This window comes from Corynebacterium phocae, from assembly GCF_008693075.1.
GTDB lineage: Bacteria > Actinomycetota > Actinomycetes > Mycobacteriales > Mycobacteriaceae > Corynebacterium > Corynebacterium phocae.
The window spans coordinates 1-210399 of sequence record NZ_VXKJ01000053.1; the positions used below are offsets into that span (position 1 = coordinate 1).

A 210399-nucleotide genomic window follows, 5' to 3' on the forward strand; every position below is an offset into this window, starting at 1 on the left:
CCCAACCCCACAAACACACCCAAATAAAAAAACATGCACGCGCCAAAACGGATCACTTTTCCGCGCCAAAACGGATCACTTCAGCTTGACAAAATACACGCGCGCTTGCTAACCCGTCTACCCCGCCAACTGATGTTGCTTTTCGCATTCTCGATGTCTCTAAAAATCGGGGTTTGGGAAGCCGTGAAATCGCGACCCTGACGATCAGGATTGAAACTCTTCTGGGTCGCCCGCTCGGCCAGCCAGTAAAAATCGACGTTGTCACCGGGTGTCACATGACGGGGATCCCGTCCGGCCCGCATGACAACATCCTCGACCAGGTGCTCCAAGGCTCGTTGCCGAAGGTCCACCTCTACCCCATTGCGGACCACCTGGCGGATAAGGTGTCTGCCACTATGGAGGTCTACGGAACACCTGACAACCGGAGATCAAGTACTCGTGTGCGCGACCTGGTGGACATCGCGCACATCGCCGCCACTCAAGAGATTGGCGGCCGGGAACTTAGCTTTGCCATCGAGTCAGAAAGGACCGTGCGCGGCCTGGCCCCCTTCGCCGATGGACTCCAGTGCCCCGTGAGCTGGAAGGTAACTTATACAACGCAGAAGCACCTAGGGCGGGCTCCCCGGGACTTCGCGTCCGCACTAAAGGTGGCCAAGGCACTGATTGACCCGGCCATCCGCGATGAAGTGGACGGCCAGGTCTGGCGCGATGGCGGCTGGCGGAAGCTTTAGGCCTTCGCGGCGAGTTCGGCGGCAACTTCTAGGCAATCCGGGCGGTCACAACACTGTGTCTTGACATCTTGGATGCAGTCATCGCAGATGAGGACTTGTTGGCGGCAGGTGTCCTCATTGATGCAGTTGTGGAAGGTGTTGGTTCCTTTATTGCAGTGGACGCAGTGGCCTAGCTGGATAAAACCGGGATCTTCCAGACCAGCGCCGAACTCGTGATGCATGCGCTTATCGAATACGTACATGGAGCCCTCCCACAGGCCATCATTGCCGTATTCCTCACCGTAGCGGACAATACCGCCTTCGATTTGGTAAATCTCCTTGAAACCACGGTTTTTCATCAGCGCGGAGAGAATTTCGCAGCGGATACCGCCGGTGCAGTAGGACACTACGGGGCGGTCTTTCATCCAGTCGTACTTGCCGGACTCAATTTCCTCGATAAAGTCATGGGTAGTCTTCACATCCGGGACCACGGCGCCCTTGAATTTGCCAATCTCAGCTTCCATGGCGTTGCGGCCGTCGAAGAAGACTACTTCCTCACCGCGCTCTTCCACGAGCTTGTTGACCTCCTCGGGCTTAAGGTGAACGCCACCGCCCACCACGCCGTTTTCATCAACCTTAAGTTCACCGGGAGCGCCAAAGGCCACGATCTCATCGCGGACTTTGACCGAGAGCTTGGGGAAGTCATCCGCGCTGCCGTCGGACCACTTGAAGGCCATCTTTTTAAAGCCGGGGTACTCACGGGTGGCGCGCACATAGCGCTTGCACGCGGCCATGTCCCCGCCCACGGTGCCGTTGATACCGTGCTCGGAAATGAGGATACGGCCTCTAAGTCCCAATTTTTCACACAAAGTCCGCTGCCACAGCATAACTGCGGTGGGATCACTGATGGGAGTAAAGGCGTAGTAGAGAAGAATTTTTCCGAGGCTCACAGCCACCCATTCTAAAACCCCACGGCAGGTGAACGTTAATCATCCAGCCATGGGGTTTGTCACTTAGCTATGAAGGCAGCCGCAGCCACTGGTTGCGGCTAGCGCTTTTGGTAGAGAGCCTTCTTGCGCGCGAACACTGGATCGGAGGTAACCAGCACGCCCAGATTGCGGAAAATCCCCTCATCCACCGAACCCAGGATGGTGGTGGTGTGAACGTCACAGCCGCGTAGATTCTTGAGCTGGTCCAACGCCTTGCGGGCATTTTCATCCTTAGCCGCAGACACTGACAGCGCGATGAGGACTTCATCGGTATGCAGGCGGGGGTTGCGTGAGCCCAGGTGCTTAGTCTTCACCGTCTGGATTGGCTCAATGGATTCCGGCGAGAGCAGATGGATGTCATCATCAATACCGGCTAGGTGTTTGAGTGCGTTGAGCAGCATGGCAGAAGAGTTGCCAAGCAGTTCTGAAGTGGAACCGATAACCAGGGTGCCATCGGCAAGCTCTATTGCAGACGCCGGCTCACCGGTTTCCTCAGCGCGGGCACGAGCCGGTGCCACCACCGGGCGGTCCGTTGCCTTAATACCAGCCTTGGCCATCACCACAGCAGCACGATCTGATTGAGTGGTGTCCAACCCGGAAGCCTTCTCTTCAACCAAAGCCTTGAAATAACGGCGGATAATTTCCTGCTTAGAAGCCTCACGGCACACTGCGTCATCCGTAATACAGAAACCGGCCATGTTCACGCCCATGTCCGTGGGGGACTCATAAGGAGTCTTGCCCGTCAATTTCTCCAGGAGCACCTTGAGAAGCGGGAAAGCCTCCACGTCACGGTTGTAGTTAACAGTAGATTCCCCATGCGCAGACAGGTGGAAGTGGTCAATGACATTAGCGTCATTAAGATCCACCGTGGCGGCCTCATAAGCCAAGTTCACGGGGTGCTCAAGAGGAAGATTCCAAATAGGGAAGGTCTCAAACTTGGCATAGCCGGCCTCCACACCACGCTGGTGCTCATGATAAACCTGCGACAGGGCAGTAGCCAGCTTGCCGGACCCAGGACCAGGTGCGGTAACAACCACCAAATCCCGGGTGGTCTCCGCATACTCGTTTTTGCCCAAGCCCTCCTCAGACACAATGAGATCAGTGTTTGCCGGGTAACCGGGAATAACGCGGTGGCGCGCAACTTTTAGCCCCAAACGGCCCATGCGATCAATGAAAGCCTCCGCCTGCTGGTTGCCTTCCTCCAACTGAGTCATCACCACATGCTCTACCAGGAAGCCGCGGTCGCGGAAGACGTCTACCAGACGCAGAACGTCATCCTCATAAGAGATGCCAAGGTCCGCGCGGATTTTACCGCGCTGGATATCCTTGGCATTAATACAAACGAGGATTTCAACATCATCTTTAATCCGCTCCAACATAGCGATTTTGTTATCTGGAGTGAACCCGGGAAGAACCCTGGAAGCGTGCATGTCATCAAAGAGTTTGCCGCCCATTTCCAGGTACAGCTTGCCGCCGATTTCTTCGCGGCGGTTATTGATGTGCCGCGACTGCATTTCAATATATTGTTCACGGTCGAAGCCGATTTTCCTGGCCATAGCGGTGCCTTTCAAACGAAAGTGAAAAAGTTTCCGCTAGGTCAGCTTACACCTACTAGCTGGATATTTGAGAAATTTAGGCGGTACGCTGGGCACATGCCAGAAGGTCACCTCATCCATTACTTAGCCAACCGGATCAACGCCGAACTAAGGCCCGGACCAGTCACAGTCACCAGTCCCCAGGGTCGGTTTTTAGCCAGCGCCACCCAATTGGATCAGCACGAAATTAGCCACGCCGAGGCCTTTGGCAAACATCTTTTTATTGACTTCGCCGCGCCCGGCCCGGAGCACATTGTCTACATCCACCTAGGGCTAATTGGGAAGCTAACCTTTGAAACCGCAGACGCAGACTGGGGACAAATCAGGCTCCACATTGCCCGCGGAGAGGTAGCCGCCAACCTACGCGGGCCGCAATGGTGCCGGCTCATCAGCGAAACGGAGTTTGCCCAGGCTTTAGCAAAGATTGGTGAAGACCCCATCAGGGAAGACGCAGATCCGAACAAAGTCTGGGCCAAGGTATCCAAGTCCAAGCGCTCAATCGGGTCCCTACTCATGGACCAAAAACGCTTTGCCGGAGTGGGCAATATCTACCGGGCAGAAGTACTTTTCCGCCAAGGGATTTCACCCACCCGCCCAGGACATAATTTAACCCGCATGGAGTTTGACGCCATCTGGGAAGATTTGGTGCAGCTCATGCGCGCGGGCGTGATTACCGCCCGGATTGACACCGTGCGCCCCAGCCACACTCCCGCCGCGATGGGACGGGAACCGCGCAAAGATGACCACGGGGGAGAGGTCTACGTTTACCGGCGCGCAGGGGCCGCCTGCCACGTATGCAACACCCCAGTGGCGGTAACGCAAGCGGAAGGGCGCAATCTTTTCTGGTGCCCCAACTGCCAGGCAAATTAGACTGGCAAAACATGAAACCCGCCTACTCCGTAGAAGCCGTCCGCGCCACAGAGGAACAACTCCTTGCCCTACAAAGCGAGCCTGACCAGCTCATGCAATTAGCTGCAGACGCAGTGGCTAGAGCAGCAACGGACCTCCTAGGAGATCCCACCAGGGGACCGGTAGTAATACTTGCCGGCCCCGGTGGCAACGGCGGGGACGGGCTCTACGCTGGTGCGGCGTTGCTGAAAGAAGGATACGAAGTCTCCGCTCATGTCCTAGGCCCCGCGCAGCCACGCGCGCTAGACGCCTTCCTAGCAGCAGGTGGAACCATGTGCGCGCAACCTTCTCCTGATACCGCGCTGGTCATCGACGCAGTGGCAGGATTAGGCTCAGCGCGCGGCCTAGACGGCGCAGCACTAGAAATCGCCTCCCGCGCACCGCTGGTGCTGGCCGTGGACATGCCCACCGGTATTGACGCTAACACCGGACAAGCAGCGGATAACGCCGTGCGGGCACATGCAACTGTCACCTTTGGTGCCCCGCGTGCCGGCCACGTCCATGCTCCGGAGTGCGGGGAAGTGGTTATAGCCGATCTAGCGCTGCCCGGCGCGCCCACATTTGCCGCGGCGCTGGCCCGCTACGAACCCGCCGGCTACCTCAACCACATTGGGGGCCGCGCGTGGTTCGGTGCAGAAAAAGCCGGCGGGCCACCCTTCTATGACCCCACGCCCGGCATTGACGCGAACAAGTACTCCGGCGGTGTAGTGGGAATAGCTGCTGGCAGTCAGCAATACCCCGGCGCCGGGATCCTGGCGGCCACGGCCGCTGTGCGCGCAACTCCTGCGATGGTCCGGTTTATCGGCGACAGTGCAATCACCAACCTGGTGCCGGAGTTGGTAGTCCACGCCTCCGTTAAAGAAGCCGGGCGCGTCCAAGCGTGGGTGGTGGGACCCGGGCGCGGTACCAACGCGCAGGCTATGGCCGAGCTGGAGCACATAGTAAATCAAGGGCTTCCCACGGTTATTGACGCGGACGCCATCACATTGTTGGCACAACGGGATATCGCCCTGCATGAACAGGTCATTGTAACCCCGCACTGGGGTGAGTTCCAGCGCTTATATTCCGCCCTGGTGGGCCCTCCGGAGGGAAGCCGTGCGGAAATGTCCCGCGAGTTGGCGGCAAGGCTCGGTTGCCATGTCCTGCTCAAAGGACGCGTGAGCACAGTAGATGGCTTCTACGGGATAAATGCCGGCAATTCCTTTGCCGCCACACCAGGATCCGGGGATGTGCTCAGCGGGATCTTGGGGGCCACCCTTGCCATGCGCGGTGACCCAGTTGCTTCCGCGTTGCAAGCGGTTGCCATTCAAGCGCACGCAGCCGAGATAGCTGCAACCACCGCAGAGGGCTACGCGCCGTGTTCGGCCTCCCAGATAGCGGAGGCGGTGCAGCAAGCCACAGCCCGGATGATCCGCACCAATTAGAGCAGTTGGAACTAACGTGGGCGTTGGTTGCGGTTGGGGCTGGCTGCGGTTGGAGCTGGTTGCGCTTGGAGCTGGTTGCGGTTGTGATTTAGCGGATGGCCTTACGCAGAAACCCACGCCCTAGCAGGAGGGTGCCACGGCGGCCGCGCTTGGTTTCCCAGGGGGCAGTCATGGCAGCCCAGCACACGCCGGCAACAGCGCACTCCACAGCAACGTAATACGGCCAGGGCCCAAACTTATCCATCAGTGAGCCGGACTTAGGCGGGTAGCGCAGGAAGCCGTAATTGCCACCGGTAAGGATATTGACGGATCCGGCCAACGCCAGCCACAACGGGGAGAGCGCGGCCGCTGCGCGGTAGCCGCGCCAGGTGGGGCGGTACCCCAGCCCAAAGGTCAAGGCCAGGGGAGTGGCAAGGGCAGTGATATGGAAGAACCAGTAGGTAGCAAAGCGCACGGCGCGGGGCTCATAGTAGTAAATGACATCCGGGGTGATGATGGCCTGCGGATTGAGAAGAATGCCCCAGTAATAGGTGATATTGAGCGCGTGCGGGTTTCCAGTAACAAGCCCCAGAGCCATGATGGGGCGCAGAACATCGCACAGGTGCAGTGGGAGAGATTCCTTGAGGTCCAGTTGCCGTGGATCCAAGGAAGCAATGGTCCACGCGGTGCCCGCCGCCAGGTGAGCATACCCCCAGCCCCGGCGCAGCTTTTCCTCCTGCGGGGTGCCACGTACCGCACGAGCTACCGCAATAAAACCTGCACACGTCCCGGCCGTGGTGGCCAGCATGGCCCAGTGCGGGGCAGTAAACGGCCGGAGGCGGGCATAATCCGCGAATTGGGCGGTATATTCGGGTTTGTGCAGGATGTTCATTTCCCGACATTTTAGCCCAAATCTTGTTTTGCCTTGCTAAATAGCTTGCCATCAGCCACGTGGTAGGAGGAATCCGCAGCGGCCGCCACCGCCATATCGTGAGTAACAACCACCGTTGCAGTACCCAGCTCCTTGGTCACGCGTACCAGCAGCTCGGTTATCTCCTGGCTTAACTGCGAGTCAAGCGCGGACGTAGGCTCGTCGGCCACCAAGACCGCCGGATCCGCCATGAGCGCCCGCGCCACGTTAACCCGCTGGCGTTGGCCACCGGAAAGCTTGGACATCTTGCGGGCCCCCATGCCCTCAAGGCCCACCAGGGCCAGGAGTTCATCAGCTCGCTCCGGGCGGGGCTTCAACCCACGCATGTGGTCAGTAATAAGAAGCTGATCACGCACGCCTAAGCTGGAAATCAAATTGGGTTGCTGGAAGATTACTCCCACATGGTCCAACCGCGCCCGGGCACGGCCGTTGTCATCGAGCTGGTCTATACGTTGCCCCGCCACCCACACCTCACCGGAGGTGGGGCTAAGTAGGCCGGCAGCAATGCTCAGCAAGGTGGATTTGCCGGACCCAGACTCCCCGGTAATGGCGGCCACCTCACCAGAGGGAACTTCTAAACTCACGCCGTCTAGTGCAGTCAGGGTGGAATCACCGTCAGGGTAGACCATGGTTATATCGCGCAAAATCATGCGTTGCCTCCAAGAGCTAGTAGGGGATTGGTTTTTGTTACACGCCGAGTGGCCAGGAAAGCGCCCAGCATTCCCAGCACCCACACGCCTAGGGCGGGGCCGGCCACGGTGACAAGATCCTGCTGGAAGGGCACCGCACGGGAGGCCAGCCACCCCAGCCCCACACCGGCAACCGTGCCTGCAAGTACACCTATCCCCACCAAGAACGCAGACTGGCTCATGGCGTCTTTCAGCAAATACCTAGAGCTGGCACCCAGGGCCCGCAGGATAGACAGGTCCCGGGTGCGCTGGATGGTCCACACGCTCAAGAAAGCCACCGTTACCAGAGCAGAAATTGCGTAGAGCAGTGCCTGCATAGTGAGCAGAGAGCCGCGCTCAGATTTGTAGGCCGGCAACGCCGCGAAGGCCTCTGTGGTGGTGAGCGCGTCCGGGGTATCAGCAAGCAAAACGGTGCCGTCCTCATCCGAGTGCATAGCCTGGCGCCACAAGGAAGTTGGACCCCACACCACGGGAATATGCGAGTAATACGAGTCTGGAGACACCGCGACAATCTCCACCGGTTGACCGGCAAACTCCACGACATCACCCGGCGCGAAACCCAAGGACTCAGACGCAATCAAGCCTTCTGCAGGGATTTTGCCCACCGGTGAGGCGTACCCGGGGGCCAGGGCAAACAGCGCGGCGGCGTCACCGCCCACCCGGGTCTGCGCAATGCCCAAGGCCCCCGGACCTGTAACCTGCGAGGTAGAAAAGGACGGGTCCTGGTTATCCGCGAAGACGAAGCCCGGCGCGTCGAGGGACTCGAGGGCTTGAGTATTCTGCTTGCCCAAGCCTCCGGTGAGCCCGGAAAGCATAATGAGCAGCAACGTAATCATGGCAACCACGCCGCTCATAAGCGCCACACGGGCCTTGGCGGCGGCTATTTCTTTCATACTTAGGAACATGGTGTCCATTGTGGTCCGGCGGCCGCGCAGCTAAATCAGGTGCGCGGTCGAAAAACGAATCAACCGGTCGGTTGATGCACCGCCCACCGGGTGGCGCTAGCGTGGGAGCTTATGACCGGTCTTGACAACATCCTCCGCGCGCTCACGTGGGGTCTACACGCCATGTTCGCCTCACTGCTAGTGTTCGGAGTGGCCAGTGCCGTTGCTGACTCAACCTTGACACCTCTAGTAACTTTCCTCGCGGTAGCCCTGGCCGCGCTGTATTTTGTGCGCAACCGTCTGTGGGGGTTGGGGGCCCTGACGTTCGTGTGGGCGGGGTTGATGTTTCACGGCCAGGACTTCATGTGGTTGGAATTCCCGTTGGTCTTTTTGTACCTGCGCTACCTGCCACGATGGGTGCGCCTGCCGGCTGTAGGTGGGTTATGGGCCGTAGCGGCGTTCTTCCCGGCGTGGCGCTACCCGGAAAACTGGACCGTGGCGCACGCAGTGGGTCCGGCTATTGGCACGCTATTTGGCGTGGCGGTGTTTTTCTCCTACGTTGCCCTGCGCCAAGAAGCAGAGCGCTACCGGGACTTGGCCGCTGAACTGCGTAGTACCCAAGATGAGCTGGCGCAGACTGAAAACCTAGCCGGGCGCTTGGCGGAACGCGAACGGCTCTCCCGGGAAATCCACGACACCGTGGCGCAAGGCCTATCCTCTATTGTGCTCATGTCCCGCGCGGCGGCCGGAGCCACCAACCCCTCCGGACATATAGCTACCATCCACGAAGTGGCAGAAGATTCCCTGGGGCAGGCGCGCCGGTTTGTCGCGGAACTATCCTCACCTCCGGCGCTGCCGGAGGCATTAGGGGCGCTGGTGCAATCCCACCGGGACCGCGCCCGGGCGCTGGGGGAGTCCACGGCATTTGACCTGCAAATCGAGGGGGATACCTCCGCCGTGCCGGAGAAAGTGGCAACCGTACTAGAACGTGCCGCACGGGAGGGGCTATCCAACGCGGCCAAACACGCCCACGCCAGCCGCGTGGTGGTCACCTTGAGTGTGTTTCCCGACCGCGCCACCTTGGATGTTGCCGATGATGGTGTGGGCTGTAGCGGTGTGGGGCCCAGTGGTGTGGGGCCCAGTGGTGCGGGGCCCAGCGGTCTGGGTCCCAGTGGTGCGGGTCCCGCTAATGGTAGTGGCGGGTACGGGCTGCCCGGGCTGCGCCGGCGCGTGGATGAGGCCGGCGGTAGGCTCGACGTCATAGACCGCAACCCCGGGACCGTATTGTCCGTGAACTTCCTGCTGGAGGCGTAAATGATTTCCGTCATGCTCATAGATGACCACCCGGTAGTGCGCGCGGGGCTGAAGGCCATCCTGGACTCCTTCGAGGGGATCGGGGTAGTAGCGGAGGGCAACTCCGGCGCAGCTGTAGAGGACATGCCGGAGGTGGACGTGGTGGTTTGCGATATCTCCATGCCCGGCGTGGACGGGATTGAGGCCACCCGGCGGCTCAAGGCCGCCGGCGGACCACCGGTACTCATCTTGACCACCTACGACTCCGAAACGGACATCATGGCCGCGCTGGAGGCCGGCGCGCTGGGCTACCTGCTCAAAGACGCGCCCGAGGAACAACTGCGCCAGGCGGTGAAAGATACCGCTGCGGGTAAGCGAACCCTCGCGCCGGAAGTGGCTGTCACCCTGGCAGAGCGAGTTACCAAGCCGCGTGAATCCCTCTCCGCCCGGGAACGGGAGATTCTGAGCGGGTTGGCCACCGGCGCTTCCAACCGGGAGCTAGCCACACAATTTTTTGTTTCCGAGGCCACCATCAAGACTCACCTGGTCCATATTTATCAAAAGTTGGGAGTGGATAACCGCACTGCAGCGGTAACCGTAGCCAGAGAGCGAAAACTCCTCTAGGCTCTAACTATGAATCCAGCTCGCCGAATTGAAATATGGGCCCTGTTTCTGACGCCACAGCCGCTTCGCACGGTAGCAATCGACCCGGAGACCACGGTAGGCGACCTCTGCCTCATCATCAACGCGGCGTTGGGCCTAGCCCCCAGCCCACCAGGACGTTTTGAAAACGAAGACCGCATCATAGAGGCCATGGAGGTCCTGGACCAACTAGCGTTGCCACTGATATTCGCGGATGAAAACGCCAGCTACGAGCCATCGGTGGGGGAGTGGAAGATTTTGCTCACTAAGGGACCTTACGTTGAACCCGAGCAGAAGCTGCCGGCCCTTCTACGCTGCAGCGGCCCTGACTTAGTTTCTGAGATCGGCAGTCCACGGGGCACTGTGCAGATAATGAACAACGTCCTCAACATCCTCAGCGGGCGCCCGGTCTCCGCTGATGCCGCAGCCAGGATTGCGGAGATATTCCCCAACTACTCCATTGACCAAGTGGAATCCCGGCTCACCGACTGCTTTGCCCCACAGATTATCCAGCGCCTAGCAGAGCTTTCCTCCACGGATCTCACCCACGCTCTTGACGCTGACCTCCCGGCCCCCTTTGCAAACCCTTCTCCCTTTGAGCTGGAACCAGAACCACTTTCATTGACAGACGCCATCCCGGAGCTTGCTCCTGACTTCGAGCTTCCCCGTCTTAACCCCGGGCAGCGGCTAGAAATAGGCAAGCGGTTAGCGGAAATCCTCAGCCTGGTCCGGGAATACGACAAGCTCACCGCCTCCGGGTACTTCAAGCCAGACCTGGTCAACCAGCTACTGGACATCATGCCTTTCGAAAAACTGTACCGCGTACCCAGACCCCGGGAAATAGACAACTTTCCCATCGAAGTTATTCACGGCCTGCTCAACGTCACCGGACTGATCCGCGAAACCTCCACGAAAATAGAGCTCACCGAAAAGGGGGAGGAGGTTATAGCCATCCCCTCGCTCGGGGCCGGCATTGTCGCTGAAACGCTTCCGCTCATGGAGTCCGGGGATGAATTCCTCCCCATCCTCTTCATGCTCGTGAAGATAATTCGCGGGGACAAAGACATCCGCCGCTACCTCGAAGACATGCTCTACCAAGGGTGGGTGGCAAACCGGGCAGTGCTTGTCATCTTCGGTGGCATGGATGATGACACGTCCGAAGCAAATGACCTTGGGAAGGCCCTACTGGGTGAGACTATCGCCCACTATCGCGCTTTCTTCAGCGAGGAACCAGGGAATCCGTATAATTTTGGGCATGAAAAATAATTCCGTCATCATCGTAGGCGCTGGCCTAGCCGGGCTGGTTGCCGCACACGAGGCCGTCAAAGGCGGCAAACACGTGCTCATCCTGGACCAGGAAAACCGTAACAACCTGGGCGGGCAGGCCTTTTGGTCTTTGGGCGGGCTGTTTTACGTGGACTCCCCGGAGCAGAAGATGATGCGGGTGAAAGACTCGGAGGAGCTGGCCTGGCGCGACTGGGAGAACTCCGCTGACTTCGACGACGCGGAGCATGACTACTGGCCGCGGGAGTGGGCGCGCGAGTACGTGCGCTTCGCCGCGAATGAAAAGCGCGATTACTTAAAGAACCTGGGTCTTAACGTCTTGCCCACCATCGGCTGGGCGGAGCGCGGCAGCGGGGACGCGGCCGGTCACGGCAACTCCGCCCCGCGATTTCACCTCACCTGGGGCACCGGCCCGGAGGTCGTCCGCGTGTTCCGCGAGCCCCTCGAGCAAGCCGAGCACGAAGGCAAAGTGGAGTTCCACTTCCGCCACCGCGTGGATGAACTCATCACCGAAGGCGGCCGGGTAGTGGGCGTCAAGGGCACTAAACTTGCCGATGATCCCTCCGCGCGCGGCGTGGCCTCCAACCGCGATGAAATAGACACTTTCGAGGTCCGCGGGCAGGCGGTAGTGATTGCTACGGGGGGTATCGGCGGCAATCTGGCCAAGGTGCGGCAGATGTGGCCGGAAGAGACCTGGGGGCCGTGCCCCGAAGACATGGTCGTGGGCGTGCCCGCGCACGTGGATGGCCGCGGAATTGACATAGCCAACGACGCTGGCGCGCGCCTGGTCAACACCGACCGCATGTGGCACTACCCAGAGGGCATGACCAACTGGGATCCCATCTGGCCCGGCCACGGGATCCGCATTATCCCCGGCCCGTCTAGCATGTGGCTAGACGCCACCGGCAAGCGGCTGCCCACCAACCTCTTCCCCGGCTCAGACAACCTAGCCGCCCTAGGCCACATTGGCCGCACCGGGCACGGCTACTCCTGGTTTGTGCTCAACCAGACAATTGCGGACAAAGAGTTCATCTTCTCCGGATCCGAGCAAAACCCGGATTTCACCGAGAAATCCTTCAAGCTGCTGGCCGGCAAGCTGGGCCCCGGCACGCACGTGTCCGTCAAGGCGTTCATGGACAACGGCGTGGACTGGGTAGTAGCCGACAACCTGGACGCGCTACTAGACGGCATGGAAGAAGTGGCCGGCAATGATCTCCTGGACCGCGAGCTGGTGCGCAAGGAGCTTGAAGACCGCGACTCGCAGCTGGACAACCCGTTTAGTAAAGACGCGCAAATCAACTACATCCGCACCGCGCGTGGCTTCCTGGGCGACAAGATCGTGCGCACCGCCGCGCCCCACCGCCTGCTGGATGAGGCCAAAGGCCCACTCATTGCGGTGCGCCTAAAGATTGTGACGCGCAAGACCCTGGGCGGAATTGAGACTGACCTTGCGGGCCGCTGTTTTGATAAGGAAGGCGGCGTGCTGGCAGGACTATATGCCTGCGGTGAGGCTTCCGGCTTTGGCGGCGGGGGAATGCACGGCAAGAACGCCCTGGAGGGAACCTTCCTAGGCGGGTGCATCCACTCCGGTAAGCGGGTTGGTGAAGCGCTGGCAGCGTTGTAGGCAAAGCACCAGAAATTAGCGGGCCGCCCGCTCTGCTGGGTGGGGTTGAAGGCCCGAAATCCGCGAATGGTCTAGAACGCGGCTTCGGGACTTCCCCTAGGAGGAACTTTCGTTGACGTGACAGCAACTTTATTTCCGCGTATTATAGGGGCTGTATTCGTTAATCCAGTTTCGCCCCAAAACAAAAGGAGATGACCATGTTCGGTCTATGTGAAAAGAAAGCCCCCAAGAAGTCCCTCGGAGAAAAAGCACTTGGTGCTGTTGGCCGCGCCGCCATCCTCCCCATCTTCATCGTAGGAGCCAAGACCGCCCTAAACAACGCTGACTACGTAGGCGGCATGGCTGAAGAATCAGCCAAGAAACTTGGAATCAAAGACCTTCCGGTTGACGGACCCACCATGGCCAAAGTCAACGCCTACGCGCAGATGGGCCTAGGCTCTGCCCTAGCACTGGGGATTTTCCCCAAGTACGCCGCCTGGGGACTCATTGGCTCCCTTATCCCCACCACCCTGGTAGGCCACGCCTTCTGGGAGAAGGAAGATAAAGACGAAAAGGGCCAGGAAAAGCTCCAGTTCGCTAAGAACACCGCCATCATTGGTGGTCTACTAAATATCGCTACCCGCAAGTAGCACAACCCAGCCTTCAACAAATTCACCTTCTGTTTTAGCAGGAGGTGAATTTTGCGTAGGCTAACCCAGTTTTCCCAACGCAGTTAGGGTAGAGTCAGTTCAGGATTTCGGTACTAATTCACCTCCGCATTGCAAAGAAGGAATTGATAGGAATGCGAAAGCTTCGTCCTGCGGCAAGTGGCCTTCTAGCCCTTGCACTCATCTGTCCCAACGTCGCTCACGCCACGACAGACTCCATCAGCCAAGGCGACCGCATCCTTTTCCTCGACGACAACGGAAAGTACTCCGCTTGCACAGCAGGATATGTTGACCACGATCATGCGCGGATCTGGACCGCCGGGCATTGCGCCCCCGAAGGTTCCCAAGCACTAGACGCCTACGGCAACAAGATTGGAAAGCTCAAACAACGCTACGCTGTAGTTGATTCCCCCAAAGAGCTTGAAACCGATGGCACCACCGCCGGCTTCGAGCGTTCCTTCTTCCACGACGCCTCCTACGTGGTACTTAACGCCACCTCCTTTGGCGGAACCAACGCCTATTCCGGGGACCGCACTTACGCCCCCAAGATGGGCGACAAAGTATGTGTCTACGGTGCCACCACTAAGACGGTTAACTGCAGCAACTTGATTGCCTTCAACGACCTTATAGTCTACGCAGGGGATCTCAATGTTAATCCGGGTGACTCCGGCGGGCCGGCATGGGTCCCCGGAAAGGGCTACATCGGGCAAATCCTAGGCGCTTTCATCTACGAGGCTCCCGACGGCGGGGAACTGGCCATGTCCATCATCCACCGTGAAGACCTGGCGGAAGTTGTTCCCCAACGCACAGACCATGCCGGATTCATGCACCACAACCCGGACATCAACACACTGGGCAGCCCTCCGGACATCCACACCTCGCCCCGGTCCGCTTTTGGCAGCGACCTGCCCACCGCCTCCGAATACGCCCGTATTGTCCGGGAACACCAGCTGGAAATGCTCCACGCTGAAGCTACCGTTGCCGCTGCCGAAGAGAGGATCAACAAAGCGGAGGGCGACGTCCAGCAGCTCCGCAACGAACTGAACTCCGCTCGGGAGGAACTGGCCCGACTTAAAGACAGTCTGAAGGCCCCGTCTCCGCAGCAACCAAGCGGTGGCTCCTCAGACGGGAACACCGGCATCATAATCGGCGCAATCGTGGGCGTATTAGGAGTAATCCTTGGCGCCGCCGGGATGTTTCTACCCCAACTAAGCATCCCCGGGCTGAACGCTATCTAGGCTGTTTAACCCCGGCCATGTTTCAGACCGTTCCTTAAAGGCCGGCTTAAGCAGCAGATACCCCCGCACCTTTTATTCAAAAGGGCGGGGGCAGCTTGGCCTCACAGGCCATTAACCTTGCTTAAAAGCGAGGCAGCACTCGGCCCAAGAGTGGCTTTAGTGGACCTAGCAGCGCTGCAGCTAGCAGCCCCAGCAGGCTCAAGACACCCAGCACAGACCCCACAATAGTGGCCGTGGTCTTATCAGACTCACTGGAACCGTCCTTGTCAGAATCATTGGAGTCGTCTTTATCATCAGGATCCTTGGGATCCTTCGGGTCCTTGGGATCTTCTGGGGCTGGCTTAGGATCTTTGGGATCTTCTGGGGCTGGCTTGGGATCCTCAGGATCTGCCTTGGGAGGCACTACGGTATCCAGCGTCAGGGACTTCAGGTTGTAGGTGGCGTCCTTTTTCAGCTGCTCTACATCCACTTTGTTGGCTGCGTCGGCTCCGGTGACGTACAGTCCCAGAGCCGGTTCTGGGGTATTCATCTTCTCTGCAGCGGCATCAAGATACTTCTCCTCCAAGCCCCAATCGATAACGCCAAAAGGGACCTCCTGGGGATTGCTGTCGCCGTTTTCCAAGAGGGCAATTTCCTTCTCCAAGCGGCTGGAACCGTAATTGAAGATGAAATCACGGCGCTGCTTGGCCGCCTTCTGAGGGTCATCATCAGCAGCGCTTTCCGCTAAGGACTGGGAGGACTTACGTTCTGTGTTCATTAGGTCCAGAGCCAGCTTGGAAGCTAGCAGGTCATGGCCAATCTTGGTGGTTTCAATTGCTTGAGCCTCAGGGTTGCCTTCGTACTGCAGCAAAGCAATGGCCTCACGGGCAAAAGCGATTTCGGTTTGGCGGTTGGATTGAGCAATGTCCCTCTGGAAATCAGGGTCACGGTTGTCTACCTCCCAAGCCTTTGCAGAGAAGCCGCGGTCGTAGGTCTCCCGCGCCAAAGCTACCATTTGGAATTTCCGGAATTCGCTTCCCCATGCCTGCGCTGTATCAGAAGGGTTTATATAAATCCGGGACAAGTTGTCTTGGTCGTTATCCATGGCCTGTACTGCCACGGGTGCCACTAGCGGAACGACAACGGACGCGGGAACAGCCAAAGCCAGGCTAACCGCCAGGGTGCGTACGGATTTCTGGGAGAAGGTCTTCATAGAAGTTGGTTTCTTTCTGTAGAGATAGATGATTGCAGCCTGCGCCCAAGAAAAAGATCTCTCTTCATCTGGGACTTCAACTACAGCCCTGGAAAAACGGTGAGAAATAACTACCTTGAAATAATCAAGGTTTGTCTCCAGCTTTGCCTGGACTTCAGTCCCTCAAAAGCCCTGCACGGGCCCTTGAGAGGAGTAAGGCAAGCCTTTCCTTTACTGTAGATGATTTATTTGTTGCAGGATAGCCCCCGCAGGTGAAATCCGGGAAGATTAACCAAAAGTTCTAAACCTGCTGTACCGGAGGGATGAGATCCCTTGTTTAGGGCCAGCACCCATCCCGGGGACCGGGAACGCGCCAATACCGGGGTAGGGGCAATACCTAGCCCACACCCCTGCTTGGTCGCGGGGATGGGGCCGCCCGGGACTGGGGCCAAGGGGTGAGACACTTTTCACGGTTCGCACTGTGGTCCGGGGTGCGCTAGAATCACAGGAGTTAACAACTGCAACAGCAGTTAACCTAAAGAGGTTATCCCCACTACGGAGAAAGCCAAGGTTTAGGTAGCCAAAGTTCCCGTGGCTCAACCGTCAGGGGATCACGAGGAAGTGGCTACCAATAAAATCCTAAATCAATAGTTTTGGCAAGAAAGCTAGTCGGGTTGCGCGTAGGTTTCGGGGTGTCCGGGTTCGCAGCGGACTGGGAGCCAGGGCTAGGCGGGATCCCCTTTCCGGCCCTTAAATCCCCGGGGATGGACCCCCTATCCAAGCCGACGCTTGAGGGGTACGAGGTCTTGGCGGGGTTCACTCACAATGTTATGACCTTATGGTTGCACAGTTATGGCCGTATGTTGCACTCGCACACCACTTACTTTAGTAACGGTGGCTAAAACACAAAGCCGGCCGCCGCCCCGGTTGAGGGGCCACGGCCGGCGGGCGGGGAGCGGTTATTTCACCACGAGGTTGACCATGCGGCCCGGGACGTAAATCTTCTTGAACACTTCCTTGCCAGCGGTGAGTTCCGCAATCTTGGAATCGGCTAAGGCAGCGTCCAAGACGGTGTCTTGGTCAGCATCAGCAGCAACGGTGATACGGGACTTTACCTTGCCGTTGATCTGGACTGGGACCTCGATCTCATCATCCTTGAGGTACTGCTCATCGAACTCAGGGAACGGTACGTAGGTGATAGTGCCCTCGTGGCCAAGGCGGGACCACATTTCCTCCGCGATATGCGGGGCAACGGGGGAGACCATCTGCACTGCCGGTTCTACCGCAGCGCGCGGTGCAGAGGTCTTGTAAGTCTTAGTCAGGTAGTTGACGTACTCAATGAGCTTGGCAACCACCGTGTTGAGGCGTAGGTTTTCATAGTCATCGCGCACCCCGGCCACGGTGCGGTGAAGGGCCTTGAGGTCTTCCTTAGTCAGGGAGTCACCGGAAACAGCCAGCTCACCCGTCTGTTCGTTGACCACCAAACGCCATAGGCGCTGCAAGAAACGCTGCGCGCCCACCACGTCCTTAGTTGCCCAGGGTCGCGAGGTGTCCAACGGGCCCATGGCCATCTCATAAACACGCAGGGTGTCCGCACCGAAGTTCTCCGCAACCTCATCCGGCGCCACAGCATTTTTCAGGGACTTGCCCATCTTGCCGTACTCCTGGTTGACCTCCTCACCGCCGAAGAAGAACTTGCCGTCCTTCTCCTCAACCTCTGCGGCCGGAACATATACGCCACGGGAATCCGTGTACGCGAAGGCCTGGATGTAGCCCTGGTTATACAGGCGGCGGTAGGGTTCACTGGAAGTGACAAAGCCTAGGTCAAAGAGCACCTTGTGCCAGAAGCGGGCGTAGAGAAGGTGGAGGACCGCGTGCTCTACGCCGCCCACGTAGAGGTCCACGCCACCCGGATCATTGGGGCCATGTTCCTCCGGACGGGGGCCCGTCCAGTAGCGCTCGTTCTCAATGTTGCAGAACTCATCTGAGTTGTTGGGGTCCACGTAGCGCAGCTGGTACCAGGAAGAACCCGCCCACTGCGGCATGACGTTGGTGTCACGGAAGTAAGTCTTAGGACCGTCACCAAGGTCCAGCTCCACCTCAACCCACTCGCGCGCCTTGGCCAGCGGTGGCTGGGGGGAGGAGCTGGCGTCATCCGGGTCAAAGGAAACTGGCTTGTAGTCCGCAACCTCGGGGAGCTCGATGGGAAGCATGGACTCGGGCAGCGGGTATGCCTGGCCGTCTGCGTCGTAGACCACTGGGAAAGGCTCACCCCAGTAACGCTGGCGGGCGAACAGCCAGTCGCGCAGCTTGTACTGGACCTTCTCCACGCCCAGGCCTTTATCCTCAAGCCAGTCAATGGTCTTTGCGACCGCTTCCTTCTTGCCCAGGCCGTTGATGTCCAGGCCTTCTTCATTGGCTGAATTGATGGCCTCACCGGATTCGGTGAAGGCCTCTTTGGACACGTCCCCGCCCTTGACTACCTCGGTGATGGGCAGGCCGAAGGCGGTGGCGAACTCGTAGTCACGGGTATCATGCGCGGGAACCGCCATGATGGCACCCGTTCCGTAACCGGTAAGCACGTAGTCCGCGATGAAGATGGGAACGCGTTTGCCGTTGACCGGGTTGACGGCATAAGAGCCCAGGAAAACGCCGGTCTTTTCCTTGTTCTCCTGGCGCTCCAAGTCGGATTTAGCCGCAATATCCGCGCGGTAGGCCTCCACGGCCTCCTTCGGATCATCGTTGCCGTAGGTCCAACGCGAATCCACGTCATCGTCATAAGGGATGGGGGAGATCAGCGCGTCCACCAGCTCATGCTCAGGCGCCAGCACCACGTACTCCGCGCCGAAGAGCGTGTCCGGCCGGGTGGTAAACACCGTGATGGTCTGGCCCTCAGCGGTGAAGTTGACCTCCGCGCCACGGGAGCGGCCAATCCAATTGCGCTGCATGGACTTGACCTTCTCCGGCCAATCCAGGTGCTCCAAGTCATCGAGTAGGCGGTCCGAGTACTCCGTAATGCGCATCATCCACTGGGAAAGGTTGCGGCGGAACACGGGGAAATTGCCGCGCTCGGAGCGCCCATCAGCCGTGACCTCTTCATTGGCCAGAACCGTGCCCAGACCCGGGCACCAGTTCACCGTGGAGTTGGAAAGATAAACCAAGCGGAAGGCGTCTACGGCCTTGCGCTTCGCGGCATCAGAAAGCTCGGCGTAGTTCTGGCCGTCCTGGGTTGTGCGCACGCCCGACTCCAGCTCCTCAATGAGCTCCGCGATGGGGCGCGCCTTCTGCTTTTCTGGATCAAACCAAGAATTGTAAATCTGCAGGAAAATCCACTGCGTCCACCGGTAAAACTCCGGGTCCGTAGTGGCCACGGAGCGGCGGTCATCATGGCCCAAACCCAGCATGCCCAACTGGCGGCGCATGTTTTCAATATTTTCCATGGTGGTGGAACGCGGGTGCGTGCCGGTCTGGATGGCGTACTGCTCCGCCGGCAAACCAAAGGCGTCATAGCCAAGCGTGTGCAAAACATTCTTGCCCAGCATGCGGTTAAAGCGCGCAAACGTATCCGTAGCGATATAGCCCAGCGGGTGACCCACGTGCAGGCCCGCACCAGAAGGATAAGGGAACATGTCCTGGACGTTGAGCTTTTCCGTGGGCAGCTCCTTATCCCCATCAGTTGGCGCTAAGTCACCCACCGGGTTAGGGGCATGGAACGTACCATGCTCCTTCCAGTAGCCCTGCCAGGACTTTTCAATGCTGACGGCAAGCTCCGGGGTGTAGCGGTGGGCGGTGGTATTAGCTGGGGTATTAGCTGGATTTTCGCTAGCAGAAGTCATAGTTTCCAAGTCTAGTAGCAAGCGGCAGGGGAGCGAAGTTAAAGCGCCCGCGCGCCCGGGCCCGTGCCAGCCAGGATGACCTAGGGCCGGACAGCGGTGAGGAATCGGCGGTGCCGGGATACTTGCCGCCCAGGAGTAGCCCCATAGCGGCACGGCACCGCTAAAGCGCGCGTTAGCGCAGTTGCGGGCGGAAACGGAGAGGGTGCGCCCGGCCCCCCGGGGCCCCTAATCCCACCAGGCATTTAGCTTCTTAAAACAACTGTCTTAGCAGGTGTCCAGGCTACGCCCCACAACTTCGCACACGGGCACTGGTTAATCTAATATGGTGAAAATGACTTCGAGGCCCAATACTCACCGACTCACCTCCTTCGAAAACGCTACCGGCCGCCACCAGGCGCCGTACCTTTCACTAGATCCCGTTACCTTCGCGCTCTCGGTAGTGCTGCCTCCCGTGGGCCAAGACTGGACTGTCACTATTGACAACCAAGACCCTAAGCACTTTGCGGCGGGGGAGGAGCGGATCTTTGTTGCCATCCCCGCGCCCTTCCAGGAAATTTCCGCCCACACCGGTGACAACTCGTTTACCTGCAAGGGAATAACGGAGGAACACCCCTTTATTGTCCTAGACGCCATGGACCGCCTGGTGTCCACGGAGCAGGGCTTGAAGCCCGGGAACCACACGTTTCTCCTGCCACAGAACAGCCGAGTCAATGGCATTCCCGCTATAGACGCCATCGGTTGGCCGGGCTGGGTCATGGTGGACGTAGCCTGCCAGGCCGGGGAAACCATCACCGTTGCACCGCCCTACGTGCAACCGGTGGAAGTGGAAGTCAGTGAACCCTCCGGCTGGGAATGGGATATTGCGGTCAAGCGGTTGCCTAACGCCCGCAGCGTTGACTGGGAACCGGTATTCACAGCCTCCCCGCACATCACCGTTTATTGCGAGGGTGAAGTCACCGGTGAGCTGGTGTACATCGCGCCGGACGGTGAACGGGAGGTAGTTCACGAGGACACGTTGATTCCGGGAAAGCATGAGATTTTCCCCTCCGATCTCTACGAGGACCCATGGGTGGGCCGCTATGAGTACATCCTCTACCTGGACGGTGAGGAAGTGGATTCGCGTTACCTAACCATGATTGAGGGACTGCACGCCCGCGCCAAGAATGAAGGACCACGGGGCACCACGTTCCGTTCCGTGGACGCCGCAGGCACCCTATCCCCGTTTAGCTACACGATGGCGGGCAGCCCCAACAAGACGCTGGTTTTTGAAAAAGGCACCCGCCAGCTAGACCAGGACCCATTCAGGACGGAAACAATCAGCTCTGAGGCTGGGTATGAAGCCATATTTTCCATGGTTCCCGCCGCAGTAACCGGGCGGTATAAATACACCGGCCAGGAACCGGTGCAATTTAGCGCCAAGACCACCATCCGCGCGGGGCAGCTGGATGAGCATACGCACTTTTCCGTGCATGCCCCGGAACCGCTGCCGTTGGCAAAGTTTGTCTCCATCGATAAACGTCAAAAGATCAAAGACCTGGTCAACTCCGGGGGCACTTCGGTAGCGCGGCGGACATTAACAATTTCTAACGCCCAGTTGAAGGACGCACTGGGCAAGCAGTCTTCCTTCGAGCTGTTCCTGCTGTGGTCCACCTTGAGCTACGAGGACTACCTGGCGGAGCTATCGGAGTCCGCCCGGGCCAAGCACCTAGCGCAAAGTGAGTCGCGCAAGAAGGTGGAGTACGAGGCATCGGCAGCCAAGGACCTGATCTACGCCTCCTTAGCCACCGTGGTTAAGGCACCCCTGGGCACTGACTGGGCGGAACTCGAAGAGGACGTGGTTACCTGGGCCTGGCCGGTTTCTGACCCCCTTGGCACACCACAGCGCATTACAGATGAAGTCCCCGCAGAGATTGAGCGCCCAGTCATCATGGACGTTCGCGGGTGGGACAAGAGCACCGACCTGGCCGCGCCCGCACAACCGGCGGCTAGCTCTGTCATCATTGGCGGCGCAGAAGGAACCGCCACCATGCCCAAGACTGCCGAGGCCGTAGTTTCGCACTACTTGGCCCTGCGCGGGCTGTCCAAGCGTTCCCGCAACGCCGGGCTACAAGACCACGTGGACAAGATGGTGGCGTACATGCAGGCCAATCCCACCGCCGTTTACGATCTTCTCCCCGCAGACGTCCGCTGGTCCGTAGCCTTCGAGACGGAGATGTTCCTGGAGGTCCTTCCCCTCGACGCCGCCCAGCCCACCTCCTGCCCGGAAACAGACCAGCAGGTGGATTCCCGTACCCAACCCATGAAGCTCCAGACCGCCGCCGGCCTGGAACCCAGCGATGATGAGCGCGTAGCTGCACTGCGCGAGTGCCTGGAAAACGACATTTCCATCCACCGCCTGTACACCATCCGCGAGCTTCGTGCCACCGCCATGCAACTGCAGGGCGTGGTGCAGCAGCTGTACCCGGATTCCTCAGTTGGCCACACGCTTATTGCCCTGCAGGCTTTTGCCGACGCCCCCACGGGGTTCCGCGCCGCAGCCTCCGTCCCGTTTGTTTCCTACGTCTTCAGCCTGGTTTCCCGAGCCCTGGCGGCCGGCAAGTTCACCGACCCCACCGTGGAGGCCATCCTGCGCAATAACGCCATGGATCTCTCCCGCGTGGCCGCCTTTGCACCTAAGCTCTTTGCCTACGACATGCTCACCGGCAAGCTACTAGCCCGCTAGTTTCACGTGAAACATCCCGCAAGCCCCAGGCGCTAACACACCTGGGGCTTGCGGGGTTGTGAGGTTGTTGGATTGTGAGGTTCTGGGGTTGTTGGGCTGCGTGGCTGGTGCCAACGCTTGCCTAGTGGCTGTCCGGGTTGCCCCCGGGCTGGTTATTGCCCCGGCGCAGCTGCTCGATTTCGGCACGCAGGGTTGCCACCTCGGAGTTGAGTTCCTGCAAACTACGCATGACCTCGTGGTGGCGCGTGAGTTCTGAGGCTTGGCCCGCCTGGGTGGCATCGTTTTGAACCTGCTCCACCAGCCAGGCGGACACCATGGCAGTGACCACACCAGCAACCGCAATACCGGAAAGCATGAGCATGGCACCCACCACGCGACCCTGCGGGCTTACCGGTGCGATATCCCCGTAGCCCACCGTGGTCACGGTAGTAAGCGCCCACCACATCGCGTCACCAAAATCATTGACCGCAGTGTCTGGGTCGCGGACCTCCGCGTCGTAGAGCGAAATGGCGGCCACCACGATGATGAGCACGGTGGCAATGGAGGTGTAGAGCGCCACCGTAACCCGCGCATTGGACGCTGAAAAGCGCTGCAGCAACACCAACGTGGGCAGCACACGCAACGCGCGCAGCGGGCGGAACATGGGCAGGACAATGAGCAAAAGCTCCCACCAATGCTTCCAAAACCACTTCCAGCGCTCCCGCGCCAGGAAGAGGCGGACCAAGTAATCCACCACAAACGCACCCCACACCATCCACATTCCCACCGAGGCCAGGTGCGTGAGCAAACGATCATTGTCCCCAAGGGCACTCCAGGCGTAGAGCAATAAGAAAGCCAGGGAGGCCAGGAACATGGGGCCTTCCACGCGGCGTTCCCATTTCAGACGCGGCGGGAGGTCAGCGGGAATATCTGGGTTAAACAGCTCCCGGATAACCACCAGGAGTTTTTCCCGCCAGGGCAGTGCATTCAGGGCCGCAGCCTTCATTCTTGAAGCGTGTTTCATGGGGTTCATTGTGGCAGAAGGCCCCCAGGCTTGCGACTCACCCCAGGGTAGATACCCGCATACTTTGGATTTCCACCGGCAACAGGATCAAATTGCTAGAATTGAAATTGCTACAATTAATTTATATTCTTCCACTCCAGGCGCACATACCCGCCGGCACCAACCCGCAAGATTGAAGGTAATTGCATGACTGTTCCCGAGTTCTTTTCTATTGACCGCGTAGCGGCGTACTTTGACCGGCAAGACTATAACTACCTCACCGACAATGACGGTGACATCCATATCAACTTTGACGGCATTAGCTTCCTCCTGCTCAGTACCGGGCAGATACGGGAAATCCTGGCCATTCGCGCCCAGTGGGACAAGAAAGCCCCCATCGAGGCCCGCGGTACGCTCTTTGAGTTCATCAACAAGTGGCACAGTGAAAAGCTCTTCCCCAAAGCTGACCTCCAGGTCAATGATGAGGGCAAGCTTGAAGTAGGCTGCGAGGTCAACACGGACCTCGAACACGGCGTCACAGACCAGCAACTAGAACTCCTGGTAGATTGCGCCATAACCACCTCCTTGAGCTTCTTCACCGAACTCAACAACCTAGACCTGCCCGCCCCAGAAGAGCCCAAGAAATCCCCCTGGTGGCGCTAGTCTGGAACCGCTAGGCCGGACCCACTTTGCCCGTTAGCGCCCGGCCCCTTCACCGAGTACCACGACCAGGGTGGCTAGACTGCGGGCACCGGGGCCGGGAGCCGGTGCTATGTTAGCGTAGGCTTAGTAAAGATCAGTCTGCGCGCTTTTCGCGGGGAAACCTCCCGCCATGCAGCGCTGGCTAGACAACGCTTGACGGAAGGAAGAATCTGCACATGAGCAACACCCAGGACCCCGCCAACCGCTTTGACTTGGGGCGCGTATCCGCGCTGTTTGACACCTTGGGATTTAGCTACAAGACCGATGACAAGGGCTTCATCTACACCCAAGTTAAAAACGTGGTGCTCACCTACGCCTCCTTAGGGGACCACGGGGAACTGCTGAGTATCTTGGCCAAACCTGCTAAGGAGATCCCGGCCGTGGACCGCCCCACGCTGGTGGAGTTCTGTAACTTCAGCAACCGGGAGATGATCTTCCCAAAAAGCTACGTCATTGATGATGACGGCACCTTGTCTGTGCGCACCGCCATTGCCCACCTGGTGGCACCAGACATGCCAGAGGACCAGCTGCAGGCCGTTGTGCGCATGAGCATTGAGACAAACCTTCGCTTTTTCCAAGCCTTAGAAGGCGTTAGCGCCCAGGGCTAGCGCCGCACACCACAACTGTGTCCCGCTGCAGCTGGAGCTACCCGGCGCGGCCGGGCACCCCGCAAAAGGCAGGAACCCTAACTCTGGGTTCCTGCCTTCTGGGTTTTTGTGCGCCTGAGCCTTGGCGTTTTGGCATTTCTTGTCACTGTAACCAGCTTAAGACTGGAGTGAGCTGAGCGGGGCGGCTGCTGCTGGCGCAGGGTGGTTACTGCAGTAGCGTCCTATCCGAGGTAGCGCCCTTAATCTTCCCGAACTCTGCCATGAGCTTTTCTACGGTGAGCTTAGGCTTGGTGGATTCATCCGCCTCGAAGATTATCTGCCCTTCGTGCATCATGATGAGCCGGTTGCCCAACGCTAGTGCCTGCGCCATGTTGTGGGTGACCATCAGGGTGGTGAGGTTTCCCTCGCCCACAATCCTGCCGGTTAGCTCCGTTACCAGCTCCGCGCGCTGGGGGTCCAGCGCTGCGGTGTGCTCATCCAGCAGCATGACAGCCGGGTTGGTAAATCCTGCCATCAACAAAGAAAGGGCCTGGCGCTGGCCACCCGAGAGTAGGCCAACCTTGGCGGTCATGCGGTCCTCCAGGCCAAGTTCGAGCTTCTTTAGCTGATTGGCAAAGACTTCCCGCCGCTTGGCATTGAGGCCCAGTTTTAGGCCCCGACGCTTGGAGCGCAGGTAGGCCAAGGAGAGGTTTTCTTCGATGGTAAGAGCGGGGGAGGTGCCTGCCATAGGGTCCTGGAACACCCGGCCCACCATGTGGGCGCGCTTGTGCTCAGATTCCCGGCTCACGTTTTTGCCATCAATGTGGATAGTGCCGGTGTCGTTGCTCAGCCGGCCCGCCACGGAGTTCAGCAGAGTTGATTTGCCGGCACCATTGGAGCCAATGATGGTCACAAAATCACCCGGCTTGAGATGCAGGCTGACATCCCTGAGTGCCGCGCGTTCGTTGACCGTGCCGGGGAAGAAGGTTTTGGAGATATTGGTGACTTTAAGCATGTGCCTTCCTCCTTCGTTTCAGGCGGGGGATAAGGAGAGCAAAGATCACCAGGAGGGCAGTTATCAACTTCATGTCATTGGGGTTGAGCCCCACGGACAGCGCGCCAAAGATGATGAGCCGGTAGAGTACCGCGCCGGCGGCCACGGAGGCCACGGCCAGCCAGAGCTTGCGTTGCGGGATGATTGCCTGCCCCAAGATGACGGAGGCCAGCCCCACCAGGATGAGCCCGATACCCATGGAGATATCCGCGAATCCTTGGTACTGCGCCACCAGGGCACCGCACAAGCCCACCAACCCGTTAGACAGGGCCAGCGTGAAGGTCTTGGTGAAATCCGTGGAGACGCCAAAGGAGGTGATCATTTGTTGGTTGTCACCCGTAGCGCGCAGAGCCAGACCCAGGTCCGTGGATAGGAGCCAGACAGTAACGGCCACAAGGACCGCAGCCGCGCATAGGAACAACGCCACACCGGCCCAGGTCCCCACAATCGAGTCAAAGGGGGTGAATACCGTGTCCACCGTAAGCAGGGGGATATTGGCGCTTCCCATGATCCTTAGGTTGATTGACCACAGGCCAATCATGGTCAAGATACCCGCCAGCAGTCCGTCAATCTTTCCCTTCGTGTGGAGAAGCCCGGTGATGACTCCGGCTAAAAAGCCGGTGCCAAAGCCCGCCGCTGATCCCAGGATGGGGTTAACGCCGTTGGAGATGAGCACGGCCGCTGTGGCCGCGCCGGCGGTGAAAGATCCGTCTACTGTGAGGTCGGGGAAATCCAGTACCCGGAACGTCAGGTAAACTCCCACGGCCATGACTGCGTAGATCAGGCCTAATTCGACCGCACCGATCATACGGTTTCAGCCTGCTCCAGAATCTCTGCAGGGATCTCCACGCCCTGAGCCTTAGCGGCTTCCTCGTTGACCACGTAGGTAAAGGAGTCAGCGGTTTCCACCGGAAGCGTTGCTGGATCGGCTCCCTCTTGGAGGATCTTCAGGGCCATTTCACCGGTTTGGTGGCCAAGGGCCTTGTAGTCAATTCCGAGGGTTGCCACGGCGCCGCCTTCAACGGTTCCGGATTCTGCGCCAATTACCGGAATCTTCTTTTCGTTTGCAACCTTAACCAGTGAAGCGATACCGGAAACCACCATGTTGTCAGTTGGCACGTAGATTGAGTCCACGTCTCCTAGTGCGGCAACGGCCTGCGGGATCTCCGTAACGGAGGTTACCGTCTGTGCTTTGACCTCAATGCCCAGCGGTTTAGCGACCTTCTTGAGTTCATCTACCTGCACCTGGGAGTTGACCTCACCGGAGGCGTAGACCACGCCAATTGACTGTACGCCGGGAACCAATTTTTGGAGCAGTTCCACCTGCTTGTCAATGGGAGCTATGTCAGAGGTTCCGGTGATGTTGCCGCCGGGTTTTTCATTGGAGGCCACTAGCTGCGCAGCCACGGGGTCGGTTACCGCAGTGAACAGCAAAGGGGTGTCTTTGATGACCTGGGCCATGGCCTGGCCGGCCGGGGTGGCAATGGCCAGCATGAGGTCATGCTTCTGGCCGGCCATTTGTTGAGCAATTTGCACCGCGGTGCCTTGCTCGCCGTTGGCGTTTTGCTCATCCCATTCCACATCAACACCGGCTTGTTCAAAGGCTTCTTTAAAACCTTCGGCCGCCGCGTCTAGCGCGGGGTGTTGGACCAGTTGGTTGATGCCAATTGAGTAGGACTCACCGGCGGCACCTTCACTCTTTCCGGCGGCGGAGTCCGAGCTGGACTCGGAGCTGGAGCAGGCGGTGAGGGCAAGTGCGCTGGCGGTGATGACAGCCAGCGCTTTGAGAGAGATTTGTTTCATCGTTATATCGACTTTCTTCAGAGGAGAAATGTTTGAAAAACCAATTTACCTATCAAGCGACCGTTTGGAAACTGAGCAGACGGTACGGGGGTAGGTATAAGAACCGGGGGCTGGCCCCAAATCCTATAGCCTGGAATTAGATTCTTGAGCGGTGGAATGACGGGGGCGGACGTGGGGGTGACAGCCCGCAAGAACCGCCCACCCACCGCACTACCGCCATTGGGATCCCCCAACGCCCCCAGCGGGGCGGGACAGTAAACTCCCACGCCTAAAGCCCCACGCCTGAAGCCCCCACACGCCGCCACGGCCGAAGGTCGCGCAGCCCACAGGAAAGGAGCTTGCCGGGGCACATGCCTACCCGCGCGTAGGCCGGGGGGCAATCCGGCCGGGCCTTATTGCAGGGCTGTATCGCAGGGCTGTATTGCAGGGCCTTATTCTTGGGCAAAATTTCCTGGGAAGGTGTTCCCCGGGTCCAGGGGTGCGTGCTAAGGTATGTGGCATGCAGATTTTTATCAACCATGAGAAAGATAACTGGTGGTGGCTCGCTTCCTAGCGGGTCATGAAAGTCATGCAATTAGTGCCCCGCATTCGCGGGCCTTTTGACGTTTTAACGCCATAAAATCCTGCGATATCGGGCAAGATAGAATACTCATTACTTTTCATCGCAGGAAAGGCCGCTCATGGCACAATCTCACCCGGCGCCGGCGCCGTTTGTCACCGCCACCCGTAGGCTGCCCTACACCAAGGACGCCGCCAGGCTCTTTGACACGTTGGCGCAACCCCATAACAGCATGCTGCTTGAGTCGGCCGATATTGAGTCAAAGAAAAACGTCAAGTGCTTGGCCATCTTGCGGTCCGCGCTAAAAGCCACGTGCCAGGGCCAGGAGGTGACGGTAACCCCGCTCACTGAGGTGGGGGAGTCCATGATGGGTAGGCTCAAGGAGCAACTCGCGGACTACTGGACTGGAACCACGTTTAGGTTTGAGAAATCACAGGCTGCCGATGAACGCGAGCGCCTAGCCGCCACCTCCACGGCCGCAGTGCTGCGCGCCTTACAGCTTGACGGCGGTTACCAGTCAGACATGCTCCCCTTCGTGGGCGGCGGCTTTGCCTTTGACTACTTGGAGACTTTCGAGGATCTTCCCGAGGTGGCGCCCGGGCCCAATCAGTACCCGGATTATGAGTTCATTGTGGCGGAAACGCTTATCACCGTGGACCACCTGACGCAGGAAATTCGCGCGCACGGCGTGGGTATGGATCCCACCGAGTTGGGGGCGCGGCTCGATAAATTGGTAACAGTGACCAAACTAGCTGATGTCACAGCACCCCCAGAACGCGCGGTGATCACGGCTACAGCCGATATCCCAGATACCACCTTCCGCGCCCAGGTAAACCGCCTCAAAGAAAATATCACCTGCGGCGATATCTATCAGGTAGTCCCGGCGCGTACTTTTAGCATTGACTGCCCGGACACCATGGCCGCCTACCGCCAGCTCCGGGAGACCAACCCCTCCCCATACATGTTCTACGTGAGGGGAGCGGACTATGAACTCTTTGGGGCCTCCCCGGAAAGCAACTTGAAGTTTGACGCCGCAGATAGGCAAGTGCAGCTCTACCCAATTGCCGGGACGCGGCCGCGGGGGCTCAACCCGGACGGCAGCATTAACCACGAGTTGGATATCCGGAATGAACTGCAAATGCGCACCGATCATAAGGAAGTAGCGGAGCACACCATGCTGGTGGACCTGGCCCGCAATGACTTAGCCCGCGTTGCCGTACCCGGAACCCGCCAAGTGGCGGACCTGTTGCAGGTGGACCGTTACTCCCGGGTCATGCACCTGGTTTCCCGCGTCACGGCCACGCTGCACGAGGAATTTGATGCACTGGACGCCTACCGGGCGTGCATGAACATGGGAACTTTGACCGGAGCGCCCAAGATCCGCGCCACGGAGTTGCTGCGGGAGGCTGAGGGCAAGCGCCGCGGCTCCTACGGGGGCGCGGTGGGCTACCTGCGCGGGGACGGTTCCATGGACAACTGCATTGTTATCCGCTCCGCCTTTGTCAAGGACGGGGTAGCGGTGGTCCAGGCCGGGGCCGGGGTTGTCCGGGACTCGGTCCCGCAGTCCGAGGCGGATGAAACGCTACACAAAGCCTATGCCGTTTTAAACGCCATTGCCGCCGCCCATAATGCCCGCCTGGAGGTTATCCGCTGATGTCCCAACGCCCTTCTTTTGACCCGCACGTAGTACTGGTAGACAACCAGGATTCCTTTGTCTATAACCTGGTGGATGCGCTGGCGGGGTTCCGGACCACGGTCTTTCGCAATACGGTGCCCGCCCAGCACATTCTTGCCGCCCAGCCGGATATCTTGGTCTTTTCCCCAGGCCCCGGCCACCCCACGGAGGCCGGCTGCATGATGGAGCTTATAGGTAAGACACTGGGGGATATCCCCATTCTGGGTATCTGCCTGGGTTTCCAGGCCTTGCTCCACCACCACGGCGGCTCCGTGGTGCCCTGCGGCCCTGTCCACGGCAGCTCCCTTCCCATGACCTTGACTGCGGCCGGAACCCAGCACCCGGTGTTCCAGGGCCTGACCACGGACGTGGAGCCAGACCACCCCGGGCACGTGGGAACGCAGGTTCCGGTAGCCCGTTACCACTCGCTGGGCTGTACCGAAGTACCGGCGGGGATGCGCGCGCTTGCCACCACGCAGACGCAGATTGGCCAGGTGGTCATGGCTGCGGAAACCGAAGACGGGAAGGCCATGGGCGTGCAATTCCACCCGGAGTCTGTACTCACTCCCACCGGGCCCATAATGTTAGAACGCTTCATCACTCAACTTACACAGAAGGTATAAACCATGACCCACCACAGTATTCTCCAGTCCTTCCTGGACAATAAAGCCCCTACCGTGGAGGAGGCCCACCAGGCCTTTGTCCCCCTGACCCGGGGCGAGTATGACGACGTAGAGATCGCCGCGCTGCTGATAGCCATCCGTACCCGCGGGGAGAGCGCCCAGGACATTGCCGGGGCCGCCAAGGCCTTTCTGCAGGCCGGTTATCCGTTTCCCGTTACCGGCAAGGGCTTGATGGATACCGCCGGTACCGGCGGGGACGGTTCTAACACCATTAATATCTCCACCGCCGCCTCACTGGTGGCGGCCACCGGGGGAGTGAAGATGGTTAAGCACGGTAACCGCTCTGTGTCCTCCCAGTCGGGTTCGGCCGATGTCCTTGAGGCGCTCAATATTCCCCTGGACTTGGACCCGCAGCGCGCCCTGCGCCAGTTTGAGGCCTCTAACTTCACCTTCCTCTTTGCGCCCGCGTATAACCCGGCCGTGGCGCACGTCCAACCGGTGCGCAAGAAGCTGGGCGTGGCTACGCTGTTTAACACCATGGGCCCGCTGCTTTCCCCGGCACGCCCGGAGTTCCAGCTCATGGGAATTGCCAAACCGGAGCAGGGACAGATGATTGCGGAGGTGCTGCGCGAGCTAGGGCGCAGCCACGCGCTGGTGGTCCACGGCAGCGGCATTGATGAGGTAGCCGTCCACGGTCCCACGCAGGTGTGGGAACTGCAGGACGGGGAGATTAGCAATTTCACCATCACGCCGGAGGAGGTGGGCATCCAGGCGCACTCCCTCGACGAGCTCCGGGGCGGGGACGCAGCCGAAAACGCTCGCTTAATCCGGGAGGTCCTTGCCGGCCGAGGCAACGCGGCCCAAGCAGATGCCATCGCGGTCAACGCCGGTGCCATTTTCTACACCTGCGGAATGGCTGACTCCATCGCGGCCGGGACCAACCGCGCCTGGGATCTCATTGACTCCGGCGCGGTCACCGAATGGCTGGACACGCACGAAAGGGCTAACTATGCCGGATAAGTCAACCATTTTGCAGGAGATTGTGGACAACCGCCGCGGCCACCTCGACGGTATCCGCAAGCGCCTGGCGCATGTGGACCTGAACGCGCTGGAGCCTTCCACGCGCAGCCTCTTCGACTCGCTGCAGGGCACCAACCGCTTCATCATGGAGTGCAAATCCGCGTCCCCCTCCTTGGGGCTTATCCGCGCGGAGTATAACCCGGGCTCAATCGCACGAGTGTACTCCCGCTACGCCGCCGGGATCTCCGTATTGTGCGAGCCGGACCGTTTTGGCGGGGATTATGACCATCTGGCCACGGTGGCTATGTCCACGCACCTGCCGGTCCTGTGCAAGGACTTCATTATTGACCCCATCCAGGTCTATGCCGCGCGTTACTTCGGCGCGGACGCCATCTTGCTCATGATGTCCATCGTTGACGATGACACGTATGCTCAACTCAAGGCCCTGGCGGACAGCCTGGGGCTGGACGTGCTCACTGAGGCCATCACCGCGGAGGAGGTGCAGCGGGCCGTCAACTTCGGCGTAGATATCATCGGCATCAATAACCGGAACTTGCACGATCTTTCCATCGACTTGGACCGCACCGCTAACCTTGGCCACGCCGTTCCGGCGAGCAAAGTGGTGGTCTCCGAATCCGGCATCCGGGACAACCCCACCGTCCGCCGCCTGGGCGCGCACGCTAACGCCTTCCTGGTGGGCTCCCAGCTCACCGGACAGCCGGACGTGGACAAGGCCGCTCGCACGCTGGTTTTTGGCCCCAACAAAGTCTGCGGGCTCACCAGCCCGCGTGCCGCCCAGGCCGCCCGCGCAGCCGGGGCCGTCTACGGCGGGCTCATCTTCGAGGAAAAATCCCCGCGCAATGTTTCACGTGAAACCGCCCAGGAAATCATAAAGGGCGAGCCGGGCCTCGACTACGTGGCCGTCTCGCGCCGCACGGAGGGCTGGGGGGAGCTCGCACTGGAGGGTATCGGTGCCCTGCAGGTGCACGCGCCCTACCAAGGTTCCACCGCAGCGGAAATTGCGCTCATCGGCAAGGTACGCGCGGCGGCGGGGGAGCGGGAGGTCTGGCGCGCCATCGACATGACCGCGCCCCACGCCGCCGATACCGCCGTAGCACTGGCCCCGCACGTGGACATGCTCGTACTGGACACCGGCGCCGGCGGCACCGGGCACGCCTTCGACTGGGCAACCATCCCGCAGGAGGTGAAGGGCAAGACCCTACTGGCCGGGGGCCTAAACCCAGGCAACCTCAATGAGGCCCTACAGGCCGGGACGCGCGGTTTAGACCTGAATTCCGGCGTAGAGGCCTGGCCTGGCCACAAAGACAGCGGGCTACTACGCCAAGCCTTCACCATTATCCGCAACTTCACCCACCCAGCACACTAAGCCACCAGGAGAACACCATGACCGTTTCACGTGAAACATTGCTCCCCGCGTACTTCGGGGAATTCGGCGGGCAGTTTGTCCCCGAGTCCCTCATCCCGGCGCTCGACCAGCTAGAAAAGGCCTTCGTTGATGCGCAGAATGATCCCTCCTTCCGGGAGGAACTGGCCGGATACCTCAAGGACTACCTGGGACGCCCCACCCCGCTTACTGAGGCCACCAAGCTGGGTGGCAAAGCCCGGATCTTCCTCAAGCGTGAGGACCTAGTCCACGGCGGCGCGCACAAGACCAACCAAGTAATTGGCCAAGCGCTGCTGGCCAAGCGAATGGGCAAGACGCGCATCATCGCGGAAACCGGCGCGGGCCAGCACGGCACCGCCACGGCCCTGGCCTGCGCGCTGCTGGACCTGGAATGCGTTATCTACATGGGTGCCAAAGACGTCCAGCGCCAGCAGCCCAACGTCTTCCGCATGGAACTTATGGGTGCCAAGGTCATCCCCGTGGACGCAGGATCCGGCACGCTCAAAGACGCCGTGAATGAGGCGCTGCGGGACTGGACCGCCACCTTCCACGAATCCCACTACCTCCTGGGCACCGCCGCCGGCCCCCACCCTTTCCCCACCATCGTGCGTGAGTTCCACCGGGTTATCTCCACCGAGGCCAAGGCGCAGATGATTGAACGCACCGGCGGGCTGCCGGACCTCGTGGTGGCATGCGTGGGCGGCGGCTCCAACGCCATCGGCATGTTCGCGGACTTCATTGCTGAGGAAGGCGTGGAACTGGTTGGCGCGGAACCCGGGGGAGAAGGCCTGGATTCCGGCAAGCACGGAGCCACCATCAACAACGGCACCGTAGGAATCCTCCACGGCGCCCGTAGCTACCTCATGCGCAACGCGGACGGCCAGGTGGAAGAGTCCTATTCCATTTCCGCCGGGCTGGATTACCCGGGCGTGGGCCCGGAACACGCGCACCTCCACCACAGCGGACGCGCCGCATACGTTGGCATCACCGACGCGGAAGCACTAGAGGCCTTCCAACTGCTCTCCCGCCAGGAGGGGATAATCCCCGCGCTGGAGTCCTCCCACGCCTTGGCGTACGCGCTCAAGCGCAAGGATGAGGACATCACCATCTTGGTCTCCCTATCCGGCCGCGGGGACAAAGACATTGAGCACGTCCGCGCCACCCTGGCGGGCATTTCCGCCGAGGAAGTCACCACCACCGCACAACAGGAGAATAAATAGAATGAGCCGCTACGAAAAACTCTTCGCCACACTAAAGGCCCGCAACGAAGGCGCTTTCGTGCCATTCATCATGCTGGGCGATCCCACGCCGGAAGCCGCGCTGGAAACCGTGCGCGCCGCAGTGGCCGGTGGCGCCGATGCCCTCGAGCTGGGCGTGCCCTTCTCCGACCCGGTAGCAGACGGCCCCACCATCCAGGCCTCTCACATCCGCGCCCTGAAATCCGGCGCCACGGTGGACGGCGCACTGGCCCAGATCCGCACCATCCGCCAGGAATTCCCGGAACTGCCCATTGGCATGCTCATCTACGGAAACGTCCCGTTTACCCGCGGGCTAGAGAAGTTCTACCAAGAGTTCGCGGAAGCCGGGGCGGACAGCATCCTCATCCCCGATGTCCCCGTGCGCGAGGGTGCCCCCTTCATTGCGGCGGCAGAGAAAGCCGGCGTGGCCCCCATCTTCATCGCGCCCGCGCAAGGAAGCCCGCAGACCCTGGAAGGGGTGGCCAAGCACTCCAAGGGCTATATCTACGCCATCTCCCGGGACGGAGTGACCGGCGCGGAAAAGCAATCCCAAACCACCGGCCTCGAAGAGGTAGTGGCCAACGTGCAACGCTTTGGCGGCGCACCCGTCCTCCTGGGTTTTGGTATCTCCACCCCGGAGCACGTGGCGGCCGCCATCAAGGCTGGCGCGGCAGGGGCTATCACCGGCTCCGCACTCACCACGCTCATCCAGGAACACCCCGGGGATGTTGACGCCGTGCGCGAGTTTGTGGCCAGCATGAAGGCTGCAACCAAGCGCTAGGGGAGCACACCCCACGGGCTAGCCCCGGTGCCCGCCGCTCAGACGGCGGGCATGCAACACCCCCGTCCGCTAAAGTATCCGCACCTCCCCCGGATTATTGCTATAAGATTGCAGTTATGAACATTGCAGCGATTAAAGACGCCATCCAACGGGCCATTGAAGGCCGCTACCTAGCTCCACTCCTGACCCTGGCAACCAGCTTTGCCCAGAAGGAGGACTGGACCCCGGAGACCATAGATGCCTTCCTTGAGGCCACCGCAGATGACCCCACAAGCATTAGCCCGGCGCTTTTGCACTGCGTAAGCGAACTGATAGAGGACAACGTGGCTCGCGCCCGCGCGCAGCGCCTCACCGTACGCAGCCTCCACGGAAAAGCCACCTGGGTAGCGGACATCCGCCACACCACGCTTGGGCCCATTGCGCTCAAGGTCCCGCAGTACAGTGGTGACATCACCCATTACGCCTGGGAGCTAAAACCGCCGGGCGCACAAACCTGCGTTGCGGTGCTCAGCGTCGATGAAATTAACGGAGGCTCCGTTGATGACTTCTCCGTGGTGGCCATTGACTTTGCCGGCTTCCGGGAGCAAGTCGCTCAACAGGACATAGCCCAAAAGATAGAAGAAATCCCCCTAGCGCAGGTAGCCCGGGTAACCCTGGCCGCCCTTGAACGCAACCTGGTTTTTAATGAACCCGTGCAAGAAAACTCCTGGCCCACCACCCAACCCATCCTAGAGTGGTGCCGCCAACGTTTCCCCGCCCCGGCCGTTCTTTCCCCTGCAGACCGGGACGCGGTCTCTTGGGAAGAAGCCATGCAGCTGGTAGAGGAGTTCACAAAGGCCCACCACCTGAATGAGGAAGACTACCTACGCACCCTAGAATTGACCCACTTGGCTACCTCACGCCATTGCCGCCACCCCTTGAAGTGGTCACCCACCCGCGTATCCCTCATGATGCAGTTGGTGGAAACAAAGTTGGAAGAGGATCCGGAAGACTTCTACTCCGAAGGCTACGGTGAGGAAGAAGTAGAGGCCTACCGGGAGGTTTTGACCAAGTTTGTCTCCTGGTCCATGAAACGGATTGGTGCGCCGCACGATGTCATTGAAGCCACCCTGGAGGAACTGGCACATCCTAGTTAAACGGCACACGGCCCAAACCAGGCGGGGTGCTGCCCCGGGACACACGTTGGGATAGATTAAAGGGCATGGTGACTCCCAACTTTCAAGAGCTTTCCCACATTGTCTCAACTGCTATCGCAGAAAAGGACCCCGCGTACGCGCTGTTGCATACTTCTCCGGTCGTGGTAGGAATTGATAACCGGCAACCCTGGGCCCTAGAACACCTGGACAAGCTTTTGACCAAACTCACGCCCGAAGCCTCCGTCCAGCTAGCCATAATCCAGCTACTCACCGAAGATGAAAAGCTCAAAGCCCGGCTGCAGGCCTCCGTGAAACGCCGCAAGAAGCTGCTACCCAAATGGGCGTTGAGCTTCCGGAAAGCGGCGGCCACCGGCCAGGCAGTACGCGTGGACTCCTACAATGGGGAAGAAACCCAGTACATCTGGGAAGTGAAGGTCCCGGGTGCACCGGTGTTTACCTTTAATCTGTTTCTTAATGAAACCAACGGCGGCGCGGTGGAAGATTTCTTCCCCTTGAACACCAGCCTGCACAGCAGCACGGTAACGACTGCCAAGGACAGGCACATGGCAGAAAATACGCCCATTAGCCTTGAGCAGCTATCCACGGCCCTAGCCATTGCCTTGGATGAGCCGGAATCTTTTCACCACCAGGAGCCGTATTGCGACTGGCCGCACACGCTTCCTCTAATGAACTGGGCGCGCCCCCTCCTGGGGGAAATTCCGGAAGTCAACGGCGAATGGCTGCAGGAGCAAAGGCAAGCCCAGCAGCGCCACGGTGCGGCCTTGGGGGAGGAGTTTGCCCGCGAACGGGGTCTTGATGAACCGGGCTTGCGCCTGGCGGCAAACCTCGGTCACCTAGCGGCCCGCTGCGGAACCGTCCTGGCCTGGCACCCCGCAAAGGTCAAGGAGGTGCTCACGTATGCCTCGGTATTTTTTGCTCGCAGCGGGGCGGCACACAACATGTCAGGCGCGCCCGCGCCTAATGACGCCCTGCCTTACTTCACCCGGGAAGACATCCTGGCCCTCCCGGATATGTTGGAGCAATTCATACGTTGGTCTGCCCACCGCACCCACGCCCCGGAGGAGTTCCTAGAACCCGCTCTGCGCGCTCTAGAGGAGCAATCCGAGTTCTTCCTTTATGACTACCACTCCGGGTACGGGCAGGACGGTGGCTGGGACGGCACCGAGGACTACTTCCAGACCGAAAACAACGGCCATGACCTCACCGCGCTGCCGCTGGCGGAGGACTACATACTGGACGCGATAGACCCGGACATCCAGCCTCAAGTTACCCAAGACATCGGCAACGCCCACGCCTTCTTTGCCCACCACGTGGGGGACTCCCCGGAGGCCCCCACCGCCATCCAACGTTTCATCTTGACCCTGGCGAAGATAAACCCCGCTTTCTTCCGGGATGAATCACACACCGCGCAGTTTAGGGCCGCAGCCCTAGTGGCGGCGGGCAGGCAGGTCTGCGTGTCAGACGCACCTGCTGCCCCGGTTGTGGAATTCTTTTTCATCCCCGCTACGGATGAGCAATCACTCCACAATCACATTGTGGCGCTGGCTGAGTCCTTCTACGCGGAACGTCTTGACCACAGCTACCCGGAGGGTTACTACTTCACCTCCGGAATGCGGGACCGCCTAAACCAAGAGCTGCTGAGCCAGGAGTACCAGATCTACAGCAGACAGTAGCGCAGCAAACCACGGGTGGCATACTAAAACCGTCCCCGCCAGCTCGCCCAGATCAGTAAAATTTCTGAGTGAGAACAACCACGATTCCTGAAAGTGATCTATCTTTAAAAGATGTTTGATTATGACCCGCTAGAAATTACAGCCGAAGCCCTCCACCACGATAGCCCCTCCGAACTGCTCAACTTTGCCACCGACTTGTGCTACATGAGAGAAAATAATCCCCAAGTGGGGGAGAGGTTCATCAATCTTTTGCTCGGGGAATCCTTGCCGGAAGCAGCCGCCCTCCTGGCGGCCGTAGCCACCCTTGGCACAGATGACCTGATGAAAAAGCGCTCGCAGACCAAGCTCCAAAGCAATCGCCCCTCCCTGCCGCAGTGGTTGTACAACCTTGAGGACATCCGCCCGGTGGGACCGGCCTACGAAATCCACCAGTACCTGGGTGATATCTCTTACCTGCTGTGGTCCATGGAAGTGCCCGGAGCAGAAAAGTTCAGCTGCTTGCTGAGCCTGAATCAAATCGACGACGGGACTATTTACGCCTTCTTGACAGTTCCACGAACAATCGATGAACTGCTTCGCACGGTCAACCAAGATGACACAATCCAGGAAATTAAAACCATCAGCTTGCAGAAGTTGGAGCAGGAGATCGATGATGCCCTGGAATTCACAGACTGCACGCTGGATCTACCGGAAACAGATAACTGGCCGCAAGCCCGGCCGTTACTGAAATGGCTACTTAATAAGCTTCCCCAGGGCCCCGAACTTTCTGACGAGGAACTTGATGAGGAGGAACGGGCCCTCCAGTTACTCAGCGAGGAAACCCTCGAGCTGTTCGCCGCAGACGCCAATTTGAATAGGGATGAACGCGCCCGGGCTGAGCTCATCGTGGACTTTGCCTGCCATTACCAATGCGGTCACCCGCTGCGGTGGTCACCCTTGCGCCAGGAAGTGATGTTGGACCTCATCGCGCGGAAGGTTACCAGCAGTAAGGAAGACCTGCTGCAGTACCCTGACATCTTGCACAAATTCATCGTGTGGGCGTCTAAGAAAAACGGCACCCCCAAGCACTACGTGAAGAAAACTCTGAAGGCGCTAAAGAAACAGATTCCGGAATACCAAGCGGAGATTAACTCCGCACACCATCACAGTCTGCCGGAAGACTCCATTGGTGGCCTGGCGGACATGATCAAAGCCCGCTTTGACGCGATGGGCCTTGTTTACGATGACGCCATGGTGGAGGCCATCAGCCAGTCCGCCATGAACGATTCGGGCGAAGGCACCTCTTACATCAGCCCCAACTTGTCTTCCTTCGGAGATAGATTGCAACCGCCGGCTAACCTCAAGCCCCTCCCTTTGAAGGAAAAGGTGCGCCTAAACCAGGTCCCCAAGGACATCAAACCGGGCGTGGTTCACGCGGTCCAGACGGCGGATGATTTCTTCGCTGACCACCCGCACCTGGACAAAGAACTGCGCACTGCCGCCAAACGCCTGATTGCAGCCGTTGGCCAAGGCAACCCGGACTTCTTCCGGGACAAGCGCAGCGATGACACCCGCAAGGTAGCTTTGCTGCTGGCACTGAGTTTATTTATCAACTCGGTGGAGGACCCCCACCTACTGGTGGAAAAGTATTACGGGTTGAAGTCTCCGCTGCGCAAGAGGGTGGCTTCGCTCGATCAAGAATTTCAAGATGGGACGCTGGCCCCCACCCGTCCGCAACAGGATTTTTACACTTCGTCCACCCGGGAAGTACTACGGGAACTATCCAACGGCCTGGATTAGGAACAGGACCAGCACACCATATAAATTTTAAAAATCCGTCCCGGGCAGGTGATAAACCAGCGCGGGGCGGCCCCGGGTTCTAGAATCAAGTCTATGTTCTCTACTAAGCCTTTCAATAACCTTCCCACGACACTGGAACAAAGCAGCCCGCAGCCACTGTTGGACTTCTGCTCTGGCCTGGCCATCGACTTCAACGCCAACCCCGCTGATGCGCAGGATTTGATCAAAAAGATCATTAGAAAGGCGGGGGATCAATCCGCTGCCATATTCTACGTCCTTGCGGAAATCGTTGATGATGACAGTGCGGCGCGGAGGTTATCAACTCTGGCCAAGCTTAACTCCAAGAAACTACCGGATTGGATTTATGACCTCCGGGAGGCAAAGGTGTCAGATACGGCCTTTGAGGCCTCTACCTTTAGCGGGGACACCCACCATCTCCTAGCAGAACTAGACATACCCCACGCCCCTCCGGTGACAATGTCTCTTGCCGCGGACATGCACAATGGTGCCTGCGTCAAAGACTTTGTCCTTCTTCCTAACAACCTGGCTGCGGTGAAGAAGGATATGCAAGAGGATGACACTTACGAGGAGATCAAGCCCCTTGCTTTGCAAGACTTGGCCACCGGCTTGCACAACACCCTGCGGATAGAGGACATGCAGGCCTACCCGGAGCCCTCCGGGCAGTGGCCGCGAACCAGGCCGCTGTTGCACTGGATTCTGGGCCTTCTGCCCGAGCCTAAGACTTACGACACCGCGACCCCTGAAGAAATTGCGGCCGCTTATGAAGAAGAAGATAAGGAATTCGCGCGACGGGAACACCTAGCGGAGAAACTGCTTAAGGAGTTCCGCGAGGAATTCAACCTCAACGCCGAAGACACCTACCGAATGGAGTCCGTCCTGTACGCCGCCACCAATTACGGCACTTGCGACCCCCTGCGGTGGTCAGCGACCCGGGTGCAGCGGATCCTCTACCGGATGTTCAACAACATGTCACTTGATGATGAGCAGATGCGGGGAGTACCGGCTGTATTGAAGAAGTTCATCGCTTGGGTGGGGAAGAAGCACGGCACCCCGGATAGGATCATCACCGCCGCAGTGGAGTCGGTTGACGGGGAGTTCGAGGAATTGCGGATATACTTCGCCAAAATATCAGCGGAGGTGACGTACGAAGAGCAATTTGCTTATTCCCGCAGACCGCTTGATATTAGGCCGCTCCTTCTAGGCGAAGTAGATGCGCAGCCGTTGCCGCTGAAGGAACCGATGGACTATGGCCACATTCCTTACAACGTCCAAACCACCGCCACCCATTGCCTCGCGGTGATAGAGAACTTCTTTGCCGACCATCCGGATGAAGATCCGGAGCTGAGGGTAGTGGCCCGCCGGTTACTGTCTTACACGGCACAACGTAAGCCATCTTTCCTACTTGATAAGCGCTCAAGCCCTGAGCGCCAGGCAGGTACCTTGATAGCCGTGGCCAAGGACATCAACGGCTACCACCGCCACTACGCAGAGATTGCCAAGGCTCTAGGCTTGCGTAGTCCCCTCGACCGGAAAGTTCGATCCTTCAGCTCATTTCTCGGGAGTGATCTCGATTATCTGTTTGACAACGCCCATGGGCTCCTGACCTCCACAACCCGCGCGGGAGTCATAGACGCCCGCTAACCCGCGCTTCAACCTATTTCCCCAGGAAGTTGTTTTTAGGCCCCAAAAACAACTACCAACAACTATCTGAACATATTTCTCAACCTCCACGGCAAAACACCAGTTCAGGCCGTAGTTTAGAGTAGTTTACAGTAGTTGAAAGTTGTTTGTTAGTAGTTTTTTAGACCTATAGTCCGATCCACCGGACCCCAGGCCCGCGCCTGGGGCCATTGGGGTCAATAGTGGCACGCCCAGTTGATCTCAGATGACGGAGGATTCCCGTCACCTCAGGCCGGAGGACCCCCAATTCCTCTGCCACCTCAGCAGTGCTCAGGGATAGCCCTTCCTGAAGCTTCTCCCGGATCCAATCTTCCACCGTCACGGCAGAAAAACCGGCAGCCGCACCCCTTCCCATAATCTTCCGTGCTGTGTCCGACAATACCCATTCGGGTGCCTCCCGCACTCGTTGAAGTAAGCCGGCGTCCACCAACACCTCCATCAAAGCCATAGCTTCCAACCGCGGAGATTGGGTCTTGGAACACACGCCCTCCAGCGTAATGAGAGGGGACTGCCACAGGTGCCACAGCACAATGAGGGTGCTGACACTGGTGAGGACCATGCCCGGGAAGACGCGCTCCAGCGCATGCAGAGCTTTGACAAACTCAACATCAGGGTTGCCGGCCGCCAAAATAACCTGGAGGGAATGAGGGTGTTCAATCACCTCCGGGACCTCCCGTCCGGTTCTAAGCATTGATGCCCACATGCGGTCGAAACCCCGGGATGATTCCTCCGCAAGCCCCAGCATTCTGACCACTGACATCAGCCTGTTATTTCGCGACACGGATTCGGTAGTAAGAAGTGTGCCCACAGTGACGCCGTGGGGCAATGGCCCCGGGGATGTGACCTTCAGGATAGTGGGGGACTGCTCCACAATGATGGGGCTATTCAACCGCCAATCGCGGTGCAATGCAGCATTAGTCACCACCTCGTCCACAGCCTCCGCAGGAAATCTTTCAATGGCAAATTCCTGACCATCGTCAAACTGGACCCTCGTGACTTCCGTGACTGAACTCTCCAAGATCAGGCGCTTCAAGGCAGGCAGGGCCGTAATTATCGGTCCGTCAAAATCTGTCACCTTAAGTTCCGCTCCCGGTATGGAACGCCAAAAGTGGCGGATCCGTATGCCCCCAGTCTCTGGCGGAAGTAAGAGAAGCTCCGCCGCTATCCGCAACCGTGATTCCGGATCAATCAACCCCAGTTCCCTTAGCAACCCATGAGTTGTACCCCACCCCCGTGTTAATTCTTCACCCCGGGGTTTTAACTTAAGCAGTCGCCGCAGTTCTTCGATGACCTCGAGTGGGACATCCTCTACCGCAGCGGAGCCAAGGCGGTTAGTATAGTCCGGATTGGCCCGTGCCAGTTTCAGGGCTTGTCGCTCTTCCTCCGCCACCGACCTACATTGGGCCCCCTCTCTTGCCCAAGCACGGCCATCTTTCCGCGAGTGGAAAGCCAGAGCTTCGGGAACCCGAATAAAAAGCAGCCGAACTCCGAATACCGTTTCTGCAAAAGCGTCTACCCGTAGATTCGGAATGGTTCTGTCATAAATCCGTTTCACCGCGTCATCCGGGTCCAGGTCCGCCCCCAGAAAAGCCGCCAGTCCCGGAACTTTGCCTTGAACGCCGACAACAATAAACCCTGAGACTTCCGGGCCGTTACTCAAACAAATAGAATCCTTGACTAGAGTTTCAATCAACGCAGCGCGGGGGTTAGCACCGCCCTCACCTCTACGCTCTGGATCCTCCTTAAATTCCAGGATGGCACTCTCTACACTGTCCGCGGTGGCCCCTTCGTATACATCACTAAGGGCGCTCTTGACGTAGTCAGGGATACGGTCAGAAAAAGTAGTCATACCAGCGACCATACATCTCCCCAGGAAGTTGTTTTTGGCACCATAAAACAACTACCAACAACTATCTGGCCAGAAAATCGCAATAGTAGAGCATTGTGCCAGTTCAGAACCTAAATCCCAGTAGTTGAAAGTTGTTTGTTTGTAGTTTTAGGGACGACGTTGGGGGTTTCACGTGAAACATGCAACCCCAAAAGCTGCGCTCCATCTGTTGGGGTAGCTGGGGCCAGGGCAATCTGTTCCACCACCACCAGCACCGCTTCCGCCACTGCGACAAAAGTAGGAACTCCGAAGACCAGGGCTAGGTCAATAACCTCAACTTCACTGGGAATGGGCAGGCCGCAATTGGCACTAGCAAAACGGTCGGCGTGACCTAACCTGGCCAAGGCGTGGGCCAGCTCCGCGTTTAGGATCCGCAGACTTACGCATGGGTTACACCTCCGGGAGCTTATCGGTGGACTTGGGATAAGAAGGTTGGGCGCCAGGGGAGAGCGCCGCAAAGGCACCAACCCGGGCGGCGTGCTGGGCGGCACTAGGCAGGGAAGAGCCTTCCAAAAGCTTAGCCACCAGGGCGCCGGTAAAGGCATCACCCGCACCCGTGGTGTCCACCGCCGTGATATTCGGCGTGGGGATGTGCGCAATCCCGGGCGTGCCCGCCTCAGTCACCACCGCACCGCGGGCACCCAAGGTCAACACTACGGAGGCAAAGCCCAGTTTGAGCAACGTGGCCACCACTTCATCCGGGGAGGTGGGCATTTCAACAATCCCCAACTGACGGGCAACTAAGCCGGCTTCATGTTCATTGACAATTAGCGGGTTGGCACGGCGCAATAGGTCTGGATCAACTTCCACCACCGGCGCTAGGTTAACTACTACCCGGCTGCCGGAATTGCTTGCCAGCGCAACAGCCTCACCGAACCCATCCGAAGGAATCTCCCCCTGAAGAAGAACCACATCCGCACCCGCAATGACTTCCGCGTGCTGCTGCACAAAACCGGAATCCACCGCATGGTTGGCACCGGGGATAACGATGATGGTGTTTTCGCCGTCAGCAGCCACCGTGATAACCGCCAAACCGGTACTCGTGGCCTCCAGACGTTCCACATGATCAAGATTCACGCCTGAAGAGCGGAGGTGTTCCAACGCGGGTTCCGCGTAGGGATCATCACCAACCGCACCTACAAAGCTAACCTGAGCGCCCCTCAAGGCAGCAGCCACAGCCTGATTGGCACCCTTCCCTCCGGCCAGGATCTCCCCACCAGAGCCCATGAGCGTCTCCCCGGGCATGGGGTGCCGGTCAACGGAAACCATGAGATCAGCGTTGATGGATCCAACAACGGTCAGGGTGGGCGATTTCAGGTTGTTCACGGAATTTGTACCTTTACTCAAGTGTGGAGCTTTTACACTGAACTACGTTAGCGGTCGCTGCAATTACCACCTCTCCCAGAAATTCTGCGGTGGTAGCAACCCCCACCAATATAGCCTGAGCTTTTCCAACGGCTTTGGAGTCCACCTGTTCTGCCCGCTGCTTAAAGGAACCGACGGAGGTTTCTTTTCCACTGCACACTGCGCAAATCCAGAGCCACCACAACCGAGGTCCGTGATTTCCACGCCAGCTTTGCTCCCCGTTCCCCACTGGAGTTTGTTTACTAAAACAGCGGAAACCTCCCAGGCAAAACGGTGGGCATTCACCGGGGCACCTCCGAAACCGGACACCAAACCAATGAGCACACCCAGGCCCCGGTCCTCCACATCTTCCGCATCCCCACCCTCGATGGCCAGGGGAGCAGGCCGGACCTCTTGTTGCACCCTGGCACGAACACCCACCAGTGCCTAGTCACGGGGTATCTTGGCACCGTGGGCAGGGGACAGCACGGAACTTTCAGCACCGGCACAAATCAGCCACCACGCACTTTCGGTTCCTTTAAGAGACTTTCCCCGAGAAGGCCTGCGTGCAAAGAAACGGGACCACCACCGTCCCAGCACCCCTCCTTCGACGCGGAGGGCAGCGCACCGCGTTACCACGGACCACCGACCCTGGTGCGAACTAATGAGCATGATTGAGTAGCCTTGGGTGGCCTCCTGGGACCTACCGAGTCCGCAAGGCTGCCGCAGTAGAGATCCCCCGGGGAGGATCAACGGGCCTTTAGAAAAGAAGAACGTGCGGCACTTACGTCCTAGCCAACTACTCCAATAACAAACTGCGGCTTTACCCCACCCATCATGACCCAAGTCACCCCCACTTAGGGGGTAAACCAAATCCCGGAAAAGTGCCGCGCCGCGCGATCCGCCCTGACCTGCAAAAACTCAAATTTCGGAAGAATTTTTACCCAAATTCCGGCCCCAATTTTCCACCGCGCGAAAACACCATGTATCAATGCTGCTCAGAGGCCACGAAAACTGGCCAGGGTCGCGACTGTTTCCTCGCTAAGAAGCGAATTGAAACTGGCAGACCATTCGGGAGACGATGTAAGCCGTGCCCTGTCGCGACTGTTTCCTCGCTAAGAAGCGAATTGCTGCAGCTACACCTCGCGGTCTTGGGGGCGGTTGTTTGCTCGCGGTGAATGTTGGTTTGGCCCTTGGGTTGTCGCGGTGGTGATAGCGTCACTGTGTCGAATCTGGTGTGTAATGGGCTTATGTGTCAAAACCTTGGCGGAGGGTGGGGATCACCGGTAGATTAAGCAGTATGAACGACCAGGATCCCTTTGCAATTCTCAAATCTGCGCTGTCTGCTTCCAACCCTCAGCCGCTCTTAGATATCGCCGCGACCTTCATCGGAATGATGGAAGAAGACCCGGGGATGGCCCCCAAGTTTATTGAGGGGCTGATTTCCGCTGAGCGGCGGGAAAATGTGGCCGTTCTGTACGTGCTCAAGGAATTGACCAACAATGACATCCTGGCCAAGCGCATTGACAAGGCCCTGAAGAAAAATACTCACCAGCTGCCAAAATGGTTGCCCCAGCTGGGGGAGATGAAGGTACTTGATACCGCAATTGAGGCAAAGCAGTGCGTGGGTGACGTGCACTACTACGCGGCAGAGATAGACATCCCGGGGGCACCGTTGGTTACCGCCAATCTTTCCATCAATCTTAACGTCGGCGGGACTGTTTTTGATTTCTTCATCGCCCCGGGTGACCTAAGCTACGTGCTCGAGGAGCTGAAGAAAGACGAAACCATCCAGAGCATCGACTCTATTTCTTTGGGCAAGTTGGCTCGAGCATATAAGGAAACCTCGTTGGCAGAGGAGCGCCTGCCTAATCAGGTGTACCGTGAAACCTGGCCCAACGGTAGGCCTATCTTCGATTGGATTCAAAGGCACCTGCCCGAGCCCGAGCCTGCGGAGGATACCCAATCCAAGCTAGGTGACACCGCAGCACTGGCCCAAGAGTTTATCGAAGAATTGAAATTAGACGACGATGATGCACTTCGCGCAGAAGGTTTGATCTTTGTAAGCAAATCGCTTGGCTGCGGGGACCCTTTGCGCTGGTCACCACTACGCGTGGAAATAATTTTTAATGCGTACTCTTCAAATCTAAGTGCGAGCGAAATAGTGGAAGATGGCATTCCGTCTATTTTACGCAAGCTTATTGTTTGGGCGGGCAAGCGTAACAATACGCCGAATGAGTTCGTGGAGCTAGCGCTAGAGGCCGTAGACGAGGAACAGGCAAAACTACTCATGAAGGGGTTTTCCCGGGAAGATAGCAATTTCTCACCCATGGATTCCGGCCGAATATTTGAGGAGTTTCTTCAGGACGCTATTGATGCGCCCTATGAAAAGCCATCACCTACGGTATATTTGTCCGGTAAGGTTGATGACCACCCATTGCCGGACGACGAGTCCGTGGACATGTCCACCGTCCCTGATGACCTGAAGGAGAAGGTTAAGGACTGCCTGGAACAGATAGATAAATTCTTCGAGGGAAAGTTTTTTGAAGATCTGGAGACTAAGACGGTAGCCACCCGGCTATTGAGCCGCACATTGGAGACCAATCCGGGATTTATCAAAGACAACCGTTCCTCGGCAGCGCGTAAGGCGGGGGTGCTGCTAACGGTAGCGCTGGAGTTCGATGACAGATTTGATCCCTGCGAAATAGTTGAGGAATCCCTGGAGCTGCGCACCTCGTTGGAGAAAAAGGTGGAAACCTTCTCCAAAAAATTCCTTGCTGATAAGGAGTATCTGGAGGAAAACGCCGCGCGGTTTTTGACCTCCTCCCGTCGGGCGCTATTCAACGCCCGCGGCTACTAAGCGGCTGTTGGTCTGAACCCCGGCGCTCCCGGGCACTTAAGGCCCGGGAGGTGTAAAGGCAAACTACGCTGCGCAACCGCTCCCAGTTCTGGCGTGTTTTTGGCAACCGCCTGCGTGAGCTACTGGGGGCGCGCCCCGCTTACACCGCAGTGACGGCTGCCCACGCGCGGAGGAAGGCATCAGTTTCCTGTGCGGTGGTGGCGGTGATCCGAATGCCCTCATCAAAGGCGCGCACGAGGACACCCTCCGCAGCGAGATTCTTGGTCACTTCCTGGGGCGTGCCAAGACAGGCGGCTAGAAGGTTCTCCCGCGGGATCCACACCAGGTTGGCTTCCGAATGCGGCACACCGAAGTCCGCTAGCTCCGCCACTAAGCGATCGCGTTCAACGATGGTTTCCGCAATGCGGGACTGCAGGCTGCGCTGCGATTGGATGGAGGCAATGGCACCCGCCTGAGCAATGGCGTTGACGTTGAAAGGCGTGGAGGTCCTTGCAATAGCCGCGATGATGTCTTTGTCACCAAAGGCGTAGCCCACGCGCGCGCCGGCTAAGCCGTAGGCCTTGGAGAAGGTGCGCACCCCAATGACGTTGGGGTACTTCTTCATCACCTCAGTCGAGACGGGGGAGTCTGCGGCGCGGTTGTACTCAAAATAGGCTTCATCGAGCGCAACTAGGACGTTGGCGGGGATTTGGTCCATGAAGGCCGCGAACTCCTCAGTGGTCACGGTGGTGCCCGTGGGGTTGTTCGGATTGCACACGAACACCAACTTGGTTTTGTCAGTGACCGCAGCGGCCATGGCTGGCAAGTCCACCCGGTGGTCCGCGTCCAGGGGTACCGGCACCGGGCGTGCGCCCACCATCAGGGCAAAAATGGGGTAGGCCTCAAAGCTGCGCCACGGGAAAATTACCTCATCACCGGGCTGACATGTTACCTGCGCCAATTGCTGGCACACCGTGGTGGAACCGTTGCCCACCAATACCTGTTCCGGGGAATAGCCCAGGTGATCTGCTAGCACCTGGCGCAGTTTAGACACACTCATATCCGGGTAACGGTTGGCGCATGCGGCGGCGTCCTGCATGGCCGTAACCACCTCCGGGAGGGGAGGGTGCGCAGATTCATTCGAGGAGAGCTTGACGGCGTTTTCATCTACTGCGCCGGGGATGTAGGTGGGAAGTAGATCTAGGTCATCTCTAAACATGGGTGGTTCCTTCCAAGAATTGACGTAGGTTCCTTAGCTTTCATTGCGGGGCCCGCGGGGGCCAAAGTCAAAGTCGGCGGTCAACGGACCGAAGGCCTTGAGTCCTTGCGGGGCGTCAAAAGGATCGAGGTGCAACTCCACGAACGCGCCGTGGTCAGCGGTGGAAAGTTCCTCCAGAATCTCTGCCAGCTGGCCCTCAGTGCGGGCGCTGTAGGACTTCATGGTGGTGTCCCGCTTGAAGACCTTTGGCAGCGCACCGTAATCCCAGTCCTGGATGTCGTTGTACTCCTGCTCCATGCCCAGGATGTAGCGCTCAATGGTGTAGCCCCGGTTATTGAGCAAGAAGATGATGGGCTTGAGGTCCTCGCGGAGGATGGTGGAAAGCTCCTGGACGGTGAGTTGGAAAGAGCCATCACCAATAAAGAGAAGGTGGCGGCGGTCCGGGTTGGCCAGCTGCGAACCCATCACGGCAGGAAGCGTGAAACCGATGGAGCCCCAGATAGTGGAGTTGATGTACTGGACGCCCGCGGGCATGGGCCACGGGCTCAGGCCGATGTTGGAAGTGCCGGCCTCCGCCACCACTACGTCATCCTCCCGGATAAAGTTCAAGATTTGGCGCCACAGCCGCTCGTGCTTTAGCTCTGCGTCCTTGCGCACCCTTTGCGCCGGCAGCTTAGGCTTGGGGTCCTCAACCTTCTTGGTAGCCGCCGGAATACGCTCCGCCAGCTCTTCGAGCAACTCCAGTGTGTTGATTCCCACGAAGTATTCACCGGCAATGGAAATATGCTGGTCACCGAAGTTGATCTTGTTTTCTTCCCGCAGGGTATGGGTAAAGGAACCGGAGTTGACCTCAATGAAGCGTGGGTTGGTGGTGAACACCAGATCCGAAGCCTCCACACGCTCTTGCACACCAGGGGCGGAAGCGGCACCGTTGTAGGTACCAATGAACAGTGGGTTGCGCTCGTCCAAAATGGCTTTACCAGAGGCCAGCTGGGTGTACGGCAGCTGGGCTTTTTCCACGATGACACGGAACAAGTCTGTGAACTTGTGCCTATCAGTATCCTGATCCACCATCAAGATGGGGTCTGTAGCTGTGCTGAGCTTGGCCAAGACGGCATCGGCAGCAGCTGCCAAGCGTTCCTTGTCTGAAGATGCCAAGCTAGTGTCAAAGTCGTGCTCCGGGACCTCAATCGTGAGGTGGGTGATGTCAGAGGGGATCTGGATGTGTACGGGGCGCTTTTCCCGCAGACAGGTGTGCAACGCGCGGTCTATCTCCTCAACCACATTCATGGGCGTGACGCGGATAGCTAGCGCAGTGAACTGGGAAATGGCGTCCAGCATGTTCGTGTAATCACCGTCCGCCAGGGTGTGGTGCAGCTGCCAGCCGTGCTCGGTTGCGTACAGCGGCGGCGCACCTGCCAGCGAAACCACGGGCACGTGCTCGGAACGGGAGCCAGCTATTCCGTTGATGGCGGAGAGCTCACCCACGCCGTAGGTGGTCAGCAGAGCCCCCACGCCCCGCTGGCGTGCGTAGCCGTCCGCTGCATAGGCGGCGTTGAGCTCATTGCACGTACCCACAAAGCGGATGTCTTCAGCGGCATCAATTTGTTCCAGGAAGCTCAAATTGAAGTCCCCCGGGACGCCGATGATCTCATTAATTCCGATGGCCTTGAGCCGGTCCAGGATAAATTCCCCAATAGTGGTAGTACGCATTAAATCTTGTCCTTTCTAAGTCTTGGTTTTTAGGTTCTAGCTTAGGCTTGAGTCTCCGTAGACCTAAGCCTGTGCTTGTCTTAAGCCTTCGCACGCCTTCCGGCGGCCTTGCGCACGAACCAGAGGGCCACCAGGGCAAGGACCCAGAGCGGCAGGGCGATGGCGGCCTGTTGGTAGTCTGCCAGCCTAGTCATCAGCACCACGATCATCGCAAAAAATGCCAGGCAGAAGTAGTTTGCCAGCGGGTACAGCGGAGCCCTGTAGCTAGGTTCGTGGCCCTGAGTCTTCATCAGCTTGCGGAACTTCAAGTGGGAAATCACAATGGACGACCAGGAGATGATTTCAGCTCCCACGATAATGGCAATGAGGATGATGAGGATACGGCCCTCAAACAAATAGTTAAGCAAGACGGCTGAACCCATGAGCAAGCAGTTGAAAAGCAGGGCCCTCACCGGGACGCCCTTGGCGTTGGTAGCGGTGAATAGGTTGGGGGCCTGGCCGCCCAGGGCAAGATCGCGCAACATGCGGCTGCCGGAGAAGGTCATGGTATTGAACACTGACATCGCGGCTACCAGAATGATAATATTCAGGCCGGTGGCGGCGCTAGTGATACCCAACGTGGTCAAGGTCCGTACGAACGGGGAAGTGGCCGTGTCCATGTGCTCCCACGGGCTCAGCAACACAATGATGGAAATACCGCCGATATAAAAGACCAGGATGCGCCAGATGACCGAGTTGATGGCACGAGGCAAGGTTTCCGCTGGGTCCTCCGCCTCACCTGCCGCAGTACCAATGGATTCAATACCACCAAAGGCAAAGAGCACAGCCACTAGGGAGATGAGTATTCCGTAGGTACCCATGGGGAAGAAGCCGCCGTGTTCAGTGATATTGCTTAGACCAAGTGCGGGTTCGGGCGTCATGCCCAGCACAATTGCTATACCCACAACGATCATCAGGATGAGCGCCGCGATTTTCAGGAAAGACAGCCAAAATTCCGTCTCCGCGAATGCGCCAACGTGCACCAGGTTCAGAACCATCACCAGAACCAAGGTCACCAGGGCGGTAATCCAGTGTGGGAGATCCGGGTACCAAAAATCCATGATGGTGCCCGCCGCTGTTAGTTCCAGCATTCCCACCACGATGGTGGTAAACCACCAGTTCCAGCCGGTGATGAAGCCGGCCAGTGGTCCGATGTAGGTGCGTGCGTAGGCGCTAAAAGAGCCGGAGACGGGGTGCTCAACTGCCATCTCACCCAGCATCCGCATCATGAGGTAGATGACAAAGCCCGCGATGGCAAAGGAAAGAATGACCGCAGGGCCTGCCTGTTGGATGGCAGCGCCGGAGCCCAGGAATAGGCCGGTTCCAATTGAGGAGCCAAAGGCAATCATCTGCAAATGGCGGGACTTCATCTTTCTTTGCAGGCCTTCATCTATTTCCAACCCCGAGGGGCGGGCTGCACCAGATGAGGTATTCGCGGTTGGTAGTTTCTTGGGCGACTGGTCTTTAAATGCCATGCGCTGCCCCTTTCTTTCCGTTCAATAAGTGGTTGTGCCGCGAAAGCCCACTCCACTGTGGGCTGTCGCTATTGCCACTACGCAAGCCGGTGGCAAGGAAAATGCAGGAATACGGGATCCAGCCCGAAAGGCAAAGAGATGGCACTTACAAGTCCACGGCTAGTGTGACTTACATCTAATTCCCTAGGTTCATTATCCTGCGCCACTATTGGACTTGTCACTGCACCGTTGTAGGAACTAGATTTGACATATGTCGCAAGTCACAACATCACGCTTGGAGATCATCCAGGGTTTAGTCGACGAAGCCGCGATCTCCTGCAACCGGTCCGTGGAGCTGGCCACCCCCGCCATCTCCGTCATCTGCGCCAGCCCGCAGCTGGGCGCAATCGACCGCCCACGTGCAGACTCGATTTTGAACAAGAAACCCCCACGGGAGCCCATTCCCTGGATGCTCGAGCACGGCATCATGGAGGCGGAAGGTCCCGTTGCGCTACCGCCCAACGAGGAGTTCGGGATGTTAGCGCGCCTAGTCTATCCGCTTCGCAAGGATAAAGAACTCTACGGGCACCTGTGGATTATCAACGAACCCCCGCTCTCCCCAGCTGAGATGGATCAGCTACACCCCATCACGCAGCGCCTGGCCAGGGCACTGCACAACCACCAGATTTCCGCAGAAAGCCTTCTCAATTCCCGCAGGCAGGCCACCAGGCGGCTGCTAAGCGACCTGCCCGGCGCGCTTGAAGACGCCCACCAAGACGGGTATCTCCCACCAGGCAGTCCGCTGTACGTACGCGTATTTTCCTTTGCTAGTAACGCGCACATAGACGGTATTGAAAGGGCTGCCACCCCGCACCGCAACCCTTTCCTGCTGGCCGCGGATCCCAAGGCACCGCACCGTCTAATAGCCATAGAGCCCTCCCCCTCTGACGACGCCACAGCGTTTGTCACTCGCGCCGCCCACAGCGCTGGAACGCCCCCAATAGCCACCGGCAGCGCCCACATCACGGGGTCAATTGCCAGCGCAGCCGAAAGAGCCCGCTTTGCCGCCGATGTCGCCCGCTTAACCGGCCAAGACACGCTCAGCTGGGAAGACGCGGGGGCGTGGCGCCTACTGTTGCACTGGCCACTTGAACCCGCCACCGTAAAAGAACTATGCCCGGCAGTAACCGATTTAATAAGCAACCAGGTCAGCGACATATTCTGGACAACGCTGCTTGCCTATCTCAATAATTCCCGCAATACCAAAGCCACGGCATCCCAGCTCTTCATCCACCGCGCCACCCTTCACTACCGGCTGGAACGGGCATGGGAACTACTAGGCGCAGAGTTTGAAGAAAACGGCTGGGAGGCCACGGCGCTGCACCTAAGCCTCAAACTGCATGGCGCCCTGCAACACCGCCAGGTGTGACACGCCAGCTGCCACGCGCAAACAAAAAGCCGCTGCCACAGACCCTCTGGAGGTCTATGACAGCGGCTGCGGCCGCACGGGGGACTAGCCGTTAATGATGTGCGGGTAAGCCAAGCCCTTCAGGCCCTCCGTGCCAAACTCCACGCCGTAGCCGGAGGACTTGATACCACCGAAAGGAACGCGGGGGTCCACAGCGCCGTGGCTGTTAATCCAGGTGGTACCGGCCTCTAGGCGGGCGGCTACCTCCCGGGCGCGCTCACGGTCAGCAGACCAGACCGAAGACCCCAGGCCCACATCGAGCTTATTAGCTTGCTCGATTGCCCAATCCAGGTCGGTGTACTTGATAATTGGCAGCGCGGGGCCAAACTGCTCTTCCACCACCAGGGGATTGTCCGGATCAATATCCGCAACCAGGGTGGTGGGGTAGAAGTTACCCGGCGCGTCATAGTCTGGATCCCCGCCCATCACTACGCGGGCACCGGAGTCTTTGGCAGCCTTGACCAGCTTGTCCACGATCTCAAACTGCGCGTGGTTCTGCAGAGGGCCCAACACGTTTTGCTCCTCGGTGCCCACGCCCATCGGTGAATTCTCCGCCACCTCAGCGAGAGCCTGGATGACCGAATCATACAAGGACTCCGGCACGTAGAGCCGCTTCATTGCCGCGCAGGTCTGGCCGGTGTTGATGAAAGCACCCCAGAACAAGTCCCCGGCAATAGCCTGCGGATCAACATCATCAAGAAGAATGCCGGCGTCATTGCCACCCAACTCCAAGGTCACGCGGGTCAGGTTGTCTGCGGAGGACTCAACAATCTTCTTTCCGGTGGCGGTGGAACCGGTGAACATGATCTTGTCAATATCCTCGTGCGCGGTCAACGCTGCACCCACCTCACCGTCACCGGTAACAACCTGCACCAAGCCCTCCGGCAGGACGGAGTTAATGACCTTCACCAGAGCCAACACCGATAGCGGCGTGTACTCAGAAGGCTTGACCACGATGGTGTTTCCCATACGCAGCGCCGGCGCAATCTGCCAGACAGTAATCATCATGGGCCAGTTCCACGGACCAACCGCGCCAACCACGCCTAGTGGGCGATAGTGTACTTTTGCCGTGATGTCATCATCAACGGCAGTGTAATTGGGGTGCTCAAAGGAAGCCGTGGCGCGCAGCCAACCGGAACACGCACCTACTTCAAAGCGGGCATTAGGCCCGTTAAGCGGCTTGCCCTGTTCCCGGGATAGCAGCTGTGCAAGGGGCTCTGCGGCGGCCTCCACGGCGTCGGCAGCTTTGAGCAGCAAATCACAACGCTCTTCGTCGCTGAGTTTGGCAAACTCTGCTTGGGCCTGGCGGGCCTTGGCTACCGCCTCATTGACATCCGCGACGCTACCCACACGGTAGCTACCCACGACCTCATCAGTAGCGGGATTTTTAACCTCCTGGCCGGAGTCATCGGTAATGGCAGCCAGCAGCTCTTCATAAGTGTTGTACTCAGACATTTCTTCTCCTTGGAGTGGGGGACTAGGGGCAGTTGGCGTGAAACCACGCTATAAACCCCATTGTTACCCAAGCCACAACATCCATTGTTGACTATCCGTGCACACAATTTGTGCCAAACTGTGCCAGCCATCACGCTATAGTGTAGGTATGCCCTCCCCGAATAGCTCCGCACAGCGCTTTGACCTGGCCGCCTGGCGTGCCGCCGCTGCTGCCGCCTTCGGCCAACTAACGGTATCCACAAGCAACCCCGGGGCTTTCTGGGCCTCCCTGGCACGCGCGGCGGTGGGGGAGGTTTCCCTTTTTGACATGCACACCGCAGCCCACCAAGTCAGCCGCCAACAAACCATGATTGGCTCCCAGGACGCCGCCTTTTGCAAACTTAGCCTGCAGATTTCCGGGCAATCAACCATGACCCAGGACGGCAGAACCTGCACGCTACAACCAGGCGACCTGGCCCTGTATGTCACCCAACGCCCCTACACACTCACCTACCCGGAACCCCAACGCTCCCTGGTCATGCACTTTCCGGAAAAGTACCTCAACCTCTCACCCCGCCAACTGGGGAACATCACCGCCAGCCCCATCTCCCGCGAACACGGCCTGGGAAAAGTGGCAGTCCCACTCTTTGAACAACTAGCCACCAACTTGGACGAGCTCCAAGGCCCCCACGCACCCGCGCTGGTGCACTCCGCACTAAACCTCTTGGTGGCAGTCCTATCCTCAGAACTGGCAGCCAAAGATGAATCCCCCGCAGACCTACTGTTCAACCAAGCCACCTCATACATAGACAGCAACCTTGGGGACCCGGAGCTTTCACCCCAAACCATCGCGAATGCGTTGTTTATTTCCGTGCGTCATCTGCACTCCCGCTTCGCGGCGCAAGACCTCTCTGTGGGGTCCTACATCCGCACGCGGCGCTTAGAACGTATCCGCACACAACTGGCGGACCCCAACCACGCCCACGAACCCATCGGCGTAATCAGTGCCCGCCACGGACTGCACGACCCCTCCCACTTCTCCCGCACCTTTAAAGCCGAGTACCACGAGTCACCAAGTGCCTATCGGGCGCGGCTGGCCTAGCTTAGGGAAGCAAGCAATTCGCTAGGCCAGGCCACTGACGGTGCGCAAGACGGTTTTCATCTTGGCGTGCTCCTTATGCCTGCTTCCCAGCTTTGGCTCCGCCCTAGGTCTGCGCATAGGGATCGCGCACGCCAATGTACTGCACGCTGGTGTACTCATCGAGGCCTTCGGCACCACCCTCGCGTCCCATTCCAGATTGTTTGACGCCGCCAAAGGGGGCGGCGGCATTTGAGATCACGCCGGCATTAAAGCCCATGAGGCCAAACTCTAGGCCATCAGCTATCCGCCACAAGCGGTCAGAGTCTTCAGTAAAGACGTAGGAGGCCAACCCATACTCAGTATCATTGGCCAACGCTAAAGCTTCTTCCTCCGTCCGGAAAGTCATGATGGGGGCCACTGGCCCAAAGATTTCTTCCTTCGCCACGCGGCTGTCCAACGACACCCCAGTGAGTACCGTGGGTTCGTAGAAAAAGCCTTTCCCACCTGCCGGTTTACCGCCGGTAAGTACCTTAGCCCCGTGCGATACGGCGTCTTCAACCAGCGCTGAGATGTTATCTAGTGCCTTGCGCTCCACCAGGGGACCGCACGTCACCCCCTCATCGAGGCCGTTGCCCAGCTTCAACTTAGATATTTCCGCCGCAAACCTCTCCGCGAACTCCTCAGCTACGGACTCATGCACCAGAAAACGGTTGGCGGCAGTGCAAGCCTCTCCGATATTGCGCATCTTAGCGCCCATGGCACCTGCCACGGCTTGGTCCAGGTTGGCGTCTTCAAACACGATGAACGGGGCGTTGCCGCCTAGTTCCATGGAGGTTCGCAGCACGTTGTCTGCGGCCGCCTTGAGAAGCGTCTTACCCACTGCAGTGGAACCGGTGAAGGACACCTTCCGCAAGCGGGGGTCTGACATTACGGGCTCCGCGATAGCCGAGGCAGAACTCCCCGCCACTACGTTCAGCACTCCTGGTGGAAGGCCGGCGTCAATCATGGTTTGGGCAAAGTACTGAGTGGTCAGCGGCGTGAGTTTGGCGGGTTTGACCACCATCGTGCACCCCGCCGCCACAGCTGGGGCCACCTTGCGGGTAGCCATTGCCAGAGGGAAGTTCCAGGGAGTAATCAACAGGCAAGGACCAACTGGTTTGCGGCGGGTGATCATCCGCAGGGTGCCCTCCGGTGCGGGCAGGGTGCGGCCGTAATCCCGGACCGCTTCCTCGCTAAACCAGCGCAGGTATTCCGCACCGTAGGTGACCTCCCCATAGGATTCCGCCAGGGGTTTGCCCATCTCCAAAGTCATTAACGTAGCAAATTCATCCCGGCGGGCGGTGACTAGTTCAAAGGCACGGCGCAAAATGTCGGAGCGCTCACGGGCAGAGGTTCGGGCCCACCCATCTTGCGCGGCACAGGCAGCGTCCAATGCGGCTATCGCATCAGCAGAGCCTGCGGAAGCCAGGGTGGCAATTATTTCCCCGGTGGCGGGGTTTTCGACCTCAAAGGTCTCTCCGGTGGAGGCCTGTGTCCACTGGCCATCAATTAACAGTCCCGTAGGAACTTTTTTAAGGAGTTCGGACGTAGTGAAAGTCATCGGTGTTTTATCCTTCTTGTAAAAATTTATCGGAAAGGCTGCGGGCCGCGCCGGCCAGAAGCTGTACATCCGCCCCCACCGCCACAAAGGAAGCTCCGGCAGCCAGGTACTCATTTGCCTGGGCTTCATCGAAGGCATTGACGCCCACTGGCTTGCCAGCAGCAGCAACGGCATCAAATGTAGCCGAAACCGCTTCAAGTACCTGTGGGTGGCTTTGCTGGCCTAGAAGGCCCATCGAAGCAGCTAGATCGGAAGGGCCCACAAAGACCTGGTCCACCCCGTCTACGGCGGCAATTTCTGCCGCGTTATCAACGGCTTGAGCGGACTCAATCTGCACAGTCAGGCTGATAGTTTCTGCGGCCGCGTGGAGATAATTCTCCACCCCATTCCAGCGTGAAGAACGCGCTAGTGCCGAACCCACACCCCGTATTCCCCGGGGAGGGTAGTGCATGGCAGCTACCGCTGCCTGCGCATCCGCAGCCGTATCTACCATAGGCACCATCAGGTTCTGTGCGCCTAAGTCCAGGTATTGCTTAATCAAGGCGGTGTCATTTACGGGAATCCGGACAATTCGGCTTGGCCCGTAGACGTCTGTGGCGCGCAGAAGCTCGGCCACCGTTTCCAAGCCATAAGGGGAATGCTCCCCGTCAATGAGCAACCAATCAAAGCCGGCGGAGGCAACAATCTCCGCTGCGACGGGGGATCCAGAGCATACCCACGCGCCGATGAGGGGGGAATCAGCCTTGGCTAGAACAGAATTAAAAGGTGGTGGTAGCTTTACTGGAACTGGCATGTGATGGCCCCCAAGTCTCCAAAATCAGCGTGCACGGTATCACCAGGGTAGACCCACATAGGTTTGGTGAAAGACCCCGCTAAGATGATGTCTCCGGCGGCCAAACTGTCACCATGGGCGTGAAGTTTATTAGCCAGCCAGGCCACACCGGTGGCCGGATGATTAAGTACCGCCGCTGCCACGCCCGTGTCCTCAATGGATTCATTGCGGTACAGCAAAGCACTGACCCACCTTAAGTCCACGGCGTCGGGTGCCACTGGGTTGCCACCGTAAACCATGCCGCCTAATGCAGCATTATCTGCAATGGTATCCACAATGGTGCGGCCTTCCATTTCAATCCGGGAAGATAGAATCTCTAGAGCCGGCACCACGTATTCCGTCGCGCGCAGAACGTCAAACACCGTAGCAGCTGGGCCTTTCACGGGCTCTTTGAGAACAAAAGCCAGCTCCACTTCAATACGAACGTTGGAAAACCGTGAGTGATCAATGACCGCGCCGTTGTCAAAAATCTGATCAGCAAAAATTGCGCCGTAGTCAGGTTCCGTAATCCCCGTGGCTTCTTGCATGACCTTGGAAGTCAAGCCTATCTTGCGGCCAGCCAACCGACGGCCCTGGTCTAACCCGCGTTTCACCCACTGCGCTTGGACAGCGTAGGAGTCATCCACAGTCATCTCTGGGAACCGTTTGGTCAACAGAGGAACCATGCTGCGGTCGCGTTCCGCCTGCGCCAACTCGTCCGCGATTTCGGTATGTTGTTGTTTACTCAGCATCTGACGTGCTCCTTATGGATAATTTATGGTTTGTGCTGTTTTTAGTTCTGAAAGTAGCCGTCTATCCCAAAAAGGCTGGGGCGCGTCCAAGATCCTATCTACGCTGCCCCAGCCTACTTTTCTGTTCCTTACGATTGTTCCAACGGTTCTAGAGTTGGTGGCCTAGCTTGAACTCTCCCTGCTTCCACTCCGGCATGGAGTCTTCATCTTCGGGGCGGGTGTAGGAGAAGCCATCCGCGCCAATCGTTTGGGCCAACTCGGAGTCATCCGTGCGCTTGACCAGCGGCACTGGGTTTCCATCCAGGTCCAAGACGGTGGAGCCATCCCGGTACCAGGAAGGAACCACGGGCGTACCCCACCAGTCACGGCGCTGGTTGTCATGAACATCCCAAGTTACGACCGGGTTGTCTGGGTCACCGGTGTAGTAGTCCTGGGTGTAGATTTCCACGCGGTGGCCGTCCGGGTCGCGTAGGTAGAGGTAGTAGGCGTTGGAGACACCATGGCGTCCCGGCCCGCGCTCAATGCAGTCAGACTTACGGAGTGCGCCCAACTTATCGCAGATAGCAATAATGTTGTGCTTTTCATGAGTAGCGAAAGCAATGTGGTGCATACGTGGGCCGTCACCACCGGTCATAGCGGTGTCATGGACACTTGGTTTACGGCGCATCCAAGCGGCGTAAACGGTCCCTTTGTCATCACGGATATCTTCGGTGATCCGGAATCCTAGGTCTTCCATGTACGCTACTCCGGCGGTGACGTCCGGAGTGATTTGGTTGAAGTGGTCTAGGCGAACGATTGCACCTGGCACGTGAATGTCATAGCTCCAGCAGTGACGCTCGCGGTGCTCTACCTCATAGAAGAACTCATAGGGGAAACCCAACGGGTCTTGAACTCGCACGGAGTCACCAATACCCCTGACAAAGCCGTCTTTCTTACGGCGAACCTCACAGCCGCGAGCCTTGTAGAACTCCTCCGCGCGGTCTAGTTCTTCTGGGGAGCGCACCCGGAACGCAAATGCAGCAACTGCCGGCACGGGGCCTTTGCGGAGAATCAAGTTATGGTGGATGAATTCCTCGTAGGTGCGCAGGTAGATGGCTTCATCATCTTCATAGGTAACCAGCAAACCTAGGGTATCTACGTAGAACTTACGGGAAGCGGCCAAGTCTGTGACCACAATTTCCATGTAGGCGCACCGCAAAATGTCTGGTGCTTGGACTTTTGTCATGTCGACTCCTTAAGTCAAAGGGAATGGGTGGATGGAAAAGGAAAAAATTTCTAGGGGACGGGGAGAGCGGAAAGGCAGAGGAAAGGGTGGGGGAGTGATATGAAATTAGGTGATCAAAATGCCTTTCCGCTGCCCGGCTTAGTCCTGCTTGCCAAAGACCGGATTGTGAACTTTGTCCAGGTTGATGTGAATGGCCTGCTGTTCGGTGTAGAAGTCAATGGAGCGGTAGCCGCCCTCATGCCCCAATCCGGAGGCTTTGACTCCACCAAACGGAGTGCGCAAGTCACGGACGTTGTTGGAGTTGAGCCACACCATTCCGGCTTCGACTTTCTGTGCAAAATTATGGGCACGCTTTAGATCAGCGGTCCACACGTAGGCAGCCAGTCCATACTTGGTGTTGTTGGCTAGCTCCAAAGCCTGCTCATCGGTGTCAAAAGGAGTGATGGCAACTACTGGGCCAAAGATTTCTTCTTGGAAAATCCGGGCGTCGGGTGCTACATCAACAAAGACTGTGGGCTGGATGAAGTTCCCTTCAGGGAATTCCTCGGGGCGGCCACCACCGGCGGCTAGGGTGGCCTCCTGCTTACCAATTTCAATGTAGGAAACAACCTTGTCATAGTGCTCCGGGTGTACCAGCGCACCGACCTCGGTAGTGGGATCGGAGGGCAGGCCAACCTTAACCCGCTTGGCAACTTCGGTATAGCGCTGAACAAACTCATCGTAAATATCCCGGTGCACCAGAATGCGGGAGCCAGCCGTGCAGCGCTCGCCGTTGAGGGAGAACACACCGAATACACAGGCATCAATGGCAGTGTCCAAATCAGCGTCCGCAAACACAATGGCGGGGGACTTGCCACCCAACTCCATGGACAGGCCTTTGAGGTAAGGAGCTGCGTTTCCAAAGATGATCTGGCCGGTACGGGACTCACCGGTAAACGAAATCAGCGGCACGTCGGGGTGCTTGACCAGGGGGTCACCTGCGTAGCCTTCTTCACCAAATCCGTTAACCAGGTTGAATACACCGGAAGGAAGGCCGGCTTCGGCAAAGATATCCGGCCACAGTTGCGCGGAGAGCGGAGTGAACTCCGCCGGCTTGAGCACCACTGAGTTTCCGGTGGCCAACGCGGGAGCCAGCTTCCACGATTCCAGCATGAAGGGAGTATTCCATGGGGTTATTAGTCCCGCCACGCCAATGGGCTTGCGATTTACGTAGTTGATTTGACGGCCGGGAACTTTGTAGGCGTCATCAGCCTGCGCCACAATCAGGTCAGCGAAGAAACGGAAATTCTCCGCCGCCCGGCGAGCTTGGCCAGTGGCCTGGGTTATGGGTAGCCCGGAGTCAAAAGATTCCCAGGTAGCAAGTGTCTCAGCGCGGGTTTCCACCAAATCAGCAATCTTGTACAACACCCGTGCGCGCTCACGGGGCAGGGCCTGCGACCACTCCCCGCTGTCGAAGGCCTCTTGGGCTGCGGCGACCGCCTTGTCAATATCGGCTGGTTTTCCGGAAGCCGCCTTGATGTAGGCGCGGTTGGTCACGGGATCTAGGACTTCGAACTCATCCCCGTCAATAGAGGGAACAAACTCCCCATTGATGTAATGCAGGATTTTCTCGGGTAGGTTCTCAGGCTTGGCGGCGTCGTTGTTCATGCTCATGATTTTTATTTTCTCCTTGGTTCTTTTTGAAGTACGTCTCTGCGGTTTTCAGGCGGTGTTGGCGGGCTACTCTTTCGATATAGTCCGGCTCCGCGCCGACCTCTATGAGGCCGACCATCATTTCATGTTCGTTCACCGACTCTGCGGCTCTTTCCGGGATATAGCGGAAAGTTGAAACCCGGTGGTAGTCAAGGCGGTCCCACTGCTCATGGAGCAACTGCAACATGCGCTCATTGGGACACTTGCTGGCCAAGACCTTGTGGAACTGCTTGTTTAACCGGGTGAATTCTTCCGGAGTCTCCACCACGTCTAGAGCTCGCATGCGGGAATTAATCTCCCGGGCTGTAGCCAGATCTTGGGCATCTAGATACGGGGCGGATAGCGCCGTGGCACGAGCCCCTAGGGTGGCAACTATCTCCATGAGCTCGTGATAAGCCTCCCTGTTGAGGGTAGTCACGGAGGCCCCCACATTCCGCTCGAAGGTCACCAAGCCTTCCGCTTCTAGCTGCCGGATGGCTTCCCGTACTGGCACCACACTGACATTGATCTCTTCAGCAATGTTAGACAGCACTAGCCGGTGCCCGGGTTCAAACTCCCGGGTTCTAATCTTCTGGCTAATCCAGTCGTACGCCAGCTGTGACTTACTGCCGGAGGAAGTCATCCCCCTAGCCTTCCTGTTCCGATTTCTGGGCGTCGCGGAAGTCAAGGTAGTCCTGCTTATTCTGGCCGGTGGGTGGGAAGAGTCCGTCGAGGCTATTTCCCTCCGCCACGCGCTTCGCTACCCATTCATCTTCATGCTCTTTGGCTATAGCAGCGTCAGCTACCTCTGCGGCTAGCTCGCGAGGGATCACAATCACGCCGTCATCATCACCGACAATGATGTCACCGGGAACAACGGTGGCGTTGCCACACGTGATGGCGATATCACTATCCCAAGGCACATGCTTGCGGCCAAGGACACAGGGGTGAGCCCCTTGGGTGAACACGGGAAGTCCAATTTCCTTGACTGCCTCAAAATCACGTACCCCACCGTCAGTGACTACACCAGCGGCGCCGCGGGTCTTAGCGCGCAGAGCCAAGATATCTCCGAGGGTGCCGGAACCAGGTTCCTGGCGGGCCTCGATCACAATAACTTCCCCCTCCGCAACGGAATCAAAAACCTTCTTTTGCTCATTGAGTCCGCCGCCGTGGGTCTTAAACAGATCCTCCCGCCCGGCCACAAAGCGTAACGTGCGGGCCACGCCCACCATCTTGGTCCCCTGGCGCTGTGGATAAACGCCTTCAATTACGCACTGTTCAATACCCCGGTTCCGCAGCTGTGCAGACAGCCCGGCGGTGGGGGCGTTAAGCAGTTTTTGCTTCAATTCAGCAGACAGTTCTTTATCCGGTAGGGGAGCAAGCCCTGCGCTCTCCCGGTCCCCGTAAGCGTCCTCGCGCTGCTTATCATCTACTTGCGGTAGGTTACCCAACTTGGGGTCAAAACTTGCTGGTACTTCAACCACGGTGGAGGTCAACCGTCCGGAACTTAGCTCTCCGGGAATATCTACTTCCACTTCTACTACGTCCCCGGGGACTATGACAGTGGAGCCGGCGGGGGTTCCGGTCAGGATGATATCACCGGTCTCCAGGGTCATGTGCTGGGAAAGGTCAGCCACAAACTGTGCCAGGGGGAAGATGAGATCTTCTTCCGTTGTCCCGCCTTCCTGAACTATTTCCCCATTTACCCAGGTGCGCACCCGAAGTGCTGCAGGATCGACCAAGCGGGCATCAATGAGCTCCGGCCCAATTGGGGTGTAGCCGTCACGGGATTTGGAGCGCGTGTTGGAACCTTTGTCCTGCGCTCGGTAGTCGTATATCCCTAGGTCATTGGAAGCGGTTACGTAAGCCACGTGCTCCCAGGCGTCTTCCAAGGAAACATTTTTAGCTGGTTTACCAATGATGAGCGCAATTTCTCCCTCAAAGGCTAGTAACTCCGTACCTGCGGGGCGCTCAATATTGCCGCCAGACTCCGCTAGGGTGCTGGTGGCTTTAAGGAAGTAGCTAGGGGCTTTGGGACGCCGCCCGCGCTGTGCGGCTCGCGACTCGAAAGCCACATGAACTGCAATCATTTTGCCCGGTTTTTCTGGCAGGAAGTGTGGGAAAGCCATGGGAATCCTTAATCTCTAATCTTTGAATTCTGGATGGGGGTTGTCAGCTTCTTGGGGGGTTGACCAAATCGTATATCATCCCTAGGATCGCCGCAAGTGGTTCATTTCACATAATCACCCACATATTCCGCAGACCACATCCTCGAAGGGGACGCTATGCCGAAAATGAATAAGCCTCCAACAAAATCTTCAATATCTACCTCCGAACGCCGCCGGGTGGTCGCCGCCACCACCATTGGCACAGCCATCGAATGGTATGACTATTTCCTTTACGCAGCCGTAGCCGGCCTCGTGTTCAATAAGCTGATGTTTGGCCCACTTGAAGGGGGATTGGCCAGTATCGTCGCCTTCCTTACAGTGGGACTTTCTTTCCTACTTCGCCCTTTGGGCGCGGTGCTAGCTGGGCACTTCGCGGACAAACTGGGCCGCAGAGTTGTTTTGATGGTCACGCTATTCGCCATGGGTGGTGCCACCACTTTGATTGGTCTCTTGCCAACCTTTGACTCTGCGGGAATCCTGGCTCCCATCCTTCTCATCACCTTGCGCATAATCCAGGGCATTTCCGCTGGCGGGGAGTGGGGATCGGCCGTCCTAATGTCAGTAGAACACGCGTCGGCAGACAAACGCGGCCTGTTTGGGGCTGGACCGCAGGTAGGCGTGCCTGCCGGTTTGTTGATGTCCTCGGGCGTACTGGCCATCATGAACCTCCTAGCCCCAGGAGAAGCCTTCTTGGAATGGGGTTGGAGAATCCCGTTCCTACTGTCCTTCCTACTGGTATTGGTGGGCTACTTTATCCGTATAGGCGTGGATGAATCCCCCGTATTCGAAGAACTCGCAGAGCGTGGACATCAGGAAGCACCCCGCCCACTACGCGTGCTTTTGACCAGGTATCTACCGCTTGTTTTCACCGCCGCCCTAATCTTTGCGGGCAATAGCACGGTGGGTTACATGACCACCGGTGGATATATCCAAAGCTATGCCTCCAACCCCGACGGACCGGTGGCCCTAGACCGGGGAGTAGTTCTCACGGCCGTGACCGTATCAGCCGTGACCTGGATGCTCTTTACGCTATTCGCAGGATTCATTTCTGACTATATTGGCCGCCGGGCTACCTATTTGGTGGGGTTCGTCCTCCAAATCATCGGCGCAGCCGCGCTGTTCCCACTGGTCAATACCGGAAACATCGGCGCGGTCTACGCCGCCCTTATTTTCCTCACGCTGGGAATAGGATTGACCTACGGCGCTCAGTCGGCAATGTACGCGGAGCTTTTCCCCGCGCCCATCCGCGCAACCGGCGTTTCCATCACCTACGCCCTCGGCTCCGTACTTGGCGGTGCCTTTGCACCGATGATTGCCGCCACCCTGTTCGAGGCCACAGGCACCACCTTCGCCATCACCGGCTACCTGGTAACCGCGTCCTTCATTGGCCTCATCTGCACCTTCCTCCTGCGTGAACGCAAGGGGATTCCACTAGGCCTCGAGCACGAGACAGAGCAATCCCGCGACCATTTCCGGTTTAGTAAGCGGGTATCAAGCTAAGAAAACCCATCGAACACCCCTAAAAGTGGGTGTTCGGCCGCCGCAATGACTCAAACGGGGGATTTCACCCTTCCGTTTCCATTGTCCGGCCGCACAACATCGTATATGATTCCGGTCTAAGAGTCATTGCTCTAAGTCACAACCGCAAAATACTACGTTTTAGGTCACATTGGTTAAGAGCTCTTCTCCCCGCACATGCGTTACGGCAGGGGGGAGCGCGTTCCCCCCTTCTTCCATTCGGACCAGCCAAGGAGAGTACTGTGCAGTTCCACCACAATGGGTATGTTTCCCAAGATCCCCGCAAATTTACAGCAGCCGGTTACGGCATCGATCGTGCGGATGAACTCCCCGATGAAATGGACGTCCTCATCGTGGGCTCCGGCCCGGCCGGAATGATTGCCGCAGCCCAACTATCCATGTTCCCGGAGGTAAACACCCGAATTATCGAACGCCGTGATGGACGTTTGGAACTCGGGCAAGCAGACGGCATCCAGTCCCGCTCCGTGGAGACCTTTCAGGCCTTTGGCTTTGCCACAGAAATTACTGAAGAGGCCTATGAAATTACGGAGATGTCCTTTTGGAACCCGGACCCACAAAACCGCGACCACATCGTGCGCGGTGCGCGACCTATCGATGATGAACACGGCATATCCGAGTTTCCCCACCTTATTGTCAACCAGGCTCGCGTGTTAGATTATTTTGCTCGGTTTGCACAGCGGGGCCCGGCGCGCATCACCCCGGACTATGGTTGGACCTTCGTGGGCTTGGAGCAGTCCACTGGGGAATACCCAGTGGTTGTCACGCTTGAAGATAGTCAGGGCAACCCCCGGACCGTCCGCGCCAAATACGTAGTGGGGTGCGATGGCGCGCGCTCCCGTGTCCGTAAATCCATCAACCGCACCCTAGACGGCAACCAGGCCAATCATGCTTGGGGAGTGATGGACGTGGTGGTTGATACGGACTTCCCGGATTGGCGCACCAAGTGTGCCATCCACTCCAAGGCTGGCTCGATCCTCCACATCCCGCGTGAAGGCGGCTACCTGTGCCGGATCTACGTGGACCTTGGAGTGGTTCCGGAGGGAGATAACCACAAGGTACGTGAGACACCTATCGAAAAAATCATTGCCAAAGCAAATGAGATTTACGCGCCATATTTCATCGATGTCAAGATGGTGGCCTGGCACTCCGTCTACGAAGTTGGGCACCGTTTGGTTGACGCTTTCGCCAATGACCCCAAGTCCCCGCGTGTATTCCTCACCGGAGATGCCTGCCACACGCACTCCGCGAAGGCGGGTCAAGGAATGAACGTCTCTATGCAAGACGGTTTCAACATCGCTTGGAAACTTGGCCATGTGTTGTCCGGCCGGGCCCCGGAGGAATTGTTGTGCACCTATCACAGTGAGCGCCAGCCGGCGGCCCGCAACCTTATTGCCTTTGACCGCGAGTGGTCAACACTCATGGCCACTCCGCCGGAGGAGTTGGAAGATCCCTCAATCTTGGAAAAATACTACGTCGAAGCTGAAGAATTCGCCGCTGGAATGATGACGCAGTACGACCAAAACATGATCGTTGATTCTGCTGAGCACCAACACCTGGCAAAAGGCTTCCCGGTGGGCAAGCGTTTCAAGTCCTATGAAGTATTGCGCCGCTGTGACGCCTTTGTCCAACACCTGGGGCACCAGCATTTCGCGGACGGCCGTTACCGGATCTACGCCTTCGCAGATTCCGCACTTCCTAATCAGCAATCAGCACTAACCGCTTGGGCTGAGGCTATGGGTCCTCTAGTGGAAAAATACACGCCGGAACACGGCGACCCCAACGACTGGTTAGATATCAAGGTCATCTACCAGCAGACCAACCACCACGACTATGAGGTCCTGGACGCCCCACGCCTGTTTAGGCCCTTCAACGGGGAACTGTGTGTTCCCAACTGGGAGAACGTTTACAACGCACTGCCTGCAGAGAAGGACATTTTCAACGCTAGGGAGATCTCCCGTGACGGTGCCGTGGTCATCGTTAGGCCAGACCAGTATGTTGGCGCGGTACTACCGCTCAACGACCCTGCAGCGGTGGAGGCCTACTTCACCAAGAACCTGGTTCCGGCCAAATCTTCCTAATTGCGCCCGGGAGCACCAACTCCAGAACGCACAGCTACCCACCTTCCAGATTCTTCATTCCGGGGCCTTCCCCGGGATGAGAAAGCGGAGGTGGGTTTTGTTTTACGTGCGGGTTGAGTAGCAAAAAGCCGGGCCATCACGAGGTTCGTGAGGGGCCCGGATTTTGGAATTTTAGAGGCTAGCTTTTACTTATCGCGGTTATCAACCAGACGCTTAGCTTTGCCTTCACCGCCGTCAACGTGGTCACGGATATCAATATCCACCGTTACGCCAATCTTGTCCTTAATCTGGCGACGCAGCCGGATCTTGGCATCTTCGATATCGTTCTGCGGCAGATCGGGGGCATGTTCCACCAGCAGGGTCAGGTGGTCCATACGGCCGCGCTTGCTCAGCACGCATTGGTACCGCGGACGCAGGCTCTTGTCCTCCGTAATCAGTTCCTCGAACTGGGAGGGGAAGCAGTTGACACCGCGGAGAATGATCATGTCGTCGTTGCGGTGCTTAATCCGCTCCAGGCGGCGCATAGAACGGGCAGTTCCCGGCAGCAGGCGGGTGATGTCATGGGTACGGTAGCGGATGATTGGGCACGCTTCCTTGGTCAAAGAGGTGATGACCAGCTCACCATACTCACCGTCAGGAACCGGTTGGAGGGTTTCAGAGTCAATGATTTCTGGGTAGAAGTGGTCCTCCCAAACGGTTAGCCCGTCCTTGGTTTCAATACATTCTTGGGCAACACCTGGACCCATGACCTCGGAGAGGCCGTAGATGTCCGTGGCATCAATCCCAAAGCCTTCTTCGAGTTCGCGGCGCATGCCTTCACTCCACGGCTCCGCGCCACAGACGCCCACTCGCAGAGAGCTTTCGCGGGGATCCATGCCCTCCTTCTTCATCCGGTCCAGGACGTTGAGTAGATAGGACGGGGTGCCCAAGATGGCATCCGGCTTAAAGTCTTTCATCAGCTGGATTTGGCGTTCTGTCTGGCCGCCGGAGGTTGGAATAGCGGTAGCTCCCAGAGCCTCGACACCGTAGTGGGCTCCTAGGCCGCCGGTGAAAAGCCCGTAACCAAAAGTAATCTGAACCTTATCCTTAGGGCGCAGACCACCAGCGCGCAAGGAGCGCGCTACCAGGTCTGACCACACCTTAACGTCATTAGCTGTGTAGCCCACAACAGTGGGCCGCCCGGTGGTGCCGGAGGACGCGTGAATACGCGCCAGCTGGTGGTGGCCAACGGCAAACATGCCAAAGGGATATTCCCCACGCAGCGTTGCCTTATCGGTGAAGGGGAACATACTCATATCCGAGAGCTCTTTGAAGTCATCTGGATGCACTCCAGCTTCATCGAAAGCCCGCCGGTAGTGAGGCACGTTGTAGTAGGCGTGCCGTAGTTCGTTCTTTGCTCTTGAGGTCTGAAGCGCTGTCACCTCATCACGTGAGGCGTATTCAATTCCCATCTGGGGACCGTGGTGGTCCGAGAATATGTCAAAGTTCGCAGTCATGAGACCTTCCTTTCAGGTGCTATCAACTTCTGGGTTACCACACCTTCAAAGCCGTAAATGCACTGGTTGAGGAGTCAACGGGGTTAGTTGCTGTCATTACTTACCAATCGGTCAGGTAAGTATGTGATGTAGCGTACAGCCTGTTTTTGAGATCCACAACACATTTAGACAAGTTTCTTAAAATAAGACACTAACCCGCAGGAATGTGACTTGGCCCTACCCCCAAGCTAGTGGGAAATCAGATCTCTTCCGGTACCCCTAGCCCCCGGGTTTCCACGGGGCATCCGGCCATGCGGGCTTTCGGATACCCGGTCGTCGAACCGTAGAGACGTTGATACCCTCGCCGCGGCGTTTAACCTTTGCAGCTACACGCTCATACCCTCAAAAAGCATTGCCTCCACGGCCTCCGCCACTTCATCGGGACTAAAACGGCCGTCCACCCGGTACCAATCAGCCACCGAGTTGACCAGGCCGTAAACCATTCTTCCCAGGAGAACCTGGTTGAAATCGTGGCGGATAGACTTCTCATACTGAGCCTGCGCAATGATGGCAACAGTCTGCCGCGTTAACTGCCTCCGGCGGGCCACCGCCTCTAGTTCAGCCTCAGAGTTGCCCCGCAACCGGAGAAGGAGAGCCACCGAGGCCGGATCATCACACAACACCTTGACAGACCTGCGAACCAATAGCCGGAGCCTGTCCCGGGCAGGGGACTCATCCGCAACCGCCCGCTCCACCACGGTCTCCAATGCATCAAGCGCCTTTTTAACGCTGAGCTCAAGGATTTCCTCCTTGGAATTCACGTGGTGATAAAGAGCTGATTTTGTGATTCCTAAGTTCTTGGCCACCCTCCCCATACTGGTGGCCTCATACCCATGGTTGGTGAATTCCCGTACCGCAGCACGGATAATATCCTCTCTTGAGTAACCCGGCCGGCCCCGGTGACCTTTGGAAACAGAACTATTGGAAGATCTCATACCTTCATTCAATCAGACCCTTGCCATTTGACGTATACTTCACCTACACCACACCTTCCCCGGCGCACCCCTCCGGATCTTTCCGCCTCTCAGCAGGCGGGCCGGAAGGTTAAGTTCCGCGATTAATTTCCGCGGTTAATTTTTACGGTGCACACCGGTTTCTTCAGGGTCTAGTTGCGTTCCACCTCTTTGACAGCAAGGAATCTCCATGGCAACTAATCCCACCCCCACACCTGACACGACCAAAATCCTGGCGCGCGGCGTTGGAGAGGAACCGGAACTGTCCCACGTTCGGGATATGTTCCTCAACGACGTAGCAACCGCATTCATCGGCGCTGAGATCCTGGAACTCTCTGCAGGCTACTGCCGTGGCCAGTTCACCGTCCGTCCGGAAATGTGCAATGGACACGGGATCACCCACGGCGGCTTCATCTACACCTTCGCTGATTCAGTTTTTGCCGGCGCCTGCAATTCCTTTGGGCAAACGGCAGTGGCAGTCCACAACTCCATCCACTACATTGCACCTACCCGGGCCGGGGATGTCGTCGAAGCCACGGCTAAGGTAAGCCAGCGTTGGGGACGCAACGGTATCGCTGATGTGGAACTCACCAGCAACGGCCACACCATCGCGGAGTTTCGTGGCACCTTCCGGGTTGTGCCCAAGCGCTAACGCAGACGGCCAAACTTTATTTGACCTATCTCACACAAACGGTTGACGTAGGTCACATTTGACCATATACTGACCAATCATTCAGTTAATAGCTGGATCAAGCTATCGTTTCTAGGAGGCACAACCCATGACTTCTCAACAAACTACCGCTAACCAGGAGGAAATCACCGCTGGTCAGGAGAGATTTAATGAATTAATCGAAGCTGACTCACGCGTTGAACCCACCGACTGGATGCCGGCGGCCTACCGCAAGACCCTGACCCGCCAGATCTCCCAACACGCCCACTCAGAAATTATTGGCATGCAGCCAGAGGCAAACTGGATTACCCGGGCTCCCTCGCTAAAGCGCAAGGCCATTTTGATGGCCAAGGTCCAGGATGAGGCCGGCCACGGCCTCTACCTTTACTCCGCCGCAGAGACCCTAGGCACCCCGCGTGATGAACTTGTACAACAGCTACTGGACGGTCGCGCGAAGTACTCTTCCATCTTCAACTACCCGGCCAGGACCTGGGCGGATATCGGGGCAATTGGGTGGCTAGTAGACGGCGCAGCAATCTGTAACCAGGTTCCCTTGTGCCGCGCTTCCTACGCGCCCTACGGTCGCGCCATGGTCCGAATTTGCAAAGAAGAGTCCTTCCACCAGCGCCAAGGCTGGGAAATTCTTTACGAGCTATCTCACGGCACACCAGCGCAGAAGCAAATGGCCCAAGAAGCCATCAACCGGTTCTACGGCCCGGCGCTACAAATGTTTGGCCCGCCCGATGATGACTCTCCGAATTCCCAGCAATCCATGGAATGGAACATCAAGCGTTTCTCCAACGACGAACTCCGTCAGCGCTTCGTGGACATGATTGTCCCGCAAGCTGAGGCACTGGGGCTGACCTTTGAAGACCCGGACCTGAAATGGAATGAGGAACGCGGCCACTACGACTTCGGTGAGCTGGACTGGGAAGAGTTCAAGTCCGTCATCAAGGGTAACGGTCCGTGCAATGAACAGCGCCTACAGCGGCGCAACCAGGCGCACGATGAAGGGGCCTGGGTACGCGAAGCCGCAGCGGCCTTTGCTGAAAAGTACCACCACAACGACACCGCTCTAGTGGCCTAAGCATCCCCAGACCCACAACTTACTTGAGAGGACCCCACTCATGTCTACATCTGCAGCACCGCAAAACGAATGGCCCATGTGGGAGGTTTTTGTACGCTCCTCCCGTGGCCTATCCCACGTCCACGCCGGGTCTTTGCACGCGCCCGACGCCACCATGGCACTGCGCAACGCCCGTGATCTCTACACCCGGCGCAATGAAGGTACTTCGGTGTGGGTAGTGCCCTCTGCGGAAATATCTTCCTCGGATCCGGACTCCAAAGGCGGATACTTCGAGTCCGCTAACGGCAAGGCTTACCGCCACGCCACGTACTACACCAAGTCTGAGGGGGTGCCGCACCTATGAGCAACTACGCAACCTCTGATTCCGCGACTAAACAATCACAGGGCGACGCCATCACTCCGGAGCTAATCAGTGAACAGCTAAACGCCCAAGGCGGCAAGCCCTCGGAGGCAGTTGCGCGCTACGCGACCATGTTGGGTGATGACGCCCTGATGCTCGGGCAGCGCCTGTCGTGGTGGATCTCCCGCGCACCAGAAATGGAAGAAGACATTGCACTGGGCAATATCGCACTCGATTTGATTGGCCACGCACGTTTCTTCTTGACCTACGCCGGCACCGCAGACGGCCGCTCGGAGGATGATCTTGCCTACTTCCGCAACGAAGAGGAGTTCCTTTCCGCCCGCTTGGTAGAGCAAGAAAACGGGGACTTTGGCCACACCATCGCCCGCCAGCTGATTTTCAGCTATTACCAACTGGGCCTCTATTCCCGGCTAGTGGATAGCTCCGATGAAATCCTGGCATCTATAGCGGCGAAGGCGCTCAAAGAAGTGCAGTACCACGTGGACCACGCAACTCAATGGGCCTTGCGCCTGGGGTTGGGCACGGAGGAATCCAACCGCCGTATGCAAGCTGGTCTGGAAAATATGTGGCCGTATATAGATGAGCTTTTTGAGGACTTGGATGTTCACACTGAACTAGCTGACGGCGGGATCGCGGTGTTGCCGTCCACGCTGAAGCCGGAGTTCGATGAACGCATTTCCGCGACCTTGGAGAAATCCGGGCTACAAGAACCAGCAGTAAAGCAGGCCAGGTCCGGCCAGCGGACCGGGAAGTATTCCGAACACCGCGGCTATATCCTGGCAGAAATGCAATCCCTGGCACGCCAGCATCCAGGAGCTACCTGGTAGCTAACGCCACCGGATTTTCACCTCCAGACCAGTTCTCCGCCAGCACACTCTGTGGGCCACAACATGCCGCCGGGCGGCCCACCGCAGATTCTTAGCCCGCACGCCGAACCACGAAAGGGGAAAAATGTCCTCCCAGCAGCCTCCCAGCGCCCCTTCCTTTCCTGAGTTCCGTCATGAGGAGGAGCAGGAATTCGATAACCCCCTGAACCTGGAGCATCCACTACGCCCTCATGAGCAGCCCCACCAAGCGGTGTGGGACGCTGCGGCGGGTGTTCCGGATCCAGAGATTCCCGTTATCTCCATCGCTGATTTGGGAATCCTGCGGAGCGCGCGGTGCGTAGAGGGCCAGGCACACGTGGTCATTACCCCTACTTATTCGGGGTGCCCGGCCATGGATCACATCACGGCGGATCTGAAGACAGCCCTCACCAAAGCCGGCTTCGAGCGACCGAAGATAGAGACGGTCCTGCAACCGGCGTGGTCAACGGACTGGATGACAACATTTGGGAAAGAGAGACTGGCGGCTTATGGCATTGCCCCGCCCCAGCGCTCCGCAACCCGAAACACCGGCCCCATCCTGTTGGACCTTAAGCCACCGCCGCCGGTGGACTGTCCACATTGTGGTTCCACCCAGACGCGCAAGCTGGCGCAGTTTGGCTCCACCTCATGCAAGGCCCTCTACCAATGCCAGGATTGCCTGGAACCCTTCGACTATTTCAAGGTGCATTAACCATGACTACTAAAACTCGCAAGAAAGCAACGTTTAACACACTGGAAGTCTCCCAGGTCCGCCCCCTGACTGAAGATTCTGTTGAGGTCAGTTTCCGGGTCCCGGAGGAGCTGCAGAGCGACTACGATTACATGCCCGGTCAGTATGTCGCGCTCCGGGCAACCATCGACGGCCAGGAGGTACGCAGGTCCTACTCGATTTGCGATGCCCCGGCGGCCGGCACCATCCGCGTAGCTATCAAGCGCGACAGGGGAGGCCTGTTTTCCAACTGGGCTAACGACAACCTAGCGGCCGGGGACAAAATCGAGGTGATGAACCCGCAGGGAGCGTTTACTTCCAAGACCCATATGACCTCCCTAAACAACCCAGAAGCTATCCGCGAGGAAGTGGAGAAAATCGAAGCGCCCCACCTGGTAGCGGTAGCTGCGGGTTCAGGAATCACCCCAATCATGGCTATCGCCCAGACCATCTTGCGCGAGTCTTCCGACGCCACCTTCGAGCTTATCTTCGCCAATAAGAGCGGCGGCGACGTGATGTTCGCCGAGGAAATAGGTGATCTCAAAGACAAGTTCCCCACCCGTTTCGCGGTTCACCACGTGCTTTCCAGGGAGCAGCGAGTAAACCCACTGTTTTCCGGCCGGATTGACAACGAAAAGCTGCAGGTACTGCTGGAGAAGGTCGTGGACGTTAACAACGTTGATGAGTGGTTCCTCTGTGGGCCATTCGAACTGGTTCAGCTAGTCCGCGATGAACTTTCGGAGCGAAACGTGGATTCGGACACCGTCCGCTTTGAGTTGTTTACCACCGGAAAACCTCAAGAGGACGCCGGCCAAAAGGGTCGGGAGGTTGAACTAGACCCGGATGGCAACAACGTCACTATTGGTTTCCAGCTTGATGGCCTATCGGGGACCGTTGAGTCCCCAGACAAGGCCAATGAAACCATCCTCAACGCCGCCCTGCGGGTACGCTCAGACGTTCCTTTTGCCTGTGCAGGCGGCGTTTGCGGTACCTGCCGCGCCAAGGTCGTGGAGGGGGAGGTGGACATGGCGGAGAACTTTGCACTGGAAGCAGATGAAGTGGCCGCCGGTTACATCCTCACCTGCCAGTCCCGGCCAAAGACCAAGAAAGTCCTCGTCGATTTCGACGCCTAGGAACCAACGCTAAAACCACGAAAGAAAATGAGGCGCACTGTGATTGATCTCCATATCCATACCCACCAAGAGCAACCCCAGAGCAAACTCGGGGAGATTGTTCTCAACAACCCCCAGGCCATGAACTCCCTTAAGGAGGCGGACCTCCTGGATCTGGCGGACGCCTACGACCAAGCAGAACGCGCCGGAGTCCGCGCCCTTATCCTGAGGGGTGAGGGGAAGGGCTTTTGTGCCGGCCGTAACATCAAGGGGCTTGATCCCACAGACGACGACGCCACGGATTACCTAGAAAACCGGGTAACTCCGGTGCTGAAGAAGATGGCTAGCTTTCCCGCCCCCACGTTTGCCGCAGTTCATGGCCCTTGCTTGGGAGTGGGTCTTGGCCTAGCTATCGCCTCCGATATCGTCTACGTAGCGGACGAAGCCAAGCTGGGCTCGCCGTTTGCAAACCTAGGAGCAACCCTTGACTCCGGCGGCCACAGCCTGTTTTTTGAAAGGCTGGGTGCCCACCGGGCTATGGACCTCATTGTCACCGGGGATCTGATATCCGGCAAGGAAGCTGTGGCGGCAGGCCTTTTCTCCCGATCCATGGAAGGAGAGAAACTCCTTGAATTCACCTTTGCCAAGGCGTGGGCCGCCGCCACCGGCGCCACCGGGGCGTTCTTGGCCAGCCGCACCCTAATTCATCAACTGCGGGACCAAAAAGCCGGGCTGTGGGACTCCGTTGCAAAGGAAAATATCCTTCAGGGGCAGCTGTGCGAAACCCAGGACTACCTGGAAGGTTTTGCCGCTTTCAACGAGAAGCGGCCTCCTCGGTTCACTGGGAAGTAGCCTTCCTTCTCCGCGCCTTCACCACTAGCGCCCCACCACCACACTGCCCACACCAAGCCTCAATTTACAACGCCTCTCACCACCACAGAAGGATGGTTAAACGATGAATTCCCCTGACCCTCACAACTGCTCCAACAAGGCACTAATTGTCTCTGGGCTGCGCACCCCCGTGGGCCGCTACGGTGGCCAGCTGTCCTCCATTCGCCCGGATGACCTGGCGGCGCACGCTATTAAAGCTGTCGTGGAAGACGCCGGGATTGACCCCGCCGTTGTCGACGAAGTGATCATCGGCAATGCCAACGGCGCCGGTGAAGAAAACCGGAACGTAGCACGCATGGCCTGGCTGATTAACGGCTATCCGGACACTGTCCCCGGGATTACCGTCAACCGGCTGTGCGCCTCCAGCATGTCTGCCATTGCACTGGCCACGGCGCTGGTCGAATCCGGTCAGGCAGAAGTAGTGGTGGCCGGCGGCGTGGAGTCCATGTCCCGCGCACCCTGGGTCATGGAAAAACCCGATAAGGCCTTCGGCCGTCCTGGAGAGGTTTTTGATACCTCCATTGGCTGGCGCTTTATCAACCCCGCTTTCAAGGAGCGGGAGAAATTTACCTACTCCATGCCGGAGACCGCCGAGGAGGTTGCCAACCGCTTTGACATCTCCCGCGAGGACGCAGACCACTTTGCATACGTCTCCCATCAGCGCGCCATCAAAGCCATCGGGGAGGGGCGCTTCAACGCGGAAATCACCCCGGTTACCGTCACCGACCGCAAGGGCAACAAGACTGTCATTGACACCGATGAAGGCCCGCGGCCAGACACCAGCATGGAAGTGCTAGCCAAATTGCGCCCGGTAACTTCTTTGGGCGGTGTCACTACCGCCGGAAACGCATCTTCCCTCAACGACGGCGCTTCCGCAGTTATCATTGCCTCCCCTGCAGCCGTGGAAAAATACCAGCTCAAGCCCCGAGCTCGTGTGATGGCCAACGCAGCGGTAGGCGTAACTCCCGAAATCATGGGTACGGGTCCAGTCCCGGCTACCCGCAAAGTACTAGAGGCTACCGGATGGGACTTGGATGAAGTAGATGCCATTGAACTCAACGAGGCCTTCGCTTCCCAATCTCTAGCCTGCATCCGGGAACTAGGCCTGGACACAGAAAAAACTAATGCCTGGGGAGGCGCCATTGCACTGGGCCACCCCCTTGGTTCCTCGGGTGCTCGAATCACCATCACCTTGCTCAACCGGTTGGAACAGCAAGGCGGCACAAAGGGGATAGCCACCATGTGCGTGGGAGTAGGGCAAGGTACCGCCATCGCCTTAGAAAGGGTGGAAGGCTAGACACATGGACAACTTTAACTTTGCTGCTATAGATATCAAGGAACACCGCCTTGAGGGTGCAGAACAACCGGTCATCGTGGCCACGCTCAACCGTCCGGAGGTACGCAATGCCATTGATGAGACGATGGTGGCTGAACTCCACGAGCTGTGCAGCTACTTAGAACGCGCACCCCACATCCTTATCCTCACTGGCTGCCAGGTAGAAACCCCCAAGGGCACCCGCGGAATCTTTGCTTCCGGGGCAGACATCTCCCAGCTACGCGAACGCCGCCGGGAAGACGCGCTGCGCGGGATCAACTCCACAATTTTCCACCGGGTAGCGGCACTCCCAGCACCGGTCATCGCGGCTATTGACGGATATGCCCTGGGCGGCGGCTTGGAGCTGGCGCTAGCCGCTGACTTCCGCTTGGCCACTCCCTTTGCCAAATTCGGGCAGCCGGAGGCGGGGTTGGGGATCATCGCCGCGGCCGGTGCCCTTTGGCGGCTGAAGGAGGCGGTGGGCACCCCACTGGCTAAGGAAATCCTGCTGGCCGGACGAGTCCTCAACGGCAAGGAAGCTCTTGAAGCGCACCTGGTCAACGAAATCCACGAGCCCGCCAGCTTGGAAGAAGCCGCGCTGGCCTTGGCCGGAAAAATCAGCAAACTAGACCCCCTAGCTGTGCGGCTCTCCAAGCAATTAATCTCCCTACCCGCGGAAGCCCACCCCGCAATTGACAACATTGCGCAGGCAGTGACTTTTGAATCCCCGGCAAAGTTTGACCGCATGCAAGCTTTCCTCGATAGAAAGGCAAACAAATGAAACACTCTTTTCCACAAGAATTGCACCGCGTAGGTGTCCTAGGCGGCGGCCGCATGGGGGCGGGAATAGCCCACGCCTTCCTAGCCACCGGCGCGGAAGTCACCGTAGTAGACATCAATGACCAGGCTGCCCAGGCCGCCCGCGAAAGAATTGTCAAGGCGGTGCGCGGTTCACTTGACCGCGGTGCCGAAGGCAGTGAAGACTCCTGGTTGGAGCGCCTGACAGTGGGAACCGATAAGAATCTGTTCCAAGACCACCAATTGGTAGTCGAGGCCGTCCCGGAATCCATTGATCTCAAAAAGGAAGCCTTCGAAGGTATCTCCCGCGTCTCCCCGGAGATTGTCATAGCCACCAACACTTCTTCACTGTCCGTGACTGATTTAGCCAGCTTTGTCAGCAATCCCGTCATTGGATTGCACTTTTTCAACCCGGTTCCCGCCTCCAAGCTGGTCGAGGTAGTGGTTGCGGATTCCACTCCACAACAGCTACTTGAGTCCGCCAAGGCGTGGGTTGAAGCACTGGGCAAGACCGCCGTGGTGGTCAAAGACGCCCCCGGTTTTGCGTCCTCCCGCCTGGGCGTGGCCATTGCCTTGGAAGCCATTCGTATGGTCGAAGAAGGCGTAGCAAGCCCCCGCGACATAGATAACGCTATGGTCCTTGGCTATAAATTCCCGGTGGGCCCCCTGGAATTAACCGACATTGTAGGTTTGGACGTCCGGTTGGGCATAGCCGAGTACCTGGAATCCAAACTAGGGGAACGGTTTAGCCCACCGCAGCTTATGAAAGACATGGTTGCGCGCGGGGAACTCGGACGCAAGTCCGGCCGCGGTTTTTACAACTACGAGGACTAACGGATGTTAATCACGGGGCGCAACCAACGCGTTGGTGATCCGGGCGGTGCACAGACGCTTACCGGATTCATCCGCGATAACAACCTCGTGACTGGTCAACGTGTTACCCAAACGGATGGCGGTTGCGGTGGCAGTAACTATCCCAGTCCGGCCGGAGGCGTGATGCGTGGCGTTGATATCCACTCCTACTGCAACTTTTCCCAGCGTGGAAGCGTGCTTGACCGCCGCCCAACTCCCCACGGCCTCGGCCAACGCAACCATGGCCCCGCCGTGGAGTAGCCCAAGGGATTGCCGGTTACCGTCCACCGGCATGGTAGCTACCACCCTGGACGGGGATTCTTCCTGAATCTCCACGCCCATCTTCTTATCCAACTCACCAAGTTTAATCTCCCACATAATTTACCCACCTTAGCGAAAGGACTCTTAGAATGAGCGCCACCAAGTTAGTTAAGTCATACATCCAGGGGCAGTGGACTGCACCCAACAATCCGTCCCAGCCGGCTGAGGTCCTAGATTCCAGCACCGGGGAGCTGGTAGCACACGTCAGCGCTGAGGGTCTGAATCTTGAAGGTGCAATCGACTACGCGCGGTCTACCGGTCGCAAGAACCTCCAAAGCCTGACTATCCATGAACGTGCCCTAAAGATTAAAGAACTGGCCATCTACCTCGATGAGAACAAAAAGACCCTCTACGAACTAGCCGCCCAGGCGGGCGCCAACAAAAGGGATAACTTCCCCGATATTGACGGCGGGATCATCACCATGTTCACCATCTCCTCGAAGGCGCGCCGCGAGCTTCCCAATTCAAAGGTAGTGGTAGACGGCAATACAGAAGTTCTTTCTGCCGATTCCTCTTTCCTGGGCACCCATATCTACACCTCGATCCCCGGAATCGCGGTGCAAATCAATGCCTTTAACTTCCCGGTATGGGGTGTCCTGGAGAAGTTTGCTCCCGCTTTTATTGCCGGTGTCCCCACCCTTATCAAACCAGCTACGCCCACCAGCTTTGTCACCGCCGAACTAGTGCGTTTGATGGTTGAATCCGGCGTTCTACCGGAGGGCTCAGTGCAGTTCATTGCCGGCTCAGCACGGGACTTGCTAGACCATCTTGACTACCGCGACCACGTAGCCTTCACCGGATCTGCGGCCACCGCAGCCAAGCTCAAGTCTCACCCTAACGTTCTTGAGGGAGGAATCCAGTTCAGCGCTGAGGCAGACTCCCTCAACGCCGCGATCCTAGGACCCGATGTCACCGCAGACAGCCCTGAGTTCGAACTATTTATCAAAGCAGTTTTCAATGAGATGACCGCCAAAGCCGGCCAGAAATGTACGGCCATTCGCCGCGCCATTGTCCCCACCGCCATCAAAGACACCGCTATTCAGGCTTTGGCCCAACGTGTGCGGGCAAAAGTAAACGTGGGAGATCCGCGTGATGAATCAGCCACGATGGGGCCGCTGGTGTCCCGGGAACAACTTGAAGATGTCACCTCCGCAGTCAATACTCTCAAAGCAGCTGGCGGCACGGTGGTTGAAGGTGGTACGCCGGACGCAGGGGATAGCAAAGGGGCGTTCTTCCCGCCAACTATCTTGGACTTTGCAGACGCCCGGACACCGGAGGTTCACAAGGTGGAAGCCTTTGGCCCCGTAGTGTCTTTCCTTGGCTATGACAGCGTGGAAGAATCCGTGGAACTGGCAGCACTTGGCGGGGGATCCCTAGTGGCTTCGGTAGTAACCCACGACGCAGACGTCGCTGCGGAAATTGGCCGCGGGATAGCTGCTCACCACGGCCGGGTCCATTACCTGGACCGGGTAGACGGCAAAACCTCAACCGGCCACGGCTCCCCATTGCCTCACCTAGTCCACGGTGGCCCGGGCCGGGCCGGCGGCGGAGAGGAACTAGGCGGCGTACGCGGCATCAAGCACTTTATGCAAAGGACCGCAGTGCAGGGCAGCCCGGATCACCTCACTGCGGTGACGGGGCAGTGGCACCGGGGGGCAGCCGTAAACTGCGTAACCCGCGCGGACGTTGAGGCCGGCACCGGCACCCACCCCTTCCGCAAAGACCTCAGCACCCTAAAGATCGGTGACCAGTTCAAGTCCGACTACCGAAAGGTCACGCTAGAGGAAATCACCGCCTTCGCACACGAAACTGGCGACACCTTCTACGCGCACACCGATGAAACTGCGGCTACCGCCAATCCTTTCTTCCCCCGCCGGGTAGCTCATGGCTACCTCCTAGTGTCCTGGGCCGCCGGCCTGTTCGTGGAACCCAACCCGGGTCCGGTCCTGGCTAACTATGGGTTGGAAAATCTGCGTTTCCTCACGCCCGTTACCTACGATGATTCGGTACGCGTGGAGCTCACGGCAAAGCGCATTACCCCGCGCGTAACCGATGATTACGGCGAGGTTGCCTGGGATACCGTCCTCTACAACCAAGACGCTGAGATTGTTGCGACCTACGATGTTCTCACCCTCGTAGAGAAAGTAGATACCACCTACGCTTCCTAAACCTGCCCCACCTACGCCACCACCAACATCCCCAACCGGAAAGGTGGTGGCGTTTGGCATCTCTCACTAGCATCAAGCCGCCTTTAAACCGTCCCACCCGGAGCAAAGAAGAAGTGCCCCTCGTTGGAGAAAGGGGCACTAGAGTTGATCTTCTTAAACGGGAACTTCCTAGACGCTTAGGTCACGGTCTTGAATGTCACCCGGAATGGTGGAAACCGCGAGGAACGAGATGGCGCACAAACCAATTCCGTATAGGGCTATTCCCATGGAGCTCCCCGTGGAGTCGTAGATGAGGGAGGCAATCATTGGTGCGAAGGCTCCGCCAAACACAGCGCCCAGCGCGTAACCAATAGACGTACCGGACAAACGAACGTGAACCGGGAACATCTCCGCATAAAGCGCAGACTGCGGTGCGTAGGTTGGTCCCTCCAAAAAGCCCATAGTTGCCACTGCAATACCAAAGAGAACCACGTTGCCGGAGTCAACGAGCATCCAGGCGGGGATTGAGAAAATGATCATGGCAGCGTAGCCCAGGAGGAATAGACGCTTACGGCCAATTGTGTCAGAGAGCGCGCCAAACAACGGGGTGGCAATCAACCACGCAAGCGCGGCCAAGAGGACCACGGTGAAAGCCTCATTGCGGGTGTAGCCAACTACCTTGATGCCGTAAGAGATAAAGTACGCAATGACAAAGTATCCCAGCGCGTTATTGCCAATAAAGGTGCCGGCACACTTGATTACAGTCCCGGTGTGGTTTTTGAATAGCTCGCTCAGCGGGGCAGTTTCTTTCTTCTTAAGCTGCTGCATCTCCTTGAATGCCGGGGACTCTTCCACCATGCGGCGGATCATAAACCCAACGAAGATCAGCACTACGGAAGACAGGAAGGGCACACGCCAGCCCCACTGCTCGAACCCTTCTTTGCCCAGCAATCCTGAAAGTACCAGCATGAAGACGGTGGCAAGGGCCATACCCAAAGGCACGCCAATCTGCGGGAAGGATCCAAAGAATCCACGACGGCCCGGGGGAGCGTGCTCTACCGCCAGCATTGCGGCACCACCCCATTCGCCGCCTGCGGAAAGCCCCTGGAGGATGCGCAGGAAAATCAGCAGTACGGGTGCCAAGACTCCAATAGTCTCGTAGGTGGGCAGCAGGCCAATGAGCATGGTAGCCGTTCCCATTCCCAACAGTGTGACAACAAGGACGGGCTTGCGGCCCATCTTGTCCCCAAGGTGCCCGGCAATGACGGCACCCAATGGGCGGAAAAGGAAGGAGATGCCCAGGGAGGCCCAGGAAATAGTCTGACCCAACGTAGGGTTGTCTTTCCCTAGCGGCTCGAAGAATTGTGCGGCGAAGATCAAACCCGCCGCCTGTGCATAGATAAAGAAATCAAACCACTCGATTGTGGTTCCTACCATTGATCCGCCCAGCACCTTCCGGTGTTCGGCGGTTAGGGTTTGCGCCATAAACCGTCACTCCATTCAAAGCTGTCTTAATGTGTTCTGAATCTCATACAATACAGTGTTGTATGCCCCGACACACTCGAACTGGCGACATTGGTCACACTTTTTCACCACCTCCCCCCGGATGTGAGCATAGTGTTAACGGTTCACAAGGATCGCCGCGAAGAAACACCAGAAAACGCGAAACAGGCGCGGCACCCGGTGCTCCGGGGCCACGCCTGTAGAAACCTAAGTAAGGCGAAAGGTGAATTACTTAGCCAAATCCTGCGCAGAGGAAACCTCTTCGAGGTCCTCAATCTTGTTGCGGGCCAGCTTGTCAACGATCATGGCAATCGCGCCATCACCGGTGACGTTGGCGGCGGTACCAACGGAGTCAATGGCAATGTAGGCAGCAATCATCAGTGCCACCATGGAGTCGTCGAAGCCCATGTTGGACTGCAGCAGGCCAACGGCCACCATAACTGCGCCACCCGGTACGCCAGGTGCGGCGACCATCATGATGCCCAGCAGGAGGATAAAGCCAAGGGCTGCACCGAAGGAGGAATCCGCACCGGTCAAGTAAACCAACGCAAACGCGTAGAGGGTCAACTTCATCATGGAGCCAGAAAGGTGGATGGTAGCGCACAACGGAATAACAAAGCCGGCTACGGGCTTGGAGATTCCGTTCTTTAGGGCCGCGTCCAAAGTGACCGGGATGGTAGCGGCAGAAGATGAGGTACCCAGGGCCGTGAAGTAGGCGGGCGCCATGGTCTTCAGCGCCTTGAAGGGGTTGCGTCCGGAAATGGCTCCGGCAATGAGATACTGGGCAAACAGGTAGACCAGGGTCATAACTACTGCCAAGATGAGTACCTTAGTGAAGGCCACTAGGACGTCGCCGATGTTGCCGTTCATTCCCAGGGTCAAGAACATGCCAAAGATGTAGATGGGCAGCAGCGGGATAACAAAGCCCCAGATCACCTTGATTACTACAGCCTCAAACTCTTTGGTCAGGCCGTAGAGGTGATCGGATTTGACCGTGGTCATGGCAACGCCCACGCAGAAGGAAAGCAGCAGTGCCGTCATCACCGGAAATGGCGCGGGCATCTCCACACTAAAATACGGCGCCAGGGAACCTTCATCAATATCGGCAATGCCGGTGTCCAGAGTCTGGTTGGCCAGCAGGATGGGATAGAAGGCTATGGAGATGAAGTAGGCAATGAGCCCGGAGACAATTGTGGATCCGTACGCAATACCGGCGGTAATGCCCAACCACTTGCCGGCGCCCTTACCCAGGCCGGCAATGGCCGGAGCGACCAAGGCAAAGATCAACACTGGAATGAAGAAGCCCAGGAAACCGCTGAACAAGCCGTTGAAGGTTGCTACTGCGCGGCCCAGCCACTCAGGGGCAAAGAAGCTGACAATGATGCCAAGGATGATGGCAATGACAATCTTTATAAGCAGATTATCGGAGAGGGATTTGAGGTTCATAGATACGTCATTTCATTAGCGAGAGAAATCTGATGGGCCAACCAGACGGAAAACCACACGAACAGAAAATACCTGTCGGTCGACTTAATGGATAACTTTACCGCACGGTGACATAAAAATGAACCACGAAACTTGACACTGAAAATCACAAAACTTCCCGATGCCACTGGCTCGCGCGCCAAAACACAGTGGCGGAACCATTTTGGCACCCAACCTTTCGAATCCAGGCAGAAAGCGCACCTTAGCGGATTCAGGCCAGGCATTCACTGAAGGCCCTCGGTGACCCCTCGGTTGATCCCTTGCTTTGGTCAAGGAAATCATCACAGCGGCGGTTATATTGTGATTTCAAACCTAATGTTTATCCCAAAAGACCAGTTTAAAGGCACTTTAGGATTTTCGTTCCGGAGTGTATTTGACTGAAACTCACGTCAAACAGGTATATTTTTAGAGAGAATAAGAAATAGCGGGCGTTTCTTCTTTTCTTTTGCCTTGTGCCCTGACGCGAAGAGTTCTGCAACGAGACAGACACCCCATCCAACTTCCCCCAAGTTGATTTGCCCATCCCTACTTACCTTTGCAAAGGACACCCAGATGACTCGCATCAAACCCCTGGCCACCATATTGGCCGGGGCACTAATCACGACTTCCCTAACTCCGGTAGCTGCCAACGCCGCAACCCTAACTAAGAATGGGAATGGGACCTGCCAGGTCAAGCTCACTGAACAGGAACAGAACGACATAGATACGGCGATCACCAATCGAGCACCAGATTTGGAATACGCTGGTTTGTTCAAAATCGATGGGATTTATCCAATTCTGGCCGAGTACGATGAAGGCCTGAAGAACAATCAACTTCAGTTTGAGAAGACCTTCGCCCCCGCATTGATGTGGGAAGCCGCCCAAGTGGATCCTATGAAATTTGATGACTCAAAGGACACTCTGAAAATCAGTAACCCCGCACCTGTGGAACTAACTGAGTTCCTGGACAGCCTGAAGCCGTTGTACCCCTTCGTGGAAAAGACGGTTGGTAAAGAATCACTAGATGAATTTCGTAGATTCAACAACCGAGCCGGTCTCTACGGAATGGTTCCCGAAATCACTTCACTAACGGAAGACCAGATAAAAGCGCTGGTAGCGCTTACCTACATAAAAATCGTAAGGGGCATAGATAGCCGGGCCAAGGATCTTCCCACTGAGGTTTTCGCCAATAGCACTGGCACCCAGAGTTACTTTCCGAATCAACGGGCAGGATGGAGTGGCTTCGATCCAAACGGCCACATCAGTACCGGCCTAGAGAAATTCAACGACCACCTTCCAAGCTTCAGCGTGGGCTACCAACGTGTTCTTGCCCAGGCTTGCAGGGAAGGTTCGATGGAATTTGAGATCCCTAAAATCGTAGATCCTGTGATTGTACAGCGCGAGCACTCCACCGAGATCACCATACCGAGCACGCCACCGGAAATGCCGCCCCTCCCACCGGTGCCGCCAGTCAAGCCAAGCGAGGTGGTTCCAACCACAACGACGAGCAGTGCGGCTCCCACGACCTCGGCAAAGCCAAGCAAACCTGCCCCAACGACGTCAACCAGCAAGCCAAGCAAGCCTGCGCCAACCACCTCCAGCAGCAAGCCAAGCAAGCCGACTCCAACCACGACCTCGGCAAAGCCAAACAAGCCTGCGCCAACGACGTCAACCAGCAAGCCGAGCAAACCCAGCAAGCCAACTCCAACCACAACCACCCGCAAGCCGAGCAAACCCAGCAAGCCAACTCCAACCACAACCACCCGCAAGCCAAGCAAACCCAGCAAGCCAACTCCAACCACAACCACCCGCAAGCCAAGCAAACCCAGCAAGCCAACTCCAACCACAACCACCCGCAAGCCAAGCAAGCCGACTCCAACCACGACCTCGGCAAAGCCAAACAAGCCTGCGCCAACGACGTCAACCAGCAAGCCAAGCAAACCAAGCAAGCCTGCGCCAACGACGTCAACCAGCAAGCCAAGCAAACCGACTCCAACCACGACCTCGGCAAAGCCGAGCAAACCAAGCAAGCCAACCGAAGCAAAACCAAGTACTGGTCTTGATACGGGAGCGATCGTAGGTATCGTCATTGCGGTTCTCGCAGCCCTTGGCGGAATTGGAGCTGCGCTACTGCAGTTCGTCCCTAACCTGCGTCACCTCATCCGTTTCTAAAAACCAACTTGCGAGATCAAACTCTCACCAGAGCACGAAAGTAGAGACAGATAACGTCCCGCCACCTTATCAACTGGAAAAATACCTGGTAAACAAAATAAATCAGCAACCGCTGTGTAGCGATCAACTCAGTGAAGATCGCCCGGTTATAAAGCTGAGGGAAACTCCCCAATTCCCCGTTTACCGAAAGCACGTTAGCAATAGGTATATTTTCCAAGGAATAAGAAATGGCGGGCGTTTCTTATTTTCTATTGCCTTGTGCCCTGACGCGAAGAGTTCTGCAACGAGACAGACACCCCATCCAACTTCCCCCAAGTTGATTTGCCCATCCCTACTTACCTTTGCAAAGGACACCCAGATGACTCGCATCAAATCCCTGGCCACCATATTGGCCGGGGCACTAATCACGACTTCCCTAACTCCGGTAGCTGCCAACGCCGCAACCCTGACAGCGAAGGGGAATGGCACCTGCGAAATATCACTTACCGAAATGGATATAGTGCAAATTGATGTAGCAATTAACAACCGGGTACCAGATCTCGAATACAAGGGCTTGTTTAAAATTGACAGGCTTTATCCTGTTCTGGCCAATTACGACGAAGATTTGAAGAGGAATCAAACCAAGTTCAAGGAGTCTTTTAGGGCTGCTTTAGAATGGGAACAAACACAGATCTATGCGCCAGGATTTAATGTCTCAACAGACACACTCAAAATCAACAAACCTGCCCCTGTAGAGCTGACAGCCTTCCTGGATAGCCTGGAACCGTTGTACCCATTCCTGGAAAAGACCGTAGGCAAAGAATCGCTAAATAAGTACCGCAATTTCAAGTCCCAAGCAGATTTCTACGGCGACGTTTCCATTATCGAGTCTCTCACCGAAGAACAGAAAAAGGCACTGGTAGCGCTGACCTACCTCAAGGACGTAAGGAACCTTGACAGCCGGGCTGAAAACCTTCCTACTCAGGTGTCTGCAAATGACACCACCCCCTCGACGTACTTTGCCAAACAACGCCAAGTTTTGAGGACCTACGATCCTTACGGCCACATCGTGACCGGCTTTGAGAAACTCAATGACCAACTTCCCAGTTTTAACGTGGGTTACCAGCGCGTTTTCGCACAGGCATGCAAGGCAGGCCAGACAGAATTTGAAATTCCTAAAATTGTAGATTCCGTGGTTGTCCAACTTGAAAACCGCACAGACATCATCCTCCCCAGCACCGCTCCAGAAATGCCGCCGGCTCCGCTAGTTCCACCAATCAAACCAAGCGACACCGTTCCAACCACAACAACCAGCAGTGCGGCTCCCACGACGTCAAGTAGCAAGCCCAGCAAGCCTGCGGCAACCACGACCTCGGCAAAGCCAAGCAAGCCTGCTCCAACCACCTCCAGCAGCAAGCCAAGCAAGCCAAGCAAGCCCGCTCCAACCACCTCCAGCAGCAAGCCAAGCAAGCCCGGCAAGCCTGCGCCAACGACGTCTACCAGCAAACCCAGCAAGCCTGCTCCAACCACCTCCAGCAGCAAGCCAAGCAAGCCAAACAAGCCTGCGCCAACGACGTCAACCAGCAAGCCCAGCAAGCCAGTACCAACCACGACCTCGGCAAAGCCCAGCAAACCAAGCAAGCCAACCGAAGCAAAGCCAAGTACTGGCCTTGATACGGGAGCTATCATAGGCATCGTCATTGCGGTGCTCGCAGCCCTTGGCGGAATTGGAGCTGCGCTACTGCAGTTCGTCCCTAACCTGCGTCACATGCTCCGCTTCTAGGAAGCCATCAACAAGCTGCCGTTCCAGCCCCCTGCGGGCTGGGGCGGCAGCTTTCTCATACCCAGCGGTGTGAGCTCCCGCAACGGGAAAAATTCCCCCAATACCCCGCTTGGCTAATTAACCGGCGTGCACCCAGCGGGCTAAACTAAAACACATGACCGCAATCGGAGTGATAATCCTGATCCTGGCCGCAGCGCTACTCATCATCGGAGGCATGGCCGCGGCCCGCAAGCTCCCGGGCAACAACATCATCGGGCTACGCGTAGAAGAAGCGCGCAAAAGCCAAGAAATCTGGGAGCTATCTCACGCAGTAGCCGGGCCCGTATGGATGGTAGGAGGCGTCGCATTAATCTTTGGCGGCACCGTTGCCCTAGGCGCACAAGGATGGATGTGGATCATCCCGGTACTTGCCGTCATCGCAAGTGTCCTAGCAATTTCCATCGGGGCAAACCTGGGAGCACGCGCCGCCCACCTAGCGGACAAAGCCGCCAAGGAAGCAGACAAACCCACCGTCAATATCAACGCACTGCGCCAAGCTGCGCAATCCGCAGATCAGAAAGATTCCTAACATGAATTGTTCCCGCCGTCTCTTCCTCCTTGGCAGTGCCACCACCTTCGCCGGGGCATACCTGGCCGCCTGTGGCTCAGAGCCCACAGCACAAATAGCTGCCACCGAAGTTCCGGTTGGCTCCGGGATCATCGTAGACGGAATAATCTTTGCCCAACCGGTAGAAGGGGAATTCAAAGCCTTCTCCGCAAAGTGCCCGCACCAGGGCAGCACCATCACCAAAATTGAAGGCAGTGACGCCATTTGTACCACACACTTTTCCACCTTTGACATGACCACCGGTGAGGTAGTCAGCGGGCCCTCACCAAAAGGCCTGACGGAGTACGAGGTAGCCAAGGACGGCGCACTAATCAAGAACGTCCCCGCATAACATGCGTAAACCGGACCCGCTGATTGTCCTCATCCTGCTGGCAGTGGCGCTAGCCATAGTATTTCCCGCCAGCGGCTGGTTCGCAGAAGCTTTTGCGGCGGCCACCAAAGTGGGCATCGGCGTGTTGTTTTTCCTCTACGGCGCGCGGCTATCCACGCGGGAAGCACTAGCGGGCCTGGCGCACTGGCGGCTGCACCTGACCATCCTGACCTTCACCTTTGTGGCCTACCCGCTCATAGCCCTAGCGCTAGGGCCGGCGCTGCGCCCACTGTTGGGGGAGCAGATGTACCTAGGAATCCTCTACCTGGCCCTCGTGCCGTCCACTGTGCAGTCCTCCGTGGCATTTACCTCAATAGCGCGGGGCAATGTGGCCGGTGCCATAGTTTCCGCCTCCGCCTCCAACCTGGTAGGCGTGGGGGCCACCCCGCTGCTGGTGATGCTGATCATGGGCGCTGGCTCCGGCGTTCACGTGGACGGAGAGGTCTTTTTCGAAATTGCCGGCCTGTTGCTCCTACCCTTTGCCCTGGGCCAGGTAGCCCGGCGGTGGGTGCGCGGCGGGTTGGTAGCCACCAAACTAGTGGACCGAGGCTCCATTGCCATGGTGGTCTACTCCGCCTTCAGCGCCGGGGTCACCGGGGGAATCTGGGCCAGCATTGGAGTGGGCGAAGTAGCCGCGCTGGTGGCCTTTGCAGTAGCTTTCGTGGCACTGATGCTCTGGCTCACCCGCTTTGTGGCCGCGCGCCTAGGGTTTAACCGTCCGGACCAGATAGCCATTGAATTTTGCGGCTCCAAGAAATCCCTAGCCACAGGGCTGCCAATGGCTTCAGTAATCTTTGGAGCCGGAGGCGCGCAACTAGCGCTGCTAGTACTGCCGCTGATGATTTACCACCAGGTACAGCTAATGATGTGTTCCTGGCTGGCTGCGCGTTATAGTGAGAAATCATGATCTACATTCGCACCACCTTGGAAGTCCCCGGCGCCGGCACCGTCACACACGTGGCGGAGTTGGAAGAAATTGATACCCAATCCTGCCACATGCACCGGCTAGTAGTTATCCAAGACCGGCCGCTGCCAGCGGAGATCCCCAACCCGGTGGTGCCGCACCCAGATACCTACGGGCAATACCCAGGCCTAAGCGCGCAATCTTTGCGCGCGGAGGAGTTCCACCTGTTGTGGGAGCAGGCTCATTCCTAGCTAGCGGGCGGCATTTGCTCAGAAGATGGCGTTGACCAGCACCATATAAACCACGGTGCCACAGATAATAGACACCGTGGCGTCGCGTTTCCACAGATGGATAGCCACGGTGGCGGCCACGCCCAGTACCACGGCCGCCAGGTCCGTGAAGGAGTGGAGCTGGCCACTGAGCGCATAAGCCACCAGGACAGTCATCACGCCCACGGGCATGGTCATGCCCAATAACGCAATGAACTGATTATTCTTGAACAACCCAATGAAGCTAAAAGGTAGCGCGCGCAGCGCCAGGGTCACCACGGCCACGGGGATAAGGACGCTGGCTACTTGCCCCAGGGTTACTGCATCCGGCATGAGCGGGCCTTCCAAGTCAGCGCCAAGTCCATGCGCGGGGAGAGGTAACGCAAGATGAGGGTGCAGAAATAAGTGACCAGCGCCACCACCAGCATGTACTGCGGTGCCAACAGGAACGCCGCGGTGGCCAGCCCCAGCGCAATGAGCGGGAGGGAAAAATCCGGGTTAGCGCGGAAAGCCTCCATCCCTAAGACCACGAAAAGGGCTGTGAGGGCAAACTCCGTGCCTTTGAGATCCGGCGGCAACAAGTTACCGCCCAGGGCTCCTATCGCTCCTCCTAGTACCCAAATCAGCTGACAGGTGCCTTGGATGGCCAGGATCCGGGTGCCGGACATTGCCTTCTGGTCGGGAGTAGCGGAGACAATAGCGTAGCTTTCATCGGTTAAAGCGTAAGTGGAATAGGCCCGCCCCAACCGGGAGGAAATTTGCTCCCGGGGGAAGGTCAGCCCGTAAAAAAGGTGGCGGAAATTCACCATGAAGGCCGTGAGTGCCGCACCCACCGCAGTTACCCCGCCAGTAATCATGCCAATGGCTAGAAACTCAATCGAGCCGGCGTAAATCACCACCGAGAAAACCGGAGCCCACCACCAGTGGAAGCCGGACTGGACCATCAGTACGCCAAAAGCTATGCCCAAGGGCACCATCCCTAATGCGATGGGGGCGGCGGCGCGGACGCCGGCCTTAAACTCCGCCCAACCGCCAGGGGAGCCAACGCGCGGCCGGAGTGCCTCACGCTGCGGCATGAGTTAATTCCCTTCAGGTTCAGCCGGGAAAGTGGAATACAGAGGCAACGGCATGGGTTGGCGTTTCATCACATCAGCCCACAAGTCCGCGCCGCCTGGCGCAATGACATCCTGAGGCAAGGCGGGAGCCACATACCAGCCACCTTCTTCGATTTCCGCCGCCAGCTCACCCGGGCCCCACTCCTGGAAACCGGCAAACAAGCGCAGCCCGCTCACCAGAGATTTCAGCTTTTCCGGATCCGCGCGCATATCCACATACACCAAGCGCGGGGCAATCTTGTTGAGCTCCGGGTGATCTTCTGGCTTAATGCCAGTGGCAGACATCCCAAAGCCCATCACGTTTTGCTGGTTGAGCGGGCCACCAATGTAGAAGGCCTGGGGTTTTGCCACCACAGGCAGCCACTCCGGTAACACGTTGAACACGGCTATCTCAGAGCGAGTGGTCAAATCCACGCCAAAGGTCAGCTGGTCAGAGTGCTCCACGATCAAAAATACCGAGCGCGGGTGGTCCCGCTTTCCAGGGGCCGCAATCAGCAACTGCCCCGCAGCGGGTTCATTGCGTTCTAGATCTACAAATAAAGGCTTTTGAGTCATTACTTTTGAGTCTCCCACCAGTGACGTAATTTAGCAATAGCAACCTCCCGGTCCAGGGGCCCTTCCTCCAAGCGCAGCTCCTTGAGGAAACTCCAGGCGCGGCCCACATCCGGGCCGGGCTTTAAGTCCAGGATCTCCATGATCTCGTTGCCGTCTAAGTCAGGGCGCACGCGGGCCAAGTCTTCCTTGGCCTGGATTTCGTCAATCCAGTCCAGAAGCTGATCATAGGTGCGGGCCAGGCGCGCGGCCTTCTTCTTGTTGCGGGTGGTGCAGTCCGCGCGGACCAGTTTGTGCAGGCGGGGGAGAAGCTCCCCGGCATCGGCAACATAGCGCCGCACTGCGGAGTCCGTCCACTGGTTCTCACCGAACCCGTAGAAACGCATGTGGAGGTAAACCAGCTGGCCCACCTGCTCAATAACGGACTTGGGGTACTTCAGCTTGCGCAGCCGCTTGCGCGCCAACTTGGCACCCACCACCTCATGGTGGTGGAAAGACACCCGGCCATCCTGGGTATCCCGCGTATCCGGCTTGCCAATATCATGCAGCAACGCCGCCCAACGCAGCACCAGATCCGGCTCTTCCTCCTGATCAATGGCCTGGCGTAGCACCTGCTTAGAATGCGCGTACACATCCTTGTGCTGCGCGTGCTCATCAGGGGACATCAACAAGGCAGGGATTTCCGGGAAAATATGCTCCATCAGGCCGGTTTCCACCAGAATATCAATGCCGGTTTCCGGGTGCTGGCCCAGAATGAGCTTATCCAGCTCCATAGCTACGCGCTCCACCGTAATGCGGTTAATCTCCGCACTCATCTCCTCCATGGCCTGGCGCACCCGCGGGGCCACATCAAAGCCCAACTGGGAGGCAAAACGGGCGGCGCGCAGCATACGCAGAGGATCATCATGGAAGGACTGCTCCGGGGTAGCCGGGGTATCAATCACGCCCTTGAACAAGTCAGTTACCCCACCCATAGGATCATGGAATTCCCGGGTGTGCATCTCCAACGCCATGGCATTGATACGGAAATCGCGCCGGATGAGATCACCTTCCAAGGTGTCTCCAAAAGCCACCTCAGGATTGCGGCTGTGGCCGTCATAGTTATCCGCGCGGAAGGTGGTGATTTCAATCTGCTGCCCGCGATATGCGGCCGACACCGTTCCAAACTCAATGCCCGTGTCCCAAACGGTCTCCGCCCAATCCTCCAAAATGGCCTTGACCTTCTCCGGGCGGGCAGGGGTAGTAAAGTCCAGGTCAGTGCCCAAACGGCCCAAGATAGCGTCACGTACTGAGCCTCCCACGAGGTAAAGTGGCTCATCGAAGCGCTCAAGCAGACCATCTATATCAAGACTGTCAATTACTTTCCGGGTGGTGTCCTCTAAATTCACGCCGGTAAGTCTACTACGATAAGAAACAATGACTAACCACGATGAAGGCCCACGGCCCCGGAAGCCCAGAAGACGCCGCAGGCCGCGCCGCCGGCAGCCGGTACTGGCCACCAACCACATGCCCGTGCAGGACGAAACCTCCGCGGGTGGCCTTGTTGTGTCTGGGCTGGCAGAGGCCGTAAAAGACGGCAAGCTGGACCTGACCAAGGTCTACGTTGCGCTCATCGGCAGACTAGACCGCCGCGGCCGGCTGCTATGGTCCATGCCCAAAGGCCATGTGGAAGATGGTGAGGACAAACACCTAACCGCGCAACGCGAGGTATGGGAAGAAACCGGCCTCTACGGCGAAGTATTCGCCGAACTAGGCGTGATTGACTACTGGTTTGTTTCCGACGGTCTGCGGATCCACAAAACCGTCCACCATCATCTCCTGCGCTACGTGGACGGAATTTTAAACGACGAAGACCCAGAAGTAACCGAAGTCTCCTGGATTCCAGTCTCCGAACTCATCGAGCACCTGGCCTACGCCGACGAACGCAAGCTAGCCCGTATTGCCCACGACCTGCTCCCGGCGTTGGCCAAGTCTGAAACTAAGGCCACGCCACGGTGAAACGGTTCGCTCTAGCGCTGGCGCTCACGTCTGCTCTGGCCAGCCCCGCCCTTAGTTTCGCGACCCCCTTGGACGTTCAGGAGGTGCGCCCAGCTCAGCCGCTGTCCCTCGACCTGCTGGAAGTCAGCTCCCCGGTGGTAGGCGAAAACCTACGAGTAAAACTAGAGGTCCACAACCGCACGGACGAGCCGGTGGAAAACCTGCAGATCACCGCTAGGCGCTCCGACCCAATTGACACCGCCGCGTCCGCCTACCACGCCTTAGAAGCCGGCCAGTACCCCTACTACGGACCCTTCAGCCAAGAAGGAACGTTAGCTCCCGGACACAGCATGACCGTGGAGCTTTCCTTGGAAACCACTCCGGGTCCCGGACGTTCCCTGGCTATCTCAGAGCCCGGTGCGTACCCGCTGCTGTTTACCCTGACTGGCACGCAAAATGACCGCCCGGCCGAGTTTGCTGATGAACGCTTCATCCTCACCGTTTCCCCCAACCCAGCCGCGCCTGCCGCTACGACTCCCTCCGGGGACACCCCGGAGGGCGAGGCTTTAGCGGGGGAGGACCAGGCGGGAGAGGCGCCAATGGGGGAAGACCCAGTGGGGGAGGACCAGGCGGGCAAGACACGGCAGGCGCAGCGGCAGCGGCATGGGCTGGCCGTCATCTATCCCCTCACCGCTACGGTAGACACCGTGCCCGGAGCCACCGGTGGTAGCAACCTGATCCTGAAGTCCGAACAACTGGCCGGCCAACTAGGCCCCGGTGGAAGACTTGATGCACTAGTTGATACCTACCTCAGCCATGACCTCAAAGGCACCGGCTGCATGGCTCTGGACCCTGCACTGATAGAAACCGTTGACCAGATGAGCAAAGGCTATTCCGTGGGCGACCGGAGGCCTTCCATCATCAACAAACCCACGCGCCTGCGGGATTCGTGGTTCCAGGAAGATGAAGTCCGCCTGGAAGCGGGCACCGGGGCCACGGCGGCGGGAATGTGGTTGGAAAAACTCCGTCAGGTTGATTGCTTGGTGGCCATGCCCTGGGCCAACACTGATGTCAACGCCGTGGCGCAGGCCAAGAATGACTTTCTCTTGCATGAGGCCACCGCGCGCGGCGAGGTGATTTCGCAGATTCTTGGCAAACCGCTGAGCGCGCCGCTGCTGGTACCAGACGCGGACAGTGTCGCAGTACCACTCAACGAAATTGCGGTTTTAGAAGCCGGAAACTTTGATCCCGCCCTGGCCCGCCTGCTGGCTGCCACCGCAGGGCACACGCCACACAACGCCCCCGCGGATTATGACGTAGAACTGGATTCACCTGTGGCACGCCAGACCAGCGCCGCCGCCGCACTGGCGCTGGAGGTTAGCCGCCAGGACACCGTGGCAAAGCTGCCCTCGTACCTCGAGCCGGCTAGCGCCAAGGCGCTGCTAGACGCCGCTGAGCAAGTCGCCGCCACAGCCCAACCGCTGCCTATGGAAAAGGTAGTAGGCCGCGCGGGCACGGGAATGGGTGCTGGCGCAGGCGCGGGCACGGACTCTGCCGTGTCCCTGGTTAGCCCCACCGATATCCTGCAGGTCCAGCAGCAGGCCCACTACACGGATGAGCTCATGCGGATTATGGTCAACGACCCCGCTATTGCCATGACCCGCTACGGGTTCACGCTGCCGCTGCGCCAAGACCTCTTGCTAGCGTTATCGCACAACCAGCACTACGCACACCACAGATCCGGCACCGGCGGCGACCACGTGGACCAAGACCGGCTGCGCGCCAATTCCGCGACCTTGCAGGATCTACGCAGCAGCGTCCAACTCATCCCCCCGGGCAACGTCTACACCCGTGTGTCCGAATCCTCGCCCTTGCTCATCGTTGCAGAAAACGCCTTGCCGCTGCCGGTGCAAGGCAAGATTCTCTACGAGGCCCAGGACGTTAACTTAAAAACCCCAGAAAGCTTATGGATCCCCGCCAAGGGCTCTATTACCGTGTCCATGACCGCAGAGTTGACCGAGCGGCGCGATATCAGGATGTGGCTAGCCACCCCTGACGGCGCCACCGTTTCCCAACCTGTGGTCATAACGGTCCAAACCAGGGGCGGTATGTTAGGTATCTACGCAATAATCGTGGCCCTACTTGTCCTCGCCGCGCTGACTCTCCTAAGGAAGAAAGGCTCATGACCTCCTCACCCCAAGGCACTCGCGGAAGAATAATCGCTCCCACGCCGCCCGCACCCGTTCCCGTCCCGCGCAAGCCCAAGGCAGTGCCCGCGGCGGTGCCGGTTGAGGATAAGTCCACGCTGCGCGCGGCCTCCCAGGGGGTGCCACAAGCGCCGGAGTCCGCAGCCGCAGCGCCAGACAAAGACTCCGATGCCTCCGTGGTCCGCGCCGGCGGTTCCATGGCGGTTGCCACCCTGGTTTCCCGTATCACCGGGTTTATCCGCACGGTACTGATCACCTCCTCGTTGGGCGCGGCCATTGCCTCGGCTTTCCAGACCTCCAACCAGATCCCCAACCTCATCACAGAGATCGTATTGGGCGCGGTGTTGACCTCCCTGGTGGTCCCGGTACTAGTTCACGCCGAAAGAGAAGACCCGGACCGCGGTGAGGCCTTCGTGCGAAGACTCTTTACCCTCTCCGTACTGATCTTAGGATCGGTGACAGTCATCTCCATTGTGGCGGCGCCGCTGCTCACGCGCATGATGTTAAAAGCAGACGGCCAGGTCAACGTGGAACAGGCCACCTCCATGGCTTATCTGCTGTTGCCGCAGATCTTCTTCTATGGCCTCTTTGCCCTGTTCCAGGCGGTACTAAATACCAAGAATGTCTTCGCGCCCGGCGCCTGGGCGCCTGTGGTCAACAACTTCATCTCCATCGCCGTACTCCTGGCCTACTGGACCCTGCCAGGGGAACTCAACCCAGCGGCCCCATCGCCCATCGGAGATCCCCACATCCTGCTCCTGGGCTTAGGCACCACCCTTGGTGTCATTGTGCAGTGCCTCATGCTGGTGCCCTACCTCAGCCGTGCGGGCGTGAACCTCAAACCCCTGTGGGGTATGGATGCCCGCCTGAAACAATTTGGTGGCATGGCAGTGGCCATTATCGCCTATGTTGCTATCTCGCAGTTGGGTTACGTGGTGACTTCCCAGGTGGCATCGGCATCATCAGCCGCCGCACCCGTCATCTACCAAAACCATTGGCTGCTGCTGCAAGTTCCCTACGGGATCATCGGCGTGACGCTGCTGACGGCCATCATGCCGCGGCTCTCGCGCAACGCCGCTGACGGTGACGTGGACGGCGTAGTCCGCGACCTCACCCTGGGCACCAAGCTCACCTTCATCGCGCTGATTCCCATCGTGGTTTTCTTCACCGGTTTCGGCGTACCCATCGCGCGCGGGCTCTTTGGCTACGGCCGCCTGGACCTTGATGTGGCCGAGCTCCTGGGACTCACGCTGTCTTTCTCCGCGTTCACGCTCATCCCTTACGCCCTAGTCCTGCTGCACCTGCGCGTGTTCTACGCCCGCGAGGAAGCCTGGACGCCCACCTTCATCATCGCCGGAATCACCGCCACCAAAATCCTGCTCACCCTCACCGCACCGCACGTGGCCAACTCCCCGGAACGCGTGGTCATCCTGCTGGGAACCGCCAACGGCTTTGGATTCGTGGCCGGCGCGGTCATCGGTGCCTTCCTGCTCAAACGCAAACTAGGCTCTTTGGGTGGGCGCGCAGTCATGTCCACCACCTTCTGGTCCCTAGGCGCCAGCCTGGCCGGCCTGGCCGTGGCGTGGGGACTCTACCGTGTGCTGCCCACCGCAGATACTTCCGTGCTCATCCTGGCCAAAATTGCCATCACCGGCATCATCTTCCTTATAGTCACCGGCCTGGTGCTCTCCCGCTCCAAGCTGCCTGAGGTCCTCAACCTGGGCCGCGCGTTACAGCGGATCCCGGGCGTGGGACGGATAATCAAGGTGGCCCCAGACGCCGGAATTGAAGTGGGCAACCTCAAAGAAATCCAACCCCAATTCACCCTGGACGCCTTCAACTCCTCACCCGTACCGCCCCCCATGTCCGCCGGCGTGGTCCGCGGGCCCTCCCTAGTACCAGGCGCACCCGTTTCCGACGGCCGGTTCCGCCTCCTAGTGGACCACGGCGCCATTCCCGGAGCCCGCTTCTGGCAAGCCCGCGAACAAGAAACAGGCCGCATGGTGGCCCTGACCTTCGTGGACACCTCCAACAAGGCACCCCTGGCACCTGCTACCCCCCGCGAGGTAGCCCAACGCTCCGCAGCCGTTTCCCGCGCCACCCGCAAGCTCTCCGAGCTAAACCTTTCCGCGGTGGCCCCCAACGTAGACATCCTTTCCTACCGCGCCGGCTGCCTAGTTGTAGCCGATTGGGTAGAAGGCAGCAGCCTGGCCGCCGTGGCCGAAGCCGGCCAACTTGACCCCGGCGCCGTGGCCCACGCCCTGAGCCCCTTGGCTGAAGACACCGTGACCGCCCACGCCGCCGGGCTGGTAATGGGCCTAGAAAACCGCAACCAACTGCGCGTTAGCACCGACGGCGTGCTCACCCTAGCCTTCCCCGCCGTGTTACAAGAAACCTCCGTGGAATCTGACACCAGCGCCCTGAACTCCGCCATCCACCTGATGGTTGGTGCCACCGACAACCCGCCACGCCGGCTCCGCGACCTGGCCAAGGAAACCCCGCTGCCGCTGCCAGCCATTGCCGCTGAACTGCGCGAATTTGCGCCTTCCACGCCGGAAGCGCTCCCCGTTGAGGAACCCGCCGCAGAGGAAGTAGAAGCCGCGCCCGCCGCTGGTTTTGGTGGTCGGTCCTACTCCGGTGCCGCCATCCTTACCCTCGGCGCGCTTGCCACCGCCTTTGTGGTGGGCATGGCCGCGCTCACCGTGTGGATCATGTCCCTTCTGGGCAACCAGACCACCGCGCCGGTTGACTCCGACTCCATCCAGCCATCAACCACCGCCACAGCTCAACGTCCCCCGATAATCCTCCCGGCTGAGTCTGCCACCAGCCCGTCCCTAGTGGACGGCGATGAGAAAACCTTCTGGTCAACCACCTCTCCCACCGACATCACCGTGGAGTTCCCTTCCTCCACCTTGCGCTACCTGCTGGTCAACCACTCCAAGTCCGCCGGAGCCGAATACACCATTTACGGCCTTGACGGCACCGGGCGGACCCAGCTGGCCACCGGAAAGCTAGCCGCCGGCAACGACAACATTTCCCTGGGTACCTCACCTCAGACCTTCACCGCCCTGGTCATCCAGGTGAAAGCACTGCCCAAGGACGGCACCTTGACCATCAACGAGCTGGAGGTGGTGGGCCAGCCCTAAGCATTCATTGGAAGAAACCCCTCAAAACCCACCCCACAAACGAACATCTACCGACAAACAACCACCACACAGCCATTCATTGGAAGAAACCCCCAAAAACCCACCCCACAAACGAACATCTACCGACAAACAACCACCACACAGCCATTCATTGGAAGAAACCCCTCAAAACCCACCCCACAAACGAACATCTACCGACAAACAACCACAAAGCTGAAAACGGTGTGCAGCCTTACCGGTTAAAGTAGCCGTGCCATTTCTGTACACCCTTGTAGCGCCGCGCGGAAAGGTCCGGATTCCTGGATTCCAGGATTTGCGCCACCACCTCGTCCGGCGCGTGCTCCACACACGATCCGGTGTAGGTCAGCACCGTCCAGCCCCGCATGATGGCGTCATTGCGTTTCCAGTGGTCTTTGATGAACACGTCCCGCTGTGAGTGGTACTTATGGCCGTCAATTTCCACCGCCACATTAAGCGACCGAATCACGATGTCCCACCGATAATCACCGATTAACACATTGCTTTCCACGACCAGTCCGTGGCGGCGCAGGCGGGCAATCACTTTTCGTTCCGCCGCCGAGTCAGTGCCAATCACCGCCGCCGCCAAGATCGCCTTGGACCGGTTGCTTAGGCGTTTGATATGCTGCAAGTCCTGGTTAAGTTGGTCATTTCCGCGTGGTCCACCGTAGTGGTACTCAATCATCGCTCGGGCTCGTTGGAAATCCGGCTCATGCGCCACGGCCTGCAACGGATGGAGCACCCGCAGCTTTCCCATGTCAAAATAGAAGGGTTTGCGCACCCTATAGAAACGCCAATATTCCGATGCCCCCATACACGACGGTCCGGCAAACTCCAACGGAAACTCCAGATTCATACCGTTGGCCACCCGGAAACTAGACGCCCCGGTCAGGTGGATATTGTCTTGCCGTGCGCAGAGCGCCTCCGCCAGAGCCCCTGGATCATCCACGCTCCTGGCGTAGATCCCCCTGGTCAACTTGATCACTTGGCCGCGTCTAACGGCCTTGCGGGTCTCACTTTGATCCATCCCCGAAATTATTAAATCTTCCCCCATACCCATAAAGCTTAGCGCACCAACCAAACCGCACTGCAGGTTATCCACAAACCCCAGGTCAACACCCCCGCCAAACTCTTGCAGACCTCCTACATGCCAAAACGAAAAAGGAGGCGCACCAAGCGCCTCCTAAAAGTTTTCTGCCTTTAGACCGGCAGCATTCCGCTGACATGCGCGCAGCTGCGGCGGCAGCATAGGAGCAATCATTGGCAACGCAGCGGCAACCAGGCCAAGCACAGCCGCAACAACGCCACCAACAATCAGGCCAGTACCACCAGCATTAGACGAGCCATCAATGGATGATAAGGCGGTCTCCTCCTCAAGGGTCGGCTTACCTTCAGCACAACGCTTGATGCTCTCTAGGTATTTTTTATAAGTCGGGAGAGACTTTTCATGCTCGTCAAAATTTTCCGACGGGTGCTTTCTACGGCCTTCTTCAATGCTTTCCTTAGCCTCCCTAACTGCCAAGGCGATACCGGACTCATCTAATTTCCAACCTTGGGCCTCTTTCCTCGACGTCACAAAGTCCCTCTCAACGTCCCGGATAAATTAGCCCAAGTCAATTGCTTCCTGCGTGGTCAAGGAGAAATGGCACTCATCACCCTTGATTTCAGCGGTCAGGGCTGGGGCCGGCGCAACGGTAACGGAGGACAAGGCTGGATGGCCGAATATCAGTCTAATAAATAGATCCGTATTTCTGAATGACTTTGAGAAAAATAGATACCGCGTAACACCTATGCGTGTTGGCGCGGTGCCTCCCCTGGACTGTCCCAGCCGCCGTCGGTTAAGCAAGGGGACGCAGCCAACAAATTCCAGTCAGTCGCATGAAACTACAGCTAGTTGCAAGATAATACTTGCAACTTGAACTAAATCGCGTTATCATGTGACATGTCAACAAAACCACGACTGAAGGAAAGCAAAATGTTCGAAGGAACCTACACGCTGGACCCGGCACACACCACCATCGGCTTCGTGGCACGCCACGCCATGGTGACCAAGGTGCGCGGCAAGTTCGATGAGTTTGAAGGAATCATCACCAAGGACTCCGCGCAGGCAACCATCAAGGCTGCATCCATCAACACCGGCAATGATGACCGTGACGCCCACGTCAAGGGGGAGGACTTCTTTGCAGTAGATAAGTTCCCGGAGATTACCTTCCAGGCCACCGCAATGGACGTCAATGATGAGTTCGAGGGAACCGTAACCGGTGACCTAACCATCAAGGGCACCACCAAGCAGATCACCCTCAAGGTTGAGGACGCCGCCGTGGCTGAGGATCCCTTCGGCGCGCAGCGCCTGGGCTTTGCGGCTTCCACCAAGATCAACCGCAAGGACTTTGGCATTGACTTCAACGCCCCACTCAAGACCGGTGGGATGTTGGTTTCTGAGGAAATCAAGATCGAGCTAGAGGTCTCCGCAATCAAGCAGTAGGCCGCAGCTTAGGAAAATCCGTCCGCTTCGGTGGGCGGATTTTTCGCGTTAAGGTGGGTACATGAGTTTGACGTATATTGAAGCCCAAGAACGCAGCCGCAACCTTGAGGTAAAAAGCTATGATCTGCACTTAGACGTCACTGGGGGAGATGAGCACTTCCAGGTGGAGACCACCATCAGGTTCCACACGAAGGCCCCGGAGGTGTTCCTGGACTACCTGGGCGCATCCGTGGAGAAGTTCCAAGTAGACGGCAAAGACCACCCGTTTGAGTTCGCTGATGAGCGGATAACCTTCACCGTGGAGCCGGGGGAGCAGGAAGTCTATATCAAGTCCACCTCCACCTATTCGCGCTCCGGGCAGGGCTTGCACCGCATGGTCGATAACGCGGACGGAAACGTCTACCTCTACTCGCACTTAGAGCCTTCCGATGCCCGCCGGATCTACCCCTGCTTTGACCAACCGGATCTCAAAGCGCAGTTCACCACGCGGATTAGCGCACCGCAAGGATGGGTGACGCTGGATAATGGCACGCCCACCCCGCCGCTGTCTACCTACCTCACCGCCTTTGCCGCCGGGCCTTACGTGCACATTTCTAAGCAGTGGCGCGATATCGAGCTGCGCGCCTTTGCCCGCAAGTCCATGGAAGCACACCTGGACCCGGAGATTCTGGAGCTCACCGCCCAGGGCATGGATTTCTTCGATGAGGCCTTTGGATATCCCTACCCGTGGGGCAAATATGACTCTATCTTCGTGCCCGAATACAACTTAGGAGCCATGGAAAACCCCGGCCTGGTGACCTTCACGGAAGACTACCTCTTCCGCACCCGGCCCACGCGCACGCAAAAAGCAGGGCGCGCTAACACCATCTTGCACGAGATGGCGCACATGTGGTTCGGTGACCTGGTCACGCCCAAGTGGTGGGATGACCTGTGGCTCAAAGAGTCCTTCGCGGAGTTCATGGGCGCGGACGCCTCCGTACACGCCACCGAATACACCGAGGCCTGGGAGAACTTTGCCAGCACCCGCAAGAACTGGGCCTATGCCCAAGATCAGCTGCCCACCACGCACCCCATCAAGGCGGAGATCCCGGATGTCGATGCCGCGCGGCAGAACTTTGACGGGATTACTTACGCCAAGGGGGCATCGGTGTTAAAGCAGCTGGTGCACTTCATTGGCCGGGAGAACTTCTATGCCGGCGCGCGGGATTACTTTAAAAAGCACGCCTTTGGTGCCGCCACCTTCGAGGACCTGCTGGCGGCGCTGAAAAACCACACCGACCGCGACTTAGACGCCTGGAGCCAGGCGTGGCTCAAGACCGCGGGCGTAGACACGCTGGCACCGGACTTGAGCGGTGCCACGAGGCCGCATCGGCTGAATGTGGCGCTGTTTGATGAAGACCTCAACAACTACCAGACCCTGGACGTGGACCTGCCCGGAGACGTTGAGATTCCCGGAAAGCCGGCGTTGATTGTGCCCAATGACGGGGATCACGCCTACGTCAAGGTGCAGTTCACGGACGCCTCCCTAGCCACCATTAGCGAGCGCCTGTCTGAGCTGGCGCCGCTAACCCGCGCGGTTATCTGGACTAACCTGTGGCAGGCCACACGCGACGGGGAGCTGCCGGTTGCCCAGTACGTAGACATAGTCATCCGCCACGCCGGGGATCTAGCCTCTGCCTGGGCTAACGCGGTCTACGCGGTGAAACACTACGCGCAGGTTCCGGACTTCGCAGGCCGCGTGATGGAGCTATACCGCCACGCAGATCCAGCGTCCGATACCGCCTTGGTCCTGGCCCGCACCGCCGCCCAGGTCGCGGAGCCCGCGGAACTGCGCGAGCTGCTGGAGACGGCGGAAGAACCCGCGCTACGCTGGGCTATTCTGCGCGCACTGGCACGAAAGGACGCCGTTAAGCAGGCGGAGCTGGACGCTGAGCTGGAACGCGATAACACCCTGACCGGCAAGGCCCGGCACCTGGGTGCCAGCCACGCCTTCCCGGCGCAGGCGGAAAAAGCGTGGGAGCTGGTGCACTCCGGGAGCCATTCCAATGATGAGGTGGATAACCTCTTAGCGGCGCTAGAGGATAAAAAGGAGGGCTTCGCGGAGCGCTTCTTTGCGGAGGTGGAAAGCACCTGGGAGAAGCACCCCATTGAGATTGCCAACCGGCTTATCCGGGGGCTCTACCCGGAGCAGGAGGCGCCGGCTAGTTGGGCGTCTGTGGGGGATAGTGCGCTGCGCCGGGTACTCCTGGAAGCTGAGGATAACGTGGCCCGGACTCTCAGGGTTCGGGAGAAAAATAATAAAATCTAGATAAAACTGTGCCAACCCTGGCGCTTGCCCCCCGATTGTGGTTGTAATAGATATTACAAACTGCTTTTCAATCGGGGGGAAAACTTTTGCGAAGCGACGATGAATTAATTGACGCGTTTTTAGAGGGGGACACGAAGGCCTTTAGTGGCATCGTGGAAAAGCACCGCACCAGGTTGCTATACGTGGCGCGCAAATACGTGCGCAACGACCACGATGCCCAGGACATAGTCCAGGAGGCCTTCCTCAAGGCGTCACTAAACCTGAAGAACTACCGGAGGGACGCGCAGCTCTACACCTGGCTGCACCGCCTGGTGCAAAATGCGGGCTACGACTTTGCCAACCACCGGTCCAATCAGTACAACGCCTCTCTAGACTCCGGGATCTTTGACTATGACCAGAACCCGGCGCTGGGGTATGAAACGGACACGGATCTCAAGATTATTTTGGCAAATGCCCTGGCCACGTTGGGTCCAGAGCAGCGTTACGCCTTCTGCATGACGGAGGTGGCTGGCTACGCCCTGGCGGAGGTGGCCAAGCAGCAGGGTGTGCAAACCGGGACTATCAAATCCCGCCGCGCGCGGGCGAAGTCTGCGTTGCGCAAGGCAATTGGCTGATAACAGCATAACAATTGGGTTGCGCCGGGTTGCTGGTGCTAGCTATAACGCCCAAGACTAGTAGGATCGGGACGTTAGTAATGAACCTCTTGTACAAGGAGTTAGCAGTGACCATCCACGACGTCATCATCGTAGGTTCCGGCCCAGCCGGGTACACCGCGGCTTTATACGCAGCGCGTGCTGAATTAAACCCAATCGTTTTCGAGGGCTATGAGTACGGCGGTGAGCTGATGAATACCACGGAAGTGGAGAATTACCCCGGCTTCCAAAAAGGCATCATGGGCCCAGAGCTCATGGAGGAAATGCGCGCACAGGCCATCAATTTTGGCGCCGACCTGCGCATGGAACTGGTTGATTCCGTGGAACTTGCCGGTGATATCAAGAAAGTCCATGTAGGCGAAGACGTCTACCAAGCCCGTGCCGTTATCTTGGCCACCGGTGCGGCACCGCGCCACCTGGGGGTACCGGGGGAGACTGAGCTCACCGGGCGCGGCGTGTCCACCTGCGCCACCTGCGACGGGTTCTTCTTCAAGGGCCACAACATCGCAGTAGTGGGCGGCGGGGACTCCGCCATGGAAGAGGCCACCTTCCTTACCAAGTTCGCGGATTCCGTGACTATCATCCACCGCTCGGAGAACTTCCGCGCTTCCAAGATCATGCTCGACCGCGCCAAGGACAACGACAAGATCAAATGGGCCACCAACAAAACCGTGCAGCGCGTGGTGGAGGCGGACGGCAAAGTCTCCGGCCTAGAACTCACCGACACCGTAACCGGGGAAGTCTCCGTCCTGGACGTTACCGCTATGTTCGTGGCCATTGGCCATGACCCACGCTCGGCCTTCCTTGAGGGCCAAGTAGCCACTAACGAAGGCGGCTATGTCAGCGTGGAGCAACCCTCCACCAAGACTTCCGTGCCGGGCGTTTTTGCCTGCGGTGACCTGGTGGATGACCACTACCGGCAGGCAATTACCGCCGCCGGTTCCGGCTGCCGCGCGGCCATTGACGCAGAGCATTACCTGGCCGCACACCGCTAGGCCAACAAGCCCCCAGATTCTAGTAGAGTCCGTTTTCAGACCCAATTAAGGAGCCCACCCATGAGCAACGTTAAATCCACCACCGCAGACGCCTTCCGCAAGGACGTCGTTGAACGCACCGACAAACCAGTAGTAGTTGACTTCTGGGCGCCGTGGTGCGGCCCCTGTAAGAAGTTGGGTCCCATCTTGGACGAGATCGCCACAGAGCTTGGTGATGAGGTTGACGTTTTCAAGGTCAACGTCGATGAGGAGCGCACCCTAGGCGCGATGTTCCAGATCATGTCCATTCCCACCGTTTTGGTTTTCAAAAACGGAGAGAAAGTCGAAGAATTCGCCGGGCTGCGTTCCAAAGCTGACATAGTAAAACTTATTAAAAAGCACGTTTAGTGATGAGCTTTTTCACGAATAAAAGAAAGGGGTGAATGTGGACCGCGTTTTAACTGTCGGGGACCACAGCGCACGCGTGGCTGAAGCACGTGCGACCCTGGCACGCCTGGGGTTGAACCCCGGCTTTTCCGGACACCTCACCGACTGGAAGAAGCAGAAGTTCTCCGCTGAGGACAAATACTTTGACCAGGAACTATCGGTGATACTCAAGGCATTCCAGCAATCCCGCGGGATTGTCCCCTCCGGAAATCTAGACGAATCCACACTGCGTGAACTCCGCCACGCCTCCTACACTTTAGGCGCGCGGGTACTGAGCCTGCAGCCTAATAACGAGTTGGTGGGAGATGACGTAGCCCAGCTGCAACAGCAACTCCAGGAACTGGGATTTTACCGCGGCCGTATCGACGGAACCTTTGGCCCGGACACCCACTCCTCCCTCATGGAATACCAACTCAACTACGGCATCCAGACTGATGGCGTGTGCGGCCCCACCACCATCCGCGCCCTGAGCCTCCTCGGCCGGCGGTTTAATAGCGGCTCCGCGCAGCACATCGAAGAGCGTGAACGCGTTCGCAACGCCGGCCCCAAACTGGCCGGAAAGCGGATAGTCATTGACCCTTCCCTGGGCGGCGGTGAACCCGGCATCAAGGTCAAGGGGCGCTTCGGAGAAATTTCCGAAGAAGAAATCCTGTGGGATCTGGCGCAGAAGATCGAAGGAAGGCTCATTGCCGCCGGGACGGAGACAATCATCTCCCGCCCGCGCATGGACAACCCCTCCATCAAGGCCCGCTCCGCCATGGCCAACGCCTTTGGCGCGGACCTAGTAATCTCGCTTGCCTGCGATAGCTACCACAACGAAAAGGCCCACGGCATAGCCACCTTCTACTTTGGCTCGGAAGACGGCCATTCCTCGCTCATTGGAGAAACCCTGTCCGGGTACATCCAGCGTGAGATCGTGGCCCGCACGCCGCTGCTCAATTGCCGCAACCACGCCCGCACCTGGGAGCTCCTGCGGCTTACCCAGATGCCCATTGTTCAGGTCCTGCTGGGCTACCTCACCAACCCGGAGGACATTAAAACGCTCACCAAGCCTGATGTCCGCGACGCCATCGCGGAGGCTATCGTGGTGTCCGTCAAGCGCCTCTACCTGTTAGACGAAGACACCGCCGTGACCGGCACCTACCGTTTCGACGAGCTCCTGGAAGCTGAAAAGACGCAACTGGACTAAATGCTCAACCACGCCCCGCAATAGGCTGCCAAGATAAACACCGCAACCTTCTAGCGAAACCGCCGCGCTAAACCATGGCACGCGCCAGCAGGTCATCCATGGCGGCCACGGTAAGCAGCTCGAAGGGCGGCGGGAGCTCCATCCGCAGGCGCGGGGTAATGGGGTGGTCCCGCACCACCCGGAACCCGGCGGCTTCTAGCGTTTCTACCGGCATGAGCCCTATCCGTGGGGGCTTTTCCCCCAGGAGTTTCCGCGCCTGTGCAAAGTCGCGGTAACCAAAGGCCTCCACGGCCGTGAAATCCCGGGCGACCAGGTTCATCACTGCGGCGTCAAGCACAATGGCCTCCAGTCCGGGGTGCCCCGGGTCCGCGAATAGAGAAGTAATGACCGCCGCGTCCTCCGCCACCGGCGCGGTGGGCAACTTGGCGGCGCCCTGCGCCAACTCTGGCGAGCAGAAGTACACGGTGGCGCTATCTTGAATGGTGAAACCACACTCACCGAACTCCACGAGCGCGCGGGTAACCCAAGCCTCCTTTTCAAAGGCGGGGTCCGCTACGGTGGTCTTGATCTCCCAGAACACACTGCGGGCAGCCAGGGGATGAACCTTAACCCCTTCAGTCACTGGCTGAACCCACATGGTGGCCTACTTGCCCTCAAGCAATCCCATGATGCGCTGGAAATCTTCCTGGTCCCCGAACTCCACCACCATCTTGCCCTTACGCTTGCCCATGGTCACGGTGACCTTGGTATCAAAGCGGTCGGAGAGCTTTTCCGCTTGTTCCGTGAAGAACTGCGGGGTTGGCGCGGGCGCCTTGCGTTCCTTAGGCTTTTCCCCGCGCTTATACAAAGTCACGGCCTCCTCTGTGGCGCGCACGGACATGCCCTCCGCCACCACGCGGCCGGCCAGGTCCTCCATGGCCTGCGGGTCCTCTAATCCCAACAGCGCGCGGGCGTGACCATTAGACAGCACGCCGGCGGCCACGCGCTTTTGTACGCCCACGGGCAGGCGCAGCAAGCGCAAGGTATTGGTCACCTGCGGGCGGGACCGGCCAATCCGGTCAGCGAGCTCATGCTGGGTGACCCCAAACTCCTCCAACAGCTGGGAATAGGCGTGGGCTTCTTCCAACGGGTTGAGCTGAACGCGGTGGATGTTTTCCAACAACGCGTCGCGCAACATGGCGTCATCATCCGTATCCCGCACAATCGCCGGAATAGTAGATAGCCCCGCCTTGGCGGACGCGCGCCAGCGCCGCTCACCCATAATCAGTTCAAAGTTGCCCTCCCCAGCGGGGCGGACCACGATGGGCTGCAAAAGCCCAAACTCCTTGATGGAGTGGATGAGCTCACTTAAACCCTCTTCATCAAATTCGGTACGCGGCTGCTTGGGGTTGGGTGAAATAGACCCGATGGCTATCTCACGGTAGGTAGCGCCAATCGCGGCGGGCTGGCGGCCCTTCCGGGGTGCCTGCTGGGAGATGGTGGGCGCACCCTTGACCCGCTGGCCGTCAGTAGGGGCATCGGACTTGCGGGGGGATTCTCCCAAGATGACATCGGCGGCTGAAGTGCCCAAGCGTGGGCTCCGTGACGGCGTGCCGGGACCGGACGGGATGAGAGCTGCTAGGCCCTTTCCAAGGCCACCTTGACGTTTGTCTTCCATGTTTTTAACCTTCCAGTTCCGCGTAGATTTCAGGGCTCACACCAATGGCGCCGGTGGTGGGGTGAGGGACGTAATCCCCGCGCTTGTCCAGCTCCACAGCGGCGGCCACGTAGGCCCGAGCACCCGTAGAAGAAGGATCATAGTCAACCACGGTCTTACCAAAACCAGGAGCCTCAGACACCCGGATAGACCGGGGAATAACGTTGCCCAACACGACTGCACCGAACTGGTTGCGGACCTCCATGGCTACCTGCTCCGCCAACTTGGTGCGGGCGTCATACATGGTCAGCAAAATCGCGGAGATGTGCAGCTCATGGTTCAGGTGCTCCCTAATCATATTGATATTGCCCAAAAGCTGGCCTACTCCCTCCAACGCGTAATACTCACACTGGATAGGAATGATGACCTCTTCCGCACACGTCATGGCATTGATAGTCAACAGCCCCAAGGAGGGCGGGCAGTCAATAAAAACATAGTCAAAGCCGTGCTTTTCCAAGAACCCGTTGTGCAGGGCGTCGTAAAGCCGGAACTCACGCCGGACCAGGGAGACCATCTCAATCTCTGCGCCGGCCAAGTCAATGGTGGCGGGGATACAGAAGAGATTTCCGCTGCCCTGCAGCGTTTCTTCCGCAGTACAGTCTCCCAGCAACACCTCATAGGAGGACTTTGTGCCGGAGGTATGGACCGCCCCCACAGCGGTGGACGCGTTTCCCTGCGGATCTAGGTCAATAACCAGGACTTTCTTGCCGTTGTCAGCAAGCGCAGCGGCAAGGTTGACGGCGGAGGTGGTCTTTCCCACCCCGCCCTTTTGGTTAGCAATGGTTACAAGGCGCACAGAACTCATATCACTAGGTTACTTTACGCGGGGGACACGGATGATGGTCGTGCCAAACACGGTGGATACTGTGGGTTCCCCGCCGCCGGCTTTGCGGATTTCTTTGGCGTCGCGTTCTAGTTCTTCGTGCACGGATTCACCCTTCATAGCGATCATTTCCCCGCCCACCTTGGCCAGGGGCAGGGACCACTTCACTAGCTTGCCCAGCGGTGCCACCGCACGGGAGGTCACGACATCTGCCCCAGATACCGCCTTTTTCACCGGGCCTTCTTCCGCGCGGCCGCGGATCACGGTGACGTTTGACAGTTCCAGCATATCCACCACCTCTTGGAGGTAGGTGGAACGCTTCAACAAGGGCTCTACGAGCGTGATGTGCAAGTCCGGGCGCGCGATGGCTAGGGGAATACCGGGCAGGCCGGCACCGGAGCCTACATCAACGATAACCGCGCCGTGGGCCATAACTTCGCCTATGACCGCGCAGTTGAGGATATGGCGGTCCCATAGCCTAGGGATCTCCCGGGGTCCCATAAAACCACGGACGTGACCGTCCGTAGCCAGGGAATCATGGTATTTCTGGGCTAGATCGAAACGGTCACCGAAGACTCTCTGGGGAGTCAACTTTTCCTGTGTCATAAGTTACTTCTGCTTGCGCTGTTTTTTGGTACGACGGTCAAGCTTGCGGGCGCCGGGCTTGGGAGCCATGGTGCGCTTGGCCTCCATCTTGGCGGCCTCCTCAGCTTCTTCTTCAGCATCCATCTTGCTGTAGACCATCCGGGTCTGCACGAAGGTCCACAGGGTGTTGGAAAGCATGTAGAACAGCAGACCAACTGGCCAGATGAAACCGGAGAAGACCAGTGTTGCGGGCAGGACCCACAACATCATGGTGTTCATCATCTTAGTCTGCATTTCCATCATCTCGGCGTTCTGGCCGGTGGCTGGTGCCACCTTTCCAGCAGCCTTGCGCTTGGCCTGCCGGGCTAGCGAAAGTTTGGCGTTAAGGTGGGTAAAGATGGCAATGATGATGATTAGCGGAACGATGATGATGGCAGCGTGCACAATGTCCACGCCCTCAAGCAGCGGGGAGTTGGCGCGCAGGTTGGTCACCAGAGGAACGCCAAAGACTTCCGCGTCAACGTAGGAGCGCACTAGTTCAGGGGAGAAGATGTAGTTGGCAATGCTGGCGTTTTGTTCCGGGCTCATGGGTTCAGCAACGTGGCCAAAGGCACCGCCAACCACAACGGTACGGTCAAAGGAGCGCAGCACGTGGAACAAACCAATAAAGACCGGAATCTGGGCCACCATGGGAAGGCAGCCGGCCACCGGGCGAACGCCGGACTCAGCGTAGAGCTTCTTCATTTCCTCGCCGGCGCGCATCTGATCATTGCCGTACTTTTCGCGGATTTCCTTCATCCGCGGCTGGAGCTCCTGCATCTTGCGGGCAGACCGCAGCTGGTTGATGGTTGGCTTAACCAGGAGGGCCTTTATGGTCCAGGTCAGCAACACAATGGCCAGGATCCAGGTGATACCCCAGCTGGGGTCGAGCACGAAACTCAGCAGCCAGTGCCAAAACCACAAAATCGCTGAGATGGGCCAATAGATGAAATTAAGCACGAGAAATCTTCCTAGTTGGTGTCAGATACCGGGTCATATCCACCCGGATGCCAAGGCCCGCATTTGCTGATCCTGGCTATAGCCATCCCCGTTCCCTTCACAGCGCCATGCGTGGAAATGGCTTCCAAGGCATAGGCACTGCAGGAGGGTTCGAAACGGCAGGTGGAACCTAGTTTAAGGGGTGAGAGAAACTTTTGGTAGAACCGAACCGCGGCGACGAAGGGTTTTGCTAACCCTCGCGCCTCGGGAATCTGTTCACCATCAGTGTTGAAATAGCTCATCGGCGTGCCTTTGTTAAGGCCTTGCGCAGGTCTTTTTCCAGTTCAGCACTGGAGGCCGTTCCGGAAGCGGGAAGCGCGCGGATAACAATGTCCACGGTCGCCGGCAGCGTTGGGATAAGGCTCATACAAATATGACGAAGCCGCCGGGAGGTGCGGTGGCGGACCACCGCGTTCCCAACGGCCTTAGAAACAACAAGGCCGAAGCGTGGCCCGGAGGCGTCAACTTCGGCTTCATTATTTTCGCCGCGGTTGTAATCCAGGTAGTGGATTACAACCGTGCGTGAACCCGCGCGCTTGCCACCTTTAATTGCCTTCCGGAATTGGACTGGCGAGGTGAGCTTATGGTGTGCGGGAAGCATGACTTTAAGCAGTCAGCTTTGCGCGGCCCTTCTTGCGGCGTGCTGCCACAATTGCGCGACCTGCGCGGGTGCTCATACGAGTACGGAAACCATGCTTACGTGCACGGCGACGGTTGTTCGGCTGGAACGTCCGCTTGCCCTTTGCCACGGTAATTCTCCTTGAAGTTGAAGGCAGCACAGCGCCTTAGCGCTACACTACTTAAGTGTTTGATGATGTGAGAAGCAAGGCTTTGAAACCCTGAACTATCAAAATAATTGAGTTGTTTTTAAAAACGACCCTTCTCACGCACAGCATCTTGCTGTGATAGACCATGCCAGATTACGCGACTTTTCAATCTTTGTACAAATCGACACCCGGTCACACCCGAAATTACAAGCATGTTTTTCTTCCCAGCTCACCGGCATGTTTGCCAAGGTTTCCTGGGCGAATGAGGGCCCAGATTTTTACCCCTTGTGGAGTTATTAAGGGCCTGTGGACAAATAGTTAGACACTGTGGGTTTTAACCGGTAAAACATATTAGAACCAGCGACATCCCGGGCGGACAGCTTGTGGATAACCCTAAATCGAAACTTTAGACTTCTCCTGTTATTGCAGGTAAGGTGGATAAAGTGCGCTTTTTCAAGTTATCCACAGGGTCAGGTAGGGTTGTGGATAACCCGGAATTGCACACCTGTGGATAACTCTGTGGAAGTCCCGCGTACACTGCAAAATCTGGCTGTGCACAAGTCCGTGGAATTTGTCATTAATACTTAACAACCAACCCAGAACAACAAGAAAAGGTGTGAGCGTGGCTGAATCACAACACGACACTGAGGCCATGTGGTCGGCGATAGTCGAGGATCTACTCACCCGTTCCGCCAAGTCCGAGCCGGGAGCTTTCAAGTTCTCCCCGCGCCAACGCCTTGCCGTCCGCCGGGTGCGCCCCATCATGCTTAACAACGGCTACGCTTTCATCGCGGCACCGGACGAGCACGCCAAAGTCATCGTGGAAAACGAACTGACCGAGCCGCTCACGGCCTCCCTGACCAAGTATTTTGGGCGGCCTTATTCGCTCACCGTGTCCTTGGCCATGCCCGAGCCCGCCCCGGTGCCGGAGCCAGCACCAACACCCGCACCCACCGAGCAACCAGTTGCGCCTCCGGCACCCCCTACAGCGGCACCCTCAGCCGGAGCCCCAGGTGAAGCACCAAGTGGAGCACCGGCAGTTGGGGCCACCGGTTCCACACCCCATGGCTCCGCACCCCTCAATCCCGGCATCCCGGAGGCCATCAAACTGCCCTCCCAGCTTGATGCTGAACCTCGCGCAGCCAGAGACCCCAGGTGGGATAACACTTATACCGATCCAAACCCCACGAACCTCGATGACTTGGCGGATAAGTTCGCCCAAACCCAGCCCGCGCCATCCGGAGCGCGGATCCCACGTGAGGAGCCAGCGCACGACCCCAACCGCGAAACCTCGCTCAATCCGCACCACACCTTTGAGAGCTTTGTCATTGGTTCCTCGAACCGCTTTGCCAACGGCGCGGCCGTAGCCGTGGCAGAATCCCCCGCGCAGGCCTACAACCCGCTGTTCATTTGGGGCGGCTCCGGCCTGGGCAAAACCCACCTTCTCCACGCCGCCGGAAACTACGCCAAGTTTTTACAGCCGGGGTTGCGCGTGAAGTACGTTTCCTCCGAGGAATTCACCAATGACTACATCAACTCCCTGCGCGATGACCGGCAGGAGTCTTTCAAAAGGCGCTACCGCAACCTTGACATCCTGATGGTTGATGACATCCAGTTCCTGGAAGGCAAAGAGTCCACGCAGGAGGAGTTCTTCCACACGTTCAACGCCTTACACCAGGCAAACAAGCAGATCATTTTGTCCTCAGACCGTCCACCCAAGCAGCTCAACACCCTGGAAGACCGGTTGCGCACTCGCTTTGAAGGCGGGTTGATTACAGATATTCAGCCGCCCGATCTGGAAACCCGCATTGCCATTTTGATGAAGAAGGCGGAGTCGGACGGTACCAAAATTTCCCGGGAGATTTTGGAAATGATTGCCTCCCGTTTTGAGTCTTCTATCCGGGAGCTGGAAGGCGCACTCATCCGCGTTTCCGCGTATTCCTCCTTGTCACACCAGGACATCACCATGGAAACCGCGGAACTTGCGCTCCGTGACCTGATTCCAGATTCTGCCGACAGGCAGATCACGGCGGCCACCATCATCGACATTACCTCTGACTATTTCAACGTTGACCCTTCCGATCTCAAGGGGGCGGGGAAAAAGCGCACTATCGCACACGCCCGCCAGCTGGCAATGTATCTTTGCCGCGAGCTCACCGAACTTTCCCTGCCCAAAATTGGATCCGAGTTTGGCGGCAAGGACCACACCACGGTGATGTACGCGGAGAGGAAGATTAAGAAGGCTATGAACGAAGACCGCCAGACTTACAACGAGATCCAGGAGTTAACCTCAAAAATTCAGTCTGCTCCCCGTAATTAGCATTTCTGGCCTCCTTCTAGGCCTAGGGCAAACGTTTCCGCCGGTAGCTGCCTTGCAGCCACCGGCGGTTTCTTTTATCCACAGGGAATTTCACACCTGTGTAATTCCACTGTTGTAATTTAGTTGAGTTCGTCACTTGTTCGGGGTTTTAGCTGGAGTTTAGGCCTGTGGATAAGCATGTTCACAAGTGGGCCTGGCCGGTGGAACAAATGTGGATAAACTACAAGGGTCGGTTTTTGTCCACAGAAAATTCCTGTCATTCACAGGAAACCCACACCGCTGCCAACAGATCAAAAACGGCTAATTACAAGCTACGAAGGGTGGTTATCCACAAAACCCACACCGCCTATTACTACTACTGACTTTGTAATTAAGATCCTTTGGGTAAAAACGGGGTGTGTGCAATTTGGCCGTTCGGGTGCGCCGGGCCCACGACCACGACCAGACGGTGAATCACAAAACTGAGTTCTATCAACCGGCGGAATACGCTAGATTGGTAACTTGAACAACAGCTACCGCTTATTGCCCTGCAATTTACAACCTCCGAGGAGCCTTTCCCATGGACAGCACCGAATCCGTGTCATTCCGCGTTTCAAAAGATGACTTTTCTGACGCCGTGTCCTGGGTAGCCCGTAATCTGCCCACTAAGGTCACTCAGCCGGTATTGCGCGCGATGATCATCAACGCCGACGACCAAGGGGTAGAACTCAGTGGCTTTGATTATGAAGTTTCCACGCGCGTGCGGATCCCCGCTGAGATCGAAACCCCAGGCCGGATTGCCGTAGCGGGCAAACTTATCTCCGATATCGTGAGCTCTTTGCCCAATAAGCCTATCGATCTGCGGATGGAGAACTCCCGCCTGCACGTAGCCTGTGGCTCCTCAAAATTCGAACTTCCCATTGTTCCCCTGGATGATTACCCGCAGCTTCCCCACCTCCCGGAGGTCACCGGAAAGATTAATCCCCAACTTTTCGTAGAAGCTGTATCCCAGGTGGCTTCAGCAGCAGGACGCGATGACACCTTGCCCATGCTCACCGGCGTGGACATCACCATTGATGGCACGCAGATGCAACTCACCGCAACCGACCGCTTCCGTCTAGCCATGCGCACCCTGGAATGGGAGCCCACCAACCCAGACGTCAGCGCCAAGTTCCTGGTCCCGGCAAAAACCCTGCAAGACAACGCCCGTTCGCTAGACACTCATCTCAACAACGCTGTTGAAATTGCCGTGGGCAGCGGTGACAGCATTGCCGCCGAAGGCCTCTTTGGTTTGCATACCGACTCCCGCGAGACCACCACCCGTTTGCTTGAAGCAGACTTTCCCAACGTGACACCGCTGTTGCCCAAATCGCATACCGCGATTGCCTCGGTCGAGGTGGGGCCCTTGCAAGAAGCCATCCGCCGCGTGGCCCTGATGACCGAGCGCAACGCGCAGGTTCAGCTGCATTTCTCCGAAGGGGAAGTGGTCCTGCAGGCCAGCGGCTCGGACGGAGGAAACGCGCAGGAAAGCCTTCCTTGTGCCTTCGCCGGTCGCGACGAGCTGGTCATTGCTTTCAACCCCGGATACCTCAAAGAGGGTCTGGCCGTTATGCACACTGACCGCGTGTTCTTCGGTTTCACCGAGGCCTCCCGTCCGGCCATCATGGTTCCAGAGCCCGAGGAAGTGCCGGAGGCTGATGAGGAAGGTACCTTCCCCACTCCGGAGACTCACTTCACGTACTTGCTTATGCCGGTGCGCGTGGCTGGGTAATGTACGTCGCGGATATCGACTTACGCGATTTCCGGTCGTGGCCTAGCCTAAAGCTCGAGCTCACCCCGGGAATCACCATCTTTGTCGGATCCAACGGGTTTGGAAAAACCAACATCGTGGAATCGGTGGGCTATGTTGCCCACTTAGGTTCCCACCGGGTCAGCCACGACGCCCCGCTAGTGCGGGAGGGCACTGACAACGCCCGCGTTTCTGTCACCGCAGTCAACCAAGGGCGCGCTCTCACCGCCCACCTGTTGCTCAAGCCCCATGCCGCCAACCAGGCGCAGCTGCACCGCACCCGCTTAAAATCCCCCCGCGAACTGCTGGGAGTGGTGCGCACGGTCCTGTTTTCCCCAGAAGACCTGGCTCTTATCAGGGGTGAACCGGCCCAAAGGCGCGCCTACCTGGACGGGATAATTGCCTCCCGTACTCCGCGGCTTGCCGGGGTGAAAGCGGATTATGACAAGGTGCTCAAGCAGCGCAACGCACTGTTGAAAAATGCCTCCCATGTTTTGCGGCGGGGTTACAACGACTCGGAGGGGGCCTCCGCGCTGTCCACTCTTGACGTGTGGGACGCGCAGCTGGCGGGGCTTGGGGCGCAGGTCATTACGGCCAGGTTGGATCTGTTAACAGAGCTAGCGCCACTGATTTCCCAGGCCTACGCAGGGCTTGCCCCGGAGTCGCGGCCTGTCAACGTCAACTACCGGGCCACGGTGGATACCAGTGACCCGGAGGTCCTTGAAGCCACCATGCTGGCGGAATTGGCCAACAAAAGGCAGCGGGAGATTGAGCGCGGAATGACGTTAGTTGGCCCTCACCGCGACGAACTGGAGTTGGGGCTGGGTAGCCAGCCGGCCAAGGGCTTTGCCTCGCACGGTGAGACGTGGTCCTATGCCATCGCCTTGCGGCTGGCGGAGTTTAACCTCTTGCGCCAGGACGGCACAGACCCAGTACTGATCTTGGATGACGTATTCTCCGAGCTTGACGCTGCACGGCGTAAAAAATTGGTGGAGCTGGCAAAGTCTGCCGAACAGGTGCTTATCACGGCTGCGGTTGATGAAGATCTTCCGGAGAATCTGCCGGCAGCCGCCCGTTACCGCGTTACCGTGAAAGACACCGATGAAGGAAGAATTTCGGAGATATCCCATGTCTGACCCGGACTTCATCACCAACGCTGTGCAGCGCGCCAGGGCGTTGTCAAAGAATCCGCCCCGCCTTAGCCAACCCGTGGCCAAGATGAAAAGCCTCGATGACCGCGCGGCCAAGAAAGCCGTCAGGCGCCTGGGGCGGGAGACCGGACTGGACGGCCGGGCCAAGCGTCGCGGTATTGGTGTGCCCAAGTTAGCCGACATCCTTCAGGACACCATCCAGGAACGCGGCTGGCAAGAGGAGCTGGGCCAAGGCTGGATCTTTGGGAACTGGGAAGAACTTGTGGGCGCGTCAACGGCGGCGCACACCAAGCCGGAAAAGATTGAACACAATATTTTGCATATCTCCTGCGACAACTCCAACTGGGCTACCAACCTGCGCTATCTACAGGGAGAAATCCTCAAGAAGATTGCCGCGAAGGCGGGAGACGGCGTGGTGGTGCAGTTGCGGATCCACGGACCCAAACAGCACCGTAACTACCAGGGGCCAATGTGGGTCAAGCCGCAGGGCTCTAATGACACCTACGGTTAGCGGAAATCCACGGTTTTTGCGTCCCGGGTACGAAAAACTGAATAATTTGGCCTTTTAAGGCGTTTAAGGGGTCTTTAGGTAGGGGGATATGGGCAAAGGCAGTGTAAGATGGTAAAGGTCTGAAATTACATTTATTGCCTAAAGGAGTACACGTTCCGTGGCTGAAGAACACGCATATGGTGCGGGCTCAATTACCATCCTCGAGGGACTCGAGGCTGTCCGCAAGCGTCCCGGCATGTACATCGGTTCCACCGGTGTACGCGGTTTACACCACCTAATCTGGGAGGTCGTAGACAACTCGGTTGATGAGGCCATGGCAGGCTACGCCTCCAAGGTTATTGTCACCCTGCTGGAAGACGGCGGCGTTGAGGTTATCGACGACGGCCGTGGTATCCCGGTAGAGATGCATGAGACTGGCGTTCCCACCGTTCAGGTGGTTATGACCCAGCTGCACGCCGGCGGCAAGTTTGACTCTGAATCTTACGCAGTTTCCGGCGGCCTACACGGCGTGGGTATTTCCGTGGTGAACGCGCTATCCACCCGCGTGGAGGCGGATATTAAGCGCGATGGCAAGCACTGGAGCCAGCGCTTTAAGTACGCTGTCCCCGAGGAACTGGAAGAGGGCGGAAACGCCCGTGGTACCGGTACCACCATCCGCTTCTGGCCGGATGAAGAGATCTTCGAAAGCATCGAGTTTAACTACGACACCATCGCGCGCCGCCTGCGTGAGATGGCCTTTTTGAACAAGGGCTTGTCCATCACCCTGCGCGACCAGCGTGCCGGCGCTGCCGAGCAAGCGGAGCTAGACGCACTGGCTGACGCCGGTGAAGAAGCCGTGAGCCTGGATAGCTTTGATGATGCTGAGCCAAACGGTGAGGATACCAAGGCCAAGAAGGACTCCAAGCCCAAGGTCCGTGAGATTACCTACCATTACCCCAACGGCTTGCAGGACTACGTGGAGTTCCTCAACCATAATAAGAGTGAGATTCACCCAACGATTGTCAGCTTTGACGTCAAGGGTGATGACCATGAGGTTGAGGTGGCCATGCAGTGGAACCAGGGCTATAGCCAGTCCGTCCACACCTTTGCTAACACTATCAACACCCATGAAGGCGGCACCCACGAAGAAGGTTTCCGTGCCGCGCTGACCACCTTGATGAACCGCTACGCCCGGGATCACAAGTTGCTTAAGGACAAAGACGGCAACCTCTCCGGCGATGACTGCCGTGAGGGCCTGGCTGCCGTTATTTCCGTCAAGGTTGGTGACCCCCAGTTCGAGGGTCAGACTAAGACAAAGCTGGGCAACTCCGAAATCAAGGGCTTTGTTCAACGCGCAGTCAACGAACACCTCAACGACTGGTTTGATGCTAACCCGGCTGAGGCCAAAGCCATTATTAACAAGGCCGTGTCCTCCGCCCACGCCCGCGTGGCCGCCCGTAAGGCCCGTGAGTTGGTTCGCCGCAAGTCCGCCGGGGATATGGGTGGACTGCCAGGCAAGTTGGCTGACTGCCGCTCCAAAGACCCCAAGCTCTCTGAGCTCTACATCGTGGAGGGTGACTCCGCAGGCGGTTCCGCCAAAGGCGGGCGCGACTCCATGTTCCAGGCCATCTTGCCGCTGCGCGGAAAGATCCTGAACGTGGAAAAGGCCCGCATGGACAAGGTGCTCAAGAACGCCGAGGTGCAGGCCATTATCACCGCGCTTGGCACGGGCATCTTGGATGAGTTTGATATCTCTAAGCTGCGCTACCACAAGATTGTCTTGATGGCTGACGCCGACGTAGACGGCCAGCACATTGCCACGCTATTGCTGACGCTTCTCTTCCGTTTCATGCCGCAGCTAGTTGAGGACGGCCACGTTTACTTGGCTAACCCGCCCCTGTACAAGCTCAAGTGGAGCAAGGGCGAGCCAGGCTTTGCTTTCTCTGACGCTGAGCGTGACAAGCAACTGGAGGAGGGCCTTGCCGCCGGCCGCAAGATTAACAAGGACGACGGAATCCAGCGTTACAAGGGCCTGGGTGAAATGAACGCCTCTGAGCTGTGGGAGACTACCCTTGACCCGGAGTACCGCATTTTGCGCCGCGTTGATTTGGAAGACGCCCAGCTGGCAGACGAACTCTTTTCCATCCTCATGGGTGATGACGTAGCGGCCCGCCGTTCCTTCATTACCCGGCACGCGAAGGACGTGCGCTTCCTGGATATCTAGGAACCCCCGCCAGTGGGCTTCGCGCTAGAGGGTCAACTACGCTAGCAGCCCGTGGGACAACAGATACCGTGTTGACAGGCCCCGCCGCTTCCCGGAGCGGCGGGGCCTGTGCATTCCCGTAGGCCACTGACTGCGGGCCCGTGCGCCAGCTGCCCCGGAGCCACCACCTGGCCAGGGAGGGCAAAAAAATCCCACCGCGACCGGGACCGGTCAAAGCGGTGGAAAGGGGTGGTGAGTGTTGCTACATATGCTTGTGCAGAATCCTGGCAAGTTCCGGGACCTCGGGTTCTACCACCTTGGTGGCTTGGCCGCGTAGGGACCTGTAGGCCTTGGATAGAGCTGCAACGTCAATTGTTTCCGCTTGGCGGTCAGCAACGGACATGAGGGCGTTGGTCACCTGGCCAGACCGGGGTACAACGAATTCCCCGAAGTCGGTGGCGGATGAGTCCTCGAATTCCTGCCAGAGGGGCTCTAGTTCCGCGAGGATCTCCGGCAACATGCGGTTAGTGCCTTTGGCGATAATGTTGCTATCTAGCTTCTTTGCAGCGCCAACGGCACCCTTGATAGCCATACCGGTAAGCCCGGATTGCTTGGCAACCGTGTCCTCCGCAAGCGCCGCGATGTCAGCTACGGTGGCTTCCCGTTTCCCGGGGCTCAAAAGCTCTGCGAGTTTAGGCATTGGGTGCTGGAGCTGGTGCCGGTGCCGGTGCCGGGGCCGGTGCTGGCGGCGGCCCGAATACGCCCTTGAGGGCGGCTATTTGGTCCGCTAGTTCGGGGGCGCCGTTGTTGCGGGCTAGGCGTTCAAGGTCAAAGTCCAGGCCGCCGTTGGCACGGCTATCCACGGAGGAGCCGGAGCTTCCTTGGGCACCAATTTGTTCCGCAATGCGGTCGATTTCGGTGCGGAGCGGGGGAACGTTGTCACCAATTAGTTTTAAGCCAGTGGCAACGCTAACAGCAATGATTCCTACGTCCAGGACCGAGGATCCGGTAAACGTTGCGGGTTGGGTACCGGGAACGAAGTTGGGGTCAGTTTCAAAGTCTTGGGCGGAGGCGGCGGGCACCGAGGTGGTCAAAACGGCACCGGCGATGGCGGTTGCGGCAAATTTCTTTAGTCTCATGTGTAACAACTTTACCTTGTGTAACAGGTTTGGCGGTAAACATTTGCGCAAAAGACGGCGAATTCTTTGTTATGAGTCCGCAGGGCCGGCACGCGTTCCAACACGTTCTGCAAAGCGCTTGCCGCCTGTTCGGCGTTGGCGTGGACCATAACTCCGTCCATGGTGGCCGTACTTGCCGTTGCGGCCGCAGCCAAAGCCGCATAGTCCCGCACGGTAGTCCGGTAGGCAGCGCAAAACTCTTGAGCCACGAGCAATAGCTGTTCTGGTGTCATCTATTTCCCCTCTTAGTAGGGCATTTACCCCGTTAGAAGCGCCGCGCGCGGCGGATCTCGTCTTCTAGCTGCTTGCGGCCGGGCAGTAGTTCGCGTGCGGTGGCCTGCACCTGGGCATCGGCAAGAGTGCGCGCAGCCGCCTGGACTATGGCGCGCACGGCGGCCTCGTGCTTGGATGTACCGGAGGCGGACGCCAAGAGGGTAAGCGCGTGGTCTTGTTCGGGGGAAAGCCGGAGAGTCATTGCCATCCCCAAATGGTATCACTGTGATACCACTAAGAGCCAGGAAAAACGCTGAGACGGTAGAATAAACGGTTATGAGTGAAAACAACGATGGTCTTTTTGACCGCATTGAACCAATCGACATCAATGATGAGATGGAGTCAAGCTACATTGACTACGCCATGTCCGTCATTGTGGGCCGCGCGCTACCCGAAGTACGCGACGGCTTAAAGCCCGTCCACCGCCGTATCATCTACGCGATGTTTGACAACGGCTACCGCCCGGACCGCTCCTACGTGAAGTCCGCGCGCCCCGTGGCAGATACCATGGGTGAATACCACCCCCACGGCGACACCGCTATTTATGACACCCTGGTCCGCCTGGCCCAGCCGTGGAGCATGCGCTACCCGCTGGTAGACGGCCAGGGCAACTTTGGTTCCCGCGGCAATGACGGCCCCGCCGCCATGCGTTACACGGAGTGCCGCATGACGCCGCTGGCCATGGAAATGGTCCGCGACATCCGCGAGAACACGGTGGATTTCTCCCCAAACTACGACGGCAAAACCCAAGAACCCGTAGTTCTTCCCGCCCGCGTGCCAAACCTGTTGATGAACGGCTCCGGCGGTATTGCCGTAGGCATGGCCACCAACATCCCGCCGCACAACTTAAACGAACTGGCGGACGCCATTTACTGGCTGCTGGAAAACTTCGAATCCACTGAGGATGAGGCACTTGAGGCGTGCATGGCGCGCGTGAAGGGCCCGGATTTCCCCACCGCCGGCCTCATCGTGGGCGACCAAGGCATCAAAGACGCCTACACCACCGGCCGCGGCTCCATCCGCATGCGCGGCGTGACCGCCATTGAGGAACGTGGAAACCGTCAGACCATTGTTATCACGGAGCTGCCCTACCAGGTCAACCCCGACAACCTGGTCCACAACATCGCGGAATCGGTTGCCAACGGCAAGATTGCCGGTATCTCCAAAATTGATGATGAGTCCTCCGACCGCGTGGGTATGCGCATTGTCATCACCCTAAAGCGCGACGCCGTGGCACGCGTGGTGCTCAACAACCTCTACAAGCACTCCCAGCTGCAAACCTCCTTTGGTGCCAACATGCTCTCCATCGTGGACGGCGTGCCGCGTACCCTGCGTATTGACCAGATGCTGCGCCATTACGTCACCCACCAAATTGAAGTCATTGTCCGCCGCACCGAGTTCCGCCTGCAAGAGGCTGAGGACCGTGCGCACATCCTGCGCGGCTTGGTCAAGGCGCTGGACATGCTCGATGAAGTCATCGCGCTCATCCGCCGCTCCCCAACGGTAGATGAAGCCCGTGAGGGATTGAAAGACCTGCTTGACGTTGATGACTTGCAGGCCGACGCCATCCTGGCCATGCAACTGCGCCGCCTGGCCGCGCTAGAGCGCCAGAAGATCATCGATGAGCTGGCTGCGCTTGAAGAAAAGATTGCAGACTTAAAAGACATCCTGGCTCGCCCCGAGCGCCAGCGCGAGATTGTGCGCTCCGAGCTCGCGGAGATTGTCACTAAGTACGGTGATGACCGCCGGACCCAGATTGTGGCCGCCGCCGGAGACGTGAAAGACGAAGACCTCATTGCACGTGAAAACGTTGTAGTGACCATCACTGCCACCGGCTACGCCAAACGCACCAAGGTGGACTCCTATAAGGCACAAAAGCGCGGCGGCAAGGGCGTTCGCGGGGCGGAGCTCAAGCAAGATGACATTGTGAAGAACTTCTTTGTCAGCTCCACGCATGACTGGATCTTGTTCTTCACCAACTTTGGGCGCGTCTACCGCTTGAAGGCTTATGAATTGCCGGAGGCAGGCCGTACCGCCCGCGGCCAGCATGTGGCCAACCTCCTGGAATTCCAGCCGGAGGAAAAGATTGCCCAGGTAATCCAGATTTCCTCCTACGAGGACGCCCCGTACCTGGTCCTAGCTACCAAGCAGGGCCGGATTAAGAAGTCCCGCCTGACTGATTACGAGTCTGCGCGTTCCGCCGGACTCATTGCTATCAACCTCAACGAGGGCGACTCCCTCATTGGCGCCTCCCTAGTCTCCGAGGGTGATGACATCTTGCTGACCTCCGAACAAGGCCAGGCTATCCGCTTTACTGCCGATGATGACCAGCTGCGCCCCATGGGCCGCGCCACCGCTGGCGTCAAGGGCATGCGTTTCCGCGGTGATGATCAGCTGCTGTCCATGTCTGTGGTCAACGACGGCCAGTTCCTGCTTGTTGCTACCTCCGGTGGCTACGGCAAGCGCACCGCCATTGAGGAATACACCCAGCAGGGCCGCGGCGGCCTGGGCGTAGTGACGTTTAAGTACACGCCAAAGCGCGGCAAGCTCATTGCTGCGGTCACGGTGGATGAGGATGATGAGATCTTTGCCATCACCTCCGCCGGGGGCGTGGTGCGCACCGAGGTCAACCAGATCCGGCCATCGCAGCGTGCCACCATGGGCGTGCGTTTGGTCAACTTGGCTGACGGGGTGGAACTCCTGGCCATTGACCGCAACGTGGAAGAAGACGGTGAAGAAAACGCTGAGGCCGTTGCTAAAGGCGAGAAGACAGTAGAAGAGGTCTTGAGCGAGCAGCTGCCTTTGGACAGCAAGCCGGCGGGAGAGGAACTTCCGGCGGATGATCAACAGCCAGCGGATGACCAGGTGGAAGCCACGGACCCCAGCGAATTTGATGCCAACGGCGTCAAAAGCGCTGACCAAACCGAAGGTGAGGAATAAATCATGGCGCAGCGCAACGTGACGCTTAGGCGTATAGGAGCGATGTCGGCGTTTCGTGTGGGTCTGGCGTTTTCCGTAGTTGGGCTCATAGCCTGGCTGCTGGCCGTGTGCCTGCTCTGGTTTGGTTTGGAGCAAGCGGGCATCGTGGACCAAGTCAATAGCTTGATTACCGATGTGGGAAGTGACGTCACTGTCACGTTTGGCATGGTGCTGTCAGCTACGGCGTTGGTGGGTGCCGTTACCGCCATTTTGGCTACCATCCTGTGCCCGATCCTGGCGCTCATCTACAACGCAACCGTTGAGCTCTTTGGTGGCCTTTACCTCCGGCTTTCCAGCCTCTAGTAACTGCCTGACCTGGCGATTTGCGTAAATAGTGGAACGGGTTGTAAAGTTACATCTCGTTCCGCTTGAGGGCCTATAGCTCAGTCGGTTAGAGCGCATCGCTGATAACGATGAGGTCGCAAGTTCGATTCTTGCTAGGCCCACCACGGAACAAAAGGGGCATTAGCTCAATTGGTAGAGCACCTGCTTTGCAAGCAGGAGGTCAGGAGTTCGATTCTCCTATGCTCCACAATTTACCCGGTACCGCAAGGTGCCGGGTTTCTTGTTTGCCAGCCCTTCGGATATTTCCGGGGTCTTAGAGTTGGGTTGGGTTGGTGCGCTTGCCGGGAGCTTCGCAGATTCCCCGGAACTAACCCCTGTGGAAAGTGGGTATTCCCCGGAACTAACCCCTGTGGAAAGTGGGTATTCCCCGGGTCTAACCCTGTGGAGGGTGAGTACTCTCCCGGGTTGGCGTTGTGGGTGGTGGCTATCCCCGCTAATTCTTGTTGACTCGGAAATTGGCAGACTGCGGTAGGGTGGTAGCCCATGAAGACTCTTGTGCCAGGTGTCATCGCCGGTGGATTGCTTGGCTTAGTACTGTGGCTTGCCTCCGGGACCTTTTGGTTCCTTCCCATTGCTGTTGCCTTGGGTGTGGCGGTAGTTCCCCTGGCGCTGCGCGAAGAACCTCGTTTCCACTCTCGCAAGAAACGCGATGAAAATTTCCGCGATTAGTGCCTGGCGCGGGCGGCGTAGGATCTGGCTCTGGTTCAGCCTCCAGGCTCGCCGCCCGTGGCTGAAGCAGCCGTCAAATTTTTAAGTTACCGGGCATTGCGGGTAGAGTGAACGCCTGCGGGGCATTAGCTCAATTGGTAGAGCACCTGCTTTGCAAGCAGGAGGTCAGGAGTTCGATTCTCCTATGCTCCACAAATAACCCGGCACCACACGGTGTCGGGTTTGCTGGATCTTCCGGCACCCCGGATCTCCCCGGCCTGTCATGGACTATAGAGGTGATGGCAGTGCTGGTGAAAGGGAAGAAGGAAGCGCGGGCGGCCCCGTGGTGTGCGAATGCGTGGTGTGCGGCCCCGTGGTGTGCAAATGCGTGGTGTGCGTGCTGCGGATAAGCGGCGGTAGGGCCGGTTCCCATATTCGCCGGTGGGCATCTGGGAACGGTAGTTATTGTTTCTTTTCTATTGCTGGTACTTTTTAAATTGTAAAGACTTTTTTCCAGGACGTGGAAAGTGAACTCTATGAAAGAGCAAAAAGAAGTGGACTGGCTAAACGAGGAAGAGCTCGCGGCTTTTGTTTCCTTGATGCGGGTCAACCTCAAGCTAATTAACAAACTGGACCGGCAGTTGCGTAGTGACGCGAAGATGAATTTTTACGACTACTCGGTGTTGTCGCATCTCTCGGAGGCGCCCGAGCGCACGCTCTGCATGAGTGAGCTCAGTGCAGCCACCGGCGGGTCCTTATCCCGGCTGAGCCAGGTGGTTACCCGCCTAGAGAAGAGGGGTTGGGTGGAGCGCCGTACTGGGGCGCGGGATGGACGTTTCACCGCTGCGGTTCTCACGGAACTGGGGTGGGAGCAGGTCAAGCAGGCGGCCCCGGGCCACGTTGATGCCGCGCGGCGGATAGTCATTGACCGCCTGACTAAGGCGCAGGTGCGGCAGCTCACGCAGATCAATAATCGTATTATTTTGGGGATTGAAGCCGAAAGGTAACTGAATCTGGCTCGCGTGGTCGCTGGGCCTGCTGCTGTGGTGCCAAAGAATGCAACTAGCTGCACCCTTGGAGTGGGGTGCAGCTAGTTAATGCTTGGGGAAGGGTGTGTTTTTAACGCTGGTTGTAGACGCGGCCGGCCTGGGGGTTGGGAATCATCTCATCGAGGCTGACTGGCTCCAAGCCCTTGGCGCGCAGGCCGTCAATGATGCACTGGGCGGCGTTGACCGTTGCCGGGTGGATGTCGTGCATTAACACGATAGATCCGGGCCGCGCGCCGTCCACGGCGGTGCGACAGGTCTGGTTGGTGTCCCGGGTACGCCAGTCCTCGGTATCAACGTTCCACATTGCTACTGCTTGCCCGGCGTTGCCAATTTGGGCGTTGACTGAGCCGTTGGTGGCGCCGTAGGGCGGGCGGAACCACCGGGGGCGGGTGCCAATAGCGGCGTTAATCGCGTTGGTGCCACCGGCTATTTCAGCGGCTACTTGGTTGGGGTGAAGTTTATTCAACTCCGGGTGGCTGACGCTGTGGTTGCCAACCGTATGGCCGGAATCGCGCATGCGGCGCACCAGGCCCGGTTGGGCATTGACCTTTGGGGCCAACAAGAAGAAGCTGGCGTGAACCCGGTTGGCGCCTAGGATATCCAGCAACCGGTTGGTATCAGCCACTGGCCCGTCGTCATAGGTCAGTGCTACGCAATTTGGGCAACCAGCACGTGGGCGCGGCTGTGGGGGCGCGGGAACCGGGCCTTGCGGGGCCGGCGCGACGGGTGGGGCCGGAGGGCTGACAATCCCTAGGTCCCGGGCAATCTGCTTGATTTGTGGGTTGTCGCGGATTTCGCGGGGTAGGGAACGGTAGGCGTTTTTGACCCCTTCGTTGGAGGAAGAGCCCAGGTTGCTGGAGAGGTTTCCCACGGGTGCGGCGGGTGCGGCGTGCGCGGCTGGGCTCAGGCTAAAGGAGAGAGCGCAGGCGGCAAGGAGGGCGGGGAGGCGATGCATGTTTGGGCCTTTCGTTAGGGGGAGTACTAAGTCAAGTAAGTACTCAGTAAAGAATGCCTTAAAAAAGCTCTCCACGCACACCTGACACGTGAAAATTTTAGACCAGTGTGACTAGAAGCGTTTCATGAGGATATGGAAGCGGTCGGTTTCATTGACTTCTTCGAATCCAATGCGCTTGTACAACTCGTGTGCCCGAGCGTTCTTCTTATTAACGCACAAGGAAATACCGGGTGCTCCTTTGCTGCGTGCAAGTTCAGTAGCGGCATCAAGAAGGGCACCGCCTAGGCCCTGGCCCTCGTAGCGGGACTCTACGGCAATGGCTAGTTCCGGAATATCTTCACTGACGTGGCCCCAGCCGTGGTTGTCTGCGGTTCCTTGGCGGAGCCAAACGCCGCCGGCGGGCACGTAGCCATCCCAGGCAATGAAGCCGTTGTTCTCGGGCGTCCACTGCTCCATGTAATAGACGGAGTCTTTGCCAAAGTTATCTCCGGTGGGCGCGGTTTCATCCCCAAAAACTTCCGTGAGGAAGTTCAAACGAGCAATGTAGGTGCGGTCGGATTCGGAGGTGGCACGCAGTTGGATCGAGGTTTCTTCGGTTTCGTGGGTTTCTTGAAAATCAGTCATGCCTGTCCATCATACCGGTTGATAGCTATTAGTGAGTTAGATCTCATCAGGCCGCAGCGGTTTGGGGTTAGTCCAAGTGGTAGTTGGAGACTTCGGAGCCAAGGAACTGGCGCATATTGCCGTTGATGTCCGGGGAGCGGAAAAGGGAGTCAGTGTCTACGGCGTCCCGGAGTAAGTCAAGGCGGGAAGAGGGGTCACCCAGCGCTGCGCCGGCGTTGAAGTAGAACACGGCTCCGTCGTGCAGTTTAACTGTGAGACGTTCTAGCGCCATGTTTTTCTCCTCTAGCCGGTTTCAAAAATTTAACGCCGTTAATGAAACCACCGGATGGGGGATAAATGCAACATTCCCATACGGCAGATTATAGCCCCCACTCCCGAAAGGGGGTGAGGGCTTAACCAGGCGCGGTAGGTTAGTTCTTGTCTTTGTCCAGACGGTGCTTTGCTAGCTGCTCATCTAGGGAGTCTAGGAGCTCTTCATCGCGTTCCTTGAGACCCTCTTCTGGAGTGGTTTCGGTGAAACCGGAGCCTTCGGAGGTGGAGGTGTAGACCAGGTGGGAGCCTTCTACGTTATCTGCGTCAGAGCTGAACTCTTCCACGCGCGGGGGTTTGGTGGAGGGCTGTTCCTTTTCAATAACGTCGCGGAGGAAGAAGTAGTAGATGCCCGCGCCAATCGCGGAGAGCAGCGTGAGGGTGCCCAGGATTGGCCAGAGTTTGCTGGACTTTTCTTCCTTGCCAAGTTTCTTCAGCGCTGCGGCGCGGAGCTTGTCTGCCCGCTTGGAGCCACGCTTGGCGGCTTTACGGCCTTCCTTGCGGCCTTTCTTCCACAGCTTAGAGCCGTCCTTGCGGGCGTCTTCCCATTCGTCGCTAAAGCGGTCAGCGGCGTCATCGCGGAAGGATGAGAACTCTTCTAGTGCGCGTTCCAGGCGGTTGTGGGCGGCTTGGGTAACGCGGCCAGCTTCTTTGCGGGAGCGGGGGAACAGGTCGGTGTCCTGTGCGGCATCAGCGGCGTCGCGAGCGGCGGCTTCTAATTCGTCATAAGCCTTACGCATCTTTTCTTCGCGGTTTTCGTTGAATTTAGACCACAGGGACTTGGTGGTGTTAAAGCCTAGTTTCAGCATCATAGGGTTCATTTTTATAGCTCCTTCAATGTGGGGATGTTGTTAGTTTTCCAGGATACGTCATAGACACCGGCACCGCTGCCAAAATCGGTATAAATAGACCGCTTGGTATGGCCAGACTGAAAATATATTCATTAAATGACGGTCGGGAATCCCCAGCTTATTGGACTCCCGCCAACCACTGGCGAAATCGTGGCCTTCCCGGATCTATAGACCGCTTGGTATATTCTGCGTGTTAGCAAAATATAGGAAGGAGGTCGGAGATGACCCCGCGTTTATCCGCGTCAGTGCCCTTAGATTACTTTGATGCGCAACCCACAGTACCGTTGCAACGTACCGCACTGTCTTTTGAAGTCATCCCGCCCCGCCACGACGCCGACGCCGCCAAAGTAGACCGCCTCATTGATACCCTGGCCGCATATAACCCGGACTATATTGCCGTGACTTCCTCCAAGCGCTCCGGCTGGCTGGAAGGCACCGCCGCCTTCATTGAGAAGATTAGCCAGCGCACCACCATGCGCCCCCTAGCCCACCTGGCGTGTACTGCAGGCAACCCGCAGGAACTTACCTACTGGATAAACCGGCTGGTGGACTCCGGCGTGCGCGGGCTGCTGGCCCTACGCGGCGACCTCCCCGCGGAGGGTATGCCGGCGGGTTATCTGCCGCACGCAACGGACTTAATCAACCTCATCCGCGACGTGGAGCGCGGCCAAGCCGCCCGCTTTGCCGCCGGGCGCCTGGCAGTGGGTGTTGCCTGCTACCCCTGTGGGCATGAGGAATCCGCCTCCCCGGACGAGGATTTTGATGTCCTTTTGGCCAAGCAGCGGCTGGGGGCGGACCTGGCAATTAGCCAGTTGTTCTTTGATGCGGAAGATTTCCTGCGCTTTAAACAGCGCGCTCAGCTGGCCGGGGTGCGAATGCCCCTGATCCCGGGAATCATGCCCTTTTCCACTCCGGCCAAGCTGGAGCGTATGGCTAAGTTCTCCGGCCTGCCCACCCCGGTTCACTTGTTGGAGAGGCTGGGCAATGACCCGGACTCCGGCTTAGAACTCACCGCCCAGCTGGCGCGTACCTGCTTAGGCGGCGGCGCCGGCGCACTGCATATCTATACCCACAACAACCCCGACTTAACGGTCAACCTGCTAAACAGAATTGGAATTGCACAACCATGACCACTAATTTCCCCACAGCCACTATTGAGGGCTACCCACGCATAGGCGCTAACCGTGAGCTCAAGCGCGCGCTGGAGGCCTTCTGGGCCGGCCGTATTGACGAGGAGACTTTCCGCTCCGCCGCGCACTCGTTGCGCGTGGACACCTACAACCGTCTACAGGATGCGGGCCTGAAAGAGGACTACTCCATTCCAGCGGACGTGGCTTACTACGACCAGGTCCTGGAGACTTCCCTGACCGTGGGCACCCTGCAGGCGGACTCGCTGCAGGCGGAGTTTGATCTTGCGCGCGGTACCAAGGACACCCCGGCATTGGAGATGACTAAGTGGTTTGATACCAACTACCACTACATTGTTCCCGAAATCGCCGATGATCAAAGTTTCACCCCCAACCCGCAGCGCGTGCTGGACATCGTGGAAGAGGCCAAGCAGGCCGGCCATACCGTGCGCCCCGTCCTGGTGGGCCCGGTAACCTTGCTGGCGCTGGCTAAGCCGGCGTTGGATGCGAAGACGGCACCGCTGGATCACCTCGACGCGCTGGTGGAGTCCTATAAAGCCATCCTGGAGGCACTGGCGGAAGCTGGCGTGGAGTGGCTACAGCTGGCAGAGCCCGCCTTGGTTGCAGATTTGGCTGTGGCAACGGACACAGAGCTTGCCGATGCCGCTACCTCCGCCTACTCCGCACTCCTCGCCGTGGAAAACCGCCCGCAGCTCTACGTCACCACCCCATACGGTTCCGCCCGAAAGGGGCTTAAGGCCCTGGCTACCGCAGGTGGAAAGGGTGTTGACGCGCTCCACGTGGATCTCTCCGTGGGCACCCTGGCCCTCACGGAGGGCTACCTGGACACCGTCAAGAACCTCCCAGTCAAGCACCTGGTTGCCGGCCTGGTGGACGGCCGCAACGTGTGGGCGGCCAACCTGCGCGACTTGCGTGAGAAGTTCGGAACCTTAAGCGCAGGCACCGCCCCGGGCGGGGTTTCCGTATCTACTTCCGTGTCGCTTCAGCACGTCCCACACACCGTGGACGCGGAAACCCACTTGCCGGTGGACGTGGCCACCTGGTTCTCCTTCGCGGATGAAAAGGTAGCTGAGGTAGTGGCTTTGGCTGCTGGGCCACTGGATGCATCGGAGGCCTATGCTAAATCTGACCGCGCCGTGCGCACCCGCGCGGAGTCCGCGCGCTCCCACAATGAGGCCGTGCAATCCCGCACCGGGGCCCTGCCGGAGGGTCAGGTGCAACGCCAGCCAGAGTTTGCAGGCCGCCAAAAAGCACAAGAGGCGTTGGACCTGCCCAAGCTGCCTACCACGACCATTGGATCCTTCCCCCAGACCCCGGAGATTCGCGCGGCTCGTGCGGCCCACCGCACCGGCGAGCTAGGGGACGCTGACTACCAAGACGCACTTCGCGCCGAGGTCAAATCCGTCATCGAACTGCAAGAGCGCCTAGGCCTGGACGTTCTAGTTCACGGTGAGCCGGAACGTAACGACATGGTGCAGTACTTCGCGGAACTCCTGGATGGCTTTGTGGTTACCGAAAACGGCTGGGTTCAGTCTTATGGCTCCCGTTGCACCCGCCCGCCCATTGTGGTGGGCGACATCTCCCGCCCGGAGGCCATGACGGTGGAGTGGGCAAAGTACGCCCAGTCCCTCTCCGACAAGCACGTCAAGGGCATGCTCACCGGCCCGGTCACCATCTTGGCCTGGTCCTTCGTGCGTGATGACGTACACCAGTCTGTCTCCGCTGATCAGTTGGGTGTGGCCCTGGCGGATGAGGTCCGCGACTTGGAAGAAGCCGGCATCAAGATCATCCAGATCGATGAGCCCGCGTTGCGTGAGTTGTTGCCGCTGCGCGAGGAGGACCGCCAGGAGTACCTTGATTGGGCCGTGCGTTCCTTCCGCCTTGTCTCCTTGGAAGCGCGCCCTGAGACTCAGATCCATACCCACCTGTGCTACTCCGAGTTTGGGCAGATCATCGACGCCGTGGCGGGTCTGGATGCTGATGTCACCTCGATTGAGGCCGCCCGCTCCCGCATGGAGCTGTTGGCAGATATTGATGACCGCTTCCACTCCGAGCTGGGTCCTGGTATCTACGACATCCATTCCCCACGCGTGCCTTCGGTGGCGGAGCAGGCGGAGCTCATCCGCGCCGCGCTGAAGAACTTCCCGGCTGACAGGCTGTGGATAAACCCGGACTGCGGGCTGAAGACCCGCGGTTACGCGGAGACAGAGGCCGCGCTGCGCAACATGGTGCTAGCGCGCGACGAAGTAGCGGCAAGTTTATAAAAGATCCTCCTAGCTAGTGCGGTGTCTGGATGTCCAGGCACCGCACTATACTTGTTTTGTTATCTATTTCAGTGGGTTAATTTCTGAGGAGTCTATATGCGCACCCTTCCCGTCCTTGTGGCCGCCGCCGGGCTGGTCCTGGCCAGCTGTGGCAACAGCCAGCAATCTGCACCCGAGGCAAGTTCCGCTCCTGGGGCCGCCTCCGCCTCCGCGACAGCTTCTGCCTCCGCGACCGTCTCCAGTGGGGTAGCCACAACGGCTTCTACCAGCGCTTCTTCCGCAACCTCTTCTACTAAGGCACCGGAGAAAAAGTGCGCCAACCCGGAGCTAGATCTGATGGAAACGGAATTTGGACTCTGGGGCGCAATGGGCACGCTGCCGGTGGACATAGGCCCCGGGGTGAATAAGAGCTTTGGTTATTCCAGTGTCCTGGATAACCACTTTGACCCGTGCGCGCAGTATTCCTTCATCACCGTGGAGGCGGTAAATGAGTTCGGAAGTCTAGAAAAGGTGGAGTTTCCCATCTTCTTTGCCGGTGAACATCTTATCCAAGAGCAGCGGATCCCCGGCGTAACCGAGATTGACAGCGTGAAGCTTATGGGCTCTAAAGCCGTGGTGACAAGCGCCGCTGCCGGGGATCCCGGTGTCACCTACGAACTGAGCCCGCACGCAGTTGTCCAGCACGGTAAGAACGTGGACTCCGCGCAGGCTTTTACTGACTTCACGCGCTTCCCACCTCCCGGTGACAGCGGGGTGCAAAGGCCGCATGGCAACGTCAATCACACGCCCTTTGACCACCAAGAGCCCGGTTTTGGAAGGTTCATCATCATTCCCATGGGCACTACCCACCTGCGGTGTACGGCTGTGACCTCCTATGTCCCGGACTTAGCGGATTCACTGAGTTGCCTGGCGCCGGAACCGGTGTTTGCCAACACTGAAACAAACAGTGCTATTGCCGGTCTTCGCAATGACCCGGAAGCCCCCGTTCACAACGCCGTGACCATGCATTTTTCCATGCCCTACGCGTTTTACACTGATAACCTCAGCCCGGATTCCGCTATTGGCGAAACCCGGGTGGCTGATGAGGCCGTCACTCGGATTGAAAACCTCACCATTGATACCAGAGGTGATAAGGTGCGAATCTCCGATAGCAGTTTCACGTTCACGCTCAGTGTCAAGCAACTTGGCATGGCCCCGGCGGAATTGATTGACACCTCCCGCTGGCCCACGGACCTGGATCCGTGGAAGTAGAGCGTGATCGCTAACAGCAAAGGCGTTGCTTACAGCGCGCCGCCACTTAATTCTTTATGATAGGAACCATGACTCAAAAGACCGCAACTGCAACTATGCACACCAATCACGGTGACATTGTCATCGACCTGTTCGGCAACCACGCACCGGTTACCGTGGAGAACTTCATCGGCTTGGCTAAGGGTGACAAGGAATACCGCACCCAAAACGCCAAGGGTGAGCAGACCGGCCCCTTCTACGACGGAGCCATCTTCCACCGCATCATCGACGGCTTCATGATCCAAGGCGGTGACCCCACCGGCACCGGTACCGGCGGACCTGGCTACCAGTTCCAGGATGAGTTCCACCCAGAACTGCAGTTCGACCGCCCATTCCTGTTGGCTATGGCTAATGCCGGCCCAGGCACCAACGGTTCCCAGTTCTTCATCACCGTGGCACCAACGCCTCACCTCAACAACCATCACACCATTTTCGGTGAGGTCACGGACGCTGAGTCCCAGCAGGTAGTTTCTAAGATTGCCAAGCTCCGCACCGGCTTCGGTGACCGTCCGGTTGAAGACGTGGTCATCGAGTCCATCGACATCGCCTAAAGGCACCACTTCATACGCCCGCGTTGCAGCAATGCTAACGCGGGCGTTGTCAGTTTTTATACCGTGCTAGTTGGCAGATTTTGCTAGAAAAGAAAGCCAAAAATGAATCCTCAACCCTTGACTTTTTCCCAGTGGGGCCGTAGCTACTTGTCCGTGGCACCCGTGACCGGCGTTATCGTGTTGGCCTGCATAGCCGCCTGGACCGCTACCGCCGTGCAGTCACTGTCCCTGTCCAACAGCTATTACGGCTCGTCCCTGGCCCATGACTGGACCTTGCTGGGGCCTTTGGTCGCTGACGGCGGCTACGCCCGTCCCCTAGGCGCGATGTTCATGCACCTTGATGCCAGTCACCTGATGATGAATGTGTTAATGCTGGTCTTCGTGGGCCGGGAAGTAGAACGCGCCTATGGCGCCGGCCTTTATGCGCTGTCCTACCTGGCGGGTGGTTTGGGCTCCGCCGCAGCCGTGTTGGCCCAGGACTTTGACACCCCCACCGTGGGTGCCTCCGGCGCGCTGTACGCCATGATGGTCTTGCTCGTGGGTGTCTACCGGAAACAGCGGCTCAATTTGCGGGCACCGCTGGCCCTCATCCTGGCCAACCTGGCGTACACCTTCATGAGTCCGGGAGTTTCCCTGTGGGGCCACGTTGGCGGGTTGGTGACCGGGGTGATTTTGCTGGGTGCGTTGAGCCTTCCCCATCAGACCGCGCGCTGGATTGCTGTGGTGGGCGTTGTGTTGACCAGCGTGGGTGCGGTAGCCCTTGGCGCAGGGCTTTGGGGATAACTGCCCAAGTTATCCACGCGCTCACATGTGCGAAAGTTATCCACAGTAGTTATCCACATTGTGGATAACCACATTCCTGTAATTCATCGCACGTTTTATCGGAGTTTTGCCAGTTCACCCACCGTATGGCGCTAAAGAACATGTAATTCACCCCCTGTGTTAATGGGGAAATTAGTTATCCACAGCCTGTGAACAAACCTGGGGATAGTGAAATTCTACAGAGAATCCCACAGCCTGTGGATAACTTTGATCACCGGGTGGATAATTTCACCAGTCACTCACGCCCCACCCGCCGGCACTGCGGCGGTAGCCGGGCGGCACGCAGGGCGGGGTTGGCTTTAACAAGGCACAAAAATGCCCGCCTGGGTCAAACCAGGCGGGCAGGGCGGTTCTACGGGCGGAGAGAAAGGGTTAGCGCCAACCCATAGTCATCAGCAGCCCGATGATGGCTAGGCCGAAGCCGATGAGGTAGTTCCAGGCACCCAGCTCACGCATCAAGGCAATGTCCTGGCCGGCCAGGTAATTGACCACAATCCAGGCTAGGCCCAGGATCATTAAAGCCAGCATGAGGACGATGTACCACTTGGGAGTGCCCTCAGTATTGATCTTGACCGGGGTGCGGTTGGTGCTGGAGGAAGAAACCGGAACCGGGTTCTTGGTAATTTTGGACTTAGGCATGGTGTACCTCTAACTTCTACTAGTTGTAAATTTCTAAAATGCTAATGAGTGCGCGCGTCAAGCGCTGCACCGGGGCTACCTAGCAAATTGCTACCTAGCAAATTACTGTACCAGCTGCACCGGGAAAAACCCTGGTGCCGGCCGGGCTGGACTATTTTTACTGCTAGAGCCGGGCCAGCCGGGCCAGCCCCGGGCTGGCCCGGCCTGGGTTAGCCGGTTAGGTTATTAAGGGCTTCACCTAGGGACAAAAGCTCCCACTTGCGGATATCAATGTCTTGGTCCTTGCGGATGATATTCCCGCCGGAGGTGGAGGCCCAGGCAATGAGGCCACTGTCCGTTGGCACCGGGGTATCCACGGTGGGCCCTATCTTGAAGTTGCCGGTCCAGCCCAGATCGGTGAGCACTTTGCGCGCCCGGACTTCGGTCATGCGCACTAGTTCCGGGGCCTGGATGAGCATTCCGTTGGAGACTTCCAGGGTAACAACCTGGCCTTCCCTGACCTCTTCACCTTGGTTGCTCACGGAGAGGACCTGGTTCTCGGGCTTCTCAGAGTCCACCAGGTTGAAGCTGACTTCCAGACCCTGGGATTCAAGGGTGTTGCGGGCGTCTTGGAGGTCCATGCCCTGGACCCGGGCAACGCGCACCTTGTTAGCGCCCTTGGAAATAGTCACGCGGACCTTGGAGCCCTGGGATAGCTGCGAGCCACCCACAGGGGTCTGAGCGATAATTTCCCCTGCTGGGGCGTTGCTGTCGTTTTCCTCCTTGATGTTGCTGTCTAGTTCTAGACCTTCGGCCTCAAGTTTCTTGGCGGCCTCATCCAGGCTCAAGCCCAAGATTTCGGGGACTTCGGTGACGGCCTTGCCGGAGGAGACCGTGAGGATCACTGTGGACTTTTTCTGGACCTCGGATCCTTCGGCGGGATTGATACGTATGACCTTGTTGCGTTTGATGTCCGGGCTGGACTCCTGGTTGATTTGTACCAGGAGTTCCATCTTTTCCAGTTCCTCAACCACTTCCTGGCGGTCGCGGTCAGCAACCTTCGGGATGGTCACCATGTTGGCGGCTTGCTGTTGCTCCTGGAGGCGCTGTTTTTGTTGTTCCTCAATGTCCTGGGAACTGTTGTAGAAGTCCCAGGCAAAAAAGGCGATGGCAATAATCAAGATGCTCGCCAGGAGGGCGGCCAGCCATTTAAGTTTGGAACCTTCCTCTTCCTCACGCAGGGGAGGACCCGCCACGGGTGCGGCAGCTGCCGGGGCTACCGGCGCGGCGGCTGGGGCTGCAGGGGCCACGGGAACTGGATTTGGTGCGGGCTGCTTTGCCATGGTGTGGGTGGCGTCGCTAGCCATCGGTGCGGGCCTGGTTGGGTCAGGGGAAACGTGAGCCTGCGCGGCTTGGGTGACAGAACCCCTGCCTAGCCGGCCCAGGTCTTCGCCCATCTCCCACGCCGATTGGTAGCGGTCAGCGGGGTGCTTGGCCATGGCCGTGAGCACAACCGCATCGATGTTTACCCGCTGGTTGGAATTAAGACCTTCGATAAATTGGCTTGGCGGCACCGGGTCTTCTTGGACATGTTGATACGCCACTGCAAACGGGGTTTCGCCTTCAAAGGGGGTGCGGCCGGCAATGGCTTCATACAGGACGCATCCGAGGGCGTAGACGTCCGAGCGGGCGTCGGCGGCCTTGCCGCGGGCCTGTTCCGGGGAGAGGTATTGCGCGGTGCCAATAACCGCGGACGTCTGAGTCATGGCGGCGGTAGAGTCATCCAGCGCCCGAGCGATACCGAAGTCCATGACCTTTACCTGACCGGTATTGGTCAGCATGATGTTGGCGGGCTTGATGTCCCGGTGGATAATTCCTGCCTCGTGGGAGGACTGCAGGGCGCTGCACACCGGTGCCAGGATCTCCGCAGCTTCCTCTATTCCCAGCGGCCCGTCTTCCCGAACCAAGTCGCGGAGCGTGCTTCCATGCACGCGTTCCATGACAATGTAGGGAACTGAGATTCCTTCCCTTTCCGTCTCACCGGTGTCGTAAACAGCGACGATATTGGGGTGGTTAAGGCGCGCCGAATTCTGCGCCTCACGGCGGAAGCGCTCCCGGAAGCCAACGTCGCGCGCCATCTCGGGGCGCAGCATCTTAATGGCCACGTCGCGGCCCAGGCTAGTGTCTTGGGCGGCATAAACTTCAGACATTCCGCCCGAGCCGATGACGCCTCCTAGTTTGTAGCGGTCGCTAAGCATTTATGTTCTCCTACTGGGACGGGGTCTTTGTTAGTTTATTCAAATCTGCTACCAAAGATTCAAAAGGTGGCAGACTTTTAGAGGTGGTTGGGGAAATAGTTTCCCGGGGCAGCTCCGGTGGTGAGGCGTCCGGCAGGGGATCAGGCGCGGGCGGGGCGGAGGTTGCCGGTGGCGGCGGGGGCGGAGCTAGTTTGGTTTCCGTGACCGTGACCGGCACCTCGGTAGTCTCCCGGACGGTGAGCCGGGGGCTGTGAGGCCGGTTGGAAGAGGTGGGCTTTTCTCCGGCGGACTTTTCCGCCGGCGGGCTGGGTTCCTCTTCCGGGGAAGGCGGCGGTGGTGGTGGTGCCTGTTCCTGGGTTGTCTCTAGCCATTCGGTAACCACGGTGGGTTCGTCAGGAGCCGGTGTTTCCTGGCCGTCATTGCCCAGCAAGAAGTAAGCCCCCACAGCTGCGCCACCGAGGCCCAGCACGGTCAAGACGGCAATCAGGCCGCCGCGCCCTTTAGGTTGTGCAGGCGTGGGGCCTGCCGGTTCCCCGGAAGCCCCAGCCCCGCCCGGCTGGACCGCCGGGGCGGCGTGCCTAGGTCCGGTCTGCGCCGGGCTGGCGGCACCAGCGGTGGCGGACGCACCGGCAGCGGCGGCACCGGCAGCCGCCGCTGGGCTAGAAATCATGGACGTGGCCGCGCTACTAGAAATAGAAGGCGGGGAATCCGGGATGGGAGTGCCGGCCGGCTGCGGTGGGCGGCGGCCAAAGCGGACATCGGAAATAGCGGTGGCTAGATCCTGACCACCGGGATAGCGGGTGGCGGGATCTTTGCGCAGGCAGTTACCAACCAGTTCGCGCGCAGGGGCGCTAACAGCAGTGGGCAGGGGATCCGGAGCCTGGTTGATGTGGGCTAGGGCAACGGAGACAGAAGAGTCCCCCACGAAGGGGCGCCGGCCCGCCAGCATCTCATAGCCAACCACACCTAATGAATAGACGTCAGAGGCCGTGGTGACCTCCTGGCCCTGAGCTTGCTCCGGGGAGACATATTGGGCGGTTCCCACCACCATTCCGGTGCGGGTGAGCGGGACAGCCGCAGCAGCCTTGGCAATCCCGAAGTCGGTTATTTTCACGACCCCGTTTTGGGAGATGAGCAGGTTGCCGGGCTTAATATCCCGGTGAACCATGCCCATCGAGTGGATATCCGCGAGGCCCTGCGCGGACTGCTCCATGATGTCTAGCGCTAGTGCCTCCGGGAGCTGCTTTTCCCTAGCCAAAAGACCCGCCAGGGACTCACCCCGGACGTATTCCAAGGCCATGAAGCAGAAACTGGAGCCGTTGGTGTCTTCCAATTCCCGGTAGTCGTAAGTTTCCACCACGTTGGGGGAATGGATCTGTTGCGCGGATTCGGCTTCGTTGCGGAAGCGCCCCAAGAATTCCTCATTATCGGAAAACTCCGGACGCAGGACTTTAATGGCTACCTCGCGTTGCGCGCGGTTGTCGTCCGCCAACCAGACAGTGGACATGCCGCCGTGGCCCACCGTCCACTGCAAGGTGTAGTCCGGGCCGATTAACTTTTGTAAACGGTCTTTATCCATCATTACTTGTTGTCCCCTCCGTTATAGGCGTAGAGGAGGGCCCGGCCAATTGGGGAGGAAACTTGCCCGCCGGTAGCACCGGTGCCCAGGTTACCGCCGTCTTTGACTACAACCGCTACGGCTATATCGCGCTCCGGATCAAAGGCCACATACCACACGTGCGGAGGCAGGCCCTCGCCGTGTTCGGCGGTACCGGTCTTGGAGGCAAAGCCGTTGCCGTCGTAGCCAAAGGTGTTGCGCTCGGACGCAAACATGAGATCCCGGAGGGTGTTAGCCACAGGCTCTTCTACCGCCTGCGCAGCCACGCGGGGTTTGGTGGTGGAAATTTCTTTCATCTTGGCGTCGGTAATGCGCTCAACCAGGTAAGGCTGCATGCGCACGCCCTTGTTGGCCACCGTTCCGGCCATGATGGCCGCCTGCAACGCGGACATGGTCACGTCACGTTGACCGATGGCGGACTGGGCGGTTTGCGCCGCGTCCGGAAGCTCACCCAGCGAGCCGGAGGCGGAAGGCACGCCAAGGTCATACTGCTGGCCAATGCCAAAGCCGTCGGCGTATTTGCGTAGCTCTTCCGCGCCAATGGCCTCGCTCATCTGCACGAAAGCCGTGTTGCACGACAGTGCGAAGGCAGTAGTTAAGGTGACGGTAGCGGCACCGCCACAGATTTGGGAGTCATAGTTGGTTAACTCCGTTTCCGTGCCCGGCAAAAAGATGGAAGGTTGACCAGTCAGGGGAGACTCAGGGTTAAAGCCGTTGCTCAACCCGGCTGCGGTGGTCACAATCTTAAAGATTGAGCCCGGTGGCAGGGTGTCTGCCGTAGCGTGGTTGACAAAGGGGTTCCCAGGCTGCTCCTGCAGCTGCGCCCAGGTTTGTTCCGCTGTTTCCGGGTTGGCAATGTCTGCGGCCGCATAGCTGGGGCTGGAAGCCATGGCCAAGATTTTTCCGGTGGACGGCTGGATGGCCACTGCGGCACCCTCGTATCCTTGGGAATTTAGTTGGGTGTAGGCCAGCTGCTGCAGCGCGGGGTCAATGCTGACCTCTACGTTTGCGCCGGCGTGTTGCTTGCCGGTGATGGTGTCCATCCAGTTGTTAGTGAACAGGGAGGGATCCGTGCCGTTGAGGACGGCGTTGTAGGAGGCTTCCAGGTTGGCGGCCCCGTAAATCTGGGACAGATAGCCGGTGATAGGGGAGTAAGCAGGAGAAGTCTCCGGATAGGTGCGGGTATAGACGCCCTCGGAATCCGCAGTGGACTGGGCCAAGACCGTGTTATCGGCGTAGATTTGCCCGCGGGCTATGGTCCGTAACTCGTAGTAACCACGGCGGTTCAAGGGGTTTTCGGCGTATTTGTCAGTGGAAAAAGCCTGGATTACCGTCAGGTTAACCAACAGGATGGCAACCAGCAGGAGGGAAAACAGTGCCATTATACGGATGGAACGGTTCATCGCGCACCTCCTTTAACAGTGGCTACCAGTGAGGCGTTGTCCGGTACGTTGGCCGGGCGGCGGGCGGCATTTGAAATGCGCAGTACCACAGCCAGCAGCATGTAGTTTGCCATCAGTGAAGAACCACCGGCGGACATAAACGGGGTGGTCAAGCCGGTCATGGGCAGCATGGCGGAAATACCGCCGGTGACTACGAAGACTTGGACAATCAGGGTCAGTGACAGGCCGGCTGCAACGAGCTTGCCGTAGGTGTCACGGACGCGCAAGGAGGCGTTGAACCCACGGGCAACCAGCATGGCAAAAAGCACCAGTACGGCCGATAGCCCAATGAAACCGAACTCCTCACCCACGCCTGCCAGGATGAAATCCGAATGCGCCACCGGGACCAGCTCCGGGTGACCTTTGCCCAGCCCCGTGCCGGTGATTCCGCCATAAGACATACCAAACAAGGACTGGGCCAGCTGCGTGATGGTGTTGCCGTCTTCACCCAGTGGGTGCATGAAGTTGGTGAAACGGTCCTGGATCTTGGCGGAAACCTGATAAATGGCAAGCCCACCTAAGGTAGCCAGGCCTAGTCCAATGACCAGCCACGACACCCGGCCGGTAGCCATAAATAGCATGCCTAGCACGGTGGAAAACAGCAGCAGCGCAGGACCAAAGTCATTGGATACGCCCATGATCACAATGGCAATAGCCCAAATGACCAAGATGGGAGCCAGGTCGCGCAGGCGCGGCAGGGAAAGTCCGAAAATCTTAAAACCGGCCACGGTGAACAGCGAACGTTTTTGTGTCAACAGCATGGCGAAGAACAAGATGAGCAAGATCTTGGAGAACTCACCCGGTTGGATGGAAAAGGGGCCCAATTTGAGCCAAATCCGAGCGTTAGCGTCGGTGGGCTGTGGCCAAACCAACGGCAGCGCCAGGAGGATGAGGCCGGCTGCCCCCAGCAGGTAGGAGTACCGCGTCAGGGTGCGGTGATCGCGAAGCACCACTAGGACAAGTGCGAATAGTGCGAGCCCCACGATGGTCCAAAGCACCTGGCGGGTGGCCAGGGAATTTCCCGTGGCAATATCAAGGCGCGCCAGCATAATAAGACCAGTGCCGTTGAGTACCGCGACGATGGGAAGCATGATCTGGTCCGCCCAGGGGGCAAAGAAGATCAATGCCAGGTGAGCTACCGTGAATACACCAATGAACCCGCCAATGAGCTTGAAGATCTCACTGGTCAAGGCGTTGTCTTGGGAGAGCTCCAGGCTAATAAGCGTGATGGCAAAGGCCAAAGCCGCTACAATCAGCAGCCCCAGTTCCGTGGTGCGCATTTTCATCTATCCGACCTCCCGGCAGTTGATACCCGGCTCTGCACGGAAATTTGAAGCAGACTCGAGCGAGGTGGTGGGGGCCGCAGTCGTGCTGGTGCCAGGCCGCGTGGCAGAGCCCGAAGCAGTGGCAGAACTGGAAGGGGCAGCCGAATCAGAAGTGGCGGCGCTCTTGGACTTCTGTGGCCGCGTCTTTGCACTGGTGGTGCTTTCGGACTTGGCCGTTGTGCGGCACGCGGGCAGCACGTCCTCAGATAAGCTCACCAGCTGGGATTGCACTTTGTCATAGGAGCCCGCCTCAAGGTTGTCTACTACCTGCCGGTCAGCGGGGGAGAGGTCCTGAGCGGTGAAAGGCTGAAAGCCATCCCCACAGTCACCTGCTTTAAGGCTCATTTCCCCCTCCGCGTTGAGGCACACGTGCTGGTAAGTCTTGTTGAGCGGGCGTCCGAAAAGGGAGAAATCAACGCCGTTTTCAACGGTTAGTTCCCGGCTTTCCGCGGCCTGAGCCACGTAGTAATTCCCGCCGATGTAGCTCCTGGCGCCTATCCCGCCACCAACCACCACGATCAAAAGCGCGAGGATGGATAGTACCGTCACCCAGCCGACGCTACGTTTGGCCGGGGCAGGATCCTCTTCTTCAGCGGCTTCCTCCCGGTTGCCCTCCATGGTCTCCCGTGTAGTGGAAGGCACGGTGGCGGAGGGAACGGTGGCGGGAATTACCTGCGGGGTCCGGTTGAGCATGGCTGCACGAGCGGCGGAGGAGTCCGCACGAACGTTGTCGGGCAGCTCCCCGGCAATGGCACCGGCGTACACCGGCCCTGTTGGCCCGTCTTCCGGCGCTGCGGCGGAAACCTCAGCGATGACTACCGTGACGTTGTCCGGGCCACCCGAGCGCAGCGCCAGCTCCACCAGGGTTTGCGCTGCGGTATTGATGGAGCCTTGTCCCAGCGCAGTCTCAATAGTTGAGGCGGTCACGGGGTCCGATAAGCCATCCGAGCACAACAACAGGCGGTCACCGGGTTTGGCGTCCAAGGTGAAAAGGGACGGCTCTACGTTCCGCCCGGTGTATGCCTTCAAAATCAAAGACTTTTGCGGGTGTGAGGACACATCTTCCGGGTCCAGCGTTCCCTTGTCCACCAGGGATTGCACAAAAGTGTCATCTTTGGTGATTTGTTCTAACTTGCCATCACGCAGGCGGTACCCACGGGAGTCACCCGCATGGACTACGCCAAATTCTTGACCGTTGAACATCATGGCGGTGAGAGTGCAACCCATGCCGTCAGTCTCAGGGTTGGCCTCCACGTGGCGGGCAATATCAGAATTCGCGTCTCTTGCCGAAGCCCCCAACAGCGCTAGCATGTCGTTGTCACCCGGGTCCTGGTTGAGCCGTTGCATGCGCTCAATCATGAGCTGGGAGGCAATCTCTCCGGCGGCGTGTCCACCCATGCCGTCGGCCATAGCCAAAAGAAAAGGACCGGCGAAAGCGGAGTCCTCATTGTTGTTACGTACCAGTCCGCGGTCAGACAGGGCCGTAACGGTGATTTTCAACTTCTTGCTCATGGCAGCAGCCTTACTGTAGTGCGACCCATTTTGATGTTAGACCCAACGCCAATACGTTCAGGCTGGTCAATACGGAAACCATCGACGAAAGTGCCGTTGCGGGACTCAAGATCTTCTACGAACCATTCGGATCCACGCCTAAATAAACGGGAGTGGTGTGCGGATGAGTAATCATCCCCGGTGACAAAGTGACAATCATTTGCGCGGCCGATGGTGAGTTCTTCCAGCACGCCAAGCTCCATGTGGGAGCCCTTGTAGGGGCCCTCCACTACGGCGATCTGGCGTGCAGATTCCCTCTTTTGCGCGCGTGGCGCGGGTGCTACAACCGGCCCACTGACGCCGGGTGCCGGTTGGTTAACCGGGATGGTGGCCGCACGGTTGGCGTCCCGGCGCATGGCGTTAAGCGCCACCAGGATGAAAATCCAGAGCAGCGACAAAATGCCAATACGAAGCCCAAGAAGAATCAAAGAGTCCATTGAGTTAGTTCTCCAAACCGGTGATACGAACCTCTATGTGGGAATGTCCCATGGTAATGACGTCACCGTCAGCTAGTAGCCAATTCTCTATTGGGGTGTCGTTTACGGTGGTGCCGTTGGTGGATTGGAGATCAACCAACACGGCGTCGGAGCCATTCCACGTGATTTCCGCGTGGTGGCGGGACACTCCCGTGTCCGGCAGACGCAGGTCTGCGTCATTGGCGCGGCCAATTATATTTGATCCCTCATGAACCTGGTAGGTGCGGGAGGAGCCGTCCTGTAGAAGCAAGTTGACGCTGGGGCCACTGGTATCGTCCGGATTGGGGACGCGGTGCGCACGAAACGCCGTAGTGGCGGCCTCTGCGTGCACTTCCGGATTTTCGCCGTGGGGATTAGACATCTGGTTCTCCTGACCGGGTTCGTGAAAGATTGCGTCAAAACCGGATTCTTCTTCCGGCTGAGGTTCGATAAAAGAGGAAACGCGAAGTTGGCCTGTTCTCAAACCTGATTCCTCCGCTATGCGGACCACGACCGGTCCGGCCAACGCCCATCCCTTGTTGCGGATAAAACGTGACACCTGCCCGGATAGCTCTGCGGGCAGCTGCCGGTCCCTGGACAAGTTTTCGATGTCCTTGGACCCTACTGCCACGGTGAGGACGTTGGGCGCGTAAAGCCCTCCGTCATCTGCGCGAGCTAAGTTGTCCTGTGTTTCCTGTTTGAGGAGCTCCTCAATTTCCTCAGGGACTACCCGGCCACCGAAGACTCGAGCCATGGCATTGTCCATGCCGCGTTGCATGGACGAATCCAGCCTTGCGAGGGTTGCGAAAACGCCCATCCCATGACCTTCCCTTCAGTGTGCGAGTGTAAATGACCTATCCAGTATAGAGTCTTTGAAGTAAACAACATAGATCCGCGCCAAAAAGTTCCCGTTGCGCTGCGGATTTGCTGATTACCTAGGAAACCGTGGTATCTTAATTTAGTCGCTTTAAACCGACCGTTGCCTGCCCAGGTGGCGGAATTGGCAGACGCGCTGGCTTCAGGTGCCAGTGTTCGCAAGGACGTGCGGGTTCAAGTCCCGCCCTGGGCACAATTTAAAAACTCCCGGAACACCATCGAATGATGAGGTTCCGGGATTTTTCGTTTTCCTGGCCTTGGGCGGCAACCAGGGGGGCGCTCCGGCTAGCGCCCGCCGGTCGCCTGACTGCGGAGGTTCCGGTTTTCTCGAATGATAAAAGTAACGCCGCTGATAAGGAACACGGATATTGAAACCCCGATCAGGGAAAGGAATACTCCGATCCCTTCCTGAGAGGGAGGGCCAAAAGAGACGCCGGCGGTGAATGCGGTTGCAAAGCCGAATGCGAAGAAAAAGGCGATGAGCGGAATCCACATGAAGTGATTGGCGAATTTGAGTGTGATGAGGACGCTAAGGGCAATGACCGTGAGCCCGCATCCAATTACCTGCCATACCTCGTAGTAATTTGGGAACCCGAACTCTAAGGTCTGCACTAGTGACCGGTGCCTACTCCAGCTCAACCAAGCAATCGTGGAGAACATGCCCGCGACAAGTGACAGGGCGGTGCCGGAGAACAGGCGGGCTACTTGGTCCCGACCGGTTACCTTGAGCGTAATCAGAAAAAACGGAAGCCCGAAGATGACGGCGAAAAATCCCAAGAAAGCCATCCCTCCCAAGAAGGATGACAGCTGGAAGCCATCAAATTGCCGTGGGGTCTGGCTTGCTAATAACGATGTGGCGTGGAGGAGCATATTTTTCCTTTGTCTCACACCTTTTCAGTTGAAAAAGTTTTATGCAGGGTGGAGGCCAGTATACGCGCAAGAAAAAACTCAAGTATCTAATAAAGCACTCTAATTGTTTTTTGACCTGGGCTTTTCCGATCCGTCAACCGCGCATTGGACAGCGAATACTAGGCGGCCCTTTAATTCCTTGGGCTCACCTGGGCTCGTGTTTTCAGGGCAGGGACGCCATACCCCCGACTAGGCAGGGCAAACAAAAGCCGCTCCCGGAAGATAACTTCGGAGAGCGGCTGTGGCCTAGAGCCTAACGGCGCTGCTGGGACAGGAAAGCCCAGATTTCGTCGGCAGTGCTGGGCTTGTACCACCAGAGGTGGCCGCCCGGTACACGAATGTGTTCGGTGGGCTTGGAACAACCGTGGGCAATAACTTTGGTAGCGCCACCGGGCAGTGGGTGCTCGGTGCGGTGTGCTGAACAGTTGTTGCGGTGTGCGTAGCGCTCCATCATTTCGCGGCCACCGTAGTAGTGCAGCCCGTAGCGGAAACCACCGTTGTAGGCGTGCTGCTCATCACTCATGCCATGGACATTGATGAACGCGATGGAATTGTTTTGGCAACCAGCATCCACGGCGTCAAAGTAAGCACCGGAGACTGGTGCAACGCCCGCAAAAAGGTCTGAAGCATGGCAGCCCAGCACTGCGGCCATTCCGGAACCCGTTGACATACCGGTGGCGTAGATCCGACCACGGTCAATGTTGTAGGAGGCCTGGACGCGGTCAATAACCCTGCGGATGAAATCAATGTCCTGACCTGGTGCGGAGGTACCCGTGGGGTTTCCTTCCCAGGATTGATGCCAGGAGTCAGGGTAAACAATGATGGCGTCGCGGCCGATGGAGGACCACTTTAGGCGCGAGTAGTTCCGGAAATTCTCTGATGTGTCCTGATAGGCGGGGATTCCGACCATGACAGGGAAGGGACGTGCGGGGTCATATCCAGCTGGGACGTCGATAAGGAACCGGCGGGGGCCGTGGGGAGTATCAACCCAAAGGGCACCGAAGCCGCCGTTGGAAACTGGTTGTGGTTGGGTGGCAACCCAGGGACCTAGTTGAATGTTTCCAATAGAGGCTCCGGTTGAGGAACCTGGGATCTGGCGCTGCAGATCCGAAAGTCCCTTCTTAACCTGGTCAGCAATGGATTGCAGCTCAGGGGGTACGGAGGATTGCGCCTGGGCGCCTGCGGGGGCTGCGGTGGCTAGGAAACCGGTGGCCACAGCAGCAGCTACTAGCCGCGTGAATTTCTTAGAAGACATGCTTTTCCTTCTGGAGATTTTGGACACTGAGAGTTGTAAATGAGAAACAAGAAGTCTTTAGTAACCGGCTACGCCTTCAGCGCCACCGGGTAGCGGTGGGGCGTCTTGCGCTGGAGGAGCAGCAGGGGCTGCGGGGGCAGCAGGCGCAGCAGGCGCTGGAGCAGCCGGTTGTTGGGCGGGCTGAGCCGGTGCAGGAGCTGGGGCCTGTTGTTGCACGGGGGCCGGAGCTGGAGCCGGTGGCTCCACGGGGGCCGGCGCCTCCTGCTGTGGCGCTCCTACTGGCGCGGGTTGTTCTTCGACCGCCGGTTCGGTGGATACCGTTGGTTCTTCGTGCTCTTGCTTGTCTTTGGCTGGAGCGGAAGATTCCGTGGTGGTAGCTACGGCACTTGAGCTCACCGTGGTCGTGGTGGCTTCCTCAACATCATCACTGTCGCCGCAAGATACGAGTGCGGTTCCAGCGACTACGCTGACCGCAACGGTGGCTAGACTCCGGCGTAGGAAGGTGGGGCTGAACATTTTTCTGACCTCTTTAGGTTAAAAACAGTTGACCCTTTTAAACTATCAGCTTTTATCTTATGTTACCAGTGTTGACAGAAGTTGCTTAAAGTTATGGAAGTTACCGCCTTTTACTCCCTGGAGAGGGAAGACTGGGCGTTCACGGCGCACGGCGGAAAGCAACCGGGGTGACCCGGGAATGACGGGAAACCCCAGTGCTACGCGCAATGCAAAAACTATTAGATTGTGCCTGAATGGTGGAATCTAGCGCGAAGAACCAGCCATCTGCAAAATGGAAGAGATATCCGGAATGCGGATGGTGTAGCCTGCGACGACTATATCCATGGTTGGCTGGCCGGGCTGGACGAATACTGGGATAACCATTCCTGCGGGGGCCGGAGCTGGTGCGGGTGCTGGGCGGCCGGGAGCTGGTGCCGGTGCTTGATTGGCGGGCCGGTGGTTTCCAGATCCGTTCAGATTACAACGGGCAATTGCCTCATCCGCGCGAGCGATAGCGCCACGAATTTCCCCGCCACGCGGGTGGAATCCAGCAACAGCAAGCGCCTGGTTTTTCTTGGCATTGTAATCGCCGGGATTGGTGTAATACTTGGCGGCCTGGGCGCACGAAATTTGTCCGGCGGGGACTTTTGCTAGGTAATCATCAATAGCGTCAGCGGAGGCGGTGGCAGGTATGGAGAGCAAGGTGGCTCCAACAAGAGTTGCTAGTGCAAGATTTTTCATGGCCCCATTGTGTCACGTTTGTGACTGAAGTGAAAGGAGTTGCGATGGCATTTTCCCTCCAGGGGCTTTTGATACTGATCTTTAAAAGGATTCATAAAAAATGAGTAGCGAAGTTGAAGCGGCAAGGGTCATTGTTGAGAAACCGGGAAAACACCAGCGCATACCGCTTTATAAGTGCTTGGAAGGCCGTTTGGAATGTATTCACTTTTGGATGTAATCTTAATCGGATTTTTCCGTACGGCCCGACGCTTTCCTCATTGCTCTGGGACCGGCTCAATTTCCAAATCTTCCGAAAGGAATCACCTTGAAAAAGTTTACTTCCGCACTTGCATTGTGCCTTGGGCTGTCCGTTGCAGCACCCGGTTTGGTTCCTGTTACCGCCGCCGCGCAGACTCCCTCCATGCCAATCCGCAAGCACCCCGAGTGTGGGGAGGGCAAAGGCCTAATTGGAAAGGTAACTGCCTCAGCTACTCGTAACGGCGTAGATGTTCCGGCCGGAGAGCCTTTCCAAGTGGGCGACCAAGTGGTCTACCTCCTTGAATTCACCAACCTCGAAGATGAAGAAATCTATCTCATTGCCGATCTTTATATTGACGGTAAGGAAGACTCGTACTGGGCAGGCAATTTTCCCCCGAACGTCTCCGCTTCAGAGAAGTACATTTTTAATGCAAAAGAAACAAAATCTATTGCTATCAAAGGGGTAGGCCAAGATTCCACCCCGTTTGTGGTTTCTGAGCAGGATTTGCAAGCAGGTTTTATCCACCACACCTTCGAACTTGCTGCTTCAGTGTCACCTTCCGCCGTCCCGTATTGCTCCGCGCAAGTGGAGAGCACCCACAAGGTCGCCGCTCCCCCAAATGAGCCCGAAAAGCCGGAGGTGCCAGAAGCCCCGGTACCGGTACCCCCAAAGGCACCGATGAATCCAGAAAAGCCTTCTACACCGGGTAATGCTGAGAAGCCTGCCGATAAGCCGATGGTTAAGCCTTCTGCACCGGGCAAAGCTGATAGGCCCGGCAAGACTGAGAAGCCTGCTGATAAGCCGGGCAAAACTGAGAAGCCTGCTGATAGGCCCGGCAAGACTGAGAAGCCTGCTGATAAGCCGGGCAAGACTGAGAAGCCCGCCGATAAACCGATGGATAAGCCTTCTGCACCAAGCAAGGCTGAGAAACCGGGTTCGGAAACCCCTGTAGCGGCCATTGTTGGCGGCGTGCTGGGGGGCCTTGCGCTTATTGGTGCGCTTGTTGCTGCCGTATTCTCCGGAGCATTAAACGCTTTCCTTCCAGGCCCACTGCGCAACCTATTGGCTGCGTTCCTGTAGAAGACGTAATCTGCCCCGGCCAAACTGGCCGGGGCATTTTGACGTAGAGGATGGATAAGAGCCCGGATGGTTGCCGGAATCAGAGCTCACAGGGTTGCTGTGGCTGCTGCTTGCCTTTCGATAGTAGAAATAATTCCACTCCACTGAAGTGGGCTGAGTTTTGTTACTGTTGGATAAATGGGAAAATGTAGGTTATGCCAAAGAAATTTGATCAGCAGTTTAAGGATCGGGCGGTTCGTCTGATTGAGGACCGGATCCTGTCCGAGGGTGAGTCTGTTGCGGATGCGTGCAAGACGGTGGCCCCTAGGTTGAACATATCGTGGCATACTGCCAGGATGTGGGTTCAGCAGGCCCGGCGTGATGGTTCAGTCCAGCGTGCTGAGGAAGACGTGATTGAAGAAAATATGCGGCTTCGCCGTGAGAATCAGCAGCTGCGTGATACTAATGAGCTGCTGAAACTAGCGTCGGCTTTTTTCGCGTCGGAACTCGACCCGCAACGTCGGAAATGATTCGGTTCATTGACACCTACCGTGATCAGTTCTGTGTCGAGTTCATCTGCAAGACGTTGAATGACCACCGTGAGGGCGGTTTTATTACCCCGCGTGGCTACCGGATGCACAAGTCGCGGGGGCCTAGTGCCCGGGCTGTGCAGGATAAGGCCATCATTGAAGTGATGCTCAGGATCCATAAGGAAAATTATGGTGTCTACGGGTACCGCACAATGCATCATGCGCTGCGCCGCGAAGGGATTGATATCGGCCGTGATCGCACTGCACGTCTGATGCGGCTAGCTGGCATTAGTGGCAAAGGCTCATCACCAACAACTCACACGGCCTGCCCGCAGGGAGGATACCCGACTGGACCTGGTTAACCGCGAGTTCACAGCGGACGCACCCAATCGTTTGCAGGCGCTCAAGCAGGCTCTTGCCAATGCTGATGATACTTCGCAGCTTGTGCACCACGCTGACCACGGTAGTCAGTATGTCAGCGTGGTGTACGAAAGATACGCTGGCTAAGCATGGAGTTCTTTCTTCCACTCCGGCGGTGGGAGATTCCTATGACAATGCGATGGCCGAAAATGTCAACGGGGGTTACAAAAATGAAGCTATTAATGATAAGGAATGGGAGGATGAATTTGAGGTAGAGATTGCAACGCCCCAGTGGGCGTCATGGTGGAATGAAACTCGCCTTCATCAGGCGCTAGGCTACCGCACTCCACTGGAAGTTGAGGCCGAATATTGCAGCCAGAATCAGCTTACTGAAATAATGGAAACCAGGGTAAATTGTTAGGAACAAACTAAAGGCCACTTCAGGACAGCCAAACACCACACCAAACAAAACTTCACCAGCATCCAACGCACAAGAGGCCGCCGAAGCGCTAAAGCAAGACAATTAAACCGAGACGAACAACTAAGAACGGCACTCAAATGAGCACACGCCCACCACTAAGGCTGGCAAAAAGAAACGGAATCACCGCCAGAGAACTCGCAGAACGTGCTGGCAGAAGCGTTAGAACAGCACAACGTTGGACAAGCGAACCAAGAGAAGAATTCTTAGCTGAAGCAGAAAAAAGAAAAACGCGTTTTAGAGTTACGCTCAAAAGGCATGAGTATCAGAGCCATCGCTGAGCAAACCGGCTACTCAGTAGGAACTGTTCATCGTTATGCAAAAGCACTCAGTGGCACCGGAGTATAAGAATTTCTGAATTCGCCGAACCCAATCAACCGAGAAAATCTGGTAAGAGAGGATTAAAAAATGAAGATAGAGAAAAAACTTGAAGGTGTTATAGCGACTCCTGATGATGATTTCTCTGGTGAGCTGCGTAAACCTGACTACTGCGTATTCTTCTGGAATCGTCAAACGGAAAAAACTTTTTCAGTAGAAGAAAAGTGCAGAATTTTTGACGCAGAGGACGTTTTAGAAGTCATAGAGTGGGCAAAAGAGAATTCTTCCGGATTCGAAGGATTCTCCGTACTGTTCCCATCAAAATTTTTCACCGATGCAGGTGAAGAGATTGAAAAAATGTACATCCTATACGGGGGATATCCTGAAGGCTTCGAGGTTTCTTCAGAACCAGATTTTGAATGGACCATGAAACAGGTTTCTAGCACCTGAATGCGTGGCTCTTTTCAAATTTCTGTGAACCAGTTACTGGGCGAAAACCAGCAGGAGAACTCCAGGTAAGGCTTACCTTGGAAGTGTACCGATGGTACCTGTATATGGTCTCCTAGAAGTGATCCAGATTGGCGCGAAAATTGATCCACTTTGTGGGTCAGTTTTTGAGCTGGTTTGGCTGCGGTGTGATGGTTCAGTCCAGCGTGCTGAGGAAGACGTGGTTGAAGAAAATTTGCGGCTTCGTCGTGAGAATCAGCAGCTGCGTGATACTAATGAGCTGCTGAAACTAGCGTCAGCTTTTTTCGCGTCGGAACTCGACCCGCAACGTCGGAAATGATTCGGTTCATTGACACCTACCGTGATCAGTTCTGTGTCGAGTTCATCTGTAAGACGTTGAATGACCACCGTGAGGGCGGTTTTATTACCCCGCGTGGCTACCGGATGCACAAGTCACGGGGGCCTAGTGCCCGGGCTGTGCAGGATAAGGCCATCATTGAAGTGATGCTCAGGATCCATAAGGAAAATTATGGTGTCTACGGGTACCGCACAATGTATCATGCGCTGCGCCGCGAAGGAATTGATATCGGCCGTGATCGCACTGCACGTCTGATGCGGCTAGCTGGCATTAGTGGCAAAGGCAAAGGCTCATCACCTAAAACTACACGGCCTGCCCGCAGGGAGGATACCCGTCTGGACCTGGTTAACCGCGAGTTCACAGCGGACGCACCCAATCGTTTGTGGGTGGGGAGACATTACCTACGTGGGAACTAAGAAAGGGTTTGCGTACACGGCTTTTGTTGTGGATGTTTTCTCCCGCAAGATTGTCGGATGGGCCACGTCAAAGACGATGAGCACCGAGCAGTTGCCGTTGCAGGCGCTCAAGCAGGCTCTTGCCAATGCGATGGCCGAAAAATGTCAACGGGGGTTACAAAAATGAAGCTATTAATGATAAGGAATGGGAGGATGAATTTGAGGTAGAGATTGCAACGCCCCAGTGGGTGTCATGGTGGAATGAAACTCGCCTTCATGAGGCACTGGGCTACCGCACTCCACTGGAAGTTGAGGCCGGATATTGCAGCCAAAACCAGCTTCCTGAAATAATGGAAACCAGGGTAAATTGCTAGGAACAAAAACAAAGGCCACTTGAGGGTGCTATTTTTAACTTGGTCTAATACTAAATAGCACTCTCCTAAGCAAGCAGGTTCATCATGGCATATCGGCGCAATCTTTCTTGGCTCACCGCTTTAACGCTTTCACTATCAATTCCGGTGGTTGCACACGCAAATCCACACCCAGAGGTTCTCATCACCGAGGTAAGCACAGGTTTTGGCCCGGGCAGTGAGGTCAACGTTCGGTACATGGAGGTACTTAACACCACCGCCCAGGTTATTGATCTACGGAACTGGGAGGTAGCGTTCGAGGACGCTGATGGTAACAAAATAGACGGCGCGGTTGAGGCCTTTGGTCACTATTTCACCGTGCAGCCGGGGGAGCGCAGCTACTACATGTTGGGTGATGACCCTGTGGATCCGAACGCTGGCAAGAACGCGTGGGGTGACTACCTGAAGGAAAAGGGTGTGTCTTTTGCTACGTTGGCCAGGATGGAATACCCCGCCGGCGCGGCCCGGGTTTCGCTTTATGACACATCAGGTACGCGAGTGGATTCCCTGGAACTTGGCACCATCCCGCCGCGCCGGGCGTTGTCCACGCAGCGCTGCGATGACGCCCGTGAGGGGACATTCGTAGCCCCGCAGACCTTGGGAGGACCTTCGGACTGTAACGCCATCCCACAGCAGGCAGGGGTCTACGTTCCGAGGACTAAGGCGGAGTTGGAGGCGAAGGAAGGGGACTTGCAACCTCAAGCCAGTGAGGTTATTGCTAACCCGCAGGAGCTTCCAGCTAGAACTAAATTCACCTGGAAGGCTGATCCCGTATTCACAGCACCGCAGTCACAGGGAGTGGTTCTGGTCACCTATCCTGATAAGTCGACGGAGGATGTCACAGCGTACTTTGCGGTGAGGCCCGCCAACCAGAGCGAGGCGGACCATTACAACCCCTTCGGTCAGGATTTCACCTTTTACAAAGGTTCAGAGCTCCCGGACGCAAAGGCTTTCGTGCTTAACTCAGGTTCCTTGCCAGCTGCAACCACCTATTCATGGGTAGAAGATCCCCAGATGGATCAGTTGGGTGCACGGCGCTATACCGTGCAGGTTACCTACCCGGATAAGTCTCAAGACCGGGTAGAAGTGGAGCTCACGGTCATTGATAAGCCAGCTGCTCCTATCAGTGACAGCCGTGATCCGCAGCCGGTTGAGCCAATCAAGGTCCAAGTAGGGTCACAGATTCCCGACGCGCAAGAAGTAGTGAAAAACTTCGGTGATCTAGATGATGTCTACGAGGCTAAATGGCTTCCCGCCCCAAACTTGACCACCCCGGGGACGGAGAATGCCAAGGTCATGGTGACCTACGTCGATGAGCAGGGTCAGGTGGACTCCTACGATATTGTTTCTGTGAGTTTCTTGGTGCGCGAAACCCTGGTCGATGACAACACTGTCTACGCACCGGAGGCCAAGGAGGGGTTTGCGGTATACCGCGGGGACACCGCTCCTGATCCCTCATCGGTGATATCCAATCCTGGCGTTTTGCCCGGTGATGTCACTTACCGGTGGGTAGTTCAGCCGGACATGGGAACTGTTGGAACGCAGGCCTTACAGGTGGTGGTGACCTACGCTGATGGCTCCGTTGATGAGGTACCAGTGACTTTGACTGTTAAACCAGTGCCTATGAACCGCACCCACAGTCCGCGGGCCAAGCAGCTTACGGTGGTTGAAGGCGCCACGGTCAACCCGGCACAGTTGGTTGAACTTGACCAGCCAGCCACCGGGGTGACATACACGTGGCTGGTGGCCCCCGACACTGCCACAGTGGGTAAGAGCGTAGCTGAGGTCAAGGTTACCTATAGTGATGGTTCTTTCGACGAAGTAAGCGCAACCGTAGTGATAGAGCCCGCGCCAGCTCCAGATCCTGCACCCGCGCCAGCTCCAGATCCTGCACCCGCGCCAGCTCCAGATCCTGCACCCGCGCCAGCTCCAGATCCTGAGCCTACACCCGCGCCAGCTCCGGAAGAACCTGGTAAGCAGGGTAGTCCCGCCCCAAGTCAGTCCACCAGCAGTGTGGACACTGGCACCATTGTTGGAATTGTTTTAGGCATTCTCTCGTTGCTCGGATTAGGTGGCCTGGGATGGTGGCTCACGCACACACCACAGGCGCGTGCCGTGATTGGTCACCTGTTCTAGGATTATCTAACTATTTCGTTTTCGCTCTAACCAATTGAAAGTGGGTAAGCCCCGGTGGCTACAGGACGTCTCCCTTTTGTCGTTTCTCTTCTGGTGGCATCGGCGGTGACGTCTGGGCATGTTGTGGTTGCGCACGCCGCACCGGCGCGCAGCGACATAGCCAACGTGGCAGTGGTGGTCCGCTTTGCCGGCCAAACACAAGGAGAAGGCCCCACCGGTCTGAACAAACCCCACTTGAGCAACCCGCAGTACACCTACTGGGACGCATTCAAAGAACGTTTTACTTCCTCCGGGACTCCGTACTTTGCCAACTATGTGTCCTTGGATGAGTATGTGGACCTAGTCAGTTACAACCAGCTGCGCGTACACAACTTTTTCCCTGAAGAAGATGGCGGCCGGGTCAACTACATCACCCTGCCCCACAGCTTTGAGTACTACGCACAACGCGGTGACGTGACCACCGTGGCGCGGGATACCGTTAAAGCCCTGGCAGCTAACCTCAACAAGCAGCAGTGGGACATGAACAACGACGGCCGCGTGGACAACCTCACGGTGGTCATGCACCTGCCGGATGGTGCCCCGAAAGCCCCGCGTCTTACTACCTCTAAACATGTGCTGTGGCAGGAGGGGCCGGTGGATGGGTTGGACCTAGAGCGCTTCAATATCCACGCTATGACCATGGACAACACCGGGATTTCATTGGGTAGTAGCCCGGGCGTAGTGCAGCACGAGTTCATGCACACCCTGGGCATTTGGGATTTGTACCGCTTTGAAGATGAAAATATTGGTGGAAGTCCCGTGGGGTTTTGGGACATTATGAGCAAAGCCGGGTTGTTCTACCCGCTCGCACAACACCGTCAAGACTTAGGGTTCCTCGAGATTCCCGCGGTCCAGCCCACTCCAGAAGGCATTGAAGTGGAGCTTGCCACTCCGGATAGTGGCCCAGAAAGCGGAAGACCTTACGCCGTACGGGTTAGTTCACCCTTTTCTGAAACAGAGTCCTTTGTTATTGAATACCGCCCCAATGACCGCAGGAAGGTTCTTGATAAATTCCCCGGCAACAACGGGGGCGTGATCATCTACCGGGTGAACCAAGTTCCGGGGGAGGACAAGCCTTCTAACCTGCTCAAGGGGCCCAATGGTCAGCCACTTGATTACCTCTATGTGTTCCGGCCAGGCCAAGACACCGTGGTATCTGCTACGAACCCCCAGGACGCCGACCTCCACCAAGGGGATAGCTACGGCAGCTTGAACATGGCAGACACCATTGCACAGAACGCGATTGTGGATTCCCATAACCGGAACTCCGGTATTCAGGTGACTGTGGAAGAAGCCACCAAGGAAGGCGCGCGCGTAACAATCAAGCAGACCAGTGCCGCTGATCTGGACTTCTGGGAAAAGGTAGCGGGTTCTGGCGTTGATCCAGTCAATCATGACAACGGCGCTTTACTTAGCCTGGGCAACAAGGTGTACCGGGCTGTTCGGACCAGCCGGGGTATTAGCGTGGACGTGCAAGAGGGCGGGGAGGTAACCCCGGTCGGATCCATTGCCTCCGGTACTTCCTATGCGCCCACGCTTTTTGCGCGCGAGGGCCAGGCTTATGTGGCATTCGGTGATAATCAGGGGAGGGTGAATATAGCCCGCATTGGTCAGGCGGCCGTGACGCAGGTGCGCTCCGTGGAAACGGGGCTTGGTTATGAACCCAAAGTCTTTGCTGGTTCAGGCCCCAACGCCGGAGTGGTGGTTGATACCGGAACCGTTTTGAAATTTGTGGGGCCACAGGAAGGGCAGGATCTTCCGGATCTGCGTCCGGGCGGCAATACGGTTGTGGATGTTGCATGGAACGGGGACAGCGCGGTGTTGTCCACCTTCGATCCCCAAAAGACCTTTGAGTACCGCCTGGAGGGTGGTTCGTGGCGGCAGGTCTCCAGCGCGGATTCGATGTACCGTCTGGTTCATTCCGTCAATCTCCGGGACAAGCAGCTGACCTTGTTGTCTACTGGCAACGACGAGCCTTTGCGGCTTCGTTACGAAGGCCAGGAGGTGACTACTAACCTGCCAGCTTTTGCTGCCGATGATCTGGTCGCCGTGGGCGACAATGTCTACGCCCTGCTACACCACCAGAACACGGGGTTGCTGAAGGTCTACAAGGCCAGCGTTTCTGACCTGGGAACATGGACCCAGGTGGGGGAGGATGTGGCAAATACACAGGTCCAGGCGCAGCTTTCCGTTGTTGGGGGCGTAGCCCACGTCCTGGTTCGTGGTGAGCAGGTGGTGACCTTCACCAACCGGGTGGAACAGCCACAACTGGCCCAAGAGCAAGAGCCAGCCATCAAGCAGGTGAAGCCCCATCCCGTGCCCGCCTTAGCCGAAGTTCCCTCCGCGCGGTCTTTTGTCACTAATGCTGACGCACTTCCAGACGGCACGGAATTTTACTGGGAGCCAGAGCTTTCCTTTGCCACCCCGGGCACTAAGCGGGTTGAGCTGGTCACCCGCTACGGGGATGGCAGTAAGGACCGCAGCGCCCTTACCTTTAACGTCAGCGCGCACGCGGATTTCTATGCGCCTACCGCTACTGCCACCCCGCGTTCCGTCACTTTCGGGGATCCCGTCCCCGCGCCTGCCCAGTTTGCTGAGGGGGTTCCTGCCGGTGCCACCCTTACCTGGGCCGCGGAGCCGTCTACCTCCCAGCTAGGGCGGCAGACGGGATCTGTACAGGTAACCTACGCCGACGGAACTTCTGAAAGGCTTGAGGTACACCTTTTTGTCAGTGAGCTAGCCGCAGTACATCAACCCAAGTTTGTTGCCTCCGCTTCTGCCGTGGCCCTAGACAGTGCCCCTGACGCGCGGGAGTTTGTGAGTAACCTCGGTTCTCTTCCCGGCGGAACAGGCGTTTCTTGGGAGGATGAGCCGGTACTGGCTACCCCAGGGCGTAAAACCGCAAAAGTAGTGGTCAGTTATCCGGATGGCAGTAAAGACCAGGCTACTGTGACCTTTGAAGTCGCCTCCCACGCGGAGACTTTTGCGCCAGTGGTCAAGCAAGTGCCGCCTGTTATGCAGGGCCAGGAAGCTCCGCCGGCCGACTCCTTTGTGGAGTTTCCGGAAGAGCCCACGCACAAGGCGGAAATCAAGTGGCGTGACCAGCCTTCAACTGCCACGCCTGGCGTGCGCTCCGGTGCCGTTATCATCCGTTACGCGGATGGTTCGAGCCAGCAAGTAAAGGTGGAGTTCCACGTGAAACCCTCCGCTCCGGAGGTGCCCGCCCCGGAGGAACCTCAAGCTCCTGAGCCTATAGCCTTCGTGCCACAGCCTCGGTCGCAGGAAGTGGCGCGTGGAGCCGCGCTGCCCAAAGCCCGCCTGATGTTGAGTAATGCAGATCAGCTGCCGGCCGGGGCAACGGTGTCCTGGAAGACTGTCCCAGACCTGAACACGGCCGGCGAACAGGCGGGCAGCGTTGTAGTTTCCCTCCACGGGAAGGACATTAAGGACATTGTGGTCCCGGTTGTGGTGCACGTTGCCGCAGCCGGGGAACAACCACCGGCAGGCCAGCCTGATGAGGGACAGCCGCAGCCATCTCCTGCCCCGGAGCCTGAGCCATCTCCTGCCCCAGATCCTGATCCGGTGCCCGCTCCGGAGCCTGAGCCATCTCCTGCCCCGCAGCCAGACCCGGATCCTGATCCGGTGCCCGCTCCGGAGCCTGAGCCATCTCCTGCCCCGCAGCCAGATCCGGCACCTGGCCGGGTTCCCGATCCGCAGGCGGAAGACTCTTCCAGTACCGGGTCGATTGTGGGCGCTATCGTTGGCTTGCTCGCGCTTCTGGGGCTTGGTGGCCTAGGTTTTTGGCTAACGCAGACGCCACAGGGACGCGCGCTGTTGCGCTTCTAGCTCTGGTATTGTTCTGGGCACTATGGTTGGAAAAGCGGTAATAACGAATGACGAAATGAAAGGTGAAGGCCCGCAGAGTCGCAGTCTTTGGCAGAAGATTTTTGTCGCAGCTTCAATGGTGGCTGTAGTTATTACGCCTTCCCTGAGCGGGCTGGACGGCTGGGCCGTGGTGGCGTTGATCCTTGCCATGTCCTTCCTCTTAGGCCTAATTGACGGCAGGATCCACCGGTCCACGTGGAGTTTCCCGCTGCTTATTGGCTTGGCATTTAGCTTTGCAACCCGGAACTTCTTTAACGCCGGTGCGTGGATTTACGTCATCCCGGTGGTCGCGCTGGTGGCTGTTGGCTCGCGTTTGGGGGCGCGTTTGGGTGCGGCTGAGGGGCCGCGCGCGGATGTGCGTGAGCGCGGAGGTTCGCGATTGGGGGAGGGGGTTTAAATGGAAAAGTGGACGCTTTTACACCCTGAAACCGGCCTTATTGAGGTTGAGCGCGGTTATGACGCAGAGTTCGCGGACCTGGACCCCTCTTGGCCCCACGAGCCCAAGCCTTTCGAGGACGTGCCTGTAGACGCCGGGCTGGCACAGCGGGTGCGTGGGAAGTGGGAAGTGGGAAAATCCCTCGCCGCGCCTGCGGGTTAGTGTCAACGGCAAGGTAGTCGGGCGGCTGGACAGGTTACATTCCGGAAGGGTGGGCCTAACAGCGGATAAGACGGGTGAGCTGCCCCTCGTGGGTGGAGCCGGCCGCAACAAACCCCACCTGGATATCCTGGTCAGCGCGTTCGGTGATCTGCTAATGGTTAGCTACCGCAATGGCAAGGAGTTCGTGGAGTTTGACCCGCCCCCAGGCACGCGTGGCCACAAGCGTTATCAGGCTATGCAGTCCTCTAGCTTCAAGCGGGTGACCTTCCCTATATTGGCGGGTGTTAGTAAGGCTAGCTGGGCCATCCTGGTGTTCGTAGTCGGACCGCTGGTGGCCAAGTTTTTAGCGTGGTTGGCGCAGTTCCTGCCGGAGATAAACTGGCCGCAGATTCCATGGCCGGACCTGCCGGACCTGCCTGATTTTCCGCAGTTGCGCCACGTTACGGTCCCGGTTCCGCATGTGGATATCCCGTGGCCAGATTTACCTGATATCAACCTCCCGGAGCTGCCCGAGTGGTTGGTATTGATGATCGATTACCGCAAGATGTGGGTGCCAATTGTGTTGGGCATAATCTTTGGCATCATGGCGGTGCGCAACCACCGCCGCTCAGAAAGGCAGCGGGCTAGCTGGGCCGAAAGCCAGCGCTCAGTGGCGCCAGCGCAACGTGAGGAGCGCTGTGATCCACCCAAGCGTATTCCACGATCTCATTCCCAAGAGCGGGAATGACGGGCCTAGGGTAGGCAAACATGTCCGCCACCACGGTGTAGCCGGGCTCGTTGGCGGCCGGTGCGCGGCGCTGGCCCAGGGGTATGAGGTCTACTTCGCGGGCATGGACGCCAATTTCCTCAGCTATTTCCCGCACTGCGGTCTGCGCGGGTGTCTCACCCGGCTCGGGTTTGCCGCCGGGGAACATGAAGCTGGCGGTCCCGCGCTTGCGCACGCCCAGGTGGCGGCCCGCATGGTCGGTGAAGACAACGGCGCTGACGTGAACTTCTTTCATGCTCTATTACCCTAGGGCACATGAACATCATCGGCGCTATTGATCCGCAGGGCCGGTGTGCGCATTGGCATTCATCGGTGGACGTGGTGGCCAACAAGTGCGCCACGTGCGGGCAGTGGTTTGCTTGCTACCTCTGCCACCCGGAAGGACACCCGTTCGGGCCGGTGGCGGATGGCGTTCCGGCCGTGATGTGTGGGGCGTGCGGCCAGGTTATGACCCGCGCGGATTACGGCCCCGCTTGCCCCGGCTGCGGCCACCCATTTAACCCGGGGTGCAAGCAGCACTCCGGCGTCTACTTTCAGGACTCGCCCGGGTGACCGCGCCCTCGTGAGGAACAGGCCACCGTCTACCTAGCAGTCGTGGACACCTTGCGGTGTTTCGAGGGGGTTAAGGGACAAAAGTGCGTCTGGGTGCCGGGCTCCGGTGAGGGATAATCCGGTTGCCTTGACGCCGGAGGTGTGTAGCCCAGTGCGAAACCCACCGCGGATCCGCGTCACGGTGAAAGCCGCAAGGGCCGGTTTTGTTTCGGAAGGAAAGCGTCCCGAAATGCCATAAATTGAACCGCGTTCAAGTAATCTGGTTCACATGAATATCCTAGATGTCGCACGCGAAAAGGCTCTGGAAAACGGCCAAGGCCTGAGCCAAGAGGAATTAGTCCAGGTCCTCAATGTCCCCGATGATCAGCTAGAAGAACTGGCTGATATCGCGCACCAGACCCGCCTGAAGTGGTGCGGCCCGGCAGTGTCCGTGGAAGGAATTATCTCCATCAAGACTGGCGGCTGCCCGGAGGATTGTCACTTTTGCTCCCAATCCGGCTTGTTTGAGTCCCCGGTGCGCGCGGCGCGCCTGAACATCGCGGAGCTGGTAGAAGCGGCGCAGAAAACGGCTAAAACCGGCGCTACGGAATTTTGTATTGTGGCCGCAGTGAAATCCCCGGATGACAACCTGTTAAACCAGGTGGGTGAGGCCATCGCTGCTATCAATGACGCGGTGGATATTGAAATCTCCGTCTCTTTGGGCACGCTCACCCGTGAGCAGGCGCAGCGCCTGAAGGACATGGGCGCGCAGCGCTACAACCACAACCTGGAAACTTCCCGTTCCTTCTTCCCCCAGGTGGTTACCACCCACACGTGGGAGGAGCGCAAGGAAACCCTGGACTTCGTGCGCGAGGTAGGCATGGAGGTCTGCAGCGGCGGGATCATCGGCATGGGTGAGTCCGTGGAGCAGCGCGCGGAGTTTGCGTACCAGCTAGCGCAGATTGATCCGTGTGAGGTGCCCATGAACTTCCTGGATCCCCGCCCGGGCACCCCGTTCCAGGACTATGAGTTGGTGCCGCTGGGTGAGGCGCTGCGCGCAGTGGCGGCTTTCCGCCTGGCCATGCCTGCTACCACCATCCGTTTTGCCGGCGGGCGTGAGCTCTCCCTGGGAGATGATGGCACAGAGAAGGGCCTGCTGGGCGGCATCAATGCCATCATTGCGGGTAACTACCTCACCACGCTGGGCAAGCAGATTGAAAAGGATATCGACATGTTGGGCCGTATTGATCTGCCCATCAAGGCACTCTAGTGGCTAGGGAAGTATCCAATGAGCTAGCGGAGGCGGTGCTTTCAGGGGACCGCCCCATTTTCCACCCGAACACGGGCAAGCCCTTCGAGGAAGGTGCAAAGCTTCACCCGGCGGCGGCCGCGGGGCTGGATGTACCCAGGTATTGCCAGATTTGCGGGCGTCGCATGGTGGCGCAGGTGCGCCCGGACGGCTGGTACGCGAAGTGCTCGCGCCACGGGTTGTTAGATTCGGATTGGCTCTTCGAGGAAAAGCTGCCTTAAGTTAAAAGCCATGGACCCCGCTGTCAAGCTTGCGCATGAATCCGCGCTGCGCTCCATCGCGCGCGTGGTGGAAGAAACCACGCCCCCTACTGCCGATGCCCCCACAAAGGTCACCCGCCTCATTGCCCAAGGTGGCGTCATGGTGCTCACCGGGGCGGGGGTGTCCACGGATTCCGGGGTGCCTGACTACCGGGGTCCGCGCGGCTCTTTGTCAAGGCACCGTCCCATGACCTACCAGGAGTTTAGCCACGATCCGGCTGCCAGTCACCGCTACTGGGCGCGGTCCTTCGTGGGGTGGCGCGTGATGAACCGGGCGCAGCCCAACCGCACGCACTACGCGCTGGTGGAGTTGGAGCGCGCCGGGCTGGTTGGGGGTATCGTCACGCAGAATGTGGACGGGCTGCATGCCCAGGCGGGAACAGGAAACCTGGTCACACTGCACGGCAATCTGGACCACGTGGCGTGCCTTGACTGCGGGGCGCTGGAGTCAAGGCCCAATCTGGACGCGCGGCTCGAAGGGCTCAACCCGCGTTTCCTGGAGCGCTGGGCCGTGGCCGATGACCAGGTCAACCCGGACGGGGACGTGGATCTCACACCCGCAGCCGTAGCCCAGTTTGTAATGGCGGGGTGCCTGAACTGCGGTTCCAAGAAACTCAAGCCGGACGTGGTTTATTTTGGTGAACCCGTGCCGCCGGCGCGCCGGGACGCCGCCTTTGAGATGCTTGATGGCTCGAAGTCCCTGCTGGTGGCCGGCTCCTCACTGGCCGTGATGAGTGGCTACCGTTTCATGTTGCACGCGCTAAAGACGGGTAAGGAGGTGGCCGTCATAAACGGCGGGCCGGGGCGGGGAGACGCCAAGGCCACCTACCTGTGGCGCACGGCGGTGGGTCCGGCCTTTGATTACGTGTTAGATGAGCTTGGGCTCTAGCCTTCTTGGCCTGCCAGCCTTTTCAGCGTGGCCCGCACAATGGCGCGCACCCGGCGGTCCATGGGCATATCCATGTGGGTGACCACGGCCAGGCGTTCGATGTCCTGGACATAGAGGTTGTCTACCTCCGCGCCGGTGTCTCCGGGGTCCAAGAAGCAGGTTTCCGGAGGTACCACCACGGTGTCCTGCTTGGTAGCTATGCAGGTATAGCTCACTCCCGGGATGGTGTCTCCCTCTGCGTTGAGGCGGTCCAGCGTGGGGCTGCCCACCACTTGCTCTTGGCCGGCCGGTCCAAAGTAAGAGTCAATGAGTGAGCGCATGATGTATTCCTGGTGGCGCATGGCAAGCAGGGGGCTTAAGATTCCGCCCTGCGTGGTGCCGTGGTTTGGCGATCCCAAGCAGATGACGTGCTTGACCCGCCCGCGCCCGGGCCCGTGCAGCCAGGCCCTAGCCACCACGCCGCCCTGTGAATGGCCAATCAGAATAACTTTTTCCGCGCCGGTGACCGCCATCACCGCGTCAATGTAGGAGGCCACTTGTTTCACAGATTCCGCGATGGGGGAGGTGGCGCGGTGCCCGTAGTCCGGGGCAAACACTGCCCAGCCTTCTGCCCGCAATTCTTGGCCTAGCAGCTGCCATACGCCCTTGGCGTCCGTGGTGCCGTGGAGCAAAATCACCGGCCACGGGCTGTGCGCGCTGGGGCGGGCGTCCCAAAAGTCCTCGAATATGCCACGCGGCTTGAGCCGCGCACCTAGCGGTAGGGAGGCCGCCTGGGCTAGGTCGGAGGCCTCCGCATACGTTCCCGCTATATCCACTAGGCTACGGCGGTTGTTGCGCAACGAGCTGGCAACTTCCCGGGCAAGCTCCTCCGGGGCCCTGGCGGAAACTTGCGGGGGTTCGCTTTGCCACAGGGTGGTGAGTTTTTCGGATACGGCGGCACGTAGCTCAGCCAGGGGATCTGAAGCCATGGCAGCGAGTGTACCTATCTGCAACAACGCGCACCCGTGCTAACCGGGGCGCTGCGGTCCACGCCCCTGGGGCGGAAACTCAACCGGGCGGCGCCAGCGGGGGTTTCTTGGGGCTTGTTCGGGGTGGCAAGGCGGAGCTTCTACCCAGGTCTTTGAGGGGCGTGGCAAGGAGGGAAGAAACTTTTTCTCGCGAGGGCTTGACGCTCATCCAAAAGGTGTATAAGCTAAGGCTTGCCTAATCACGGGCGGTTACTTCGGACAGGTTTCGCTCCAATTCCTCCAGTCCAGGTGCCGAGAGATTAGTCATGGGGTTGAGGTCCCGCCAGTGCGCAGCTGGCGGGACCTCATTTAATTTCTCCCAAGGTGTGCGTTAAGCCAGCGGGCTATACACTGAACAGGTATGACTTCACTTTCTGCTGGCCAGGCCGTTGCGGCCCTGATTGAATACTATGACCGTGCCCGTCACACAGCGCTGGAGATTTTAGAAAACGGCAACTTCGAGGACTACGGGCAGGTGGTCTACCCGCGGCTGACCGTAGAGGTTAAAGCCTGGGTTCCCATCGACAGGTCGGAGCCTTTTGGCTACGTTGATGAAGCTGGGCGCTACACCGCAGTTATTTCCAAGCCCCACCTGATGCGGGACTATCTTGAAGACCAGCTCACCCGTTTGAGTGAGAATTATGATTGCACAATCACCGTTGCCCCTTCCGAGGTCCGGATTCCCCCAGAGTATATCCGCGGTGCCCCTGCACTGGGCCAGCGGCGCAGTCCGGAGGTTCCCCGGCCCACGCTCGATGACGTCAATGACGCGATTATCAACGGGGATTGGGACGCGTTCCACGGTACGGAAAAGCCGTTGTTCCACTTTGGGCCCCAGCGTTTTGATATCGCGTGTGCGCGCATTGAGCACTACACCGGTGTTGAGGTTGACACCGTGCAAAAGTACATTTTGTTTACCAACTACGCTATGCACACCACGGAGTTTCTTCGTTTCGGCCTGCGGGAGTTGGTACGCGCGGACTCCCGCTATACCGCGTTGGTTCTTCCCAACGGTGAGACCCTGCATTCCGATGACGCCCTGGATATAGACCTTGACGAGCTCACATTGGTCTCCCGTTTCCAGATGCCCCGCTTTGATCTCATTACCGCTGGCGGGGACGGAATAACCATGATCAACATAGGCGTGGGCCCCTCGAACGCTAAGACCATCACGGATTGTCTGGCCGTGTTGCGCCCGGAGGCTTGGATCATGATTGGCCACTGCGCCGGTTTGGACGGGCGTATGCGCATGGGGGATCTTATTCTTGGCAACGCCTACCAGCGCAATGATCATATTCTCAACCCCTCCGTGCATGTGGATGTCCCCATCCCCGCTATACCGGAGGTGCAACGCGCGTTGGAAGCCTCGGTCCACGCCGTCTACGGGGAAAACCAAGAGCTCATGCGCACTGGAACCGTTATCTCCACTGCGGATAGAAACTGGGAGTGGCGCACCTCCCGGGAGTTGTGGGAGTGGCTTCGTGCCTCCACGGCGGTGGCGGTGGACATGGAATCTAGCCTTATTGCCGCCAATGGTTACCGTTTCCGCGTCCCCTACGGCACCTTGCTGTCGGTTTCTGACTTGCCACTGCACGCGGTTCCCAAGCTCCCGGCGGCCGCGCAGGCTTTTTATTCAAATTCCAAGGAGGCGCACGTGATGTGCGCCGTGCGCGCGGTGGAGGCCCTGGCGGGAAATCCGAAAAGCCTACACACTCGCAAGTTGCGTAGAACCATTGGAGAAGTTCCATTCCGGTAGCTTGACCGGCTAAACTTTAGAAAAGTGTCATCCGATTGAAGGAGTCTTTCATGAACCAGCCCGATTGGTACCATCCGGACCGCGAGAACCTCACCTGGGATATCTTCGGTGAAGCATCGCGGTATCTATCCCAGGAAATCGTGAATTCGGGCTGGTTCCCGGACGTTATTGTGGGCGTTGCCCGCGGTGGCTTCATCCCCGCTGGCGCTATTGGCTACGCCATTGGTGTCAAAGAGATGGGAGCTATCAATGTGGAGTTCTACACCGATATTGGTGTCACCCTGCCCGAGCCCATCATTCTCAATCCCCAGCTAGATACCGCTTCGCTGGAGGGCAAGAAGGTCCTGGTGGTCGACGACGTGGCGGATTCCGGCAAGACCCTTGACTTAGTGGTCAACATGTTGAAAGAAACCGCTGCGGAGGTCAAGTCTGCGGTTATCTACATTAAGCCCGAGACTATCTTCCAGCCGGATTTCTACTGGCGCAAAACCGCTGAGTGGATCAATTTCGCGTGGTCTGCCCTTCCTGTCATTACGGCTGACGGCTCGTATAAAGAGGGCCACTAGCCGGTCCCTTGGCCATCCTCCGCAGGTGCTACTCCTGCGGAGGATTTTTTGATCGGAAGAAGTATTTTCAAAGTTCAAACTTTTGGCTGTTGTCTGGGCCCCCTCCGGTAGGTTAGGCTACCCATAGTTTAAAAAAGTCACCTTAAATTTGGAGGATATGCACCAATGACCATTGCGACAGGCACTCAGCCCTTGTCCGTAGCCTTGCGCGAGGAAACGTCCAAGGCGCACGAAGCAACCGAGGGCTCCGACTTCATGACCCGCCTGATCGGTGGCCAGCTGGACGACAAAGCTGTTGCCATGTATACCGGGCAACTCTGGTTTGTCTATGACGCCCTTGAGCGCGCGGTGCGTTCCTTCGTTGGCTCCCCCATCGTGGACGCCTTCGCGGATCCCCGCCTAGAGCGTCGCGACTCCCTGGAGTCCGACCTGCAGGAGATGTTGGGGGATGACTGGCGCGATCAGATCAAGATTCTGCCCGCAACCGCCAAGTACGTGGGTCATCTTGAGACTCTAAAGACGCCAGAGGCAGCGGTAGCACACCACTACGTTCGCTACTTGGGTGACGTTAGCGGCGGTCAGGTTATTTCTGCTCGCCTGCAGAAGGCGTACGGTTTTGGCCCGGAAAAAGTTAAATTCTACGATTTTTCCTCTGTGGGTAAGCCCGTTCCTTTCCGCCGTTCTTACCGCGAGGCTCTGGACAATTTGGAGCTCACTGCTGAGCAGCGCGCCAACCTTATTGCAGAGGCCGGGACAGCGTTTTACCTGAACCTGGGCGTTTTCGTTGAGCTGAAAGAGGCTATTGCTAAGTAAGTGGCCCAGGCCACAGCTTTGGTAAGACAGGACTAATAATGTTTAGGGTAGGTTACCCAAAAAATCCCCTGACCGGGAGTTTTGGGTAACCTTACCTTGCTAGCGCGGGGAAAAATCTTGTGTATGCTTACTTTCGGAAGCACTTAAGAGCCTATCTAAAGGCCCCAGAAAAGTAAGGAAACACTATCATGAACGAGTCCCTACAGACCCTCCTCAACGACCAGGTTATTAACGAGCACGGCGCTGCTCTCATCTACACCCAGCTGGCATACGAGTTGGACAATCTGTCCTTCCCCGGCATGCGTGATTGGATGCTGGCACAAGCAGCTGAAGAGCGTGAGCACGCGGCAAAGATCTCTGACCACCTGCTGGCTCGCGGCTATCGCGTGGAACTCACTGACATCCCGGTTGGCTCCATTAAGGCCGCAACCCCGCTGGACGCTTTCGAGGCGGCATACGCCCATGAGCAGAAAGTTTCTGAGCAAATCCGTGAGATTGCCCGTACTGCTGAGAAGGTAGGCGACCTAGACTCCCGCTCACTCATCAACTGGTTCTTGGATGAGCAGATTGAGGAAGAGGCTAGCGTCTCCGAAATTATTGACCACATTAAGATGGTTGGCAGTGACGGAGCAGGCCTGCTCCGCCTTGATGACAAGCTTGCCTCCCGCGACTAAGACTTCCTTCGCGGCTTGAGCCATTCCAGCCGCTGCTAATAGCAAAGCTTTTCCCACCGCCGGTTCGTGTCGCACGAGCCGGCGGTGGGCGTTTTCCTATGCGTGGCGCCCAGCCCGCAAGCGCCCAGCCCGCAAGCACCGAGCCCGTTAGCCCACGGCCTGCAGGCACCCAGCCCGTTAGCACCCAGCCCGTTAGCCCCCAGTCCGTTAGCCCACGGCCTGCAGGCACCCAGCCCGTTAGCACCCAGCCCGTTAGCGCCCAGCCCGTTAGCACCGAGCCCGCAAGCACCCAGCCTGGCGGGCAGGTGCCCCTATTTATTCAGGGTTAGGGGCTGGCGCAGTAGCGGGTCAAGCGCAACGGCGCGGGCGATGGAGCGCACGATATCGCGGTGGCTGGGAATGAGCCGGAGTTGGGGGGCGTCTTTCAATTGGGCGCGGACTTCTGCTGCAAATATTCGGGGTGCTTGGGGGTCGTCGTAGAAAGCGCCGCCGGCAATAACCAGGGTGTCCGGCCGGTGGGCCTCAATCAATTTGGCAGCTAGCTTGCCCAGGTCCTGCGCGCGGTGTGTGAGGACCTCACGGCTGTTGGATCCCTTGGAGATCTGCTTGTTAATCGCTGTGGTCACCAGGGTGTTCTCCGGAGCTTGGCCGTTGAGGCTGGGTAGTGCAAGTGTGTGAACGCCCTCATCGTTCGATAGCGCTGCGCCCAAGGAGTCGTCGGCAAACAGCACCATCACAGTGGGGGTGTTATCCAGTGAGGCGGTCTGGGTTTCAGAGCCCAAGATTGCCGGGACGGCGGCGGAGACGGTTACTGGCACGTCAAATTGGTAGCGCAGGCGTTGGGCTATATCCATGTTGTCCCATCCCAGGTTGGGGGCGTGGACCAAGCCTTCGGGGCTGACAGATCCGGAGGTGGCTACGCCCACGGATACCAGTTTGCGGTCTGATCCGGTGCTGAGCCGGTGGACGCCGGCCATGAGATGTTCAATGAAGTCATCTTCGCTCAGGCTAGCAACGGGGGTGGGAACATCTTCTTCTGCGATAATGCGTCCCCGGTTGTCGTATAGGGCTATGTAGGTGGCGGTGGTGCCAACAGCTAGTCCGGCCAGCATCCAGTCATTGTCCCCAATTTTGACGGGAATGATGGGACGGCCGCGCCCGCGTGATTGGGTGAGATCGGTGCGTTCCGCAAGCAGTCCTGCCCCGATGAGGGCGGTGACTGCGCGGGTAATGGTGGGTTGGGACAGCCCGGTGGCTTCTACCAGCTCAGCACGAGTAATCACGGAGCTCAGCCGTGTGAGGTGGAGGCATTTGGCGGCAGGGTTGTCTGGCCGCGAGAAAACAGTCCCGGTGTTACGCATGGTTAAAGTATAAAGAGTATAGACTACCTTGTCTAATTAGCCACCCGACTATATAGACAACTTGGTATTAAAGTAGCGCTGGGAGCACCTTCTCCGCAGTTCCCTGAATTAAACGGGAGTACCTACTCAGCTCAGTGGCAACGGGACTGACCTCCAGCACGGGAGTGCCCAGGTCAAAGGCCACTAGCGGCAAACTGGCGGCCGGCTGCACCACGCCGGAGGTTCCCACGATGATGACGGCGTCTGCGGTGGACATTCGTTGCTCTGCCTCCTCCCACTCGCGGTGGGGGAGTGCTTCTCCAAACCAGACCACGCCCGGGCGGATGAGATTTCCGCACAACGGGCATTCCGGGATTGTTTCCGGATGGACCTCCCCGCGCCAGGGCCGGGCGCAGATGGAGCACCGGAACTCGAAGAGGGAACCGTGCAGGTGCGTGACCGTGCCGCTACCGGCGCGCTCATGCAGGTCATCGATATTTTGGGTGGTAACGGCAGTCTTTGCCGATGCCGCCACAGCTCTATGCCCGGCATGTGGCTGCGCACGTAGCGCCAGATCCCGCCGGTGGAGGTACCACCGCCACATGGGTTCCGGGTCTTTTGCCCACGCCCCGATTGATGCCATGGCCTGGGGGTCCACCTTGGACCAGATCCCGGTGGTGGCGTCGCGGAAGGTGTCAAGGCCAGATTCCGCTGACATTCCCGCGCCGGTAAATACTTCCACGCGTTGCGCATCTTGGATCACTCGGGCGGCTTGCTCTACACAGGTGTTCATAACTTCCTATGCTAGTGAGTATGAAAAACGTAGCGGTTTATTGTGGTTCATCCAGTGGCAACCGGGCCCATTTTGCCGTGGCCGCCCGAAAGCTCGGGGCAGAGCTGGCGCGCCGGGATATTGGGCTGGTCTATGGCGGCGGCCGCGTGGGGCTGATGGGGGAGATAGCGGACGCCGTGCTAGCAGGCGGAGGCCAGGTGACTGGGGTCATCCCCCGGCAGTTGGCGGACCTGGAGGTGGCACACCAGGGGCTCACGCGGCTGGAGTGCGTGGAGACCATGGCGCAGCGCAAAACCCGGATGGAGGAGTTGGCGGACGGTTTCATTGCTATGCCGGGCGGAGTGGGGACTTTGGAGGAGCTGGCGGAGGTCCTCACTATGCAGCAGCTTGGTACCACGGACGGGCCGGTGGCCTTTCTGGATGTGGCGGGTTATTGGCAGCCTTTCCGCACCATGTTCGCAGCCTTTGCCAAGCAGGGTTTTATGCAGCAGCGTTATGTTGATAACCTAATATTTTCGGATAACCCCGCTGACCTGCTGGATCTTTGTCAGGAATTTCGCCCCTTGGGGCCTAAATGGCAAAGGGGCTAGACTTTGGATTATGACTCCCGAAACCCAGCGTCAACCCTCTCTATTGGATGCTTCCTGCGATAGTTTTGTTTATGACTTAGCCGCACTTTCCCCCACCGAGGCCACGGCCATGGGAATAGAAGGCTTTGATGGAGAACTCCAAGACTTCTCCCCGGAATACTATCAATCCGTGGCTGACCGTACCCGTGAGATGGTGGCGGATATTGACGCCTTGGATGACTGCACTTATGAAGCTGATGATGAAGATGACTTCGATGAGGTTGATGAAGTCACCGCCGCCGCCCTGCGAGACCGCTTGGTGTTGCAACTGGAACTTCACCACCACCGTGAGGACCTGCGGTGCCTGAACAACATTGCCTCCCCTGTCCAGGAAATCCGGGACACCCTGTTGCTCATGCCAAGCGACACGCCGGAACAAAAAGAAGCCATCCGTTCGCGGATTTCCAAGATCCCCCGCGCGCTGGAGGGGTACAAGGAATCTCTCAAGGAAGCTGCCAGCACCGGCCGGGTGGCCGCAATCCGGCAGATTAATGAGGTTATTGGCCAGTGCAACGCCCTGGCTGATGGGGACCTGCTGGACAACCTGGGCACGTCGGGGGAGGTAGAAGCCGCTAAGCGCGCTTTTGAAGAGTTTTCTTCCTGGCTGTCCGCGGAACTCCAACCCCAAGCCCCTAGCGAAGACGCGTTTGGCCGCGAGCGCTATGAGCGTTTCTCCCGGCTGTTCGTGGGCTTCCCCGTAGATCTTGATGAAGCCTATGAATGGGGATTGGACCGCGTCGCGGAAATTACTGCGGAGCAGGAAAAGATTGCCCGGCAGCTCTACGGTGAGGGTACCTCTCCGCGTACCGCCATGCGTCAGCTGGATAATGAGGAGCGCTATACTCTCCACGGTCAGGACGCCTTGGTGGAGTGGATGCAATCCACCGCTGACCGCGTTATTAAGGACTTGGACGGCAAGTATTTTGACATCGATGAAGCCGTGCGCCCCATTGAGTGCAAGATTGATCCAGCTGGTACCGGCGGGATTTTTTACACCGGCCCGTCTGATGATTTCACCCGTCCGGGCCGCATGTGGTGGTCGGTGCCAGAAGGCCAAGACACTTTCCACACTTGGCAGGAGTTGACCACCGTCCACCACGAGGGCGCGCCGGGCCACCACCTGCAAATAGGTGCAGCTATGACCCAACCGGACTTAAATCTATGGCGTCGCGTTGCGTGCTGGAACTCTGGTCACGGTGAGGGCTGGGCGCTTTATGCTGAGGCCCTCATGGCGGAGCTGGGGTACATGGATGATCCCGGTTTTCGCATGGGGTTGCTGGACGCGCAGCGTTTCCGGGCAGCTCGGGTGGTAGTTGATATCGGGCTGCACCTGGGCAAGATGATGCCGGATAATTCCGGCAAGTGGGACAAGGCGCACATGCGCACCTTCATGCGGGAAAACACCGCCATGGATGACGCCAACCTGGCCTTCGAGGTCAACCGCTACCTTGGCTGGGCCGGCCAGGCACCGTCCTACGCGCTGGGCCAGCGCCTGTGGCAGCAAACTCGTGAGGAAGCTGTGGCGCAGGGCATGTCCGTCCGGGACTTCCACTCAAAGGCCCTGGCCTTGGGTTCTATCCCCATGGCCATCTTGCGTGAGACGCTGTTGGATTAAGGACCCAATCCGCACCACGGCGGGTGCCCGTGGGAACGTGCAGGACTTAGCTACCCTTACCCAGCTTTCGCGCCAGGCGCAGCAGCTGCGGGAGGTAGCCCGCAATCATCAGGATGAAGATGAGCCGCACCAGCTGCACGGTGACTACCTCCGCTCCTCCGCCGGCCTCGGAACTCAGCGCCAGGACGGTCTCCAGCGCGCCGGGAGAGGTGGCTAGGTAAGCCTCCAGGTAGGTGATGTCTACCCAATGCATGAGTAGCCAGGCAGATATGGCACTCACGCCAATCACCGCGCCGATAAACGCCAGGGTGGCTGGTAGTTGGGCGGAAAAGGCGCGCAGTGCGGCCACGTTGAGCGCGCCACCACAGGCCCAGCCGATAGCCAAGAAGGCCACTACTCGGAAGGCCTCCGGTGGCGCTGCCGTGTAGCCTGGCGGCAGCAGCGGCTCGGCTAGCAGGGTGAGCAGCAGGGGGCCCATAACCGCTGCTGCCGGCAACCGAAGGACAACGCCCAGCGGCCGGCCCGCCGCCGCGATGACTAGCGCCAGCCACCACAGACTCACGGCGTTCCCGCTGGTGCTGGCTCCAAGGTCGTGGACTCCCATCAGGCCCGCGACTAGTGGCAGGGACAAAGAGACCGCTAGTAGTCTCAGGTACTGGGTCATAATGACAAAGCTTTGGTCCGCCCCCACTTCTGCGGCTAGCGCTGGCATGAGAGAGGCGCCTCCGGGAAGCATGGACATGATGCCAGTTTCCCAGCTGACCTGCGTTGGCTTCGCGCGGTGCAGGGCTATGCCGCCGGCTAGACCCACACCCACGGATATCCCGGCCATGACGGCGGCGGCCGGCAGGAGCCCCAGGAGTGTTTGCCATGGGGTCAGTGTCAGCGGCATGGCAGCCAACATGCCGACGAAACCGATGGATGCAGTGTAGAAGTAGCGGTTAAGGCTCAGCTGCCGGCCTGTTGTCAGGGCGGCCATGCCAGCTCCGGCGATGCCCCCTAAAATCCATGCCGCCGGCACCCCTAGGCACTCCAGCACCGCGCCGAGGGCCCCGGAGATGGGGACGATTGCAACCCACAACATAGTTGCACAGTCTAATGCGGACGACGCTAGATCCGCAGCCGCCGGTGGGTGTCCCGACTGTTTGGTAGTTTTGCGTTTATGGAAAATATTAATGCTATGCCACCGGTGCCAGCCACCCTGCCCACCGACAACGAACTGGTCGAGGAAATCAAAGACTACATCTGGAAGTCGTTGATTATCCGCGGGGTCTCGGACGTAGCGGAAATCCGGGAGTGTACAGAGGAGCTTTTTGAAGAAGAATTGGAGGGCGTAAACCCAATCCACGTGGAGGACCTGGCTGGGCAGATGGTGGATATCCGCCGGCACCAGCTTACGGAATTGGGCGGCTATTCCTCCCGCCTTAGTGCCGCCTTCCAGGAGTTGAAGGACCGCGGCGTGTTGGCTTTAGGGGATTTTTCCTGCTGCGGGACCTGCGGCTCCGGGGAGGCCCATGATTTGATGCTTGAGCGGGGCATGGACGGCTACGTTTATTTCCACGAACAGGATACGGATGACCTCATCGATAGCGGGGAGACTTACTTGGGTTATGGACTAAACCTCCCCAAGCGCTACACGGAAGAAGAATGGGAGGCCCTTTCGGAGGATGCCGCCACCAGGATCTACACCGAGTTGTGCCGTTCCATGGCAGAGGACACCCTCACACCGGTCTTCGAACGCCACGGCATTGACTTTCACTGGGACGGGGACCTGTCAGTCCGGATGCACATTTCCAACGCGGACTTTTTCCGGCCGTTGTCATAAAAAGCGCCCGCTCTCCGTGTGCAGAGCGCGGGCGGGAAAATCCGGAAGGCGGTGTCTAGGTTAGAACAGGCCGTCTAACTCGGAACCAAAGTCATCCAGGGTGAAGGAGCGGGAGTCAACGTGTTGGTCGTTGAAACCCGAGTTATCCCCATCGAGGCGGGAAATCTGGGTGACCTCAATGTAGTTCTTCAACCGTCCTTCCCCAGTCAGACCGTCGCCAAAGTCCAGGTTGGCTACGTGCTGGGACCTTCCGGCGTTGATTGGGTTAGCCAGGGTGACTTCGAAGGAGCGGGTGGAAGTGGCGGCATCGAAGCCTAGGTCGCGGATGTGCGCGCCGTTGGAAGAGCGCGGGGTGATGAGGCGGTCAACTCCCTGTGGCCCCTCGGCGGTCTTGACATCCACACGGAACTGAACTGCCGGGAAGTCGCCGTAGTAGCGCTCCGTGCCCACGTTTTCGAGGTGTAAAGCCACGGTGCCGGCAAATCCGGGGGCTTTCATTCCGGAGGTGGTTAGGTATGGGCGCAGGTCCAGGTCGGTGGTGGCGTTCTCTGGAACCGCAACGGTGGTCTCATTTTCTGCTACCACCTCAGCATCCTTCTTCGGATCCTTGTCAACTTCGTGCGTGTTCTGAGCGTCTTCGTTGGGTGCCCAGGAGTCGGAGAGCTTGTCGTAGAGTTTTACGCGAACCTCGTTCTTGATTGGTTGCAGTGCAGACCAGGCGGTTGGCGAAGACCAGGTGCCGTCAAGTTTGCAGAACTGCTGGGTCCCGGTCATGTTGAGCACACGGAACCCGTAAGTGGCTTCACCGGTGTGGTTGGCTGGTACAGGGTAGGGGCCAATGTTTTGTCCAGCGTTCCAAGTCAGAGAATAGGACGCGGAGGCACCCATGGCGGTGGCTAGGGAGTAGGAGATACCGGCGGAACCACCTTTTTGGGCATAACCGGCGTTGAGGCCCACAGTTTCTGTACGGCTGCCGTTTACTGTCACGGAAATACTTTGTGATTTAGAAAGGCTCTGCTGTAAAAGAATTTCCTTGTTGGTCTGGTTGGTGGTGGAGATGGTGCCCACCGGCATGAAGAGGTCGGAGACCTTGTAAACCACCGTGCGCTTGTCTTCCCAGGGATTACAGATCGGGCGGGGGTTTAGTACGTTGGCTTTTAGGTGATCGGAGCCGTGGTAGGTATGAACCACCGGAAGGTCAACATTGGTGGCGGGGGTCTCTGGATAGGATTCGGTGAACGTGCTGGCGCCGGCGGCTGGAGCTGCTAGGGCTGCGCCTGCAACTACAACGCTAGCCATGACGCTGGCAACGCGGAAACGGAAGGACATTGGGGAGGTCTCCTTAGATGACGGGAGGCGGACAGTAGAAACTTGACAGCAACTTGAACTTGACTGTGAGTGACCAGGACTTCCTGGCACTTAATGGCTAGGCTATGCTTAGATTCGGGGTCAAACAATAGTGGTAGTAAATACTTTCACCCACCTAGGGTTCAGGGGAATATGCCTATGCGCTGGGTAAATGGTTGAAAATTTCGAGAGCTGTTAGGCCGTGTGGGGCCTGGGAGGGGGCTGGGGATATATTGATAAGCGCTGGGTTCCAATTTTTGAAATACCCCCTTTTGTGGGGGGTTAAACGTGTTTGGAAAGCTGTCAGCAACCTTATGTATGGCAGCTTTCCGGTAAACCTTTCGGAAATTTCCCCTTAACCCCCCGCAGAAGGTCGTCGCGACTGGGCAATGTTTGATAGCGTTTAGGTTCAATAGAGCTTAAATAAGCAAATTTTTAGTAGTATGTTCGTCGAAAGTCCTCACAGCCTTTCCTATCCTGGGAGTTATAAAAACATGTTTCGGAACTCAACACGCCTGAATATCTCAAAGGCCGCCTGGTGTACTGCCCTGGCGGTGGGAGCAGGAACGGCCGTAAATCCAGTCACTTCGGCCGCTGAGGTGGTAACCAGTGATGTAGGACTGCCACTGGCATGCAACGTCCAGCTGAACAACAGCCTTGCAGGTGGCTACAGCGGGGTCTACAACTCGCAGGAAGAAGACTACCGGCAATTCCGGGTTGACCTAAAGGTTCAGGCCCCGGAGACCGTCGAATTTGGGCAGACCTTTGAGTATGCCATTTTGCCTACTAATTTCTCCCTACCGGCCAAAATTTCCAGCGCCTCGATCTCAAAAGCTGATCAAATCAACTTGTGGGTCGATCTTCCCGAAAACGCACAGGTACTCAAAGTTGAAGCAGAAGAGGATCCTGCGTCTATTTTTGAGGTGAAAGAGGAAAACGGTCGGATACACCTCACTGGTGCACCGTCCACTTCCCCCGCGGACGTGACCAGGTGGGACGTCAAAAACAAGAACCAGTGGAAAAGCGGTGGTTTGGCTGCCAAGAACTCCGGTGGGGAGCTAGTTCTCAAGACACCCAAAATCACTATTTCTTTAAAATCGAAGGGCCTGGTAGGGGAGACCATCCAGCCGAAGATCCGGCGTATTGACCCCAAGACCTTTTCCAACCTTTCCTTTGTTCAGGTATATGCGGAAGCAGATGCTCCCATCGTGGGCACCATTCCCGCTTTCATCCGTTGCGGTCTCTCCCAGGATGATGAATCGCGGAAGGCGGAGGGAAAGGAAGTGCTTGAAGCTGACACTTTCCCCGCTGTAAAAGTTGTTGCCAAGCAGCAAGTTCCAACTCCCGGTCAACAGACTGTGGCCACCTCTGTGCAGATCAACCTGCTGGAAGCAGATGGCACTGCTTTTGCCGCTGGTTCCATGGTTGAGCTCCTCATCAATGGACAAAAGCGCAGCCTAACTGTGGAAGACAGCGGCGTGGCTCGTTTCTCCGTAGATCTAGAAAACGGGCAGGAAACGAATGTCAACGTTGGTTTCGCAGATAACCTTGACAACAGCGTTGACGTAAGCGTCACCGGGGGCAAGGAGGGCGCCAGTGCTACCTTGCAGCGCAAACCACTCTATCCCGCAGTTGCCAGGGTGCAACTGACTGATGCCAATGGCAAACCCCTGGAGGCTGGGAAAGATGTCCAGCTCCTGGTCGGTGGGGAACAGGCTGCCTACACGGTTGGCGCGGACGGTTACGTGGATATCTCCGTAAGCCTCCGTGATTCTGAAACCAAGCTGGTTAAAGTAGCATTTGCTGATCAACCCAGTTCCTTTATCTCCGTGGAACTTAAAGGCGGGAAAGACGTAGCCCCCGTGCTCCATGATTCCCCACTGGCCCGCACCCAAAATATCCCGGATCCCACCGGTTCTTCCGGCCCCTTGAATATGGATAACCCGATTGTGTGGGGTTCCATTTTGGCGACCGCTCTGGGCCTACCTGTCATTGGGATGTTGATAAAAATAGCCATTGACTATTTCAAGATTCCTCTGCCCTACATTGAAATCCGCCATCCTGAGTAAGAGCTGCTCCTCGAAGTTCTTCATATCAATAACCTAATTGTTTAATACCTGCCTCATCTAGACCGCAACGGTTTGCCAAGGCAACCTTCTCATGGGAGTAAAAATGTTTTCCACCATCACAAGCCGCTCGGTAGCCAGTGCTTTGACGCTCGCTCTGGGCGCCAGCCTGACAGTTGTTCCTGCAGCTAACGCAGTTGAGGCTCCCGCCGAACTGCCCATGGCTTGCAACCTGAAGATTGTCGGAAAAGACGTAGATGAAAAGGCTGGTATCTACGACTTTGCCAATAACGCCGACACCTACGCGTACCGCAGTCAAGCATTTAAGGATGAGGCCTTCAAGCTCTCCATCCCCGTGTCAGCGCCCGAAGGAGTGAAGTCAGGCGAGAAGTTCGACTACGTTCTAAAATCCACTTCTTTGAAATTCCCGGCTAGGCTCAGTTCGCCGATCAGATTAAAAAACACCAGCCAGATTAACTTGTGGATTGATCTCCCCGAAACAGCTTCGGTTCAAGAGGTCATCACGGGTAATGCTAACCCTGCTGTAAAAGTTGAATTGACCAGCGACTACCGCCGGTTGCATATTACGGCGGCGCAGGACGCGGCCGACGTGACAACCTGGGGAGATTCTAACGATGATGGAGAATGGGTGGCGGGCGGCTTGGCTGCCTCACCGAAAGATAATAATTTCCACGAAGTCGTGCTGCCGGAAATCACCTTGAAGATGACTGCTACCGGCGGAGCAGGTGAGAAGATTCAACCAACGGTACGTGATACGAACCCAGAAGATTTTTCTCCAGAGTCCTTCTTCCAGCTGTATTCAGATGTCGTGTGGCCCGGCTTCTTTTCAAACTCCGAGGGTCCCTCGTTAGCCCGCTGTAGTCTGTCAACGGCCTCTGTAGCGCAGACCAAGCCATTTCTTTCCATCCCGATTACTGAAGGTGTTGCTGTATCCCGCCATACAATTTCTACCAAGGTTAGGGTCACGGACCATGCGGGCAACCCTCTGGAAGCGGGAACTCCGATCACCCTCAACGTCAACGGGAAAGAACAACCTTTTGAGGTCGGTGCAGATGGGTACATCAGCTTTTCTGCTGAGTTGATTCCTGAAGAAACCCGTGAATACACGGTGTTCTTCCCCGATAATGACCAGCACGCGGTGACTTTCACTCTGCAAGGTGGCACTGCTAACAGTGAGAGCATCCACAGTGAATTGTTGAAAAAGAAAGAACCTCAGCGCTACGAAGTCCCGGTGAAGGTCCGCGTAGCCAGCCCTGCTGGTGAAGCGCTTCCCGTAGGCAGTGAGCTCTCTATTGACGTGGACGGAAAGGTCTCCAAGTTCGCTGTGATTGAAGGCAGCTTCATCACCTTTCCGGTTCAGGTCATTGAAGGACAAGCTAAAGAACTAAAGGTTGCCTTTGCTGACAGCCCGGAATCAGCCATTACCGTTACCGTGGCAGGTAAGGAACATATTAAGCCGTTTATTGCTGACGATGCACTGGTTCAAGCACCAGTTTCCTCTCCGTCTCCGTCTGCGGCCCCCGAGCCTCCCCAGACTTCCACGCCTGCACCTAGCCCCGAGCCCACCGTAACTCCCTCTCCTTCGCCAGAACCTCCTGCTGAGGTCCCGGATCCCACTCCCAAGCCAACACCACCAGGTACCTCATCGGGTAGCCAATCACAGGTAGACATGGCAGACCCCAAGGTATGGGCCTCAATCCTGGGCGTTTCCATCACCGTGCCACTGCTCTTAGCTCTTATCAAGTGGGACCTGGATATCTTGGGAATCAAGTTGCCGGAGATTATCTTGCACCTTCCTCTGCCGGGTCCGTTGAAATTGCAAATCTTCTAACATCCACCCCATCTGAGCCCGCCGTCAATGCCGGGCTACCCTCTCTTCATCCGCACATCAATCTGGAGTTTATCAACCATGAGACACACCCCATCCCGAAATTTTGCGCTAGGCAGCGTAACCGCAATAGCCCTATCAGCGAGCCTAATGGCCGTCCCAGCAGCTCTAGCCGCAACGGGAAGTTCTGACAACCTTCTGGCTTGTAACCTGCAAGGAGATATCGGAGGAAATGCCGGAGTCTATGACTCGGCCAACTCCAGTTACTACACTATTAAACATAGTTTTAAGATTGAGGCCCCAGAAACTGTTGAATCTGGCGAGGAGTTTTCCTATACGCTTTTGCCCTCCACCGTAGGAATACCCGTTACCATTGGTGGTTCCGGCTGGTACGCCTACGGCGTTACTTTTAAAGACGCAAGCCAGTTTAACTTTTGGATAGATCTTCCTGCCAACGCTTCTGTGGAAGACATTGTGGTAACTGAGGATCCGGAAAATCTATATGCCGTCTCCGTTGTCACTGATGAAGAGGGAAACAAACGTCTTAAAATCACCGGCTCAACGGACCCAGCGGACGTGACCACGTGGACAAAAGATGACCGATCCACCTGGACCGGTGGTGGCCTGGCCGCCACGAAGGAGGAGAGTTTCTTCAACGTCACCCTTCCGCGAATTGAGTTGAAGATGACGGCCTCTGCGGAGCCGGCCGCCGTAGGCCAGACCATTCAGCCTGAGATCAGGAAAACTGATGCTTATAAGTTCCCAGCGGATTCCTTCTTCCAGTTCTACGGTGAATCCTCCAGCGCTAAAACTGTTTTTGTCCGCTGCGGCCGTTCTGAAGATGATTCTTATTACACAAGTGGTGAAGCTCAGTCCACTCCTTTTCCGGGGGTAACGATCAGCGAAAAAGCTCCTGCACAAGTTTACGATGTCACCGCGCGGCTTAACTTGCAGACCCACACGGGCGAGGCTTGGCCTGCAGGGCCCGTTGAACTGTTGATCGATGGGGAAAGTGCGTCCCATACGGTGAGCGAAACCGGGCAGGTTGACCTGGCGTACCAGTTGGAATCCGGTGCTGCGAAGCAGGTAGTTGTGTCTTTCGCAGATGATCCGGACAACCAGGTGATTTTCAACCTGGAAGGCTCATCTGACGCAGCGCTGGTTGAAAAGACTCTTAAGCACGTTGCGCCGCCGGAGCCTGAGAAGCACACCGTAACGATGCGGGTGCGGGTTATTGATAGTGCCGGGGAAGTAGTTGCGGAGGGTTCTTCAGTTGACCTAGTCGTTGACGACGGTTCCGGCGAAGCCGTTTCCGGGAGCTTCGTGGTTGATGCTGATGGCTTTATTTCTTTCGAGCGGAGCTTAGCCCAAGGGGAGGAGAAGACTTTCAAGGTTTATTTCGCTGATACTCCCGACAACCTGGTTTCTCAGGCGGTTATCCCTAGTGACGAAGATTCCGTGGTCACTTTTGAGGATCCTCTGGTACTGAAGACTCCCGAGTCCAGCGAAACCCCCAGCGCAACCACCGAACCTGAGGAGACTACGGAGCCTGAAAAGACCACCGAGCCGGAGGAGACTACGGAGCCTGAAAAGACTACCGAGCCGGAGGAGACTACGGAGCCTGAAAAGACTACCGAGCCGGAGGAGACTACGGAGCCTGAAAAGACTACGGAGCCTGAAAAGACTACGGAGCCTGAAAAGACTACCGAGCCTGAAAAGACTACCGATCCGGAGGAGACTACGGAGCCTGAAAAGACTACCGAGCCGGAGGAGACTACCGAGCCGGAGGAGACTACGGAGCCTGAAAAGACTACCGAGCCGGAGGAGACTACCGAGCCGGAGGAGACTACGGAGCCTGAAAAGACTACCGAGCCTGAAAAGACCACCGAACCGGAGAAGACTGATGAACCTGTAGCGCCTGCAGAATATGAGGCAATCATCAATGTGAAGGTTGTCGATAGTGAGGACAAACCACTGTTAGCTGGCTCTACGGTCAAGCTGGTTGTCAACGGGGAAACCGCCGAATACGAAGTTGCGGCTGATGGCGTTGTTGCCATTAAGGTCCAGGCTAAGGAGGGAGAAGCAAAGCTTGTTGAGGTGAGCCTCGCGGATAATCCCTCCAAGACTCTGGTCATCTCCTTGACTGGAGACAAAAACGCCAAACCTTTGAATATTGTCAGCCCCCTGCGTCAGACAGACAAAGAAGACCCTCAGGACAAGCCGGGAGATTCTAAGCCCATAGACATTAAGGATCCAAAGGTTTGGGGCTCCATCCTTGGCGGGACGTTGCTGGGAATTCCAGTCCTGGTCTACGGAATCCGGGCATTGCTGACCGCTCTGGGCTTCAAGCTCCCCCAGGTCTTTTTGCACATCCCGCTGCCAAAGGAGATACAGCTCATCCTCTTCCGGCCTTAGAAAATCGGGCAGTTTAGTAAAGACCAACCGTTCTGAAACTTTGTATCTTGAATCCATGGTGAAAACGGGAGCTTAGCTCAGGAGTCAGGCGTTAATTTCAACGCCTGGCTCCTTTGATCTAGCCGCCTGAACTCCTTGCTAGGCTCGAAGAATGGATTGGGCATTACTGATTGCCGGCGCGGGCGTGGCCGGCTGGATTGACGCGGTCATCGGCGGCGGGGGCTTGGTGCTCATCCCGCTCCTCCTGGCGGTCATGCCAGGCCTGGCCCCGGCGGCGGCGCTGGCTACCAATAAGGTGGCGGCGGTGGCGGGGACGGCATCGGCGGCCGTGACGCTGGTGCGCAAGGTCAAGCCGCCGCGCGCGGAACTCTTGCGGATGGCCCCGGTGGCCGCGCTGTGCTCCGGCGCTGGTGCTCTGGCCGCCGCGCTTATGGACGCGGCAGTTATGCGCCCACTGATTATTGCGTTGATGCTGGCTGTGGGAGTGTTTGTAGCCTTTAAACCCAACTTTGGCACCACCCAATCCCTGGGCCTGCGCGGCGGCTGGCGCACGTGGGCGGCACTGGTGGCGGTGGCGGCAATCGCCTTTTATGACGGTATCTTTGGCCCGGGCACGGGCATGTTCCTCATCATGGCCTTCACTGCCATCTTCTCCCAGAACTTTTTGCGCTCCGCCGCCATGGCCAAGGTGGTCAACACCTGCACCAACTTAGGAGCCCTGGTGGTATTCATAGCCGGCGGCCACGTGTGGTGGTCCCTGGCGGTGGTGCTGGCTGCGGCCAACGTGGTGGGCGCGCAGCTGGGCGCACGCACCGTCATTGGCGGCGGCGCGAAGCTCATCCGGTTTGCGTTGCTGGCGGTGGTCGTTGTGATGAGCTGCTACTTGGCCTTTATACAGTGGGGCTAGCTCCGGTTCTTAGTCTTTGCCGTGGCCTTGGCAGTGGTGGGGTCCTCCGGCCAGGGGTGCTTGGGGTAGCGCCCACGCATATCCGCGCGCACGCCCTGGTACGGCCCGGCCCAAAAGCTGGCCAGGTCATCGGTCACGGCCAGCGGACGGCCGGCGGGGGAGAGCAGGTGGAACTGCACGCGGTGGCCGCAATACTCCGGAGTTTCCCCCATCCCAAACAGCTCCTGCAACTTGATGCTCACCACGGGGCGCTGCCCGGACCAGTCAATCCGGGCATCCCGGCCCGAAGGTACGGCCAAGCGCTCCGGGGCCAGCTCCTCCAGCCGCGTTGCTTCCGGCCAGGGCAAAATGCGCTGCAGCGCCGGGTACATGTCCACCTTGTGCGCGGGTTTTCCGGCGGCTACTTGCTCCAGCTCCGGGTCCAAGAAAAGGCCATCCGGGTCCGGCCAAGGAGCGCCGTAGGCGTGGTGCAAGTGGCGCAGGCGGTCGCGCAGGTTGGCGTCCTTGTCCGAGTAGGTAAATAGCTCCCCGGCCAGTGGGCGCAGCGCCTCTACTGCCTCCGGGCCCTGGATTTTCACCGGCGTTTCCGATAGCACGATGGCCCCGGCGTGGCGGACCTGCAGCCCGCGCACCTTGCCGCCGTCCACGAAGGCCCGGGTGGTTTCTTCCACGCCCACGGCCGCTAGCGCGTCACGCTCGCTAATGCGCGCGGCCGCCCGGATAATCACGTTGCCCGCCTGGGACAGTGACACGTCAGCTACCGCCAGCCACTTCGAACCAAACGGTTCCATGGCGCGGGCGCGGGTGCCGCTGGCCAAAAGGTACTCCTCACCTATCTGGCGCGCGACCAGCTCCGGGAAGGCGGTGGCAACCACCACGCCCGGGTCCACGGGTCCTAGGTCCGGCACCAGCCTCTCCAGGCGCTTGACCTCCCGCTGGTTGGGGGTGGCTCGGGCGATGTCGCCGCGGGCATCGGCAAGAGATGCCACCGTGCGTGCCGCCCGCCTGCCGTGGGTGAGCAACGCGTGCCCGGTGCGGGGATCTGTGGGTAGCAGCGCTAGTTCCTGCGTGGCGTCCAGGCGCGCTAACGTCTCCTGCGCGCTGGCCAGTGCCTTGGCCGGCGGCTTAGCCAGCAGCGGGAAGTCTGGGCCCGCGCCCCACACCTCCATGAACAGCGCCGCTTGGGTTAAGTCCGCGCTTAAAATCTCCGGCGTAATGTGCGCCGGGAAGTGCTGGTAATCGCTCGCGGAATAACACCGAATCACCGTGCCGGGGGCCTCACGCCCCGCGCGGCCCGCGCGCTGGTCCGCACTGGACTTGGAGGTAGACACCGTGACCAGGCCACTCATTGCCCGCGCCGCGTCACGCTTAGGCGTGCGGGACAGGCCCGCGTCCACCACCTGCGTGACGCCCGGCACCGTAAGCGATGACTCCGCAATTGAGGTAGCCACCACCACCCGGTCGAAGTCCGCCTGGATGGCCGCGTCCTGCTCCGCGTTGGATTGCTGGCCGTGCAGAGGCAGAACCGGAAGGGGCCCGCCGGCCAAGAGATCACAGACCAAATTGACCTCGCGCACGCCGGGAACAAAAACCAACGTGGAACCCGTTGGCGGCACCTGGTCTGCCACGTGGGCGTAGAATTCCCGCGTTCCCGCCGCGCGGCCGGGGCCAGGTTTGTAGCTAATGTCCACCGGGTAGGTCACGGCCTCGGTGGTGTGGATGGGTGCGTCCATCAGCTCCGCGAAGCGCTGCGCGTCCACCGTGGCTGACATGGCGATGACCCTAAAATCATCACGCAACTGCGCCAGCTCCAGGCACATGGCCAGCACCAAGTCTGAATCCAGCTGCCGCTCATGCACCTCGTCAATGGCCACCGCCGCCACGCCCGGCAGCTCCGGGTCCCGCAACAGCCGGCGCAGCAGCACGCCCGGGGTCACAAACTCCACGTCTTTGCCCTGGCGCGAATCCCCGCGCACCGCGTAGCCAATCTGACGGCCAGATAGATGCTGCAGCCGGTTTGCCGCCGCGCGCACCGCCACGCGCCGGGGCGCGGTCACAATCACTTTCCCGGCAGCACTTGCCCGCGCCTGGTTGGCCAACGCCGGGGGAACCAGCGTGGTCTTGCCCGTACCCGGCGGTGCCTGCACCACGACGTTGCCGCGTGCTGGCAGGGTGCCGATGGTCTGGGCTACGGGCAAGCCGGCGCCGATTGCGGGGAGGTCAAACATAGGTGCCAGTCTAGTGGGCGGGCAGGCGCGGGCCCGAACTATGCTGCGCGTCAACGAGGTTTCCGGTCTACCGGGTGGAGCGTGTGAACTGGGACTACTGACTGTTGCTTAAAAGTTGTAGATGGGGTCCCATTTTTTTTGTATTCTCGGAAAAGAGAGCATAAACCCATTAACCCCAGAAGGGAGCTAAGCAATGAAAACACCGAAGACAACAAAAGGTGCAGACCGGAAGTATCTTCAGATCGCGCTCGGTGTGTCCACCTTCGGCGTCCTGGCCGGTGCAGCAATTCTCTATTTTTGCTACGGGATGCCCACCGCCGCCTGCTTGCTCCTGTTTGTGGGAATTGTCCTGGACTACTTCATCTCCCGCAAGCTAGAGCTTTTCCCCTTCTACTCCGACAAGGACCTCAAACGCCTGGAAAAGACCAAGGACCAGCCAATCCCCGAAGCTGAGGAACTCCGCGCATACCGGAAAGCGCACCCGGAGAAGAACCTGGCGCAGGCCATTGCGGACCTCCGGGAACGTGGCTAACCTTCGGGTTCGTTCATGCCCGTCTAGCCGGTGAGCACCTCCCACAGCTGGTTGGCGCAGATGAATACAAATGTTGCGGAGATTATCCCCATGAAGGTGTTGACCATCCAGCCGTTACGCCACTGCTTCGGGGTGTGGTGGCTATTGAGCAGGATGAGCAGCGTGAGGCCCAAGAACGGCATGAATAGTGCGCCCAGGACGCCGTAGGCGATGACCAGTGCGGTGGGTTTTCCCAGGAAGAGCAGCAGCATGGGTGGGAAGGTTAACCAGATGAGGTACCAGCGGTAGTACCGTCCGCCCACGTGAATGTCTGGGTGGTCTTTGGGCAGTTGTTTCACGTGGCCCACGTAGTCCGCGAACATTAAGGAAACGCCGTTCCACACACCAAGGACTGAGGAAAAGGCGGCCGCCCAGAATCCAAGGAGGAATACCTTGGACGTGATGGGGCCGTAACGGTCAGCGAGGACATCGGCAAGCTCAATGAGCCCACTGCCGCCGCTGGCTACCGAAATGTTGGCAGAGTATAGCAAGTCCGCGCCGATGAGCAGCATGGCGACCACGAAGATGCCTGTGACCACGTAGGCCACCGTGTTATCTATCCGCATAACGCGCATCCAACCGGCACCCTCCCAGTTCTTCTCCACGATCCAGTAGCCGTAGGCCGCCAATGTGATGGTGCCGCCAACGCCACCGGCCAGCGACAGCACGTATACAAAGGAGCCGTCTGGCACGCGGGGGACCAGCCCGGCGGCGATTTCTGGCAGGTTGGTCAGGGATAGCGTTGCTATGCCACACACGGTGATAAACATGATGCCAACGAGTACGGCGATGATTTTTTCAAACGTCTGGTACTTGCCCAACCAGGTAAAACCGAAGCCCAGTAGCGCAGTGATAACGGCCCACATCTCCAGGCTGGTCCCCGGGAATAATGCCCGCAAAGGCATTGCCGATGCACTCATGCCCGCAGCGCCGTAGACGAAGCCCCAGATAATGATGTAAGGAACGAAGTACCAGGAGGTCCACCGTCCGAGCTTCTTCCAACCGTGAAACATGGTGTGGCCGGTGGCAATGGTGTAGCGGCCAACGCCTTCGACCAGGACGATCTTCATGAACGCACCGGCGATGCACGCCCACAGCAAGGCGTAGCCATACTTCTGGCCGGCGATGAGCGTTGCGACTAGGTCCCCTGCGCCCACGCCGGTGGCAGCGGCCACCAAGCCCGGGCCAATGATTGACCATTTCTTTTTCGGCGGTGCCGCCGCCGGCCGCGTTGGTGTTTGTCCACCCATCTGCTAAGCCCCTTCCTAGTAGATTTTATGCGTTTGCAGTGAGTCTAATCACAAATATGTGGGCTAGTGGGCGCATTTTTATTTTCATCCGGGATGCCGCCCGGGCGAGTCCGTGGCCCTCATTCTGTAGCTCTCCCGGATGTAATGGATGGGCGCGGTCCTGTGTCCAGGTGTCCTGGTAAGTTGGGAAGCAGTTCACGAACACACTTTCTAAAAGGTGTGTAAGTGGCTTCCCCGTCGGGGCGTGGCTTTAGGCTCGCGCGTTGTACGTGGGGGCTTTCATACCGCGCCCTGGTGGGCGGGGGAAATGCCCTACGACCGACAGGAGGTGGTTTGGTGGGTAAGCACTCGCTAAACCGACCCGGTCGCAAGAAGAACCCTGCTGCCAGCAATAACTCCAAAATTGTTCTGGCAAGCAGGGTCATTATCCTTGCGACTGCAATAGCGAATCTCATTGAGCTGTTAGTATCTAAGCTCTAAATTCGCTACAGAGCCTTTTTGAGGCTCGATAGCTCCATCCGGTAGCACCCGGGTGGGGCTATTTTTATCCAGCAGGCTGAGCCCGCTGTTGGTGCCCATCCTAGCACCGGGTGCGGATACCGCAACCCATATTTTTGACTTTCCTGGGTCTTCTAGTCCGCCTCCTCTGAGACAGCTTTACTTAGTGTCCTTTGGCTGCCAGTCCAACCAGGTAAGTGGATATCTACAGGGTCAAGCTCTTATCTGCCTCGCGGATTACCTTGATGAATCTTATTTGCTACTCCCTGACATCAATCCCAGCGTCTTGGGCCAGTGACAAGGCCATTCGATTGCCGCCCCAATTGGGGCTTCGTGATCCACGAGGATTTCCCGCAGTTCGAGTTCCGGAATTTTGTTGTTGAGAAGTGGCAGGGTGTTCCCATCTTTGGAGTGGTGATGGTTCTCTATCGTAGTGAGATATTTTTCGGTGATCATAGTTGGCGGCACCGGCGGAGGGCAGCTTAGAGAGCGTGAACCATCTGCCTGTATCGGGGGCTTTTCGGTGAGTCTAAGCAAAAGCAGCCCGCAGCCAGTGGTCTTGCTCGGCGGAGCCGTCTGGAGGTGGGTGGGATCATCTCCGTCAGACCGACGCAAATTGGGTCCCGGTTGGGACCCGAGGGAACGTAAAGTGAAGTTAGAATTGATAGAAATTCCTAAAACAAGGTGTGAGGAGCAACGATGGCGGACGTATTCAAGTGGCCAGAGGTTCTACCGGCAATTTTCCAGCTGGCAGCGGACGGTAGGGCGCACAAGTCCACTGAATATGTAGATAGGGTCAAAAGGTTCACTGAAACCAATTTCCCCGGTCAGGGAAATCAGTTGGTGCGGACAGTTCCCGCTTATGAGAGCCGGACGCGAAAGGCTCTGCGGAATCTGGTGGAGCTTGGCCTTTTAAAGCGCTCCCGCCCCGGTTACACCTTAATTACCGACGAAGGACGCGTGTGGTTTTCTCGCTTTTCGCACCCGGTCCCTGAAGCAGAGGTCAAGCGGTTGGAGGGCGCCGCTAGGGACGCTGCTGCCTCCCGTAGTGAAAATAGACCAGGTGATGGTGGTGGAGAAGCTCTTTCAGCGCAGGCTCCGGAAAAGGTTAGGCAGCCGACAGTCTGGGTTGTCCGTGCCGGTGGGGGAGGCGAGAATGAGGAAATTGCGCTCAGTACGAACCGGGCTTTGCCAGGCTTGTATTTTTCGAAGTCAGTTCTAAGGGCCACCACAAAGGATGAGATCCGGCGTGCGATGACTTCGAGATATAATAGAAAGCAGATTGGATATTTCTTTAATCAGGTGTGGAATTTTCGCAACGAGATTGCGCCGGGGGATATGGTTCTCATGCCCGGAAAAGTTTATCCCTCATTGGTCCATACCGGTACGGTCACGGGACCGGCTGTCATAGATGAGTTAGAGCCTGACACTCAACGCAAGAACTATCTTCCAGTTAAGTGGGATGAGGAGTCGCTGGAAAGGGAGGAATTAGCTCAGGATCTAAGAGCTTCTTTAAACAGTCAGCAAACCGTGTACCGGATCCCCGTAGAGAAGGCTCATCGCTTTATCGCTCTGCGCGACGGCTTTGAAGATCCGGGCGCACTAACCGATCAGGATGAACCGACAGGTCCGGTCCTGGACTGGATTCCTTTCTTCCAGGAGCTTGCCACCGCCCTACTGCCCTTCGAGGGTAACCGTGCCCTACTGCTGAAAAAGCTTCGCGAGGCAGCAACGCTTTCGGGAAGAGAGTCCCAGTTCCAGTCCTTGTGGCAATGGGAGACAACAAGCGGCAAGATGGAAGCCAGTGATGTTGATCCGTTTAGCGTCATTGCGCTCATCAATAGAGAAATGAAGCTATCCAACAAGTTGGCTATTTGCCAGGGGTTGAAGGAAGCCTTTGAGCTGAGTGCAGAGTTGCCTGCTGCTTTTGATGCGGTGCCAGAACGGAAAAACCTGGCTATTCGCTTTGAATCCAAGAAACCGGCACCGCAAGAAATTGAGAAATATTTCAACGTGGCCTGGGAGCTTTTCGCAGCCAGCGTGGAGTTTAGGAGCCTAGACGTCTTTGAGACAGCATTCAACAAGGCTATTGAGGACCGCTCCTTAGCCTCCCTCACCGTGGCCCTGTACTGGGTGAGGCCCACGACCTTCCTGCCCATGCACAGCAAGATGATCGGCTACCTTTCATCCGAGGAAACCTTGGCTAGGGATCTTTCCAAGGAAGTCGCGGACGCCCAGGGATATTTGGATGCTATAACTCAGGTGAAGGATTGGATTCCGGAGGCAGGACTGGAACCAGAAGATTTGACAGGTTTGACCTGGGCGGCGGAGCGCGCGGAAGTAGCTGATCCAGAATTAGCGCCGGGTACCCAGGAAATAAGACAGAAGATTAAGTACACAACTTCCCGGATTGTCGGAGATGGTTGTTTCCTCGAACAGGCGCAGCTGGAAGACATCCTGGACCGCTGGCGGGTCAAGAAGAACATCATCTTGCAGGGGCCTCCCGGCACCGGGAAAACGTGGTTGGCTAAGCGCCTTGCCTACGCGCTGATGGGAACGGATTCGGATGAAACCGTGACTGCCGTACAGTTCCATCCTTCGACGTCATATGAGGACTTTGTGCAGGGGTTGCGGCCCACCGGTACCACTGGTTTACAGCTTCACGAGGGCCCGTTTATGAAGGCCATCCGGAAAGCTAAGGATGACGAGGGCAACAATGACGCCAAGACTCATGTATTTGTCATCGAAGAAATAAACCGGGGCAATCCGGCCCAAATTTTCGGTGAGATGCTCACGCTTTTAGAAGCGGACAAGCGCTCCGCAGACTCCGCGTTGACCACACTGTATGACCCGGACGGTGCAGAGGTGTACCTCCCAGAGAACCTCTACATTATTGGGACCATGAACCAGGCTGATCGTTCGCTGGCCATGATGGATATGGCGTTGCGCCGTAGGTTCGCATTTATCAGATTAGATCCCAACTTTGGGCCCCGCTGGCGGGAGTTCCTCACCGCAGGCGAATTCATGGATGCAACCGTGGTCTTGGCCATTGGGGAGGCCATGAACCAGGTCAACGCGATGATCGTTAGTGATCCAAACTTGGGAGCCAATTATGGTCTGGGGCATAGTTTTGTCACCCCGCGCCGCGACGGATCGAAGAAGGGTCCTAAGACCACAGCTCAGTGGTTCAAACAGGTGGTTGAAACGGAACTGTTGCCCCAGTTGCAGGAGTACTGGTTTGATGAGCCGGACAAGGTTGAGCAGGCGGAGTCCGTGTTTGCGAGCGTGACCGGAAATGCCTGAGGGGCTGCCCGCCGGAAATCCCAGCAGGCACGTTCCGCTGCGCAGTCTTTGGTTGTTACAAATGTACGCCTCGGACGCCTACGCTAGCGGTTCCATAAATGACGGGCTGGTAGAGGAAACAGATGAAGAACTTCCAGCCCTGTTGGCCCAAATGCTGTGCAAAAACGTCGAGGACCGTCTGCGCCGTGATTTAAGTGTTGGCTTCACTCGGACTACTGGGACGCTGTACCGCGTGCGGGGCAAGATTGATGTTGACGCAACTGCCAGGAAAATGTTGCTTGAACAGGGTAAAGTCCGGTGTCAATTCAATGATCTCACTTTTGATAACCAGATCAATCGCTTCATCCTCCGGGCCCTCATGCACAGCGAAAAGCTCCTGACATTCTTAGGTGAGAAAGCAATTGCAGGCCGATGCCGCCGCCTCAGCCGCGTACTCATCAACGCCGGCGTCCGCCAGGAAAGAAATGCCTCTGCACCGGCCGTGCGGCTGGCACCGGAGGACCGCAAGCCGGTCAATACCGCCAGGCTGCTGCTAGATCTTCTGATTCCTTCTCGTGGCGCCGGAATGACGGTTTTCAAGCGTGTCGAAATGTCTGAGGACCATTTGCGCCGACTATTTGAAAAAGCCCTGTTAGGACTTTACGCGCTGCACTTGGAGCCCTTAGGTTGGAAGGTCCGCCCGCCAATGGAAATGCGTTGGCCGGTGGAAGTTGGTTCAACCGCGCGGATTCCTGTCATGCGCACCGACATAGTGTTGCAGTCCCCGCATGGAGGCAGCGTCATTCTTGACGCCAAGTTTGCGAACATGGCTACTGCGGCCGGTAATCATCATGCCAATAAACTTAAAGCCCCTCACCTCTACCAGATCTTTTCCTACGTGCTGAGTTTTGCGAGCATCCATCCGGAATCCCCGGTATCTGGTGCAGTGCTCTACGCGGCCCTGGGGCAGGCGCAAGATTTTCCTCCCGTGCAGACCTTCACTAGTCATGGACACCACTTCGCGTTCGGTGCGCTTGATTTAGAGGCCAGCCCGCGAGATATCCGTACCGCAGCTCTGGATTTCGCCATTGCTGCGGACCGCTCCGTGGGTTCCGTGTCCGGTCATCCTGGTAGGTTGGAAACCGGTTCACGAACATACTTTCTAAGTGTGTGAGTGGCTTCCCCGTCGGGGCGTGGCCTGAGGCTCGCGCGTTGTACGTGGGGGCTTGTGCCGCGTCCTATTGGGCGGGGGAAATGCCCTACGACCGACAGGAGGTGGTTTGGTGGGTAGGCACTCGCTAAACCGGCCCGGTCGCAAGAAGAACCCTGCTGCCAGCACCAATAATTCCAAAATTGTTCTGGCAAGCAGGGTCATCATCCTTGCGACTGCAATAGCGAATCTCATTGAGCTGTTAGTATCTAAGCTCTAAATTCGCTACAGAGCCTTTTGAGGCTCGATAGCTCCATCCGGTAGCAGCCGGGTGGGGCTATTTTTATCCAACAGGCTAGGCCTGCTGTTGGTGCCCATCCTAGCACCGGGTACGGATACCGCAACCCCCGATCCTCGAAACTTCCACTGGATTTCGTGTGGTCTGCCCATGTTCGCACGGCCTGGTAGGTTGGGAACTGGTTCACGAACATACTTTCTAAGTATGTGAGTGGCTTCCCCGTCGGGGCGTGGCCGGAGGCTCGCGCGTTGTACGTGGGGGCTTTCAAACCGCGACCTGGTGGGCGGGGGAGGGTCCCATGACTGATGGGAGGTGGTCTGGTGGGTAGGCACTCGCTGAACCGGCCCGGTCGCAAGAAGAACCCTGCTGCCAGCCACAATGGTAAGAAAATTGAACTGGCAGGCAGGGTCGTAATACTTGCGACTGCAATAGTGAAGGTCATTGAGCTCATTGTAGATAAGCTCTAGCTTCACTAAAGAGCCTTTTTGAGGCTCGATAGCTCCATCCGGCTGCAACCCCGGGTGGGGCTATTTTTATCCAACAGGCTGAGCCTGCTGTTGGTGCCCATCCTAGCATCGGAGACGGATACCGCAACCCCTAATTCCCAGAAATTCCGGCGCTTTGGGTGCCGCATACCCGTGTCCGCACTGGCTGGTAGGTTAGAAACTGGTTCACGAACATACTTTCTAAGCGTGTGAGTGGCTTCCCCGTCGGGGCGTGGCCGGAGGCTCGCGCGTTGTACGTGGGGGCTTTCAAACCGCGACCTGGTGGGCGGGGGAGGGTCCGATGACTGATTGTGGGTGTTTGACTTTCTTGATTGTGGTAGGTAGTTTCAGTTGTGACAGTTAAATCAGATATGGCTCGCGCGGCCTGGGTTAAGAAAAGGCGGGATGCGAAAATGCACACTCTCTCTAGCCAGAAACTCACACCTGAACACCTTGATGAGATCCACGGAATAGCGGAGTCTAAAGTTTCTCCCTGCGTGCGTGACCTACTGTTAAGCATTGTTGATTCTTCGCGCAACGGTGATGAGATAATCGCCGTTAATAGCGATGAGTTTCTCACTCCTAACGAGGCTGCTAAGCGAATTGGAATGAGCCGCACTCATCTGTATAAGCTCCTCGATAGCGGTGAGATTCCTAGTGATCGCGTTGGAAAGCACCGGCGCATACGTTTCCATGATTTAATCAAGTTTGAAAAGGAGCGTGACAAGGATCGACTTGAACTCGCGGAGCAGTTCGCCCGGCGGCGTGAAACTGCTATTTCCGCTGATCGGGAAATTGCAGAGCTGCTCTAAATGAGCCCCCATTAACTCTGTTGATTCCCCATTTGACACTATTAGATTATGTATAGTCGCCATGCTCGCCCCACATTACGCCTTTTGCGTGAGGACCTAACCTCTGGATGGGAATCACCTCATACTCAACGAGCACTGGCGGAAGGCAGGTTGCATGACTTGCATCCCCTTAGTGAACTTCCTCATCCTATTATCCGGAAGGCGTTGGAATCATTCGGGGAAGATTCAAGGCAAGACAACTTTGTGCAACCAATTGCCAGCTCGGTAAAGCTGCGTATTCTTGAAATTAAGCAATCGCAGTGGCGTGGCGGGGTATGGCAAGATCCTGAGAATGATGTCTGTTGGCTCATTGTTGCAGGTTTGGCAAAGGGAGACCATCAGGACAAGGATGATTTTTACAAGAGGGTGGGTGCCGCAAACGATAGTGGTAGCTACTCCCAGTGGTTACCCAGTGAAGAAGACCGATGCTTACTGAAGATTGAAACGGCAGCACGCGTGCGTACCGAATGGGAGCTGAACATCCAGGCTCAAGTTCTAACCGCCTTAAAGCAAGTGCACTCTGGTGGAGATTATCGAATTCGTATAGATCATCCGGTCCCAGGAAAAGGTGTTTTCGCAATTATTGACATTTCAGTAACACGGGAGAAAGATAATTCTTCTACTATCGAAACTGATGATATCCTCGTCAAGTTTTCTCCCGAGAAGAGCTATGCCAGTTCGAACCTCTGGTGGAGTCTTATTACCCGAGTTCTTATTTCGATTGAGCCTCCAGAGCAAGGTTGGGACCGTTTTCGGCACACATTTTCAAATATGGGGGAACCTGGATCTTGGACAAAAAGAATAGAGTCCCTCTCGGTTTTAGTAAATGAGAACCTGTTGGCGCAGTCTGAGCCCGGGATCCATAGTCATTACGCACACCGAAAGCACTTAGCTGGCAAGACGATTGCGGGTGAAGCTATTCGATCTCTATGTGGGGCATATTTTGTACCAACCCAGGATCATGAGTCGTTGCCTAAATGCCCCACTTGTGAGGAAAAGTTTGACAACCTTCCCGAACGGTAGGCTTTGTATCAACTTCTACGGTGGTTACTGAAGTGGCCTCTGTTTTGTTCCTAGCCATTTCCCTGGTTTCAAGGTTGCTCTGATGGGCGGAACTTGGTGCTTTACCGGGCATACCCATGAATCACGGGTTTAGGAACTTTGACAACCACCGAATCCGGGTCTTCGGTGCTGCCGGAAAGGCCCGCTGGGAAATGCTTGACTCCTCCATCCCAGCACTGGGTCGAATGCCGCAACCCCCCAAATTCCAGAAATGCTTGCGCTTTGCATGCCGCAACTTCCGATTGCTTAGGCGAACTGGGCTGTGCGCAGAGCTGTGTCCGGGCATCCCGGTAGATTGGCAAGCGGTTCACGAACATACTTTCTAAGCGGGTAAGTGGCTTCCCAATGTGGCGTGGCCGGAGGCTCGCGCGTTGTACGTGGGGGCTTTCAAACCGCGCCTCTAGTAGGCGGGGGAAATGCCCTACGACCGACAGGAGGTGGTTTGGTGGGTAAGCACTCGCTGAACCGGCCCGGTCGCAAGAAGAACCCTGCTGCCAGCGAAAATTCCAAAATCGAACTGGCAAGCAGGGTCATAATCCTTGCGACTGCAATAGTGAAGGTCATTGAGCTTGTACTAGATAAGCTCTAACTTCGCTAAAGAGCCTTTTGAGGCTCGATAGCTCCATCCGGTAGCAGCCGGGTGGGGCTATTTTTATCCAACAGGCTAGGCCTGCTGTTGGTGCCCATCCTAGCACCGGGTACGGATACCGCAACCCCCAATCCCCGATATTTTCGCTGGACTGCCGGCGGCCTACTCGTGTTCGCACGTGATGGTAGGTTGGAAAGTGGTTCACGAACATACTTTCTAAGTGTGTGAGTGGCTTCCCTGTCGGGGCGTGGCCTGAGGCTCGCGCGTTGTACGTGGGGGCTTTCATACCGCGCCCTGGTGGGCGGGGGAAATGCCCTACGACCGACAGGAGGTGGTTTGGTGGGTAAGCACTCATTAAACCGACCCGGTCGCAAGAAGAACCCTGCTGCCAGCAACAATGCTAAGAAAATTGAACTGGCAAGCAGGGTCACACAACTTGTGACCGAACTGCTGAAGCTAATCGACCAGATTCTTCAGTAGAGGGCTTCGGCTCGATAGCTCCATCCGGTAGCAGCCGGGTGGAGCTATTTTTATCCAACAGGCTAGGCCTGCTGTTGGTGCCCATCCTAGCACCGGAGACGGATACCGCAACCCTCAATTCTTGAAACTTCTACTGGATTTCGTGTGGCCTGCCCGTGTTCGCACGGCCTGGTAGGTTGGAAAGTGGTTCACGAACATACTTTCTAAAAGGTGTGTAAGTGGCTTCCCCGTCGGGGCGTGGCCTGAGGCTCGCGCGTTGTACGTGGGGGCTTTCATACCGCGCCCTGGTGGGCGGGGGAAATGCCCTACGACCGACAGGAGGTGGTTTGGTGGGTAAGCACACGCTGAACCGGCCCGGTCGCAAGAAGAACCCTGCTGCCAGTGAAAATTCCAAAATCGAACTGGCAAGCAGGGTCATAATCCTTGCGACTGCAATAGTGAAGGTGATTGAGCTTGTACTAGATAAGCTCTAACTTCGCTATAGAGCCTTTCTGAGGCTCGATAGCTCCATCCGGCGGCAACCGGGTGGGGCTATTTTTATCCAACAGGCTGGGCCTGCTGTTGGTGCCTATCCTAGCACTGGGGGCGGATACCGCAACCCTCAATTTTTACAACTGCTCTGTGCAAATGGTTACCAGGAAGCGCTCCAAGTTCAGCGGGCAGATGGTGCAAATTGTTTAGGTGTAGGTCATTCTCTGGTTTCGCGCCAAACTACATATTTCAAAAATATGCTGATTGCTAAAAGATGTCTGCATACAGCAGCTCCGTTGGCTTACTCCAGTGTGAACCTCCGGCTGATGGTGCTCGGGGCAAGGCATTCCAGGGGCTCGAATGCTATTCCGCGTTGGAGATTTCTATGAATTGCCTGATTGGAGTAAGAACGCAGGCGGGCATAGCACGAGGTATCAATGTCGCACTCGCAAGTGGCTACACGCTTCAGTGCCGCCTCGAGGACCTTGGGAAACCCGTCTACCGCCTTGCTGGTAACGCCGGCACCGCCGGGGGCTGAATTCGATATGTCACAACCATTCGAATTCGGGGACGTATTAGGCTAAAACCCATGCTGTTTTTCACCCCGCCCAGGTCACCGGCCAAGATAGCACCGGGCGTTGCCCACCTGCCCGGGTGGTTGGGTTTGGACCAGCAGCGCCAGCTGGTGGAGGAGATGCGCGACCTGGCGGCTAAATACGCCGGCACGCCCATGGCCATGTACCGGCCCAAGCTGAAGTCCGGGTGGATGAGCGTGCACCAGTTTCACCTGGGGCGGTACTGGGATTACCGCAACTACCGCTACCAGGACGTGATTGACGGGGTGCGTGTGCCGCCTATGACGGAAAGTCTCACTTCCCTGGCCGGTACCGCGCTTGCGGCTGCGCGCCGGATAGCCCCGGAGCTAGATTCCCACCTCATCCCGGAGATGGCCCTTATCAACTACTACCCGCCGGGCGCGGCCATGGGCATGCACTTAGATGACTTCGAGGAAGCGAACAAGCCGGTCATCTCCCTATCCATTGGTGATGAAGCAATTTTCCGGATGGGCAATACTGAAAACCGTAACAAGCCCTGGCGGGATGTGCTGGTGGCATCGGGGGATTTAGTGGTCTTCGGCGGGCCCGCACGCTACGCCTATCACGGTATTGTGAAGGTCACACCGGGCACGCTGCCGGAAGGCTGCGGGCTAGACCAGGGGCGTATCAACATAACCATAAGGCAGGTAAAGAAATGACTAGGACAGCAGTGGTGACCGGGGCATCTTCCGGGATCGGGGAGGCCACGGCCCGGGCGCTGGCTAAAGATGGCTGGCATGTGGTGGTCGCGGCGCGCCGGGCGGAGCGGTTGGAGAAGCTGGCCGCGGAAATCGGCGGTACAGCCATTGAGCTAGACGTCACCTCCGATGCTTCCGTGGCCCAGCTCGCAGACCTTCCCCGCGTAGATCTGCTGGTCAACAACGCCGGCGGCGCGAAGGGCCTAGAACCCCTCGCGGAGACCACAGTGGAAGATTGGCAGTGGATGTACGACGTTAACGTGCTGGGCACCCTGCGCGTGACCCAGGCACTGCTGCCCAAGCTGGAGGCCGCGCCGGATAATAGTGGGCTGATTATCAACATGGGTTCCATTGCCGGCTGGGAAGTCTACGCCGGGGGCTCCGGGTACAACGCCGCCAAGCACGGGGTGCGGGTGATTTCCCGGGCGCTGCGGATTGAAAACCACAACGTGCGGGTAACGGAGCTAGACCCCGGGCGCGTGGCCACGGAGGAGTTCTCCGTCAATCGCTTCCGCGGGGACGCGGCTAAGGCCGCCAGCGTCTACGATGGCCAGCTCAACCTGGTGGCCGAGGACGTCGCGGAAGCCGCACGCTGGGTGGCCAGCCTGCCCGCCCACGTCAACATTGATGTGATGACCATCAAACCCCGCACGCAGTCCTAGACCCTGGCATTACCTGGCCCGTCCCCAACGAAGGCGCCGGTCAGTCGCGCGTCAAGATTTCCAGCGCCCGGTGGTTGATGTCGGTTCGCAGGTATGGCTGCGTCAGTGTAAGTTTGGTCATCCTTTGCGTGGCGCAGATGGCGCCGGCCCCCTGAGTAGTTTGTGCCGTCCGTCTCTTCAAGGTTTTCAGGTCGTCAATGAGGACCTGCGCCGCGACGGCCGCATGGCAAACCCCTCGAATTCTGAAAAGTAACTATTACTCCCGGGCACCATCTGAGATAGCCACGGAATAAACACATCCGCCCAATATGTCGATTTTTACCCGAAAAATCGACATATGGCAGGAACGTGTCGATTGATTAAACATGTCGTTGGGATGTGTCGGTTTTGGGAACGTAATTCGACATGTTTTGGGGATGCGTCGATTGCTTAAACATATGGGTCCTCTGCCCACGCGCCCGGGCGGACGGTGGCGTGACGCGGTATCCTGGGGCCATGATTTTCACTACGACAAACAACGTTGAAGGTTATGAGGTCTCCGAGTACATCCGCGTTATCGCGGGGGAGACGGTGACCGGCATTAACTTCTTGAAGGATATTGGCGCGACCTTCCGGTCTATCACCGGTGGGCGTTCTGCCGGCTATGAAGAAGAAGCAGTGCGCGCGCGGGAGACCGCATTGAATGAGCTGTGGAACCGCGGCCAGGAGCTTGGTGCTGACGCCGTCATTGGCATCAACTTCGACTATTCGCCCATGGGTGCAAACAATGACATGCTCATGGTCACCGCCACCGGCACTGCGGTCAAGCTGCGCCATAAGCAGTAGGCCAAGCAGTAGTCCCAGCGGTAGACCCCACGCAGTAGACTAAGCCACATGTTAGAAATCGCGATTAAAGGCAGCTCCATCAAGTTGGGGCAGTTCCTCAAGCTAGCCAGCCTGGTAGCCACCGGCGGTGAGGCCAAGGAGATGATTGCCGCTGGCGTTGTCACCGTCAACGGTGAGACCGTCACCGCCCGCGGCCAGGCCGTTAAGGTGGGGGACAAGGTCTGCGTGCAGGGCACTTGCGCGCAGGTCATCGGCGCGGCTGATGGGGAGGATGACTACTTTGATGAAGCTACCGCCAATGACGGCTTTGACCCGGAGAAGTGGCGCAACGTTAAGTTCTAACGGCGCGCCGGGCTAGCCTGGCCATCACCAACAGTGAACTCCCTAATGTCCAGTCTTCCGGCTGGGCATTAGGGAGTTCTTCCTATGCTGTCTTCACAGGTGGCAATGGATAGAGGGCATCACGCGCCGGGGCGAGTTTGAGTGGGAACTTCGAGCCCCAGGTGTTCGCGCAGCCTAGAGCCCGTGTACTCGGTACGGAAGCGGCCACGGCGCTGCAGCTCCGGGATGACGTGGTCAACAAAGGCTTCCACGTCCTGCGGCAGGGCGGGCGGCATTAGGTTGAAACCGTCTGCCGCGCCGGCGTCAATCCAGCGCTCGATGTCATCAGCGATAGTTTCCGGGGTTCCCAGCATGGTGCAGTGCCCGCCCCCGGCGGCCAGCCGTCCCAGCAGCTCACGTACCGTGGGTTGCTCGGTTTCGATGATCCGCAAAATGGTCGCGTAGCGCCCTTTGGGCCCGGTGAAATCCTCCAATGGCGGGAGCTTAGGCACCGGGGCGTCCAGCTCCCACTGGGAGGCGTCCTGCCCCACGAAGGTACTTAGCTGCCTAAGCGAGCTGGTGGTGGGCAACAACACATCCAGTTCACGCTGGCGCGCGCGGGCTTCTTCCATGGTGGATCCCACATAGGTCACCAACCCGGGCATGATGGCCACGGAGTCCGGGTTGCGCCCCGCAGCCGCTATCCGCCGGCGCACGTCCATGCGGTATTCCTGGCCGGATTCCACGTCATAGGCCACCGCATAGATGGCCTCCGCGCGGCGCCCGGCTAGGTTGCGGCCGGGTTCGGAAGCGCCCGCCTGGAATAGCACGGGATGCCCCTGCGGTGGACGCGGGACATTCAGCGGCCCGGCCACAGCGAAGTGCTCACCGTGGTGGTGGAGCTCAGTGAGCTGGGAGCCGTCAATGTAGCGCCCGGGGGCTTCGCGTTCAATCACGATTGACTCGCGCGGCCAGGAGTCCCATAACCGCAGCACCACGTCCACGAATTCCTCCGCCCGGGCGTAGCGGGTGGCATGATCCGGCATTTTCTCCATGCCGTGATTCTGGGCCTCCGCGTCAAACATGGAGGTCACCACGTTCCAGCCAATGCGCCCGCCGGAGATGTGATCCAAGCTGGCCAGCATACGCGCGGCGTGGAACGGGGTGTAGAAGGTAGCGGAGACCGTTGACACCAGGCCAATATGCGTGGTGGCTTGGCTAAGTGCAGACAGCAGGGTGAGTGGCTCCAGGTGCCATAAGGGGCCATCGGCGGCAATGCCGGGGCTAAGCGAATGCCCGTCAGCGAAGAAGATGGCGTCAAACAAGCCGCGTTCGGCTGTGCGCGCCAAGTCCTGGTAATACGCCAAGTCCACCAGGTTTTCGGCGGGCGAGTCCGGTGCGCGCCACGCCGCGCTGTGGTGGCCGGCCGCGTGAATGAACAGGTTAAAGTGTGCTTGTTTGACGCCCATGGATTAATCCCGCACCAGTCCGCCGTCAACGATGAGGTTCTGGCCGGTCACGCCACGCGCCCAAGGGGAGGCGAAGAAGACCACGGTATCGGCCAGCTGCTCTGGCGTGGTGACCGCGCCCAGCGGGGTGCCTGCGGCAATGGCGTCGAAGACTTCTTCCGGGGTGGCCGCGGAGGCATCGGTAGTGCGGAGCAAACCGCCAGAAACCATGTTGACCGTGATTCCCGCCGGGCCCAAATCACCGGCGAAGGTGCGGGTCAGTGACAGTAGCGCCGCCTTGGAGGCGGTGTAATCATGGTAGGGAACAACCGGGTTCTGGAAGAGGTTGGTGCCAATGTTGATAACGCGACCAAAGGAGGCGTCCTTCATGCCGGGCAGCGCGGCCTGAATGATGTTGAGGGGGCCCTGGATGGATCCGGAGAACTGTGCGGCCAGCTCCTCATAGGAGATAACATCTGCGTGGGAACGGGCGTCACCGTTGAAGGCAAAGTCCACCAAAGCGTTGTTGACCACGGTAGTAACCGGGGTGCCAAAGTGCTGCGCGGCCTGCGCGAACATCTCATCCACCTGCGCGCGGTCGCGGATATCAGCCTTGATGGCCACGGCGTTATCCGGGTACTCACCCGCAAGCTGCTGGGCCAGGTCCTTGGACTGGTAGTAGTTGATGACTACCTTTGCCCCCTGGGACAAGAAGGCGCGGGAGATTGCCGCGCCTAGGCCACGGGCACCGCCGGTGACTAGGACAATCTGCTCATTAAGGGCAAGGACAGGGTTGGTCATGTGTGGGCCTTTCGGTTCAAAAGGCGAAAGGAACACCACGCGTAAGTGGCCCGTGGAAAAACCACAGCACTACGCCAGCTACCCGCACCACCTGCCAGGCAGGAGGAAAAGCCGTGGACATTCCCTTCGCCAGTGCTAACTGGATCAGGTTCAACGGGTGTCATCTCAGCCGCATAAGGCGCAATGGCGGGAATATCCCAACCATCACTGGGGCGGCACCCCGTGTCACTGGCCAGCCTAGCACGTTAGGCGAGCCTAAGAAGGCGGCCAGGGAACCAGCCGTTAGAAAACAGCACGGACAAGGACCGTCAATACGTACACCTCGTGCAGCAATCTCACGCTCGAACATCAGGTGCTCATCAAACAGTTTCCTGATAGCTCCAATTTTCTGGGCGAATTCAACATCGAAAATCAGGTTGCTTCCGGTGCTAGCAAGTTGAACTGAAACTGATACAACTTTGGGGCGTGATTTCCAGGAGGCGGGGGTTGACATTAGTGGTAGGCTCGGTGAAAACCGTTTAGTATCGCCAGGCTCTAATGAAAATCAAAGCGATTAGGATCCAACGAACTGGTAAAAGAAAGGGCACTAATCATGGGTATGTCGCAAGCTACCTTCCGGACTAATTTGCCACCTGCTTTGCAAAAGTATGAAGACCGCCGCTTTGAAGCCGTCGCTTCGCTTATGAATTTTGAAGTCAAAGAAAATTTTAAAGAAGAAGTTATGGAACTTCTGCAACGCCTTAAAGCTGCAGAACTTTCTTAGGATACTAGGGGGGTATCGTGGTAGGGCAGAAAGTTGACCAGCTGCTTTCCGCGTCGGAATACGCGGCTATTCAGAAAGTAGCCAGCAGGTCTCATATCGTGCTCTATTGCGGATCTGGTGTCACTATTGATCTGACAGGCATGGGGTGGGGTGCTCTTAATGCCAAGTTAGCCGAAGCTATCGATGACCAGAATGGTCTGGATTCGATTCTCAAGAAGGACACTAGTGGGTTTGACCAGAATCAGAAGGCCTCTGTAGTCTTTGAGCTTCTGGTTTCCAGCTTGGAAGGGGAAGATCGGGAGCGCTTCCACCCAAGATGAAGGGTTTGGAGATCAGGAAGAGAGTGAAGCCGATGAGGAAAGTCGAGCTTTTGCGGTGCAGTATGTAACCGAAAAAATCATTAGTTTTTTAGCCGAAGAACGGGAAAGCTGAGCTCCTTGGGGCTTACGACAATCCATGGCTTTTGTTTCGCAGAACGTAAACAGGTCTTTTAGTTGGAACTGTTCATATTCTGTACGCATGATGGGGCATCTGGAGCAACGCTCATCCGGATGTCGTTGCTTCGGTTTCTGTGAGAAAGCTCTACGATGACTCCTTCAAAAACTATGGATCGAGCGGCTGGTCCGATTCTGGTTGGGAACGGTGCCCGTTTTTCTAGCGCGACTAAGCATCGCGGCTTTTCGACCGGGTAGCACCGGTGCGTAGTGCAAAAGGCCAGGGCAGTTTGACTGCCCTGGCCTTTCTTCCGTTTTTAGTGCGTTGGCGTCCCGGTGCCGCCGTGTGCTGTCTGCTCTTGGCGGGCTAGGCGGCGGGCTTGTATCCACACCCAGGCGGTGGCGGGGTAGAGGATGAGCGCGGAGAGCGTGGCGGTGGCGGTGGTGACTGCGATGTGGTCGGCGTTGTAGTTCCACAGGAAGTGGGTGATGAAACCGGCGGCAAACCAGCCTAGGGCGAAGGTGAGGCGGCGCCGCGTTGTCCAGCCGGTGGCAAAGAGTGCCCAGCCAATGCCCCAGCCGGCCAGGCCGGTGAAGAAGATGTGTAGGAAGGGTCCTAAGAACAGCCGTTGTAGCCAGGTTATCCAAAACCCGGTCCAGTCGGAGATGGGGTCTGCTAGCGCGCCGAAGCTGGCGTAGAAGATGTTTTCATTGACCTGGAATCCTAGGCCCACCATCATGCCCACTATAAGCCCGTGCCAGGGGCGGTTGAGGTGGGAAAAGGACATGCACACGAGGATGACGCCCAGCGCTTTGGAGATTTCTTCCGGGTAGGCTCCGCCAAAGGAGTATTGGGCCTGGTGCCAGCCGGAGTGGGTGACTAGTTCGGAGATCCCCTCGGTGGTGGCGTAGGCCAGTAGGGCGCACATGCCGCTGCCCCACAGCAGTGCGGCGAGCACCCAGCCAAAGTTCTTGCCGCCGCGCGGCCAGAGGCTGGAGCGGGAAAGCACGGCAATGACCACGGCGGTGTAGACAGCGGTGACCGCGATGCTTATCGCATAAAGTTCGGGGGTTAGCAGCAGGCCAGGGATGTGGGTTAGTCCCAGCATGAGGGCGCCCAGGAGGGCGGAAAGAATCAGGGTGTAGCGGTAGGGTGCGCTCATGATTGCTCCTTCGAGGTTTCTGAGACATCGCCAAACTTGCCGATGCCCCCCAGTGCCGCCGCCGGAATCTCCCGCCCGGTAGCAGCCTGCCAGATGTGTGTGCTCAGCTCAGCTACCTGGGTGCTGGGCCCGGCAAGGACTACGGCGTAGACCTCTTGGGGGTTGGCGGGGCCGCCGGTGATGGAGAATCCGGCTAGGTTGGCCGCCGGGTCGGTGCGGAAGCTGGTTGTGTCATCGGTGACGGGTTCCTGGTCGGTGAGGTATTCCTCCGCGCTGGGCGCATTTATGGACTGCTGAACCGCCGTCATGCGCATCATGCGGCGCAGGAAGAGGTCCGGGTCTTTTATCTCTGGGTAGCCGTGGTGGGTTACCTCCACGCCGCCGCACATCCAGCCGCCGGCGCCTTCTGCTTCTGGATTGGGCTCACACTTTAGGCCGTCCACGTCCACGGTGAAGTCCAGGGCGTCAAAAACCACCGGCTTGTTGGGGAGTACGGGGTCTGGGGTGAGTCCTGCTAGTGCGGCGGGGCCGCCTAGGAGCAGGGCCGCGCTGGCCATAACCGCAGGAAAGTGGCTACGCCGGGTGCGCGGTTGTGCAGGATTTTTAAGCATGGGAACAAAGTCTAAACCCAAGAAGTCTGTACAACTAAAAGCCCAGGATTCAGGCTGTGCCAGAACGCTTGGAATAAGCCTGCCGGGACTCACGTTGTCATGAATATGACACATCAACAAAACCCAGAAACTTTGAAATTCGGACTTGATACCTTCGGTGATGTCCATGACGGCGGGCATGTCGCGGGGCTAAAGAACGTGGTGGCGCAAGCCAAGCTGGCGGACCAGGTAGGCCTGGACTCCTTCAATGTGGGGGAGCACCACCGTGATGATTACGCTATTAGCGCCCCGGATACCGTGCTGGCTCACCTAGCTGGCGTGACGGACAATATCCACCTGGGCACGGCGGTCATCGTGCTGAGCTCCGATGACCCGGTGCGTGTCTACGAGCGCTTTTCCACCCTGCAGGCGCTGTCTGATAACCGCGCGGAGCTAACCATTGGCCGGGGCTCTTTCACTGAGTCCTTCCCGCTATTTGGCTATGACCTGAGCAATTACGAAGAACTCTTCGAGGAAAAAGTAGCCATGCTCGCTGAGCTGGTTAATAACCGGCCGGTTACCTGGCACGGCAAGCACACCCAGAGCCTGGAAAACCAAGAGCTGTGGCCTCCCATGGATGGTTCTACACTGCCGGTATTTGTAGCCGTTGGCGGTTCCCCGGAGTCCGTGGTCCGCGCGGCTAAGTATGACTTTGGTTTGCGGGTTGCGATCATCGGCGGCGCGGTTAGCCGGTTTGCACCGTTGACCGAACTCTACCGCCTCGCCCAGGAGGAGTTTGGCCACCAGCCGGGCAAATCCATCGGTTGGCACAGCCCGGGACTGATTGCAGATTCTGACGATGCCGCCTATGAGGCCTTCTATGACCAGCACATGCAGCACTTGCAGCGCCTGGGCCGCGAACGCGGTTGGCAGCCAATGACCCGCGACCGCTTTGACGCGGAGGTCCGCGACGGGGCACTGTTTGTGGGCTCCCCGGAGACGGTAGCGCGCAAGATTGCCCACGGGTTCACAGCCCTGGGGGCGGATACCTTTGATCTTAAGATCGGCTCTGGCACCCACGCGGCGGAGATGAAATCCATTGAGCTCTACGGCACCAAGGTTGTGCCATTGGTGCGGGAGATGGTGGCCGCGCAGTAGGTGACGCGCGGCCCGGGGAGGGTGGTCCCGGGCTCTTCACCGCCTTGCTGGTGCCAGGCTAGCGGCTAGAAAGGCAGCTTGATCTGGGGGCTAAGCCAGCCGGCTACCGCCGCCACCAACCCCAAGATGGCGGAGATGATGGCAATGATCATCCCCGTCTCAGTTTCCGCCTTGTACTTCTTGTGCTCGGCCTGGCTTTGCTGCAGCTGCTGCTCTAATTTCTTAGCCAGCTCCCGGTTCTCCCGGGCGTTATCCAACTCCGCCTGGGCCACCGCCAGGTCTTCCCTGGCTTTGGCCAGCTGGGCTTCAAGCTCCGCCGTATTATCCGGTGCTTGAGGCTGGTTGCCCTGGTTTTCCAACTGGGCTTCCAACTGCGCTTCCAGTTCGGAAATCCGTGCCTTGGCCTGCTCATATTCCCGGAGGTACTTATCAAACTCCTGCGCGCTAGGAAGCTGCTTGCCAAACACCTCCTGGCGGTTGGCTACCCGCTGGAAACTGGGGAGCAGCTGATTATAGGAGGGCTGGTAATGAGCCGTGCCCCGGGTGGCTTCATCGTATTGTTCAATGACCCCAGCTAAGTCCGCGCGGTGGATAACGGAGAGAACGTACGGCCTGCCGTCGCTAGAGCGGTAGGTAAAAGAGCCCACCGCTTGCCCGGTGTAGCCTTGCTCCGGGACCCAGGTGGGCCCGCCGGAGTCCCCGCCCTGAGTGTTGAGGTCAGTGGCGTAGATCAATTGATCAGTGACGTTTAGGACTTTCCCGCAATATATGGCGTCAGCAGTAGTGGCGCCATAGCGGCAGATCTTGTCCCCTATTTCAGGTGCGTAAGTCCTATCCCCAGAATAGAGGTTTTCACCGGCCACTATGCCCTGGTTGAGCTGGACATACGCGGTGTCGTGGAAGAAATAATCCGCAATATCCTTGTTGGACAACCGGCGGGAGTGGTTGGGATTTATGGCGGGGTAAAGGTGCTTCAACAACCCGATGGGAACGCCCGCGCCGTTGAAGACATTGGCACCCTCATAGGCACAGTGCCCAGCGGTCCATACCCGGCCGTTTTCCTTATCAATAAATCCCGCCGTGCAGTTATACCGGCCATCATGGTCCGCCACCCGGATGAGATCACCCTGGTTGACCGTGACGTCTTGGGCTTGCGCCACCGCCGGGGCAAGTAAGCCGATGGAGAGAACAAAGGTTGCGGCAAAGCGGGGGATACGCATGGTAGTTGCTACTTTCTGGTGAAAAATTGCGGTTAAATCTTTAAAGCGTGGAAGCGTCACTGGCGGTGCCGGGACACTGCGACCGCCCGGAGGTATGAAGCTAAAATTCCTTCAGGCGGTCACGGTCACGGTGCCACTCCCTAGAAACGGGGGAGGCGGAGTTGACGGAGGACATTATTAATCAGATTGGGGAAAAAGTGTGCAACGGCACCAAAAGCAGCGGCCAAGGCGGTGAGAACACCAATGACGCCTGCGGTAATTACCAACGGATTAGATGGAGACTGCGCGCTTGAGGAGTCGTCAGTTTGGCCGGGGGTCTGGCCGGGGGTTTCATCCTCTGGTGCTGGTGCTGGTGCTGGTGCTGGTGCTGGTGCTGGTGCTGGTGCTGGTGCTGGTGCTGGTGGCGGCGGCGTGGTGTCGCTTGGCGGTGCTGGCTGCGGAGCCGGATCACTTGGCGGGGTGGGGGTCTGCCCAGAATCAACGCTTAGAGCCACCGACTGATCCAAGGTGCGGTCTGTCTGGGACAGCGCGTGTGCGGCAAAGGTGCCCACGGCGTAGCTCTTGCCCGGCTCCAAGGCACCGGCCGGGATGCTCACGGTGGTGCTGAACTCCCCGCCGCGAAGCTGCGCGGGCTGTACCCATTGCTGCGCCACGGTAAAGATCTTCTGGGCCTTACGGTCCGCGGATGAGGTGGGCTGGGTACCGGGCTTCCAAGTGGCGGTGTCATAGACCACTACATAAACGCCCTGAGCCGCGCCGTCACCCACATAACCGCTGCCATTGACTGTGAGAGTGGTAGCTTCCTCCGCCTTTACCGTGGTGGGAGTAACCGCTAGCTGCGGGGCGGCGGTTTCTGCCGCTTTGAGTTTGAGCAGTGCCTTGGCCTCATACTGGTTGTCCTTGTAGGTGGCAACCGCGTACTTCTTTCGCGGGTCCAAGGTGCCCTTGGGAATATCCAACTGGTGGGTGAAATTGCCATCCTTGTCAACCGCAACGGAGGTTTCTACCAGCTTTGCAGAAGGCTTAGTCACATCCACGATGGCAACCATAACGGTATCTGTGCCGGTGTACCCGCTGCCGGTGACCGTTACCTGTGAGTCCGCGCGGGTATCAATCAGGTCCTGGGACACTTGTAGGTCAAGGGTGCGGGAGACGTTGGAACCGGTGATGGTCACGGGCTCAGAGCTTGCCGATACCGCGGAGTCACCAGCCTGGCTGTGCGCAATGACCTTTGCCGTCCACTGGCCATCAATGAAGCCATTGACCTCAACCAATGACTCTGAAGCTGGGACGGTCTTGGTCACGGTCTGCGCGCCATTGCTGAAGATAACCGAGTAGCCGGTAACGCGGGCGGCGGTGGCTGGTGCGTCCGGGTCTATCCAGGAAACCTTGATGGTACCGGGGGCATCGGCGGCCGTGGCAGTGGGCTTATTCGGTGCCGGCGGCGGGGTTTTCTTAGGTGCCGCAATGGTAACCGGATCGGAGAACACTTCTGTGGAGTATGCCGGATCCCAGCCCGTGCTCACGTCTGCTTTGACCCCCACCCGGTAGGTCCCGGGTTTAAGGTCAAGGAAATCCGTGGTCCGGTGGCCAGGTCCTTTGCCGCTAAAAGTCACCGTCTCCCACACGTTGCTGTCATTGAGGGAATATAGCGTGGCGCGGAATTCTTTGACGCGGGCATCAGTGGGTTCACCCCACCGGGCGCTAATCTTATTGCCCTCAACGGCAGCGGTAGCCCACGGCACCGGCTGCGCCTGGATATTGAGATCCTGCGCGGCATCAGCGCGGCGGTCAGTGGCAATGGCGCTACCGCCAGCAATGGTGCCTACCTGGTAGTGCACGCCTTGGTTGAGCTGCAAGGAATTTGCGGGGATCTTGATGGTCTTGGTGAAAATCCCGTCCTTAATCTCATCCGGAGCCACCTTAAAGCTCAAGGAAGACCCCTCAAACTCAGTGGCCGGGCGGTAACCGGGAACCCAGTGGCTGGTATCCCACACCACTATGTACAGGCCATCTTTCACGGCCCCGCCGGTGTAGCCGGACCCGGTGACATTGATGGTGGATTCAGTGGTGGCATCAATAGTTTGGGGGTTGACCGTCAGCGTCAGCTGGCCGGGGTCCGGCGTAACCGTCACGCTGTTAGAGTCCGCCGATGGCTGGGAAGGGCCCAGGGCGTTAGTGGCAGTAACCGTGGCGGTGTAGGTCTTGCCTTCTTCCAATCCGGTGACCGTGGCCTGCTCAACATCACCTTTGACCTGGTGGACCACCGCGCGGCCGCCGTCCGTGGGGGTCAGCGTGATGGTGCTGTGCTGGATGTCCAAGCCGCCGTTGGTGTTGCGGTACCACTGCACGTCCACGGAATTGTTTCCGGTGAGCTGCAAGGAGGGCTGGTCCGGGGCGGCAGGCACGGTCTTGTCATTGGTGGTGTTAAACACTGGCGAGAACATAGGCGCGTCCGCGCCAGAGTTGTTGGTATAAGCCGTGATTTTCAGCTTGTAATTCCCGGGCGCAATGCCGTGGAAATAGCCGTAGTTGTACACCCCGTCAAGGGAGTTTCCCACCTTCTGGTTGGTGTCCGCGTTGATGAGTTCAGCGGAGTATGCCCGGGCACCGTCTACCTTTGGCCACCAGGCGGTCAGGGCGGTACCGTCCACGCGGACCTGCACTTGCTCACCGGCGGTGGCAGTGGCAGTGGCTCGTGGGGCGTGCAGGGTGGGCGCAACGGGGGTCTCGGTGGCACCGGCAACCGGCAGAGCCAGCTGTATTTTGTCAAGCTGAAGTGATCCGTTTTGGCGCGGAAAAGTGATCCGTTTTGGCGCGTGCATGTTTTTTTATTTGGGTGTGTTTGTGGGGTTGGGG

Annotated in this window: 187 protein-coding genes, 4 tRNA genes and 1 riboswitch; of the genes, 112 read left to right on the plus strand and 79 right to left on the minus strand. The window is 58.1% G+C overall.

Features of this window, described 5'->3' with window-relative positions; translation table 11 throughout:
- The first annotated feature begins 173 nt into the window (after positions 1-173).
- A complete protein-coding gene (locus tag F4V58_RS11385) occupies positions 174-731 on the plus strand; it encodes a nucleotidyl transferase AbiEii/AbiGii toxin family protein (RefSeq protein WP_075736110.1) in 558 nt (185 codons plus the stop codon).
- Here F4V58_RS11385 and trhO read toward each other — a convergent pair.
- Together trhO and F4V58_RS11395 are read right to left on the minus strand one after the other, a co-directional pair.
- Complete coding sequence (gene trhO, locus F4V58_RS11390) at positions 728-1660, minus strand: oxygen-dependent tRNA uridine(34) hydroxylase TrhO (protein WP_075736112.1); 933 nt, start codon at positions 1658-1660, stop codon at positions 728-730. The two genes, F4V58_RS11385 and trhO, sit on opposite strands and share 4 nt — an antisense overlap.
- A gap of 98 nt (positions 1661-1758) precedes the next feature.
- Positions 1759-3255, minus strand: coding sequence for a DUF1846 domain-containing protein (locus F4V58_RS11395; protein ID WP_075736114.1), 1497 nt, complete (start codon positions 3253-3255; stop codon positions 1759-1761).
- 96 nt (positions 3256-3351) lie between these two features.
- On the opposite strand from F4V58_RS11395, the gene F4V58_RS11400 reads away from it, so the two are divergent.
- Positions 3352-4164 (plus strand): Fpg/Nei family DNA glycosylase, encoded by an 813-nt coding sequence (locus F4V58_RS11400; protein WP_075736116.1) that lies wholly within the window; start codon positions 3352-3354, stop codon positions 4162-4164.
- Between the two features lie 11 nt (positions 4165-4175).
- Positions 4176-5627, plus strand: a complete 1452-nt coding sequence (locus F4V58_RS11405) for a bifunctional ADP-dependent NAD(P)H-hydrate dehydratase/NAD(P)H-hydrate epimerase (RefSeq protein WP_075736118.1) — start codon at positions 4176-4178, stop codon at positions 5625-5627.
- A gap of 88 nt (positions 5628-5715) precedes the next feature.
- Here F4V58_RS11405 and F4V58_RS11410 read toward each other — a convergent pair whose 3' ends face one another.
- The 3 genes from F4V58_RS11410 to F4V58_RS11420 are packed head-to-tail and all read right to left on the minus strand — an operon-like array spanning position 5716 to position 8131.
- Positions 5716-6498 carry a YwaF family protein gene (locus F4V58_RS11410; RefSeq protein ID WP_075736120.1) on the minus strand — a complete coding sequence of 261 codons (783 nt, stop codon included), beginning with the start codon at positions 6496-6498 and terminating at the stop codon, positions 5716-5718.
- 11 nt (positions 6499-6509) lie between these two features.
- Positions 6510-7187: an ABC transporter ATP-binding protein gene (locus tag F4V58_RS11415; RefSeq protein ID WP_075736122.1), complete on the minus strand. Its 678-nt coding sequence runs from the start codon at positions 7185-7187 to the stop codon at positions 6510-6512.
- Entirely contained in the window at positions 7184-8131 is a 948-nt protein-coding gene (locus F4V58_RS11420; RefSeq protein ID WP_075736124.1) for an ABC transporter permease, read from the minus strand. Before F4V58_RS11420 ends, F4V58_RS11415 begins: the two co-directional genes overlap by 4 nt.
- A gap of 111 nt (positions 8132-8242) precedes the next feature.
- Between F4V58_RS11420 and F4V58_RS11425 the strand changes: the two genes are divergently transcribed.
- The 6 genes from F4V58_RS11425 (at position 8243) to F4V58_RS11450 (ending at position 14838) form a co-directional block, all read left to right on the plus strand.
- Positions 8243-9424 carry a sensor histidine kinase gene (locus F4V58_RS11425; protein ID WP_075736126.1) on the plus strand — a complete coding sequence of 394 codons (1182 nt, stop codon included), beginning with the start codon at positions 8243-8245 and terminating at the stop codon, positions 9422-9424.
- On the plus strand, positions 9425-10027 hold the full coding sequence (locus F4V58_RS11430; RefSeq protein ID WP_075736128.1) for a response regulator: 603 nt from the start codon (positions 9425-9427) through the stop codon (positions 10025-10027).
- A gap of 9 nt (positions 10028-10036) precedes the next feature.
- On the plus strand, positions 10037-11311 hold the full coding sequence (locus tag F4V58_RS11435) for a hypothetical protein (protein ID WP_075736130.1): 1275 nt from the start codon (positions 10037-10039) through the stop codon (positions 11309-11311).
- Complete coding sequence (locus tag F4V58_RS11440) at positions 11301-12953, plus strand: FAD-binding dehydrogenase (RefSeq protein WP_075736132.1); 1653 nt, start codon at positions 11301-11303, stop codon at positions 12951-12953. The genes F4V58_RS11435 and F4V58_RS11440 overlap by 11 nt, the downstream gene beginning before the upstream one ends.
- 197 nt (positions 12954-13150) lie before the next feature.
- Positions 13151-13582, plus strand: coding sequence for a DoxX family protein (locus tag F4V58_RS11445; protein WP_170252491.1), 432 nt, complete (start codon positions 13151-13153; stop codon positions 13580-13582).
- Between the two features lie 152 nt (positions 13583-13734).
- Entirely contained in the window at positions 13735-14838 is a 1104-nt protein-coding gene (locus F4V58_RS11450) for a chymotrypsin family serine protease (RefSeq protein WP_075736134.1), read from the plus strand.
- A 121-nt stretch (positions 14839-14959) separates the two neighbouring features.
- On the opposite strand, the gene F4V58_RS11455 is transcribed toward F4V58_RS11450, so the two are convergent.
- Positions 14960-16030 (minus strand): hypothetical protein, encoded by a 1071-nt coding sequence (locus F4V58_RS11455; protein WP_075736136.1) that lies wholly within the window; start codon positions 16028-16030, stop codon positions 14960-14962.
- 938 nt (positions 16031-16968) lie between these two features.
- Complete coding sequence (gene leuS, locus F4V58_RS11460; protein ID WP_075736140.1) at positions 16969-19845, minus strand: leucine--tRNA ligase; 2877 nt, start codon at positions 19843-19845, stop codon at positions 16969-16971.
- A gap of 331 nt (positions 19846-20176) precedes the next feature.
- Here leuS and F4V58_RS11465 point away from each other — a divergent pair, with 331 nt between their 5' ends.
- Positions 20177-22567, plus strand: coding sequence for a hypothetical protein (locus F4V58_RS11465; protein ID WP_075736142.1), 2391 nt, complete (start codon positions 20177-20179; stop codon positions 22565-22567).
- Positions 22568-22688: 121 nt separating this feature from the next.
- Here F4V58_RS11465 and F4V58_RS11470 read toward each other — a convergent pair whose 3' ends face one another.
- Positions 22689-23570, minus strand: coding sequence for a potassium channel family protein (locus F4V58_RS11470; protein WP_245802999.1), 882 nt, complete (start codon positions 23568-23570; stop codon positions 22689-22691).
- Between the two features lie 186 nt (positions 23571-23756).
- On the opposite strand from F4V58_RS11470, the gene F4V58_RS11475 reads away from it, so the two are divergent.
- Together F4V58_RS11475 and F4V58_RS11480 are read left to right on the plus strand one after the other, a co-directional pair.
- Positions 23757-24212: a type III secretion system chaperone family protein gene (locus tag F4V58_RS11475; RefSeq protein WP_084559786.1), complete on the plus strand. Its 456-nt coding sequence runs from the start codon at positions 23757-23759 to the stop codon at positions 24210-24212.
- Positions 24213-24427: 215 nt separating this feature from the next.
- The gene (locus F4V58_RS11480) at positions 24428-24859 is read left to right on the plus strand and encodes a type III secretion system chaperone family protein (RefSeq protein WP_075736146.1); all 432 of its coding nucleotides are present in this window, start codon (positions 24428-24430) and stop codon (positions 24857-24859) included.
- Between the two features lie 205 nt (positions 24860-25064).
- On the opposite strand, the gene F4V58_RS11485 is transcribed toward F4V58_RS11480, so the two are convergent.
- The 3 genes from F4V58_RS11485 to F4V58_RS11495 are packed head-to-tail and all read right to left on the minus strand — an operon-like array spanning position 25065 to position 27695.
- On the minus strand, positions 25065-25853 hold the full coding sequence (locus F4V58_RS11485; protein ID WP_075736148.1) for an ABC transporter ATP-binding protein: 789 nt from the start codon (positions 25851-25853) through the stop codon (positions 25065-25067).
- Positions 25846-26700 (minus strand): ABC transporter permease, encoded by an 855-nt coding sequence (locus tag F4V58_RS11490; protein WP_075736150.1) that lies wholly within the window; start codon positions 26698-26700, stop codon positions 25846-25848. Before F4V58_RS11490 ends, F4V58_RS11485 begins: the two co-directional genes overlap by 8 nt.
- Complete coding sequence (locus F4V58_RS11495) at positions 26697-27695, minus strand: ABC transporter substrate-binding protein (protein WP_075736152.1); 999 nt, start codon at positions 27693-27695, stop codon at positions 26697-26699. The genes F4V58_RS11490 and F4V58_RS11495 overlap by 4 nt, the downstream gene beginning before the upstream one ends.
- Positions 27696-28375: 680 nt before the next feature.
- Between F4V58_RS11495 and F4V58_RS11500 the strand changes: the two genes are divergently transcribed.
- From F4V58_RS11500 to F4V58_RS11545, 10 genes are all read left to right on the plus strand, one after another.
- The gene (locus F4V58_RS11500) at positions 28376-29908 is read left to right on the plus strand and encodes an anthranilate synthase component 1 (protein WP_075736154.1); all 1533 of its coding nucleotides are present in this window, start codon (positions 28376-28378) and stop codon (positions 29906-29908) included.
- Positions 29908-30552 (plus strand): anthranilate synthase component II, encoded by a 645-nt coding sequence (locus F4V58_RS11505; RefSeq protein WP_075736156.1) that lies wholly within the window; start codon positions 29908-29910, stop codon positions 30550-30552. Before F4V58_RS11500 ends, F4V58_RS11505 begins: the two co-directional genes overlap by 1 nt.
- A gap of 3 nt (positions 30553-30555) precedes the next feature.
- Entirely contained in the window at positions 30556-31572 is a 1017-nt protein-coding gene (trpD, locus tag F4V58_RS11510) for an anthranilate phosphoribosyltransferase (RefSeq protein ID WP_075736158.1), read from the plus strand.
- Positions 31562-32959: a bifunctional indole-3-glycerol-phosphate synthase TrpC/phosphoribosylanthranilate isomerase TrpF gene (gene trpCF / locus F4V58_RS11515; RefSeq protein ID WP_075736160.1), complete on the plus strand. Its 1398-nt coding sequence runs from the start codon at positions 31562-31564 to the stop codon at positions 32957-32959. The genes trpD and trpCF overlap by 11 nt, the downstream gene beginning before the upstream one ends.
- A 17-nt stretch (positions 32960-32976) precedes the next feature.
- The gene (gene trpB / locus F4V58_RS11520) at positions 32977-34197 is read left to right on the plus strand and encodes a tryptophan synthase subunit beta (protein ID WP_075736162.1); all 1221 of its coding nucleotides are present in this window, start codon (positions 32977-32979) and stop codon (positions 34195-34197) included.
- A 1-nt stretch (position 34198) separates the two neighbouring features.
- Complete coding sequence (gene trpA / locus F4V58_RS11525) at positions 34199-34996, plus strand: tryptophan synthase subunit alpha (protein WP_075736164.1); 798 nt, start codon at positions 34199-34201, stop codon at positions 34994-34996.
- 116 nt (positions 34997-35112) lie between these two features.
- Positions 35113-36132, plus strand: a complete 1020-nt coding sequence (locus tag F4V58_RS11530; protein ID WP_075736166.1) for a hypothetical protein — start codon at positions 35113-35115, stop codon at positions 36130-36132.
- 65 nt (positions 36133-36197) lie between these two features.
- Positions 36198-37826 carry a hypothetical protein gene (locus F4V58_RS11535; protein WP_075736168.1) on the plus strand — a complete coding sequence of 543 codons (1629 nt, stop codon included), beginning with the start codon at positions 36198-36200 and terminating at the stop codon, positions 37824-37826.
- A gap of 111 nt (positions 37827-37937) precedes the next feature.
- Entirely contained in the window at positions 37938-39605 is a 1668-nt protein-coding gene (locus F4V58_RS11540) for a hypothetical protein (RefSeq protein ID WP_075736170.1), read from the plus strand.
- 93 nt (positions 39606-39698) lie between these two features.
- Entirely contained in the window at positions 39699-41267 is a 1569-nt protein-coding gene (locus tag F4V58_RS11545; protein WP_075736172.1) for a hypothetical protein, read from the plus strand.
- A gap of 166 nt (positions 41268-41433) precedes the next feature.
- On the opposite strand, the gene F4V58_RS11550 is transcribed toward F4V58_RS11545, so the two are convergent.
- From F4V58_RS11550 to F4V58_RS11560, 3 genes are all read right to left on the minus strand, one after another.
- The gene (locus tag F4V58_RS11550) at positions 41434-43155 is read right to left on the minus strand and encodes an ATP-binding protein (protein WP_075736745.1); all 1722 of its coding nucleotides are present in this window, start codon (positions 43153-43155) and stop codon (positions 41434-41436) included.
- A 110-nt stretch (positions 43156-43265) separates the two neighbouring features.
- The gene (locus F4V58_RS13105; RefSeq protein ID WP_425429749.1) at positions 43266-43685 is read right to left on the minus strand and encodes an RbsD/FucU domain-containing protein; all 420 of its coding nucleotides are present in this window, start codon (positions 43683-43685) and stop codon (positions 43266-43268) included.
- Complete coding sequence (locus F4V58_RS11560) at positions 43585-44520, minus strand: ribokinase (RefSeq protein ID WP_281247305.1); 936 nt, start codon at positions 44518-44520, stop codon at positions 43585-43587. Before F4V58_RS11560 ends, F4V58_RS13105 begins: the two co-directional genes overlap by 101 nt.
- A gap of 1318 nt (positions 44521-45838) precedes the next feature.
- Here F4V58_RS11560 and F4V58_RS11565 point away from each other — a divergent pair.
- A complete protein-coding gene (locus F4V58_RS11565) occupies positions 45839-47398 on the plus strand; it encodes a hypothetical protein (protein WP_075736178.1) in 1560 nt (519 codons plus the stop codon).
- A gap of 139 nt (positions 47399-47537) precedes the next feature.
- On the opposite strand, the gene hisC is transcribed toward F4V58_RS11565, so the two are convergent.
- The 3 genes from hisC to F4V58_RS11580 all read right to left on the minus strand — a co-directional run bounded on the left by hisC (position 47538) and on the right by F4V58_RS11580 (position 51823).
- A complete protein-coding gene (hisC, locus tag F4V58_RS11570) occupies positions 47538-48596 on the minus strand; it encodes a histidinol-phosphate transaminase (protein ID WP_075736180.1) in 1059 nt (352 codons plus the stop codon).
- A gap of 33 nt (positions 48597-48629) precedes the next feature.
- Positions 48630-50309, minus strand: a complete 1680-nt coding sequence (locus F4V58_RS11575; protein ID WP_075736182.1) for an alpha-keto acid decarboxylase family protein — start codon at positions 50307-50309, stop codon at positions 48630-48632.
- An 80-nt stretch (positions 50310-50389) separates the two neighbouring features.
- Positions 50390-51823 carry an amino acid permease gene (locus F4V58_RS11580; protein WP_084559787.1) on the minus strand — a complete coding sequence of 478 codons (1434 nt, stop codon included), beginning with the start codon at positions 51821-51823 and terminating at the stop codon, positions 50390-50392.
- A gap of 250 nt (positions 51824-52073) precedes the next feature.
- Between F4V58_RS11580 and F4V58_RS11585 the strand changes: the two genes are divergently transcribed.
- Positions 52074-53231 carry a PucR family transcriptional regulator gene (locus tag F4V58_RS11585; RefSeq protein WP_075736184.1) on the plus strand — a complete coding sequence of 386 codons (1158 nt, stop codon included), beginning with the start codon at positions 52074-52076 and terminating at the stop codon, positions 53229-53231.
- Between the two features lie 84 nt (positions 53232-53315).
- On the opposite strand, the gene F4V58_RS11590 is transcribed toward F4V58_RS11585, so the two are convergent.
- Positions 53316-54725: an aldehyde dehydrogenase family protein gene (locus F4V58_RS11590; protein ID WP_075736186.1), complete on the minus strand. Its 1410-nt coding sequence runs from the start codon at positions 54723-54725 to the stop codon at positions 53316-53318.
- A 148-nt stretch (positions 54726-54873) separates the two neighbouring features.
- Here F4V58_RS11590 and F4V58_RS11595 point away from each other — a divergent pair, with 148 nt between their 5' ends.
- A complete protein-coding gene (locus F4V58_RS11595) occupies positions 54874-55806 on the plus strand; it encodes an AraC-like ligand-binding domain-containing protein (RefSeq protein ID WP_075736188.1) in 933 nt (310 codons plus the stop codon).
- Between the two features lie 103 nt (positions 55807-55909).
- Here F4V58_RS11595 and F4V58_RS11600 read toward each other — a convergent pair whose 3' ends face one another.
- The 7 genes from F4V58_RS11600 to F4V58_RS11630 form a co-directional block, all read right to left on the minus strand.
- Positions 55910-57385, minus strand: coding sequence for an NAD-dependent succinate-semialdehyde dehydrogenase (locus tag F4V58_RS11600; RefSeq protein WP_075736190.1), 1476 nt, complete (start codon positions 57383-57385; stop codon positions 55910-55912).
- Between the two features lie 7 nt (positions 57386-57392).
- On the minus strand, positions 57393-58178 hold the full coding sequence (locus tag F4V58_RS11605) for an HpcH/HpaI aldolase family protein (protein WP_075736192.1): 786 nt from the start codon (positions 58176-58178) through the stop codon (positions 57393-57395).
- On the minus strand, positions 58163-58948 hold the full coding sequence (gene hpaH / locus F4V58_RS11610) for a 2-oxo-hept-4-ene-1,7-dioate hydratase (protein ID WP_075736194.1): 786 nt from the start codon (positions 58946-58948) through the stop codon (positions 58163-58165). The genes F4V58_RS11605 and hpaH overlap by 16 nt, the downstream gene beginning before the upstream one ends.
- 148 nt (positions 58949-59096) lie before the next feature.
- A complete protein-coding gene (gene hpaD / locus F4V58_RS11615; RefSeq protein WP_075736196.1) occupies positions 59097-60173 on the minus strand; it encodes a 3,4-dihydroxyphenylacetate 2,3-dioxygenase in 1077 nt (358 codons plus the stop codon).
- Positions 60174-60311: 138 nt separating this feature from the next.
- Positions 60312-61826 (minus strand): 5-carboxymethyl-2-hydroxymuconate semialdehyde dehydrogenase, encoded by a 1515-nt coding sequence (gene hpaE, locus F4V58_RS11620; RefSeq protein ID WP_075736198.1) that lies wholly within the window; start codon positions 61824-61826, stop codon positions 60312-60314.
- Entirely contained in the window at positions 61795-62487 is a 693-nt protein-coding gene (locus F4V58_RS11625; protein WP_075736200.1) for a GntR family transcriptional regulator, read from the minus strand. The genes hpaE and F4V58_RS11625 overlap by 32 nt, the downstream gene beginning before the upstream one ends.
- A 4-nt stretch (positions 62488-62491) precedes the next feature.
- Positions 62492-63973 carry a fumarylacetoacetate hydrolase family protein gene (locus F4V58_RS11630; RefSeq protein WP_075736202.1) on the minus strand — a complete coding sequence of 494 codons (1482 nt, stop codon included), beginning with the start codon at positions 63971-63973 and terminating at the stop codon, positions 62492-62494.
- Between the two features lie 165 nt (positions 63974-64138).
- Between F4V58_RS11630 and F4V58_RS11635 the strand changes: the two genes are divergently transcribed.
- Both F4V58_RS11635 and F4V58_RS11640 read left to right on the plus strand, forming a co-directional pair.
- The gene (locus F4V58_RS11635) at positions 64139-65512 is read left to right on the plus strand and encodes an MFS transporter (RefSeq protein ID WP_075736751.1); all 1374 of its coding nucleotides are present in this window, start codon (positions 64139-64141) and stop codon (positions 65510-65512) included.
- A gap of 260 nt (positions 65513-65772) precedes the next feature.
- A complete protein-coding gene (locus F4V58_RS11640) occupies positions 65773-67629 on the plus strand; it encodes an FAD-dependent monooxygenase (protein ID WP_075736204.1) in 1857 nt (618 codons plus the stop codon).
- Positions 67630-67814: 185 nt separating this feature from the next.
- Here F4V58_RS11640 and F4V58_RS11645 read toward each other — a convergent pair whose 3' ends face one another.
- Positions 67815-69125 carry an AMP-binding protein gene (locus F4V58_RS11645; protein WP_075736206.1) on the minus strand — a complete coding sequence of 437 codons (1311 nt, stop codon included), beginning with the start codon at positions 69123-69125 and terminating at the stop codon, positions 67815-67817.
- Positions 69126-69490: 365 nt separating this feature from the next.
- Complete coding sequence (locus tag F4V58_RS11650; RefSeq protein WP_075736208.1) at positions 69491-70099, minus strand: TetR/AcrR family transcriptional regulator; 609 nt, start codon at positions 70097-70099, stop codon at positions 69491-69493.
- A 208-nt stretch (positions 70100-70307) separates the two neighbouring features.
- Here F4V58_RS11650 and paaI point away from each other — a divergent pair, with 208 nt between their 5' ends.
- From paaI to F4V58_RS11700, 10 genes are all read left to right on the plus strand, one after another.
- Positions 70308-70769 (plus strand): hydroxyphenylacetyl-CoA thioesterase PaaI, encoded by a 462-nt coding sequence (paaI, locus tag F4V58_RS11655; RefSeq protein ID WP_075736210.1) that lies wholly within the window; start codon positions 70308-70310, stop codon positions 70767-70769.
- 127 nt (positions 70770-70896) lie between these two features.
- A complete protein-coding gene (paaA, locus tag F4V58_RS11660; RefSeq protein ID WP_075736212.1) occupies positions 70897-71874 on the plus strand; it encodes a 1,2-phenylacetyl-CoA epoxidase subunit PaaA in 978 nt (325 codons plus the stop codon).
- 40 nt (positions 71875-71914) lie between these two features.
- Positions 71915-72217 carry a 1,2-phenylacetyl-CoA epoxidase subunit PaaB gene (gene paaB, locus F4V58_RS11665; RefSeq protein WP_075736214.1) on the plus strand — a complete coding sequence of 101 codons (303 nt, stop codon included), beginning with the start codon at positions 71915-71917 and terminating at the stop codon, positions 72215-72217.
- A complete protein-coding gene (gene paaC, locus F4V58_RS11670; protein ID WP_075736216.1) occupies positions 72214-73062 on the plus strand; it encodes a 1,2-phenylacetyl-CoA epoxidase subunit PaaC in 849 nt (282 codons plus the stop codon). Before paaB ends, paaC begins: the two co-directional genes overlap by 4 nt.
- 124 nt (positions 73063-73186) lie before the next feature.
- Entirely contained in the window at positions 73187-73792 is a 606-nt protein-coding gene (paaD, locus tag F4V58_RS11675) for a 1,2-phenylacetyl-CoA epoxidase subunit PaaD (RefSeq protein WP_084559788.1), read from the plus strand.
- 2 nt (positions 73793-73794) lie between these two features.
- Positions 73795-74943, plus strand: coding sequence for a 1,2-phenylacetyl-CoA epoxidase subunit PaaE (gene paaE, locus F4V58_RS11680; protein ID WP_075736217.1), 1149 nt, complete (start codon positions 73795-73797; stop codon positions 74941-74943).
- Positions 74944-74982: 39 nt separating this feature from the next.
- Positions 74983-75774 (plus strand): enoyl-CoA hydratase/isomerase family protein, encoded by a 792-nt coding sequence (locus F4V58_RS11685; RefSeq protein WP_075736755.1) that lies wholly within the window; start codon positions 74983-74985, stop codon positions 75772-75774.
- A gap of 103 nt (positions 75775-75877) precedes the next feature.
- Positions 75878-77110: a thiolase family protein gene (locus F4V58_RS11690; RefSeq protein WP_075736219.1), complete on the plus strand. Its 1233-nt coding sequence runs from the start codon at positions 75878-75880 to the stop codon at positions 77108-77110.
- Between the two features lie 4 nt (positions 77111-77114).
- A complete protein-coding gene (locus tag F4V58_RS11695; protein ID WP_075736221.1) occupies positions 77115-77909 on the plus strand; it encodes an enoyl-CoA hydratase/isomerase family protein in 795 nt (264 codons plus the stop codon).
- Positions 77906-78760 (plus strand): 3-hydroxyacyl-CoA dehydrogenase family protein, encoded by an 855-nt coding sequence (locus F4V58_RS11700; protein WP_075736223.1) that lies wholly within the window; start codon positions 77906-77908, stop codon positions 78758-78760. The genes F4V58_RS11695 and F4V58_RS11700 overlap by 4 nt, the downstream gene beginning before the upstream one ends.
- Positions 78761-78766: 6 nt before the next feature.
- On the opposite strand, the gene F4V58_RS11705 is transcribed toward F4V58_RS11700, so the two are convergent.
- Entirely contained in the window at positions 78767-79156 is a 390-nt protein-coding gene (locus F4V58_RS11705; protein WP_075736225.1) for a PaaI family thioesterase, read from the minus strand.
- Positions 79157-79188: 32 nt separating this feature from the next.
- Here F4V58_RS11705 and paaZ point away from each other — a divergent pair, with 32 nt between their 5' ends.
- Positions 79189-81267: a phenylacetic acid degradation bifunctional protein PaaZ gene (paaZ, locus tag F4V58_RS11710; RefSeq protein WP_075736227.1), complete on the plus strand. Its 2079-nt coding sequence runs from the start codon at positions 79189-79191 to the stop codon at positions 81265-81267.
- Between the two features lie 168 nt (positions 81268-81435).
- Here the strand turns inward: paaZ and F4V58_RS11715 are convergent, their stop codons facing one another.
- Together F4V58_RS11715 and F4V58_RS11720 are read right to left on the minus strand one after the other, a co-directional pair.
- Positions 81436-82731 carry an MFS transporter gene (locus F4V58_RS11715; RefSeq protein WP_075736229.1) on the minus strand — a complete coding sequence of 432 codons (1296 nt, stop codon included), beginning with the start codon at positions 82729-82731 and terminating at the stop codon, positions 81436-81438.
- A gap of 246 nt (positions 82732-82977) precedes the next feature.
- Positions 82978-84195: a dicarboxylate/amino acid:cation symporter gene (locus F4V58_RS11720; RefSeq protein ID WP_075736231.1), complete on the minus strand. Its 1218-nt coding sequence runs from the start codon at positions 84193-84195 to the stop codon at positions 82978-82980.
- Positions 84196-84786: 591 nt separating this feature from the next.
- On the opposite strand from F4V58_RS11720, the gene F4V58_RS11725 reads away from it, so the two are divergent.
- From F4V58_RS11725 to F4V58_RS11750, 6 genes are all read left to right on the plus strand, one after another.
- Positions 84787-86385 carry a hypothetical protein gene (locus F4V58_RS11725; protein WP_150385817.1) on the plus strand — a complete coding sequence of 533 codons (1599 nt, stop codon included), beginning with the start codon at positions 84787-84789 and terminating at the stop codon, positions 86383-86385.
- Between the two features lie 499 nt (positions 86386-86884).
- A complete protein-coding gene (locus F4V58_RS11730; protein ID WP_150385818.1) occupies positions 86885-88147 on the plus strand; it encodes a hypothetical protein in 1263 nt (420 codons plus the stop codon).
- Positions 88148-88301: 154 nt separating this feature from the next.
- The gene (locus F4V58_RS11735; RefSeq protein WP_075736238.1) at positions 88302-88715 is read left to right on the plus strand and encodes an SdpI family protein; all 414 of its coding nucleotides are present in this window, start codon (positions 88302-88304) and stop codon (positions 88713-88715) included.
- A gap of 1 nt (position 88716) precedes the next feature.
- Positions 88717-89085, plus strand: a complete 369-nt coding sequence (locus F4V58_RS11740; protein ID WP_075736240.1) for a Rieske (2Fe-2S) protein — start codon at positions 88717-88719, stop codon at positions 89083-89085.
- A 1-nt stretch (position 89086) separates the two neighbouring features.
- The gene (locus F4V58_RS11745; RefSeq protein WP_075736242.1) at positions 89087-90031 is read left to right on the plus strand and encodes a bile acid:sodium symporter family protein; all 945 of its coding nucleotides are present in this window, start codon (positions 89087-89089) and stop codon (positions 90029-90031) included.
- Positions 90028-90279 (plus strand): hypothetical protein, encoded by a 252-nt coding sequence (locus tag F4V58_RS11750; protein WP_075736244.1) that lies wholly within the window; start codon positions 90028-90030, stop codon positions 90277-90279. The genes F4V58_RS11745 and F4V58_RS11750 overlap by 4 nt, the downstream gene beginning before the upstream one ends.
- Before the next feature lie 18 nt (positions 90280-90297).
- On the opposite strand, the gene F4V58_RS11755 is transcribed toward F4V58_RS11750, so the two are convergent.
- Genes F4V58_RS11755 through F4V58_RS11770 form a run of 4 tightly spaced genes read right to left on the minus strand, consistent with a single transcriptional unit; the run spans position 90298 to position 93322 of the window.
- Positions 90298-90630: a branched-chain amino acid transporter permease gene (locus tag F4V58_RS11755; RefSeq protein WP_075736246.1), complete on the minus strand. Its 333-nt coding sequence runs from the start codon at positions 90628-90630 to the stop codon at positions 90298-90300.
- Complete coding sequence (locus tag F4V58_RS11760) at positions 90615-91373, minus strand: AzlC family ABC transporter permease (protein WP_075736248.1); 759 nt, start codon at positions 91371-91373, stop codon at positions 90615-90617. Before F4V58_RS11760 ends, F4V58_RS11755 begins: the two co-directional genes overlap by 16 nt.
- A 3-nt stretch (positions 91374-91376) precedes the next feature.
- Positions 91377-91967, minus strand: coding sequence for a YqgE/AlgH family protein (locus tag F4V58_RS11765; protein WP_075736250.1), 591 nt, complete (start codon positions 91965-91967; stop codon positions 91377-91379).
- Positions 91967-93322 (minus strand): CCA tRNA nucleotidyltransferase, encoded by a 1356-nt coding sequence (locus tag F4V58_RS11770; RefSeq protein ID WP_425429766.1) that lies wholly within the window; start codon positions 93320-93322, stop codon positions 91967-91969. Before F4V58_RS11770 ends, F4V58_RS11765 begins: the two co-directional genes overlap by 1 nt.
- A gap of 58 nt (positions 93323-93380) precedes the next feature.
- On the opposite strand from F4V58_RS11770, the gene F4V58_RS11775 reads away from it, so the two are divergent.
- From F4V58_RS11775 to F4V58_RS11785, 3 genes are read left to right on the plus strand one after another with little or no spacing between them, the layout of a single operon-like run.
- Complete coding sequence (locus tag F4V58_RS11775) at positions 93381-93962, plus strand: NUDIX hydrolase (RefSeq protein WP_075736254.1); 582 nt, start codon at positions 93381-93383, stop codon at positions 93960-93962.
- A complete protein-coding gene (locus F4V58_RS11780) occupies positions 93959-96127 on the plus strand; it encodes a COG1361 family protein (protein WP_150385819.1) in 2169 nt (722 codons plus the stop codon). Before F4V58_RS11775 ends, F4V58_RS11780 begins: the two co-directional genes overlap by 4 nt.
- Complete coding sequence (locus F4V58_RS11785) at positions 96124-99294, plus strand: lipid II flippase MurJ (RefSeq protein WP_075736256.1); 3171 nt, start codon at positions 96124-96126, stop codon at positions 99292-99294. The genes F4V58_RS11780 and F4V58_RS11785 overlap by 4 nt, the downstream gene beginning before the upstream one ends.
- 232 nt (positions 99295-99526) lie before the next feature.
- On the opposite strand, the gene F4V58_RS11790 is transcribed toward F4V58_RS11785, so the two are convergent.
- Complete coding sequence (locus F4V58_RS11790; protein ID WP_170252492.1) at positions 99527-100297, minus strand: endonuclease domain-containing protein; 771 nt, start codon at positions 100295-100297, stop codon at positions 99527-99529.
- Positions 100298-100495: 198 nt separating this feature from the next.
- Positions 100496-100888, minus strand: a complete 393-nt coding sequence (locus tag F4V58_RS11795) for a hypothetical protein (RefSeq protein WP_150385820.1) — start codon at positions 100886-100888, stop codon at positions 100496-100498.
- A 399-nt stretch (positions 100889-101287) separates the two neighbouring features.
- On the opposite strand from F4V58_RS11795, the gene F4V58_RS11800 reads away from it, so the two are divergent.
- From F4V58_RS11800 to F4V58_RS11825, 6 genes are all read left to right on the plus strand, one after another.
- A complete protein-coding gene (locus F4V58_RS11800) occupies positions 101288-101797 on the plus strand; it encodes a YceI family protein (RefSeq protein WP_075736262.1) in 510 nt (169 codons plus the stop codon).
- A 61-nt stretch (positions 101798-101858) separates the two neighbouring features.
- Positions 101859-104105, plus strand: coding sequence for an aminopeptidase N (gene pepN / locus F4V58_RS11805; protein ID WP_075736264.1), 2247 nt, complete (start codon positions 101859-101861; stop codon positions 104103-104105).
- Between the two features lie 86 nt (positions 104106-104191).
- A complete protein-coding gene (locus F4V58_RS11810; protein ID WP_075736266.1) occupies positions 104192-104719 on the plus strand; it encodes an RNA polymerase sigma factor in 528 nt (175 codons plus the stop codon).
- A 107-nt stretch (positions 104720-104826) separates the two neighbouring features.
- Positions 104827-105753, plus strand: a complete 927-nt coding sequence (gene trxB / locus F4V58_RS11815; RefSeq protein WP_075736759.1) for a thioredoxin-disulfide reductase — start codon at positions 104827-104829, stop codon at positions 105751-105753.
- Between the two features lie 60 nt (positions 105754-105813).
- Positions 105814-106140 carry a thioredoxin gene (gene trxA, locus F4V58_RS11820; protein WP_075736268.1) on the plus strand — a complete coding sequence of 109 codons (327 nt, stop codon included), beginning with the start codon at positions 105814-105816 and terminating at the stop codon, positions 106138-106140.
- A 37-nt stretch (positions 106141-106177) separates the two neighbouring features.
- Entirely contained in the window at positions 106178-107368 is a 1191-nt protein-coding gene (locus tag F4V58_RS11825; RefSeq protein WP_075736761.1) for an N-acetylmuramoyl-L-alanine amidase, read from the plus strand.
- Between the two features lie 67 nt (positions 107369-107435).
- On the opposite strand, the gene F4V58_RS11830 is transcribed toward F4V58_RS11825, so the two are convergent.
- Genes F4V58_RS11830 through rpmH form a run of 8 tightly spaced genes read right to left on the minus strand, consistent with a single transcriptional unit; the run spans position 107436 to position 112259 of the window.
- Positions 107436-108005, minus strand: a complete 570-nt coding sequence (locus tag F4V58_RS11830; protein WP_075736270.1) for a hypothetical protein — start codon at positions 108003-108005, stop codon at positions 107436-107438.
- Positions 108006-108011: 6 nt separating this feature from the next.
- Complete coding sequence (locus F4V58_RS11835; RefSeq protein WP_075736272.1) at positions 108012-109025, minus strand: ParB/RepB/Spo0J family partition protein; 1014 nt, start codon at positions 109023-109025, stop codon at positions 108012-108014.
- Positions 109026-109029: 4 nt separating this feature from the next.
- Positions 109030-109869: a ParA family protein gene (locus F4V58_RS11840; RefSeq protein ID WP_075736274.1), complete on the minus strand. Its 840-nt coding sequence runs from the start codon at positions 109867-109869 to the stop codon at positions 109030-109032.
- Between the two features lie 9 nt (positions 109870-109878).
- Positions 109879-110493, minus strand: coding sequence for a 16S rRNA (guanine(527)-N(7))-methyltransferase RsmG (gene rsmG, locus F4V58_RS11845; protein WP_075736276.1), 615 nt, complete (start codon positions 110491-110493; stop codon positions 109879-109881).
- A gap of 3 nt (positions 110494-110496) precedes the next feature.
- On the minus strand, positions 110497-111471 hold the full coding sequence (yidC, locus tag F4V58_RS11850; RefSeq protein ID WP_075736279.1) for a membrane protein insertase YidC: 975 nt from the start codon (positions 111469-111471) through the stop codon (positions 110497-110499).
- Positions 111472-111482: 11 nt separating this feature from the next.
- Positions 111483-111752 (minus strand): membrane protein insertion efficiency factor YidD, encoded by a 270-nt coding sequence (gene yidD, locus F4V58_RS11855; RefSeq protein ID WP_084559790.1) that lies wholly within the window; start codon positions 111750-111752, stop codon positions 111483-111485.
- Positions 111749-112111, minus strand: a complete 363-nt coding sequence (gene rnpA / locus F4V58_RS11860; RefSeq protein ID WP_075736281.1) for a ribonuclease P protein component — start codon at positions 112109-112111, stop codon at positions 111749-111751. Before rnpA ends, yidD begins: the two co-directional genes overlap by 4 nt.
- Positions 112112-112115: 4 nt before the next feature.
- Positions 112116-112259, minus strand: coding sequence for a 50S ribosomal protein L34 (gene rpmH / locus F4V58_RS11865; RefSeq protein ID WP_003847033.1), 144 nt, complete (start codon positions 112257-112259; stop codon positions 112116-112118).
- Positions 112260-112899: 640 nt separating this feature from the next.
- Here rpmH and dnaA point away from each other — a divergent pair.
- The 5 genes from dnaA to gyrB all read left to right on the plus strand — a co-directional run bounded on the left by dnaA (position 112900) and on the right by gyrB (position 120230).
- Positions 112900-114597, plus strand: coding sequence for a chromosomal replication initiator protein DnaA (dnaA, locus tag F4V58_RS11870; RefSeq protein WP_075736283.1), 1698 nt, complete (start codon positions 112900-112902; stop codon positions 114595-114597).
- 559 nt (positions 114598-115156) lie between these two features.
- Positions 115157-116347 carry a DNA polymerase III subunit beta gene (dnaN, locus tag F4V58_RS11875; protein WP_075732136.1) on the plus strand — a complete coding sequence of 397 codons (1191 nt, stop codon included), beginning with the start codon at positions 115157-115159 and terminating at the stop codon, positions 116345-116347.
- Positions 116347-117501, plus strand: a complete 1155-nt coding sequence (gene recF, locus F4V58_RS11880) for a DNA replication/repair protein RecF (protein WP_075732138.1) — start codon at positions 116347-116349, stop codon at positions 117499-117501. Before dnaN ends, recF begins: the two co-directional genes overlap by 1 nt.
- The gene (locus F4V58_RS11885; protein WP_075732140.1) at positions 117494-118027 is read left to right on the plus strand and encodes a DciA family protein; all 534 of its coding nucleotides are present in this window, start codon (positions 117494-117496) and stop codon (positions 118025-118027) included. The genes recF and F4V58_RS11885 overlap by 8 nt, the downstream gene beginning before the upstream one ends.
- Before the next feature lie 157 nt (positions 118028-118184).
- Positions 118185-120230 carry a DNA topoisomerase (ATP-hydrolyzing) subunit B gene (gyrB, locus tag F4V58_RS11890; protein ID WP_075732142.1) on the plus strand — a complete coding sequence of 682 codons (2046 nt, stop codon included), beginning with the start codon at positions 118185-118187 and terminating at the stop codon, positions 120228-120230.
- A gap of 241 nt (positions 120231-120471) precedes the next feature.
- On the opposite strand, the gene F4V58_RS11895 is transcribed toward gyrB, so the two are convergent.
- From F4V58_RS11895 to F4V58_RS11910, 4 genes are read right to left on the minus strand one after another with little or no spacing between them, the layout of a single operon-like run.
- A complete protein-coding gene (locus F4V58_RS11895; protein ID WP_075732144.1) occupies positions 120472-120909 on the minus strand; it encodes a DUF6918 family protein in 438 nt (145 codons plus the stop codon).
- Complete coding sequence (locus F4V58_RS11900) at positions 120902-121348, minus strand: hypothetical protein (protein WP_075732146.1); 447 nt, start codon at positions 121346-121348, stop codon at positions 120902-120904. Before F4V58_RS11900 ends, F4V58_RS11895 begins: the two co-directional genes overlap by 8 nt.
- Before the next feature lie 11 nt (positions 121349-121359).
- A complete protein-coding gene (locus F4V58_RS11905; RefSeq protein WP_075732148.1) occupies positions 121360-121620 on the minus strand; it encodes a cell filamentation protein Fic in 261 nt (86 codons plus the stop codon).
- 32 nt (positions 121621-121652) lie between these two features.
- Positions 121653-121868: a CopG family transcriptional regulator gene (locus F4V58_RS11910; RefSeq protein ID WP_075732150.1), complete on the minus strand. Its 216-nt coding sequence runs from the start codon at positions 121866-121868 to the stop codon at positions 121653-121655.
- A 68-nt stretch (positions 121869-121936) separates the two neighbouring features.
- Here F4V58_RS11910 and gyrA point away from each other — a divergent pair, with 68 nt between their 5' ends.
- The 7 genes from gyrA to F4V58_RS11945 all read left to right on the plus strand — a co-directional run bounded on the left by gyrA (position 121937) and on the right by F4V58_RS11945 (position 126639).
- Positions 121937-124600 carry a DNA gyrase subunit A gene (gene gyrA / locus F4V58_RS11915; RefSeq protein WP_084559598.1) on the plus strand — a complete coding sequence of 888 codons (2664 nt, stop codon included), beginning with the start codon at positions 121937-121939 and terminating at the stop codon, positions 124598-124600.
- Between the two features lie 3 nt (positions 124601-124603).
- A complete protein-coding gene (locus tag F4V58_RS11920) occupies positions 124604-124942 on the plus strand; it encodes a DUF3566 domain-containing protein (RefSeq protein ID WP_075732152.1) in 339 nt (112 codons plus the stop codon).
- Positions 124943-125011: 69 nt separating this feature from the next.
- Positions 125012-125088: transfer RNA gene (locus tag F4V58_RS11925), tRNA-Ile, on the plus strand.
- A gap of 10 nt (positions 125089-125098) precedes the next feature.
- Positions 125099-125171, plus strand: a tRNA-Ala gene (locus F4V58_RS11930).
- Between the two features lie 296 nt (positions 125172-125467).
- Positions 125468-125653 (plus strand): hypothetical protein, encoded by a 186-nt coding sequence (locus tag F4V58_RS11935; protein ID WP_075732154.1) that lies wholly within the window; start codon positions 125468-125470, stop codon positions 125651-125653.
- A 119-nt stretch (positions 125654-125772) separates the two neighbouring features.
- Positions 125773-125845, plus strand: a tRNA-Ala gene (locus tag F4V58_RS11940).
- A 323-nt stretch (positions 125846-126168) separates the two neighbouring features.
- Positions 126169-126639, plus strand: a complete 471-nt coding sequence (locus tag F4V58_RS11945; RefSeq protein ID WP_075732156.1) for a MarR family winged helix-turn-helix transcriptional regulator — start codon at positions 126169-126171, stop codon at positions 126637-126639.
- A 112-nt stretch (positions 126640-126751) separates the two neighbouring features.
- Here F4V58_RS11945 and F4V58_RS11950 read toward each other — a convergent pair whose 3' ends face one another.
- The 4 genes from F4V58_RS11950 to F4V58_RS11965 all read right to left on the minus strand — a co-directional run bounded on the left by F4V58_RS11950 (position 126752) and on the right by F4V58_RS11965 (position 129390).
- Positions 126752-127636 (minus strand): polysaccharide deacetylase family protein, encoded by an 885-nt coding sequence (locus tag F4V58_RS11950; RefSeq protein ID WP_075732158.1) that lies wholly within the window; start codon positions 127634-127636, stop codon positions 126752-126754.
- 111 nt (positions 127637-127747) lie between these two features.
- Positions 127748-128260: a GNAT family N-acetyltransferase gene (locus tag F4V58_RS11955; protein WP_075732160.1), complete on the minus strand. Its 513-nt coding sequence runs from the start codon at positions 128258-128260 to the stop codon at positions 127748-127750.
- Positions 128261-128327: 67 nt separating this feature from the next.
- The gene (locus F4V58_RS11960; protein ID WP_075732162.1) at positions 128328-128531 is read right to left on the minus strand and encodes a hypothetical protein; all 204 of its coding nucleotides are present in this window, start codon (positions 128529-128531) and stop codon (positions 128328-128330) included.
- A 139-nt stretch (positions 128532-128670) separates the two neighbouring features.
- On the minus strand, positions 128671-129390 hold the full coding sequence (locus F4V58_RS11965) for a flagellar basal body-associated FliL family protein (RefSeq protein WP_075732164.1): 720 nt from the start codon (positions 129388-129390) through the stop codon (positions 128671-128673).
- A 251-nt stretch (positions 129391-129641) separates the two neighbouring features.
- Between F4V58_RS11965 and F4V58_RS11970 the strand changes: the two genes are divergently transcribed.
- From F4V58_RS11970 to F4V58_RS11990, 5 genes are all read left to right on the plus strand, one after another.
- Positions 129642-130550, plus strand: a complete 909-nt coding sequence (locus tag F4V58_RS11970; protein WP_075732166.1) for a methylenetetrahydrofolate reductase — start codon at positions 129642-129644, stop codon at positions 130548-130550.
- Positions 130547-132832 (plus strand): 5-methyltetrahydropteroyltriglutamate--homocysteine S-methyltransferase, encoded by a 2286-nt coding sequence (gene metE, locus F4V58_RS11975; protein ID WP_075732168.1) that lies wholly within the window; start codon positions 130547-130549, stop codon positions 132830-132832. Before F4V58_RS11970 ends, metE begins: the two co-directional genes overlap by 4 nt.
- A gap of 96 nt (positions 132833-132928) precedes the next feature.
- Positions 132929-134083: a hypothetical protein gene (locus F4V58_RS11980; protein ID WP_075732170.1), complete on the plus strand. Its 1155-nt coding sequence runs from the start codon at positions 132929-132931 to the stop codon at positions 134081-134083.
- 68 nt (positions 134084-134151) lie between these two features.
- Positions 134152-134673 (plus strand): peptidylprolyl isomerase, encoded by a 522-nt coding sequence (locus F4V58_RS11985; protein ID WP_075732172.1) that lies wholly within the window; start codon positions 134152-134154, stop codon positions 134671-134673.
- Between the two features lie 102 nt (positions 134674-134775).
- The gene (locus F4V58_RS11990) at positions 134776-135456 is read left to right on the plus strand and encodes a rhomboid family intramembrane serine protease (protein WP_075732173.1); all 681 of its coding nucleotides are present in this window, start codon (positions 134776-134778) and stop codon (positions 135454-135456) included.
- A gap of 411 nt (positions 135457-135867) precedes the next feature.
- On the opposite strand, the gene crgA is transcribed toward F4V58_RS11990, so the two are convergent.
- The 8 genes from crgA to F4V58_RS12030 all read right to left on the minus strand — a co-directional run bounded on the left by crgA (position 135868) and on the right by F4V58_RS12030 (position 145579).
- Entirely contained in the window at positions 135868-136134 is a 267-nt protein-coding gene (gene crgA / locus F4V58_RS11995) for a cell division protein CrgA (RefSeq protein ID WP_075732175.1), read from the minus strand.
- A gap of 209 nt (positions 136135-136343) precedes the next feature.
- Positions 136344-138371, minus strand: a complete 2028-nt coding sequence (gene pknB, locus F4V58_RS12000; RefSeq protein ID WP_075732177.1) for a Stk1 family PASTA domain-containing Ser/Thr kinase — start codon at positions 138369-138371, stop codon at positions 136344-136346.
- Positions 138372-138381: 10 nt separating this feature from the next.
- A complete protein-coding gene (locus F4V58_RS12005) occupies positions 138382-139953 on the minus strand; it encodes a serine/threonine-protein kinase (protein WP_075732179.1) in 1572 nt (523 codons plus the stop codon).
- The gene (locus F4V58_RS12010; protein WP_075732181.1) at positions 139953-141392 is read right to left on the minus strand and encodes a penicillin-binding transpeptidase domain-containing protein; all 1440 of its coding nucleotides are present in this window, start codon (positions 141390-141392) and stop codon (positions 139953-139955) included. The genes F4V58_RS12005 and F4V58_RS12010 overlap by 1 nt, the downstream gene beginning before the upstream one ends.
- Entirely contained in the window at positions 141389-142717 is a 1329-nt protein-coding gene (locus F4V58_RS12015; protein WP_075732183.1) for an FtsW/RodA/SpoVE family cell cycle protein, read from the minus strand. The genes F4V58_RS12010 and F4V58_RS12015 overlap by 4 nt, the downstream gene beginning before the upstream one ends.
- A complete protein-coding gene (locus tag F4V58_RS12020; RefSeq protein ID WP_075732185.1) occupies positions 142718-144268 on the minus strand; it encodes a PP2C family protein-serine/threonine phosphatase in 1551 nt (516 codons plus the stop codon).
- Complete coding sequence (locus F4V58_RS12025) at positions 144265-144744, minus strand: FHA domain-containing protein FhaB/FipA (RefSeq protein WP_075732187.1); 480 nt, start codon at positions 144742-144744, stop codon at positions 144265-144267. The genes F4V58_RS12020 and F4V58_RS12025 overlap by 4 nt, the downstream gene beginning before the upstream one ends.
- A gap of 4 nt (positions 144745-144748) precedes the next feature.
- Complete coding sequence (locus F4V58_RS12030) at positions 144749-145579, minus strand: FHA domain-containing protein (protein ID WP_075732189.1); 831 nt, start codon at positions 145577-145579, stop codon at positions 144749-144751.
- A 168-nt stretch (positions 145580-145747) separates the two neighbouring features.
- Here F4V58_RS12030 and F4V58_RS12035 point away from each other — a divergent pair.
- Positions 145748-145831: transfer RNA gene (locus F4V58_RS12035), tRNA-Leu, on the plus strand.
- A 92-nt stretch (positions 145832-145923) separates the two neighbouring features.
- Here F4V58_RS12035 and F4V58_RS12040 read toward each other — a convergent pair.
- The 4 genes from F4V58_RS12040 to F4V58_RS12055 all read right to left on the minus strand — a co-directional run bounded on the left by F4V58_RS12040 (position 145924) and on the right by F4V58_RS12055 (position 149038).
- On the minus strand, positions 145924-146508 hold the full coding sequence (locus tag F4V58_RS12040) for a hypothetical protein (protein WP_075732191.1): 585 nt from the start codon (positions 146506-146508) through the stop codon (positions 145924-145926).
- A gap of 292 nt (positions 146509-146800) precedes the next feature.
- Positions 146801-147802 carry a CE1 family esterase gene (locus F4V58_RS12045; protein ID WP_084559599.1) on the minus strand — a complete coding sequence of 334 codons (1002 nt, stop codon included), beginning with the start codon at positions 147800-147802 and terminating at the stop codon, positions 146801-146803.
- 57 nt (positions 147803-147859) lie between these two features.
- On the minus strand, positions 147860-148318 hold the full coding sequence (locus tag F4V58_RS12050; RefSeq protein ID WP_075732193.1) for a hypothetical protein: 459 nt from the start codon (positions 148316-148318) through the stop codon (positions 147860-147862).
- Positions 148319-148561: 243 nt separating this feature from the next.
- The gene (locus F4V58_RS12055; protein ID WP_075732195.1) at positions 148562-149038 is read right to left on the minus strand and encodes a hypothetical protein; all 477 of its coding nucleotides are present in this window, start codon (positions 149036-149038) and stop codon (positions 148562-148564) included.
- A 304-nt stretch (positions 149039-149342) separates the two neighbouring features.
- Between F4V58_RS12055 and F4V58_RS12060 the strand changes: the two genes are divergently transcribed.
- The 14 genes from F4V58_RS12060 (at position 149343) to F4V58_RS12120 (ending at position 161016) form a co-directional block, all read left to right on the plus strand.
- Positions 149343-150356 (plus strand): hypothetical protein, encoded by a 1014-nt coding sequence (locus tag F4V58_RS12060; protein ID WP_075732197.1) that lies wholly within the window; start codon positions 149343-149345, stop codon positions 150354-150356.
- 194 nt (positions 150357-150550) lie between these two features.
- Positions 150551-150865, plus strand: coding sequence for a transposase (locus F4V58_RS12915; protein WP_075732199.1), 315 nt, complete (start codon positions 150551-150553; stop codon positions 150863-150865).
- 104 nt (positions 150866-150969) lie between these two features.
- Entirely contained in the window at positions 150970-151227 is a 258-nt protein-coding gene (locus F4V58_RS13110) for an IS3 family transposase (protein WP_428840531.1), read from the plus strand.
- 59 nt (positions 151228-151286) lie between these two features.
- Complete coding sequence (locus tag F4V58_RS12075; protein WP_084559600.1) at positions 151287-151646, plus strand: integrase core domain-containing protein; 360 nt, start codon at positions 151287-151289, stop codon at positions 151644-151646.
- Between the two features lie 267 nt (positions 151647-151913).
- On the plus strand, positions 151914-152051 hold the full coding sequence (locus tag F4V58_RS13115) for a helix-turn-helix domain-containing protein (protein WP_150385831.1): 138 nt from the start codon (positions 151914-151916) through the stop codon (positions 152049-152051).
- Between the two features lie 60 nt (positions 152052-152111).
- Entirely contained in the window at positions 152112-152471 is a 360-nt protein-coding gene (locus tag F4V58_RS12085; RefSeq protein ID WP_075732203.1) for a hypothetical protein, read from the plus strand.
- Positions 152472-152804: 333 nt separating this feature from the next.
- A complete protein-coding gene (locus tag F4V58_RS12090) occupies positions 152805-153242 on the plus strand; it encodes an IS3 family transposase (protein WP_084559602.1) in 438 nt (145 codons plus the stop codon).
- Complete coding sequence (locus F4V58_RS12625) at positions 153232-153408, plus strand: DDE-type integrase/transposase/recombinase (RefSeq protein ID WP_084559603.1); 177 nt, start codon at positions 153232-153234, stop codon at positions 153406-153408. Before F4V58_RS12090 ends, F4V58_RS12625 begins: the two co-directional genes overlap by 11 nt.
- On the plus strand, positions 153368-153595 hold the full coding sequence (locus F4V58_RS13120) for an integrase core domain-containing protein (RefSeq protein WP_084559604.1): 228 nt from the start codon (positions 153368-153370) through the stop codon (positions 153593-153595). Before F4V58_RS12625 ends, F4V58_RS13120 begins: the two co-directional genes overlap by 41 nt.
- 84 nt (positions 153596-153679) lie before the next feature.
- Complete coding sequence (locus F4V58_RS12105; protein WP_084559605.1) at positions 153680-155767, plus strand: Rib/alpha-like domain-containing protein; 2088 nt, start codon at positions 153680-153682, stop codon at positions 155765-155767.
- A 54-nt stretch (positions 155768-155821) separates the two neighbouring features.
- A complete protein-coding gene (locus F4V58_RS12110) occupies positions 155822-159652 on the plus strand; it encodes a Rib/alpha-like domain-containing protein (RefSeq protein ID WP_150385824.1) in 3831 nt (1276 codons plus the stop codon).
- A gap of 55 nt (positions 159653-159707) precedes the next feature.
- Positions 159708-160088 carry a hypothetical protein gene (locus tag F4V58_RS12115; RefSeq protein WP_075732207.1) on the plus strand — a complete coding sequence of 127 codons (381 nt, stop codon included), beginning with the start codon at positions 159708-159710 and terminating at the stop codon, positions 160086-160088.
- On the plus strand, positions 160089-160289 hold the full coding sequence (locus tag F4V58_RS12755; protein WP_075732209.1) for a hypothetical protein: 201 nt from the start codon (positions 160089-160091) through the stop codon (positions 160287-160289).
- 49 nt (positions 160290-160338) lie between these two features.
- Positions 160339-161016, plus strand: a complete 678-nt coding sequence (locus F4V58_RS12120) for a hypothetical protein (protein ID WP_075732211.1) — start codon at positions 160339-160341, stop codon at positions 161014-161016.
- Here the strand turns inward: F4V58_RS12120 and F4V58_RS12125 are convergent.
- A complete protein-coding gene (locus tag F4V58_RS12125; protein ID WP_075732213.1) occupies positions 160913-161290 on the minus strand; it encodes an NUDIX hydrolase in 378 nt (125 codons plus the stop codon). The two genes, F4V58_RS12120 and F4V58_RS12125, sit on opposite strands and share 104 nt — an antisense overlap.
- Before the next feature lie 20 nt (positions 161291-161310).
- Between F4V58_RS12125 and F4V58_RS12130 the strand changes: the two genes are divergently transcribed.
- The 4 genes from F4V58_RS12130 (at position 161311) to F4V58_RS12145 (ending at position 164044) form a co-directional block, all read left to right on the plus strand.
- A complete protein-coding gene (locus F4V58_RS12130; RefSeq protein ID WP_075732215.1) occupies positions 161311-161607 on the plus strand; it encodes a CHY zinc finger protein in 297 nt (98 codons plus the stop codon).
- 268 nt (positions 161608-161875) lie between these two features.
- On the plus strand, positions 161876-162856 hold the full coding sequence (gene bioB, locus F4V58_RS12135; RefSeq protein WP_075732217.1) for a biotin synthase BioB: 981 nt from the start codon (positions 161876-161878) through the stop codon (positions 162854-162856).
- A complete protein-coding gene (gene bsaP / locus F4V58_RS12140) occupies positions 162856-163116 on the plus strand; it encodes a biotin synthase auxiliary protein BsaP (RefSeq protein WP_075732219.1) in 261 nt (86 codons plus the stop codon). Before bioB ends, bsaP begins: the two co-directional genes overlap by 1 nt.
- A gap of 10 nt (positions 163117-163126) precedes the next feature.
- On the plus strand, positions 163127-164044 hold the full coding sequence (locus F4V58_RS12145; RefSeq protein WP_075732221.1) for a Sir2 family NAD-dependent protein deacetylase: 918 nt from the start codon (positions 163127-163129) through the stop codon (positions 164042-164044).
- Here the strand turns inward: F4V58_RS12145 and F4V58_RS12150 are convergent.
- Positions 164041-165012 carry an esterase/lipase family protein gene (locus F4V58_RS12150; protein WP_084559607.1) on the minus strand — a complete coding sequence of 324 codons (972 nt, stop codon included), beginning with the start codon at positions 165010-165012 and terminating at the stop codon, positions 164041-164043. The two genes, F4V58_RS12145 and F4V58_RS12150, sit on opposite strands and share 4 nt — an antisense overlap.
- 400 nt (positions 165013-165412) lie before the next feature.
- On the opposite strand from F4V58_RS12150, the gene amn reads away from it, so the two are divergent.
- From amn to F4V58_RS12170, 4 genes are all read left to right on the plus strand, one after another.
- On the plus strand, positions 165413-166807 hold the full coding sequence (gene amn / locus F4V58_RS12155) for an AMP nucleosidase (protein ID WP_075732223.1): 1395 nt from the start codon (positions 165413-165415) through the stop codon (positions 166805-166807).
- A gap of 50 nt (positions 166808-166857) precedes the next feature.
- Positions 166858-167373 (plus strand): phosphoribosyltransferase, encoded by a 516-nt coding sequence (locus F4V58_RS12160; protein WP_075732225.1) that lies wholly within the window; start codon positions 166858-166860, stop codon positions 167371-167373.
- A gap of 165 nt (positions 167374-167538) precedes the next feature.
- Entirely contained in the window at positions 167539-168186 is a 648-nt protein-coding gene (locus F4V58_RS12165) for a biliverdin-producing heme oxygenase (RefSeq protein WP_075732227.1), read from the plus strand.
- 188 nt (positions 168187-168374) lie between these two features.
- Positions 168375-168860 (plus strand): ferritin, encoded by a 486-nt coding sequence (locus F4V58_RS12170; protein WP_075732229.1) that lies wholly within the window; start codon positions 168375-168377, stop codon positions 168858-168860.
- 311 nt (positions 168861-169171) lie between these two features.
- Here F4V58_RS12170 and F4V58_RS12180 read toward each other — a convergent pair whose 3' ends face one another.
- A complete protein-coding gene (locus tag F4V58_RS12180) occupies positions 169172-170221 on the minus strand; it encodes an ROK family transcriptional regulator (RefSeq protein ID WP_075732231.1) in 1050 nt (349 codons plus the stop codon).
- A gap of 67 nt (positions 170222-170288) precedes the next feature.
- On the minus strand, positions 170289-170993 hold the full coding sequence (locus tag F4V58_RS12185; protein ID WP_075732233.1) for an NAD-dependent deacylase: 705 nt from the start codon (positions 170991-170993) through the stop codon (positions 170289-170291).
- A 20-nt stretch (positions 170994-171013) separates the two neighbouring features.
- Here F4V58_RS12185 and F4V58_RS12190 point away from each other — a divergent pair, with 20 nt between their 5' ends.
- Positions 171014-171583, plus strand: a complete 570-nt coding sequence (locus F4V58_RS12190; protein ID WP_075732235.1) for an LOG family protein — start codon at positions 171014-171016, stop codon at positions 171581-171583.
- A 10-nt stretch (positions 171584-171593) separates the two neighbouring features.
- A complete protein-coding gene (locus tag F4V58_RS12195) occupies positions 171594-173237 on the plus strand; it encodes a DUF885 domain-containing protein (RefSeq protein WP_075732237.1) in 1644 nt (547 codons plus the stop codon).
- Positions 173238-173283: 46 nt separating this feature from the next.
- Here the strand turns inward: F4V58_RS12195 and F4V58_RS12200 are convergent, their stop codons facing one another.
- Complete coding sequence (locus F4V58_RS12200; protein WP_075732239.1) at positions 173284-174321, minus strand: AbrB family transcriptional regulator; 1038 nt, start codon at positions 174319-174321, stop codon at positions 173284-173286.
- Between the two features lie 78 nt (positions 174322-174399).
- Here F4V58_RS12200 and F4V58_RS12205 point away from each other — a divergent pair, with 78 nt between their 5' ends.
- Entirely contained in the window at positions 174400-175062 is a 663-nt protein-coding gene (locus F4V58_RS12205) for a DUF6891 domain-containing protein (protein WP_150385825.1), read from the plus strand.
- 60 nt (positions 175063-175122) lie between these two features.
- On the opposite strand, the gene F4V58_RS12210 is transcribed toward F4V58_RS12205, so the two are convergent.
- Positions 175123-176391, minus strand: a complete 1269-nt coding sequence (locus F4V58_RS12210) for a hypothetical protein (protein ID WP_075732243.1) — start codon at positions 176389-176391, stop codon at positions 175123-175125.
- Positions 176392-176903: 512 nt separating this feature from the next.
- On the opposite strand from F4V58_RS12210, the gene F4V58_RS12215 reads away from it, so the two are divergent.
- The 4 genes from F4V58_RS12215 to F4V58_RS12230 all read left to right on the plus strand — a co-directional run bounded on the left by F4V58_RS12215 (position 176904) and on the right by F4V58_RS12230 (position 183646).
- Positions 176904-178478: a hypothetical protein gene (locus tag F4V58_RS12215; RefSeq protein ID WP_150385826.1), complete on the plus strand. Its 1575-nt coding sequence runs from the start codon at positions 176904-176906 to the stop codon at positions 178476-178478.
- 91 nt (positions 178479-178569) lie between these two features.
- A complete protein-coding gene (locus F4V58_RS12220; protein WP_075732246.1) occupies positions 178570-180327 on the plus strand; it encodes a hypothetical protein in 1758 nt (585 codons plus the stop codon).
- 147 nt (positions 180328-180474) lie between these two features.
- On the plus strand, positions 180475-182739 hold the full coding sequence (locus tag F4V58_RS12760) for a hypothetical protein (protein ID WP_211362716.1): 2265 nt from the start codon (positions 180475-180477) through the stop codon (positions 182737-182739).
- A 151-nt stretch (positions 182740-182890) separates the two neighbouring features.
- Entirely contained in the window at positions 182891-183646 is a 756-nt protein-coding gene (locus tag F4V58_RS12230) for a TSUP family transporter (protein WP_075732250.1), read from the plus strand.
- Here F4V58_RS12230 and F4V58_RS12235 read toward each other — a convergent pair.
- The gene (locus tag F4V58_RS12235) at positions 183643-185874 is read right to left on the minus strand and encodes an ATP-dependent RNA helicase (RefSeq protein ID WP_075732252.1); all 2232 of its coding nucleotides are present in this window, start codon (positions 185872-185874) and stop codon (positions 183643-183645) included. The two genes, F4V58_RS12230 and F4V58_RS12235, sit on opposite strands and share 4 nt — an antisense overlap.
- 193 nt (positions 185875-186067) lie before the next feature.
- On the opposite strand from F4V58_RS12235, the gene F4V58_RS12240 reads away from it, so the two are divergent.
- Positions 186068-186406, plus strand: a complete 339-nt coding sequence (locus F4V58_RS12240) for a hypothetical protein (RefSeq protein ID WP_150385827.1) — start codon at positions 186068-186070, stop codon at positions 186404-186406.
- 23 nt (positions 186407-186429) lie between these two features.
- On the opposite strand, the gene F4V58_RS12245 is transcribed toward F4V58_RS12240, so the two are convergent.
- Positions 186430-187695 carry an Nramp family divalent metal transporter gene (locus F4V58_RS12245; protein ID WP_075732255.1) on the minus strand — a complete coding sequence of 422 codons (1266 nt, stop codon included), beginning with the start codon at positions 187693-187695 and terminating at the stop codon, positions 186430-186432.
- A gap of 1845 nt (positions 187696-189540) precedes the next feature.
- Here F4V58_RS12245 and F4V58_RS12250 point away from each other — a divergent pair.
- The 4 genes from F4V58_RS12250 (at position 189541) to F4V58_RS12265 (ending at position 195282) form a co-directional block, all read left to right on the plus strand.
- Positions 189541-191496, plus strand: coding sequence for an McrB family protein (locus F4V58_RS12250; RefSeq protein WP_169833281.1), 1956 nt, complete (start codon positions 189541-189543; stop codon positions 191494-191496).
- 61 nt (positions 191497-191557) lie between these two features.
- The gene (locus tag F4V58_RS12255; protein WP_169833282.1) at positions 191558-192649 is read left to right on the plus strand and encodes a 5-methylcytosine restriction system specificity protein McrC; all 1092 of its coding nucleotides are present in this window, start codon (positions 191558-191560) and stop codon (positions 192647-192649) included.
- A gap of 1172 nt (positions 192650-193821) precedes the next feature.
- Positions 193822-194220, plus strand: a complete 399-nt coding sequence (locus F4V58_RS12260) for an excisionase family DNA-binding protein (protein WP_075732261.1) — start codon at positions 193822-193824, stop codon at positions 194218-194220.
- 243 nt (positions 194221-194463) lie between these two features.
- Complete coding sequence (locus F4V58_RS12265) at positions 194464-195282, plus strand: DUF3039 domain-containing protein (RefSeq protein WP_075732263.1); 819 nt, start codon at positions 194464-194466, stop codon at positions 195280-195282.
- Positions 195283-197162: 1880 nt separating this feature from the next.
- Here the strand turns inward: F4V58_RS12265 and F4V58_RS13125 are convergent.
- Entirely contained in the window at positions 197163-197408 is a 246-nt protein-coding gene (locus F4V58_RS13125) for a DUF1998 domain-containing protein (protein WP_084559792.1), read from the minus strand.
- Positions 197409-197450: 42 nt separating this feature from the next.
- Between F4V58_RS13125 and F4V58_RS12275 the strand changes: the two genes are divergently transcribed.
- From F4V58_RS12275 to F4V58_RS12290, 4 genes are all read left to right on the plus strand, one after another.
- Positions 197451-198116 (plus strand): alpha-ketoglutarate-dependent dioxygenase AlkB family protein, encoded by a 666-nt coding sequence (locus F4V58_RS12275; RefSeq protein WP_075732265.1) that lies wholly within the window; start codon positions 197451-197453, stop codon positions 198114-198116.
- The gene (locus F4V58_RS12280) at positions 198113-198817 is read left to right on the plus strand and encodes an SDR family NAD(P)-dependent oxidoreductase (protein WP_075732267.1); all 705 of its coding nucleotides are present in this window, start codon (positions 198113-198115) and stop codon (positions 198815-198817) included. The genes F4V58_RS12275 and F4V58_RS12280 overlap by 4 nt, the downstream gene beginning before the upstream one ends.
- 495 nt (positions 198818-199312) lie before the next feature.
- Positions 199313-199642, plus strand: coding sequence for a YbjQ family protein (locus F4V58_RS12285; protein ID WP_075732269.1), 330 nt, complete (start codon positions 199313-199315; stop codon positions 199640-199642).
- 48 nt (positions 199643-199690) lie between these two features.
- Positions 199691-199984: an RNA-binding S4 domain-containing protein gene (locus tag F4V58_RS12290; protein WP_075732271.1), complete on the plus strand. Its 294-nt coding sequence runs from the start codon at positions 199691-199693 to the stop codon at positions 199982-199984.
- 119 nt (positions 199985-200103) lie between these two features.
- Here F4V58_RS12290 and F4V58_RS12295 read toward each other — a convergent pair whose 3' ends face one another.
- Positions 200104-201432: an LLM class flavin-dependent oxidoreductase gene (locus F4V58_RS12295; protein WP_075732273.1), complete on the minus strand. Its 1329-nt coding sequence runs from the start codon at positions 201430-201432 to the stop codon at positions 200104-200106.
- A 3-nt stretch (positions 201433-201435) separates the two neighbouring features.
- Entirely contained in the window at positions 201436-202212 is a 777-nt protein-coding gene (locus F4V58_RS12300) for a 3-oxoacyl-ACP reductase (RefSeq protein ID WP_075732275.1), read from the minus strand.
- A gap of 103 nt (positions 202213-202315) precedes the next feature.
- Positions 202316-202445, minus strand: a riboswitch (TPP riboswitch).
- 365 nt (positions 202446-202810) lie between these two features.
- Between F4V58_RS12300 and F4V58_RS12630 the strand changes: the two genes are divergently transcribed.
- Positions 202811-202975 carry a hypothetical protein gene (locus tag F4V58_RS12630; RefSeq protein WP_157105744.1) on the plus strand — a complete coding sequence of 55 codons (165 nt, stop codon included), beginning with the start codon at positions 202811-202813 and terminating at the stop codon, positions 202973-202975.
- A 17-nt stretch (positions 202976-202992) separates the two neighbouring features.
- Positions 202993-203295 carry a hypothetical protein gene (locus tag F4V58_RS12305; RefSeq protein WP_075732277.1) on the plus strand — a complete coding sequence of 101 codons (303 nt, stop codon included), beginning with the start codon at positions 202993-202995 and terminating at the stop codon, positions 203293-203295.
- Positions 203296-203726: 431 nt separating this feature from the next.
- On the opposite strand, the gene F4V58_RS12310 is transcribed toward F4V58_RS12305, so the two are convergent.
- Both F4V58_RS12310 and F4V58_RS12315 read right to left on the minus strand, forming a co-directional pair.
- On the minus strand, positions 203727-204572 hold the full coding sequence (locus F4V58_RS12310; protein ID WP_075732279.1) for a PrsW family intramembrane metalloprotease: 846 nt from the start codon (positions 204570-204572) through the stop codon (positions 203727-203729).
- Entirely contained in the window at positions 204569-205183 is a 615-nt protein-coding gene (locus tag F4V58_RS12315) for a hypothetical protein (protein ID WP_075732281.1), read from the minus strand. Before F4V58_RS12315 ends, F4V58_RS12310 begins: the two co-directional genes overlap by 4 nt.
- A gap of 99 nt (positions 205184-205282) precedes the next feature.
- Between F4V58_RS12315 and F4V58_RS12320 the strand changes: the two genes are divergently transcribed.
- Positions 205283-206320, plus strand: coding sequence for an LLM class flavin-dependent oxidoreductase (locus tag F4V58_RS12320; RefSeq protein ID WP_075732283.1), 1038 nt, complete (start codon positions 205283-205285; stop codon positions 206318-206320).
- 65 nt (positions 206321-206385) lie between these two features.
- Here the strand turns inward: F4V58_RS12320 and F4V58_RS12325 are convergent, their stop codons facing one another.
- Together F4V58_RS12325 and F4V58_RS12330 are read right to left on the minus strand one after the other, a co-directional pair.
- On the minus strand, positions 206386-207540 hold the full coding sequence (locus F4V58_RS12325) for a hypothetical protein (protein WP_075732285.1): 1155 nt from the start codon (positions 207538-207540) through the stop codon (positions 206386-206388).
- Positions 207541-207680: 140 nt separating this feature from the next.
- On the minus strand, positions 207681-210365 hold the full coding sequence (locus F4V58_RS12330) for a fibronectin type III domain-containing protein (RefSeq protein ID WP_075732287.1): 2685 nt from the start codon (positions 210363-210365) through the stop codon (positions 207681-207683).
- Positions 210366-210399: the final 34 nt, after the last annotated feature.

Excerpts from the sequence above, each read along its gene's own strand:
- F4V58_RS11750 (WP_075736244.1), top strand. The coding sequence starts at position 90,028 with ATGATCTACATTCGCACCACCTTGGAAGTCCCCGGCGCCGGCACCGTC.
- paaD (WP_084559788.1), top strand. The coding sequence starts at position 73,187 with ATGTCCTCCCAGCAGCCTCCCAGCGCCCCTTCCTTTCCTGAGTTCCGT.
- F4V58_RS11695 (WP_075736221.1), top strand. The coding sequence starts at position 77,115 with ATGGACAACTTTAACTTTGCTGCTATAGATATCAAGGAACACCGCCTT.
- F4V58_RS11440 (WP_075736132.1), top strand. The coding sequence starts at position 11,301 with ATGAAAAATAATTCCGTCATCATCGTAGGCGCTGGCCTAGCCGGGCTG.
- recF (WP_075732138.1), top strand. The coding sequence starts at position 116,347 with ATGTACGTCGCGGATATCGACTTACGCGATTTCCGGTCGTGGCCTAGC.
- trpA (WP_075736164.1), top strand. The coding sequence starts at position 34,199 with ATGAGCCGCTACGAAAAACTCTTCGCCACACTAAAGGCCCGCAACGAA.
- F4V58_RS12185 (WP_075732233.1), bottom strand. The coding sequence starts at position 170,993 with ATGAACACCTGTGTAGAGCAAGCCGCCCGAGTGATCCAAGATGCGCAA.
- F4V58_RS12300 (WP_075732275.1), bottom strand. The coding sequence starts at position 202,212 with ATGACCAACCCTGTCCTTGCCCTTAATGAGCAGATTGTCCTAGTCACC.
- F4V58_RS11405 (WP_075736118.1), top strand. The coding sequence starts at position 4,176 with ATGAAACCCGCCTACTCCGTAGAAGCCGTCCGCGCCACAGAGGAACAA.
- F4V58_RS11470 (WP_245802999.1), bottom strand. The coding sequence starts at position 23,570 with ATGAAACACGCTTCAAGAATGAAGGCTGCGGCCCTGAATGCACTGCCC.
- F4V58_RS11430 (WP_075736128.1), top strand. The coding sequence starts at position 9,425 with ATGATTTCCGTCATGCTCATAGATGACCACCCGGTAGTGCGCGCGGGG.
- F4V58_RS12045 (WP_084559599.1), bottom strand. The coding sequence starts at position 147,802 with ATGTCTTCTAAGAAATTCACGCGGCTAGTAGCTGCTGCTGTGGCCACC.
- F4V58_RS11530 (WP_075736166.1), top strand. The coding sequence starts at position 35,113 with ATGAACATTGCAGCGATTAAAGACGCCATCCAACGGGCCATTGAAGGC.
- F4V58_RS11535 (WP_075736168.1), top strand. The coding sequence starts at position 36,198 with ATGGTGACTCCCAACTTTCAAGAGCTTTCCCACATTGTCTCAACTGCT.
- F4V58_RS11740 (WP_075736240.1), top strand. The coding sequence starts at position 88,717 with ATGAATTGTTCCCGCCGTCTCTTCCTCCTTGGCAGTGCCACCACCTTC.
- F4V58_RS11505 (WP_075736156.1), top strand. The coding sequence starts at position 29,908 with ATGTCCCAACGCCCTTCTTTTGACCCGCACGTAGTACTGGTAGACAAC.
- F4V58_RS11910 (WP_075732150.1), bottom strand. The coding sequence starts at position 121,868 with ATGGCAATGACTCTCCGGCTTTCCCCCGAACAAGACCACGCGCTTACC.
- F4V58_RS12160 (WP_075732225.1), top strand. The coding sequence starts at position 166,858 with ATGAACCAGCCCGATTGGTACCATCCGGACCGCGAGAACCTCACCTGG.
- F4V58_RS11690 (WP_075736219.1), top strand. The coding sequence starts at position 75,878 with ATGAATTCCCCTGACCCTCACAACTGCTCCAACAAGGCACTAATTGTC.
- F4V58_RS12260 (WP_075732261.1), top strand. The coding sequence starts at position 193,822 with ATGCACACTCTCTCTAGCCAGAAACTCACACCTGAACACCTTGATGAG.
- F4V58_RS12315 (WP_075732281.1), bottom strand. The coding sequence starts at position 205,183 with ATGCTTAAAAATCCTGCACAACCGCGCACCCGGCGTAGCCACTTTCCT.
- F4V58_RS11575 (WP_075736182.1), bottom strand. The coding sequence starts at position 50,309 with ATGCGTACTACCACTATTGGGGAATTTATCCTGGACCGGCTCAAGGCC.
- F4V58_RS11950 (WP_075732158.1), bottom strand. The coding sequence starts at position 127,636 with ATGCATCGCCTCCCCGCCCTCCTTGCCGCCTGCGCTCTCTCCTTTAGC.
- F4V58_RS12170 (WP_075732229.1), top strand. The coding sequence starts at position 168,375 with ATGAACGAGTCCCTACAGACCCTCCTCAACGACCAGGTTATTAACGAG.
- F4V58_RS12290 (WP_075732271.1), top strand. The coding sequence starts at position 199,691 with ATGTTAGAAATCGCGATTAAAGGCAGCTCCATCAAGTTGGGGCAGTTC.
- F4V58_RS11450 (WP_075736134.1), top strand. The coding sequence starts at position 13,735 with ATGCGAAAGCTTCGTCCTGCGGCAAGTGGCCTTCTAGCCCTTGCACTC.
- F4V58_RS11840 (WP_075736274.1), bottom strand. The coding sequence starts at position 109,869 with ATGAGTTCTGTGCGCCTTGTAACCATTGCTAACCAAAAGGGCGGGGTG.
- F4V58_RS12130 (WP_075732215.1), top strand. The coding sequence starts at position 161,311 with ATGAACATCATCGGCGCTATTGATCCGCAGGGCCGGTGTGCGCATTGG.
- paaA (WP_075736212.1), top strand. The coding sequence starts at position 70,897 with ATGACTTCTCAACAAACTACCGCTAACCAGGAGGAAATCACCGCTGGT.
- F4V58_RS11745 (WP_075736242.1), top strand. The coding sequence starts at position 89,087 with ATGCGTAAACCGGACCCGCTGATTGTCCTCATCCTGCTGGCAGTGGCG.
- F4V58_RS12280 (WP_075732267.1), top strand. The coding sequence starts at position 198,113 with ATGACTAGGACAGCAGTGGTGACCGGGGCATCTTCCGGGATCGGGGAG.
- paaC (WP_075736216.1), top strand. The coding sequence starts at position 72,214 with ATGAGCAACTACGCAACCTCTGATTCCGCGACTAAACAATCACAGGGC.
- F4V58_RS12015 (WP_075732183.1), bottom strand. The coding sequence starts at position 142,717 with ATGAAAATGCGCACCACGGAACTGGGGCTGCTGATTGTAGCGGCTTTG.
- F4V58_RS12215 (WP_150385826.1), top strand. The coding sequence starts at position 176,904 with ATGTTTCGGAACTCAACACGCCTGAATATCTCAAAGGCCGCCTGGTGT.
- F4V58_RS12200 (WP_075732239.1), bottom strand. The coding sequence starts at position 174,321 with ATGTTGTGGGTTGCAATCGTCCCCATCTCCGGGGCCCTCGGCGCGGTG.
- F4V58_RS11965 (WP_075732164.1), bottom strand. The coding sequence starts at position 129,390 with ATGAACCCTATGATGCTGAAACTAGGCTTTAACACCACCAAGTCCCTG.
- F4V58_RS12125 (WP_075732213.1), bottom strand. The coding sequence starts at position 161,290 with ATGAAAGAAGTTCACGTCAGCGCCGTTGTCTTCACCGACCATGCGGGC.
- F4V58_RS11830 (WP_075736270.1), bottom strand. The coding sequence starts at position 108,005 with ATGTGGGTTCAGCCAGTGACTGAAGGGGTTAAGGTTCATCCCCTGGCT.
- F4V58_RS11480 (WP_075736146.1), top strand. The coding sequence starts at position 24,428 with ATGAGCAACACCCAGGACCCCGCCAACCGCTTTGACTTGGGGCGCGTA.
- F4V58_RS12760 (WP_211362716.1), top strand. The coding sequence starts at position 180,475 with ATGGCCGTCCCAGCAGCTCTAGCCGCAACGGGAAGTTCTGACAACCTT.
- F4V58_RS11945 (WP_075732156.1), top strand. The coding sequence starts at position 126,169 with ATGAAAGAGCAAAAAGAAGTGGACTGGCTAAACGAGGAAGAGCTCGCG.
- hpaH (WP_075736194.1), bottom strand. The coding sequence starts at position 58,948 with ATGCTGAGTAAACAACAACATACCGAAATCGCGGACGAGTTGGCGCAG.
- F4V58_RS11425 (WP_075736126.1), top strand. The coding sequence starts at position 8,243 with ATGACCGGTCTTGACAACATCCTCCGCGCGCTCACGTGGGGTCTACAC.
- F4V58_RS12020 (WP_075732185.1), bottom strand. The coding sequence starts at position 144,268 with ATGAGCAAGAAGTTGAAAATCACCGTTACGGCCCTGTCTGACCGCGGA.
- F4V58_RS11465 (WP_075736142.1), top strand. The coding sequence starts at position 20,177 with ATGACTTCGAGGCCCAATACTCACCGACTCACCTCCTTCGAAAACGCT.
- F4V58_RS11760 (WP_075736248.1), bottom strand. The coding sequence starts at position 91,373 with ATGCCGCAGCGTGAGGCACTCCGGCCGCGCGTTGGCTCCCCTGGCGGT.
- F4V58_RS12050 (WP_075732193.1), bottom strand. The coding sequence starts at position 148,318 with ATGTTCAGCCCCACCTTCCTACGCCGGAGTCTAGCCACCGTTGCGGTC.
- F4V58_RS11485 (WP_075736148.1), bottom strand. The coding sequence starts at position 25,853 with ATGCTTAAAGTCACCAATATCTCCAAAACCTTCTTCCCCGGCACGGTC.
- trpB (WP_075736162.1), top strand. The coding sequence starts at position 32,977 with ATGACCGTTTCACGTGAAACATTGCTCCCCGCGTACTTCGGGGAATTC.
- bioB (WP_075732217.1), top strand. The coding sequence starts at position 161,876 with ATGAATATCCTAGATGTCGCACGCGAAAAGGCTCTGGAAAACGGCCAA.
- F4V58_RS13110 (WP_428840531.1), top strand. The coding sequence starts at position 150,970 with ATGCACAAGTCGCGGGGGCCTAGTGCCCGGGCTGTGCAGGATAAGGCC.
- F4V58_RS11475 (WP_084559786.1), top strand. The coding sequence starts at position 23,757 with ATGACTGTTCCCGAGTTCTTTTCTATTGACCGCGTAGCGGCGTACTTT.
- F4V58_RS12285 (WP_075732269.1), top strand. The coding sequence starts at position 199,313 with ATGATTTTCACTACGACAAACAACGTTGAAGGTTATGAGGTCTCCGAG.
- F4V58_RS12025 (WP_075732187.1), bottom strand. The coding sequence starts at position 144,744 with ATGGACTCTTTGATTCTTCTTGGGCTTCGTATTGGCATTTTGTCGCTG.
- F4V58_RS12275 (WP_075732265.1), top strand. The coding sequence starts at position 197,451 with ATGCTGTTTTTCACCCCGCCCAGGTCACCGGCCAAGATAGCACCGGGC.
- F4V58_RS12085 (WP_075732203.1), top strand. The coding sequence starts at position 152,112 with ATGAAGATAGAGAAAAAACTTGAAGGTGTTATAGCGACTCCTGATGAT.
- gyrA (WP_084559598.1), top strand. The coding sequence starts at position 121,937 with ATGAGTGAAAACAACGATGGTCTTTTTGACCGCATTGAACCAATCGAC.
- paaI (WP_075736210.1), top strand. The coding sequence starts at position 70,308 with ATGGCAACTAATCCCACCCCCACACCTGACACGACCAAAATCCTGGCG.
- F4V58_RS11625 (WP_075736200.1), bottom strand. The coding sequence starts at position 62,487 with ATGACTTCCTCCGGCAGTAAGTCACAGCTGGCGTACGACTGGATTAGC.
- F4V58_RS11700 (WP_075736223.1), top strand. The coding sequence starts at position 77,906 with ATGAAACACTCTTTTCCACAAGAATTGCACCGCGTAGGTGTCCTAGGC.
- F4V58_RS11895 (WP_075732144.1), bottom strand. The coding sequence starts at position 120,909 with ATGCCTAAACTCGCAGAGCTTTTGAGCCCCGGGAAACGGGAAGCCACC.
- F4V58_RS12220 (WP_075732246.1), top strand. The coding sequence starts at position 178,570 with ATGGGAGTAAAAATGTTTTCCACCATCACAAGCCGCTCGGTAGCCAGT.
- crgA (WP_075732175.1), bottom strand. The coding sequence starts at position 136,134 with ATGCCTAAGTCCAAAATTACCAAGAACCCGGTTCCGGTTTCTTCCTCC.
- paaE (WP_075736217.1), top strand. The coding sequence starts at position 73,795 with ATGACTACTAAAACTCGCAAGAAAGCAACGTTTAACACACTGGAAGTC.
- F4V58_RS11900 (WP_075732146.1), bottom strand. The coding sequence starts at position 121,348 with ATGAGACTAAAGAAATTTGCCGCAACCGCCATCGCCGGTGCCGTTTTG.
- F4V58_RS11785 (WP_075736256.1), top strand. The coding sequence starts at position 96,124 with ATGACCTCCTCACCCCAAGGCACTCGCGGAAGAATAATCGCTCCCACG.
- F4V58_RS11635 (WP_075736751.1), top strand. The coding sequence starts at position 64,139 with ATGAATAAGCCTCCAACAAAATCTTCAATATCTACCTCCGAACGCCGC.
- F4V58_RS11435 (WP_075736130.1), top strand. The coding sequence starts at position 10,037 with ATGAATCCAGCTCGCCGAATTGAAATATGGGCCCTGTTTCTGACGCCA.
- F4V58_RS11775 (WP_075736254.1), top strand. The coding sequence starts at position 93,381 with ATGACTAACCACGATGAAGGCCCACGGCCCCGGAAGCCCAGAAGACGC.
- F4V58_RS12250 (WP_169833281.1), top strand. The coding sequence starts at position 189,541 with ATGCCCGGAAAAGTTTATCCCTCATTGGTCCATACCGGTACGGTCACG.
- F4V58_RS12310 (WP_075732279.1), bottom strand. The coding sequence starts at position 204,572 with ATGAGCGCACCCTACCGCTACACCCTGATTCTTTCCGCCCTCCTGGGC.
- trpCF (WP_075736160.1), top strand. The coding sequence starts at position 31,562 with ATGCCGGATAAGTCAACCATTTTGCAGGAGATTGTGGACAACCGCCGC.
- F4V58_RS12090 (WP_084559602.1), top strand. The coding sequence starts at position 152,805 with ATGATTCGGTTCATTGACACCTACCGTGATCAGTTCTGTGTCGAGTTC.
- rsmG (WP_075736276.1), bottom strand. The coding sequence starts at position 110,493 with ATGACACAGGAAAAGTTGACTCCCCAGAGAGTCTTCGGTGACCGTTTC.
- F4V58_RS13120 (WP_084559604.1), top strand. The coding sequence starts at position 153,368 with ATGCGATGGCCGAAAAATGTCAACGGGGGTTACAAAAATGAAGCTATT.
- F4V58_RS12210 (WP_075732243.1), bottom strand. The coding sequence starts at position 176,391 with ATGTCCTTCCGTTTCCGCGTTGCCAGCGTCATGGCTAGCGTTGTAGTT.
- F4V58_RS11550 (WP_075736745.1), bottom strand. The coding sequence starts at position 43,155 with ATGACTACTTTTTCTGACCGTATCCCTGACTACGTCAAGAGCGCCCTT.
- F4V58_RS11410 (WP_075736120.1), bottom strand. The coding sequence starts at position 6,498 with ATGAACATCCTGCACAAACCCGAATATACCGCCCAATTCGCGGATTAT.
- F4V58_RS11645 (WP_075736206.1), bottom strand. The coding sequence starts at position 69,125 with ATGACTGCGAACTTTGACATATTCTCGGACCACCACGGTCCCCAGATG.
- F4V58_RS11500 (WP_075736154.1), top strand. The coding sequence starts at position 28,376 with ATGGCACAATCTCACCCGGCGCCGGCGCCGTTTGTCACCGCCACCCGT.
- F4V58_RS11725 (WP_150385817.1), top strand. The coding sequence starts at position 84,787 with ATGACTCGCATCAAACCCCTGGCCACCATATTGGCCGGGGCACTAATC.
- F4V58_RS11420 (WP_075736124.1), bottom strand. The coding sequence starts at position 8,131 with ATGTTCCTAAGTATGAAAGAAATAGCCGCCGCCAAGGCCCGTGTGGCG.
- trpD (WP_075736158.1), top strand. The coding sequence starts at position 30,556 with ATGACCCACCACAGTATTCTCCAGTCCTTCCTGGACAATAAAGCCCCT.
- F4V58_RS11490 (WP_075736150.1), bottom strand. The coding sequence starts at position 26,700 with ATGATCGGTGCGGTCGAATTAGGCCTGATCTACGCAGTCATGGCCGTG.
- F4V58_RS12040 (WP_075732191.1), bottom strand. The coding sequence starts at position 146,508 with ATGCTCCTCCACGCCACATCGTTATTAGCAAGCCAGACCCCACGGCAA.
- F4V58_RS11415 (WP_075736122.1), bottom strand. The coding sequence starts at position 7,187 with ATGATTTTGCGCGATATAACCATGGTCTACCCTGACGGTGATTCCACC.
- F4V58_RS12005 (WP_075732179.1), bottom strand. The coding sequence starts at position 139,953 with ATGATGGATAAAGACCGTTTACAAAAGTTAATCGGCCCGGACTACACC.
- F4V58_RS11715 (WP_075736229.1), bottom strand. The coding sequence starts at position 82,731 with ATGGCGCAAACCCTAACCGCCGAACACCGGAAGGTGCTGGGCGGATCA.
- hpaE (WP_075736198.1), bottom strand. The coding sequence starts at position 61,826 with ATGAGCATGAACAACGACGCCGCCAAGCCTGAGAACCTACCCGAGAAA.
- F4V58_RS11765 (WP_075736250.1), bottom strand. The coding sequence starts at position 91,967 with ATGACTCAAAAGCCTTTATTTGTAGATCTAGAACGCAATGAACCCGCT.
- yidD (WP_084559790.1), bottom strand. The coding sequence starts at position 111,752 with ATGAGCTATTTCAACACTGATGGTGAACAGATTCCCGAGGCGCGAGGG.
- F4V58_RS11755 (WP_075736246.1), bottom strand. The coding sequence starts at position 90,630 with ATGCCGGATGCAGTAACCCTGGGGCAAGTAGCCAGCGTCCTTATCCCC.
- F4V58_RS12330 (WP_075732287.1), bottom strand. The coding sequence starts at position 210,365 with ATGCACGCGCCAAAACGGATCACTTTTCCGCGCCAAAACGGATCACTT.
- F4V58_RS11800 (WP_075736262.1), top strand. The coding sequence starts at position 101,288 with ATGTTCGAAGGAACCTACACGCTGGACCCGGCACACACCACCATCGGC.
- F4V58_RS11565 (WP_075736178.1), top strand. The coding sequence starts at position 45,839 with ATGAACGACCAGGATCCCTTTGCAATTCTCAAATCTGCGCTGTCTGCT.
- F4V58_RS11990 (WP_075732173.1), top strand. The coding sequence starts at position 134,776 with ATGAATCCTCAACCCTTGACTTTTTCCCAGTGGGGCCGTAGCTACTTG.
- F4V58_RS12190 (WP_075732235.1), top strand. The coding sequence starts at position 171,014 with ATGAAAAACGTAGCGGTTTATTGTGGTTCATCCAGTGGCAACCGGGCC.
- F4V58_RS12105 (WP_084559605.1), top strand. The coding sequence starts at position 153,680 with ATGGCATATCGGCGCAATCTTTCTTGGCTCACCGCTTTAACGCTTTCA.
- F4V58_RS12115 (WP_075732207.1), top strand. The coding sequence starts at position 159,708 with ATGAAAGGTGAAGGCCCGCAGAGTCGCAGTCTTTGGCAGAAGATTTTT.
- F4V58_RS11955 (WP_075732160.1), bottom strand. The coding sequence starts at position 128,260 with ATGACTGATTTTCAAGAAACCCACGAAACCGAAGAAACCTCGATCCAA.
- F4V58_RS11920 (WP_075732152.1), top strand. The coding sequence starts at position 124,604 with ATGGCGCAGCGCAACGTGACGCTTAGGCGTATAGGAGCGATGTCGGCG.
- F4V58_RS11605 (WP_075736192.1), bottom strand. The coding sequence starts at position 58,178 with ATGCCAGTTCCAGTAAAGCTACCACCACCTTTTAATTCTGTTCTAGCC.
- F4V58_RS11590 (WP_075736186.1), bottom strand. The coding sequence starts at position 54,725 with ATGTCTGAGTACAACACTTATGAAGAGCTGCTGGCTGCCATTACCGAT.
- F4V58_RS12255 (WP_169833282.1), top strand. The coding sequence starts at position 191,558 with ATGTACGCCTCGGACGCCTACGCTAGCGGTTCCATAAATGACGGGCTG.
- F4V58_RS11545 (WP_075736172.1), top strand. The coding sequence starts at position 39,699 with ATGTTCTCTACTAAGCCTTTCAATAACCTTCCCACGACACTGGAACAA.
- F4V58_RS11935 (WP_075732154.1), top strand. The coding sequence starts at position 125,468 with ATGAAGACTCTTGTGCCAGGTGTCATCGCCGGTGGATTGCTTGGCTTA.
- pepN (WP_075736264.1), top strand. The coding sequence starts at position 101,859 with ATGAGTTTGACGTATATTGAAGCCCAAGAACGCAGCCGCAACCTTGAG.
- F4V58_RS11630 (WP_075736202.1), bottom strand. The coding sequence starts at position 63,973 with ATGGCTTTCCCACACTTCCTGCCAGAAAAACCGGGCAAAATGATTGCA.
- F4V58_RS11600 (WP_075736190.1), bottom strand. The coding sequence starts at position 57,385 with ATGACTTTCACTACGTCCGAACTCCTTAAAAAAGTTCCTACGGGACTG.
- paaB (WP_075736214.1), top strand. The coding sequence starts at position 71,915 with ATGTCTACATCTGCAGCACCGCAAAACGAATGGCCCATGTGGGAGGTT.
- amn (WP_075732223.1), top strand. The coding sequence starts at position 165,413 with ATGACTTCACTTTCTGCTGGCCAGGCCGTTGCGGCCCTGATTGAATAC.
- dnaN (WP_075732136.1), top strand. The coding sequence starts at position 115,157 with ATGGACAGCACCGAATCCGTGTCATTCCGCGTTTCAAAAGATGACTTT.
- F4V58_RS11580 (WP_084559787.1), bottom strand. The coding sequence starts at position 51,823 with ATGGCATTTAAAGACCAGTCGCCCAAGAAACTACCAACCGCGAATACC.
- F4V58_RS12205 (WP_150385825.1), top strand. The coding sequence starts at position 174,400 with ATGGAAAATATTAATGCTATGCCACCGGTGCCAGCCACCCTGCCCACC.
- paaZ (WP_075736227.1), top strand. The coding sequence starts at position 79,189 with ATGAGCGCCACCAAGTTAGTTAAGTCATACATCCAGGGGCAGTGGACT.
- rnpA (WP_075736281.1), bottom strand. The coding sequence starts at position 112,111 with ATGCTTCCCGCACACCATAAGCTCACCTCGCCAGTCCAATTCCGGAAG.
- leuS (WP_075736140.1), bottom strand. The coding sequence starts at position 19,845 with ATGACTTCTGCTAGCGAAAATCCAGCTAATACCCCAGCTAATACCACC.
- F4V58_RS11985 (WP_075732172.1), top strand. The coding sequence starts at position 134,152 with ATGACTCAAAAGACCGCAACTGCAACTATGCACACCAATCACGGTGAC.
- F4V58_RS11835 (WP_075736272.1), bottom strand. The coding sequence starts at position 109,025 with ATGGAAGACAAACGTCAAGGTGGCCTTGGAAAGGGCCTAGCAGCTCTC.
- pknB (WP_075732177.1), bottom strand. The coding sequence starts at position 138,371 with ATGCTTAGCGACCGCTACAAACTAGGAGGCGTCATCGGCTCGGGCGGA.
- F4V58_RS12320 (WP_075732283.1), top strand. The coding sequence starts at position 205,283 with ATGAATATGACACATCAACAAAACCCAGAAACTTTGAAATTCGGACTT.
- F4V58_RS11720 (WP_075736231.1), bottom strand. The coding sequence starts at position 84,195 with ATGAACCTCAAATCCCTCTCCGATAATCTGCTTATAAAGATTGTCATT.
- F4V58_RS11445 (WP_170252491.1), top strand. The coding sequence starts at position 13,151 with ATGTTCGGTCTATGTGAAAAGAAAGCCCCCAAGAAGTCCCTCGGAGAA.
- F4V58_RS11395 (WP_075736114.1), bottom strand. The coding sequence starts at position 3,255 with ATGGCCAGGAAAATCGGCTTCGACCGTGAACAATATATTGAAATGCAG.
- F4V58_RS12055 (WP_075732195.1), bottom strand. The coding sequence starts at position 149,038 with ATGAAAAATCTTGCACTAGCAACTCTTGTTGGAGCCACCTTGCTCTCC.
- F4V58_RS12325 (WP_075732285.1), bottom strand. The coding sequence starts at position 207,540 with ATGCGTATCCCCCGCTTTGCCGCAACCTTTGTTCTCTCCATCGGCTTA.
- F4V58_RS11595 (WP_075736188.1), top strand. The coding sequence starts at position 54,874 with ATGCCCTCCCCGAATAGCTCCGCACAGCGCTTTGACCTGGCCGCCTGG.
- hisC (WP_075736180.1), bottom strand. The coding sequence starts at position 48,596 with ATGTTTAGAGATGACCTAGATCTACTTCCCACCTACATCCCCGGCGCA.
- F4V58_RS11905 (WP_075732148.1), bottom strand. The coding sequence starts at position 121,620 with ATGACACCAGAACAGCTATTGCTCGTGGCTCAAGAGTTTTGCGCTGCC.
- F4V58_RS12165 (WP_075732227.1), top strand. The coding sequence starts at position 167,539 with ATGACCATTGCGACAGGCACTCAGCCCTTGTCCGTAGCCTTGCGCGAG.
- F4V58_RS11585 (WP_075736184.1), top strand. The coding sequence starts at position 52,074 with ATGTCGCAAGTCACAACATCACGCTTGGAGATCATCCAGGGTTTAGTC.
- F4V58_RS12010 (WP_075732181.1), bottom strand. The coding sequence starts at position 141,392 with ATGAACCGTTCCATCCGTATAATGGCACTGTTTTCCCTCCTGCTGGTT.
- trxA (WP_075736268.1), top strand. The coding sequence starts at position 105,814 with ATGAGCAACGTTAAATCCACCACCGCAGACGCCTTCCGCAAGGACGTC.
- F4V58_RS11885 (WP_075732140.1), top strand. The coding sequence starts at position 117,494 with ATGTCTGACCCGGACTTCATCACCAACGCTGTGCAGCGCGCCAGGGCG.
- hpaD (WP_075736196.1), bottom strand. The coding sequence starts at position 60,173 with ATGACAAAAGTCCAAGCACCAGACATTTTGCGGTGCGCCTACATGGAA.
- F4V58_RS11980 (WP_075732170.1), top strand. The coding sequence starts at position 132,929 with ATGCGCACCCTTCCCGTCCTTGTGGCCGCCGCCGGGCTGGTCCTGGCC.
- F4V58_RS12145 (WP_075732221.1), top strand. The coding sequence starts at position 163,127 with ATGGACCCCGCTGTCAAGCTTGCGCATGAATCCGCGCTGCGCTCCATC.
- F4V58_RS11400 (WP_075736116.1), top strand. The coding sequence starts at position 3,352 with ATGCCAGAAGGTCACCTCATCCATTACTTAGCCAACCGGATCAACGCC.
- F4V58_RS11455 (WP_075736136.1), bottom strand. The coding sequence starts at position 16,030 with ATGAAGACCTTCTCCCAGAAATCCGTACGCACCCTGGCGGTTAGCCTG.
- F4V58_RS12180 (WP_075732231.1), bottom strand. The coding sequence starts at position 170,221 with ATGCGTAACACCGGGACTGTTTTCTCGCGGCCAGACAACCCTGCCGCC.
- F4V58_RS11735 (WP_075736238.1), top strand. The coding sequence starts at position 88,302 with ATGACCGCAATCGGAGTGATAATCCTGATCCTGGCCGCAGCGCTACTC.
- F4V58_RS12235 (WP_075732252.1), bottom strand. The coding sequence starts at position 185,874 with ATGTTTGACCTCCCCGCAATCGGCGCCGGCTTGCCCGTAGCCCAGACC.
- F4V58_RS12915 (WP_075732199.1), top strand. The coding sequence starts at position 150,551 with ATGCCAAAGAAATTTGATCAGCAGTTTAAGGATCGGGCGGTTCGTCTG.
- F4V58_RS11970 (WP_075732166.1), top strand. The coding sequence starts at position 129,642 with ATGACCCCGCGTTTATCCGCGTCAGTGCCCTTAGATTACTTTGATGCG.
- F4V58_RS12755 (WP_075732209.1), top strand. The coding sequence starts at position 160,089 with ATGGAAAAGTGGACGCTTTTACACCCTGAAACCGGCCTTATTGAGGTT.
- F4V58_RS12030 (WP_075732189.1), bottom strand. The coding sequence starts at position 145,579 with ATGGGCGTTTTCGCAACCCTCGCAAGGCTGGATTCGTCCATGCAACGC.
- F4V58_RS12240 (WP_150385827.1), top strand. The coding sequence starts at position 186,068 with ATGAAAACACCGAAGACAACAAAAGGTGCAGACCGGAAGTATCTTCAG.
- metE (WP_075732168.1), top strand. The coding sequence starts at position 130,547 with ATGACCACTAATTTCCCCACAGCCACTATTGAGGGCTACCCACGCATA.
- F4V58_RS12195 (WP_075732237.1), top strand. The coding sequence starts at position 171,594 with ATGACTCCCGAAACCCAGCGTCAACCCTCTCTATTGGATGCTTCCTGC.
- F4V58_RS12150 (WP_084559607.1), bottom strand. The coding sequence starts at position 165,012 with ATGGCTTCAGATCCCCTGGCTGAGCTACGTGCCGCCGTATCCGAAAAA.
- F4V58_RS11650 (WP_075736208.1), bottom strand. The coding sequence starts at position 70,099 with ATGAGATCTTCCAATAGTTCTGTTTCCAAAGGTCACCGGGGCCGGCCG.
- F4V58_RS12230 (WP_075732250.1), top strand. The coding sequence starts at position 182,891 with ATGGATTGGGCATTACTGATTGCCGGCGCGGGCGTGGCCGGCTGGATT.
- F4V58_RS11540 (WP_075736170.1), top strand. The coding sequence starts at position 37,938 with ATGTTTGATTATGACCCGCTAGAAATTACAGCCGAAGCCCTCCACCAC.
- F4V58_RS11495 (WP_075736152.1), bottom strand. The coding sequence starts at position 27,695 with ATGAAACAAATCTCTCTCAAAGCGCTGGCTGTCATCACCGCCAGCGCA.
- F4V58_RS12295 (WP_075732273.1), bottom strand. The coding sequence starts at position 201,432 with ATGGGCGTCAAACAAGCACACTTTAACCTGTTCATTCACGCGGCCGGC.
- F4V58_RS11960 (WP_075732162.1), bottom strand. The coding sequence starts at position 128,531 with ATGGCGCTAGAACGTCTCACAGTTAAACTGCACGACGGAGCCGTGTTC.
- F4V58_RS11705 (WP_075736225.1), bottom strand. The coding sequence starts at position 79,156 with ATGTGGGAGATTAAACTTGGTGAGTTGGATAAGAAGATGGGCGTGGAG.
- F4V58_RS12245 (WP_075732255.1), bottom strand. The coding sequence starts at position 187,695 with ATGGGTGGACAAACACCAACGCGGCCGGCGGCGGCACCGCCGAAAAAG.
- F4V58_RS12630 (WP_157105744.1), top strand. The coding sequence starts at position 202,811 with ATGTCGCAAGCTACCTTCCGGACTAATTTGCCACCTGCTTTGCAAAAG.
- F4V58_RS12075 (WP_084559600.1), top strand. The coding sequence starts at position 151,287 with ATGCTGATGATACTTCGCAGCTTGTGCACCACGCTGACCACGGTAGTC.